The sequence below is a fragment of the Vibrio sp. Vb1574 genome (assembly GCF_033338675.1).
In genome coordinates this window covers 57,672-288,357 of the sequence record NZ_JAWOTC010000001.1, presented here as the reverse complement: position 1 = coordinate 288,357, position 230,686 = coordinate 57,672, and the positions used below count along the sequence as shown (strand labels likewise).

Genomic DNA, 230,686 nt, shown 5'->3' with positions numbered 1-230,686 from the left:
ACCACATCGTCTGCAAGCGCGAGCCTTTGCTCTCTTGATGCTTGAGAGGCAAGGATGGCGCGAACTTGATCTTCACTCACATTGTCTCGTTTCATCGTGCGAGATATCTGTGTATTCGGTTCTACATCGACGACAAGAACGCGATCACACAAACTATCTAGCTTGTTTTCTACGAGCAACGGCACCACAAGTAACGCATACTCTGAAGTGACTTGCTGCAAATCTTCGATCATCTTTTCACGAATTATCGGGTGCAACAGTGCGTTGAGCCATGCTTTTTCATCTGAATTCGAAAAGATTTTTTCTCTCAGCTTTGCGCGATCTAAAGTTTGGTCTTCACGAACGATATCGTGACCAAAGTGTTCAATAATCGCGTTTAGGCCGGGAGTACCTGGCTCGACAACTTCTCTTGCTACAATGTCGGCATCGACGATATCGATTTTAAATTGTTGTTTGAACAGATTCGCGACGGTTGTTTTTCCACTAGCGATACCACCTGTTAAACCAATAACCAAAGCCATTTACACTCCTAGAACTGAAGTAAAGTACCAGTTTAAAATCTGCTCGCCCCAAATTAAGCTTATCCAACCAGCAATTGCTAAGTAAGGACCGAAAGGGAAAGCTTTTTCAATTCCCTGCTTTTGCAAGCGTAGTTGAATGATGCCAAATACGATGCCAACCACAGAAGAAAGTAGAATGATCATCGGCAGTGACTGCCAACCTAGCCAAGCCCCTAGTGCTGCTAGTAGTTTAAAATCACCATATCCCATTCCTTCTTTACCAGTAAGTAGCTTAAAGCCCCAGTAAACGGACCAGAGACATAGGTAACCAGCAATAGCACCAATGACAGAATCTTGTAGAGTAACAGGACTTATTTCGACTAATGCTAAGGCAATGCCAGCCCAAGTTAATGGTAATGTTAATTGGTCAGGTAACAACATAGTATCGAGATCGATAAATGTTGCAGCGATTAAGATAAAAGTGAAAAAGAGTAGGGCAACGGTAAAGTAACTAAAACCAAAGTGGTAAGCGACAAAGCCTGAGCAGAATGCAGTGAGCAGTTCAATCAGTGGATAGCGTGTGCTAATGGTTGTCTGACAGTTGTGACATTTGCCTTTTAAAAGCAGCCAGCTAATCACAGGAATGTTGTCGCGAATACGTATCGGTGTTGCGCATTTCTGGCAGGAGGAGCGTGGGACGCTCAAGGTCAGCACTTCTTTAGGAGGTTCTATTTTGTATTCAGGAAATGACTCGGCACATTCGCGTCGCCATTCTAGTTCCATGATTTTAGGTAGTCGATAAATAACCACATTGAGGAAGCTACCCACGATCAGACCGAAGATGGTGGCAAACACAACGAATAGCCAAGGGTAGTACTGGAATACTTCCATATTTGTCTCTTGAGCGATGAGTGAAATCAGCAAGATGCTGTTTTAAAGGAGTTAACAGCTCATTCTAGCCCAATACACTCATTAAGTTAAAGATTGGCAAGTACATTGCTGTCACTAATCCGCCAACAACGATACCTAAAAATACGATAATTAGCGGCTCTAGAATTTTACTAAGGTTGTCGACGGTGTTGTCGACTTCAAACTCGTAGATCGTTGCAACTTTATTGAGCATATCGTCAAGTCGACCAGACTCTTCACCGATCATGACCATTTGTAACACTAATTCAGGGAACACATTACAGTTACGCATGGCAACATACATTGGCATACCTGCGGCGGTATCACGGTAAACTTCTTCTATGGCGAGTTGATAGTGTAAGTTTCCTGAGGTTTTTGATGTGGTTTTTAAACTGGTTAGAATTGGAATACCCGCTGTAAAGCTTGTGGCGAGTGTTCGACTAAATTTGGCGATAGCGGCTTTTGATAATACAGGGCCCAGGACAGGAAATTTAAGCACAGAGCGGTTGAGCATTAAGCGAAAAGAATCTGAACGCTTAGAGAGGATTCTCGCCGAAATGAATAAACTAATGGAGCCTAGTGCGATAAACGGACTCCAGTTTTGTGTCCAGGCGGAAAGATCTAATACTTGCCTGGTAAACCACGGTAAGTCAGCACCAAAACCAACAAACATTTTTTCAAACTCGGGAATGACTTTGGTGAGCATGATAAACGACACGCCTAACGCTACTAGCACTACCATGGCTGGGTAGATCAGTGCTTTGATCACTTTCGCACGGAGTTGTTCATTTTTTTCTCGGTAGGTGGCTAAGCGCTCGAACACTTCTGCTAAGTTACCGGATTGCTCACCTGTGGCGATAAGATCGGTATAGAGTGGGTCAAAGTGTTCACTTGCAGTGCGCATGGCTTTTGACATGGGCGTCCCTGCTTCAACGGCGCGTGTCACGCTCATCAAAATGGATTTCATCTCTGCTTTTTTGTGATTCTCTGATACCAATTTTAAAGCCTGAACCAAGGGCACACCGGTTATCAACATCGTCGAAATCTGACGGGTAAACACCGTGATGTCTCTGCCTTTCACGCGATGGCTGAGTTTAGTGAGAAACGAGATACTGCTTTTCTTTAACTTCTTGATCTTGATGTGCTGTGCGTCTAGACGCTCGCGTACTTCAATTTCTGTCATCGCGAGGGTTTGCCCAGATGTCTTTTTGCCTGAACTGTTGATGCCTTTCCAGCGGAAGTTTTTAAGTTGTGGTGTAGTGCTTTTCATGGATGTGACTGCTGATTAAAGGATTAAAAATAAAGTACGCGCTGTAGTTCACTAAAACTTGTGATCCCTTGTTTGAGTTTTTCTATGCCCGACATTTGTAACGTGCTCATACCATTTGCGATGGCGAGTTTTTCTAGTTCATGTACAGAGGCGCCTTTAATAAGCGCTTCGGAAAGAAATTCATCAAAGCGCATCACTTCATAAATCCCCGTTCGGCCGGAATAACCATGGGTACACTCATTGCATCCATCGGGATTGGCTTTAAAAATGTTGTCGCTTGCTTGAATACTGAGATGTTGCAACTGAACGGTAAGCTCTTGTGGTTGCTTGCAGACCGAGCACAGTTTACGGGCTAAGCGCTGGGCAATAATCAAACTAAGAGAGGAGGCCAAGTTAAAGCTTTCTACGCCCATGTTTGATAAACGAATCACCGTTTCAGCTGCAGAATTGGTATGCAAGGTTGAAAGTACTAAGTGACCGGTTTGCGATGCTTTTATGGCGATTTCCGCAGTGTCTAAGTCACGAATCTCACCGACCATTACCACATCCGGGTCTTGACGTAAGAAAGAGCGCAGGGCTTCGGCAAAACCAAAACCAATCTTAGGCTGAACTTGAACTTGGTTAATGCCCGATAAGTTAATTTCTACTGGGTCTTCTGCCGTGGAAATGTTGATTTCTGGCTTATTGAGGATACTCAGCCCAGTGTACAGAGAAACGGTTTTTCCGCTCCCGGTTGGGCCTGTCATCAGAATCATGCCTTGTGGGCGACGCAGCGCATCCAAGTACAATTGTTTTTGTTGTTCGCTATAACCAAGCTTGTCGATATCCAATGACGCAGAGCTGCTGTCGAGCAGTCGTAGTACAATTTTCTCTCCGAATAGAGTCGGTAGCGTGGATACACGCATATCAATTGCGGTGTCTTGATTCAACTTGAGCTTAATACGCCCATCTTGTGGTAAACGTCGCTCTGCAATATCAAGTTTAGAGAGGATTTTGATACGAGCGGATAAGCGGCGACTTAAGTGGCTTGGTGGCTGCTGTGTTTCAATTAAGATGCCATCACAGCGTAGGCGCACACGGTACATCTTTTCATAAGGCTCAAAGTGGATATCGGATGCGCCTTTGCGCACAGCGTCCAACAGAATTTGGTTGATGTAACGGCTAACAGGAGACTCATCTTGGCTCAAGTCTTCAATGTTGTCGATTTCATCTGCGCCCACATCAACCAGATTGGCTAACTCTTCTTGGTTGATCTCTTTTAACCCGGACTTCTCATGACTCAATGAACGACCATATAAGCGTCGAATTGCCGCGCTGAGTTGACGAAAATCCGCCAACACCAATTCAATCTGTAAACCAGTGGCAAAGCGAAAATCATCTTCTGCTTGTTGGTTGGTGGGGTCGGCAACCGCTAATAATAACGTTGAAGACGTACGCTGGAGTGGGAGTGCGTTATGCCGCGTGATTAATTCCCTAAGGCCAAGTTGCTGACAAAGCGAAGCATACTCGTACTGAGATAACTCGGGCTGATTTAAACCAAAGAGAGAACTTAAGTGCTCAGCGAGTTCGCTTGATGTAAATAATCCAGAACTGAGTAAAGCCTCTGGCATCGAAATGCCAGAAGCTTTGACTTGCTCTATTAACGATTCTTCTTGGGAAAAAGTCAGTAACCCTTTTTGGCGAAGAACCGTGGAGAGGTTAGTTAGCACTGCTTAACTTCTTACGAGCATGCTTTAGGCTTTACACCTGTAGCAGTAATGCCAGAGGTACAGTTCCATTGACCTGTTCCATCACGCCCTAGAGTAACGTCTTTACTGATAACGTCTGGACTTACACCGGTGCTATTAAATGTGAATTTTATTGCACCTGACGACGTACTTGCTCCTGAAGCTGAAGCTGTATAGCTAATTACACCAAGTGGAGAAGTCGGAACTGGTAGCTGGGCTGCTGTTGGAAATGAGCCATTTTCAACAACATAAGTTTCAACATTTATTCTATGCCCAGTGATGGATGCTAGTGCAGACGCTGCCTCACTTTTAGCTACATATTTTTGGTATTGTGGAACTGCAATTGCAGCTAAAACACCAATTACCGCCACCACAATCATTAACTCAATCAGAGTAAAACCCTGTTGTTTTTTCTGTTTACTGTTTTTCATTTTTAACCCTTTCCTAAAAATTAATAATGCTCTTGCATTGGCGAAAGATTATGGAGAGTTAAGGTGGGTTGAAAATGGGGAAGGGATGGGCTCTCGAGTGAGATAAAACTCTTTGGTGAAAAGTTGCATATCGCATGCAGAGTTTTGCGAGTAGTACTATTTTTTTAGTGGATAAAAAGAAAGGGCCAATTGGCCCTTTTAAATGATTAGTTACTCACAACTCACTGAGTTAGTTGAAGTAATTGAGATTGTGTTGCTTTTATTATTTGAAGCGCATCGAAAGATCCATCGCTTTTAGATGCTTAGTCAACGCGCCTACCGAAATGTAATCGACACCGGTTTCTGCGTATTCTGCGATGGTCTCTAGCGTAATGTTGCCGGAGTTCTCTAAAGCGGCACGACCTGCGTTAATCGCTACGGCTTCACGCATCATTTCTTTTGTGAAGTTATCGAGCATGATGATGTCGGCACCAGCCTCTATCGCTTGTTTCAACTCTTCTAAGCTTTCCGTTTCTACTTCTACCGGTTTGCCTGGGTTAAGCTCTTTCGCTTTTTGGATGGCTTGAGTGATGCCACCACAAGCAATAATGTGGTTTTCTTTAATAAGGTAAGCGTCGAACACACCGATGCGATGATTAAAGCCACCACCGCAGGTCACGGCGTATTTTAGTGCGCTACGCAGACCAGGAATGGTTTTGCGTGTGTCTAGTAGACGGCACTCAGTATGCGCGATTTTTTCAGCGTACTCTGCGGTAACTGTTGCGCAGCCAGACAGCGTTTGGATGAAGTTCATTGCGTTACGTTCACCAGTCAACAAGTCACGAGCAGGGCCTGTCAGCGTGCAAAGGGTTTGGTTAGGCTCGACTTTATCGCCGTCCTTTACGTGCCATTCAATACTGACCTTGTCACCGAGCTGTTTAAAAACTTCATCAGCCCATGCTTGACCACAGAACACACCATGCTCACGAGTAATAATCGTTGCGGTATTAACCGCATCGGCAGGGATCAAAGATGCAGTAATGTCGTTATCTGCGTCGACACTGCCACCTAGATCTTCTTTTAAGGTATCAGCGACAGAGCGAGTGATCTCTAAAGGGAGTTGTTGTTTAAGGTATTCTAGGCGTTCTTGAATGTTGTGTGTGTTCTTCATCGCAAATCTTGTCTTGAAAGGGAGATGGCAACGAATGATACTCTCCGGTGTCAATAATTTCAGCAGTTAATTTGCAAAGTAGAGAGGTTGATATGCGCCCAATTATCGAGAATGGCTGGCTGACACAGGCAAAGCATGTTCCGTCACCATTTTTTGATGCTCGCTCTGATACAAACGACATCTCTCTGCTGGTGGTACACAACATCAGTTTGCCTCCTGGGCAGTTTGGTGGAACGTATATTGAGGACTTCTTCACTGGCAAGCTAGACCCAAATGCACATCCATTTTTTGAAGTTATTCACAAAATGGGCGTTTCTGCACATTGCTTGATTAAAAGAAACGGCGAGGTTGTTCAATTTGTTTCTTTTCTCGATAGAGCATGGCATGCCGGTCAATCCAGTTTCGCGGGCAGGAAGCGTTGTAATGATTATTCCATTGGTATCGAGCTTGAAGGGACAGAATTTACTGCCTACACAGAAGCGCAATATCAATCACTTGCAGAGATCACTGAGGTGATTATGCAATCTTATCCTCAAATCACCCCGCCACGAATTACCGGTCATCAATATATTGCGCCCTTGAGAAAAAGCGATCCTGGTCTAAGCTTTGATTGGGTGAAATATAGACTGCTTATACAGCGTTGATTTGTAGCGAAAGTGTAAATTCAAAAAAGCGAAATAAATAAGGCATACGATCAGGTATGCCTTTTTTTGATACCAGAAATATTAATGATTGTTAAAAGTTAACTACATTTTTACGCTCGTACATGCCGTTTTGGTGAATAAATAGACTGATGATTTTGTCATTTTCTGTATTTCTTTTCCAAAACTGCTAGCACGTCGACTTCCCATTTGTATGCTTTATGTAATTGGTCATACCAATTCTATTGCTGTTTTAACAGTCGATTGTTATCAGAGTGTTGGAAGTAAGCTCGTTCTATGATTTAGGTCAATTTTCGGCTGGACAGTGGCGTTTTAATTATGTTAATTTCTGCACCAACTTAAAATTGGTATTACCAATTACCTGCAAGAGTAGAAGAACAATAAATTATGGCTTATCAAAGGATTCGTCAGCCAAAACTCTCTGATGTTATAGAACAAGAGTTAGAAAGGTTGATAGTGGAAGGAACATTGTCTCCGGGGCAACAACTGCCTCCAGAGCGTGAACTGGCAAAACAGTTCGATGTGTCTCGTCCTTCAGTCCGAGAAGCCATTCAACGCTTGGAAGCGAAGCGTTTGTTGACTCGTCGCCAAGGTGGCGGAACATTCGTAAGTGAGAATATCTGGAAGAGCTTTTCAGATCCCTTGTTGAATTTGTTGTCTAGTCATTCTGAAACCCAGCTTGATGTGCTTGAGTCTCGTCATGCGATGGAAGGAATTTCAGCCTACTTTGCAGCTTTACGTGGTACCGAAGAAGATTTTGCGCGTATTCAAGGTTGCCTTGAGCGCATTAGCCAAGAGCAAGCAAACAACGATATCGAAGCTGAATCTGCGGAAGTAATGCAATTTTTGATCGCTTTGACAGAGGCCGCGCACAACGTGGTTTTGTTGCACATTGTTCGAAGCTTAGCACCTTTGCTTGAGCAAAATATTCTACAAAATTTTAAATTACTACGTCGCCGCCCAGAAGCGGTCGAGAAAGTCAGTAAACACCGAGCCAATATCGTGGATGCGATTGTTTCTGGTCAGCCTGAAAAGGCGCGAGAAATGTCCCACTCGCACTTGGCTTACATCGAAGAAACATTGTTGGATTTGACTCGAGAAGAGTCTCGACGAGAGCGTTCTCTACGTCGAATTCAGCAGGGTAATGACTCGTAAGAGCGTTACTTAAATAAGTAGATCCAACCAACAGAAGGATAGATCGCCATGTCTGATATGAAGCATGACGTAGATGCACTGGAAACTCAAGAATGGCTACAAGCGCTTGAGTCAGTTGTACGTGAAGAAGGTCTAGAGCGTGCTCAATTCCTATTAGAGCAAGTTCTAGATAAAGCACGTCTAGACGGTGTTGATATGCCAACAGGTATCACAACTAACTACATCAACACGATTCCTGCAGACCAAGAACCAGCATACCCAGGTGACACAACACTTGAGCGTCGTATTCGCTCAATTATTCGTTGGAACGCTATCATGATCGTTCTACGTGCATCCAAGAAAGACCTAGAGCTAGGCGGCCACATGGCGTCTTTCCAGTCTTCTGCTGCGTTCTACGAGACATGTTTCAACCACTTCTTCCGTGCACCAAACGAGAAGGATGGTGGCGACCTAGTTTACTACCAAGGTCACATTTCACCAGGTATCTACTCACGTGCATTCGTTGAAGGTCGTCTAACTGAAGAGCAGCTAGACAACTTCCGTCAAGAAGTAGACGGCAAAGGTATTCCTTCATACCCGCACCCTAAACTGATGCCTGAATTCTGGCAGTTCCCGACAGTATCGATGGGCCTAGGTCCAATCGCTTCTATCTACCAAGCTCGTTTCCTTAAGTACCTAGAAGGCCGTGGTCTTAAAGATACTTCAGAGCAGCGCGTTTACGCGTTCCTAGGTGACGGTGAGATGGATGAGCCAGAATCACGTGGTGCTATCTCTTTTGCTGCGCGTGAGAAACTAGATAACCTATGCTTCCTAATCAACTGTAACCTACAGCGTCTAGATGGCCCTGTAATGGGTAACGGTAAGATCATTCAAGAACTTGAAGGTCTGTTCAAAGGTGCTGGTTGGAACGTAGTGAAAGTAATCTGGGGTAACAACTGGGATTCACTACTAGCTAAAGATACGACTGGTAAGCTTCTACAGCTTATGAATGAAACGATCGACGGCGACTACCAAACATTCAAATCAAAAGATGGCGCGTACGTACGTGAGCACTTCTTTGGTAAGTACCCAGAGACAGCTGCACTTGTTGCTGACATGACTGATGACGAAATCTTCGCACTTAAGCGTGGTGGTCACGAGTCTTCTAAGCTATACGCGGCATACAAAAACGCGGCAGAAACTAAAGGTCGTCCAACAGTAATCCTAGCTAAGACTGTTAAAGGTTACGGCATGGGTGAAGCGGCTGAAGGTAAGAACATCGCGCACCAAGTTAAGAAGATGGACATGACTCACGTACTACACCTACGTGATCGTCTAGGTCTTCAAGACATCCTAACTGACGAAGCAGTGAAAGAACTTCCGTACCTGAAACTTGAAGAAGGTTCAAAAGAGTACGAATACCTACACGCTCGTCGTAAAGCGCTACACGGCTACACGCCACAGCGTCTACCAAAATTCACTCAAGAATTCATCGTTCCTGAGCTAGAAGAATTCAAGCCACTACTAGAAGAACAGAAGCGTGATATCTCTTCTACTATGGCATTCGTACGTGCACTAAACGTTCTACTTAAGAACAAGAACATTGGTAAGAACATCGTTCCTATCATTGCTGACGAAGCACGTACATTCGGTATGGAAGGTCTGTTCCGTCAAATCGGTATCTACAACCCGCACGGCCAAACATACACACCAGAAGACCGTGGCGTTGTTTCTTACTACAAAGAAGCGACTTCAGGTCAGGTTCTACAAGAAGGTATCAACGAGCTAGGTGCTATGTCTTCATGGGTTGCTGCTGCGACTTCATACTCGACAAACGACCTACCAATGATTCCGTTCTACATCTACTACTCAATGTTCGGCTTCCAACGTGTTGGCGACATGGCGTGGATGGCTGGTGACCAACAAGCACGTGGTTTCCTACTAGGTGCAACTGCGGGTCGTACAACGTTGAACGGTGAAGGTCTACAGCACGAAGACGGCCACTCGCACATTTTGGCGGGTACGGTTCCTAACTGTATTTCTTACGACCCAACGTTCGCGTACGAAGTAGCTGTAATCATGCAAGACGGTATCCGTCGCATGTACGGTCCAGAACAAGAAAACGTGTTCTACTACCTAACGCTAATGAACGAAAACTACGCAATGCCAGCAATGCCAGAAGGCGCTGAAGAAGGCATCCGTAAAGGTATCTACAAGCTAGAAACTTACACGGGCGACAAAGCGAAAGTTCAGCTAATGAGCTCTGGTACCATCATGAATGAAGTACGTAAAGCAGCTCAAATCCTAAGCGAAGATTACGGTGTTGCTTCTGATGTTTACTCTGTAACGTCATTCAACGAACTAACTCGCGATGGCCAAGATGCAGAGCGTTTCAACATGCTTCACCCAGAAGCGGAAGCGAAAGTACCTTACATCCAAACAGTAATGGGTACTGAACCTGCTATCGCAGCAACTGACTACATGAAGAACTACGCAGAGCAGGTTCGTGCATACATTCCTGCTGAGTCTTTCAAAGTTCTTGGTACTGATGGCTTCGGTCGTTCAGACAGCCGTGAAAACCTACGTCGTCACTTCGAAGTGAACGCAGGTTACGTAGTAGTAGCAGCGCTAACTGAACTAGCGAAACGTGGCGAAGTTGAGAAATCTGTAGTTGCAGAAGCAATTAAGAAATTCGACATCGACACAGAGAAAACAAACCCGCTATACGCTTAATTAAGAAGGTAGATAAGAAATGGCAATCGAAATTAATGTACCAGACATCGGTGCGGATGAGGTTGAAGTTACTGAGATTCTTGTAAGCGTTGGCGACAAGGTTGAAGAAGAGCAGTCTCTGATCACAGTTGAAGGCGATAAAGCTTCTATGGAAGTTCCTGCTTCTCAAGCGGGTATCGTTAAAGAAATCAAAGTTGCAGAAGGCGACAAGGTTTCTACTGGTTCTCTAATCATGATTTTCGAAGCCGAGGGTGCAGCTGACGCTGCACCTGCTCCTGCGGCAGAAGCAGCTCCAGCAGCAGCTCCAGCTCCAGCAGCAGCGGCAGAACTAAAAGAAGTTCACGTACCAGACATCGGTGGTGATGAAGTAGAAGTTACTGAAATCATGGTTGCCGTTGGCGACAGCATCGAAGAAGAGCAATCTCTTCTAACTGTTGAAGGCGACAAAGCTTCTATGGAAGTTCCAGCGCCATTCGCAGGTACTCTAAAAGAGATCAAAGTTGCAGCAGGCGATAAAGTATCGACTGGCTCACTTATCATGGTATTCGAAACAGCAGGTTCAGGCGCTCCAGCAGCACCAGCGGCAGCTGAAGCTCCTGCGGCAGCAGCTCCAGCAGCGTCTGCGGCAAAAGAAGTGAACGTTCCAGATATCGGCGGCGACGAAGTTGAAGTTACTGAGATCATGGTTGCGGTTGGCGACACAGTGGAAGAAGAGCAATCTCTAATCACTGTTGAAGGTGACAAAGCTTCTATGGAAGTTCCTGCACCATTCGCTGGCACAGTTAAAGAAATCAAGATTGCAGCTGGCGACAAAGTGTCTACTGGCTCACTAATCATGGTATTCGAAGTGGCGGGTGCAGCACCTGCTCCTGCAGCAGCTCCAGCTCCAGCTCCAGCGGCAGCACCTGCAGCTCCGGCTCCTAAAGCAGAAGCTCCAGCGGCAGCAGCTCCAGCAGCGACTGGCGATTTCAAAGAAAACGATGAGTACGCTCACGCGTCTCCAGTTGTTCGTCGTCTAGCGCGTGAATTTGGCGTTAATCTTTCTAAGGTTAAAGGTTCTGGTCGTAAGAGCCGTATCCTAAAAGAAGACGTTCAAGCTTACGTGAAAGATGCACTTAAGCGTCTTGAGTCTGGCGCAGGTGCAGCAGCATCTGGCAAAGGCGACGGCGCGGCTCTTGGTCTACTACCATGGCCAAAAGTGGACTTCAGCAAGTTTGGTGAGACAGAAGTTCAACCGCTATCTCGCATTAAGAAGATCTCTGGCGCAAACCTACACCGTAACTGGGTAATGATCCCGCACGTTACACAGTGGGATAACGCAGACATCACGGCTCTTGAAGCATTCCGTAAAGAGCAAAACGCGATTGAAGCGAAGAAAGACACTGGCATGAAGATCACACCACTTGTGTTCATCATGAAAGCGGTAGCTAAAGCGCTTGAAGCGTTCCCAGCGTTCAACTCTTCTCTATCAGAAGACGGTGAGAGCCTAATTCTGAAGAAATACGTGAATGTTGGTATCGCGGTAGATACACCAAACGGTCTAGTTGTTCCTGTATTTAAAGACGTGAACAAGAAAGGCATCTACGAGCTATCTGAAGAGCTAATGGCGGTTTCTAAGAAAGCACGTGCAGGCAAGCTAACAGCTGCTGACATGCAAGGTGGCTGTTTCACTATCTCTAGCCTAGGCGGTATCGGCGGTACGGCGTTTACTCCAATCGTAAACGCGCCAGAAGTTGGTATCCTAGGTGTGTCTAAGTCAGAAATGAAACCGGTATGGAACGGTAAAGAGTTCGAACCGCGTCTACAACTTCCACTGTCTCTATCATACGACCACCGTGTGATCGATGGTGCTGAAGGTGCGCGCTTCATCACTTACCTAAACTCATGTCTATCTGACATTCGTCGTCTAGTTCTGTAATAGAAATTAGATGAATGAGAGGCGGCAACTTAGCCGCCTCTGCTAATCATAATTACCGACAATTTGGTTATCAGCCTTGCTTCGTTCAGGGTTTTCACAATCGAATTGTTGTCTAGCTCACAGGCTAAATTGATTTACTTTTCACACCATTAACATCTCTGTAAACTGTTAGCGGTCTGAAAATAACTGTTTAAAACAAATCTCTCTTAAACATAAAAAATCGATACCCACTCAGCCTGTTAGGGATAATGACTACAAGAGGTCAAAATGAGCAAAGAAATTAAAGCCCAAGTTGTTGTACTTGGTTCTGGTCCTGCTGGTTACTCCGCTGCATTCCGTTGTGCGGACTTAGGTCTTGAAACTGTACTAGTTGAACGTTACAGCACGCTTGGCGGTGTATGTCTGAACGTGGGTTGTATCCCATCTAAAGCACTGCTTCACGTTTCTAAAGTAATTGAAGAAGCGAAAGCGATGGCTGACCACGGCGTTGTGTTCGGTGAGCCTCAAACAGACATCAGCAAAATCCGCATCTGGAAAGAAAAAGTTGTTAACCAACTAACTGGCGGCCTAAGCGGTATGGCTAAGATGCGTAACGTAACAGTAGTTAACGGTTACGGTAAGTTCACTGGCCCTAACTCTATCCTTGTAGAAGGCGAAGGTGAGCCAACAGTTGTTAACTTTGACAACGCAATCGTTGCGGCTGGTTCTCGTCCAATCAAACTGCCATTTATCCCGCATGAAGACCCACGTATTTGGGACTCTACTGACGCTCTTGAACTAAAAGAAGTGCCAGAAAAACTGCTTATCATGGGCGGTGGTATCATCGGTCTAGAAATGGGTACGGTTTACCACTCTCTAGGTTCTAAAGTTGAAGTTGTTGAAATGTTTGACCAGGTAATTCCTGCAGCAGACAAAGATATCGTGAAAGTATTTACTAAGCGTATCAAAGACAAGTTCAAGCTAATGCTAGAAACGAAAGTAACAGCAGTTGAAGCAAAAGAAGACGGTATCTACGTTTCAATGGAAGGCAAGAAAGCGCCAGCTGAAGCTGAGCGTTACGATGCGGTTCTAGTTGCTATCGGTCGTGTACCAAATGGTAAGCTAATCGACGGTGAAAAAGCGGGTCTAGAAATTGACGAGCGCGGCTTCATCAACGTTGATAAGCAAATGCGTACTAACGTTCCTCACATCTTCGCGATCGGTGATATCGTTGGTCAACCAATGCTTGCTCACAAAGGTGTGCATGAAGGTCACGTAGCTGCTGAAGTTATCTCTGGTAAGAAGCACTACTTCGACCCTAAAGTTATCCCTTCAATTGCGTACACTGAGCCAGAAGTGGCTTGGGTTGGTAAGACTGAAAAAGAAGCGAAAGAAGAAGGCATCAAGTACGAAGTAGCAACATTCCCATGGGCAGCATCAGGTCGTGCAATCGCATCTGACTGTGCAGACGGTATGACTAAGCTAATCTTCGACAAAGAAACTCACCGCGTAATCGGTGGTGCTATTGTTGGTACTAACGGTGGTGAACTACTTGGTGAAATCGGCCTTGCAATTGAGATGGGCTGTGATGCAGAAGATATCGCTCTGACTATCCACGCTCACCCAACTCTACACGAGTCTGTAGGTCTAGCTGCTGAAGTATTTGAAGGTTCAATCACTGACCTTCCAAACAAAAAAGCAGTTAAGAAGAAGTAAGCTTTTTCTGACTGAATGATAGAAGCCGCTGCATTGCAGCGGTTTTTTTATGCTTGTTACATAGGAATATAAATGTGTGCTTAGCTGACAGCAGACAATAAAAAGCCCACCAAACGGTGGGCTGACATATATTACTAGTTAAGCTTTAGTGTTCACGGTTGTAAATGCAAAGCATATCTAAGTATGAATTCACTAGATGTTTCAGTTCCGCTTCACCTTTAGCGCGGTTCGCTTGGACAAACAGTGAGTAACAAATACCGTGGAACAGGTTTGCCAAGTGTTCTGAATCGTGCTGGTCACACACCTCACCGCGTTCAATTGCTTTAATGAACATGTTTTGTACCAGCAACTGGTTAGTACGGTTAGTTGAAACAAACAATGGCCATACTTCATCACGTGTTGAAGCACTCCACTCGAACCATACTTTTAGCCAGTGACAGTCTTGGCTGACAAGCTCGATCATCGCATTAGTAATATTGGCGATGTTTTCACGTGCATGTAAGTCTAGGTCTATGTTATCCGATAGGAAGTTTGAGAACTGACGTACGACGTGATTGAGAACTTCATCCACCAAGTCTTCGCGTGTAGGGAAGTAGTTAAAAACAGTCGCCACAGAAACTTGAGCAATTTCTGCGATATCTGCGTGACCACCACGACCGATGCCGCGGCGCGCAAATACTTCCAATGCGATTTCCATTAACTGTTGCTTACGCTTAATTGGAGAAAGCCTAGTTCTAGGTCTCTTTGCAATTGAGTCCATATCCATTTTCCTTGCCATTTGAGTTGATATTGGGGGTAACCCCCTAATTGATTATTTTAATAGTTGCTTAAAGCAGTGATGAGTGTAATGGTGCATATGCACAAGGTCAACATCTGTAGAACAATTTATATACAGTAATGTCATTATTATTGATAAATTTAGCTATGAACTTTATAAAACTAAGACCTTCTTCCAAGATTTTTTGGCAACAGGATGCGACTTTCAACCCAATGAACGTGGTGATACACTACACGCCGTAAGATTAGGTGATCGTTTGCGTGCGACTTACCTCAACCCACAAATTTAGATTGAGCACAGTATGAAACATACAATAGAAGTCATGATTTCTGAGCAAGAAGTTCAGGAGCGAGTTCGTGAATTAGGCAAACAAATTACAGAGCGTTATCAAGGTAGTGAAGATCTTGTGTTGGTAGGCTTATTGCGTGGCTCATTTGTATTTATGGCAGACTTGGCACGTGCTATCGAACTGACTCACCAAGTTGATTTTATGACAGCGTCAAGCTACGGCAATACGATGGAAAGCTCACGTGACGTTCGTATCTTGAAAGATTTGGATGATGACATCAAAGGTAAAGACATTCTGCTTGTTGAAGACATCATTGACACTGGTAACACACTAAATAAAATCCGTGAGATTCTTTCGCTACGTGAGCCGAAGTCTATCGCGATTTGTACGCTCCTAGATAAGCCATCTCGTCGTGAAGTGAATGTTCCTGTGGATTGGATTGGTTTCGAAATTCCAGATGAATTTGTCGTTGGGGTGGGTATTGATTACGCGCAGAAATACCGCCACTTACCATACATCGGTAAAGTTGTACCTCAAGAATAATCATTGAGTTCAGCATTTAAAATATAAAAAAACGCCCATCTAAGATGGGCGTTTTTCGTTCAACTTTTAGATATGACTTAGCGACAAAGGAGCTTGTTGTCTGTATTTAGAATCGTCGAAAGAGCTTTCTGGTAAGACGCTTCTACGGTTTCCTTAGAGTTAGAACGAATGCCTAAGTACTCTAAGCGACCATCTTCAATTCCGTATACCACACCATGAATTTCAACATCTTGCCCACGCTCCCAAGCGTTTTGCAGGATGGTTGAGTTACCCAAGTTGTACACTTGCTCTGCAACATTAAGCTCGCCTAGTTTATCCGCTCGATCTTGTTGCGGCATTTGATCTAGGTAAGTGCGGTGTTTGAAATAGATATCTCTGATATGTAACAGCCAATTATTAATAAGACCTAGCTTAGGGTTATCAATGGCTGCATTTACGCCACCACATCCATAGTGTCCACAGACAATGATGTGTTTAACCTTAAGAACGTCTACGGCGTACTGGACGACAGATAGACAGTTGAGATCAGTATGGATAACTTGGTTTGCAACATTCCGATGAACAAAGAGTTCACCTGAGTATAGCCCGGTTAGTCGCTCGGCAGGAACGCGGCTATCAGAGCAGCCAATCCAAAGAAAATCAGGCTTTTGCCCCTCAGCGAGTTTTGCGAAGTATTCAGGTCGATCAGATTTGATCTCTTGAGACCATTTCGAATTGTTTTCAAATAACTGTTTTATTTCCGGCATTTTGCAAACTACTTCCCTTAAAAGACAAAATCGCTGCTGCTGTTTGTGTGCACATGCAAGCGATCAGTGTTGTAACTATACACAATGTTACAATTTCGATCTCGTTAAATATTCGTCAGATAGGACTCATCTGACTAGTTTTCATTAAGAAAAAAGTAAAATCTGGTGAAACTATTTGTGGTGTGAATTTAGCCTTAATCTATTTATGGTTTAAATTTTCGCCTAGCTCGTTAAAGTAGTGATATTTTACTTTTTAAAATTGAATGCAGGGAAAATCAGCAGTGTTCGGTAGTCGTTTTGAAGATATCAATTTCAAAGGGGATGTATTTGGCGGGGTAACCACGGCGATTATCTCTCTCCCTCTGGCGTTAGCGTTTGGTGTTGCATCCGGAGCCGGGGCTGAGGCCGGCCTTTGGGGGGCAATAATGGTCGGTTTGTTTGCCTCGTTATTTGGTGGTTCTAATACGTTAATATCAGAACCGACAGGGCCAATGACGGTAATCATGACCGCAGTATTAACCAGTATGATGGCGAAATACCCAGAAACGGGCATGGCTATGACTTTCACGGTTGTCATGATGGCTGGCGCGTTCCAAATCCTATTGGGGACATTAAAACTGGGTAAATACGTTACCTTGATGCCTTACAGCGTTATTTCCGGTTTTATGTCTGGCATAGGTGTGATTCTTATCATTCTGCAGTTATCGCCTTTGATGGGGCATGCTGCGCCTTCAGGGGGAGTACTCGGAACGTTATCTGCTTTGCCGGAGACCATTTCTAACCTTAAGTTCAGTGAGTTGTTTTTGGGACTACTGACTTTGGGGATTCTTTTTTTCTTCCCTAAGCAATATCGTAAATACGTTCCTGCACAGCTCGTGGCATTGGTCGCGGTGACTTTATTGTCTGTGATTCTCTTTGATACAGAAGATATTCGTCGTATCGGTGAAATTCCTGCTGGGTTACCTTCTCTCGTCGCCCCTTATATTGACACAGATATGTTTGTCGAGATGGTCATTGATGCATTAGTGCTCGGCACATTAGGTTGTATTGATACTTTGTTAACGGCGGTTATCGGTGACTCATTAACTCGTAAAGAACACGACTCAGATAAAGAGCTGCGAGGTCAAGGGTTAGCTAACATGATCTCAGGCTTGTTTGGTGCGCTGCCGGGGGCGGGGGCTACCATGGGGACGGTAACGAATATCCAAGTTGGGGCTCGTTCGCCATTATCTGGTGTGATTCGTGCACTAATGTTGGCGTTGGTTGTACTGGTTGCTGGCGGATTAACAGAGCCAATCCCGATGGCTGTGTTAGCTGGCATTGCGGTGTATGTTGGCTTTAACATCCTAGACTGGAGCTTTATTCAGAGGGCACATAAGGTAAGCTTTTCCGGAATGGCGGTGATGTATGGCGTTATGTTGCTTACAGTATTCGTTGATCTTATCGTTGCGGTGGGTTTAGGCGTCTTTATCTCGAACATTATCATCATCGAGCGTTTGAGCCGAGAGCAGGCGCGACAAGTAAAAGCGATCAGCGACGCGGATGAAGATGATGTGCCGCTGACTGACAGCGAGCGTGGTTTGTTGGATCGTGCTAATGGTAAAGTGCTGTTCTTTTATCTTTCCGGTCCGATGATCTTTAGTGTTTCTAAAGCCATTTCACGTCAGCACTCTAGTATTTCGGACTATGACGTGATGATTCTCGATCTTACGGATGTACCAATGATTGATGTGACCGTCGGTTTGGCGTTAGAGAATGCGATTAAGGATGCTCTCGATGCCAATTGTGCCGTGTATTTATTATGCCCGAATGAGCGAACACGAGAACAGCTAGAGAAATTCCATGTGATTGACCTTGTGCCTGATGAAAATATGTACCAATTCCGTTACGAAGCATTGAATGCGGCGGTGGCACATGTTGAGGCAGACCAGTATCAGCGCATAACGGCGTAATCATTCTGACAGTTAAAAACGCAACAGTGTCCTGTTGCGTTTTTTTATGCTCTATTTTGTCTTACTCAGAGATAACCTTTACGAGGTAAGGGTTATATTTCCAATATTATCGAAAGGTTTATTTGTAATCATCGTTATTCAACGATAAACTGATGGACCTCCAATACGATACCCAAGGCGATTTTGTAGTAAACCGCTGCTAAATATGAGTCGGTATTAGTAATCACAAACAAACGGCAATCAAGACCTTATGTACGCATTAGAAATTGAACAACTGCGCAAGACGTATGCAGGTGGCTTTGAGGCGTTAAAAGGTATAAGTCTCCAAGTGAAAAAGGGTGACTTCTACGCGCTTCTGGGTCCCAATGGTGCAGGAAAATCGACCACGATTGGCATCATTTCCTCCTTAGTGAATAAAACCTCCGGAACGACGAAAGTTTTCGGTTATGACATTGATACCGACCTCGAATTGGCCAAGCAGAATTTAGGCTTGGTGCCACAAGAGTTCAACTTCAACCAGTTTGAAACCGTTGAGCAAATTGTGATGCAGCAAGCTGGCTATTACGGTGTGTCTAAAGTGTTAGCCAAAGAAAGAGCAGAAAAATACCTGAAAAAATTGGATTTATGGGAAAAACGCCAAGAGCGTGCTCGTAACCTATCCGGTGGGATGAAGCGTCGTTTAATGATCGCAAGAGCTTTGATGCACGAGCCGCAATTACTCATTTTAGATGAACCAACGGCTGGAGTGGATATTGAACTACGCCGCTCAATGTGGGGGTTTCTGAAAGAGATCAACCAAGAGCAAGGAATTACGATTATTTTAACGACACACTACCTAGAAGAAGCGGAGATGCTGTGTCGAAATATCGGCATTATTAATCGTGGTGAGCTGATTGAAAATACCACCATGAAGGCGTTACTAGGTAAGCTAAGCGTCGAGACATTTATCTTGGATATTGAGTCAGAAGTCGAGGTGCCTGAGCTTGAAGGTGTTAATCGACAAAGTATTGTTGATGGCTCTTTAGAGATAGAACTAGATAAAAGCCAAGGATTGAATTCGGTATTCAGTCAGTTAACAGAGCATGGCATTAAAGTTCTCTCAATGCGTAACAAAGCCAACCGACTTGAAGAGTTGTTTGTCAGCATTGTAAGAGAGGGGAGTAATTAAATGTACGGTTTATATTGGACGGCATTTCGCAGCTTGCTGAGCAAAGAAGTCACTCGCTTTACACGTATTTGGGTGCAAACCTTAGTGCCGCCAGCCATTACGATGACGTTGTACTTCATCATTTTCGGCAATCTTATTGGCTCTCGAATTGGTGAGATGAGCGGCTTTAGTTACATGGAGTACATTGTTCCAGGTTTGATCATGATGTCGGTGATCACCAACTCATACTCGAACGTGGCGTCGTCATTCTTTAGTGCAAAGCTACAGAAGAACATTGAAGAACTGCTGGTGGCACCGGTACCAAACTATGTGATTATTGCTGGCTACGTGATGGGCGGCGTGACTCGAGGTTTGTTGGTCGGTGCAATTGTTACTTGTGTGTCACTTTTGTTCGTTGATTTGCAAGTGGAGCACTGGGGCATTATTGTCGCGACTGTCTTCATGACGTCGGTGGTATTTGCTCTCGGTGGCTTGATCAATGCGGTTTACGCAAAAACGTTTGACGATATTTCGATCATCCCTACGTTTGTATTGACTCCTTTAACTTACTTGGGAGGAGTCTTTTATTCGATTAGTCTGCTGCCTGAATTTTGGCAAGGCGTTTCTAAGATCAACCCAATCGTCTACATGGTGAATGCGTTCCGCTACGGCTTTTTAGGTGTCTCGGATGTGGGCATTGTCACTTCATTTAGTGTACTTGCAGTATTTGTTGTTGCACTGTATGCCATTGCGCATTATCTAGTAACCAAAGGGATTGGGCTAAGAAGCTAAGCCATTCTCATAAAGCAAAGAGCGGCGATTCACGCTGCTCTTTCGCGTGCATAACAATACATACCCTTACAATTTTTCGGTTTTTATCATGGTAGGTTTCAATCATTTGTAATAAATGAGTGATCCTATGAATATTGTCCCGCCGCCGCCTTTCTCCTATCAGTTACTTAAGCCCAAATATTGGTCTGTATGGTTGGCATTTGGATCTTTAGCGATTCTTGTTAATGTACTGCCATACGTAGTATTGCGAATCTTAGGTAGAAGCATCGGCTGTATTGCGATGCATGTAATGAAGCGCCGATACAAGATCGCTCTGCGTAATCTCCAGCTGTGTTTCCCTGATTTTACGGATTGGCAATGTAAGGACGTAGTACGAAAAAACTTTCAATATACTGGTATGGCGATCATCGAAACCGGTATCGCTTGGTTTTGGCCAGATTGGCGGATACGTCGGATAACCTCTATTGTTGGAAAAGATCGTTTACTCGCTGAGGAAAAGAATGGACGTGGTGTGTTGGTGGTGTGCAGTCACCATTTAAACTTGGAGATAACCGCTCGTATTTTTAGCCAGTTTGCCCAAGGCTATGGCGTTTATCGCCCAAATTCGAATCCTGCTTATGAGTTTATTCAACATCGAGGTCGAACTCGTTTTGGACATCAAATGATTGATCGAAAAGACGTGAAATCAATGCTCAAAGTTCTGAAGAGTGGTCATCGACTTTGGTATTTGCCCGACCATGATTATGGCGTTAGCCATTCTGTTTTTGCGCCGTTTTTTGCTGTTGAACAAGCGGCGAGTACAGTCGGGTCTAGTGTTCTCATTGATGCAACAAAGTGCGCGGTTATATCTGGCGTTACAGTGAGTAAAAATCACCATTACACGCTGTACATTGGAAAAGACATTAGCGAGCGTTTCGAGAGACGTAATGCGGTTAAAGCGGCAAGCATCTTGAACCAAGAGCTTGAGAAAATGATAAAACGTGATATTCCAGCGTGGATGTGGCTGCACAAGCGGTTTAAAACTCGCCCTGAAGGGTTAGATTGCGTCTATACGTAGAGTATAAAAAAGGTCGACTAAGAGTCGACCTTTTTACTTTTATGACTCAGAGCTTACTCTGCGCTCTCTGAGTTTGTATTGTTAGATTCAGCTTCTTCCTTCGCTTCGACAACCATATCTACCGTTTGGTTATCGATAAGACGAGCCTTGCCTAGGAACGCAGACATCAGAATGACAGCTTGTGTCGTTTCTGGTGTGATCACTTGTAATGTACGAGCATCACGAATGAAGATCTCATCAGGGTGCAGACCTGCAGCTCGAAGTTGGTCGCTTGCATCTTCGATGATCGATGCGTAGTCATCGCGGCCACCGCGAATGGCACTGCTGATCCAACGCATTGTACGAGCAAGTACAGGCGCACGTTGACGCTCGTCCAGCGTAAGCAAGCCATTGCGTGAACTCATTGCTAAACCGTCCATTTCACGTACGGTTGGTACACCGATGATTTCAATGTCCATTGCTAGGTCATCAACCATCTTGCGGATAACAGCAAGTTGTTGGAAGTCCTTCTCGCCGAAGCACGCGACATCCGGTTGTACGATGTTAAACAGCTTATTCACAATCGTCGTCACGCCACGGAAATGACCTGGTCGAGACGCGCCTTCGAGAATTGTTGATAGGCCAGGGACATCGACGAAGGTTTGCTTATCCAGACCTTCAGGGTAGATAACTTCTGGTGTTGGCGTAAATACCACATCGACCCCTTCAGAGGTTAACTTGCTTAAGTCTTCCTCTAGCGTGCGTGGGTAATTATTTAAATCGTCTGCACGATCAAACTGCATCGGATTAACAAAGATGCTTACGACAACGATATCAGCGTATTCGCGTGCTTTACGCACTAAAGTTAAGTGGCCTTCGTGAAGGTTGCCCATGGTAGGGACAAACGCCACTTTACGACCTTCACGTTTAAAGGTTTTAAGGTGTTCACGAACTGCTGAGATTTCCGCAAAAGTTTGCATGCATTTATCCTCTAGGCAATGGTATGAGCGTCGTCTGGGAATACACCGTTGGCTACATCTTCAATGTATTTAGTAACGGCTTTGCGCATATCACCTGTTTCAGCAAGAAAGTTTTTGGAGAATTTCGGCATGTAGTTGGCAGAAATACCAAACATATCATGCATTACGAGAATTTGACCATCTGTTACGTTACCTGCACCAATACCGATAACAGGAACGTCAAGCACTTGCGTAATACGTTCAGCAAGCTCAGCTGGTACGCATTCTAGTAAGACGATTTGAGCGCCTGCTTCTTGCAGCGCTAATGCGTCTTTTACCATGCGGTCTGCTTTTTCTTGATCGCGACCTTGGATTTTGTAACCACCAAAAATATTAACAGCTTGAGGAGTTAAACCAAGATGAGCACAAACTGGAACTGATCGTTCAGTGAGCATTTTCACCGTGTCGACAAGCCAGTCACCACCTTCAATTTTTACCATATTGGCACCAGCACGCATCAGTTTAGCCGCATTTTCGCAAGCTTGCTCTGGGGTGGTGTAGCTCATGAATGGCATGTCTGCCATCAACAAACAATTTGGGCTACCAGCGCGTACGCAACGAGTATGGTAAGCGATATCATCGACCGTTACTGGCAGAGTATCGTTGTGACCTTGCAAAACCATACCTAGAGAATCACCAACAAGAAGTACTGGCATTTCTTGGCTTTCAAACAGTTGGGCAAAGCTCGCATCATAAGCGGTTGAAGTAGCAAATTTACGACCTTCTTGCTTCCACTTGATTAGGTCGTTGATGGTCATTTTTTTCATGGTTTTATCCTTACTAGGAGTTGGCTATGACTGCCAGATACTGAGGCCGTTTCTATCTACTTGTTCCAGTAGTTTAGAGACCTCGGTCCCATCAGGGAGTTGTAAACTTGGTGCAATTTCCGCAAGAGGGTAGAGTACGAATTCACGCTCTTTCATTCCATAATGAGGAACGATCAGCCTCTCGGAATTAATCACCTCATTGCCATAAAGCACAATGTCGAGGTCCAAGGTTCTTGGTCCCCAGCGTTCGTCTTTACGGACACGCCCTTGTTCTTGCTCTATGGCTTGTGTGCAATTGAGCAATTCAATAGGCGTCAAACTGGTGTTAATAGACACAACCGCATTGATGTAATCCGGTTGGTTTTGTGGCCCCATTGGCGTGCTGCTGTATAGCGAAGAAGCTTGAACAAACTCTGATTTAGGCAGCGTTTTTAATGTTTCAATCGCTTGCTTCGCTTGGCTGACAGGATCAGCCAAGTTACTGCCTACCGCAATGTACGCTGTAATCATGATTTGGGCTTACTCTTTTTCTTGCGATAAGTTTTACGGCGGCGCTGGCCTGTTTTCGGTGATTGACCGTCTAAGTCGGCAGCCATTGCTTGACGCATTTCTCGGCCTGCATTTTGAAAAGTTTCCCACCACTTGGCAAGCTTCTGAGTGTCACCACCTTCAATTTCACCGCGCATTTCAAGAAAATCAAAGCCAGCTCTAAATTTATTGAGCTCCATAAGACGGAATGCACGTTTACCGTTACGTCGTGGAAGACGAAGCTGTAACTGCCAAATCTCGCGAATGGTTGCCGTGTGGCGTCTTGGAATGGCAATTGTGCGAACTTGCTCGTCAAGAATGATGTTGCTCGCTTCCATAATGGCGTCGTAATGGCCTAAGTTGCGCTCTTCCATCAGTTCATCGGCTTTCGCACACAGTGGGTACCACAGCATTGCAGCAAACATAAATGCTGGATTGATGCGTTTCCCATCTTCGATGCGCATGTCGGTAGAATCTAGGACAAGATCCAACATCTGCTCAGTGTGAGAGGAGTAATCTTCTGTAAAGTGCGCTGCAATCGTCGGGAATAGTTGTTGGAATAGGTTGTACTCACGCAGTAGGTGGTAGGTTTCTAAGCCATGACCGGATTGCAATAATTTGAGTGACTCTTCAAAAAGACGCGCTGACGGAATGTCACCGAGCAACGGTGCCATGTGTTCGATTGGCGCTGCGGTGTCTTCTTCAATATCGAAGTCTAGTTTTACCGCGAAACGAACCGCACGCAGCATGCGCACAGGGTCTTCACGGTAGCGTGTTTCTGGATCACCAATCAGTCGAATTAGGCGATCTTCTAAATCTTCAATACCACGTGCGTAGTCGTGAATCGAGTAATCTGCGATGTTGTAGTACATCGAGTTAATCGTGAAATCACGGCGCTCAGCATCTTCATCGATGGTGCCGTAGACGTTGTCACGCAGCAGCATACCCTCTTTTGATTGCTGAGAAATGCTCTTATTCTTTTGCTCTTGGTGGTGACCACGGAATGTCGCAACCTCAATGATGTCTCGGCCAAACATAATATGAGCCAAGCGGAAGCGGCGACCAATCAAACGGCAGTTACGAAATAGCTGTTTGATCTGTTCCGGCGTTGCGTTGGTCGCAATGTCAAAATCTTTTGGTTTTTGTCCAAGCAGTAAGTCTCGAACCCCGCCACCCACAAGAAAAGCATCGAAACCAGCACCATTTAGGCGGTACAGTACCTTCAGCGCATTATCACTGATCTGCTTACGCGAAATGTTGTGCTCTTCACGAGTTATTACATTGAGAGCGAGCTCTGGAATTGTGGCAGGTTCGCTTGGTGTATAGTCGTTTGTATTCATGTGCATCTGGCAATAACTGGGTTTAATCCAATCTTGCTTTGGTTAGTTTTATACGCCTCTAGGGCCTAATTTGCGGCTAATGATAGCCTACACAATGCCATTTGAGAATCACGGTGTGATCTCGATCTCTGCTGGAAGCTGTTCCAACCGCCAGTTTTCGCAGCCCCAACGAAGAATATCTTCTATGTTGGCCGCCCTTACGGTTTCAGGTATCTCGAAACCTAAAAATGTCATGGCGCGCAATAGAGTAGGTTTTGGTGTATCTATATCAATAGCCGTCGCGTGATTTTGTTTCGACAATTTATTGCCGTTGTTGTCCATCGCCAATGGTAAATGCAAGTAGCTAACTTCAGGCTGACCAAGTATTTGGTACAGGCTAATTTGACGCCCTGTCGGCTCGATTAAGTCTGCACCTCGCACGACTTCTGTGACGCCTTGATCGATGTCGTCTAATACTACCGCAAGATTATAAGCAAATAATCCATCTCGACGTTTAATAATGAAATCTTCATTAACGAGTTGCTCTGGAATCGTAATGGTTCCCTGCTTTTGGTCGAGGAAATGAGCGACAGGCTTGGTCATTTTTAGGCGAATCGCGCCGTCTTTCAAGTTTTTATCGCGGCAAGTGCCAGGATAAAAACCGCCATGCTCTTTAATTTGCTTACGAGTACATTGGCAATAATAGGCTTCTCCATTTTCGAGCCATTTGTTTATTTGAGCTTGGTAAAGGTCGTGACGTTCGCTCTGGTATACCACTTCTCCATCCCAATGCAGCTGATAGGCCTTGAGTGCCTCTAGGATAAGTTGCGCTGCACCTGGCATTTCTCTTGGTGGGTCTAAGTCCTCAATACGTACTAACCAAGCTCCGTTTTGTGCTTTCGCTTGAAAATAACTGCCAAGAGCGGCAATCAGTGAACCAAAATGCAGTGGACCAGAAGGAGATGGGGCGAATCGACCTACATAGCGTGTCATGCGTGTATCTCGAATTTAGTAAACAAATAGGGTGCGAAGATAGCCAAAACAAAAAGGGAGCCTGAGCTCCCTTCAACAATCATAATGCTGGGTGATTAACCTTGCATTTGCTTCTCTTTGATTTCTGCAAGTGTTTTACAGTCAATACAAAGGTCAGCGGTTGGACGTGCTTCAAGACGGCGAACGCCAATCTCTACGCCACAAGACTCACAGAAGCCAAAATCGTCTTCTTTGATTTTATCCAAAGTCTTTTCAATCTTCTTGATCAAACGGCGTTCGCGGTCACGGTTACGCAGTTCTAGGCTGAACTCTTCCTCTTGAGAGGCGCGGTCAACTGGATCTGGGAAGTTTGCTGCTTCGTCCTGCATGTGGTGAACAGTACGATCCACTTCAGCTCTTAGCTGGTCGCGCCAAGCTGTTAAGATTTTCGTAAAGTGTTCAACCTGCTCTGGTGACATGTACTCTTCACCAGGTTTTTCCTGATATGGCTCCACGCCGGCAATGGCTAGGATGCCTATCGTTTTCTTCTTTGATTCTGGCATACAGCATCTCCTACTTACACCTAGTCAACTGCTACGCAGTCAATTTAAGGCGGGTATCTATAGCAAAAAGAGGCGGTGCAAGCAAATACTGAATCGCAAAGTTATCGTCAATGTGAAGACGACATCATTTTTTCTCTTAATTGATAAAATCAATAGCGGAAATCAGCTTCATTCCAGTATCGCTCAGTTCAGCTTTGTAGCAGAGAACTTCCACTCCAGCGTCTTGTGCTTGTTTGAGTAATAGTGAATATTTCGCGTCTATATGGTGCGCCGCGGATACTTTTTCAATACCTGAATGTAAAACAGTGAATAAAAGTATGGCTCTACTTCCATTTTGTGCCATTTCTGTGAGCTCTCTCAGGTGTTTTTGTCCCCGAGTCGTGACCGCATCTGGGAAGTATCCTTGTCCAGTAGAGTCGGTCTCATCAAGAAGAGTGACGCTTTTCACTTCTATATAGCACTTTGGCTTGTCGTCTGCGCTGAGCAAGATATCAATTCGGCTATTTTCATTGCCGTATTTCACCTCAGTTTGAAGTGTGTCATAACCACAAAGCTCTGAAATGACATTATTTTCAATAGCCTCTACGGCTAATTGATTGGCACGCGCGGTGTTGATACAAATACGGTGGCCTTGTTCGGTCTCACTCAACTCCCAACTATTGGGGTATTTTCGTTTCGGGTTGTCGGAAGTAGAAAACCAAACCTTGTTTCCGGGCGTTGCACAACCCGTCATTGCACCTGTATTTGCGCAGTGGATTGTACGGATTTCACCAGTATCGAGCTCGATATCGGCAAGAAAGCGTTTATAGCGTTTGAGTAGAGTGGCGGACTCTAAAGCGGGTGTGAAATGCATTTGCTTATTTAGACAAAAAATTTTTTATGTACAATGTTGCCATCATTACACCATAAGGTATTTCCTTTGTCACAATTGCCGATTGAAGCCGTGATGCCTGAGTTGCTGACGGCGGTCAAAAATCAACATCAAGTGATCGTAAAAGCGGCGCCTGGTGCCGGTAAGTCGACTTACTTCCCTTTGCAGTTACTCTTAAATCATTCGGTTGCTGGAAAAATCATCATGCTTGAGCCAAGACGACTCGCGGTGCGTAACATTGCCCGTTATCTTGCTGAGCAATTGGGAGAGCAAGTAGGTCAACGCGTGGGTTATCGAGTCCGTGGTGAGGCAAAGGTAAGTTCTGCAACGCAGCTGGAGATCGTGACCGAAGGGATCATGACTCGGATGATTCAAACGGACCCGGAGTTGGATGGGGTTGATCTACTGATCTTTGATGAGTTTCATGAACGCAGCATTCATGCCGATACCGCTTTGGCATTCAGTTTAGAAGTTCAAGAGGCATTGCGAGACGATCTCAAGCTGGTGGTAATGTCGGCAACGCTTGACCAACAAGCATTACAATCGTTGTTGCCAGAAGCCAGTTACATTGAATCTGAAGGGCGCAGCTTTGATGTGGCAATGCGCTACCAGCCGTTAGGTGTGAACGAGCATTTACCTACGAGTATGGCAAAAACAATAGAAAGTCTTATGAACAAAGAGTCTGGATCTTTGTTAGCTTTCCTACCGGGTGTTGGTGCCATAAAACAAGTTGAAGAGCGGTTGTCTCATTTAGCGGATGATATCGACGTATGCCCACTTTATGGTCAACTGAGTTTTGCAGATCAACAAAAAGCGATTACGCCAGCAGAACAAGGTAAGCGTAAAGTCGTTCTAGCGACCAACATTGCAGAAACTTCACTAACGATTGAAGGCATTCGCCTCGTCGTTGATTCTGGGTTAGAGCGTGTTGCCCGCTTTGATTTGAAAAACGGTTTAACACGCTTAGAGCAAACACGCATTGCACAGTCTTCAGCGATTCAGCGTGCAGGACGAGCGGGACGAATAGAAGAGGGCATTTGTGTTCGTCTTTATTCTGAAAGCCAGTTCAAGCAGCAACCGCTGGTTCCCCAACCCGAAATTTTGCATTCCGATTTGGCTAGTTTAGTTATGGAGCTTGCCTTTTGGGGAGCGAGTGATATCCACGCTCTAAAGTGGCTTGATGTTCCAGCTAATGCGTCATTGGAACAAGCGAAGCAGCTATTGGTGTCATTGGGACTACTGACGGAAAAAGGGCAATTAACGTCCGAAGGAAAACAGGCGCATGAACTAGGCGTTGAGCCTCGTGCGGCTGCGATGCTAATTAAAGCGCAATCTTACAGTGATAAGATGTTAAATGCTGCTTTGACGGCGGTCGCACTGATTGAAGAGCCAGAGAGGAGTGTTACCAATATCGCTCATAGCTTGCATCGTTGGCTTGTTGGTACTCATCCAAAAAAGTCGATGTTGTTCAAGCGTGCTCAATCTCTAGCGTACAAATTGGATACGGTATTTGACCTGAAAGGCGTGGATGAAGATGCATTACCGCTGGTGTTAAGTTTGGCATTTCCAGATCGCATTGCGCAGCAGCGCACAAATCAATTTGGGCGATTTACTTTGGCTAATGGTCATGGTGCAGAATGTCGTCAGGAAGACATGCTAGGTGGCTGTGAGTATTTGGTTGCCGTTGACTTAATGCGTTCTCATTCTAACTCAAGTCAAATTCATTCGGCATGTGAATTGGATGTCAATATATTGCGAACGACCTTTGATACGCTATTTTCGTCTGAAGAAGTAGTGGGCTGGGATGAAAAAAGAGGCCGTCTAATAGCTGAGCGACAAACAAAACTCGGCCTGCTAGTCGTTGAAAGCGAGCCGTTGCCAAGCCCGGGCAAAGAAAAAATGACACAAGCTTTACTCACGTATGTCCGCCGCCAGGGCTTACAGAGTCTAAACTGGACACCGGCAGCGGAGAGCTTGTTGGCTCGGATTCGTTGTGCGGTGGAATGGTTACCTGAGCAGTCATGGCCAGTGTTTGATGAAGCCAGTTTGCTGGATTCATTAGAGGAGTGGTTAGAACCATACATGACGTCTGTCAGCTCGGTTAAAGACCTGAGCAAGATAAACTTGGTCGAAGCGCTTAATGCTCTATTAGGTTGGCCACTCAATCAACAACTGGATGAATGGTTACCTGAGCATTACCAACTACCCACAGGTTCAAAGAAGCGTATCCGTTACCAATATGGCCACGAGCCGATATTATCGGTGCGTATGCAAGAAGTATTTGGGGAGAGTGGTTCCCCAACGGTGGCTCTTGGCCGCAAGCGTTTGGTGCTTGAACTGCTTTCACCGGCACAACGTCCATTGCAAGTAACGTCGGACTTGGCGGCTTTCTGGAACGGAAGCTACAAAGACGTTCAAAAAGAGATGAAAGGGCGCTACCCAAAACACGTTTGGCCAGATGATCCTGCCAATCATGTAGCAACAACGAAAACAAAAAGACAATTGAATAATGACTGACAGCAAGAAGCCTAGCGCGAAAAAAGCGCCAGCGAAGAAAAGTACAACCAATAAAGGAACCGCAAAACAGACTCGACGTACGCCGAGTAAAAAGCCGACTAACGAGAAACGTTCGTGGTTGAAAGTTCTGTGGTCGTTTAGCTGGAAAGCTGGCGTTGCACTTGCCGCTGTTTTGCTGTTTGTTGGGATTTACTTAGATAGTGTGGTGAAAGAACGCTTTGAAGGCCAGCTGTTTGAGCTGCCAACGGTGGTTTATGCCCGTATCTTGAATCTAAGCCCTGGTGAGAATATCACCATCCAAGAACTGCGCAACGAGCTAGATGTGTTGAATTACCGTAAAGTGAGTCAACCTCGTTACCCAGGCGAATATTCCTCTTCTTCCACTCGGATTGAATTGATTCGTCGTCCATTCGAGTTTGCCGATGGTCCCGAGCCGGATCGTCACATTATGCTGCATTTCTCTGATTCCGGCTTGCAACGTATTCAGTCTTTAGAATCTCGAGGAGACCTTGGTTACTTGCGCCTAGAACCGAAGATGTTGGGCATGCTGGAGAAAGACCGTGATGAACAGCGTCTTTTCTTACGTCGTGATCAGTTCCCTGAAATTTTAGTGGATGCACTGCTTGCGACCGAAGACCGGGATTTTTATCAACATGACGGGGTGTCACCGCTGGCGATTGCACGTGCATTGGTTGCGAACATTAAGGCCGGCCGTACTGTTCAAGGTGGTAGTACGCTGACTCAGCAATTGGCAAAAAACCTGTTTTTGACTCGTGATAAAACACTGTGGCGTAAAGTTCGAGAAGCGTATATCGCGCTAATTTTGGATTACCGTTACAGCAAAGATCGTATCTTAGAAGCCTACCTCAACGAAGTGTACCTAGGTCAAAGTGGAGGTGAAGCGATCCACGGGTTTGGCTTGGCGTCGCGTTACTATTTTGGGCAGCCAATTCAGGAGTTGCGAATCGATCAGCTGGCGATGTTAGTTGGGATGGTAAAAGGACCGTCTTACTACAACCCAATTCGTTACCCTGAGAGAACGAAAGAGCGTCGTGATCTCGTTCTGCGCCTGTTAATGCAGCAAAACATGTTGACTTCAGAGCAGTATGAACAAGCTGTAAGTCGTCCACTCGATACGCAAAGCAAGCCACGTATTGCGAGCCGTCAGCCAGCTTATTTCCAACAATTGAGTATTGAATTAAAAGAAAAAGTTGGGGAGCGATTTAAGGCAGAGACCGGACTGCGCGTATTTACGTCTCTGGACCCAGTATCGCAAAGCAAAATGGAACAAGCTATCGCGAAAAAGATCCCAGAACTAGCTAAACGGGGTGGTAAAGAGTTAGAAGCCGCAGCTGTGGCCGTTGATCGCCATAGTGGTGAAATCCGTGCGATGGTAGGTGGTAAACGTGTCGGTTATGAAGGCTTTAACCGCGCGCTCAATGCCAGTCGTCCGATTGGTTCTTTAGTGAAACCAGCGATTTACTTAACGGCTCTAGAACAACCGGATAAATACAACCTAGGCACGACGCTACACGACACGCCGTTAAGTCTGAAGAGCAGTAAAGGTAACGTGTGGACGCCGCGCAACTACGATAGAAAATATCGTGGTGATGTACCACTTTACATTGCTTTAGCGAAATCACTCAACGTACCAACCGTGCGCTTAGGTATGGCACTTGGCATTCCTGAAGTCTCCAATACTTTAGAGCGTTTGGGCGTGAACAAAGACGAAATTCGCCCAGTGCCTTCGATGTTTTTGGGTTCGTTTTCTTTGACGCCATTCGAAGTTGCACAGATGTATCAGACTCTGACGAATTCAGGTAAGCGTGCAAAACTGACCGCTCTGCGCTCAGTCATGGATATGGAAGGTAATGTGCTGTATCAATCCTTGCCTCGTTCATCAAGAGCCGTGGATGAACAAGCTGCATGGCTAACGACCTACGCGATGAAACAAGGGGTTGCTCAAGGCACTGGCCGCTTCTTACAAAGCCAGTTTGGTTGGGCTGCATTGGCAGGAAAAACGGGTACCAGTAATGACAACCGCGATAGTTGGTTTGTCGGTGTTGATGGTCGTGAGGTGACGACAATTTGGCTAGGCCGCGACGATAATAAACCCGTGAATCTAACGGGGTCGAGTGGTGCATTACGAGTGTACGCAGAGTACTTGAAGCAGCGTATTCCTGAGCGCTTAGAGCTCCCATGGCCAAGAGAAATCACCACATTAGGGTTCAAGCCTACATCTGATGGAGGTTTAGAAATGAACTGCCGTAGTGATTACAAACTGCCGGTTTGGGATAAAACCGGTCAGATAAAGCAACAGTGTGAGAAGAAATCAAACTGGTTAAATAGCATATTTGATTGGTAGCATCGCCAAATCAACAACATTAGCTTGTTTATCTGATTAATTCTTAGTACATATTAGGGCGTGTTAGTACAGTACTGCTAGCACGCCCTACTTGATCAGATATTCAATAAAGGAAGAAGTGAATGTTCAAAAAGCTGTTATCAAGCCCATCGGTTCGCAACTTTGCGCTTTGGGTTAGTACCTTTTTGATGATCACTCCTTCTGTTTCCCTCGCAAACTCTCTAACAAAAACGGATGACTTGGAACCTCGACCAAAGGTGGCGGTTGTGCTCGCTGGTGGCGGAGCGAAAGGGGCGGCACACATTGGAGTTTTAAAAGCATTGGAAGAAATGCAGATTCCTGTGGATATTGTGACCGGTACCAGTATGGGCGCCTATGTGGGTGGGCTTTATGCCACGGGGATGAGTGCTGATGAAATCGAGAGTTTTATCTACACCGTCGATTGGGGCAGCGGTTATCGAGATCGTGTTGACCGTAGCCAACGTAGAGTTCGTGACAAAGAGTATGAAGACCGCTATCAAATTAATACCGACCTCGGCTTAAGATTCGGTGAGGTACGAGCACCAACGGGTGTGGTGCAAGGCCAGAACATGTTGCGAGTATTGCGTGAGACTACAGGGAACTTAGGGCGATTCGATTCTTTTGATGATCTTGCCATTCCCTATCGTTCTGTTGCGACAGATATTCTTGCCCTAGAAGAAGTCGTACTGGGCAATGGTTACCTTGTGGACGCCATGATGGCTAGCATGTCTGTACCAGGAGCGCTTCCTCCCTATAAGCTCAATGGCCATATGCTTGTCGATGGCGGTGTCGTCAATAACATGCCTGTCGATGTGGCTCGCGCCATGGGGGCTGATGTCGTTATTGCCGTCGATATTAGCACCGACTACAAAACCGAAGATGAATTTACGGGGCTGTTTACTGTCGCGGACCAACTCTCTAACTATCTCGTTCGTCGTAGTACACAACAGCAAGTGGACGAGCTTGAACCTCAAGATATCTATATTCGTCCCAATGTGGGCACCATGGAAACTGTCGAGTTCGACAAAATGCCTTGGGCTTTTCAAGCTGGGTACGATATTACCAAGCAGTTAAAAGACAAGCTGAAAGGGTTGCGCTTGTCCAATGCGGACTATCAAAAATACATCGATCGCAAACAAGAAGTTCGTAAAACTTTGATTTATGGCGATCAGCGTGTGGTTGATGACATAGTGATTGTTAATAACACGCACTACAGCGATGTGTTGTTGACGAATCGTATTGAATTAGAAACCGGACGTCGTATTTCAACGGCCGAAATTGAGAAAGCCGTTGAAAACCTCTACGCGTTAGATCGGTTCGAGCTCATCACTTATCACTTTGAAGAGGTTGATGGTGAGACATTGTTGGTTTTTGATGTTAACGAGAAGTCGTGGGGGCCTAATTATCTCAACTTCCGATTTTTTCTTGAAGATGACTTCGATACAGATAGCCAGTACGGCATAGGAATATCGACCAACTTTACCAATTTAAACTCTCATGGCGCGGAGTTGGCGTTCAACGTAGAAATGGGCACGGATAAGCTGATTGAAGCTGAGTTGTATTCCCCTGTTTTATCTAGCCAAGAACTTTTTGTTTCGGGGCGAATTTCCTATGGTAGTGAGAGCCGAAACTTACCTTTAACAGAGCCTCAAGCACCAGATTTAGAGTCAGTAAATGACTTTTTTCCGGTCACTTACGATGATTTTACAACAGAGTTAGCGATAGGTATCCAACCCACATTGTGGCAAGAACTTCGATTTGGCGCTCGCTACTCAACCGGAGATATTGAGCTTTCTACTTTGGCTTCTGCTGGTAAATTGGATTTTGAACGTCGTGGCCTGTTTGCCAATTATCGCCTAGATACACTTGATGATTTCGCATTTCCGACTCGTGGGCTTTTAGTCGATCTCGAATATTTAGTGTCTCATGATCAAAGTCCTCAAGGCGTTAGCCTTTTAGAAACTGACAAAATTATTGAAGATACCGTTTATGAAATCTCTGCACGATTTAAAGGTGCAGTGAGTCATCAGCGTCATACTTTAGTCGGACATGCTGAATATAGTTTTGTAGAGAGTAAAAACTCATCTTTACCGCTTGATCCCAGAGAGTTGGGCGGCTTCTTAAGCCTATCGGGAATCCCAAGAAATAGCCTGATCGGACAGAACTTATTTTTCAGCAGTTTGGTGTACCGATATAAGTGGTTTGATAATGATTTCGGATTGTTTGAAGCTCCAGTCTACCTGGGCGCATCGGTCGAATATGGCGGTGTTTGGTCTGATAATGATCTGAAACTAAACGAAGCGCCGCTTTACAATGCTGGCTCCATCTTCTTTGGTGTTGACTCACCAATAGGACCAATAATGTTGGCATACGGTCGTACCGAGCAAGATTTGGATGCTGTGTATTTGATCGTAGGAACATCGTTTAATTAATCGGGTATGAGAAAGCAAAAACTTGGCATATTTGGTCAAAATTAGCAGAACTTTAGTCGTAAGTTGCTATGTTGGTCAAAATGATAAGATTTTAATTTAAGGTTAAATTTGCTATTATTTTGCCCACAGTTTGGCCTCTACGGCGCTGTTTCTCAATCATAATTGAATGAAAACAAGGGCAATGGAGAGCCAAGTTTCCAAGGATGTTCACTCCTTTACTTTAACAATAGTAATAATAGAGGAGGAACCGCAATGAGAGGAAAAAGTCGTGCTTGAAGCCTACCGTAAACACGTCGAAGAGCGTGCTGCTGAAGGAGTTGTTCCTAAACCGCTAGACGCAGAACAAGTTGCTGGACTTGTAGAACTTCTGAAAAATCCCCCGCAAGGTGAAGAAGAAGTCATTCTTGACCTACTTGAAAACCGTATCCCTCCAGGTGTTGATGAAGCTGCTTATGTAAAAGCGGGTTTCCTAACAGCAGTAGCAAAAGGTGAAGTTAAATCACCATTAGTGAGTCGTGAAAAAGCGGCTGAACTGCTAGGCACTATGCAAGGTGGTTACAACATCGAACCGCTAGTTGAGCTATTGGATGATGAAGCACTGGCAGAGATCGCAGTAAAAGCGCTGTCTCATACGCTGCTGATGTTTGATGCTTTCTATGACGTAGAAGAGAAAGCGAAAGCAGGCAATGCGCATGCACAGAAAGTACTTCAATCATGGGCTGATGCTGAGTGGTTCCTTTCTAAGCCTAAGCTTGAAGAAAAAGTCACTCTAACCGTATTTAAAGTAACAGGTGAAACGAACACGGATGACCTTTCACCTGCACCTGACGCTTGGTCTCGCCCTGATATCCCAGTACACGCACTGGCGATGCTTAAAAACGAGCGTGAAGGAATAAACCCTGATCAACCGGGTACTATTGGCCCGATCAAGCAAATTGAAGAGTTAAAAGACAAAGGCCATCAATTGGTTTACGTTGGTGATGTTGTTGGTACTGGCTCTTCACGTAAATCTGCAACCAACTCAGTGCTTTGGTTTATGGGTGATGATATCCCTTACGTTCCAAACAAACGAGCTGGTGGGTATGTGCTTGGTGGCAAAATTGCCCCTATCTTCTTTAACACAATGGAAGATGCTGGCGCACTACCAATCGAAGTTGACGTAACTAAGCTCAACATGGGCGATGTTATCGATGTTTACCCATATGAAGGTAAAGTTTGCAACCACGAAACTGGTGAGGTTCTAGCTGAGTTTTCGCTAAAAACAGAAGTACTGATTGATGAAGTTCGTGCTGGTGGTCGTATCCCATTGATCATCGGTCGTGGTTTGACAGACAAAGCGCGTCAATCGCTAGGTCTTGAGCCTTCGGACGTATTCCGCAAACCAGGTGAAATCGCAGATTCTGGCAAGGGTTACACGCTTGCACAGAAAATGGTTGGTAAAGCATGTGGCGTAGAAGGCATCCGTCCTGGAACCTACTGTGAGCCGAAAATGACGACAGTAGGTTCGCAAGATACTACTGGCCCTATGACTCGTGATGAACTTAAAGACTTGGCGTGTCTCGGCTTCTCTGCTGATCTTGTCATGCAGTCTTTCTGTCACACATCGGCTTATCCAAAACCAGTAGACGTTAACACTCACCATACACTTCCGGACTTTATTATGAACCGCGGTGGTGTATCTCTTCGTCCTGGTGACGGTATTATCCACTCATGGCTAAACCGTATGCTACTACCGGATACTGTCGGTACGGGTGGTGACTCACATACTCGTTTCCCTCTGGGTATTTCATTCCCAGCCGGCTCGGGCTTGGTTGCCTTTGCAGCTGCGACAGGCGTTATGCCGCTAGACATGCCAGAGTCAATCTTGGTTCGTTTTAAAGGTGAGATGCAACCGGGTATTACACTGCGTGATCTTGTTCATGCCATCCCTTACTACGCGATTCAGCAAGGTCTACTAACGGTAGAAAAAGCGGGCAAGATCAACGAATTTTCTGGTCGTATCCTTGAGATTGAAGGCTTAGAAACGCTAACGGTTGAGCAAGCATTTGAGCTTTCTGATGCATCTGCAGAGCGTTCGGCGGCAGGTTGTACTGTGAAATTGTCTCAAGAGTCGATCGAAGAGTACTTAAACTCTAACATCGTGATGCTGAAGTGGATGATCTCTGAAGGCTACGGTGATCGCCGTACTATCGAGCGCCGTATTACTGCAATGCAAGAGTGGCTAGCAAACCCTGAGCTGATGCAAGCAGATAAAGACGCTGAATACGCACATGTGATTGAAATCGATATGGCTGAAATCAATGAGCCAGTACTATGTGCACCGAATGACCCAGATGACGCTCGTTTGTTGTCTGAAGTACAAGGCACAGCGATTGATGAAGTGTTCATCGGTTCTTGTATGACGAACATCGGTCACTTCCGCGCAGCAGGTAAATTGCTTGATAAGTTCAATGGCCAGTTAGCGACGCGCCTTTGGGTAGCGCCACCAACAAAGATGGATAAAGACCAACTGATTGAAGAAGGCTACTACGGTATCTTCGGACGTGCAGGGGTTCGTATTGAAACGCCAGGGTGTTCACTTTGTATGGGTAACCAAGCGCGTGTTGCAGATAAATCAACAGTAATGTCGACTTCAACGCGTAACTTCCCGAACCGTCTGGGTACTGGTGCGAATGTTTACCTATCGTCAGCTGAGCTAGCTGCAGTAGGTGCAATCCTAGGTAAGATTCCAACCAAAGAAGAATACCTAGAATACGCGAAGCAAATCGACGCTACGGCAACGGATACGTACCGCTACTTGAACTTCCATAAAATGGATCAATACACCAAGAAAGCGGACGAAGTGATCTTCCAAGAACCGGCATAATCAGAAATGCACAATTCAAAAGCACCTCACATGAGGTGCTTTTTTTATGGGAGCAATTCGCTATACTCGCACCAAATTGATACGAAATAGGCAATCTCGGTGGAATTTGAATTCATTCGTAACACGTTGATGGGCGAGTACTATGTAAAATGTAGCATGGGACATGAGATTGTAGGGCGCTGGTTGCAAGAAGAAATTGGTAAAGATCCGATGAAGATTGCACAGGTTGAAAAGCTAATTGAGCGGTCATTTTCAGCGCCTTCTCAGGAGCATAACCTTACAGGCACGGAAATTAGCTTGATGATTCAGGGCGACGAAGTTCTTGTACAAGAAAACGCATTAGCCCATGAATATGATGTCGAGATGGAAAGTGAGTTCGACTTCTACAATGCAGAAAGTACAGCAAGTTGTGGGATAGAGGATTTCATGGCACTTATCGAACAGTGGAAAGACTTTTTGAACATTTAATGCACAGTTTTGGGTAACTTCTCTGCCGTTGCTTTAAATTTGTGAAAAGGGCGCACCGATATGGTGCGCCCTTTTTGTTTATAGATATGTAAATTGAGGTTAGTTTTTATTATTCAATAACTTAAAAACTTGGCACGTAGATTGGATTATAAGAAGTGTTTCAGGATGAAAGCTTCGGAGATAACTCAATGAAAATAATCAATGCCATTATTAAGCCGTTTAAATTAGACGATGTACGAGAAGCATTGGCTGATGTCGGTATCGAAGGGATGACAGTATCAGAAGTTAAAGGGTTCGGTCGTCAAAAAGGTCACACGGAATTGTATCGCGGTGCAGAGTATCAAGTCGATTTTCTACCAAAGGTGAAAATTGAAATCGCGACTCACGCAGACAATGTAGATCGCGTTGTTGAAGCAATTACAAAAGCTGCGCAAACCGGAAAAATCGGCGACGGTAAAATTTTTGTTTACGATCTGAACCAAGCGGTGCGTATCCGAACTGGCGAAATGGACGCAGAAGCACTTTAAGAATTCAAAGGATTGGAGATACTTATTATGGAATTAACAACAACAGTAACCGAGTTACGTTACGCACTTGACACCTTTTTCTTCCTCATTTCCGGTGCGTTGGTAATGTGGATGGCAGCAGGCTTTGCGATGCTAGAGGCTGGCCTTGTGCGCTCTAAAAACACAACAGAAATTCTTACGAAGAACATCTGTTTGTACGCCATCGCATGCACGATGTTTCTGATTGTCGGTTATAACATCATGTATGTCGATAATGGAGAAGGAGGCTGGTTACCTTCATTTGGTACGCTAATTGGTACTCAAGGTGAAGGGGCCGACCACTCTTTAGAGTCTGACTTCTTCTTCCAAGTTGTCTTCGTTGCAACTGCTATGTCCGTCGTTTCTGGTGCGGTAGCTGAGCGCATGAAGCTTTGGTCTTTCTTGATTTTCTCTGCGATTTTAACTGCGTTTATCTATCCAATGGAAGGTTACTGGACATGGGGTGGAGGCTTCCTAGCAGAAGCTGGATTTAGTGACTTTGCGGGGTCTGGTATCGTACATATGGCAGGTGCTTCTGCTGCTCTTGCTGGTGTGTTACTGCTTGGCGCGCGTAAGGGTAAGTACGGTAAAAATGGTGAAATCTATCCGATTCCAGGTTCTAACATGCCTTTGGCAACGTTGGGTACTTTTATCCTTTGGTTTGGCTGGTTTGGATTTAACGGTGGTTCTCAGTTGATGGTTTCAGATTTTGAGAATGCTACAGCGGTAGGTCAGATCTTTCTAAACACTAACGCAGCAGCGGCTGCTGGTGCAATTGCGGCGCTATTCGTTTGTAAAACTACTTGGGGTAAAGCCGATTTAACGATGATCCTCAATGGCGCGCTAGCTGGCTTGGTTGCCATCACTGCAGACCCTCTATCGCCATCACCACTGTACGCGGTTGCGATTGGTGCGGTGTCGGGTGCACTAGTAGTATTCAGTATCATTGCTCTAGATAAACTTAAAATTGACGATCCAGTAGGTGCTATCTCAGTTCACGGTGTGTGTGGTTTCTTCGGCCTAATGGTAGTGCCACTGAGCAACGGTGATGCAACGTTTGGTGCACAGCTTTTAGGTGCCGTAGTTATCTTTGCTTGGGTATTTGGTGCTAGCCTAGTTGTGTGGGCAATCTTGAAAGCGACCGTTGGGATTCGCGTTACAGAAGATGAAGAAATGGAAGGTATGGACATGCATGATTGTGGTGTTGGTGCTTACCCAGAGTTTGTTACGGTGAAATAATCATTAGCTTGTAATAAATGGTTACACACTTAACACAATAAAACCTGCTCCGATGAGCAGGTTTTTTAATATTCGTCATTGTCTTCTTATTGAACATACATATAATAACGCAACTGATAAACGTTATCATTAGCATGGTAAAGGATTAAACAATGAAAAAACTGCTAACTCTTTCAGCACTAACTTGCGCTACTCTAGCTCCAACAGCAATGGCTGCTGAAGAAGTGAACGTCTACTCTTACCGTCAACCTTTCCTAGTTGAACCTATGTTCAATGAGTTCACTAAAGAAACTGGTATCAAAGTAAACGTAAAATTTGCTAAAAAAGGCTTAGCAGAAAAGCTAGCTCAAGAAGGTGAGTACAGCCCTGCTGACGTTATTCTTACGACAGACATCAGCCGTCTAGCTGAACTGACAAACAAAGGTTTAGTTCAGAAAGTCGATAGCAAAATCATTGAAGAAAACGTACCTGCTCAATACCAAGATAAAGAGAATGAGTGGTTTGCTCTAACTCTACGTTCTCGTAGCGTTTATTCATCACGTGATCGCGTAGGTAAACTAGGCGCAGATTTCAACTACGCAGACTTAGCTAAGCCAGAGTTCAAAGGTAAAATTTGTACTCGTAGCGGTAAGCACCCGTACAACGTTTCTCTAGTTTCAGCAATGATTGCTCACAATGGCGAAGCAGAAACCAAAGAGTGGTTAGAAGGCGTGAAAGCAAACCTTGCTCGCAAACCACAAGGCAACGATCGTGCACAAGTTAAAGCGATCAAAGAAGGCCTATGTGATGTTTCTCTAGGTAACAGCTACTACCTAGGTAAAATGGTTAACGACAAAGAGCAAAAAGCTTGGGCTGATGCAGTTTACATCAACTTCCCTAACCAAGAGACTACAGGCACTCACGTGAATATCTCTGGTATGGCGATGGCTAAGTACTCTCCAAACAAAGACAATGCTGTGAAGCTAATGGAATTCCTAACGGGTGACAAAGCGCAGCAAATGTACGCAGAAGTTAACTACGAGTACCCAGTTAAAGAAGGCGTGAAGCGTTCTGAGCTTGTGGAATCTTGGGGTGACTTTAAAGCAGACAAGCTTTCTCTAGACGATATTGCAGCCAACCACGAAGCGGCAATTAAGCTATTAGATGAAGTGAAATTTGACCTTTAATTCCTTGTGGGGGTATAACAGTACCCCCATTTGATTAAAGGATATGAGATGTATTTGCAACAGCATTTGTATTTCATACAGCCTTGCAGTAATTAGGCGATGAAAGATAAACACTCTTTATGGAAAACCAGTAGTGGGGTAATAACTCTGCTACTGGTTTTGCCGATCTTAGCGATCTTCTACACCGCAATTGGTGAAACGGATGATTTGTTTGCTCATTTAATGGCAACGGTCATGCCGACTTATATTTTTAACACGGTTGCGCTAACTGTTGGCGTAATGGTGCTGTCCTTAATTCTTGGTATTCCAAGCGCTTGGATAATGGCCATGTGTAAACTGCCGACCGAAAAATGGTTGCAGTGGGCATTGGTGCTACCTCTTGCAATGCCAGGTTATATCATTGGTTATATTTTTACTGATTGGTTTGATTTTGCAGGCCCGATTCAGATCTTTTTGCGTGATGTAACCGGATGGGGACCTGGCGAGTATTGGTTCCCTGACATTCGTACGTTGCCTGGTGCGACCTTTGTGTTGGCTTTGGTGTTGTATCCTTACGTGTATTTATTGTGCCGGGCTGCGTTTATGGAGCAAAATGTATCTTTATTGCAAAGCGCGCGTTTGCTCAAGTGCTCTCCATGGGAAAGCTTTTGGCGCATCTCGATGCCGTTAGTAAGACCCTCTATCGCAGTAGGTTTATCATTGGTCGCAATGGAGACCATCGGTGACTTTGGTACGGTAAGTTACTTCGCGGTGAATACGTTAACCACAGCGGTCTACGATACTTGGTTGGGGTACTCTAATCTTAATGCGGCAGCCAAGATTTCTGCCATGATGCTCGTCATTGTAGTACTGCTTCTTAGTGCCGAACGATACAGCCGCCGTAAACAAAAGCTTTTTCAAAGCCAATTTAACAGTCACGAAGATTTTCGTTACGAGTTGACGGGCTGGAAAAAGTGGACCGCACTGGTTTGGTGTTGGGGCTTGGTTTCAGTCGCTTTTATTTTGCCGCTACTACAGCTGATTGATTATGCGATCACTTATTTTGCGCAGAGTTGGACCTCAGAGTTTCGTGAATACGCATGGAATAGCTTAGTTGTGTCTGTTATTGCTGCGATTATTGGTGTTGCTGTCGCACTGATCGTTAACTTTACCCATCGAGTCAATGGTAAACGAGAAAGCTTGGCATTTATGCGTCTTTCTTCTATGGGCTATGCAGTACCAGGAACGGTACTAGCCATCGGTGTGATGGTCGCTGTGCTGTTTATGGATCATCGTGTCAACGACGTTGCTAAAGCCATGGAGTGGGGAAGACCGGGACTTATTTTTTCTGGCTCCATGTTCGCCCTGGTTTTTGCCATGGTTGTGCGCTTTTCAGCGGTGGCGATTGGTAGTATCGAAAGTAATTTAAATAAAATTTCTCCGTCGTTAGATATGGCATCGCGCACTATGGGTTGTAAGCCCAATGTCATGCTGTGGCGCGTGCACTTTCCGCTGGTTAAGCGCGGTGCACTGATTGCGGCTTTATTAGTGTTTATCGAGTCGATGAAAGAGCTTAATGCGGCTTTGTTACTTCGTCCGTTTAACTTTGAAACACTAGCCACATACGTTTATAACTTCGCCTCGGATGAGCATTTAGAATTGGCCGCTTTGCCAGCGGTTCTGTTGGTTCTTGTTGGGTTGATCCCGCTTGTTGTTGTTAACCGTTCACTGGAGCAAAATCACTGATGAGCTGTGCATTATCAATTAAAAACCTAACGTGCCAATATGACGATCAAACTGTACTCGAATCATTGTCTCTTGAGGTAGAACAAGGGCAGATTGTCTGTTTGCTAGGAGCCAGTGGCTGTGGGAAAACAACACTATTAAAGGCCGTTGCGGGATTATTGCCGTTAACGTCAGGCGAAATGAGTCTAAATTGCGTCACAATTGATGATGGGGAAAACTGGTTGCCGCCAGAACAGCGTAATATCGGGATGATTTTCCAAGATTACGCACTTTTTCCTCACTTGACGGTGGAGCAAAACATTGCCTTTGGCTTAAAGCAGTGCTCGACAAAAGAGAAAAATGCCAAAGTTCAAGAGATGTTAGAACTCGTGCATCTTCAAGGTTATGGCGATCGTTATCCTCATCAATTGTCTGGTGGACAGCAGCAGCGTGTTGCGATTGCTCGCTCATTAGCTTACAGCCCAGACTTATTGTTACTTGATGAACCGTTTTCTAATATTGATACGCAAGTTCGCCATGAGTTGATAAGTGAGATCCGTAAGATTTTTAAGGCCCAAGGTGTGACTGCCATTTTTGTTACGCATAGCCGTGAAGAGGCTTTTGCTTTCGCCGATAAAATGGCAGTGATGAACAATGGAGTCATCGAGCAATATGGCACAGCATCTGAGCTTTACTACCAGCCTTCAAGTAAATTTGTCGCTGATTTCTTAGGTGGTGGCAGTTACCTTGCTGCTAAACGGGTTTCGAATTCAGAATATGAAACCCACTTGGGCGTGGTTGAAGCCACGGCTCAACAAGATATTCCAGTACAGGCGGAGTGCTCTTTACTGCTAAGACCGCAGCATGTGCAAATTCAATCCGATGAAGATAGTTCGGTAACCGTATTGGAACAGCATTTTATGGGTGATCACTGCCGTTATGTGATTAACGCGAATGGTGACCGTTTGTTAGCTACAGCTTCGCAAGCATTAAATATAGGTGAGTCCGTCGCGGTGAAAATTGAAACGCAAGGCGTCCTGGCATTTGCTTAACGCTCCTGAGTATCTTTTCTATCTCGTTTACGACTTCCCAACATACAATAAAAAAGCCCGGCTGTGGAGCCGGGCAAGTGCTCTTCTCCTGTTGATGAGCGCCTTTTCAGACAGCGTTGACTCTCATCATAGTGCTCGAAGCGGGCACAAGGTTCAGTTATAAAGACAAGAAGTCTTTAAACTGTTGAAGAACACGTTCCGCAGTGTCCTTATCTTGCATCTCTGCAAAAATTCGTAGCAGTGGCTCAGTGCCAGAGAAGCGAGCGATGATCCAACCGCCGTTCTTGAAGTAGACTTTCGCACCATCTTCATAGCTGACTTTTTCGATTTCAAACTCAAACTCAGGCAACTGCTTTTCAACATAAATCTTGTTGAACAGTACGTCTTTTTGCGCTGGTTTGAACTTGCAATCGCCTTCTGCCATGTAGGCATAGCCGTACTTGCCGTAGATTTCATCCAGCAACTCAGACAGCTTCTTGCCGGTTACTGAAATCATTTCTACCAATAGGCTTGATGCGAATACGCCGTCTTTACCTTTGATGTGGCCGCGAATGGTTAGGCCACCAGAGCTTTCCCCGCCAATCAGTGAGTCATCCGCTTCCATTTGGGAGCTGATGTGCTTAAAGCCTACAGGAACCTCAAAGCATTTCTCGCCATGATCTTCGGCGACTTTATCGAGAAGGTGGGTGGTTGCGATGTTACGTACCACGGAGCCTTTCCAGCCTTTGTATTCAAGTAGGTAGTAGTAAAGCAGCAGTAGCACTTCATTTGGATGAATGAAGTTACCTTTTTCGTCGATAATACCAAGACGGTCCGCATCGCCATCAGTACCGATGCCAATATCGTAACCTTGCTCTTTCACTAGGTGCATCAAACGGTAGAGTGTTGCAGCGCTTGGCGAAGGCATTAACCCACCGAAGTCTGGGTTTTTGCCATCGTTAATCACATCAACGTCACAGCGGCCGTTGATTAATACGGTTTGCAGTGCGTTTTTCGCGACACCAAACATTGGGTCGATCAAAACACGTAAATTCGCCTTCTTGATCGCTCCGATGTCGATAAAGTCGATGATTGAGTCAACGAATTCGTTCATCGGATTGATGATTTCAATCAGCTTATCTTCAACCGCTTGTTCAAAGTCGACGCTTTTTACATCTTGCGCAGTGAGCGCGTCTATTTGTGATTCGATTTTTTGGGTGATGATTTCATCTGCGTCACGACCACCTTCAATGAAGACTTTAATGCCGTTGTAATCGGCAGGGTTGTGTGATGCGGTAATACATGCCGAGTATGCGCAGCCCATTTCTTTCGCTTTAAACATTACGATAGGTGTTGGGACAAATTTGTCGATAAAGCTAACCATAATGCCGTTTGCTGCTAGAACTTCAGCGAACCAACGACCTGCTTTATCGGAAAGAAAACGACGGTCATAGCCAATCACAAAACCGCGATCAGCAACCGATTCGTTATTCGTGATGTTTGCAACTGCTTGGGCAACCAAGCGTACGTTATCTTTGGTGAACTCCTCACCAATAAATGCACGCCAACCGCCTGTACCAAATTTGATCATGATTCGATCCTCGATAAGAGCGGCATCCCACCGCGTCTTAAATCTTTGCTAGCGAACCGATGCACTTGTAAAACATAAATGCACCGGATAAATCAAAAGGGGAGAAGGACTCCCCCAAAAGATGATTAACCTAGAGTAACGATAACTTCGTTTACTGAACCTTCCGCTTGAACTGGTACAGATGCACCATTTACAGCTTCACCGTTCACGGTAATCGACTTAACGCCTTTGCTTACTGAGTCTGGGTTAACGACTTTGATGTTGTACGTTGCTCCTAGCCATTGGCGAGTCACTTCGAAACCAGGCCAGTTCGTTGGGATACATGGATCGATAGTTAGGCCATCGAAGCCTGTACGCACACCAAGAATAAAGTTGGTAACAGCGAAGTAAGCCCAGCCTGACGTGCCTGTTAACCATGGGTGGTTTGCACGACCGTGGTCTTGGTGGTCACGACCCATGATGAACTGAACGTATGAGTATGGTTCTGCAATACGTTTTTCGATGATGTCGTTCTGGTTGTATGGGTTTAGCGCATCGTAGAACTTCATTGCACGATCACCACGACCCAGTTTCGCTTCAGCTACCCAAGCCCATGGGTTTGGATGCGAGAATATCGCACCGTTCTCTTTTACGCCTTGGTAAACACGAGTTACGAAGCCGATATCATCATTCGGTGTTGCAAAAGATGGTGAGTTTAGGTGAAGGCCGTATTCAGAGAACAGGTTCTCATCGACAGCGTCCATCGCTTTTTCGCCGCGCTCTTGAGATACCGCACCAGAAAGTACCGCAAGTGTGTTTGACTCTAGGTGTACTCGGCCTTCCGCTTGTTGCGCAGTACCGATCTTGTCGCCATTCTTCGTCAGACCACGGATGTACCAACCGCCTTCGTCATCCCAAAGGTGGGTTTCACACGCTTCACGAACGTTTGCTGCCATCACCGTGTATTTTTCAACGTCGGCTTGTTTACCTAGGTATTTCGCTAGGTCGATGAACTCCTGCAGTGCCCAGAAATGTAGGAATGACACCATTGACGATTCGCCGCCACCTAGGTTCAGACAGTCGTTCCAGTCTGCACGCAGCCCTTTACAGATACCGGTTTGACCTACGTATTCAGCCGAGAAGTCTAGCGCGGCTTTCATGTGGTCATAAACCGTTGCATCGCCACCGTCGGCGTAAGGGAGCACTTCGTCGAAGAAGCTGTGCTCACCGGTTTCCATCACGTACTTACAGATGGTTGGAACTAGCCATAGATGGTCATCGGAACAAGTGTCTTCGATGCCGTGAATTTTGTCTTCATCAGAAGGTGTTGGAACTACGGTTGGAGACTTCGATGGTTTAACATCCGCTTTTTCTGGGTCAAACCAATCTGGATCGAATAGGTGTAGACCGTAGCCCGCTTTTACTTGGCCACGCAGTAGGTCAACGATACGTTTGCGCGTCATTGCTGGGTTAGCGTGAGGAACTGAGATTGCATCTTGCGCTGTATCGCGGTAACCAAGACCTGTACGGCCTCCCACCTCGATGAATGAAGCAAAGCGAGACCACACAACACAAGTTTCCGCTTGGTATAACGTCCAAGCGTTGATCATGGTGTCTAGGCCTTCGTTTGGCGATTTCACTTGGAACTTGCCACAACGCTCATCCCAGTGTGCTTTGATGCCAGCAAATGCATTGTCGACTTCTGCAAGGTCTTGGTACTTAGCACGTAGACGCTCACCGTTGCCTTTACCGATACCTAGAATGTAAGCAAAGCGAACTTCTTCACCTGGTTGGATAGTAAATTGCTTGTGCAGAGAGCCACAGTGGTTGTAACACGTTTGTGCGGTGTTAAAACACTTACCTTGTTCTACTGCTAGTGGGTTTGCTTCGTCGCGGTATAGACCTAGGAAGCTATCACGTTGACCGTCGTATGAATCTGGATCAAACGTTGACGCTAGGTAGTAGAAGCCTTCGAAATCGTTAGTGTTGTAGTACAGGTCGTATTCAATCACACCTTCGTTGTAAGCCGTACCTGCAGAGTAGAGAGACATCTGGTGGTTTTGGTTATCAGACTGAATGTGGCTGAATGAGAACTCAACAAATGAGAATGCACTGATCGTACGTGGTTTGTCAGAGGTGTTTTTAATCACTACATCCCAGATTTCAGCGTCTTCGCCTTTTGGCACGAACAGAGTTTTTGTTGCGGTAATACCGCTGTATTCACATTTGAACTTAGAGTAAGACAAGCCGTGACGAACTTCGTAGTTTGCTTCGTCTAGGCTCTTCGCAACTGGTTGCCAAGAGATTGACCAGTAATCACCTGTCTCATCATCACGCAAGTAAACGTAGTGTCCTGGGCGATCGAATGTCGCATTTGGACGGAATTTAGTAACACGGTTGTATTCTGGAGAGTTGTAGAACGAGTAGCCACCCGCGTTGTGCGAGATAACCGTACAGAACTTCTCAGTACCTAGGTAGTTGGTCCATGGTGCTGGTACGTCAGGGCGAGTGATGACGTATTCGCGATTCTCGTTATCGAAATAGCCGTATTTCATTTGTGTCTTTCCTTTTTACGAAGCTGCATCAGCAGCCAAAATTTAAAAACTCTTCAAGCGTGATGTTTCGACATCAGTTTTGTATTACTTCCACGGTTTACGGTAATTCACTCCCTGCAAATCAAGCAGAGGTAGATGGCCTTTCAAGCGTGATAAATAGTCGGTCCAATCTCGGTGTTGTTTGTCTGTCCAACATGCTTCTGCCATTGCAGTTAAACGAGGGAAGATCATGTAGTCCATGCGAGGTTGGTTATTGATAATTTCGCACCATAATGCTGTTTGAATGCCCCAAATGCGCTTACGTATTGGGTCGTCAGCAGGCACTTCAGCGAGCGGCTCGTAGTTGTAAGCTTTTTCTAGTGGCAGTGGGTTTGCCCAGTCCACGCCCGGTTCTTCAGGTGCGTAGTCTTGGGTCATATCTAGGTAAGTGGTTTGTGCTGGTTGCAGCACCACATCAAAGCCTTGGCGAGCACAGTTCAATGCCGCTTCTTCGCTTAGCCATGAGTAGATCACCGTATCTTTACTGACTTTGTCGCCGTGTTGAGCTTCTTCCCAGCCCAGCATGCGTTTGCCCAATTTACGAAGTTTGTCTTCGGCATAACGCAAGAAGTGTCCTTGCAAATCTTTGTAGTCGCTGTAACCCAGTTGTTCCATTAGTGCTTGGCATGCTGGGCTTTTTGACCATACGCCGTTAGGTACTTCGTCGGCACCAATATGAACGTAAGGCGCAGGAAAAAGCGCAGAGACCTCTTCTAGCACTTTGTCGATAAATTCATAACTCCCCGGCAGAGCAGGGTTAATGACGTTGTCGTTGTAATGCTGAATACTGCGGTATTCGGTGGTATCTTCTGCTTCTACCAATAGGTGTGGTAACGACTTGATGGCGGCTCGGCAATGACCAGGTACATCAATTTCAGGAATGATGGTGATGCCGCGTTGCGATGCAAATTCGATAACGTCTTTGATGTCTTCTTGTGTGTAGAAGCCGCCGTAACGTTCATCAAAGTGCGTGTACTGTGGTTCATTGATCTCATCCAATCCGCGCCAAGCACCAATATCGGTCAGTTGAGGCAGTGATTTGATTTCAATTCGCCAACCCTCATCGTCGGTAAGATGCCAATGGAACGTATTGAACTTGTAATGAGCCAGTTGGTTGATCAAGCGTTTGACTTGCTCAACGGAGTGAAAATGACGAGCACAATCCAGCATCATACCGCGGTAACGAAAGCGTGGTCTGTCCTTGATTGAACAGCAAACTACTTCCATTGAGTTAGGTTGATCGCCAACTTTGACTAGTTGTAATAACGTTGCACAAGCATGGGTAAAACCAGACGAAGATCCTGCTTCAATTTTGATTGACTCTTCGGCTACTTTCAGTTTGTAAGCGCCTTCATCCAAGGTTGGGTTGCCTTTGAAGATGATCTGACTGCCATTGTCTGATGCGAACTCAAATTGGTGAATGCGCTTAAGCTCTTCAAGTAGCCATTCTTTAGCTGAATTGGCCAGGCTTGAATAAACCGCGACGCCAGCATGATGATCAAAGCTAAAATAGTGATCGCTGACCTCAATATGGTTTGGTTTTGGCAGCAAGGGCTGTGCATGGGTTAAACTTGCCGGAATCTCACTGCGTTCACGGTATGGTGAAGCTAATACGATAGGCGTGACATCCACTTGTGCGCGCTGTGGGTTTCCATCAACGACAAAGTTGATCATCGCTTCGTTAAAGCCATCCGAGTAATAACGGAATGGGTTCGAACCAATACTGAATTCACAGTAATAGTGATGGTTGGCAGCCAGTACCACCCCTTCTGGTTTAAGTGTGCAAAAACTACCAATTTGAGTCAGTTGACCATTTGAAACGCTGTCTGGAAGAATGTAACGATCGAAAGCGAAAGTTAAGCTCCAGCTGTTTAGGTCTTGGTCGCTCAAGTTATGAAAGGTGAGGCCAAAGCGGCAGTTTTGTTTCTGCTCAGAAAGGACTACGAGATCAACACGATATTCCATATCTACTCCTACGCCGCACTGAGCGAGTAAAGGTTATGTTCTGGTTTGCCAGCAAACATAATTGCGCCTTCAATCGCGTCAAACTGTGGCTCAACAATCCATTGCTGAACTGGTGGTGAAAGCCAACGTACAATGCGTTCAGCTATGCTGCCCATTAAACAAATACGTGTTGCGCCGCGCTTGTTTAATGCCACGAGAAACATTTCTATATCCGCTGCGGTTTGCTTCAGCATTTCAATGGCCAGTGCATCGCCTTGTTCCGCATGTTGGAAAATAGCCGGAGAAAACTGCCCATAATCACGAGGAAGCGCCTGTTTTGACCACGCCACCACGTTGTCGACCTCATTTTCGAAATGCGTCATAACGTGTTGTGCTAGGGGCGTTTTTTCTCTGATGCCATCTTCAGCTAACAAAACTTGCTGAACTAGGCGTAGCCCCATCACTGCGCCGCCACCTTGATCCGAAATAGGGAACTCACGACCACCGACAACGTGTTGCTCCAATCCGTTAAGGTAGATGCCACAAGAACCGGTTCCCGCAATCATGATTGCGCCATCTTCGCCATTGTGCGCACCAACGCACGCACCGTAGGCATCGGTATTCAGAGTCATACTGGCAAATGGATGAGGAAGAGACATGAAGGCTTGCCAAGATGCTTTGTGCTCTGCGCCAGCAAGGGCTAAGCCGACGTGCATCGACGCGAAATCTTGTTGTGTCAGACCGCCTTGCTCGGTAGCCGAAGTGATGGATTCAAGAATCGAAGCCATTGCTATTTCAGCACCTAGCATGATGTTGGCACTGCCGCTTTTGGCCTCGCCAAGAAAATTACCTTGTGAATCTTTAATCCTGGCTCGACATGACGTGCCGCCACCATCGATACCGACAAAATACATTCCCATGATTATTCTTCCTTCATATTTTTAGAGGTCGCCAACTGAGAAACATGCTGAGCTTGACTCATTATCGCGAGTAAGTACCAAGCGCCATGCGGGATCCACTGTTCGCCCCAGCGCCAGTTTTGTAACACGTCTTCTTTTTGTGCTGGTGGGTTAAATGCAATGTCTTCCTCGTCTTCAAAGCCGCCAGTGATTCCGTTACACACGCCACCTTTTGCGTTGAAGAAACCATATTGAGGGAGGTAATCAGGGTTGTTACGACCATGGCCATCTAGCATGCACATGTCGTATGGGTTTAAGCCTACAATCCAGTTCAATGCATCTTGAGCAAACACAGAAAGTTGTTGCTGTACTTCTTGCGACGCTATATGCGGTTGAGCAAGGTATGCCATGGTCGCGAGTGAGCCCAGTCGAGCATTCTCGCCTTGCCACCAATAGCCAGATTCATTGTTGTGTGCGACAAAAAATGCCTCGCGTTTTGACTCATTTACGCCTTTAACATATTGGCGAGGGTAACCGAATGGGTTGATCACTTTATTCGATATTGTGATCTCAAACTCACACGCTAGGTTGACGATACGTTTTACCGATTCCGCTCGTGCTGAGTCGTCTTCAATTGATAGATATTCGCATAGGGCAATAACTGGTAGACCAGCTTCGGCTGCGTGAAAATATGGACGGCTGCCGTCTTGGTTTGCTGACCAAAAGTGTTGAATCTGCTCGTCGCTCATTTGGCGTGCAACTAAACGTTGCGCCCACAAACGGCTCTCTTCCAAGTAGCGAGTTTCTTTGGTTGCTTTAAACAGTTCTACACAAGCCAGTAGCGCACAGTATTCGTCGATAATGTTTTCTTCCCCATCATTGAGGTACTGCGTATTGTGCTCTTTTAAGTGCCAGTAACCATTTTCGGCAGCGTTGCGGTATTTTTGTTGATCGTATTCACCGTGAACACTTAAACGCGATGCTGCCGCTAGCGCTGCAATGGCGACACCGCCACCTTGTCGAAAGCCTGCTTGATAGTCGTCAAATTTGTGACCAAGTTGAGTTTCGTACGCGCAAATCTCGCGTTGCGCAGTATCTTTGCTCCACTTGTCAAAGACCGTCATGTAGAAAAAGCCTTTTTCGTTTTGCATACGCACAAGAAAGTCTGCACCGAACAGGGCTTCTTCAATCAGACGTGTACGTGTGAAAGCTGCAATGTCTTCGCTTCCTTCAAGCAACGAAACCCCTTTTAGGATGTTCCAAACCACCATTGGGGTTTGTTGAGGATTCAAATAATTCGCGTATGAAAGGTGACTTAAATACTTGCTAACGTCTCCTGATGCGTCGTACCAGCCGCCGTGTACATCAACCTTTTTATTGGAGTTTAGTACTGGAAGTTGTCGATCTTGTTGATCGAAGATCCCGCCGCAACGTTGCGATTTGAAGTAGTGGATCACATCTGACAAAGTTTGATCCAACAGAATGTGTTCGCCAACGATGAAAGAGGAAGAGCGCGTATCTTCTACTTGCAAGAAATAGTCACCTGACGTTGTGAAAGAGGAAAAGTCGATGAGGTAGAAATAGCCCTGATGCCAGTTCGCCACTTTACCTTGTTCTTCAACCGCAAAAGTTGCCACGGTTTGCTCGCTAGTGGCACAAATCAATTGAGCAGTGTAAGAAGACAAGTGTGGTTGTTCGGTCTGGATAATGGCTTTCTTTGGGCCCAGACGTTCATAACCAATGTGGTTAGTCAGTAGCAGCATTCAATGTCTCCGGGAAACGATAAAAACAGGAATGGGCCAGGCTGAACCTGACCCTCGTGATGATTAATCTTCAAATAAGTAACAGCGGACAAAGTGGTTGTCGGACAGTTGAGTGACGCCCGGTAGTCGTTCGCGACATTTGTCGGTAGCGTGTACACAACGTCCAGCAAATGGACAGCCGACAGATTCTGGTGTCCAAAGTGGGATTTCCCCTTTGTTGCCTTTCAGTTTCTCGTGAATAGACTTCGATGGATCTGGAACCGCAGATACCAACAGTTGCGTATATGGGTGTTGAGGATCGTGAATGATTTCTTCAGTATCGCCCCATTCAACCATGTGACCTACGTACATGACCGCGAGATCTTCAGCAATGTAACGCGCTGTTGCGATGTCGTGAGTGATGTAAAGCAGAGACATTTGTTTCTCGAACTTCATCTCTTCCATCAAGTTCAGAACACCGGCACGGATTGATACATCGAGCATCGATGTTGGCTCATCCGCCAATACCACTTCTGCACCAACTGCGATGTTACGAGCTAGGTTTACACGTTGACGCTGACCGCCAGATAGCTGGTGCGGGAACTTTTGCGCCGTTTCTTTTGGTGGAATAAGACCAACTTGTTCAAGTAGGTCGTACACACGCTCTTCCAGTTCTTTCTTGTTGCACGGTGCTACTTTCTTATGAATCAGCAGCGGGCGCGCAATATGGTGGAAGATATTGTGCGTTGGGTTTAGCGAGCCAAACGGGTCTTGCCACACCATTTGTACACCTTCACGGTAGGTCATTAAATCGTGACGAGAGGTGATGTCTTGGATATCACGACCTTTGTATTCAATGATGCCATCGGTTGGTGCGTACATTTTTGCAATCATTTTTGCAGTAGTAGACTTACCTGAACCAGATTCACCTACCACTGACAAGCCGCGGCTCTTGTACATTTTGAAAGAGACGTCGTTGATTGCACGCATCTTAGATTGTTTGATTGAGTTACTGTTTAAAGGGAAGTCCTTAACGACATTTTTACCCTCAATCAGCAGTTCGCCGAATTGTTTGCTCATAATTCTCTCCAGTGTAATTTTTGTTCTTAGCTAGCGTTTTTTTGTTGTTAAACCTTAGCTTGAGCAATGGTGTCGCCGTACAAATGGCAATTTGAGAGGCGACCTGGTTCAATTTGACGTAATTGGGTTGGTACACGTGTACATGCTTCATGTACGCGATCGCAACGAGCTTGGAAGCGGCAGCCCTGTGGTACTTCTAGCAAGTTCAAAGGGTTACCTGGAATACCAGTCAATTTGGTCTTTGGTCCAGTTAGTGGAGGGAAAGAGCTACCCAAACCTTTGGTGTAAGGGTGGTAAGGACTTTCCAGAATTTGCTTAGAAGGCGCGACTTCAATCAACTCACCTGAGTACATGATGCCGATACGATCCGAGAACTCGACCATCAATGACAAGTCATGTGTGATGAACAGAATTGAGAAACCAAACTCTTCTTTAAGCGCGTAAATTTTTTGTAGAATTTCACGTTGAACCACTACATCCAATGCGGTAGTCGGTTCGTCCATGATGATCATTTTTGGGTTCAGAGCCAAAGCGATTGCGATTACTAGACGTTGACGCATACCACCAGAGAACTGGTGCGGGTAATCACTCAATCGGCTAGGGTGGATATCAACGATTTCCAGCAGACCTTCAGCGCGTGTTTTTGCTTGAGCGCGAGTCATATTGGTATGACGCATGATGACGTCACAGAACTGCTCTTCCATGGTTAGAACAGGGTTCAAAGCGTTCATCGCACTCTGGAATACCATCGACATTTCACTCCAGCGGAACGCTTGCATGCGATCATCGCTGTACTGAAGGATATCTTCACCGTTGAAGATCACCTCACCACCTGTGATAAACGCTGGTGGCTTATGAAGGCGCATTAGTGAGAAGGCAACAGTGGACTTACCACAGCCAGATTCACCAGCCAGACCGAATACTTCACCGGGTGCAATGTCGAAGCTCACGTTGTTACAGGCGCGGACATCGCCCGCGTCTGTGATGTAGTCTACGCATAGGTTACGGATGGAAATTAGTGGTGCAGTCATGATTATTTATCTCCGCTCCATAGTGCATTTTGTGGTGCCAGTTCAGGCTCACGCTCTTTCTTGTCTTTTGCTGCTAGTTTTTTCCAGCGTTTCATGCCTTTGTGAGAACGAAGTTGAGGGTTCGCAATTTCGTCAACGGCAAAGTTCAACAGAGCAAGACCAGTAACCAGTAATGTTAGGGCAATACAAGGTGCTAGTACTTCCCACCATGCGCCAATCAGCATGGCTGATGAGGTTTGCACGTTGTAAAGCATGATGCCCCAACTGATCGTGTTGGCATCACCCAAACCTAGGAACGAAATGACCGCTTCAGTGTTGATCGCCAGCATTACTGAGCCAATGAAGCTCGCACCGACAATTGGGATAAGGTTTGGTAAAATCTCAACAAAGATGATGCGGAATGAAGACTCTCCCAATACTTCGGCGGCTTTAACGAACTCTTTCTCGCGTAGTGCCATAGTTTGAGAGCGGACAACACGTGCACCCCATGCCCAAGAAGTACCAGCGATAATCAAGGCAATAGTGAGTGGGCCTGCTTCACCGATAAAGGCCGCCAACACGAATAGCAATGGATACTGCGGAATTACTAACATGATGTTCATCGCGGCACTCAATACGTCATCCACTTTGCCGCCGAAGTAACCTGCCGATATACCAATGACTGTTGCTAAGAAGCACACGATGATGCCAGCGCCAAAGCCTACACCCAGTGATACTCGTGCACCGTAAGCCACTTGCGACCAGATATCGCGACCCATTCGGCTAGTACCTAATACGTGGTCGGCCTTTTTAGACATAATCAGTGTACGACGATCGTCTGCTAGGTTTTTAGCAACCCAACCATCAGGGTTGTTTTGTGCCTGTTTTACAACAAAGCTTGGGTATTCGTGTGGGTTACCGGTTCGCTTGTCTGGCGCATGCTTTGTAAGTAAAGGAGCGGCAATCGCAACGAACACGAACAGCGTAACAATGCCAAGACCAATGCGAGCAAATGCGTTACCTAAAATAAGTTTGAATAGTTCTTTCATGATTATTTGCCTCCCGTACGTAGGCGAGGGTCTAGAATCATGTACAGCATGTCAGCCATTAAGTTGAAGCACAGCATGAACATCGTCATGATAATTAACTGACCTTGAAGTACTTGGTAGTCACGAGCGTGAATTGCGTTCAATAGAACAGTACCTAGGCCTGGGTAGTTGAAAATCATCTCGATGATTAATTGACCACCGATGGCCATACCTAAAGACATAGACAGTGCGGTAACACTTGGAAGTAGTGCGTTACGTGCGGCGTAATTAAAGACGACGCGGTTTTCACTCAGCCCTTTACCTTTAGCCATCGTGATATAGTCTTCGGCGAGAAGGTTGATCATGTTGTTACGCATGTTAACTAGGAAGCCACCAATTTGAACGATGGTTGCACAGAATAGAGGTAGTACAGCGTGGTAACCCACGTTCTTGATGAACTCCCAGCTTGTCCAATCAGGAATAGTACCTGGCGTGTAAGCATAGCCAGATGGGAACCATTTCAGGCCAATCGCAAAGGTAAACAGTGCTAACATTGCGATAACCATTTGTGGAATCGCTTGAATGATCAATGTGCCAGGCGTTACGAATGCATCGTACTTACTACCGCGCTTCCAGGCGGCAAAAATACCAAGGACAGAAGCGATGGAGAAAGAAAGTACAACCGCAGTACCAGCTAGAAATAGTGACCAGCCAAATGCACTACCTAGTAAAGAATTAACTGAAAGAGGGTAGAACTGGATTGATGTACCTAGCTCCCAACTTAGAATGTTTTTAATGTACGAGAAGTACTGAATGTAAATTGGCCCATCAACGAAACCGAGCAGTTCTTTCATTGCTGCGATTCGTTCTGGAGTCACCTGTACTGAAGCATTAGCAAACATCATGGTAACTGGGTCACCAGGCATTGCTCGCGGAATAATAAAGTTTAACGTCGCTGCAACTAAGAGCGCGACAAGATAGAACGACAAACGTCTTAAAAAATAACCCATAACTCACACCTTACTCACCCAGATTTTTTCCCTGTTTCTGGTTTCAGGTCGCTCCTAGCGAAATTTAGAGCGAAAAATCCCCTGACGACGAGCGCCACATATTGGTTTCGTTAACAAGGGATTTTTATAGGCGGCACACGGGATGCATGCCGCTTGAAATGAACTTCTACTTATTTAACTGGTTTTAGGTCCAGTACGTGAAGTAGACGCTCTGGGATACCTGCCCAAATGTTTGGACGGCCCTTAGGGTTTTCTTCGTTCCACCAACCAGTGAAGCGAGTTGTGTTGTATTGGTACATGTACGCGCCAGATAGCACAGGAATAGTTACTTGGTCCTGAGCAATGATCTTCTGAATGCCATGAGCGATCTCTAGCTGTTCTTGCTTATCTGCTGTCTTGTAGAAGCTGTTAAGAAGACCGTCTAGCTTATCGTTCTTGTAGAAGTGCATTGCAAAGCGAGGCATGCCGTCACCAGCTTGTAGCTTCGAGTTGTAGCCACTATCCCAGTACAAGTGTGGATCTGCACCGTGGAAGTAGTTGGTGTAAGCAACGTCGTAAGTACCTTCTAGCATAGCTTGGTTGTATACCGAGAAGTCCGGTGTACGAGCACGAGCTTTAATGCCCACTTCTGCTAGTTGCTCAACGGCTAGTTGTACCGTGTTGTTGAAGTCAGTCCAACCGTTTGGTGATTGAATTAGAAGCTCGAAAGACTTGCCAGATGGTGTATCCACAAAGCCATCTTTGTTTACATCTTTGAAGCCAGCTTTAGCTAGAAGCTTTTTCGCACCTTCCGCGTTGTATGTGTTGTAGCCTTTGTACTTGTTGTGCGTCTCTTCATCAGACCAAGCTTCGAATGCGTAGCCAAGGCCAGATGCGAAGTCGTTCACTGTACCGCCGCCGTAGAAAGCGATATCAATGATAGTTTGACGGTCTAGCGCCATAGAGAACGCACGACGGAAGTCAACGTTAGTTAGTGCTTCGTTTTTCGCAGCGTCTGGGTTTTTGAAGTTCACTACAAATGCTTGAGTACCCGCTGGTGGGTACCAGTAGTGGTGATTCGGACTTGCTGCAGCGTACGTACGGTCGATGTCTGGTACGAATGAAGACGTCCAGTCCATTTCGCCGTTAACGATTTTGCCCAAGAATTGGTCGTTGTTCGCGATTTGTGGCACACGCAGACAATCTACATCTAGGTTGTCAGCATCCCAATAATTCGGGTTCTCACACTGGATATATAGCTGCGGTGTGAAAGTGTCGATTTCAGTAAATGGACCACTGCCTACTGGATTTTCGTTTGTGAATGTTGCTGGATCTTTTACTTTGCTCCATACGTGCTTAGGTACGACTGGTACTTTCGCAATTTCGTAAGGAACGTTTGAGTTTGCTTCGCTTAGACGGAATTTAACTTGGTAGTCGTTAACTTTTTCTACGCCAGTCACCCAAGAGTTGATACCAGATTGGTCTAGCTCTGGCTTCTCTTTAACTAGGTTGAAAGAGTAAACAACATCATCAGCGGTAAACGCTTTGCCATCAGACCATTTTACGCCCTTACGGATATCGAAGGTTACGCTCATCAGGTCATCAGCCATGGTAAAGTTTTCTGCTAGACGAAATACAGGCGTGTTACCGTGCATTTCGTTAAAAACAACGAGCGGCTCGTAAATAAAGTCGGTTGTTGTGTGCAGGTTAGTTGCACCCAAGAAAGGGTTAAAGTTACGAACGAAAGTTGTAAACTCTTTAGGGTGGATAGTCAGTTCACTGCGTTCAGCCGCAGTAGCTACCGATGCAAAACCTGTAGTAGCCGTTGCAATAATTGCTGTTGCTAGTGCTGTTTTTTTAATATTGGCAAGCATAGCTGTTCCTTACTATTTGCTTTCATTTCACTAAATGGAATTGAATGTCATCAATTGATAAACACTCTCTAAGACCTACCTCTTGTACATGCCTTACTCATTACAACATTGAGTTTCGCCAAGAGTGGCCTGTAGGCCTTAGGCAGGAGTAAGAAAACACCTTATCCATAAAATAATCAAACTTGATTCCCGTTAAAAACGTTAAAATCTCTGAGCTCTCCGTTATAAACGTTATTTTGGCTAATTTTAACCAGCATTGGGCCAAAAAATAAACGTTGATATGCGTCGCAGTTTATATCCTTGTTAATAATAAGTGTTGGTGATTACTAACCTGCTGGTCCTTTTTAAATATACGTTTCCTGCTTGTTTTCTAGGTTCGGAGATCTCGCTCACATGCAGAAATGGTGTTAATTAATCAGCTAAAAATTAATCTGCCGTTCTGTTGTGATTAAGTTCGCAATCTCTATCAATAGTTCGTCAAAATCCGCTTGTTATCTGAAAAATGGCCTTTTTTATCGACAGTTTTCTTCCGTTTGTTGTCCTTTTTTTATTGTATGAATGAAGTTTTTTCGGTTGCTCGAACTTACCTAGTTAAGACAAGTTAAATGGATAAGGTCGTACGTTTTGAAGACCAACAATAGATAGCGTTGTCTAACCGAATGTTCGTTATTGGAAATATGTTAATGGGGTAGGAAGAGGCGGTCTCTTTTATCTCAAGGAAGGGAATACTCGAATAACAAAAAAGCCCAGCATGCACGCTGGGCTAGTTTTTTTGATAAATATTAGCTGGTCAATAGTCGCTGTAGTTTATCTCGTTGTGCTTCTATGTATGCTCTCTCGGGGCTCTGTTCTTTGCAGTGTTCGAGAATGAACTCTATCGAGCTTAGCACCGTTCTCCAACGTGGTGTTTTGGGTAATGTTTCTATACGCATGTATTTATCTAAGGTGCGTGTTTGTAAAGTACTTCGGTCTAGATAAACGCGCCACAAGCCACTTTGCTCTGCAAATGCGAATTTACTTTCACCCGTTACAGATTCCCAATACTCTAAAGCATGTGTCATTGCGTCGACTAGAACTTCCCGCATAAGTTCTTGCTTGTCCTTTTTATTACCGAGTGCTTTGTCTGCAAGGCGCGTAAATTCTCCGCCAAGCTCTTTTAGCTTTTGCAATTGGTCTTTGTCACCATCAAATGCATAACTTGAAAGCACTTCTACGGCGGTTTCTAGATTATGTATGCGAGCGGCACTGGCTCCACCGCCGACATTAAAGATGTACATGATATCTAACCCTGAACCTTCAGGGAGCTTAAGAATGTCTGCTTCGATGTTCTGACGAATATCTTCAATATAGATATCAATCTTGCCACAGTAATGAGGTTGTTTGACGGTTAGATATTTAGGGGCAATCAGCTCATCAGCAGATGAGCGCTTTAGCTGTTCTAAGCTGCGCTTGAATAGCTTACAAGCAGCTTCGTTAGCAAAGCGAATACGCTTGTCTTCACGTAGACAGATGATAGCTTCAGGAGCCGATTCTAGCTGTTCCAACAAACGACCTTGAGTCTCAAGTAAGCTTGCTTCAACGACTGCTCGCTGTCTAAGTTCAGACTCTAGCACTTTGTTTTCCATATGGCGCATTTCTGCTTTACTTGCCGTTAAATGCGCTTGGATACGTGCCGCCAACTCTTGTTTATTAAATGGTTTCGATAAATAGTCGTTGGCTCCTGCTTCAAAACCTCTTACACGATCTTCTGTTTGACTGAGTGCGGTGAGCATAATGATTGGCAACTCGGCATGATCATAGGTTTCACGTAGTTCACTACAAACTTGGTAGCCGCTCATGCCTGGCATCATGATATCCAATAACAGAAGTTCCGGCTTCTCTTGCTCGACGAGCGCTAACGTTTCTGGCCCATCGGAGACGGTACGCACACGATAGCCCTCTAAACGTAAAAAGCTTTCAAGCACGCGTAAGTTTACTGGTTCATCGTCAGCAACATACAGTAACGGGCCGTCTGGGTTCTCTGGAAGTGATAAGTCTTCGCTGTTCTCTACATTAACTTCAGGAATTTGGAAGTGCCCGTGCGCAGCTAGAGTCTGGGTTGCTTGGATTTCTTCTTCACTGGCGAGCGGTAAAGTGAAACTGAAGGTAGTTCCGACCATTGGTTGGCTACTGACGTATAACGAGCCTCCCATTAATTCGATCAATTGCCGGCTAATGGAGAGCCCAAGCCCTGCACCTTGACGATAACGGCTCGCGTCTTGCCCTGCTTGGATAAGTGGTTCAAAAATATGCTCAAGTTGTTCTGCGGGAATTCCTTGTCCAGTATCCACGACTTGTACGCGTACATGATCATCTACCACATTAGCGGAGATAACAATTTTACCTTCTGAGGTGTATTTAATCGCATTGCCAATCAGGTTATATAGCACTTGTTCAAGGCGTTGCGGGTCAGCTGATACTGCTTTTAAATCCGCTGGGACTTGGTTGATGATGCGGATGGTTTTACTTCCGAGTAAATGGCTAGAAAGCTCTAAAACCAATCGTGTTGCACTGCCCAAACTCACTGCTGATTTCTGGATATCCATGCTTCCATAACGCATTTTATGATAATCCAACAAGTCATCGACTAGATTAGCGAGACGCTGACCACTTTTAATGATGATATCAAGCTGATATTTCTGGCTAGCGGGGATCGCACCATTGGCGCCGGACGCTAAGGTTTCAGCAATCCCGACCATGCCGTGTAACGGTGTACGAAGTTCATGAGAAGTCGTGGCTAAGAATTCATCTTTTAATTTATCGGCCAATTGCAGTTCTTCATTCTGTTTTTGAATGATCTGTATGTTGCTTTCTAGTTCTTCATTTTGCTTCTTAATGGTTTGAATCTTCTCTCGAATAGAGCGTTGCATTCGTTCAAAGCTTAACGCAAGCCGACCAATTTCATCTTTACGAACCGTATTAAAAGACGTGTCATCAAGATCCCCTGCAGAGACCTTTTCGGCAACCCAAGTCAATTTCAGCAACGGAGAAGTGATAAAGTTTGATAAATAGTGAGAAGCGATCACCACAAGGATAATGGCGATCAACATAGCGATAACGAATAGTTTTTCGAGTTGATGGATACGAGCGAAAGCTTCGTTTTCTGGTAACTGTACGACGAGCGCCCAAATCACACCACGAGTTTCAATCGGTGCATAAGCCGCGATGATCTCTTCACCTAAACCGTTTGTGTAAGTGCCGACACCAAATGCACCAGAGAGTGCTTTATCGATCACTTCTAAACTGTTCTTAATGTCGTCTTGTTTCGTGTTAATTGTGCGAGGTTGGTGATCATTTCCAACCAGCAAGGTGTTAATTGATGACTCTCGGTTGGCGTCTGCGGCTAACTTAGTGATGCCATTATTTGGCAAGCGGAACATGGCATAGCTGTGTAGATAACCTTGCTGAACAATTGGTGCACCTAGCCAAGCGACTGATTTCCCCCCTTCCAGCTCGAAGTCAGACACAATCACAGGAGTGTAGTCTTCGTTTACTTTTCGACGTTCAGTCACATCATCGGCGAGACGCTTGAAAGTTTTGCCAAGTGCCGAGTCTTTGTAGGGGCCTGATAACAAGTTCGTTCCGTAGTTATCGTCTTTGTTGATCGAGTAGGTGACGTTACCATTGATGTCGACCAGCAAAATGTCATTAAAATCAGAGCGCTTGAGGAGCTCTAAGTAGGCCCAATGATAGCGTTTATGTAAAAGTCGGTAACGTTCACTTCCTACATAGTTGGATGACTCGGGTAACGTTGAGGTTTTGATTTGGTCTCCGCTGCCCTCGATGTAGCGCTGTTGGGCGTTTTTACGAGACTCTTCAATATCATTGCCTAAACGACTAAAGGCATTGACGAGACCATAGAATCGGCCACCACTGGCGTAAGCCAGCTCTGAGCGCACAAAGCCCATGACTTCGGTTTCTCGTGCCTCAAAGTAGTCGATGATTTGCTGCTGTTTTGTATCTCGAACAGACAGTAAGTGCGAGGTGCTTTGTTCTTGCAGATCTTTACTGTGGGACTGCAAGAAAAAGATCGCAGTAATGGTAAGAGGTGTGATACTGAGCACCAGAAATGCGGTCATCAGTGTACTCTGAAGGCGCTTAAATTTCTGTTTTTTGTAGAATTTAAACATGGATAAGATTACAACTCATAATGGGCAGTTCTAAAACATACTTCGCTGCCGAGGTTCTCGTTAAAAACGGATAAGATGTTCAACTAGATAGAATTAACAAAATTAACGAGTTTTTTTTCTTTGACAAGAAAGTTAGTTGTAAAGCGTGCAGGGTGACGCAGTTTTTCTTATGAGTGTTGAATTTATGAGAAAAAATCGCGCAGGTTTATGCCTGCGCGGGGGAAGTTATGATTTTTTCGCGTAGTAGATAGAAAATTTATTGGTCTTATTTAGCGTCTCGCAATTATTAAACGCCCGCTCGATAATTGGTGGGTATTTTAAGAAGCTATTCGCGACAATCACCATTTCGCCATCTTTGGTTAGATATTGTGGTGCCTGACCCAACAAGGTTTCCGCTGCGTTGTAATTTGTGTCTAAACCACTGTGGAATGGCGGGTTGCTGACGATAAAGCGGTAGTCTTTTGCGGTATCCGAGTATATATCTGATGCAAATACGCGTCCGGATAAACCATTCGCTTCTAATGTGGCTTGGCTAGAAGTGATCGCATAAGCATTAATGTCACACATCTCAATCGCGATCTCTGGATTCGCTTTCGCCATAAACGCACCGAGTACACCTGCACCACAACCAAAGTCGAGCACTTTGCCCGACAGCTTAGGTAAGGTTTCAAGCAGCAATCGGCTACCTAAGTCGAACTCGCCATGGCTGAATACGCCAGGTAGGCTCTTAACCGCTAGCGACTGCTCACCGAGTGTAACAGTGTAAGACTTAAACCAATCTGCTTGGTTGAAAGGTTTTGGTTCATTGAGGCAATTACCCCAGTAAAATGAGCAGCGACGAGCAGAGTCGTACTTGTTCACAGGGCCGTATTCTTGGAACATCTTCTCGATGCTCTTGATGCCGGAGCGGTTTTCACCAACGATGACGATTTCGGTGTTAATGCCCAGTTTCGCCATCAACATCGCCAGCAAGTATTCTGCTTCGGCTTTTGCTTTTGGCCAGTATAAAAGGACCATGTCTGCTTTTGTTTCGGCATCAAACACAGAGCCAAAATGACTTTTCACTTTGTCAGAGGTTTGAATTTGGCGGTAGTAGCTATAGTTGGAAGTAAACACTTCAACAGACTCACAATGAGCCACTAACTCAAGAGGAAATAGGTCTTCAACTTCACCAGCGACTAAAACGTGTTTTCCGTTGAAGTATTCAAGTTGGCGCTGAGCTATTTGGCTAGGAGCGATATAAGCAGACATAAATTTGGTTCATCAGAAATAATTTGGGGCAGATTTTCGCACAATCTGCCCCAAGCTTGAAGTGATTAAGCGGTGACTAGCTGTTGTCTTGTTGGTTAAGGAAGTCTTTGAATTCTTCCTCGTAGATATTAAACAGTACCATGGTCACGGCAAAAATAAGTGGGCCGTAGATAAGACCAATCAAACCAAACAGATGCAGACCACCCAGTAATGAGAAGAAAATCATAAGGGTATTCATGCCGGCGCTGCCTTGCATTAGCAACGGACGTAATAGGTTATCTATAGAGCCAACGATAACTACACTCCACACCGTCAAGAAGATAGCCCAAGTCATATCGCCTGTTAAGAACAAGTACGCTGCTGCAGGAATCCAGATTAGCGCGGTTCCTACCACTGGAATGAATGATGCAAAGCCCATCATTGTTCCCCAAAATAACCCAGGGAAACCGGCGAGCCACATACCGATACCGCCAGCCAAACCTTGAGCAATCGCTGTCATGAATGAGCCCATTACGGCTGATTTAGAAACTTGCTCTATCTCTGTCAATATGCGGTCTTCTTGGCTACGTGAGAGTGGCAGGATATGACGAATCGCAGAGATAATTTTGTCGTGGTCACGAAGCAGAAAAAACAGCACAAACAGCATCAGGAAGAAGTTCATTAGGAAGTTGGTTGCGTCTCCTAAAATCTTTGCGCTGATAGCAACTAAGTTAGAGCCAAACGATGTGGCAAATTGACCAATTTTCTCAGCAATGGCTTTGGGCTCGATTTTATCAAAAGGTAAGTACTCATTAACAATCGCTAAGCCTTTGATAACGAAAGGATGCTGGAATATATCTTGGATACCACCATTGGTAACCCAATTATATGTATTTTGTGAGAAAACAGAGCCTTGCTGAACAATGGCGGCAAACACAAATAAAAGCGGGATAACAATAATAAATGTCAAGACGACACATGACAGCAGTGCCGCCATATTGGGGTGCTTGGGAATTTTCTGCTCAAACCATTCGTGTATCGGAAACATGAGCAAAGAAATGATAAAAGCCATCACAATGGAATTGATATATGGCTCAACCAATAAGTAGCAAGCAAAAGCAGCGGCGAGTAAAGCAACCATTAGTACTCGGTGACTCGACGTTATTTTTACATTATTTGGCATGGTATTAGTCCAACTTACAGGTGACGTTTACGGTTTATGCCTTCAATGATGGCGTGTAACCTTTATTACTTTGCACTCTTAACTCTTTCAAGCTTATGACAATGCCGAATTAGAGCAGGGCGATGTACCTTGCTATAATGACTACAAATCAGTCGGTTATCAATCAAGAGATGAGCTATGGGTTGTTGCAACGGTGATAAAAAGTGTCAAACCGAGAAAAAAGCTAAGCGAATACCGTGGTTTGGCATTGTCGTTGGGGTATTAGCGATATTGGTTATTTTGAATTGGCAATAAAAAAGGACCGTTACGGTCCTTTTCTAAATGCGTTATCGCCGTTTTTAGCGATTATTTCGCTTCTTCTGCAAGAACAGCAAAACAGCGGTCAGCCGCTTCTAGTGTGGCATCAATCTCTTTTGAACCATGAGCGAGTGAAGTAAAGCTCGCTTCAAACGCAGATGGCGCAAGGTAGACACCGTGTTTTAGCATTAAGTGGAAGAAACGCTTGAAGCGTTCTACATCGCACTTCGTTACGTCTTCGTAGCAAGTTACTTTTTCTTGGTCAGTGAAGAAGAAGCCGAACATACCGCCCACTTGGTTAACAACTAGCGGAATACCGTGTTTTTCTGCTAGAGACTTAAAACCTTCAGCAAGTTGTTTCGTTTTAGAAGCTAGGCGCTTTTCGTTGCCTTCTTCTTTTAGAAGGTTCAAACATGCGTAGCCTGCTGCCATTGCGACAGGGTTACCGGAAAGGGTACCAGCTTGGTAAACTGGGCCTGTAGGTGCAACGTATTGCATCACTTCTTTACGGCCACCGAAAGCACCTACTGGCATACCGCCACCAATCACTTTACCCAGTGTCGTTAGGTCGGGTTTGATGTTGTAGTGTGCTTGCGCGCCGCCTAGAGCAACACGGAAGCCTGTCATTACTTCATCAAAAATTAGTAGCGTGCCTTCTTGATCACAGATTTCACGTAGCCCTTCGTGGAAGCCTTCCACTGGTGGAATACAGTTCATGTTGCCTGCTACTGGCTCAACGATGATACAAGCAATTTCGCCTTTGTTAGCAGCAAATAGCTCGCGTACAGAATCTAGGTCGTTGAATGTTGCTGTTAGCGTGTGCTTAGCAAAATCTGCAGGAACGCCAGGAGAGCTTGGTTGGCCTAGAGTTAGTGCACCAGAACCTGCTTTTACTAGCAAGCTGTCAGCATGGCCGTGGTAACAACCTTCAAATTTCATGATCTTGTCGCGACCGGTGAAGCCACGTGCAAGGCGAATCGCGCTCATCGTAGCTTCAGTACCAGAACTTACCATGCGGATTTGCTCCATTGATGGAACAAGCTCAGAAACTAATTCTGCCATCGCGATTTCAAGTTCTGTTGGCGCACCGAAGCTAAGACCGCGTTGCGCTGCATCAATTACTGCTTCGCGGATAACTGCGTGGTTGTGGCCAAGAATCATTGGACCCCAAGAGCCAACGTAATCAATATACGCTTTACCATCGGCATCAAAAATCAGTGGACCGTCTGCTCGTTCGATAAATAGCGGAGAACCGCCAACGCCGTTGAATGCACGAACTGGTGAATTGACACCGCCAGGGATGGTTTGCTGAGCTTTTTGATACAGCTCTGATGATTTGGTCATGGGGTTATCCTCTTTTGATTGCTCGGACCAAGTGGAGCGCATTGTACCTAGCTATAATCAAGTTAGAAACGTTTTGCTTAATTTATGTGTTGTTTCGCAGTGTAATCTTATATATCCGCATCTGTTATAAAGAATCGGCGGCGAATACTTGAACGAGTTTGTCAGGTATTGGATAATCGTCTCAATTAGCACAAATTTGACGTCTTGCTTCAGGCTTGACGCATTACACGAGTGAGAGAGGTCTTCGTGAGCGAAGTAAACGTACCATTATCTTTTTCTGACGCAGCAGCATCTCGCGTTAAAGCATTGATTGCTGAAGAAGAAAACCCAGCATTGAAACTGCGCGTATACATTACTGGCGGCGGCTGCAGCGGCTTCCAATACGGCTTTACTTTTGATGAAAATGTAAACGAAGGCGATACGACAATCGTAAACAGTGGTGTAACACTGGTTGTAGACCCTATGAGTCTGCAATATCTCGTTGGCGGTATTGTTGACTACACAGAAGGGTTGGAAGGAGCGCGCTTCTTCGTAAATAACCCCAATGCAACGACAACATGTGGTTGTGGTGCATCGTTCAGTGTGTAATTAACACCTAACAGGCAGCTAATGGCTGCCTGTGCTTTATGTAGAAGGATGTCACGTAAAGCACACGCTCGCAGATATGCAGAGAAATAATAAAAAGGACTTTATATGTCTGGACTTTCTTTTGGACGCCGAATTGTCGAGCGCCCTTGGCTAGTATCTCTTATCCTCGTCTTACTTCTTGTTGCATGGCTAACCATCGGCCAACTCAAAGCACAAGATGATCATCCTAACTCTTCAACATCCACGAACACGACACCACTTGCAAAGGTGATGTTTGATACTTTTCTTGCCGAACCTACCAGTAAAACCATTGAATTGTATGGACGAACAGCGCCCAATCGTCAAGCGCGTCTTGGCGCCGAAGTTGCCGGTAAAATAGTCAGTCTTAACATAAAGAAAGGCCAAGCGGTCAAACAGGGACAAGTGATCGCAAACATCGATAAGCGCGACCTTGGCATTCAACTTAAACGGGCCCAGGCGATGCTGTTGGTTAAAGAAAAAGAGTTTAATGCAGCTAAATCGCTAAAAAGTCGAGGACTGCAAGGTGAGGTTGCGTTTGCGACAGCGCAAGCAGCGTTGGTAGATGCACGTGCGAATTTGAGTAACGTGCAAACGGCTTTAAGAAATACTGAGGTTAAAGCGCCATTTGATGGCATCGTAGATCACCACTTTGTTGAGTTAGGTGATTTTGTCGGGATTGGCGATCCTATTGCGACGGTCATTGATTTGGATACTTTAGTGATTGAAGCCGATGTCAGTGAACGGCATATACAATACCTTAAGGAAGGCCTAGAAGCCGACGTAAGAACCATTAACCAACAGCATCATCAAGGTCGTGTGCGCTACATTGGACGTGTTTCTTCTGCTTCTACTTATACATTTCCAATTGAAATCGAAATTGATAATCAAGACGCAAGAATTCCTGCTGGTATGAGCGCAGAAGTACAGCTGCCTTTGAGTGAAGTGTTGGCAGTAAAGATTACGGCTGCCATGTTAGCACTCGATGAAGAAGGTAACTTAGGTGTCAAGACACTGCGTAATGAGCATGTTGAGTTTGTTCCAATTCAACTCGTTAAGGCCGAGGATGATGGTGTGTGGCTCTCTGGGTTAGGAGAGCGTGTAGACATTATCGTGCTGGGACAAGGTTTTGTGCGAGATGGTGATCAAGTACTGGCCAATAAAGTTGATGACGTAGTTATTGAAGCGGCTAGTGAGCAGTAAGGAGCACTTATGTACACTCTGATTGATGCTGCGTTATCCCGCGCTCGCACCATGCTGACATTACTGGTGATGATCTTAATTGCCGGTGTCATTACTTACGTCACTATCCCCAAGGAATCGAGTCCAGATATTACCATTCCTATTATCTACGTTTCTGTTGGGCATCAAGGCATTTCTCCTGTCGATGCCGAGCGTTTATTGGTTCGTCCAATAGAGCAAGAGCTGCGTTCAATTGAAGGCGTAAAAGAGATGACCTCTGTGGCATCAGAAGGTCATGCTTCGGTGACGCTGGAATTTAGTGTCGGAGTGGATCTTGATAAAGCGATGGCAGATGTGCGTGATGCGGTTGATCTTGCGAAGCCAAAGTTACCAGAGGACAGTGATGAGCCGACGGTAAACGAAGTCACGTTTGCATCTGAAGAGCCTGTTTTGACTGTTGTGCTCTATGGCACCGTACCAGAGCGAACCATTGTTCAGATTGCCAGAACGTTACGTGATCGTTTGGAAAGTTTCCGTCAGGTTCTTGAGGTTGAAATCGCAGGAGATCGCGAAGACATCGTGGAGATAGTTGTCGATCCGCTATTGATGGAAAGCTACGGTCTCGATCAAGCGGATATCTATAATTTAATTGCCTTGAATAACCGAGTTGTGGCAGCGGGGTTTGTCGATACAGGGTATGGACGCTTTTCGGTAAAAGTCCCATCGGTTTTTGATTCACTGAAAGATGTGCTTGAACTACCGATCAAGGTGAATGGCAAAGAGGTGATCACTTTTGGCGATGTGGCGACAGTACGACGTGCATTTCGCGATCCTGAAAGTTTTGCTCGTTTAGATGGCGAATCTGCCATCGTTTTGGACGTAAAAAAACGGGCAGGGGAAAACATCATTGAAACGGTTGAGCTGGTAAAAGAAGTACTGGCTCAGGGACAGAAGCGCGCCGAGTGGCCCGACAATTTGCAAGTTAAATACACTTGGGATCAATCCGACGATGTCAAATTGATGCTCAGTGATCTACAAAACAATATCTTATCCGCAATTATCCTCGTAGTTATCGTCATTATTGCCATATTGGGGGTTAGGACCGCGCTTCTCGTGGGGATTTCTATTCCAGGATCGTTCTTGACTGGGTTGTTGGTGTTATCGGTATTTGGGCTGACGGTCAATATCGTCGTACTGTTTGCTTTAATTATGGCGGTAGGCATGTTGGTGGATGGTGCCATTGTGGTGACAGAGTTTGCAGATCGGCGCATGCAAGAAGGAACGCCACGTAAAGAAGCCTATCGAGATGCAGCAAAGCGAATGGCCTGGCCGATTACCGCATCCACAGCAACCACATTGGCTGCGTTTGCTCCGTTACTTTTCTGGCCAGACATCACTGGTGAGTTCATGAAGTACTTACCACTTACTTTAATTGCTACCTTGGCCGCTTCGCTGATGATGGCTTTATTGTTCGTTCCTGTCATCGGTGGGATCATTGGCAAGCCTCAAGTAGTCAATCAGAAAGCTCAGCGAGAAATGGTGGAGCTGCATAACGGCAACTTTGAAAAAGCGACAGGCATTACCAAGCTTTATTACCAGACTCTGTCGGTAGCGATTCGTCATCCATGGAAAGTCTTACTCAGCGCGATACTGCTAGCGGCAGGTGTCGGCTTCACTTACAACAAAGCTGGCTTGGGTGCAGAGTTTTTCCCTGAAGTGGACCCTGCCTTTTTTACCGTTAAAGTTCGTTCTTATGGTGACTTGTCTATTCACGAAAAAGATGTTGTTATGCGCGAAATCGAGAAGGTGATGCTCGGTCATGACGAGTTTGAAAGTGTCTACACGCGCACAGGATCGAGCGATAATGGGGACGAGATTGGCCAGATTCAAATAACGCCTGTGGATTGGCAGTATCGACGCAAAGTGAAAACCATTATTGAGGAACTAAAAGAGACGACAGACCGCTTTTATGGTGTTGAACTTGAGTATAAATTCCCGGACGCAGGACCGCCTGTCGAGCATGATCTCGTGATTGAAGTATCATCACGAAACTTGAGTGTTAGTGCGTTAGATGAAGCGGCCAAAAAAGTACGACATTGGGCTGATGGTAATCCTGCACTGACCAACTTGAGTGATACCACTAATAAGGAAGGGATTGATTGGCAAATTGATATCCAGCGAGATGACGCCTCTCGCTTTGCAGCGGATGCTACCTTAGTCGGGAATACCGTCCAGTTTGTTACGAACGGCTTGAAAATAGGCGATTATTTGCCTGATGATGCGGATGAAGAAGTCGATATTTTGGTGCGCTATCCGCAAGATAAGCGCGACATAGGTCGATTTGATCAACTGAGAGTGAAAACGGCAGCTGGTCTGGTACCGATTACGAATTTTGCTCAAATCAAACCAGATCATAAGCAAGACACTATTCGTCGGGTCGACGGTCATCGAGTTATCAATATTAAAGCGGATATGGTGGAAGGTTATAATTTGGCGCTTGAGTTACCTAAGATTGCCGCTGGAATGGAACAGCTCGACTTACCGGAAGGTATTGAATATAAGATTCGGGGTCAAAATGAAGAGCAGGAAAACTCATCAGCATTCTTGCAAAATGCTTTTATTGTCGCGCTTGGTGTGATGGCTTTGATTTTAATTACGCAGTTTAATAGCTTTTATCAAGCTTTCTTAATCCTTAGTGCGGTGCTGTTTTCTACCGTTGGTGTCTTCGCTGGGTTACTTATTTTCCAAAAGCCATTTGGCATCATTATGTCGGGAATTGGAGTGATTGCGTTGGCTGGTATCGTGGTAAACAACAATATTGTTTTAATCGATACTTATAATCAGATGCGTAAACGTGGCTTAGAAAAATCTGAGGCTATTTTGCGTACGGGTGTGCAGCGTTTAAGACCCGTTTTACTCACGACGGTGACCACCATATTAGGCTTATTGCCAATGGTGTTAGAAATGAACATCGACTTAGTTAATCAGAAAGTGGAGTTTGGCGCACCAAGCACTCAATGGTGGTCTCAGCTTGCGACCGCTGTCGCGGGTGGTTTGGCATTTGCGACTTTGCTAACGTTAGTTCTGACACCGTGTTTGCTTATGCTCGGGAGAGAGCATTACTCCGAACAGTAAGCTTTATCGTGATGATATCGACAAAACAAAAAGGGCAGCGAAGCTGCCCTTTTCAATACCTTGCCTTACTTCATTGCTAACAGTTTGCTGTAGCGTTCAAGCTTGTCCATGCTAACTTTCGCGTTTGCCATGAAAGTTTGTCTCGCTTTGCCTGTCAGGGATTTAGATTGTGGCAAATTCACCGTGCGCGGGTTTTTATGGACACCATTCACAAGGAACTCATAGTGCAGGTGAGGGCCAGTTACACGGCCAGTTCCGCCAAGCGTACCGATGGTTTGGCCTTGCTTAACGCGTTGACCAGCTCGTACAGTACGTTTGGTTAAGTGCAGGTACTTGGTAATGTAAGTATTACTATGTTTAATGAAAACGTAGTTACCATTAAATTTGTTGTAAGACGATTTTTGAACGACGCCATCACCAGCCGCCCAAATCGGGGTACCCACCGGTGCCGCATAGTCCGTGCCTCTATGAGGACGAACGCGTCCCGTCACTGGATGTAAGCGGCGTGGGTTGAAATTAGACGAAACTCGACGGAAATCCAACGGCGCGCGTAAGAATGCTTTTTTCATTGCACGCCCATTTTCGTCGTAATACTTGCCACTTTTCTGATCCAATATTGCGGTAAAGGTATCGCCTTGGTTTTTAAAGATCGCAGCAATGATTTTTCCACGGCCGATTACTTCACCTTCTACCACTTCCTCTTGGTAAAGTACTCGGAAGCTGTCGTTTTTACGAATATCTAAAGCAAAGTCGATGTCCCAACCAAATATGCCAGCCAGTTCCATGATTTGGTTACCATTTAATCCAGAAGATATTCCTGCATTCCAAAAGTTTGATTTGATGGTGGCTTCAGCGTAGTTGTACTGGAAGTCGACTTCTTTTTTATCAACTTCAGAAACGTACTTGCCGTCTTTTAATGTGATACGAAAAGTCTCGAACGCGCTTAGTGTTCTTCTTAGCTGCACCAAGTCGCTATTTTCGTCAAAACCAAATTGCAATCGGTCACCAGGTCGAAGCCGAGTTAACTGTTTTTCCACTTCTTTGTCTGATGACACCAGTTCATGTAATAGACGAGCAGAAAGCCCTACGCGACTAAATAAGATGGCAGCACTCTCGCCATTTTTTACCTTGTATGTCTCCCAGCGCAGCACGGCGGGAACCGCAGGCGATGAACTATTTAGTGCACTGAGTTCGAGGGAAACTGGCACAGGATAATGTTGACCAACTTTTAATCGGCTCTGCTGCGGGTCTAGGTCTTGCGGATCAGGTAAAAAGAAGAGCGCGAAGATAATCAGCGCACTAAAAAAACCGATCAATACTTTGTGCAAGAGTGGAAGTCGGACAAAAATCGAATGCATGAGGTACTTGATTGCTAAATTAAACGGAAAAAGTGACAACTACCTAGTCTAACGTGTTTCAAAATGCATCGCTATTCAAGTAATATGTTCAGCTATTATATTTTTGCCAAATCTGTGGGAGTGAACAAGAATGGCGAGCATTGAAGCTGCACTAGCCGAGATTAAGCGCGGTGTTGAAGAGCTGATTCCAGAAGAAGAGCTAATCGCAAAACTAAAAGAAGACCGTCCTCTACGTATTAAATTGGGCGCTGATCCAACAGCACCTGACATTCACCTAGGCCATACGGTTATTTTCAATAAGCTTCGCTTGTTCCAAGAACTAGGTCATGAAGTGACGTTCCTAATCGGTGACTTCACTGCAATGGTTGGTGACCCAACAGGTAAAAACACAACTCGTCCACCGCTAAGTCGTGAAGACGTATTGCGTAACGCTGAAACGTACAAAGAGCAAGTGTTCAAAATTCTCGATCCTGCAAAGACTAAAATTCAGTTTAACTCTGAGTGGCTGTCTGAACTGGGCGCAGAAGGTATGATTCGCCTTGCGGCAAACCAAACCGTTGCTCGTATGCTAGAGCGTGACGACTTTAAAAAGCGTTACGCGGGTGGTCAGCCAATTGCTATTCATGAGTTCATGTACCCACTTCTACAAGGCTGGGACTCAGTAGCAATGGAAACGGATGTTGAATTAGGTGGTACAGACCAGAAGTTCAACCTTCTAATGGGTCGTGAACTGCAAAAGTCTCACGGTCAAAAACCTCAGGTTGTACTGATGATGCCGCTTCTAGTGGGCCTTGATGGCGAGAAGAAGATGTCTAAGTCAGCAAACAACTACATCGGTATCAGCGAAGCGCCAAGCGAAATGTTTGGTAAAATCATGTCTATTTCTGATGACCTAATGTGGAGCTACTACGAGCTGCTCTCTTTCCGTCCTCTGGAAGAGATTGCTCAATTCAAAGCTGATGTAGAAGCGGGCAAAAACCCTCGTGACATCAAAGTATTGCTAGCAAAAGAAATTATTGCTCGTTTCCACAGTGAAGCCGATGCCGATGCAGCAGAGCAAGAATTCGTAAACCGTTTTGCGAAGAACCAAATTCCTGATGAAATGCCAGAGTTTGACTTTGACGCAGGTCGCCCAGTGAGTAATCTGTTGAAAGAAGCAGGCTTATGTCCATCATCGTCAGATGCGATGCGCATGGTTAAGCAGGGCGCTGTGAAGATTGATGGTGAAAAAATTGCGGACAGCAAATTTGCTCCAGAAGCGGGTACTTACGTGTTCCAAGTCGGCAAACGTAAATTTGCTCGTATTACTATTCAGTAATTCATAATGACTGCAAATGAAAGCGTCTGAAGGGCGCTTTTTTTGTATGAAAATTTAGCAAAAACGGCAAAGTAAAACTTCCATACCTGATGAACTTTGCTACTATACTTGCGCTGCCAATAATGGCAGCGCTATCGGAGATTTACATGAACAATACCGACCATCCTCCCAGTCGTTGGGTGAGTAAGATTAAGGGAGCGAAATAACCCGCTTCGGTATTGGCGATCTCCGCCTTACCTAAGTGGTGAGGCATCTTTTCTAACTTTCTTCTCGTTATTTCCTTCATACATTCTGAATAGACAGTGCATTCGCATTGGTTTTCTCTGTGCATCTTAATTGTTGTCTGACTTTTAGCGTGCGAGAGTGGCTTTTTCATGCTTTGTCGATGGTCGTTACCAATGCCAATCGGGAGATTCGCCATGACGGTAATGAACAACACTTTTATTGAAACAACACCAAACTTTTCTGAAGTAGAAATTGGTGCAGCTCGCAATGCATTCTTGCAGTACGAGCAAGAGCAACAAGTCCATTTGCTTACGGTTATGCCGATTGATGAGGCTGTAGGTATTTTACAGCATTGCTCTGTCGGCTATGTGAATAGTCTTATTGCTCAACTTGAGCAAGCAGGTCATGACAAACGCGCACGTCATTATGCTCACCAACTGGGTCTGCATATGTCTGAAGTTGATACACCCGATGGTTATTTATCAACTAGTGTTTTAGGGCATGTAAAACAGCGTATTGGATGGATCATTGCGCTGGCTCTTTTAGGGATAGTGTCAGGCTTGATCATCGCTCAGTATGAGGACACCCTTAGTCAGCTTGTTTTACTTGCAGTGTACATGCCAGTGATTGCAGCTGCTGGTGGTAACACAGGAACACAAGCAGCAACTTTGGTGATTCGTGCTCTTGCTACTGGAGAGTTAAAAAAACGCCAATGGTTAGAAGTTTTGTGGAAAGAGAGCCGAGTCGCTCTATTTATTGCGCTAGCGATCGCTATCGTGATGATTGGACGCATTATGTTATTTAGTGCAGGACAATCAACAGGAGGCTTTGAACTGACCGATATCGCACTGGCAATAGCAGTTGCGCTGTTCATTCAAGTCACTATTTCTACAACATTGGGCGGGCTGTTGCCAATTATTGCACGAGCTTGCAAGTTGGACCCAGCCGTATTGGTGAGTCCAGTTCTTGCGTCTATCGTCGATATTTCAGGAATGTGGATTTACTTTAACGTGGTGAACTATTTCTTAGGTATTGCCTGACTAAAGTTCACAATGTCATTGTAAAAAAGCTGCTCAAAATGTGTAATCGGGGCGATGACAGGTGTGTTGTCGTCCCGTTTTTCTGGGAAGTAGTCTGAAACAAACTGAACAAAAATGGTGTTAGGTTGACCATTTTTATCCAAGCCATATCCAGCCATATTGTAAGTCCCGTAGATAGAGCCACTTTTCGCGATCAGCTGTCCTTTAATTGGAAGTTTTCGCATACTTTGTCGGTACTTTAATGTGCCGGATTCACCTGATTTCGGCATGATGGCAATCAATTTGAGTTCGTTTTCATGCTTCCAAATATAGCGCAGCATTTCAGCCATCTTGGTCGCGGAGATCCGGTTATTTCGCGAAAGTCCTGAGCCGTCTTCTAGGCGCGCATTACGAATATCAATACCAGTGTTGGCGAAAATGATCTGCTTGATCGCTTCTGTACCGTTAGTAAAACTGCCTGGCTGAACGAAAAATTTAGCACCAAGTGTTTTGGTTAATGTGTCGGCAATCAAGTTGTCAGAGTTTTTGAGCATATCTTCAAGAATGTCTGGTAAGGCCTTTGATTGATGCATTGCGATGAGCTTTCGCTGCTTTTCTGGCGCCGTACCGACCCTAATCTTTCCTGATACCCCAATGTTGAGCTCCTTGAGCAAAGTCGCCAACCTTTGACTGGTGTAACGCTCAGGGTCTTGAACCGCAAATTTCAGTGGCAATGGTTTGTCTCTTTCAACCAAGCACCCTGTTAGCTTGTAGTTGTTATCGGGATTTGCAACTAAACCTAAGTCACAATGACGACTTTTCTTAATGGTTTTAGAAACTGTTTCTACGGTACTTGTGACACGAATAGGTTGATGCTCTGGTACGTAGACCCGCGTTCCACCATCTTTTTGTGTATAGATAGAGGCTTGTACACAGTTGTTATTGAGTGTGATGGTCGATGCCGGAGCGCTGTAGCAAACTCCCAAGATATCCCACGGCCAGCCCACCGCACGGTTATAACCAGTGAATGCGCTGTTATCGAGCCATAGGTCACCGTTAATCCGTTTTAAGCCATTTTTCTTAGCTAGAGTGAGAAGTGATTTTAAGTCGTTGGTTTGGAGTGTTGGGTCGCCGACAAAGTAAATCACTGCATCTGAGTTCGATGTTTCCAGCTTGGTTCGAAACCGGAAGTTATCACCCAGTTCTAACTTCGCGGCTAATGCGGTGACGATTTTTAATGTACTCGCTGGTGGGAACAGTTGTTCGGTAGGATGAACACCGTCAAGCTCAGCATTTTCACTGAGTTTTTCCGCAACTAAACTGATGCGGGCGCCTTCAGGCAACACCTCTTGATGAGGGTACGCTTGTGAAAAAGCAGAAAGTAATGAAGAGAATATGAGCAAGGGCCAACGTAAACGCATAATGATACTTTCTAAGGTGAGTTATGTGATTGAGTATACGCAAGTCCTTTCAATATGCTAGGTAACTAAAGAAATGCTTCAAATGTCTTCATGAATGAGACACGAGAGAAAGGCGCGCTGCTTAAAATGAAGTATAAAAAATGCCCGCTTAAAGCGGGCATTCGATATTCTAGTCAAAGACCGGAATTAGAAGTCGTAACGTAGACCTAGAGCTAGCTCGTCTTCAGCATCGATCTTAGTTGCAACTGTTTTGCTAGTGTCAGTTGAACCAAACTTGTCACCTGCATCAATCAGGTTGAAGTTGTAAGAAATGTAACCACGGAAGTTAGGCTTGAAGTAGTAAGAAGCATCAACAGCAAAGTTGTTTGCAGAAGTTTCGTTGTTAGTTTCTGCATTGTTGTATGATGTTGTAAATACTGTTTGGCCTAGAGTGTAAGCACCCGCTAGCTCGTAACCAGTGTAATCAACTGTGTTACTGTTGTTTGAATCTTCCATTTTCTCGCCGTCAGTGAATACACCAGCGAAGTAAAGATCAGACATTGTGTAAGATGCAGCTAGCATGTACTCGTTAGCTTTGTCTTGATCTGCGTAACCAGCACCTAGCTCAAGACCAGTGTCAGCTAGAGCGTAGATTGCAGATAGAGAGTAACCGTCTTGTTTGTTGTCGTAGTACTCACCAGTGTTTTCGTTTTCCATACGATCAGCGAAGCGGTAGCTTGCTTTTACGCTTAGGTTTTCAAACTGGCCTTTGTAAGCCATCATGTTGTCTGTACGGTCTGATACAGCTAGTTTGTCTGCTGCAGAGTTACCGTGGTAAGCCATGATATCTGTGAAGTCAGTGATAACGCCTAGTGCACCTTCAGTTTTACCGTATGCGAACTCACCGTAAGCACCGCCAAGACCAGCGTAAGCAAGACGAGTTTCTAGATCGCTCTTGTCGTCGCCGTCTACAGTACCGTTTTGAGCAGTCTCAAATTCACCTTCCCAGAAACCAACACCGTATAGGTTGTCATTGATTTCTTGTTTACCAAGGAAGTTTAGACGGATGCGAGATTTGTCTTGAGCGTCGCCATCTTTCATAGATAGACGTGCTTCAGCACGGCCGCCCATTTCTAGAGAAGTACCGTCTTGGTTGTAAAGTTCAGCTGCGTTTACGCCAGTTGCCATAGCTGCTGCAGATACAGAAAGAGCAATTAGAGTCTTTTTCATCTTATTTGTCCTAGTTAGCTGTCCATAATCATTGTTGTATGGGGGAGAGGTGATCTCTCACAAGTTGTTGGTCCAAAATTGGCTAATTGAGCGATATAGTTCGCACTTGTAAGCCATTGATCTAACAACTCGCTGGACATGTTTTACTGCTAAAGTTTCCGTATGAGTTAGTAAAATGATATAAATCTCACTGATGAACACTGTTCAATTGTGCGTTGTTTTTATTTAAATTACTGTTTTTTATTGAAATTATTGGCAATGACATTGACCTGACATTGATTAGTTTTTATCTTTTTTGAGGTTTTTGGTGTAATGAACAGTGTTGTTTTTCAATAAATTGAGAAGGTGATTCGCCCTAGAACCGCTCTAAAAGTGAGTTATATCATTATGCCGAAAAGGCATAGTCTTGCTGCTTTTCGAATTAAGATGATTTCGTCCGGGAGTTTGTTTACACTAAACGAAATACATCTTTAAGCGCACTACCCAGTCCTATGACAGGGTGGGCTTTTTTTGTCCAAAGACCCATTTGGGCTTGAGGTTATAAAATGGAAAAAGTTCCAATGACACTACGTGGCGAGCAAAAGCTACGTGCAGAACTCGATCGTCTACTTAAACTACGTCCTCAGATCTCAGAGGCAATTGCTGAAGCTCGTGAGCTAGGTGATTTAAAAGAGAATGCTGAATATCACGCCGCTCGTGAAGAGCAGGGCATTTGTGAAGCACAAATCCGTGACATTGAATACAAACTGTCAGTTGCTCAAGTTATTGATGTAACGAAGATGGAGAACACGGGTAAAGTTATTTTTGGTTCAACCGTAACCTTGATTGATATCGACACCGAAGAAGAAAAAACGTACCAAATCGTTGGTGATGATGAAGCCGATATCAAAGCAGGTCGCATTTCAGTGAGCTCACCTATTGCTCGTGGCCTGATTGGTAAGATGGAAGGTGATGAAGTTGCTATTCAAACTCCGGGTGGCGCGAAAGACTTCGAAATTGACCGAGTAGAATATATCTAAGTCGTTTGGAGTAGCATTACTGCCCTGATAAAACGCAAAAAGGTCGCCTCGGGCGACCTTTTTTCTTCAGCAACGTAAGTAGAGTTACTTACGAGGGATTTCGATTTTACGCTCTTCAGACTGGCGGTATAGCACAAGCACTTTACCAATAGTCTGAACTTTTTCAGCGCCCGTCTCACGTACGATAGCGTCGATGATTAGCTGTTTTGTTTCACGATCTTCCGAAGCAACTTTTACTTTGATAAGTTCGTGATGGTTAAGAGCGATTTCAATTTCTGCTAGCACGGCTTCTGTAAGTCCATTTGCGCCCATTAGCACAACAGGTTTTAAACTGTGAGCTAGGCCTTTAAGGTGCTGCTTTTGTTTGGTGCTTAGGTTCATTACGCGGCCAATTTTCTTTAAAATAAGGGTTGAAAAAAGCTATTTTAACGCCATCTATTGCTGAAGACTATAATTTATTGAGTAATAGGTAGCGCCTATTAAAACAATAGCTCCAATTTGTGCCTTGTTGGGATTAAAATGAGTAAACAAAAACATTCGGCTAGTTCTGGTCGTTGGTTGAAAGAACACTTTGATGATAAATACGCGAATGAAGCCCGAAAAAAAGGCTACCGCTCACGTGCTTATTTCAAGATCGATGAGATTCAAACGAAAGATAAATTGTTAAAGCCTGGAATGACAGTCGTCGACTTGGGGGCTGCGCCGGGCGGATGGTCTCAATATGCTGCTAAGATAGTAGGGGACAGTGGTCAGATCATTGCGTGTGACTTGCTTCCTATGGACCCGATTGCTGGCGTTAGCTTTTTACAAGGCGACTTTCGTGATGATGCAGTATTGGAAGCTTTGCTAGAAAGGATCCAACCTTCCATGGTAGACGTAGTAATGTCTGATATGGCGCCTAACATCGCGGGAAACAATTCTGTTGATCAACCTCGCGCTATGTATTTAGTTGAATTAGCTTTAGATATGTGTCGACAAGTTCTAGCGCCTAATGGTAGCTTTGTCGTAAAGGTTTTCCAAGGGGAAGGCTTCGATCAGTATGTGAAAGAAGTCCGAGACATGTTTAAAGCCGTAAAAATTAGAAAACCAGACTCATCGCGAGCTCGCTCTCGAGAGGTCTTCGTCGTAGCCACTGGTTACAAAGGTTAACCATTTTGCTCTCTTGAGAGCGTGTTAACACTATAGCTACAGTTAATGAACTGTAGTACCCTACCTTTAATTACAATTAGTTATCGAGAGGCTTACACCTTGAGTGACATGGCAAAAAATTTAATTCTGTGGCTTGTTATCGCCGTCGTATTGATGTCGGTATTCCAGAGCTTTGGCCCTGGAGAAAGCAATGGCAGAACCGTGGATTACACCACGTTTGTACAGGAAGTTGGCCAAGGCCAGATTCAAGAAGCAACTTTTAAAGACGGTGAAATTAGCTTTGTTCGTCGTGGCGGCGGTGCCAAAATGGTCACTTACATGCCAGTGTATGACCAAAAGCTTCTAGATGACCTAATTAACCAAAACGTGAAAGTACAAGGCACGCCTCCAGAAGAGCAAAGCTTGCTGGGTACTATCTTCATCTCTTGGTTCCCAATGATCTTACTAATTGGTGTATGGATTTTCTTCATGCGTCAAATGCAAGGCGGCGGGGGTAAAGGCGCCATGTCTTTTGGTAAGAGCAAAGCTCGAATGATGAGCGAAGAACAAATCAAGACAACTTTTGCTGACGTTGCAGGTTGTGACGAAGCAAAAGAAGACGTGAAAGAGCTGGTGGACTACCTACGCGATCCAAGCCGCTTCCAAAAGCTGGGCGGTAAGATTCCAACGGGTGTTCTAATGGTTGGTCCTCCTGGTACGGGTAAAACGCTTCTAGCGAAAGCCATTGCCGGTGAGGCGAAAGTACCATTCTTCACTATCTCTGGTTCTGATTTCGTAGAAATGTTCGTTGGTGTTGGTGCATCTCGTGTGCGTGACATGTTTGAACAAGCAAAGAAAGCCGCACCTTGTATCATCTTTATCGATGAGATCGATGCGGTAGGTCGTCAACGTGGCGCAGGTGTTGGTGGTGGTCATGATGAACGTGAACAAACACTAAACCAAATGCTCGTTGAGATGGATGGTTTCGAAGGTAACGAAGGTATTATCGTTATCGCTGCGACTAACCGTCCGGATGTGCTGGACCCTGCGTTACTGCGTCCTGGTCGTTTTGACCGCCAAGTGGTAGTTGGTCTTCCAGATGTACGTGGCCGTGAACAGATCCTAAAAGTTCACATGCGTAAGGTCCCTCTAGCGGGTGATGTAGAGCCTTCTCTCATCGCACGTGGTACTCCAGGCTTCTCTGGTGCTGACCTAGCAAACTTAGTTAACGAAGCAGCCCTGTTTGCTGCGCGCGGTAACAAGCGCAACGTTTCTATGGTTGAGTTTGAACTGGCGAAAGACAAAATCATGATGGGTGCTGAGCGCCGTTCAATGGTGATGTCTGAGGAAGTGAAAGAGTCAACCGCATACCACGAAGCGGGTCACGCGATTGTTGGTCGCTTGGTTCCTGAACACGATCCAGTGTACAAAGTGTCTATCATTCCACGTGGTCGTGCGTTGGGTGTAACAATGTACCTTCCAGAGCAGGACCGCGTGAGTATGTCTCGCCAACACCTAGAATCAATGATTTCTAGCTTGTACGGTGGTCGTTTAGCAGAAGAACTTATCTACGGTGCTGACAAAGTATCAACCGGTGCTTCTAATGATATCGAGCGCGCAACAGATATTGCTCGTAAGATGGTTACTCAATGGGGTTTCTCTGAAAAGCTTGGCCCTCTGCTGTATGCAGAAGATGAAGGCGAAGTGTTCTTAGGGCGTAGTGTAACTCAGACTAAACATGTGTCTGACGATACAGCGAAGTTGATTGATGACGAAGTTCGTCAGATCATTGACCGCAACTACGATCGTGCGAAGAAGATTCTTCAAGAGAACATGGATATCATGCATGCGATGAAAGATGCGCTGATGAAGTATGAAACCATTGATGCTCGCCAGATTGATGACTTAATGGAGCGCAAAGCTGAAATTCGTGAGCCTGCGGGCTGGAGTGATAACTCAGCAAGCAAACCAGAAGACAGCGACAAGCCTCAAGCAAAGCAAGAAGTTAAAGAAGAAGCAACGGAGACTGCGAAAGATGCAGAACAGCCTAGCTCTTCTGAAACAACTTCTAACGAAGCGCCTGAAAAGAAAGACTCTGAATAAAGAGTATCGATAATATTAAACCCCGAGTTATCTCGGGGTTTTTGTGTTTATGATGATGATTACAGCAAATAACAAATCTTTGGACCTTTCGCGTCCACATGTCATGGCCATTCTAAATGTGACACCGGATTCCTTTTCGGATGGCGGTAAATACAACTCAATTGAACTTGCTCTTGCTCAAGTTGATAAAATGATAAAGGCTGGTGTAAGTATTGTTGATGTTGGTGGTGAATCGACAAGACCTGGTGCACCGGATGTGTCTTTGGAAGAAGAGCTTAGGCGTGTTGTCCCAGTAATCAAAGCCATTCGTGAAAAATATGATGTATGGATTTCCGTTGACACCAGTAAAGCAGAAGTGATGCGTCAAGCAATTGATGCTGGGGCTGATTTGATCAATGACATCCGCTCGCTGCAAGAGCCAGGTGCTCTGGAAGTCGCAGCAGAAGCAAACCTTCCAATTTGTCTGATGCATATGAAAGGTCAGCCTAGGACCATGCAAGTTGACCCTCATTATGATGATTTAATGGGGGACGTGTCGGCTTTTCTAGAAGAACGTATCGCGGCGTGTGAAGCAGCAGGGATTGATAAATCTCAACTGATTCTCGATCCTGGGTTTGGCTTTGGCAAAACAATCGAACACAATTATCATATGCTTGCTCATCTTGAAAAGTTTCATGAATTCGGCCTGCCTATTTTGGCTGGCATGTCTCGTAAATCCATGATCTTCAAACTGTTAGACAAGCCAGCGGCAGAGTGTACGAACGCAAGTGTCGTTTGTGCTACGATTGCCGCGATGAAAGGCGCGCAGATCATTCGCGTGCATGACTTTGAAGAGACAATCGAAGCGATGAAAGTTGTTGAGATGACGAAAAACAATATTTAAAAATAATAAAGGAAAGTTTATGTCGAATGAAAGACGTTACTTTGGTACTGACGGTGTGCGCGGTAAAGTAGGACAATACCCAATCACTCCAGACTTCGTACTTAAGCTTGGCTGGGCTGCTGGTCGTGTACTAGCGAAACAAGGCACAAAGAAAGTTATCATAGGTAAAGATACACGTATTTCAGGTTATATGCTTGAATCTGCACTAGAGGCTGGCCTTGCAGCTGCGGGACTTAAAGCAACATTTACTGGTCCCATGCCAACTCCAGCTGTGGCATATTTAACTCAGACTTTCCGTGCCGAGGCTGGTATTGTGATTTCTGCATCACATAACCCATATTACGACAACGGCATTAAATTCTTTTCTTCTGAGGGTACTAAGCTACCTGACGATATCGAATTGGCGATCGAAGCTGAGTTAGATAAAGAAATTGAATGTGTGGAGTCTGCTGAGCTTGGTAAAGCAACCCGCCTAAATGATGCAGCTGGTCGTTACATCGAATTCTGTAAGAGTACTTTCCCATCTGAGTTGAGCCTTGCGAACTTTAAGATCGTAGTAGACTGTGCGCACGGTGCAACGTACCACATCGCTCCAAATGTTTTCAAAGAACTTGGGGCAGAAGTTATCGCTATGGGCGTAGAGCCTAACGGCATCAACATTAATGAAAAAGTGGGCGCAACAGACGTACGAGCTCTTCAACAGCGTGTTGTTGAAGAGCAAGCGCACCTTGGTCTCGCATTTGATGGTGATGGTGACCGCATCATTATGGTCGACCACCTAGGTAACAAAGTTGATGGTGACCAAATTGCTTATATCATCGCTCGTGATGCACTTCGTCGTGGTGAGCTAAAGGGTGGTGTTGTTGGTACACTAATGACTAACTTGGGTATGGAAAATGGTTTAAAGCAGCTAGGCATTCCGTTTGTACGTGCTGCTGTTGGTGACCGTTATGTCATGGAGCAACTGCTAGAAAAAGGTTGGAAAATTGGTGCTGAAAACTCAGGCCATGTGATCTTATTAGATAAAGTCACAACCGGCGATGCGATTGTTGCTGCACTTCAAGTACTTGCTTCTGTAATTGGCAGCGATATGTCTTTATATGAACTATCGCAAGGAATGACATTATATCCTCAGGTTTTAGAAAATGTCCGTTTCTCAGGAGAAAGTAACCCTCTTGAAGCTACAGCTGTATTAAACGCTGTCGCTGAAGTAGAGGCGACACTTGGTGATAAAGGGCGTGTACTGCTGCGTAAGTCTGGCACTGAGCCTTTGATCCGCGTTATGGTGGAAGGCGAAGATGGTGAACTAGTTCAACACTCAGCATTGAAAATCGCTGAGGCTGTTAAAGCAAGTTGTTAATCATTGCGTTAAAGCATGTCTTGAATGAAAAGGGCATCTTTTGCCCTTTTTTTGAGCGCTTAACGCATTGGCATTGATTTTTTACTAATTTTCCCTTGTCAGCGTTACTGGCTTTCGCTAGTATTGCTCCGCCTCCCGTTAGGAGGTCGCTAGCCTTGTTCATTATGATTTATTCTTTTGAACGGCGCTGGCTCAACAATTTGGAACATAGGTGGAAAAAATGTTTTCAGTTCTACTTGTGATTTACCTGTTGGCAGCGCTTGGTGTGATTGGCCTTGTGTTGATTCAACAAGGTAAAGGCGCAGATATGGGAGCCTCGTTCGGTGCTGGTGCTTCAAACACAGTGTTTGGTGCTGGCGGCTCAGGTAATTTCTTAACCCGAACAACTGCTATTTTAGCAACCGTATTCTTTATCGTTAGCTTGTTACTTGGTCGTATGTCTACGCACCAGACTGAATCACAATGGGTAGACCCAACGTTAGGTCAACCAGTTGTTGAACAAGTTAAGGATGCAGCGAGTGAAGTTCCTGCCCCTGCGGGTGATGAAATTCCTCAATAAGCTGTAAGGTTTTGATGCCGAGATGGTGAAATTGGTAGACACGCTAGCATGAGGTGCTAGTGCCTTAGGTGTGAGGGTTCGAGTCCCTCTCTCGGCACCATGTATTTACAAACTTGTAAATCACTTGTTTGCGAGTATAATGCTCAGCAAGTCGGACGCGGGGTGGAGCAGCTTGGTAGCTCGTCGGGCTCATAACCCGAAGGTCGTCGGTTCAAATCCGGCCCCCGCAACCAATCTCTTTCCTTAAAAGGAAATCGTAGATTGGCAAGTTTGCGTAGTGCTAACCACACTACGAGTTAAGAAAAGCAATTGTTGGCTATTCTTAACGTATCAGGGTCCAGCAGCATAAAACCCCGACTATCGGGGTTTTTTGTTATCTGAGCTTTTTGAAATAGCTCAGATACTGCTTGGTTTTTTGATTGGGCTCTGAGCCCTTTTTTTGTTTCTGGAGTGGTTAAATGACTGGTTTAGAAAGACAACTTACTGAAATGCTTGACGCGCCAGTAGCGGCATCAGGTTATGAGTTAGTTGGATTAGAATTCATTCGTGCAGGCGCGCACTCAACGTTACGTATCTACATTGACCATGAAAATGGTATTAACGTAGACGACTGTGCAGAAGTTAGCCACCAAGTTAGTGCAGTTTTAGACGTTGAAGATCCAATTTCTGTTGCTTACAGCCTAGAAGTGTCTTCTCCAGGTTTAGAAAGACCACTTTTTAAAGCAGCACATTACGAGCAATTTATTGGTCACGAGGTCAGCATCGTATTGAAAATGGCTGTAGCAAACCGTCGTAAGTGGAAAGGTATTATCCACGGTGTTGATGGCGAAACAGTGACAATTACTGTAGACGGTCAGCAAGAAGAGTTTGCTCTAAGTAACATTTCCAAAGCTAACCTGATCCCTAAATTTTAGTTCCCTAAAAAAGTTTAAGCTTAGAGGCTAAATACAATGAGTAAAGAAATTTTAGCGGTAGCAGAAGCGGTATCGAACGAAAAAGCGGTACCTCGTGAGCGTATCTTTGAGGCTCTTGAGATTGCTCTAGCAACTTCTACAAAGAAAAAATACGAAATCGAAATCGACGTACGTGTTGCCATTGACCGTAAAACCGGTGAGTTTGTCACTTACCGCCGTTGGTTAGTTGTTGATGACGTTGAGAACCCTACAAAAGAGATCTCACTAGAAGCAGCGCAATACGAAGATGACTCAATCGAGCTTGGCGACTACGTAGAAGACGAAATCGAATCAGTAACGTTTGACCGTATTACGACTCAAACTGCTAAACAAGTTATCGTTCAAAAAGTTCGTGAAGCTGAGCGCGCACAAATCGTTGAACAGTTCATCGACAATGAAGGTGATCTAATCACTGGTGTCGTGAAAAAAGTAAACCGTGACACAATCGTGCTTGATCTTGGTAATAACGCTGAAGCGGTAATCCTGCGTGATGACCAACTTCCTCGTGAAAACTTCCGTCCAGGCGACCGCGTACGTGGCCTTCTTTACAAAGTCGCGCCTGAAGCACGTGGTTTCCAATTGTTCATCACTCGTTCTAAGCCAGAAATGTTGGCAGAACTTTTCCGTGTTGAAGTGCCTGAAATCGCAGAAGATATTATCGAGCTGAAAGGCGCTGCACGTGATCCTGGTTCTCGCGCTAAGATCGCTGTCAAAACAAATGACAAACGTATCGACCCTGTAGGTGCGTGTGTTGGTATGCGTGGTGCACGTGTACAAGCTGTTTCTGGCGAACTTGGTGGTGAGCGTATCGATATTGTGCTTTGGGATGATAACCCAGCTCAATTCGTTATCAACGCAATGGCGCCAGCTGATGTTGCTTCTATCATCGTTGATGAGGATGCACACTCAATGGACATCGCAGTTGAAGCTGACAACCTAGCGCAAGCTATCGGTCGTAACGGTCAAAACGTGCGTCTAGCATCTCAACTAACAGGTTGGGAACTGAATGTTATGACAGTTGCTGATCTTCAGAAGAAACACGCTGAAGAATCACAAGCATCTATTGAAAACTTCATGAAGTACCTAGATATTGAAGAAGACTTCGCTCAACTTCTTGTTGAAGAAGGTTTCTCAACGCTAGAAGAAATCGCATACGTGCCAGTTAACGAGCTACTAGAAATCGATGGTTTGAATGAAGAACTAATCGAAGAGCTTCGTGGACGTGCAAAAGATGCACTAACGACGATCGCACTAGCACAAGAAGAGTCTTTTGAAGGTCTAGAACCAGCTGAGGACCTACTTGCACTTGAAGGTCTTGAGCGTGAGATGGCATTTAAATTGGCAGCGAAAGGTGTAGCGACACTGGAAGATCTTGCTGACCAAGGTATTGACGATTTAGAAGGTATCGAAGGCCTGACCGAAGAACGTGCAGGTGAGCTAATTATGGCCGCACGTAACATCTGTTGGTTCGGCGAAGAAGCATAATTTTCGGCAAGGAGGAAGCGGCATGACACAATTAACAGTTAAAGCACTGAGTGATGAGATTGGTACGCCAGTCGACCGCTTGATTGAACAACTTGCTGACGCTGGCATTAAAAAGGCGAGCTCTGACAATGTTACTGATGAAGAGAAGCAGAAGCTTCTCTCTCATTTAAAGAAAGAACACGGTGATAAATCAGGTGATTCAGAGCCGACTCGCCTTACGCTTCAGCGTAAAACTCGTAGTACACTTAGTGTGAACGCGGGTGGTGGTAAGAGTAAGAATGTTCAGGTTGAGGTGCGCAAAAAACGTACATACGTGAAGCGCAGCACAATTGAAGATGAAGCGAAACGTGAAGCTGAAGAAGCAGCACAACGAGAAGCAGAAGAAGCAGCAAAACGTGCAGCAGAAGAAGCTGCAAAACGTGAAGCTGAAGAAGCTGCGAAACGTGAAGCTGAAGAAGCAGCAAAACGTGAAGCGGAAGAAAAAGCGAAACGTGAAGCTGAAGAAAAAGCGAAGCGAGACGTAGATACGAATGCACAACGTAATGCTGAAGAAAAAGCAAAGCGTGATGCTGAAGAGAAAATTAAGCAAGAAGCAGCGCGAAAAGAGGCCGACGAGCTTAAACGTCGTCAGGAAGAAGAAGCTAAGCGTAAGGCTGAAGAGGAAAGTCAGCGCAAGCTTGAAGAAGCTCGCGAATTGGCTGAAAAGAATAAAGAGCGTTGGTCTGCTGCAGAAGAGAAAAAGGGTGATATGGAAGATACAGATTACCATGTAACGACTTCACAATACGCACGTGAAGCCGAAGATGAAGCAGATCGCAAAGTAGAAGGCGGTCGTCGTAAGAAGAAAAAAGCAGCTTCGGGTAAAGACGACCAAGCTCGCGGTGGCCGTAACAACCAACGTGGCGGTAGAGGTCGTAAGGGCAAACTTGCTAAGCCGACTTCAATGCAGCACGGGTTTGATAAGTCAGCAACGGTTGCTAAGCAAGACGTTGTAATTGGCGAAACGATCGTTCTATCAGAACTCGCTAACAAGATGTCGGTTAAAGCGACAGAAGTTATCAAAGTAATGATGAAGATGGGCGCTATGGCGACTATCAACCAAGTGATCGACCAAGAAACAGCACAACTTGTTGCTGAAGAAATGGGCCATAAAGTAGTTCTTCGTAAAGAGAACGAACTGGAAGAAGCGGTACTATCTGACCGTGACACTAACGCGGAAGCAGTTCCACGTGCTCCAGTTGTTACTATCATGGGTCACGTTGACCACGGTAAAACGTCAACACTTGACTACATCCGTCGCACACACGTTGCTTCTGGCGAAGCGGGTGGTATTACTCAGCACATTGGTGCGTACCACGTTGAAACAGACAACGGCATGATCACGTTCCTTGATACTCCTGGACACGCAGCGTTTACTGCAATGCGTGCTCGTGGTGCTCAAGCAACAGATATCGTTGTTCTTGTAGTTGCAGCAGACGATGGCGTAATGCCACAAACAGTAGAAGCGATTCAGCACGCGAAAGCGGCAGGCGTTCCTCTAATTGTTGCTGTGAACAAGATCGATAAAGAAGACGCGAACCCAGATAACGTTAAGAACGAGCTTGCTCAATACGACGTTATTCCTGAAGAGTGGGGCGGTGAGAACATGTTCGTTCACATCTCTGCTAAACAGGGTACAAACATCGATGGTCTTCTAGAAGCAATCCTTCTTCAGTCTGAAGTTCTTGAACTTACAGCTGTAGCTGAAGGCATGGCATCTGGTGTTGTTGTTGAATCTCGCCTAGATAAAGGTCGTGGTCCAGTTGCAACAGTACTTGTTCAATCAGGTACACTAAACAAAGGCGACATCGTTCTTTGTGGTCAAGAATACGGCCGTGTTCGTGCAATGCGTGATGAGCTAGGTAAAGAAATTACTTCGGCTGGCCCATCTATCCCTGTAGAGATCCTAGGTCTTTCAGGTGTACCATCTTCAGGTGATGAAGCAACAGTAGTTCGTGACGAGCGTAAAGCGCGTGAAGTAGCTAACTACCGTGCTGGTAAGTTCCGTGAAGTGAAACTTGCTCGTCAGCAGAAATCTAAACTAGAGAACATGTTCTCTAACATGACTGCTGGTGAAGTTGCTGAACTTAACGTTGTACTTAAAGCAGACGTTCAAGGTTCTGTAGAAGCAATCGCTGACTCATTAGTTAAGCTATCTACTGACGAAGTTAAAGTGAACATCGTTGGTTCTGGTGTAGGTGGTATTACGGAAACTGACGTAGTACTAGCGGAAGCTTCAAACGCAATCATCCTTGGCTTTAACGTTCGTGCAGATGCTTCTGCTCGCCGTGCTGTTGAAGCCGCAGCTGTTGACTTACGTTACTACTCAATCATTTACCAATTGATTGATGAAGTGAAACAAGCAATGGGCGGTATGCTTGCTCCAGAATTCAAGCAAGAGATCATTGGTCTTGCTGAAGTTCGTGACGTGTTTAAGTCACCGAAACTGGGCGCTATCGCTGGTTGTATGGTTACAGAAGGTGTGATCAAGCGTAACAACCCAATCCGTGTACTACGTGATAACGTTGTTATTTACGAAGGTGAACTAGAGTCACTACGTCGTTTCAAAGATGACGTTCAAGAAGTTAAGAATGGCTACGAATGTGGTATCGGCGTTAAGAACTACAATGATGTTCGCGTTGGTGACCAAATCGAAGTCTTCGAAATCGTTGAAATTAAACGTACTCTAGACTAATTGACTAAAATTACTAATATTGTCTTTGAAAGATAAGTAGTAATTGGTTGTTGAATACACCATGGGGGGCTGGCTTTGACCAACCCCCCATTCTTTCTATATAAGAGTAAAGATATGTCAAAAGAATTTAGCCGCACGCAGCGCGTTGCACAGCAGCTGCAAAAAGAACTAGCGATGATCCTTCAACGTGAAGTTCGTGACTCTCGCCTTGGCATGGTGACGATCTCAGACGTAGAAGTCTCTCGTGACCTAGCTTACGCAAAAGTATTTGTGACCTTCCTGTGTGTGGGTGAGCAAACACCAGAATCATGTCTAGCAGCGCTACGTGAGCACGAAGTGCACATTCGCATGATGTTAGGTAAGCGTATTCGTCTACGTTTAACGCCAGAAATCCGCTTCCACTATGACAATACGCTTGTTGAAGGTATGCGTATGTCTAACCTAGTGTCTGAAGTCGTTAGTTCAGACAAACAAAAGCAAAAAGATTCTGGTCGTGAGGACGAAGAATAATGGCTCGTCGTCGTAAAGGTCGTCCAATTAATGGCGTTATACTGTTGGACAAACCAACAGGTATCTCTTCCAATGATGCACTGCAAAAAGTAAAGCGAATCTACTTTGCCGAGAAAGCAGGCCACACTGGAGCCTTGGACCCATTAGCGACAGGCATGCTGCCAATTTGCTTGGGTGAAGCGACAAAATTTTCTCAGTTTCTTCTTGATTCTGATAAACGCTACCGCGTGATCGCAAAGCTGGGTGAACGTACCAATACGTCTGACTCGGATGGTGAAGTTGTAGAGACGCGTCCAGTCGATGTTACGTTAGACAAGCTAGAAGCGTGCATCGATCAGTTCCGTGGTGAATCTGATCAAGTGCCTTCCATGTTCTCTGCGTTGAAGTATCAAGGTAAACCCTTGTATGAATACGCTCGTAAAGGCATCGAAGTTCCGCGTGAATCTCGTAAGATCACGGTATATGAGATTGTTCTTCACCGTTTTGAAGGCGATGAAGTAGAGATGGAAGTGCACTGCTCTAAAGGTACCTATATTCGTACTATCGTTGATGATCTGGGCGAAATGTTAGGTTGTGGTGCGCACGTAACTATGCTTCGTCGTACTGGTGTTGCTAAATACCCATACGAGAATATGGTAACACTTGAGCAACTAAATGAGTTGCTAGAGCAAGCTCACCGCGAGGAACGAGCGCCTCGAGAACTACTGGACCCACTGCTTTTGCCAATGGATACAGCGGTAGAAGACTTACCAGAAGTCAACTTGGTGCCTGAACTGGCGAATATGGTCCAACATGGGCAGCCCGTTCAAGTATTTGGTGCTCCGACTGAGGGCTCACTTCGCCTTACTATGGGTGAAGAACGCTTGTTTATTGGCGTTGGCGAAATGAACGAAGATGGCAAAATCGCTCCTAAGCGATTGGTCGTGTTCCGAGATGACGTTGAATCCAAGTAAATGATTGAAAATACCGACCTGAGTGTCGGTATTTTTATATTGCACGAGATAGGAAATTTCCCTATAATCCGCGCTTCGCGTAGCGGCTGAATCAGAGATTGGCTGCTACAACTTTAAACCTACTCTTATTAGGAGAGAATTATGTCTCTGAATGCAGAAACTAAAGCAGCAATCGTTGCAGAATACGCACAAGGCGAAGGCGACACTGGTTCACCAGAAGTTCAAGTAGCTCTACTTACAGCTTCTATCAACCACCTACAAGGTCACTTCAAAGCGCACAAAGGCGATCACCACAGCCGTCGTGGTCTTCTACGCATGGTTTCTCGTCGTCGTAAGCTTCTAGATTACCTAAAAGGTAAAAACCTAGCTCGCTACCAAGACCTAATCAAACGTCTAGGCCTACGTCGCTAATCAGCGACTGCATAGCAGTTTGTCTAAAAAGGGGCTTTATGCCCCTTTTTTGTTGCCTAAATTTAGCCAAATTAGACTTATGCCGTTATAATACTGGCGGCTAAACCTTGTAAGAGGTTTTCTCAAAAGCTCATAGCATTACAGTCAACCACGTCGACCAAAAGGTCGCGACTATTCAAAAGGAATTTCCGAGTTTCTTTTTACTAGTCGCGATTCGTAATGCCTTGAGTGTCAATTAACACATCTAAGATTTCTTTAAGCACTAAAGGAAGATTAGAAACAAGGAATAACAATGTTCGAAAAACCAGTTGTTAAAACGTTCCAGTACGGTAACCACACAGTTACTTTAGAAACTGGCGTTATTGCACGTCAAGCTACAGCAGCAGTTATGGTCACAATGGATGATACGTCTGTATTCGTATCTGTTGTAGGTAAAAAAGAAGCCGTTGCAGGTCAAGACTTCTTCCCACTAACGGTTAACTACCAAGAGCGTACTTACGCTGCGGGTAAAATCCCAGGCGGCTTCTTCAAACGTGAAGGTCGTCCTTCTGAAGGCGAAACGCTAACAGCTCGTCTAATCGACCGTCCAATCCGTCCGCTCTTCCCAGACGCGTTTAAAAACGAAGTTCAGGTTATCGCGACAGTAATGTCTGTAAACCCAGATGTTCAGCCAGATATCGTTACAATGATCGGTACTTCTGCTGCTCTTGCTATCTCTGGCATTCCATTCAACGGCCCTATCGGTGCGGCGCGTGTTGGTCATATCGATGGTCAGCTTGTACTTAACCCTAGCCAAACTGAACTAGAAACTTCTAAGCTTGACCTTGTTGTTGCAGGTACAGAGTCAGCAGTACTGATGGTTGAGTCAGAAGCGGACAACCTAACTGAAGAAGAAATGCTAGCGGCGGTTGTTTATGGTCATGACCAACAACAAGTTGCTATTCAAGCTATCAACGAATTCAAAGCAGAAGTTGCAACTCCTGCTTGGGATTGGGTTGCTCCTGAAGAGAACACAGCGCTTAAAAATAAGATTGCTGATCTAGCAGAAGCTAAACTTGTTGAAGCTTACCAAATTACTGAGAAAATGGCTCGTTACGACCGCATCCATGAGATCGCTGCGGAAGTAAATGAAGTTCTTCTTGCTGAAGATCCTGAAGCAGACACAAAAGAAATCCACACTATCTTCCATGATCTAGAGAAGACAGTAGTACGTAGCCGTATTATTGCAGGTAACCCTCGTATCGATGGCCGTGAAAAAGACATGGTTCGTGCACTAGATGTACGTACTGGTGTTCTTCCTCGTACTCACGGTAGCGCGCTATTCACTCGTGGTGAAACTCAGGCGATCGTTACGGCAACGCTAGGTACTCAGCGTGATGCTCAAATCATCGATGAGCTAACTGGTGAGCGTAAAGATCACTTCCTACTGCACTACAACTTCCCTCCATACTGTGTAGGTGAAACTGGTTTTGTAGGTTCTCCTAAGCGTCGTGAAATCGGCCACGGTAAACTGGCGAAGCGTGGTATTGCTGCAGTAATGCCTTCTGTTGATGAGTTCCCATACACAGTACGTGTTGTATCGGAAATCACTGAATCTAACGGTTCATCTTCAATGGCTTCAGTATGTGGTACTTCTCTTGCGCTTATGGACGCAGGTGTACCAATCAAAGCATCTGTTGCTGGTATTGCAATGGGTCTTGTTAAAGAAGGTGACGATTTCGTTGTACTTTCTGACATCCTTGGCGATGAAGACCACCTAGGTGACATGGACTTTAAAGTAGCAGGTACTAACACTGGTATCACTGCACTTCAAATGGACATCAAGATCGAAGGCATCACTAAAGAAATCATGCAAATTGCGCTTAACCAAGCTCAAGGCGCACGTAAGCACATCCTATCTGTAATGGATGAAGCAATCTCTGGTGCTCGTGAAGACATCTCTGAATTTGCTCCGCGTATTCACACGATGAAGATCAGCGCTGAGAAGATCAAAGACGTTATCGGTAAAGGTGGTGCAGTTATCCGTGCTCTAACTGAAGAGACTGGTACAACTATCGAAATCGAAGACGACGGTACTATCAAGATTGCGGCAACTGAAGGCACTGCTGCGAAAGAAGCTATCCGCCGTATCGAAGAGATCACTGCTGAAGTTGAAGTGGGCCGTATCTACACAGGTAAAGTTGCACGTCTAGCAGACTTCGGTGCATTCGTAACGGTTCTTCCAGGCAAAGATGGTCTTGTACACATTTCTCAAATCGCAGAAAAACGCGTAGAGAAAGTGTCTGACTACCTAGCTGAAGGTCAAGAAGTTCAAGTTAAAGTTCTTGAAATCGACCGCCAAGGCCGTGTACGTCTAAGCATGAAAGAAGCGGTAGAAAAGCCAGCTGAAGAAGCTGCTGCTGAAGCACCAGCTGCTAAAGACGAGTAAGACAAAATGAGACTTTCAGCCTTTTATTAGATTAAGGGCCTGAAAGCATGTTATAAAAGGGGAGCATTTTCGCTCCCCTTTTTTGGTTTGTTTCGATGTATTAACCTCAAACGAGGTTATCGCCTATATTGCATTAAGAGAAATAAATCTTGAGCGGTCCAAACAGGAGTATCAATTAGTGAAATGGTTTCAAACCGCAATTTTATGTGTTGCTATCGCGCTGACCGGTTGTGCAAATACTTCTCAACAATCAGCACAAAAGTGGTTATATCCACCGATGGCGGTGCCACTTCAGCCTAGTGTTCAACAAGAAGTACAAATCGCGCGTCTCTCGCAGTTGCTACAACGTCCCGACCTTAGTGATGAAGTGCGCGCTAAAATGCATTATGAGCGCGGTAGCTACTACGACAGCGTTGGTTTACGTGATCTTGCCCGTTTGGACTTTAACCAGTCTTTGCAGTTGAATCCTGCTCAGCCGGACATCTTCAATCTTTTGGGAGTATACTTTACCCAAGTAGGAGAGTTTGATGCGGCATATGAAGCGTTTGACTCGACCATAGAGTTGGCTCCTGATAATACCTATGCTGAGCGCAACCGTGCGATTGCACTGTATTATGGTGGCCGAATCGATCTCGCTTTAGAAGATATGACCAAGCATTATCAAGAAATGCCAACGGATCCTTTTCGTTCATTATGGCTGTACATCATCGAAGCTGAGCAAAATCCAGAGCAAGCAAAAGCCAATCTTCAACAGCGTTATTTACGAGATCGTAGTGAAGAGTGGGGGTGGGTTCTTGTTGCTATCATGCTGCGAGACGTCTCGGACGAAGACGCGCTTAAAGCAATTATGGATGGAACGAGAGAGAACTATCGCCTAGCTGAACGATTGACGGAAACGTATTTCTACCTTGGAAAGCGTAATCAGCTTGAAGGTGATATCGCAAGTGCCATCTCACTTTATAAGCTCGCGATTTCGTTCAACGTTTACGATTATGTTGAGCATCGCTATTCTTTCTTGGAGTTGGCGCAAATTTACGATCAATTACAGCAAGATAGATTGGCCAAGTTAAAGGCTGCCAAGAAGCTGGAAATTGAATGATTTAGAGCCGCTCGATGAGAGCGGCTTTTTTTATGATTGAACTTGATGAGTGACTCATTTAAAATAGTTAGTCTTGCTAACTAAGTGGTGGTGGCTTTTATGGCATTAGAAGAAAGCTTGATTGATTTAGAGCGTTTTTGCGCCAAAGCTTGGCGTGTCTATGCCAAAGAAGATCCATTATCACATCTAAGCTTTAATGAGTTCGATTATTTACGTGTGATTCAGGTTTACCCTGAGGGTGTGCGAATAACCGATCTTGCAGAAGAGCTGCAAGTGACTAAGCCTTCCGCATCGACAATGGTTGTGCGTTTGGAAAAAAAGGGTTTGGTGAAACGCATCGCATGTAATGAGGATGCTCGTGCTAAGCGTGTGTTGCTTACGGAAGAAGTCGCAGAAAAAATGTCTTTGGAGCAGGTAGTGTACAAAGATATCTCTGACCAAATGATGCAACAATTAAATCAGCAAGAAGCTGAACAGTTACAAGCTTTATTGAATAAAGCATTGAGTAATAAGTCATTTTAAACTGAAGCAAAGGCCTCAGCTGTATGGTTTAGTTTTTGTTGTTTCATCTTTCTTTTATTTAATTTAACCATTTAGTTAGCCTTGCTAATTAAATGGTTAGCTTTGCTAACTACTGGTGACAGTCATGCAAAACTCAATTTATAGACAGTTTTGGAAATATACGATTCCAACCGTCGCAGCAATGCTCGTAAACGGTTTGTATCAAATAGTTGATGGCATTTTTATTGGCCGTTATGTTGGCGCTGACGGATTAGCTGGGATCAATGTTGCGTGGCCTATTATCGGTTCGATCCTCGGTATAGGAATGATGATTGGGGTGGGGACTGGCGCGCTGACTTCGATCAAGCAAGGAGAGAACGATCATGAAGGCGCTAAGCGAATCCTAACGACCGGATTGACGTTGTTAGCGGCATTGATGCCGATCGTTGCTACAATATTGTTCTTGTTTTCGGATGAATTTATTCGCTGGCAAGGTGCGGAAGGGCGAGTGTTTGAACTTGCGCTGCAATATTTGCATATTCTGATTGTCGCGTGCGTATTCACGTTGGGTTCTATCGCAGTTCCGTTTTTATTACGCAATGACGACAGCCCGAACTTAGCAACGATTTTGATGGTCATCGGTGCCGTTATTAACATTGTATTAGACTACGTATTTATTGCTTGGTTGGAGTGGGAGTTAACCGGAGCCGCTATTGCCACTGCACTTGCACAATTAGTGGTCACTGTGCTCGGTATTGGTTACTTCTTTACTTCAAAAGCAACATTACGCCTTCGTATCCGCGACTTCAAAGTTCAGGTTGATGCTGCACCAAAGATTATCATGATAGGTACATCAAGTTTCTTTATGTACGCCTACGGCTCTGTGATGGTGGCACTGCACAACTCGTTATTTGCTCAATACGGAAGTGCAATGTTGATCGGAGCGTACGCCATTTTGGGGTACATCGTGACGGTTTACTATCTGATAGCAGAAGGAATTGCGAATGGTATGCAGCCTTTAGTGAGCTTCAACCACGGTGCACGTAATCAGGAGAACATCAGAAAGTTATTAAAGGTCGCGATGGGGACATCTGTGCTTGGTGGGGTGGCGTTCGTTGTTTTGATGAACCTTTTCCCGTACGAACTGGTTGCGGTGTTTAATAATGCTGACCAACAGTTGATTGATAGCACCGTGATCGGGATTCGTTTACACATGTTTGCGTTGTTCTTAGATGGTTTTTTAGTTGTGGCGGCCGCGTACTATCAATCAGTAAACAAAGGCAGCAAAGCTATGTTTGTAACACTAGGCAACATGCTGGTCCAGTTGCCATTCTTATTCATTATGCCGAAACTTTTCGGTGTGACAGGTATTTGGTTAGCTTTCCCATTGTCTAACATTGCATTGAGTTTGGTCGTGATCAGTATGTTGTGGCGAGATGTGAAAAAGCTGCTTAATGAGAGTTCTGTCGAACCAAGGGTGCAAGCCTGCTAACAAAAGCTAACAGATAAAAGCGAGGCTAGGCCTCGCTTTTATCTTTAAGGATTAAATGGTTTTTACTTCTAAGCCCGCTAGTTGATGCCAATAGCCATTGCATTGGCGGCTTTCGAGCTTTTCAGGATTATCGCCGTATTCATTTGAGCGAAAACGCTCTAACTCTGAAAAAGTGTCGATACCAAGAGGGCTTAACCGGACCACATCAACCAGCCCTTTCATAGTAGGTAAGTCATTGATGAGGTTGTAGCAATACCCTGACTGTGTTTGAATGCCGTTAAGGTTAAAGACTTCTTGCCCTTCTTGGCTGCTGACCTGGATACCCGTAGGGTATTTGATACAGCAGGTTTCGCAATCGTCTTTCGCTCGGTTTTCAGCTCGGGCTGTGAAACAGCGAGCGGAATACGCTAAAGGCAAATAACCGTGGCTAAATACCTCAACTTCAAACTTGTTACGAATACCAAGCTCGTCACACTGAACTAAAGTATCGTTTAACCATTCGCGAGATAGCTCGACAGGCATGCACCAACGCATCATACCTTGCTTCAAAAATAAGTTGAGCGTGTGTGCGTTATAAGTATTGATTGCAGGGCCAACGACGAAAGGCACTTTATGCTCTGATGCCAATTGAACAGCAGATACGTCATTTGCTTCAATCGCGAAGTCACCGTTGTCGATGTACTTCTTCATTATGTTTACTTCACTCGGAGCTTCTAGTAGTGCCATTGTTGATAGCACCACTTGCTTGCCAGATGCAGACAGCTCTTTTGCGATTTCAAGCCAATGCGAAGGCTTCATTTCTCGACGTTTTGAACATACGGTTTCCCCAAGATAGATGATGTCCGCGGAGCTTGATTTCGCTTGTTCATAAAACGCTTCGATATCTTGTTTTGGCCAGAAGTACAACAGCGGACCAAGCGCGTATTTCATTGAATTATCCATCTTAACCTCTACTGCCATTTGCGGTGATAAGCACCAAGTGTGGTCTGCGTACCTTCAGACACGTTTGCCAATGCGGCATCCCAAGCCGCTTCGACTTGATAAGCTTCTGGGTTTGCTTGGTAACGGTCAATCGCGGCTCGCCATGTTCGAGTGACTTGTTCTACGTAAGCTGGGCTACGTTGGCGACCTTCAATTTTTACAGACGCCACATTTGCAGCAAATAGTTCTGGCAGCATAGAGAGGGTGTTCAAACTGGTTGGTTCTTCCAGTGCGTGGTAGCGTTTTTTCTCGCCTTCGATTTCTGCTTCGAAACGACCTTTACACAAGGTAGGGTAGCCCGCATTTTCACCGGCGCTGTAGCGATCGATCAAAATGTCGTTAAGGCGGGATTCCAGACCATTTTCTGTTTCTTGCCAGCGAACGTACTTAGCTGGAGAGCATGCTCCCACAGTGTTTGGAGACTCGCCTGTCATATATGACGATAGGTAGCAGCGACCTTCAGACATGATGCAAAGGCTACCAAAAGCAAAGACTTCTAACTCGACATCGCTAGTGATGTTGCGTGAAAGCTGTTTGACCTGATGAATCGATAAAACGCGAGGTAATACTACCCGTTTTACGTTGAAGTTTTGTTTGTAAAAATCAATGGCTGCGACGTTGGTCGCTGATGCTTGCACTGAAAGGTGTAGTTCTAGATCGGGATATTTGCGAGCCGCGTACTCCAGCACTGCAATGTCTGCAACAATCAGCGCGTCTACACCCAGTGCCGCTGCATTGTCTACTGCGTTCGTCCAGCGCTCGAAGCCATTGGGATGAGCGAAGGTATTCAACGCGACATGAATTTTTTTATTGCGGTCATGAACGTATTGCACCGCTTTTTCTAACTTTTTGCCGTTAAAGTTGAGGCCAGCAAAGTGACGGGCGTTGGTATCATCTTTGAAACCAATGTAGACGGCATCGGCACCGCAATCAATCGCAGTTTTTAACGCAGGCAGGTTACCCGCGGGACACAAGAGTTCCATATGCTCACAATCATTGAGAATAAAAAGGTGTCCGCATTTTATGAAGAATTATGAATAGCGAAATTGACCTAAGTTAGGTTTAGCTCAATAAAGTCGATATTTACCCCTTGCGAGTAAGGGTATCGGGTCGGGGTTAGTTCTTGTGACGACGATTCTGTACAAACAGCTCTTCAATTTCATGTTTTGGCTGCGGGCGATAAAAATGGAATCCTTGAATCGCATTACATTGAAGGTTAGAGAGCAGGGTCGCTTGCTGGTGGGTTTCCACCCCCTCGGCAACGACAGTTAAGTCGAGCGACTTACCCAGATTAATGATGTTTTCAATCACAGTGACTTGTTTCGGTAGTGTGTCGATATCATTAATAAAAGCGCGGTCGATTTTTAGCTCGTCAATAGGAAAACGCGCTAAGTAGGAAAGAGAAGAGTAGCCGGTACCAAAGTCATCGATAGAGAGAGCGAAGCCAAGCTTTTTAATCGCATTCAACATTTGCAGTGTATGTTCGCTATCACTCATCACGGCACTTTCGGTTAGCTCGAAGGTAATGCAGCTTGGATCAAGCTCGGTAGTGCGAAGCAGCTTTTCCATAAAGTCGATCAGCTGTGGGTTGCCAAATTGCTCGGGAGAGAGGTTGATGGCGACACGGCCTGGCAGTATGCCTTGTTGCTTCCAACGTTTTACCGTATTGAAAACATCACGCATCACGACACGTCCAAGGTGTTCTATTAACCCAGCGCGCTCGGCGACAGGAATGAATGAGCCAGGACTAATGTACCCTTCGACTGGATGCTTCCAACGAACGAGCGCTTCTGCGCCGTTGATACTGAAGTCTCGCGCGTTAACCTTAGGTTGATACCACACTTCCAAACCGTTCTGCTGCAATGCTTTTTGCAGTTCAATTTCAAGCCACAAACGCATACGCGCTTCTTTGTTCATTTGATCGTTAAATTTGATCAGACGATTTCTACCACGATCTTTGGCTTCATACATCGCAGTATCGGCATTTTGTAGTAGGATTCGCGCATCTTGTCCGTCTTCAGGGTATCGAACGCTACCAATTGAACACGCAAGGCGTTTACTGAAGTGGTGCAAGTCGAAAGGTTGGTTGATCAACGAGATAATGCGATCGGACAAAATTTCAGCCATGCGGGTGTTTTCTGGCTCCGGCAGAATGACGCCAAACTCATCGCCACCCAAATGACCAATAATCGCTTGGTTTGGCAGTAACCGTTTAAGACGGGCCGATACCTCTTGAATCACTTTATCGCCAATATGGTGACCAAGTGAGTCATTAATGTTTTTGAAGTTATCGATATCCAAATAGAACACCAGAAGCGGTGTTTGCTTTTTGATCAGCTGTTCCAAACGTTTGGTGAAGCCAAAGCGGTTGTAGAGTTTGGTGAGCGAGTCAATGTGTATGTCTTCATTCGATGCAGAAGACAGGTTTTTGGGCGCATCATCAGCATCTTGGATTAGGATAATTTGAGATTCGCTACCTAATATCGCCGTGGAATCCGCGTGTAGCTGAACTTTCCGTTCAAAGCCGCATCTTGCACTGGTTAAGCAGACAAAAGGTTTGTCAGAAATTAATGTACTCAATCGATGACTAAATACCTTTTTACTGTTTTCATCGATGAATAAACGACTTAGCTCTTCGCCCAACAATTCATGAGGAGAGTTAAGTCCGAGAAGGCGCGCTGATGCGGGGTTCGCAGAGATGACAATATCATCTTCGATAAGCAGTAAGCCGTCTGGTAGCAGTTGTGTTAACTTCGCAAACTTACTTTCGGACTCTTCTAAGGAGCGAACGAGTATCTGCTTTTCTGAAGTATCGACAGCGTGAAAAACAACAAAGCGAATGTCGTTACCTTCAAAAACTGGCGAAAGACTAAAGTGAAGACTGGTTTCAAGGTCGGTTTCATCGAGCGTGATTTCGGCTTCGACATGTGCCCCTTTAAACGCGCGCTGATAGTATGGTGCAAGCTTCTTATAAAACTGTTCACCCAGCACTTGGCAATCGTTTAAGCCGACGATTTCCTCATGACTTAAACCTGCGATATCGCAGTAACGGTCACTTACCATTCGATAATTGTGTTTTTTATCAAGAATGGCAAAGAAGAAAGGGCTATTTGAGGTTAGCGTGGCAAACCAATGTTTTAATTGCTGGGAAGGCATTAGGGTATTACCGATCTCCAATGAGCCAGATTATTCGTCCGTGTATAAAAAGCGACACCCTGATAAGCCTGCGGCGATCTACCACCAAGCCAAAGTGTTACTTGCCATTAAAGGGCTCGCGGTTTTAGCTGTGCAGTCGACAATCACATGGATACGCTCAGATAACTATAACTTTGAAAATACGGTTGTAAAAGTGTTTATCCACCTGTTCGCATCAATAATACACGTAAGTTCAAAAAAAGAAGCGTTAGTGAGCAATAAACCACCAATCTAAAATAAGCACTTTATTGATACATAACAGTAATCTCATCGCCACGATTGCTTAATATAAGCAACCTAATGACAAAGTAACGGATAATGAACGTGTTAAACAAGATTCGCAGTCAACTAGTAAAGAACGCAGCTAATATTTTGCGTTCTCCAGTCCAGTTATTACCACAGCCAATTCAGCAAAAAGCGTTGCTAGAAGGGCTAAAAATGGTGTTTAAAGAAGCCTTGGAAGATGGTGACTTTGAGTTCCTTGAAGACAAGTGGTTAAAAGTTGCGATTAAAGACTTGAACTTAGCATGGTACATCAGCTATCAAGACGAAAAATTGGTGGTAGCTGAAAAACCAGTTCAGGAAGATGTGAGTTTTAGTGGTAATCTAAACGACCTAGTACTGATTGCTGGTCGTAAAGAAGACCCTGACACACTGTTCTTCCAACGTCGCCTTTCAATTGAAGGTGATACTGAGCTTGGCTTAGAAGTGAAAAACTTAATGGACAGTGTCGACTTAGAGCAGTTACCGAAAGCAATGCAAGTCGCTTTGAATCAATTGGCTGATTTTGTTCAGAAAGGAGTTCAAGCGCCTGCACAACCAACCGGAGTAGCGAATGCTTATTCGAACTGAAGCCCCAGCGGACATTCTTACCATTGACCGCTTATTGAAACACGCCTTCCCGACGGAAGCTGAAGCTGAGCTTGTGATGCGTTTGCGCGAAAACAGCAAATTCACGCTTTCCTTAGTCGCGTGTACAGATGAGGGAGAGGTGATAGGCCATGCTTTATTTAGCCCTGTGACCTTAAATGGTGAAGATTTGTCATGGCAAGGGCTAGCGCCATTAGCTGTTCATGAAGATTACCGTCGCCAAGGCATCGCTGCAGAGTTGATCAAAGAAGGTTTTGATTCACTGCGTGATTTTGGTTACCCAGTGTGTGTGGTGTTGGGCGATCCTGATTATTACGCGCGCCAGGGTTTTCAATCATGCGACGAGATGGGCTTTGAATGTGCTTGGGATGTCCCTAAAGGTGCATTTCGAGTCGCAGAGTTGGTCGAAGGTCAATGTGCTGGACGCTCCGGACGCATAGACTATGCGCCAGAGTTCTCTGAACTGTAAATGAAAGAAGCCCACGACTAAGTGGGCTTCTTTCTTATTCACTGAAAACTGAGATAGGGAGGTTAGGATGACTGGTTACTTTTCTTTTTGCCCCAGACCTCTATTTTCGCTTTTTACTTACCCCTAGCAGGCTAAGTTTTGTGCTTCCCCAGCTACTGTAAGTCATTTCAATCCGTTTTAGCTTGGCTTCTTTTGTACCTGGAAGGCTCCAGGCACGAGTCGACAATCCGCTTGTTAGTACGCCCATAGAGGAAAGCTTTTTCTCACTACCATCTGTCATGACGACTTTTAAACCATTCATGTCTACCGTTCCTTGCACACATTTTAGTTTTATTTTACTGAAGCTTCGGTTTCGGAATAGGCTATTTGGTGTCACGGTATCTGTTTCTGTATGAAAGTTAACGGTTTTCGTTGCAATCAGCTCCCACTCATCGCTGTTATTAGCAAAAACACTCACGCTGGTGGCGGCTACCAGTGTGCAAAGTAGTAGCGTATTTAAGAATTTCAGAATGTACCTCATATGTCATACCCAATGTGTGGCCGTTGGCAAAACGCTATGTTCAGGAATATCCAAATCATCTCATTGTGTTCAGGTGTTCCTTGAAGTCCTTTAGGTATAATCGCGATAATTTGATAGGATTGCCCTCGTTCAAATAGGTGACGGAAAATGTCAATTAACGAGAAACAGTATTTACGTGAAATGGGGATCAGCACATGGGAGCTGGTACACCCTGAAAGACTGGAAGGCTATCAATCGCCATTATTGGATTTGCAAAGTTCATGTAAACTCCTATTGGTATCGCCAATATGTCCAGAAAACGAGACGGCATTGATGTTTGAGCGCGTATTAAAAAGCATTAAGCTCACGCTTGATGATGCGCTACACCTAGAGCCTGAGCGCTTATCCATGCTGGGTGAACATCAGCTAGAGTGGGTGTGGTTTGCAGGCTGTGAGGCTGATCAAAGCATCAAGGCAAAGCACCTGACCTCGCCACTATTACAAGATATTGATGGTAATAACGAACAGCGCCGCGCATTGTGGCAACAAATCTGTTCGTACTCTTCTTAACGGAGCTAATGCGTGACAATTGAAATTACGCCGATGCGTGCAGAGCACCTCGACCAAGTTTGGCAAATCGAGCAGCAAGCACATTCTCACCCTTGGGCCGAATCTTTGGTTCGTGACTTATCCAGTCGCGGTGCTTGCCATCATGTGATGCTGGAAGGCTCTCAAGTGGTTGGTTACTTCTATGGACAGAATATTGTTGGAGAAGTGACACTATTAAATATTGCAGTAGCGCCTTCTCAACAGGGCAGAGGGCTAGGGCAAAAATTGCTGGACGCGTTTATTGAATACTGTGAACAAGCCAAAGCAGAGAGTGCTTGGTTAGAAGTGCGTGAAAGTAATCACCCAGCTATCCATATTTATGAGCAAGCAGGTTTTAATGAAGTGGACCGTCGTTACAACTATTACCCAGCTAAATCGGGAAATGGTAAGGAAGACGCCATTATCATGAGTTACTTATTTTTGAGTTAGTTTTAGGCCGTTACTAATTACCTCATCAACACTTATGCTTTAAATGCGTATCCGGATTCGAGGCTTTTGAATATGTAATAATAATTTTTTGAATTTTTACATCTCTTTGTGTGGAGCTGGCTTTCCCTTGTTAGTTGCAGGTAAAGGCTGGTGAGCCGAGTAAATTCAGTTCATGTCTTTCCAGTTTGCTAGCACAGCGATAATAAGCGAGAATACCGCACAATATCGAATAGTAGATATGCTTGCCTATTTTGTGAGCATGAAAGTAATTTAGAAGATTAACTAATGTCAAATCCCCTTTTTTTAGGCGAAGTGTCTAAGCGCAGAACGTTCGCTATTATTTCTCACCCGGATGCGGGTAAAACCACCATTACTGAAAAAGTCCTTTTATTCGGAAACGCGATCCAAAAAGCAGGTACGGTTAAAGGTCGTGGTAACGCACAGCACGCAAAATCAGACTGGATGGAAATGGAAAAAGAACGTGGTATCTCGGTAACCACTTCTGTAATGCAGTTCCCTTACAATGACTGTCTGGTAAACCTACTTGATACGCCTGGACACGAAGACTTCTCGGAAGATACATACCGTACGTTAACGGCAGTAGACTCGTGTTTGATGGTTATTGATGCGGCGAAAGGTGTCGAGGATCGTACACGTAAGCTGATGGAAGTAACGCGTCTGCGTGACACGCCAATCGTAACCTTCATGAACAAACTTGACCGTGACGTTCGTGATCCAATGGAAGTATTGGACGAGGTAGAAAACGAGTTGGGCATGATGTGTGCGCCAATTACATGGCCAATCGGCTGTGGTAAAGAATTTAAAGGTGTGTACCACATTCACCGTGATGAAACGATTTTATACGAATCAGGTCACGGTCATGAGATTCAAGAAGTTCGAATCATCAAAGGTCTCGATAACCCAGAGCTTGATGAAAAAGTTGGTGCAGGCCTTGCGGAAAGTGTTCGAGAAGAGCTTGAGCTTGTCATGGGTGCTTGCCCTGAGTTTGATTTGGAAATGTTCCTAACCGGTGATCTTACGCCAGTTTACTTCGGTACTGCATTAGGTAACTTTGGTGTGGATCATATGCTAGACGGTCTAACTGAATGGGCTCCAGCGCCGAAAACTCGTCAAGCGGTTGAACGTGAAGTTGAAGCGACTGAAGAGAAGTTCTCTGGTTTCGTATTTAAGATCCAAGCGAACATGGACCCAAAACACCGCGACCGTATCGCATTCATGCGTATTGTATCGGGCACTTACACGCAAGGTATGAAGATGAACCACGTTCGTCTTGGCAAGCAAGTGAGTATCTCTGATGCAGTAACCTTTATGGCTGGTGACCGTGCACGTGCAGAACACGCTTACGCCGGTGACATCATTGGTCTACACAACCACGGCACTATTCAGATTGGTGATACCTTTACGCAAGGTGAATCACTGAAGTTCTCTGGTATTCCGAACTTCGCTCCGGAACTATTCCGTCGTATTCGCCTGAAAGATCCATTAAAGCAGAAGCAGCTTCTCAAAGGTTTGGTTCAGCTATCAGAAGAAGGTGCGGTACAGGTATTCCGTCCTCTACAGAACAACGATCTGATCGTTGGTGCCGTTGGTGTACTTCAGTTCGATGTTGTTGTGGCTCGTTTGAAATCTGAGTATAACGTTGAAGCGATTTATGAAGGCATTAACGTTGCAACTGCTCGTTGGGTTGAGTGTGGTGATGCGAAGAAACTGGATGAGTTCCAACGCAAGAATCAAGCGAACTTAGCATTGGATGGTGGTGATAACCTAACGTATATCGCTCCAACAATGGTTAACTTAAACTTGGCGAAAGAGCGTTTCCCTGACGTTGATTTCCGTGCGACGCGTGAGCACTAATTTGCGCGGTTAGGGTAAGCCTTAACGCAAACTAGATTTTAAAACGCCCTTGGCTATAAACTTAGCCAAGGGCGTTTTTATATAAGGATAAGATATGAATTGGTTTAAACGTGGGCTAAAGCGTTACGACAACTGGTGTAAAGAGATGGGGTTAACTCCCGATCAGAAACGCAGTTGTGTCCCATATCGAAAAGACCCAGCCCATCAAACTGAAGAGAAGAGTGAAGCCCAACCATCCTCTGATTTTCTGCCCGCAGATACAGATAAAAAGCGTCAAGATGAAGCTCTTTGATACGCACTGCCACTTTGATTTTGATGTGTTTCAAGATGACTTTGCACATCAACTTGAGCTTGCTCAAACGCAAGGCGTCGCAAGAATTTTGATTCCTTCCGTCGGTCCGCAAAACTGGGCTCGTATTCAAACTTTGGCAGAGCAACATGCCAATTTGTATTATGCGCTCGGCTTTCATCCGTATTTTCTTGAAGATAACGTTGAGCAGCACCTTACAGAGCTAGAAGGCTATCTAAATCAAAAAGGGCAGCAGTGCGTGGCAATAGGAGAGTGTGGTTTAGATTTTGCCATTGATGTTGATCCACAGTTGCAAGAAAAGATACTTGAAGTTCAATTTGAGCTGGCTAGACGCTTCGAACTCCCAGTTATTTTACATAGCCGAAAAGCGCACAATCGCCTCATTCAAATGGTGAAAGCGGCGAATCTCCCTAGAGGTGGTGTGCTACACGCTTTTTCTGGGAGTTATCAGCAAGCCATGGAGTGGGTCAAATTAGGTTTTTTTATCGGTGTAGGAGGAACGATTACCTACCCAAGAGCCAAGAAAACACGCGACGCAATTCAAAAATTACCACTCGAAAACTTAGTAATCGAAACAGACGCACCAGATATGCCTATACTTGGATATCAAGGGGAGTCAAATCACCCAGCCAAACTCATTCACGTCTTTAATGAGCTCGTAGAGTTGCATAACGGCCGAAAGCAATCGATTGCCTCTCAACTGTGGAAAAATAGCAATTTTGCTTTCTCGATATGTGAATAAAATCTAAAGATGTGGTTTGAAATCGAAAACGTTTTCCTGCTTATTGTGAATTAACTCACAAAGCTGGTTGAATCAATCATGAATCTTATAGGAAAGTGTGAGGCTGGCATTACTTTAATTGATTCTGCATGAGTATAATTGCCCCCGCTTTATAGCTCCATTTTGTAACACGCCAATAAATAACTTATAAGGAAGTCATAAACTATGAGCCTGTTTATGAGCCTAATCGGTATGGTAGTGCTTCTTGCGATTGCAGTGGCATTTTCTAACAACCGAAAAGCTATCAACTTTAGAACTGTGGGTGGCGCATTCGCTATCCAATTCGCATTAGGTGCATTTGTTCTGTATGTACCTTGGGGCCGTGATCTACTAAACGGTTTCTCTTCAGGTGTTTCTAACGTTATCAACTACGGTAACGATGGTTCATCATTCCTGTTCGGTGGTCTTGTTTCTGACAAGATGTTCGAAGTATTCGGCGGCGGCGGTTTCATCTTCGCATTCCGTGTTCTTCCTACACTGATCTTCTTCTCTGCACTGATTTCAGTTCTTTACTACATTGGCGTTATGCAATGGGTTATCAAGATTCTTGGTGGCGCACTACAAAAAGCGCTAGGCACTTCTCGTGCGGAATCAATGTCAGCGGCAGCTAACATTTTCGTAGGTCAAACTGAGGCACCTCTAGTTGTTCGCCCATTCGTTCCAAAAATGACTCAATCAGAGCTATTCGCGGTAATGTGTGGTGGTCTAGCTTCTGTTGCTGGTGGTGTACTAGCTGGTTACGCATCTATGGGTGTTCCACTAGAGTACCTAGTTGCGGCATCATTCATGGCAGCACCAGGTGGTCTACTGTTCGCTAAAATCCTTCACCCAGAGACTGACCAGCCTCACGAAAGTATCGAAGAAGCGATGGACGGCGGTGACGACAAACCAGTTAACGTAATCGACGCAGCTGCGGGCGGTGCGGCTTCTGGTCTACAACTTGCGCTTAACGTAGGTGCAATGCTAATCGCATTCGTTGGTCTAATCGCGCTAATCAACGGTATGCTAGGTGGCATCGGTGGTTGGTTCGGCATGCCAGAACTAACACTAGAGCTAATCCTAGGTTACGCGTTCTCTCCACTAGCATTCCTAATCGGTGTTCCATGGGCAGAAGCTGTAACAGCTGGTTCATTCATCGGTCAGAAAATCGTAGTGAACGAATTCGTTGCTTACTTGAACTTCACACCATATCTAGGTGAAAACGCTCAAGTAATCGCGGCAACTGGTGAAGTAATGTCTGAGAAGACAACAGCTATCATCTCATTCGCACTATGTGGTTTCGCGAACCTTTCTTCTATCGCGATTCTACTTGGTGGTCTAGGTAGCCTTGCACCAAACCGTCGTAGTGACATCGCTCGCATGGGTGTTAAAGCAGTTCTTGCAGGTACGTTGTCTAACCTTATGGCAGCGACAATTGCAGGCTTCTGCTTAAGCCTTGCAGCACTATAATTAGAATCGGTTCTTAATATATAGACGCCGTTTTACATCATGCCCTGTAGCAAGAGATTGCTGCGGGGCATTTTTCGTTTTTCGGGCTCCAAAATTTCATCGGGTGTTTGCCTTAGTCGAGGTATTACGCAGTCAATGGAATAGGGGCTAGGAAATTTTGAGATACAAACCGTTTGCGCTCTATTTGGTGCTACAGTTTTGCGGTGAAACTCTATAATGTATTAATCACAGGATAGTGGTTAAGCTTGATTCTTAATCACGTAATGAATATTACATAATCGATGGGCAAATGAATTGCCCTGCAATATCAGATCTAATAGGCGTTTTGCTTTGTGATGTGATATTAAAGACACCGCAATCATAGATTGTTGTGCCATAGGCCAAACTGGTACTGTGCGGTGACAAGGATAGCAATTGGCATATGATAAATTTTCGCTGTATATGCCGAGTCTTCAGGGAACCAAGTCCGTTCATTAATAGACTGTTTAGCCATTTACTCACATTGTCTCGACTTGTTGATTATAGTTAAAGACGTGATGTAAGGCTGAGTAGTGAATTTTTTGAATATTGATCGGAGATAGAAATGAGCGATTTAAAAGCAGCAGCGCTACGTGCACTTAAACTTATGGACCTAACTACGTTGAATGACGATGACACTGATGCAAAAGTGATCTCACTATGTCATGACGCGAAAACAGCAGTAGGCAACACAGCTGCAATTTGTATTTACCCTCGCTTTATTCCTATTGCTAAGAAGACACTTCGTGAGCAAGGTACGCCAGAGGTTCGTATTGCAACAGTAACGAACTTCCCACATGGTAACGACGACATTGAAATCGCAGTTGCTGAAACAAAAGCGGCGGTTGCTTACGGTGCAGACGAAGTTGACGTAGTTTTTCCTTACCGCGCGCTAATGGCGGGTGATGAGAAAGTAGGCTTCGAACTAGTTAAGCAATGTAAAGAAGCTTGTGGTGACATTCTTCTTAAAGTGATCATCGAAACAGGTGAACTAAAAGAAGAAGCACTAATCAAGAAAGCATCTCAAATCTGTATTGAAGCAGGTGCTGACTTCATTAAAACTTCAACTGGTAAAGTGCCAGTAAACGCAACACCAGAATACGCTCGCATGATGCTTGAAGTTATTCGCGACATGGGTGTTGCAGAAACTGTTGGTTTCAAACCAGCAGGTGGTGTGCGCACTGCTGAAGACGCAGCAGCATACCTAGCAATGGCTGACGAAATCCTAGGTGACAACTGGGTTGATGCTCGTCACTACCGTTTTGGTGCGTCTAGCCTGCTAACCAACCTACTAAATACATTAGAAGTATCGGACGACGTCGCTGATCCAACAGCGTACTAATTCCAATAATACGTCTGAACGGTAGCACCTAAACGGGTGCTACCAAACCTCTTCTATCCTACTACAACCATGGCTCAAAAGAGCTTGGGAGGCACTAATGTATTTACCACAAGAAATCATTCGTAAAAAACGTGACGGTGAAGTACTTACCGCAGACGAAATCAACTTCTTTATTCAAGGCGTAGCGAACAACACGGTATCTGAAGGTCAGATTGCGGCGTTTGCTATGACGATTTTCTTTAATGAAATGACCATGGATGAGCGCATCGCCTTAACGTGTGCAATGCGTGATTCGGGCATGGTTATCGACTGGAGCCACATGAACTTCGGTGGTCCAATTGTCGACAAACACTCAACCGGTGGTGTGGGTGACGTAACTTCTTTAATGCTTGGCCCAATGGTGGCAGCGTGTGGCGGTTTCGTACCTATGATCTCTGGCCGCGGTCTTGGTCATACAGGCGGTACGCTGGATAAACTTGAATCTATCCCTGGTTACAACATTACGCCGAGCAACGATGTTTTTGGTCAAGTAACCAAAGACGCTGGTGTGGCGATCATCGGTCAAACTGGTGACCTTGCTCCTGCGGATAAGCGTGTTTACGCGACTCGTGATATTACCGCAACGGTAGACAATATCTCCCTGATTACGGCGTCGATCCTTTCTAAGAAACTGGCGGCGGGTCTGGAATCGCTAGTGATGGACGTAAAAGTGGGTTCAGGTGCATTTATGCCAACTTACGAAGCGTCTGAAGAGCTAGCAAAATCAATCGTTGCGGTAGCAAACGGTGCTGGCACTAAAACTACGGCAATTCTTACGGACATGAACCAAGTATTGGCGTCTTCAGCGGGTAACGCAGTGGAAGTTCGTGAAGCGGTTCGTTTCTTAACGGGTGAATACCGTAATCCTCGTCTACTTGAAGTGACCATGGCTTCATGTGCTGAAATGTTAGTACTTGGCAAGCTTGCTGAGAACACAGAAGACGCACGCGCAAAACTGATGGAAGTGCTGGATAACGGCAAAGCGGCTGAGTGCTTCGGCAAGATGGTTGCCGGTTTAGGCGGCCCTGCGGACTTCGTAGAAAACTACGACAACTACTTAGAAAAAGCAGCAATCATTAAGCCAGTTTACGCAACAGAAACGGGCATTGTCTCTGCAATGGATACACGTGCTATCGGCATGGCTGTGGTTGCTATGGGTGGTGGTCGTCGTGTTGCTACTGATGAAATCGACTACGCAGTTGGTTTCGACGAGTTCATCCGCCTAGGTGAGGTCGCAGACAGTGATAAACCTCTTGCGGTCATCCACGCTCGCACTGAAGAGCAATGGGAAGAAGCGGCAAAAGCACTGCGCAGTGCAATCAAAGTAGGTGGTGAATACACACCAACTCCAGAGGTTTACCGCCAAATTCGTGCAGAAGATATCTAATAGAACAAGTAATTACACAAGGCCTACTCAACCATAATAAAAAGCCGAGTGGGCCTAAGGAACGAGCAATGAAAAGAGCATTTATTTTAGTACTAGACTCATTCGGTATCGGTGCAACTGCCGATGCTAAAGAATTTGGTGATGTAGGTTCAGACACACTAGGTCACATCGCTGACCAATGTGACAAAGGCTTAGCAGATAACGACAATCGCCAAGGTGCACTTCGCCTTCCAAATCTATCGAAACTTGGTTTGGCAATGGCGCATAAAGAATCGACAGGTCGCTTCGCACCTGGACTAGACGCAGACGCTGAAATCATTGGTGCATACGGTCATGCAGCAGAGCTTTCTTCAGGTAAAGACACGCCGTCTGGTCACTGGGAAATCGCAGGTGTTCCTGTTCTGTTTGACTGGGGTTACTTCACTGACAAAGCAAACAGCTTCCCGAAAGAATTGACTGACCGCATTCTTGAGCGTGCAGGTCTTGACGGTTTCCTAGGTAACTGTCACGCGTCTGGTACTCAAGTTCTTGACGATCTTGGTGAAGAGCACATGAAGACTGGCAAACCAATCTTCTACACGTCTGCTGACTCTGTATTCCAAATCGCATGTCACGAAGAGACTTTCGGTCTAGACCGTCTACTAGAGCTTTGCCAAATCGCACGTGAAGAGCTAGAAGATTACAACATTGGTCGTGTTATCGCGCGCCCATTCGTTGGTGCTGGTAAAGGTCAATTTGAGCGTACAGGTAACCGTCGTGATCTTTCTGTAGAGCCACCATCAGCAACGGTTCTTCAGAAGCTCGTTGATGAGAAGCAAGGCAACGTGGTTTCTATTGGTAAGATTGCTGATATCTACGCAAACTGCGGCATCACTAAGAAAGTGAAAGCGACAGGTATCCCTGCATTGTTCGAAGCAACGCTAGAGCAAATCAAAGAAGCGGGCGACAACACGATCGTATTCACTAACTTTGTAGACTTCGACTCAGCTTACGGTCACCGTCGTGACGTAGCGGGTTACGCAGCGGCACTTGAGTACTTCGATGATCGTATCAACGAAGTGCTAGAGATTATGGAAGAAGACGATGTGCTTATCCTAACGGCAGACCACGGCTGTGACCCAACATGGCCAGGTACTGACCATACTCGTGAGCACATCCCAGTATTGGTTTATGGTCAAAAAGTACCAGCTGGTTCTCTTGGCCGCCGCGAAACATTCGCAGATATCGGTCAAACATTGGCAAGTTACTTCGGTACTTCTCCAATGGATTACGGTAAGAACTTCCTATAATTAGTTAGGTTTTTGAAAACTAGGAGCTTGATAGCTCCTAGTTTTATGTTTGCAGTATGTAAATGCTGCTTGTCGGAAATGAGAATACTCTGGCTTATATCGCCTTAAGCGCGGAGCGCTAGAGAAAGGTTAAGGAAAAGAAAATGGCAACTCCACATATCAATGCTGAAATGGGTGCATTTGCAGACGTCGTACTGATGCCTGGTGATCCACTACGTGCAAAATACATCGCAGAGACTTTCCTTGAAGATGTCGTTCAAGTGTGTGACGTTCGTAATATGTTTGGTTACACAGGTACATACAAAGGCCGTAAGATCTCGGTAATGGGCCACGGTATGGGTATCCCATCATGCTCGATTTACGCGACTGAACTAATCAAAGACTTCGGCGTGAAGAAAATCATCCGTGTTGGCAGCTGTGGCGCAGTGAATGAAGACATCAAAGTGCGTGATGTTGTGATCGGCATGGGTGCATGTACTGACTCTAAAGTGAACCGTATCCGCTTTAAAGGTCATGACTTCGCGGCAATCGCAGACTACAACATGGTTCGTGCGGCAGAAGACGCTGCAAAAGCTCGCGGTATTGACGTTAAAGTTGGTAACCTATTCTCAGCAGAGCTTTTCTACACGCCAGATCCAGAAATGTTCGATGTAATGGACAAGTACGGCATTGTTGGTGTTGAAATGGAAGCGGCTGGTATTTACGGTGTTGCGGCAGAATACGGTGCAAAAGCTCTGACAATCTGTACGGTTTCTGATCATATCAAGACTGGCGAACAGACTACATCTGACGAGCGTCAAACGACATTCAACGACATGATGCTAATCGCACTAGATTCAGTATTGCTTGGTGACGAAGAGTAAGCGACGAAGAGTCATTCTATTTTTCGCTCTCAAGAGCTAAAAAAACAGCCCACACATTGCGGGCTGTTTTTATATGAGTTGTTAGCGCTACCTAGTTACTTGGTTAGCAGCAGGTTTGGCGCTTTTTTACGACGTATCGGTTGTCGACGTAAAATCAAGATGAACAACATACCACAGACAAAGCTCATTAAGACCATCATGTACATATAACGATCGCTCTTGCGATAGTGGTGGTCAGAAATAGCCGTCACCCGGCCCGTCTCAAAGGTCACGCGAACAAAACCGATAAGCGCACCATCTGCAAAAACTGGTTCAACCAACTGCTGGCGACCAATGGAAGCTGTTGCCAAAGGCGTATCCAGGCCAAGAACTTCGCGTACCGATAATGCCTCTTCACTAGACGCTAAACGTACACCCTGTGCATCGTAGATTGTTGCATCAAACACTAAACGGTCTTGTGCTAGCTGGTTTGTTAGCTGAAGTAATCGTTCTTGATCTTTAGTTAAAATCATCTCACTGGCAGAAAGAGACGCCTGTGAAATCAAAACTTTGGTGAGCGTTTCAAGCTGTTGTGCTTGAATTTTCTCATTACCCTTACTGATCACAACACTGTTTTTTATTGTGATAAACAACATCACACACAGTAGGATTAGTGCCAGAATTCTTAGGGCATTCCTTACTGAGAACAAAGATTCACTCATGCTCTTTACTCATCCATTTAAAATAAAACAAAGACTTGCCTTTTTAGTTTGTTGAGGTAACGTTTTAGCAAAGTCATAAGGGATTATATACATGGACGCGTCAAAAAGCTTGCCTATCAGAAAACATACGACACTTTTAAAACGATTACCCGAGACTCGATTTGCCTCCCAATTAGATAAAGCAAAAGCAAACTGGATCGTATTTGCTGAGTACCTTTCGCCAAGTCACTTCGAAGACATTGATTTCTTCACCGGCTTTTACAACCCAATACTAGAAACGTGGAAAGTTGGCCAATATGAAGTAGCCCTGATGGCCGGAGAGTTGACTCCTCAACATGAAACGATCTTACAAAGTCTCAACCTAGATTACGCCTCGCTTAATGAAGTGCCCGATCTATCAACCCAAGGGTTGATTGTATTTGATATGGATTCAACGGCGATCCAGATAGAGTGTATTGATGAAATCGCGAAACTGGCAGGAGTAGGGGATGAGGTCGCTGAAGTCACTGAACGTGCCATGCAAGGTGAGCTGGATTTTGAGCAAAGTTTACGTCAGCGAGTTGGTAAGCTCAAAGGTGCCGATGAATCAATTCTTGAACAAGTTCGTTCCCAGTTACCATTCATGCCGGACTTTGAAGCGCTAATTGCGACGTTGAAAGCCTTGGGCTGGAAAACAGCGATTGCCTCCGGTGGTTTTACTTACTTCTCTGATTACATCAAAGATAAAGTCGACTTAGACTTTGCTCGCTCCAATCAATTAGAAATTATTGACGGCAAACTCACGGGTAAAGTACTTGGCGATGTGGTAACGGCGCAGATGAAGTCTGACATTCTAGTGGAACTGGCGGATGAATATGAAATTGAGCAGCACAACACGGTTGCTGTCGGTGATGGCGCTAATGATCTTGTGATGATGTCGGTGGCAGGATTAGGGATTGCGTATCACGCAAAACCAAAAGTGGAAGCTCAAGCGCAATCAGCGATTCGCTTTGCAGGGTTGGGCGGTGTGCTCTGTATTTTATCTGGCGCATTGGTGAAGCAGCAAAAGGTCAGCTGGAAAGCTAAACCTTAACCATCCATTCAAAAACACCGCCAGAAAGGCGGTGTTTTTTTTCAATTTGGTATGACTTTGAATTTACTCGGTTAACTCCAATCTAATTACAACCTCTTCAGTAATGTCTTCAAATTCACTGTAACCAACGAGCGCTGTTAACTCTTTTTCTAACTTGCTCGCTTGATGTACGCCAAATTGGGTTAAGTCACTTAAATCTTGTTGCAGTAATGATGTCATCGGATCGAAAATTGGCGCAGTAGAAAGGCGAATCACGTAAAAGTCACCCATCATTCGCGCTTTCTTTATAAATTGAATCCGCTCTTTTACGCTGTTGAACTCTTGATGAAGCTTTGACTCAATGCCTGTAATTTTATTGCCTACTTTTGCGGCGCTTATGTAGATATCCTGATGTCTGGCTTGAGCACCTTCTACACGTTTTATTGGCTCTGCGATTAATGTGCTTGTCCGGCCTTTAAAGATAGGTTCAAGTGACAACAGTTGGTCATGCCCAAGACGGGCAAAAAGCTCAATGTGTTTAGGTAGCGGCAAGTTCACCCCGATAACGGGGGTTTTGATTGAAGATGACGTACTCTTACTGATAAAAATGGGCGTGCTCAGCGTACGCGAGAGCAACATGCAGTGCAGCCTTTCAAGTAGAGCATTACTTGGTAGCGTCTCTTTTTGCGGGATTAGCTTGTCTTGATTGTGCTCGATAATGCTGTTGAAAAAAGCGATTACCTTCATGGTTTGGCTGCTTTCATCAATAACTAGCTGCACGCTACAACCGTCTGGGCTTACACGAATTACTCGGTATGGCACCGACATTAACGGCAATTTTTTATCGTAGAGTTGTAATTCTCGAAAGTTGATTCTTACCTCTTGCCCAGAACGTAACATCGTAGGCTCACTTAGCCTAATTCCGAGTCCTCGTTTGGAAAGGTCAACAGTACAGCCGCCTGTTTTAGTTTGTCCTGAGTACAACTCTAAAGGTGTTTTAAAACGATAACGAGGCTCTTTTCGACGAGACTTTGCATCAAAATAAATGCCCTTTGGATTGCCGATAACTCTTCTCGGATGACGAAACGCGTTTAACGTATTAGCGGGTAAGCGCGGCTTTTCAGTTAGCAGGTAATCCTGCCCTGATTTTTCGTCAGCAATTTCTTGCAAAATACCAATATGAGTCAGTGATTGAGACGTTTCTGCTAACTCTGGAGAGAAAGCTGCTAGGTCTTCCTGTTCTTGCTCAGATAGTTCAAAGATTGAAATTCTAAAGGCGCGCCAACTCTCTCGTTTGCCACCTAAATGCCAAAATAGCTGGCGCTGTTCGCGAGTTGCTTCAGGGCGAAACATCGAATAGAAATAGGTTCGATTCTCGTGCTCGTGAGTAAATGAATAAAGGACATTGGTTGTTCCTTTCACACCAGGCTTAATGAGTGACGCGATGCGTTGCTCGTTGAATAAGGAACCAAACATTTGCTGGTTTCTCTCATCGTGCCAGTATTGCCAAAGCTTTTGATTGTTTGGCGTTAACATTGCTAATTTTAGGTCACTACCATCAAAGAATAGAGGCAAGCTGCTGGTGTGCTTTAGTGCGATGTGCTCATAACCGCGAGTTCGAGCTCGAATAATCTTGTCTTGATTGTCGTGACGAGCCCTTTTAGCAGCACTGTTGAGCGCTTCATCTATCACTCTGGTGACGACATTGGTGTCAGTTAAGCGTATGGTTCTGAGGTATCGAACTGAGTCATTTTCGTAACAGTCATCAACCGCGAGTATGCGGTATGCAAGCGGTTTCTCTATACCTGCAACGTTAGATTTGCTGGCAAATTCAGTAAACGTGACCTGAATAATTTCCCCAAGGTTATATTTAAATGCGCTAGGGACTTTGAACTTTGCGCCAGAGCTAGATAAATCAATGCTTAATCCATGAAGAAGCTGTCCTTTAGAACGGCAAATTTCAACTTGAGATTGGACTTTCAAGCGTTTTTCTTGGCGCTTTAAATCGTAGCCTAGGTGAACGGGTTCTGCTAAGAACGGGCTTTTAGGATCCGTTAACGATTGCGTTTTTTGCTGAGTAAGGCGCTTGCTCATTACGCGAAAGTTATTTCGCGTGTTGACCAATGCTTCCCACATTCCTTCCGTGTAGCAGCCAAACTTTTTGATGTTTTTATGGTAAGCGTTGAAAGCAACATCATCCAACCAATGTGGAATGCCATCCAAAATATACTCGCGACATTCGCCTTGAACGCGACCTCGCAAATCAATGCTTTTTTTGCATGGAGCCATTAAGCGGTTAAGTTCCATTTTAACCAAAATTTTGGCCGAAGGCGGCTCTTCCTCGGTCAGTTGGCCAAGGACAAAGTCAAAGTCATTCGTACCGTAAACGGGAATGAGTCGTTCTGCGAGCGAGAGAATTTCAGATTGCTGCATTATTTCTGTTAGAGTATGTCGTTACTTTAAATTGTATCGGCTAAGCGAAGTAATACTTAAGTATATCAATAGTTCATTTCAGTTCAGGTCTGACTTGGCTGTGCTTAGTCACATTTGTAGAAAAAATTGAGGCATCATGGCGAAAGCAAAACGAGCGTATGTTTGTAATGATTGTGGCGCGGACTTTCCCCGTTGGCAGGGGCAGTGTAACGCATGTGGTGCATGGAATACGATAACAGAAGTACGTATCGCTGCATCGCCAACCGTTGCTCGCAATGAACGCTTAAGCGGCTACGCTGGTTCCGCAACAGAAGCTACGGTTCAAACGCTATCCGAAATTGATCTGCAAGAAGTACCTCGCTTCACCAGTGGGTTTAAAGAGCTTGACCGCGTCTTGGGTGGTGGTGTTGTGCCAGGTGCCGCAATTTTGATTGGTGGTAACCCTGGTGCAGGTAAATCAACCCTTCTGTTGCAAACCATGTGTAGTTTATCTGCGCAAATGCCAACGCTTTACGTAACCGGTGAAGAGTCATTACAGCAGGTGGCAATGCGTGCTTCCCGATTGGGCTTGCCGAAAGATCATTTAAAAATGCTATCGGAAACGAACGTCGACAAAATTTGCCAAATCGCCGAAAAAGAGCAGCCTCGTATAATGGTAATAGACTCGATTCAGGTGATGCACGTTTCTGATGTTCAATCGTCGCCTGGCAGTGTTGCTCAGGTACGTGAATCTGCGACGGCTCTGACACGATACGCAAAACAGAATAATGTTGCGGTATTTATTGTTGGTCACGTAACAAAAGATGGTACCCTTGCGGGCCCCAAAGTTCTTGAACACATTATCGACTGTTCGGTACTACTCGATGGTGGAACGGATAGCCGATTCCGCACTTTGCGTAGTCATAAAAACCGTTTTGGTGCTGTGAATGAGCTTGGTGTATTTGCAATGACAGGCCAAGGATTGAAGGAAGTGAGTAACCCATCAGCGATCTTCCTTTCTCGTGGTGAAGAAGAAACATCAGGCTCTTCAGTCATGGTGGTTTGGGAAGGCACGCGCCCTCTACTAGTAGAGATTCAAGCGCTGGTGGATTACTCGCAGTTAGCCAACCCTCGTCGTGTTGCGGTCGGCTTGGAGCAGAACCGCCTATCACTTTTGCTCGCTGTGTTGCATAAGCATGGTGGCTTACAAATGGCAGACCAAGATGTCTTTGTTAATGTGGTTGGCGGTGTTAAGGTGACGGAGACAAGCGCTGATCTTGCTTTAGTTATGGCGCTTTTATCGAGTTTTCGTGACCGTCCACTCCCTAAAGATGTGGTGATTTTTGGTGAGGTAGGGCTTGCGGGCGAAATCCGTCCAGTGCCAAGTGGGCAAGAGCGTTTGAATGAAGCGTTCAAACATGGTTTCAAGAAAGCCATCGTGCCAGCAGCCAACATGCCGAAAGGTGGCATCCCTGGCATGCAAATTCACGGCGTTAAGAAATTGTCGGAAGCGATAGAGGCTTTTGACGAGCTGTAATGCTCATAAGAATGGTATTTGTGCAATCACAAACTGTTCTATCCGTCCTCAATAAAATGCGAATAAAGTACATAAATTGCTGTGTTTGACTATGCTTTGGGGACGGAAATTTCACGTTAAAATTTTTTTTCTTCCATCCGCACGCAAGGGTATCAGTATTGACAGAATGTGATATACTCTGCGCGCACTTTATACCTTATTAACAGAGTAAGACAATGACTGATTTATCAAAATACAGAAACATTGGTATTTTTGCTCACGTAGACGCGGGTAAAACTACCTCTACAGAGCGTATCCTAAAGCTAACTGGTAAGATCCATAAGATCGGTGACACTCACGACGGTTCAACTACTACTGACTTCATGGAGCAGGAAGCTGAGCGTGGTATCACAATCCAGTCTGCAGCAACAACTTGTTTCTGGAACGATCACCGTCTAAACATCATCGATACTCCTGGACACGTTGACTTCACTATCGAAGTTTACCGTTCTCTAAAAGTACTTGACGGTGGTATCGGTGTATTCTGTGGTTCTGGTGGTGTTGAGCCTCAGTCAGAAACTAACTGGCGTTACGCTGACGAATCACACGTATCACGTCTGATCTTCGTTAACAAACTAGACCGTATGGGCGCAGATTTCTACAAAGTTGTAGATCAAGTACAGAACGTACTAGGTGCTACACCTCTAGTTATGACTCTACCTATCGGTATCGAAGAAGATTTCGTAGGTGTTGTAGACGTACTAAGCCAACAAGCTTACGTATGGGATGAGTCTGGCCAACCAGAGAACTACGAAGTTCAAGATATTCCAGCAGACATGGTAGAGAAAGCTGCTGAATACCGTGAAATGCTAATCGAAACTGCTCTAGAGCAAGACGAAGATCTAATGATGGCTTACCTAGAAGAAGGCGAAGAGCCATCTCTAGAAGACATCAAACGTTGTATCCGTAAAGGTACTCGTGATCTAGCATTCTTCCCAACTTACTGTGGTTCAGCGTACAAGAACAAAGGTATCCAACTTATTCTTGACGCGGTAATTGATTACCTACCATCTCCAACAGAAGTTGATCCACAGCCTCTAACTGATTCAGAGACTGGTGAGCCAACTGGTGAAGTTGCGACTGTATCTGCAGACGAGCCACTACGTGCTCTTGCATTTAAGATTATGGATGACCGCTTCGGTGCTCTAACCTTTATCCGCATCTACTCTGGTAAGATGAAGAAAGGTGACACAATCCTTAACTCTGCAACTGGTAAAACAGAGCGTATCGGCCGTATGGTTGAGATGCACGCGGACGAGCGTAACGAAATCGATTCAGCACAAGCTGGTGACATCATCGCTGTAGTTGGTATGAAGAACGTTCAAACTGGTCACACTCTATGTGATCCTAAGCACGAATGTACTCTTGAGCCAATGATCTTCCCAGATCCAGTAATCTCTATCGCAGTTAAGCCTAAAGATAAAGGCGGTTCTGAGAAGATGGGTATCGCGATCGGTAAAATGGTTGCAGAAGATCCATCATTCCAAGTTGAGACTGATGAAGATTCAGGCGAAACTATCCTGAAAGGTATGGGTGAACTTCACCTAGACATCAAGGTAGATATCCTTAAGCGTACTTACGGCGTTGAGCTAGAAGTTGGTGCTCCACAGGTTGCTTACCGTGAAACTATCACTCAAGCAATCGAAGATAGCTACACGCACAAGAAACAGTCTGGTGGTTCTGGTCAGTTCGGTAAGATCGATTACCGCATCAAACCAGGTGAGCCAAACTCTGGCTTCACGTTCAAATCAACAGTTGTTGGTGGTAACGTACCTAAAGAATTCTGGCCTGCAGTTGAGAAAGGCTTTGCGTCAATGATGGAGCACGGTGTTCTAGCTGGCTTCCCTACTCTAGACGTTGAAGTTGAACTATTCGACGGTGGTTTCCACGCAGTTGACTCTTCAGCTATCGCTTACGAAATCGCAGCGAAAGGTGCATTCCGTCAGTCTATGCCTAAAGCTGGCGCGCAACTTCTTGAGCCAATCATGAAAGTTGACGTGTTCACTCCAGAAGATCACGTTGGTGACGTAATCGGTGACCTTAACCGTCGTCGTGGTATGATCAAAGACCAACAAGCAGCGTCTACTGGCGTACGTATCAAGGGTGATGTACCTCTATCAGAAATGTTTGGTTACATCGGTACTCTACGTACTATGACTTCTGGTCGTGGTCAGTTCTCTATGGAGTTCTCACACTACGCACCATGTCCAACAAACGTTGCAGAGCAAGTAATTGCTGACGTTAAAGAGCGTAACGCTAAGAAGTAATTCTTAAGTTAACTCTATAACTTGAAAGCCCCGCTTAGTGCGGGGCTTTTTGTATTTAGCAGTCTTATACGCAGAGCGTGTTTGTTTTATTCCTATTTAGCGTTTGTTATGATGCCGTTCTAGTACTGTTGCCTTTTAGGTCAATGGTCTTAAAGTCTGGTACCACTGACTTTTCAAATATTTCTATTTCTTCCTTCAACCATTGCGCAAACAATTGAGCTTTAGGTCTTTTTAAGTAGCCTTTTGGCGCACACAAGTAATACGCAAAGTTGGGCTTGATAGCGATATCTCCAATTCGGACCAATTTGCCAGAACGAAAATATTGATGAGCTAAACTGTGTTTTACTAATGCCACGCCTTGAAGTGATAGTGCAGCCTCAAGCACGAGATGTGATCCACTGTATTTTAAGGTAGGCTTTGCTGCGCAGTGACCCAAGGTTGCTAACCACATATTCCAATCAAGATCAGGCCAAACATCTTCAATCAGCTCAGCTTTGCTTAAATCCTCGATGTTATAGATCCCGTGCTCTTTCTGGTACACCGGATGACAAGCTGGATAAAAAGCTTCGTCCATTAGCCATTGTGATTCTAAATTGGGGTACTTTCCTAAACCGTAACGAACACATAAATCTATCTGGCTATCTTGAAAAGACACCAAATCATTGGTTGGTTCTAATAGCAAGGCGATATCAGGGTGACGCTGACGAAAAGCCGTAATTTTCGGGACTAACCAATGATGAGCGAAAGAGGGGAGTGTTGATATCGAAAGGTGGTTCGGGTTTGGATCTTGATTGACTAATCTTACCCCTTGCTGCAAATGAGCAAACCCTCTTTCTGCCTGACTAAACAGTAGCTCTCCCTCTGGTGTGAGCACGATTTTTCTGTGCTGACGAACAAATAGGTCCGTGCCTAAGAACTCTTCTAAATGACGAATTTGCTGACTAATGGCCGCTGGCGTAACAAACAGTTCTTTTGCTGCCGTTTTAAAGCTTCCTTCCTTTGCTGCAACGAAAAAGTAATACAAGCTTTGTAAGGGAGGCATTCGATCTTTCACATTAGTTTTCCTTAACTCTATGGCAGATTCTATCGTTTGAGGTTATCAGCGTAGTCGCTGATTATTAAGTGGTCAACATTGTATAGGGATCTTTGAAATGGAAAACATGACACACACTTGTGAGCGTACTATACCTACTGCCCATCAGAGCGGGTTACAGTTAATTTATTCTAAACTGGCGGCTTGGAGAAGGAACTATAAGACACGTCGTCACTTGAGAGAGTTACCAAAGCACCTTTGGGACGATATTGGATTAGGTGAAAGGGAGATTAGTTGTGAAGTGAGTAAGCCATTCTGGAGAGAGTAGTCTATGAGTTTGATTCAAGCTCAAAGTTAAGTTGCACTCCCCAATGGTGTTGAGGAGTGCAAGCAAAATTACAAGTCTTCTTCCCACACGACCAATTCATCTTTTGGCCAATTGTGGCCTATCTCATGATACTTTTGTTCGAGCACATGACGTTTAATTTTAAGCGTTGGCGTCAGTACGCCATTTTCTATACTCCAAGGTTCTTTAATCATTAACACACCTTTGATTTGCTCATGAGAGGCGAGTTCTTGATTCATCCTGGCAATAACTTTACGTGTGGTACGTGCGTATCGCTCTCGATCAAAGTTAGGGAAGTCATGTGGCACAACCAAAAGAATCGGAGCGGGTAGCCCTAAACCGATGAGACACATCATCTCTACGCGACTGTACTCGAAAAGCTTTTTCTCGATAGGAACCGGAGAGACAAATTTACCTTTGGCGGTTTTGAAGTTATCTTTTTTACGGCCTTGAATCGTTAGATAACCATCTGAGTCGATAGCGCCGATATCGCCTGTGTGTAGCCAGCCCTCTGAATCAAAAGACTCTTGGGTGGCAATATCATTTTTGTAGTAGCCAGAAAATAGCCCTTTGCCACGCACCATGATTTCATCATCGGCTGCGATTTTTAACTCAATGCCTGGCCCTGCATTACCGACACTACCAATTTTGTCAGCTCTAAATGGGTAGTTGAGCGTGCTGTAGGCAAATGATTCCGTCATCCCCCAAGCCTCTGTGATATCAAGGCCCACTGAGTGGTACCATTCCAACAGCGCTGGCGAGACAGGTGCAGAGCCACAGCCTAATACTCGAGCCTGATCTAAACCTAGACCATCTGCTAGCTTTTTCTTGATCAAAGAATTGACGAATGGGATTTTCAACAGAATATTGAGCTTCTTCTGTGGAAGTTTGTCTTGAATACGTTGCTGGAATAGCGTCCATAATCGTGGGACGGAGATAAACAGAGTTGGTCGGTGCATCTTCACATCTTCGATAAAAGTGTCCAGTGACTCTGGAAATGCTGTTGGCACGCCACCCATAATCGATGAACCGAAGATATAAACACGCTCTGTAATATGAGCGAGCGGTAAATAAGAGAACAATCGGTCGTTTTCTTGGATACCAATATGATTGATCAGTTGCTGAACAGACCAACTGAATGCGCCGTAAGTTAGCATCGCGCCTTTCGGTAACCCTGATGTGCCTGAGGTATACACCAACGACATTAGCTTGTCATCGTAATGCTGCGGACGCTCTTTACTTGGCACTGCATCAGCAATGAGCGCTTGGTATTCGTGCTTACACTTTGGTGCCGTGTCATAAGGTAGAGCGATGCTAATGAGTTCAGGCATAGCATCAATGACTTGCTGAGTTGCTTTGGGATCATCGAGTTTTCCGCCAATGATCGCTTTACTTTCACTATGAGTCACACAGTATTCGATGGTGTCTGCACCGGCGGTAGGAAAGATTGGCACACTGACATAGTCACCAAGCATCATAGCAAGATCGCAAATAAACCATTCTGCACAGTTTTTAGATACTAATGCGACTTTGTCGCCAGGCTTTACACCAAGTGAGCGTAGTGCGCTGACAAGTTTTAAGGCTTGATCTGCAACATCAGAGAATGTGTACTCAACAAATTGTCGGTTAATAATTTGTTTTAGGTAGACCTCATTTGGACGCTCTTGAGCCCATTTGAGGATCATTTCATTTGGTGGTGGGAGAGCGCAACCAGCAGCGCTATTTAGATTCGGCTGATTCATTTTAAGTGACTCCATGTCTTCTCATTGTATTTATAATTGTTAACGCATTGTTAACTTTAGCATGTTAAATCGCGACACGGGAATGCATTTTGATGAAATATGTGGGGAAGATAGCGTTAGTTATGGTTGAAGTCGGAGCGACTCGATCTAAAAAAGCAAGGTGATTGATGCTACGCAAAAGAGAACAGGCTTTTCAGCTGTTATGTCATATCGACTTCATACTAAGAGCACAGGTAAGCAATTTATTTTATTAATAATATTGCGAAAACATAGAATCTATCCTAATTATTTATTAACTAGTGGCTTAGTGTTGAAGATAAATATAAATGTCTCCTAATTTCTTCAAAGCGCCAAACTTAAAGGTATGTCGTGGTTTTGAAGTAGCTATACTAATCTTACTTTGGAAAGTTAGGAGCTTCACCTCAAGCTATTGCCTGAGATTACTTGGGTACGATCATCAGCAAAAGGAAAGATGTGATGTTACGGAAGACTTTACTGGGTACCTATCTTTGTAGTTTATTCATTGCGGGGAATGCATATGGTGCTGAAGGAGATGATATTCCTCAGCGCGCCCAAACGGTTGGTGATGTTATTGAGCGCCCAGGCGTTCTCACACCTAAAGGTAAATGGTCATTTGATTCGTCTTTAAGCTATACACAAAACTCTTCAAACAAAGTATCTGTTGTTGGGTATACAGTCTTACCAACTCTGATTGTTGGGCGAATTGAAGTGAGTGATTCGGATAGGACTACAGTAACCGTTGGATTAACTGCTCGGTACGGTTTAACAAACGCCACAGAGTTAGAAGTTAGAGTGCCGTATGTGTATCGTAATGACCAAGTTTCTACGCGCCCCATTCAAGATGGTTCAAACAGTGAAGTAGTAAACACAACGGTGGATGGCGGAGGGCTTGGTGATGTAGAGTTCGCATTGAGGCACCAGTTTAACTTTGAGTCTGCGCCATACTGGGTAGGTGGCCTTAGAGTAAAGTCGGATACAGGACGATCGCCTTATGATGTTTCTATTGAAGATGGAAGCAACTCATTTAGTGATGTCCCTACAGGTTCGGGTTTTTGGAGTTTTGAGCCTAATTTATCTCTTATTCACCCTGTTGATCCTGCGGTCTTGTTCGCTAGTCTAAGTTATATTTATAACTTAGAGGATACTGTTACAGTTGGCGACACAAAAGCTGATGTTGAACTTGGAGACACTATTTCTCTTTCAGGAGGAATGGGGTTTGCGGTGAATCCTGATCTTTCATTCTCTTTAGGACTTAGCCATAAAACTATTTTAAAAAGCAAAGTAAATGGCAGATCGGCAGATGATGCTAAGTTGCTTCAATTAGATGCATTAACTTTTGGTATAAACTATGCCTTTAGTGAACGCTCATCTATCAATGTTAGTGCTCAAGCTGGTCTTACAGAAGATACTCCCGACTTTCAATTAACAGTACGAGTACCTTTTAATTTGTAAAATGGATATTAGGCCCTTGAGTCTTGGGCCTAATTTATCGTTAGCGCCTAGTGTTCGCATTATAAATTGATTGGATTATATTGGATAAAGTAGGTATATATTCTTAAAATGATGGTGGCCTATTGATATATCTACCTTTCTTTTGGTATGTAATCATAGATATCAGTCGTTTCTAATATCAAAGAAGCTTAACGTGACAATTTTTCAGATAAAAATGGAAATGCTCATTGAAGGTGGTTCAATAAGGCGTCTTCTAATTGTTGGTTTGCTTTGATTTCCCGTATTACCCCATTTACTTGAGCATCAATGTCTACGAGCGTGCTAAGTCCAATAATACTGTTATCTTTCGTGTTTTGAATAATATTGATAATACTTGAATTTATAAAGTCTGAACTTATTATATTAGGATTTTGAGACGAAGGCATTTTGGGTGAATCTATAGAATCATCTCCAATAATATTTCCTTCACCAAATTGTATGATGTTAACAATACCCTGGTTGAAAATATCTCCACTTTGATTTTCACTATTTGCGCTAATGTTTTTTAAATTACCATTTTCAATTACTAAGTTGGCAATGTTTGTGTTCAAAATATCATCGCCATTTATAGTCGTAGTAATGCTTAATCCAATATTAATAATATACTCGTCCGTAATTTGGAAGCCACCTCGATATTCTTCTAAAGATAAATTTGAAAGAGGAGTAAGTTCTTGCAGGCCAACATCTTTAGCATTCACATTAAAATGAGGTATTAGCATACAAAGCACTAACAAAAATTTATTGTAGTTCATAATGCAGGCCTTTCAGGTTGTTTAGTTCTTAAAGTTATTTAAAACAATGTTATATTAATTTTCACCGGAAACTGGGAGAGTAATGCTAAATACCCCTAAGGAATCTCTAGACACTCCTGTTTTTAATGGTGATCTTTGATATACGGTGAAATTATCATTGGTTATAAAGCTAGACCTTCCCATTTCCGCTTCGTTACGGACCAGTAACACAATTCCTTGGTAATATTTTTCAAACTCATCCAGTTTCATTATCATGGTTCCTCTAGAAGGGTCTCCTAGAATAACTGAGTGATTGTTTATACCTCTGATGACAACAAAATGCATATACCCATCGAAATTAACGAGAGTAATCCCAGGGACGCCGACTTCTTTAATTTTCTCCAATCCTACTTGAAAGCCGTCAGAACGTAACCCTATGGAATCCAAGTAAAACTTCATATCCAACAAAGAAAAACCTTTCTCTTTGATTTTTTCTTTATCACCTTTTTCAAACATGCTTTTGAAGATATCTTGTTCAGATGACTCTGTTGCATAATGAAAAGTGAGAAGAGAAGCCAGGGCGGCAGAGCCACAGCTGAAGTCATACTGTTGGCGAAAAACATCACCGAACACTATTTCTTTGTAGCTTTTAACAGGAACAGAGTAATGTGCTCGGTAAGGTAGCAGTTCTAATGAAATGGCTGATGCTGAATAAACGAGCATCAGCCAAATTACGTTATTTAATACTTTCATATTGTTTACTTGAGTGTCAGGTTAACGACGGTAGAGTTCTGGATTAAAACGTTGTTTCCGCTGTTCTGAATTACGTTGGATATACCCGAACTGTCTGCGAACGCTCCACTTGATAGTATATTGTTACCACTCACGGTGTTTGACGCGACATTATCTGACGAAATACCATTGATATCTGATTCTGCATAAACCAAGTCGAGTTCAACATTTTGTCCACCTCTTGATTCATTCATGATATCCAAGCTAACTTCTCCGCCAGATAATGCAATGTCATCAGCGAGTGCAGTGCAGGCAACTATCATACTCAAAGTACAGATTGCCAAACGCATCGCTTTCTCCTACTAGTCGGTTACTCACCCCCAGTAAACACACTTGCATTAGTTGTAACAGATTGTTGTACAAGTGAATTTGAACCAGCATTCTGACCAACGGTAGTAATACCAGCCGCACCACCAAGACCACCAAGGGTGTTCATGTTTTCAACTCGAACTCGAGTATCATCCGCGTTAGTTGCATAAATAACTGATGCACCTGTAACACCACCCATTAGGCTTGAGCTCGCAACAACCATATCTGTATCCATATGGACTTGATTGAAGCTATCAACATTTGTTGAGCTCGAGTCACTTTGATAGTTACTATTGTCGTTAAAGCTGTTCGAGTTTGTTGTGCTTGAATCAGCGTAGCTACGGTTATCACTCTGGTTACGGTTGTCGCTTTGATTACGATTATCGCTGTTATCGTTAAAGCTACTGTTGATACTAGAGTCACTGTTGTCGTTGTTGCTACGTCTTACAGTAGTACTAGAGTCGCTGTTGTCGTTGTGGCTTCTATTTGTGTTAGTACTTGAGTCACTACTATCACTATTTAGGCTCACATCAAGATCAGCACTGGTACTGTTGTCGTTAGCGTTAGACGTACTATTGTCGTTGTGGCTTTGAGCTGTGTTAGTGCTCGAGTTTGAGTTGTCGCTGTTGTTATTAAAGCTGTCATCAACACCAAGAGTTGCACTGTTGTCAGTGTCGCTGTTGTCGTTGAAGCTATGACCAATACCTAGTGACGCACTATTATCGCTGTTGTCGTTGAAGCTATCACCAACACCGAGAGATGCGCTATTGTCACTGTTATCATTGAAGCTGCCAGATAAACCGATATCGGTATTAGCGCTGTCAGTCCATTGCATGTTGTCGTCTCCATCATCGATCTCATTCGCGATTAGAGAGCCACTAAATAAAATTGCTGACATTGCTAAAGCAAGCCCTGTTTTGTTTAGAGTCATAACGATTACTCCATTTCCTGTTATTCCTGATTAAAAATGACTGCACTTAACTTCTTGCTGCTTCCTTCAAATGTTGTGGGAAGCGATGAAATTATAAGAAAGGATCAGTGAAAGCTGTTCTCATTATTGAGAATGATTCAGGCTGGAAGGGAGTATTTAGGTACGTCTATTTAAAGTATTAAAGAAAAAAATAACATAATCATAATGTTATTTTTTGTATTTACTTTAAGTACTCATCAAGTATGAAATGAAGCCAATATAAAGAAGTAATTTGTTCTATTGCACTGAGCGGAGCAGTCATCCATTTTTTATAAATGGCATTTTATCCAATTATTATCTTTATTATTTAATATTATAAATCATATCCTTATGCTAACACAGGTTGAAAAGTATGGATAAAAACACAACAGGTTCATACTTTTTAAGTCTTTTTCGGTGCTGAAAAGCAATGCGATATCATTCTGAAGTGCTATATTTTCTACTTAAAATGAAGATAAATTCTCTTTGCTGCCTCCAATTAATTTTCTAACGGGGGTTGGTGAAACAGGTAAGTTAATGTGGTGGGACTATGGAAAAGAAGCACTTGATACTGCTAGCTGAGAGTAATTTACAAAGTAACTTAATAAAAAAACAGCTGTCTTCCATTCATGATGTCGATGTAAAGATAATGCAACCAGATGAAGTGGTGTTCAGAAGTCACTCACTCAGTATCGATTTGATGTTTATTGATTACGATTTTATGCGTCAGCTTGAAGTGCAAGGAAAGTTACCAGATTTTGATCTATTTGGGTGGTCCTTTATGCTTCACAACGTCCCTTGTGAAAAAGTACAAACGGACTTACTGCATTGGAAGTTGTTAAAAGGAATTTTGCTCCGAAGTGCATCAGTGACACATATATGTGATGGCGCGGAATACGTACTGAAAGGTGGGTTGTGGCTACCAAGAATGTACCTAGAGAAGTTAGTCCTCAATTATCGGCATGCAAATTTGTCCGAAGAACAGCAGCATGATGAGTTAACATGCAGAGAAAAACAGATTCTAGAGCTACTTGTGTACGGCATTTCAAATCAACAAATTGCTTCAAGACTTTTTTTATCTGAAAGTACAGTGAAAAGCCATATATACAAGTTGTACAAAAAACTCGATGTCCATTCTCGTCATGATGCAGTTAAGTTGGTAAGAATGAACAATGGCTTAACCGAGAGAAGTTAAGTCATAATTTGTGATGCTCTTTTTATCGGGGTCTGTTCCGTTTTCACTATCTAATCTAAGCAAGGGCACTCGTATTTGAGTGCCCGTGGTTTATCTAGATTCAATAGTTGGCGTATCAGCAGGCTACATCATGCCCGTGACAAGGCCTGCTGCCACAAAAAACACGATCATCCACAGAACCGAAAGGTTGAGCTTTTTGTGTAGATAAAAACCTGCAACCACTAACGCCATGTCGATGGGAGCAACAACTGCGCTGCTAAATACTGGCTGGTAAAGTGCCGCGAGTAGTAACCCTACTACCGAGGCATTTACACCGTTGATGGCGCCGGAGACCAGCGGTTTTCCTGCCAGTGCTTGCCAGTTCTTAAGAACGCCAAGTAGTAAAAGAAACCCTGGGAGGAATACGCCAAGCGTTGCGATCAGCGCACCTAAAATTGGCGTATCCGAAAGCTCATAACCGATAAAAGTCGCAAAGGTGAACATTGGCCCTGGTACAGCTTGTGCAGCGGCGTAGCCTGTTAAAAATGCATCTTGGCTGAGCTGGTCGCCAACAATGTTTTGCAGAAGCGGCAGAACCACATGACCGCCACCAAACACTAAGCTACCAGCTTGGAAAAAATCACTAAACAGCCCAAGTAAAGGTAACGTATGAGCCACTAACGGTAAGCCGAGTAAAAGCATCGCAAATAGAGCCAATGGCGCGATAGACGGTTTAAACGACTCGGCTGATGGCGCGGAGTCTTTCTTCAGATACCGCATTCCGACAAAACCTGCTGCGATCAACACGAACATTTGCGTCATGATGCTTGGTGCCACCAGCAACGCAATCGCAGTCGCGACGCACAAACCCGCGGTCAGTTTACTTTGGCAGAAGTTTTTGTACATGCCCCAAGTCGCATCCGCCACGACGACGACTGCGAGCAGTTTTAGGCCGTGAACGATGTTTTGGAACACTGCGGTGTCGGTGATTTGGCTGCTCACCATCGCCAGCGCCAACATGATGACCACTGAAGGAAGCGTGAATCCGACAAATGCTGCGCATGCGCCACCTAAACCGCCACGTTTATAGCCTAAAGCAAAGCCAACTTGGCTTGAGCCCGGTCCCGGCAAAAACTGACTGAGCGCGACAATTTGCGCGTACTCGCTGTCATCAAGCCATTTCAGTTTCTCAACAAATGTTTGGCGAAAATAACCAATATGAGCCGCCGGGCCGCCGAAGCTGAACCAACCCAGCCAGAAAAAAGTTTTGAATATGGTGAACATGTCGAGCCTGTTTATCTAAAAAGCATTGTTGCTAATTTATCGAATGCTCTAAAATGACTCAAATTGATGATTTTAATTTCATCTATGAATGAAATGGGATGAGGATGTTGGAGTGAAAGAGGACATTCAGTGGCGCAACATTGACTTGAACTTATTGGTGACGTTTTCCTACTTGTATCGCTATCGAAGCGTTAGCGTCGCGGCAGAGAAAAGTTACGTTAGCCAGTCGGCGATGAGTCATAGTTTGTCTCGTTTAAGGTTGTTGTTTGACGACCCGCTTTTTGAGCGAAAAGGGCACAAGATGGAGCCCACCGAGCACGCTCACCACATCGCGCCAACTGTGCATCACTTGTTGGATTCTATCGCCAAAGACTTGCTCACTAAGTCTGCCTTCCAACCTGAAAATTACGCGGGTGTATGTCGCATCGGGTTAACGGATTATGCCGAGTTTATCTTTGCTCCTAGGCTTTATGACGAAATACGCCAGCGCGCCCCAGAGGCGCAGATCAGTTTTATTAACGTCAATCGTAGCAACTACGTGGCATTAACTGAGCATGAAAAGCTCGATGTCATTATTGGCAGCATGCCGGTGTTGGATGACAACTTTGAGAGCTTGTACTTGTACACCGAAAAGCACGTGTGCATGTGTGATAAACAGGTATTGCAAGGGGAAACACAGCTGTCTCTGGAAGCGTTCGCGAACATAGAGCAAGCTCTGGTAAGTCCCGATGGGAGCTTAAAGACACAAGTAGACCAAAAGCTTGCAGAACATGGCTTGAGCCGCAAAGTCACCGTGGCGTCGCGCAACTTTCTCACTATTCGGCATCTATTGAAAAAACGCGTTCTCATTGCCATCGTGCCAGAAAAAATGGCATTGGCGGAGGGCTTTTCGGACGATCTCGTTACCGTTAAGCCGCCGATCGCCGTTGCGGATTTTGATATTGCTATGCTGTGGCATTCCAGCCGAAACAATGAAGACAAAGGCATTTGGCTACGCGAGTTGGTTTCTTCGACCATCACCTCTAAATGATAAACATTTGGGGCACTCATGGTGCTTAGAGTTATTTGTTGTTGAACTTCTTACAACCCGCTGAGTTATCGGCGTTATACCGAAACAGTACTGATTGAGCAAAATGAATGTCTTTGGTTGGGGGGGATGTTCCAGATTTAATTCATAAAAGAGATTAATGGAAAAGGTATCATTGAGTTGTACCACGTAGTTTAAGCTCTGTTTGCACGTATACATGAAGAGGTTGTAAGCGTCCATCTCGGTATTTTTCCACCAGTAAGTTCACTCCCTGAGTTCCCATCAACTCAGAGTGAATACGAATTGTAGACAACGGCGGAAAGGTAAAGCGAGCAGTAGGAATATCATTCATACTAATCAACGTAATATCCTCTGGTATCTTTAAGCCAAATTCATGGATTGCACGTACTATGCCAATCGCGATGGAGTCTGAATCAATGAATACTGCTTTCGGGAAGTCACCTTTGGCTAGCATCTCTTTCGCTAAGTTATAACCGGACAAACTAGAGCAGGCACAATAGTGTATATCTTGTTCTGCGACCACGCCTTTTAGATAGCCATAGTCCAAAAACACATTTTCACGAGTGTCAGCTGCGTCGGGCTTGTTTTGACCGCCAATATAACCGATGCGGCGGTAGCCTCGTTGTACGAAGAAATCAACTACTTGCCTACTGATTCGAATAAGGTCGACATCAACGCAATCATAAGGGCAGGTTGGATCTGAAAAGTTTATGTAGCAGATGCTATCGGCTAGACGTTTAGGTAATTTATCTACTACCTTTTGGTCGACATTTCCGACTAAAAGGACACCTGTTATCTTTTTCGTTTCAACATCAATTTCACTGTTATAGCAATTGGTTAGCGTAATACCTAATTTGTCGCATTGCGTTTCAATCCCATGACGAATTGATAAGTAGTAAGGGTCATTCACCTCTGTTTCTTGTTTGTAGTTATATAAGGCTAAAAAGTGATGTTTTTGCTTAACTTCTTTGATGCCTTTCTTCGAGCTACTGGTGCGGTACTCCAGTTTTTCTGCAATTTCCAAAATGCGGTATTTGGTTTCTTCTTTAACGCTCAACGTTGGGTCGTTGTTCAAAACCCGCGATACGGTTGCAAGTGAGACGCCCGCTTCAATGGCGATATCTTTTAGCTTTGCCATGTAAATTTCCCGTCGGCACTGCTCACTGCCCAAGTGTGAGCTCAATAATCTGACTATTTTAAACAGCTACTTAGAGATGCACAAACCTTTAGTAAGACAGTCCTAAACACTTTAAATCAGCATATCAAGCCAACTTGTTTTCATGAAATACACTCTATTGAGTAATAAATAAAGCCGTAAACGTAAGGATTATATTGCTGTAAAAATACTGAAAAACGCGACTGGTTTGGAAACTTGCTACTTGTGGTAACTCTAGTACTTAATAGGATTCGAGCTGTTTAGAGTTTAATCAAGCAAACGTTTTATTGTTCATGTTTATGTTTTGTGTCTCATTTTATAAACAAATCAATAGGAAAGTATTCAACTCTATTTATAATCTCCGCGCTTTTAAAAGCTGTCTAACAGTATGAAAAATTAGGAAATTATAATGAAAAAAGTATTGCCATTATTGGCTTTAGGTGCAGTGGTTGCTTCAGCATCAGTTCAAGCAAAAGGTAACTGGTATGTTGGTGCTGATTTGGTAAATTCAGATCTTAAAGTTAAAAGCTTGTCAAAAGATTTTTCTGCGACAGGTCTTAGCTTTGCTGTAGGTAAAGAGCTTCAATATTCAGAAAACTTCAAACTAGCTTTTGAAGGTGAGTACATATACTTTGGCGACTTTGAAGAAACATTTTCTTACATGGGGTGGCCGGTTAAATTTAGTGTTGATGCTTCTGCGTTCAATTTCAATGCGAAGCCTAAATACCAATTTGCAGGTACAGGCTTCTATGTTGGTGCGATTGCTGGCCTTGGTGTAATGAGTGTTTCTTATGAAGTGAAATCATCTAGCACTGTTACCGATGATGGTCGTGATGTAGGCTTTAACTACGGTGTTGAGGCTGGTTATGAGTTCGCTTCAGGTTTGGTTGTATCTGGTGGCTACCGTGCTTCTTCGGTAAGTATTGATGCCGAAAACGGTGGCAGCGAAGATTTTGATTTTGACAGCCTGTACGTTGGTGTTGATTACAAGTTTTAAGCTCGCGTAAGCAAAACATAGATACTAAAAAGGAGCCGTTAGGCTCCTTTTTTTATTAGATTATCAATCAACTCATAATGGTGATCTTGTACGCCTGCAAGGTTGCCATATTTGGGTTGGTGGCGGTCATTTTCTTTCGCGTGTTGCCAGCCAATGGTGTGACGCACAAAATGCTCTGCAAACGCGTGGGAAACTTCCAAGCAACCTGCCAGTACGGTATCAACATAACTTTGCATGATTGGGCTCTTTTCGCATGGTGGTAGTGGCTCGTCTTTTACGTAAACCCAAATGTCATGTTCTTGGTTAAAATTCGCATCTGTTTCGATTTGATCTGGCTGAAGTTGAATACGATGATAACCTCGCTCACGGCGGTCGAATTCTGCGAGCGCTTCTTCATTTACTTCGAGTAAAACGCCATTAACCTGTCCATCGCCTTGGTTCACCACTAATGGAGAGAGGCTGTAGCTGTCGTCAATCTTCCCCCAGTAGCGAACCAACCCATGTGCTATGACGGGAATGGCTTCTCCCGTTTGTCCGGTTAACTTACGCGACGCAGAATTAATCAAACTGCCATAGCCAAATATGTACATTGTCGTTGCATCCCTTAACTGATAGTTGTGCCTCTCATGTTTATACCTAACCCGCATCTGAAGCACAACTTTACCTCTTAAGTATAATCTTAATTATAAACATGTATTTTTTATACATGTTTATGGTAGCATCAATATGTAGTTGAGTTAACCAGCATCGAGAGACGCTTGAGGGCAAGATAATGCTGAATATCACCGATAAAAAAGTAGAAGAAAAAATCCCCGCATGGCTGCGATTAGGCTTTCGGCCGTTTTTTCTGTTTGGGTCGATTTACGCCATTGTTGCGATTGCGTTGTGGGTGTGGATGTTCCAAGGCGGACAGCCAAACGCATTAGCCGTGCCTGCATTGTGGTGGCACGTACATGAAATGTTGTTCGGTTTTTCGATGGCCATTGTAGTTGGCTTTGTACTGACCGCGGTACAAAACTGGACTGGCATTAATGGTACCAAGCATTACATGCTTCTGGCTTTATTTGGCTTGTGGTTAGTGCCCCGCATATTGCTTTGGACACCAGCACCGTTATGGTTAACCAGCAGTATCGAAGCGGTATTTTTACTGTTTGTCGCCTATGAGGTGGGCATTCGTGTGTATCGAGCCAAAGGTTGGCGTAATTTGTTTTTCGTTCCACTGTTTCTTTTAGCCATCTTTGCGAACTTTGCAAGCTACGCAACGATAAAAGGTATGCCGCCCTTTAGCTCTTCAGCGGTGTGGCAAGCAATGCTGTGGTGGTTTACCTTGCTGTTGTCAGTGATGGGCGGACGTGTGATTCCATTTTTTACTGCGCGTCGATTTAATTTCGAAAAAGCGCAACCATCGGCTTGGTTAGAGTGGTTTGCGAACTTGCCGTTGGTAATGTTATTTGCGCTGAGCTTTTTCCCTGTGACGTTTGCAGAACTAGGTAGTCCTTTGATGCTGTTTGCAGGTGTTGCTCAGTTGGTGCGTTTTGTTCGCTGGAAACCTTGGTTAACCCTGAGCGAGCCTTTAGTGTGGTCGCTGCATGCTGCGTATTTGTGTTTACCACTAAGCTTAATTTTGCGAGGCGTCTGGGGAGATGCATTTGCCAGCCATAACCTCATTCACCTGTTTGCGATAGGTGCGTTAGGCGGTTTGATTTTAGCGATGATTGCACGGGTGACGATGGGACATACTGGTCGCATGATCTACAAAGGACCAAACATGAGCCTTGCGTTTGCGGCGATTACCGCGGCAGCTTTGGTTCGCAGTTTCGCCGTGATCTTTGACCCAGCGAACATGATACTGTGGATTGATATCAGCGGCGGATTATGGATTGTTGCGTTTGGGCTATTTGTGTGGCGCTTTGGTGTGATGCTTGTGACCCCTCGTGTGGATGGTCACCCCGGATAAGATTCTAATGTGAGTAGAGAAAAGAGGAGCCGCGTGCTCCTCTTTTGGTTTTTGTTCTTTATAGGTTTAGTGTTTACTCGTCTTCGTCGTCCGCTTTATTCGTGAGCCCCAAGCGTTTAAATAGCCACCACTCTAGACCAAAAATGACAATTAAGGCGATACAGAACCAGGTGAATGCCATGGTGGATTCCACACCTGGCATTCCACCAACATTGATGCCGAGTAAACCTGTTAAGAAGCTGGTTGGTAGAAAAATCGTTGCTACCAAAGTAAACAGATAACTGTTTTTATTGGTTTTCTCATCACGATGATGTTTGATCTCTTCTTGGAAAAGCGCCACTTCTCCAAGATAAAACTCAAGTGTTTCATTTATGCGCGTAATATTATTGTGTGCGAAGCGATATTGATGAGGTCTCAAAGCAATCAATTCTGATTCTGACTCCACAAGATCACGGATAGCGTACTGCTGAGGGCGAATAAAACGCTTGATAGAAATCAGTGCTTTTTGAGTCGCCATATGTTTGTACGTCGACTCATCATTCACGTCGAACTGGTTTAGTGTTTCTTCAATCGTATCAAGGTAAATGTCTATTTTACTGTTTAATCCTTCAATGATCTGATGAAGTAAACTGGCAAGACTTTTTGGGCCTTTGTGTTCCGCTAATGCTTGGCGAATCTCCATGATCGCGCGTGATGGAATTTTACGAGTTGAAATGAGTGCGCCTTGAAAGTAGAGAATTCGAATACTAAGCATATCTTCTGGTGATGCATTGCCGTTCATATTGACGCCTCGTAAAATCAACATGAAGTTCTCGTCATCCAAAGGATGGAAAGATGGTCGGCTTTCGTCGGCTAATAGATGATCAACCGTAGCTCGAGGTACTTGGTTCTGCTCCAGCCAACCACGAATATCAGGATGCAGCCGTTCGCAATGGTACCAATGCTTAGCTTGAATTTGCTCTGCCGTGGTGGATTGTTGAGTTGCTTCTGGGGTTGAGAAGTCCCAATGTTCAATCATAAAACCCATTTTCTTTTCCTTGTTTGAGCCGATACCAAAATAACCTCAAGATACTTCTTTCGCGAGAATTGCATTGCCATACAGAGGCAATACTCTGAGTACGGTACTCTGAAGTCATTGATGCATTATTTTTCAAATGAGTATGATTGTATTTAACGCCAAATGTCTATGAATAGTTGTTCTTATTTGCAATCGAGTGGAGCGCACCAAGGTGTTGTGCTTAAACAACAAAACAAAAAGCCTGCAACTAAGCAGGCTTTATTGTGGGGGAGGGAGGGGAGCTGTTAGCCAACTTGAGAAAGATTAACCACTTTCTGTTGTAGCTTTTTCTTTAAATAGTCCGTTAAGGCCTGTTTTTCTTCCTCGTTCATGTAAAGACCAAGCTTAGTACGGCGCCATAAAATGTCTTCATCGGTCATTGCCATTTCATGGTTCATTAAGTAATCGATCTCACGTTGGTAAACACCACCTGCTTGTGCCGAGAACGTTTGTCCTAAGTCAGCTTCACTTGTTGTGCCTTCCATTAAGTTCCAGGTTTGGGTACCAAACTGTGTGACATAACGAAGAATCAATGCTTCTGGCGCCCAAGTGTATTTAGCGTGAATTTGTTTAGCTAATTGTTCACGACTACAGCTGAAGTTACCACCAGGAAGGGTTTGGTTGGCCGTCCAGTCTTTACCCATTTCAGGTAGGAACGGAGCAAGTTTCTTCATTGCTGCTTCACCTAACTTACGGTAGGTCGTTAACTTACCACCAAAAACAGAAAGCAGAGGTGCATGGTCGTATTCCGCATCGAGCTCTAGCGTGTAGTCTCGTGTGATTGCTTGCGGAGAGTCAGATTCATCGTCACATAAAGGACGAACACCGCTGTATGTCCAAACTACATCTTCGCGAGTCAACTGGTGGACAAAGTGTTGGTTTACGATATCAATGAGGTAATCGACTTCGTCATCTGAGATCGACACTTCGCGTGGGTCACCTTTGTATTCCACATCTGTTGTACCAATGATTGAAAACTTATCTAAGTAAGGAATCATAAATACGATGCGATTGTCTTTGTTTTGAAGGATGTAGGCTTGCGGTTCGTTGTGGATACGAGGAACAACGATGTGCGAGCCTTTGATTAAGCGAATGTTACGAGGAGAGGCTTGCTCTAATCCATCATCAAAGAACTGTTTTACCCAAGGCCCCGCAGCATTGACTAACGCTTTCGCTTTACGTTCGAAACGTTGGTCTGTCATCACATCGTGAATAGTAACGTGCCAGATACCACCTTCACGGTGTGCTTTTTCCACGCGGCAGTAGTTACGTACTTCAGCATGGTTTTCGCGAGCCGCAAGAACGTTCAGTAATACTAAACGTGCATCATCAACCCAACAGTCAGAGTATTCGAAACCCGTTTTCATTTCTGGTTTTAGCAAGCCAGATTTCGCAAGGTTGACGGTTTTACTGCCTTGCAGCGTCGTACGTTTACCCAAGTTATCGTAAAGGAAAAGGCCACAACGAATCATCCAAGCTGGGCGTAGGAATGGGCGATGCGGTAAACGGAAACGCATTGGTAATGCGACGTGTGGTGCTTTATGAAGAATAACCTCACGCTCTGCGAGCGCTTCCGAAACTAAACGAAACTCGTAGTGTTCAAGGTAGCGTAAACCGCCGTGTATCAGTTTAGAACTTGCTGAAGAAGTCGCAGATGCGAAGTCATTTGCTTCATATAAGCCAACACTCAAACCTCGGCCTGCTGCGTCTGCCGCAATACCAGCTCCGTTAATGCCGCCACCGATTACGATCAAGTCTAAGGTAGTGGATGAGCTAGTAGTGGAAGCATTATTTTGTATACTCATAAATTTGACCTCTTGGTGAGCGAACGAGCATTTTAGAACATAATGTAATCCTAGATCATGTTTCGTTTGTGATCATCTATTATTTTCGTTTGTGAGCGTTTTGTGTGATTTAGACACAAAAAAAACCTCTGTCTAATTAAGACAGAGGTCATTTGAGGGGGAGTTATACGATTGACGTTACTCGTTTTCGGAGTTTGATTCGTTAGCTTCAACCACTTCAAGTGGGATAGAAGCTTCCTTCAAAATTGACAAGATTTCTTCTGGTGGCTGCTTATTGGTAAAGATCATGTTGAGCTGTGCAATATTGCCTAGTTTCACCATAGCATTGCGCCCGAACTTGGTGTGGTCTACGGCAAGAAATACACTACGGCTATTGTCAATGATCGCTTGTTTGACCCGGACTTCGTGGTAATCAAAGTCTAATAGCGAGCCATCGAAGTCGATACCGCTAATGCCGAGAATACCAAAGTCGAGACGGAACTGTTTAACGAAATCGAGGGTAGCCTCGCCAACAATACCGCCGTCTCTGCTGCGGACTTCTCCACCCGCTAAGATAACTTTGATTTCAGGGTTAGGGAAAAGAATGGTCGCAACATTGATGTTGTTGGTGACAACACGCAACTGTTTATGGTTTTTATTGAGCGCTCGCGCAACTGCTTCTGGTGTGGTGCCGATATCGATGAATAGTGTGGCACCATCTGGAATGTGTTTGACTACCTCGTCTGCAATGACATCTTTTTCATTGAAGTTGAGCGCTTTACGCGTGTTGTAAGATGTGTTTTCAGAACTGAGAGGAATAGTGGCTCCACCGTGATAACGACGAATTTTGTTGTCATCGGCGAGTTCATTGAGATCGCGTCGGATGGTTTGTGGGCTGACATTGAATCTTTCTACTAACTCATCCGTGCTGACATAGCCTTGTTTTTTCACCAGCTCAACAATCTGCTGGTGTCGAGGTATTTGCTTCACTTACCACTCCCTTGTGCATTGGTAACGGCCAATGCTTCAAATTCGAAGCTCTATTGTGCTCGAATTTGCTCGTTGTGAGAAGTAAGCGAGTTCAGGAATCGGGGATAAAGCGCAAAAAGAGCGCACAAATGGCGCTCTTTTTTTCTTATGGAGATGAGATTAATCTTCTTCGTCGTGAAGTTCAGACCAGGTTTGTGCACATTTCACTGCACGTTTCCAACCCTTGTAACGACGATTGCGTTTTTCTTCATCATCGTGTGGCTCAAAGGTGCGATCAAGTACCGCTTTATTCTGCAACTCATCAATGCTATCCCAGTAACCAACTGCAAGGCCGGCAAGGTAGGCTGCACCAAGAGCGGTAACCTCAGTTACTTGAGGGCGGTGTACTTCTGTGTTCAATACATCGGATTGGAATTGCATGAGGAAGTTGTTCGCTACTGCACCACCATCGACGCGAAGGTTCGCAAGCTTAATACCTGAGTCAGCTTGCATCGCATCCAGTACGTCACGAGTTTGATAAGCGATGCCTTCCAATGTTGCACGGATGATATGGTTTGAATTCACACCGCGAGTAAGGCCGACAATCGTGCCACGTGCGTAGGCATCCCAGTATGGTGCACCTAAACCAGTAAATGCAGGCACGACATAAACGCCGTTTGATGTATCCACTTTTGTCGCGAAGTATTCAGAGTCTTCTGCACCGTTTAGGATTTTCAATTCATCGCGTAGCCATTGGATAGAAGCCCCACCCATGAATACGGCACCTTCAAGTGCATAAGCTGGTTCGCCTGCAGGACCACAAGCCAAAGTAGTTAGAAGGCCATGTGTCGAAGTGACTTTTTCTTGGCCAGTATTCATTAGCAAGAAACAACCCGTACCGTAAGTGTTTTTCGCTTGACCCGCTTCAACACACATTTGGCCGTAAAGCGCCGCTTGTTGGTCACCTGCGATTCCAGAAATAGGAATACGAGTACCGCCTTTACCACCGATGTTGGTTTTACCGTAAATTTCCGATGAGCGCTTCACTTCTGGCATCATAGATGCTGGGATGCCAAGCTCATCTAACATTTTTTGATCCCAACATAGATCGTTGATGTTAAACAGCATGGTACGCGATGCGTTAGTGTAGTCGGTTACGTGAACGCGACCTTGAGTCATCTTCCAAACTAACCAAGTATCGACAGTACCAAACAACAGCTTACCTGCTTCTGCGTCTTCTCGTGCGCCTTCAACATTGTCCAGAATCCATTTAACTTTGGTACCGGAGAAGTAAGGGTCAAGCACCAAACCAGTGTTGTCACGTACATAGTTTTCGAGACCGCGTGCTTTTAAATCTTCACAGATATCAGCAGTACGGCGACATTGCCATACAATCGCATTGTAAACGGGTTTACCTGTTTCTTTGTTCCAGACGATAGTCGTTTCACGCTGGTTAGTAATACCGATAGCCGCTAATTGGTCGCTACGGATGCCAGACTTAGCTAGAGCTTCTACTAAGGTAGAGCTTTGTGTTGCCCAGATCTCCATTGGATCATGTTCAACCCAACCAGCTTCTGGATAAATCTGAGTAAATTCGCGTTGCGCGACGCTTACGATGTTCGCATCATGATCAAGAATCACTGCGCGAGAGCTTGTTGTACCTTGGTCTAGGGCAACAATGTATTTTTGCTCAGTCATGGTAAGAATCCTTTTGTTTCGTTATTTATATTTTAGTAAATGTTCGAGTTACGTCAGTTTTAAGCTCTAGCTTCTTCTGTTTCTTCTTCCGTCTCACATTGGTTTGGAATCGTGCAACCGTGACCTTGTTGTGGAAGGTAAGCGGCAATCGCTTTTGGATACAACCAACCACCAAAACACGCACCTGCAATCGGAGCAAGTAAAGGCACGATAAAGTAAGGAATGTCTTTAGCACCTGTCAGAGCGTAATCCCAACCAGCGAAGTAAGCGAACAGCTTTGGTCCAAAGTCACGAGCAGGGTTCATCGCAAAGCCTGTTAGTGGGCCAAGTGAACCACCGATGACGGCAATCAAAATACCGATCAATAGAGGGTTCATTGCGCCACGTGCCGCGCCGTTATTTTCATCGCCCAGAGCCAGAATCGCAAACATCAGCACAGCAGTGATAACGAATTCCACAGCAAAAGCACCAAAGAAAGAGAGGGAGGCATGCGGATAGGTTGAGAAGATACCAGCAGTTGCTAGTGCATCTTGGCTGCTGCGAACGAAGTTATGAGCGATTTCGTAGTCGGTGAAAAGGTTGCTGTATAAGCTGTATACCAATGCAGCAGAACAGAATGCCCCAAGCATTTGAGCGATAATGTATGGCACCACTTTCGCCTTATCAAAACCATGGAACATAGCAAGTGCGATGGTAACGGCAGGGTTGATGTGTGCACCAGAGACGCCAGCCGTACAGTAAATAGCGATGGCGACACCGAAGCCCCATACAATACTGATTTCCCATTGTCCAAATGATGCGCCTGTTAGAACTAAGGCTGCAACACAGCCTACGCCGAAGAAAATAAGTAGTCCTGTACCGATAAACTCGGCCAAACATTCTCCAAGCAGAGAGGGGTGTTTGTTCGTTGTCATGTTAAAAGTCCTTTGATCATTTTTGCCTGTCTAGCACGATACTATTGTGCATATATAAACGTTTACGAAAACAAACGAGCGTTAAAAGTGAGCGTTTGAGCATAAATTTGTTAATCAAAGTCTTCGTTTTTGTTAAATGGCGCATCTTTTAACCGGAAAAGAACACAACGAAAATAATTTATTTGTCACGAGGCCAGTGTTGAGAGCGCTCAAATTACCGATGTGAAAAAGAATGCACAACTGGTAAGAGGAGTTTTGTGAAGCTGCTACGTGCTTGGAGACTTATTGCACAGAACTTGTGTAGCAATTAACCCTAAAGGAGTAGCGGAATGTCAAATGTATCAAGGGATTGCAGTGATATAAAAAATACGCTGTCATGTTTGGACTTTTAGAAAAAATCGTCATCCCATTGATACCAATAGGATGAGTTGAGAAGAGAATAAACGCTGTTAATGTCTTGTGTTTGTGAATCATTGCTTCGGCTTGTATTCAAATAAAAATTGTTTTTTTTATTTCGTTTGATGCTAAACGTGATCGTTTTTCAGCTTTTTAGTTATTAGTTGGTTCGGAGCGAGTAGGGCAGGCGTAAATCGCCCTTTTTACGGTTAGTTTATGTTCTAATTCGAGCCTTTGTTTCAAAGGTTTCGAATTGGAATGCTCAAGTGAGAGGTTTGAACATCAGTTTCATATTAACGAATCTTGAGTAAAGTTGAACGATGATCTAATTAATGCTCATATAATTTACTGTATTTACTTATATTTAATCCATGTGCAACATTTGTCACAGAAATAAAATCCTAACTCCATACAATTCATGAACTTTCGAACGAAGATTTATTTTGTTTCGTTCGCTCCTTTTGTGTTTTTACCATCGCATACAAAATAATGAGGTTCCTATGTTTGGAATATTCAAACCTAAGGCGCACATTGATCGTCTGTCCCCTGGCAGCATCGATAGCACCTACTCTCGCCTCCGTTGGCAACTCTTTATCGGTATCTTTGTTGGCTACGCCGGTTACTATCTAGTTCGTAAAAACTTCAGTTTGGCGATGCCTTATCTTATCGAGCAAGGCTTTAGCCGCGGAGACTTAGGTGTCGCCTTGGCAGCTGTTTCCATTGCATATGGTCTCTCTAAGTTTCTAATGGGCAGCGTTTCAGACCGCTCCAACCCTCGCTATTTCCTTAGTGGCGGCCTATTGATGTCTGCATTAGTGATGTTTTGCTTTGGCTTTATGCCATGGGCGACTGGTAGCGTCACTGCGATGTTCATTTTGCTTTTCTTGAACGGTTGGTTCCAAGGGATGGGGTGGCCTGCTTGTGGCCGAACCATGGTGCACTGGTGGTCACGTAAAGAGCGTGGTGAGATCGTTTCGGTTTGGAACGTGGCGCACAACGTGGGTGGCGGCTTGATTGGTCCACTATTTATTCTTGGCCTGTGGGCATTTAACGATGATTGGCGCACTGCATTTTATGTTCCTGCATTTTTCGCCACGTTGGTTGCTGTGTTTGTTTGGATGACGGTTCGCGATACCCCTCAGTCTTGTGGTCTGCCTCCTATTGAAGAATACAAAGACGATTACCCAGATGACTATGACAAGTCCCATGAACAAGAAATGACAGCGAAGGAAATCTTCTTCAAATACGTCTTCAACAACAAACTTCTTTGGTCGATTGCAATTGCAAACGCATTTGTTTATCTAATTCGTTACGGCGTACTGGACTGGGCACCTGTTTACCTAAAAGAAGCGAAGGATTTCTCGGTAGATAAATCGTCATGGGCTTATTTCTTATACGAATGGGCTGGCATTCCAGGAACACTATTGTGTGGTTGGATCTCTGACAAATTGTTCAAAGGTCGTCGTGCACCTGCTGGTATCTTATTTATGGTGCTAGTGACAGTTGCAGTGATGGTTTATTGGTTTAACCCTGCGGGCAACCCAACAGTAGATATGATGGCGCTTATTGCAATAGGCTTCCTAATCTATGGTCCGGTTATGCTGATCGGTTTGTACGCACTTGAACTCGCTCCGAAGAAAGCCGCAGGTACTGCCGCTGGTCTTACTGGTTTGTTTGGATACCTGGGTGGGGCAGTTGCCGCAAACGCGATTTTGGGCTATACCGTAGACCACTTTGGCTGGGATGGTGGCTTTATCATCTTAGTGGGTTCTTGTATTACTTCTATCGTGTGTTTGATGTACGCCTTCTTAGGTGAACGTGCGCACCACGAGCAAAAAGAGCGCGAGAAGGAAGCGCTAGCGTAATATTTATTTAAAGAGGCAGTGGAATACTGCCTCTTCGCTTTATCAAGGAAATAACAATGAAAACAAAGTCAGTATGTCTTACTTTTTTAGCACTTAGCCTCTCTGCTGGTGCGATTGCGAAGCCGCTTGTCATTGCGCATCGTGGTGCATCGGGCTACTTGCCTGAGCACACGCTAGAAGCCAAAGCACTTGCTTACGCAATGAAACCTGACTACATAGAGCAAGATGTGGTAATGACGAAAGATGACCAGTTGGTCGTGTTGCATGACCATTATCTCGATCGCGTAACGGATGTTGCGGAGCGTTTTCCTGATCGTGCACGTAAAGATGGTCGTTATTACGCGATTGATTTCACTCTGGCGGAAATCAAATCCTTGCGAGTAACTGAAGGCTTTAATATCGATGACAAAGGCAACAAAGTAGCGGGCTATCCAACCCGATTCCCTATGTGGAAATCTGATTTCACCGTGCCGACGTTTGCTGAAGAGATTGAGCTGATCCAAGGCTTAAACAAAACGCTGGGTTATGACATCGGTATTTACCCAGAAATTAAAGCGCCTTGGTTCCATCGTCATGAAGGTAAGGACATTTCTAAAGCAGTACTTAAAGTCTTGAAGCAGTACGGTTACGGCTCTCAAGACGACAAAGTCTACCTTCAATGTTTTGATGCGAATGAACTTCAACGCATCAACAATGAACTCATGCCTGCAATGGATATGGACTTAAAGCTCGTTCAGCTTATGGCTTACACGGACTGGAACGAAACTATGGTGTACAAAGGCGACAAGGCAACACCATACAGTTATGACTGGATGTTCGAAGCCGACGGAATGAAGAAAGTAGCGAGTTACGCGGAAGGAATTGGACCTTGGAAGCCGATGCTGGTGGATGATAAGTCAACCAAAGACAATATCATCATCAAGCCGTTGATGAAGGCTGCAAAAGACGCTGGCTTGCAAGTGCATCCATACACGTTCCGCGCCGATCCAGGACGCATTCCAGCGTACACTGACAGCTTTGAAGGCATGATGGATGTGTACTACAACCAAGTAAAAGTGGATGGTTTGTTTACTGATTTCCCAGATAAAGCGGTCAGCTTTTTAAATCAGTAATCACGCATTTTTCTTTAAGCTAAAAAATCCCCCAACAGTTTCCTGCTGGGGGATTTTTCTTAACTATTTATTAGTTGTTTTTATGCAGTTCGCTGTTCAGTTCAACCGCGCTCTTGTTTGCAAGACACTCGATTTGACCTGTTACAGAGTTACGACGGAATAGTAGGTCAGAAACACCAGCAAGATCGCGTGCTTTCACTACTTCTACTTCTTGGCCAGCAGAATCTAGCATACGTACTTTAGAACCAGCAGTTACGTATAGACCTGATTCGATAGTACAACGGTCACCCATTGGGAAACCAAGACCTGCGTTCGCGCCTAGTAGAGAGTTTTCGCCGATAGAAACCACAACTTTACCGCCGCCAGATAGCGTACCCATGATAGATGCGCCGCCGCCGATGTCAGAGCCGTTACCAACCACTACACCAGCAGAGATACGACCTTCAACCATGCTCACGCCAGTTGTACCTGCGTTGAAGTTGATGAAGCCTTCGTGCATTACCGTTGTGCCTTCGCCAACGTGTGCGCCAAGACGTACGCGAGAAGTGTCAGCGATACGAACGCCAGTTGGTACCACGTAGTCCACCATTTTAGGGAACTTGTCTACACAATCTACGCTTAGTGCACGACCCGCTAGGCGAGCTTCGATTTGACGCTCTGCTAGTTCAGGTAAGTCGATTGGGCCTTCGTTAGTCCATGCGATGTTGTGTAGTAGACCGAAGATGCCGTCTAGTACCGTGCCGTGCGGTTGAACTAGGCGGTTAGAGATAAGTTGAAGTTTTAGGAAACCTTCAGCAACGCTTTGTGGCTGCTCGTCAGTTGCAAGGATAACCAGTACAAGTGGTTGTGCTGATTCTGCTGCTTTTGCTGCGAAAGATGCGTTTGCCGCATCGCCGTTTGCTTCAAATGCTGCTGCCAGTTCTGCGCTTTGTGCTGCAGAGATCTCGATAGCTTGGTTGCCTTGCTCGTAACCTGCTACTGCTGCTAGTGCGTTAACAAGCGCTTCGCTTGGGTTAAGAACTGGGTTTGGGAAAAACGCTTCGATGATTTTGCCGTCGCGGTTTTTAGTTGCCGTACCAAAGGCTAGAGAGAAGAAAGCCATAGTTGATCTCCATGTGTTGAGTCTTGTGTCTCGTCTGTTCACTGACAAGAAATAATTAAGTTGTCAGTCATCATAAAGAGAGTATTGGGGAGTTTAAAGAGGGGAAATGGAGAAAGTCCGTAGATGGATACCTTTTGTCTTTTTAGAGATATGTTTGTCTGATGAGAAATGTGTCGCAAAAGCCTTATCAGACCGATTTTGGGCAGAGACACAGTGAAGTGGGAGAAGGGAGCATCGCAAAAAATAAGGGGAGGACCGAAGTCACTCCCCCTACACTGGGTTTGTTGGATTTACTGGCTTTGGGTAGTAAAGCGATAAATCGACTTAGAGGCTTAGCTCACCGACCTCTACTGCAAGTGCAACCGTTGCACCTACCATTGGATTATTGCCCATACCGATGAAGCCCATCATTGCTACGTGTGCAGGTACTGAAGAGCTACCCGCGAATTGCGCATCGGCGTGCATGCGACCCATGGTATCGGTCATACCGTAGGATGCAGGACCTGCCGCCACATTATCCGGGTGTAGAGTACGACCAGTACCACCACCTGATGCAACTGAGAAGTAAGGCATGCCTTCACGGTTACGTTCCGCTTTGTAGATACCTGCTACAGGGTGTTGGAAGCGAGTCGGGTTGGTTGAGTTACCTGTGATGCTCACATCCACTTGTTCTTTATGCATGATAGCCAAGCCTTCACGCACATCGTCTGCACCGTAGCAAAGGATCTCACCACGTGGACCTTGGGAGAAACGGCGACGTTCTACTTCCACTAACTCACCAGTTTGGTAGTTGTATTGAGTACGTACGTAAGTGAAACCATTGATGCGTGAGATTAGGTAAGCGGCGTCTTTACCCAAACCGTTCAGGATCACTTTCAACGGATTTTTGCGTGATTTGTTGACGTTCAATGCGATTTTGATTGCGCCTTCTGCCGCTGCGAATGACTCATGACCGGCAAGGAAAGCGAAACAGCCACTTTCTTCATTCAGTAGACGAGCCGCCAATGCACCGTGACCGATACCCACTTGGCGTTGCTCTGCGACGCTGCCAGGTTTTGTGCAGGCTTGAAGGCCTTCACCGATGATGTTTGCAGCTTCTTCTGCTGTTTTTGCACCGCGGAAAATCGCCAAAGCAGTACCCAGTGTGTAGGCATCGGCAGCGCTTTCAAACGCGATAGGTTGAGTGTCCATCACCAGCGCTTTAGGGTCGATACCACGATCCATACAGTATTGGTAAGCCTCTTCCAGAGAAGAAAGTTGCATTTCGTCTAATGTGCGACGTACAGATTCAGTAATTGGAGTGTTCATAATCTCTTTCCTCTTGGTGGCAATTATTTTTGGCGTGGGTTGATGGTAGATACGGCTTCGTCAAAACGACCGTAAGTCCCCGTTGCTTTGTCTGCGGCTTCTGCTGCAGATACGCCTTCGTTGATGGCTTTCATCATCTTGCCTAGGTTGAGATATTGGTAACCAATCACTTCTTTGTTTTCGTCTAGTGCGAGTTTTGTTACGTAGCCTTCAGCCAATTCCATGTAACGCACGCCTTTTGCTTTGGTTGAGTAGCTAGTACCCACTTGGCTGCGTTGAGTTTGACCGAGGTCTTCCAGTGCCGCACCAATTTCCAAGCCACCTTCAGAGAAAGCAGATTGAGTACGACCGTAAACAAATTGAAGGAAGATTTCGCGCATCGCGACGTTGATAGCATCACATACCAAGTCGGTATTCAGTGCTTCCAGAATGGTTTTGCCTGTTAGAATTTCTGCGGCCATCGCGGCTGATTGAGTCATGCCTGAACAGCCGATCGTTTCGATCAAAGCTTCTTCGATGATGCCGTTTTTGATGTTAAGAGTCAGTTTTGCTGCACCTTGTTGAGGAGCACAAGCGCCAACGCCGTGGCTAAGACCAGAAATCGCGATAACGTCTTTTGGATTGATCATTGCGCCTTCAACAGGGATCGGTGCAGATGCATGAAGATCGCCGCGTTGAATCGGGCACATTGATTGGATTTCGTGTGAATATTGCATAATGTTTTCCCAGTGTATTTTTATTTTTTGAGAAAACAGGAGCGGGGTTGGAGAAGAGTTGAATTGCTCACTACAGAACTCTTGCTTTAACAACATTGGTAAAGCATTTCCAACAGGGCTGACCTGTTTTCGTTTCTGTAGGAGTCATTAGCTGTAAAAGCGGTTCGAATCTTTCGATTCCGGTGGCACCCCATCACCGAACCCATTTAGACTAGATCTAAGTCACACTAATCTGCAACATGAAATTTAGAGCAATTTGGGATATTAAATCGGTTCTTTATATTCTCAGAGATATATGGAGATAAACGGAAGGAATAAAAAAACGCCGCATAATGCGACGTTTTTTCTAAACAAATGAGAGGCTTATGCAGCGTCTTCTTGGTCGCTATCTTCTTCAACAGCTTCAAGCTTCTTTGCTTTTTTTGGTGCAGGTTTACGTTTTGCACCAAGAGCGTAAAGCACTTCTTCTTTGTTTTGCGCAAGGAACATTGCAAGATCTTCTTGCTTACCTTCGTCTTCTAGAAGTTCACTTTTACCCAGCAGTGAGAATAACTCGTCTGCCATATCCAGCATTTTGTCGTATGCGTCAGCTTCCGCTTTAGAGGTAAAAGTCATTTTCTCTTCTCCATTGCGTTCTACCACGTACTTGACGATTACAGCCATGGTTGGTCCCCTAATTTGGTGTATTGATACTGGCTTTTTATACAGTTTTTGACCAATCAAGTCTAGCGACAAGCCTCAGAATGAGAGACACGTACAACTAACTGACTAGCATTTAAACTATCTTGGTTTCACTTTGCGGATTTGTCCGCCAAAGGAAGGTTTGCTGGTCGCTCCCAATCTTGGCAAAATTCGATAAACGTTTTGAGCAATGGGCTTTGATATTTCTCTTTATGAACCAGTAACCAGAAGCGACGTTTCATATCTAAAGGCATGTCGAGCAGTTTTACGCGGCCGTCACGAATAGCAGGTTCTGCAGACAAACGTGACAAGCAGCCCAAGCCTAACCCTGCCGATACTGAGTTGATCAACGCTTCGGTGGTATTGAGCTGAAAAGCTTCATGCCAATGTTCCAAGCGCGGCGCGATAACGCGCATAAAAAATTCGCGTGAACCGGACCCTGCCTCTCGCAATATCCATTCACTGTTTTCTAGCTCGGTTAAGTTTACTGGCCCTTCGTGCGCGGCTGGGTAATCGGGCGCGCAAATCACGCACATTTCATCTTCGCTAAACTGGGTAGACTGCAATTCAGGGTGAAGTGTTTTGCCCTCAATGAGGGCTATGTCTAACTCGTAATCGGTCAGCATGTCGCAGATTTGTGCGGAGTTAGAAATGAACAGGCTTTGAGAACGATGGTTCGTTTGCTGACGAAATTCGCTAAGCAAATAGGGCGCGACTTGGTTGCCAATGGTGTCGCTGGCACCAATGCGAAGTTGGCCCGATAGCGCTTGGTCACCATCGAAAATGCTCTCGATGTCTTTGGCTCGGTTGAGTAACTCATCCGCCAGTGGTAGCAGTTTTTGACCTTCTTGGTTCAAAATCAGTCGGTTATTAACACGATCAAACAAGTGATGGCCGATCTGTTTTTCTAATTCTGAGAGTGCCATGCTCACTGCGGCTTTCGATAAAAAGAGACTATCAGAAGCTGCTGTGAGCGTTTTGTGCTGCGTGATCGTCGTAAACACTTTCAGTTGTTTAAGAGAAATGTGACTTGCCATACCCCACCGTTAAGTAATTCTGAACGTTTGTTTTAAATAATTAGATATATCGGAACGAAGTGCAAGCGTATTATACGTCTCATCAAGAGTGAGTCTGGTTGAGGTCATCATGATTCAAAGAACAAAAGCAAAAGTAATGGGAGCGCCAACTCCAATGGCGGGTTTGGCTCTTGGTATTGCAAGCTTGGGCTGGAGTTGGGAAAACTTCGCCGAATTACATGGCTACGGACAGTGGATTAGTGCGGGTATCGCGAGCATATTGTTGGCTATATTGGCAACCAAGTTTTTGCTACATAATCATCTATTGAGACAAGATCTTGCTCATCCGGTTGTGGGCAGCGTGGTTCCGACATTTGCGATGGGCACTATGGTGGTATCGAACTCTCTCGGCCATTTTTACCCATTAGCTGGCGATGCGCTTTGGCTGATTGCGGTGGTTTTGCACATCGTATTCTTGGTGAGCTTTGTTTACCATCGCGCCAAAGATTTTGAATTGCACCACATGGTTCCTAGTTGGTTTGTACCGCCTGTGGGTATCATCGTTGCGGATGTGTCTTTCTCTGGCAACCCTATGTTAGCACCAGTGGCACAAGGTGCATTGATGTTTGGTATGGTGGCGTACGCGATCATGTTGCCGATGATGATTTACCGTTTCATGTTTACCCATGAAATTCCGGATGCAGCAAAACCAACCATGGCAATTATGGCGGCGCCAGCAAGTCTATCATTGGCAGGGTACTTAACGGTCACTGCGACACCATCACCAGTGATCATCGCTATGCTATTTGGTATCGCGGTATTGATGACAGCCATCATATATCTCGCGTTCTTTAAATTGCTTAGACTGCCATTCAGCCCTGGCTATGCAGCGTTTACCTTCCCGATGGTGATCGGTGCGACGGCGCTGTTTAAAATGGCGAATTGGATGGAGTTGCAAGGATTGGCTGCGCACTATGTTCAACAAGTGCGAGGCTTAGCTGGTCTTGAGTTGATTGTGGCAACATTTGTTGTCTCTTATGTGGCCTTACAATACATCAACAACTTGTTGATTCAGCCACGCTTGATGCACGCTCATCACGCTTAAATAGCAGATAGGAAAAAGCCTCTTGGTCTTACAACCAAGAGGCTTTTTTATTTCAATCGGCGTCGATGTTGGACGCTAGCCTTTTTTGTAAAATCGCGACATCTCATCCAGAGAATGACGAATGATATCGACAGGAACTTTCTGTTCTTTCTCGACTTTTAACTGGCGATTCAGTTGCTGAGAGTGCCCGCCAGGGTTGACCACAAGCATCAGTTCTTTGCCGACCAATGCATAGTTGTAGTAGCTGCCTGCAATATACCAATCGCGAGAGGCAGAGCTATCAAACAAGTTATGACCAACGCTGTATGAACTCGTTGTGCCTTGAACGTCAAACAGCGTATTCATCATGGTTGGCACGACGTCAAAATGGGTCGTGCGGTAATCAACTTGCTCTGGCTGACGATTTGGCATGTACACGTAAAGAGGCACATGCACTTGAACGTCACTGTAATTACCCGTGTGGCCCCAATAGTTCATCTTATGGTCATTAAACTCTTCACCATGATCTGATGAAATCACCACAATGGTGTTGTCTAAGTCGACGTTTTTCAGCACATCACCAATCAAGCTGTCGATGTAGTACAACGAGTTCTTGTATCGATTGTGGTAAAGCGAAGCGTCAAAATCGTTGTTGAGCAAAATGTGGTCAACGCGTTCCCAGTATGGTTTGAATTTCGCAAATTCAGGTTCAGGAAACACCGTGCCGTGGGCGGCATCGTAGAACAGAAAACCAAAGTACGGCTTGTCGCTGTCCTGCTTTTGGAACTCGATGAACTTGTCTGTTATCTGCTGATCGCGCTCGACAGCTGTTTCCCCAGTTTGTTTCAGGGTCAAATCCGACACTTTTTTGAATACCGTGCGAGAGAGTGGCGGACTGGTGAGCGGTGCTGAGCCAAAAATGCCCATGCGGTAGCCTTCTGCTTGCAGCGTATCCATAAACACAGGAGAGCGTTGACTTGCGTAAAAGCTTTCCCAGTAGGTCGCGGGCAAGCTGTAAAACAGGCTGAAAATACCCGCTTGAGTTGAGTTGCCGCCGCTCATATGTTGTGTGAAATTCACCGTTTTTTCGGCGAACTTGCTGACATTTGGCATGACTTCCGGCGTCGCATCACTGTAGCGCCACGCGTCAACCAAGATAAACAAAACATTGGGCAGTTTCTCTTTGCTTTGCACTTGAATCGGCGCAAGCGGGTAGTTGAGTGAGCTACGTTCAATGTTGGTTAACTCTACGCGGTTCTTCGATGCAATGTTCTCATCCACTAGGTCGTGTTTGTAAATAAATTTACGAGCCGTCAGCGGGTAGTAAAGTGGCCAGTTATTCGAAAACTGACTGACTTCATCGTCGTAAAGTGCGTTTTTGTACGCATGAATCATCTGTGTGCTAAGCAATACAGCAAACCAAACGCTGATCAAAACGAACTTAGCTCGGCTTTCTGACAGTTGATTACTTACCCAAACGGTACAGGCGAGCCCGATCACCAGAACGGCAACTTCACTGACGAAGATAAGCCAACTCATCCAAGAAATATCGAAGACATCACCGCCACCTTCGAAAAACATACGGATTAATAGGGCGTTGATGTGAAGTTTGTATTGCTGAAAAACGAGGATATCGACTTTAAACATGATCAATAGACAGATCGCGATAGCGATCACGATACCTTTGAATGCTCGAGTCGGTAGAAAAGAGAGCAATAAACTCAACAACATAAATGGAAGAGCGATCAAGCCCAGCCAGCCATATTGAGTCGAAACCAAATAGTAACCTTGCAACAAGGTTAGCGGTTCATTCTGATTGTTAGACAACACAAAAGGATAACAAGCGATCGACAGGTACACTGCAAAGCAAGCAAAAAAAGCAATCAGCCAAGCGCTGTTGGAAGACAGTTTGCGAAACATACTTTTTGTTTGTTTATAAATTATGGGTAGAGGGAGTATAAAACAGTGTTTTTTATTATGGAATAGTTGTGACGAATGTCACATTTTGTATGGAAGTGTCAGACTTGATTGACATGTGAAAATTCAGAAGATTCATACTCTATTTGAGTGATATATAACCTTTTGTTTTTTCCGAACGCGAGATCACTGCGGGTTTAAATAGGGCTGTGCTAAGCTAGCTAACAGTTTCAATCGGCGCTCGGTATTCCCAATTTGTTTACTGTTTATCACTCCAACCAAGTTGACGTTCTTAAATCACTCCTTGTCGAACTGATTCGAATCAGTCCGCTGGAAAACCCGTTCGAAAAAGAACAAATTCTGGTTCAAAGTCCAGGCATGTCCCAGTGGCTAAAAATGGAATTGGCCAAAGAGTTTGGTGTTGCCGCGAACATTGATTTTCCGCTCCCTGCGACTTTCATTTGGGAAATGTTTACGCAGGTATTGCCAGACGTGCCAAAACGCAGTGCGTTTAACAAAGAAGCGATGACGTGGAAGTTGATGCATTTGCTTCCGGGGCTTCTCAACCAAGAGGTGTTTTCGCCGTTAGCGCAGTACCTCAAAGATGACAGTGACCACTCTAAGCTGTATCAGCTGGCTGAGAAAATTGCCGATATTTTCGATGGTTACTTGGTGTATCGTCCGGAATGGATCGCAAGTTGGGAAGCCGGGAAGAGTGTGGCAGAGTTGGAAGATGAGCATCCGTGGCAGCCGATCTTATGGCAAGCGTTGTATGATCACACTGTGTCGTTAGGGCAGTCTCCATATCACCGTGCCAACCTTTATGAGCACTTTATCGACACGTTAGCGAGTTTTAACGGCAATTTTGACCATTTACCCAAGCGTTTGTTTGTTTTTGGCATTTCTTCGTTGCCGCCTCGCTATATGGATGCGCTAAAAGCAATTGGCGAACACATCGACGTGCATCTGATGTTCACTAACCCTTGTCGTTATTACTGGGGTGAAGTTCGAGATCGCAAATATCTGGCTCGTTTGGCGGCGAAACATCGTCAGCACGTTGTGTGGCAGGACGATCACTCGGAAGTGCAAGGTGAAACTGAGCAACTGAAAGGATCACTGGAAGATAATGTGATCGATGAGCTGCACACCGATGTGGTCGGAAACAGTCTGTTGGCGTCCATGGGTAAACTCGGGCGCGACAATATGTATCTGTTGTCTCAGCTGGAATCTCATGAAATTGAAGCCTTTGTTGATGTTGAGCGCGACAGTCTGCTCCATCAATTGCAAGCGGATATTCTCAATCTTGAAGAACATCAAGATGACCAACAGATTGAAAACAGTCATCACAAACAAGTGGTTAGCTTGGGTGATAAATCACTGAGCCTACACGCTTGTCACAGCCCGATGCGCGAAGTGGAAGTGCTGCATGATCAACTATTGGCGATGTTCGATGCTGACCCAACGTTAAAACCGCGCGATATTATCGTGATGGTCGCGGACATCAACGCTTACAGCCCTGCGATTCAGGCGGTCTTTGGTAACGCGCCGGGTGAGCGTTTTATTCCCTATTCGATTTCTGACCGAACCGCCGATCAAGAGAGCCCAATTCTGGCCGCATTTATGCAGTTGGTGAACTTACCCAATACGCGCTGTTTGGCATCAGAACTACTCGAACTTCTGGAAACTCCGGCGATATTAAAGCGTTTTGAACTCAGCGAAGATGATTTTTTACAAGCCAAACAATGGGTTGAGGAATCGGGGATTCGCTGGGGATTGGATGCCAATACCGGACGCGAATTTGAACTGCCGGAAACCCGTCAAAACACATGGCAATTTGGTATTCAACGCATGTTGCTTGGCTACGCGATGCCAGAATCCGCAGGTTTGTTTGAAACCGAGCAAGGCAGTTTGTCTCCGTACAACGAAGTGCAAGGCATGGGCGCAGAGCTGGCGGGCAAGTTGGCACACTTTATCCAACAAATTAGCACTTATCGAAGCAAACTTTCTCATGTTCAGACTATTGATGGTTGGCGAGAGACTTTGGTTTCACTGCTGGATGACTTCTTCTCAGTTGAGTTAGAAGGCGAAATGGCGCTCAAATCCATTCGCGATACGCTCAGCCAACTCAAAGAGCAATTAGCTGATGCCGCATTTGATGATGCGTTATCTCCGTCGATCATCAGCCAATACCTTCAAAACAAATTATCTGGCACACGAGTCAGCCAGCGCTTCCTTGCTGGTCAAGTGAACTTTTGTACCCTGATGCCGATGCGCTCTATTCCGTTTAGAACCGTTTGTCTACTGGGGATGAATGACGGCGTGTACCCACGCTCCATGCCGCCAGAAGGCTTTGACTTGATGACAGGAAGAACCAAACCGGGCGACCGTTCGCGCCGAGATGATGACCGTTACCTATTCCTCGAAGCGATGTTGTCTGCACAACAAACGCTCTACATCAGTTATGTTGGCCGTTCAATCCAAGACAATACCGAGCGAGTGCCTTCGGTTCTGGTTTCTGAGCTGATGGAATACTGCCACCAAAACTATTGTTTAAGTGGTGATGAAGCGTTGCCCGTTGATGAGTCTGGCGACAACTTATTAAATGCGTTGGTGAATACCCACGCCATGGTGCCGTTTAGCCCAAGTGCGTTCCAAGGCATGCACGCCAGCTACGCGAAAGAGTGGATTCCAGCGGCATTGACTCAAAGTAGTCAATCGCAAGGCTATGTTCGTCGTGATTTTAATCGGGCATTAGACGACTATCTGTTAGGAGCGACGTTCCCACTTGAGCTCGACTTAGTCGAGTTGCAACGTTTCTGGCGCTTACCTGTGCAGTATTTTTTCAATCGTCGTTTAAAAGTAACCTTTGAACCGCCACTACCGGTGATGGAAGACGACGAACCCTTTGTTTTAGGTGGTTTGGAAAGCTATCAAATGCGTGATGAGCTGTTAGAAACCTTGCTTGAAGCGACATTGATGCAGCCAGAGAAAAAAACAGAGGTGCTTAAACACTTTATGAGTCAACAGCGCGCGCAAGGCAAACTGCCGGTGGGGGCGTTTGGTGATATCGAGTTTGAAACCAACCGAGTTCAGGCGGAAGAGCTGGTGGATAAACTGGCGTTTTTATCTGGTGCGCCTCAAGACGATTTGGAAATCGACCTGACGTTTGATTCCTTGTTTGAGCGAAATGAAGGCGAAGAGAAAAACGTTCGCCTAACAGGTTGGCTAACTCAATGCTACCAATCCGGTTTGATTCGCTATCGAAGCGGTAAGATTCGATCGCAGGATTACCTTGCAGCGTGGATCGATCACCTTGCCATGTCGGCGTCGGGTCATGCTAAGAAAACTCACATCATTGGTTACGATCGTAAAGAAGGCGCGCTGCATTTGATCTACCCAGAAATTGCCGATGCGCAGTATGCCAAACAGCTACTGACTGAATTGGTTCGCTTGTTCTTCGAAGGCATGACTAAGCCTTTGCCTTATTTCCCGAAAACGGCGTTGGCTTGTGTTGAAGCGGGCTTTAGCCGTGGTCAGTGGGTCGATGACGAAGAGAAATCTTTGAAGAAAATGGCTGACGCATTCAATGATGGCTTCATGAGCCCGGGCGAAGGCAGTAATGCGTACATCTCTCGAATTTGGCCTGCTTGGAATGATGAGTTGGCCTCAGAAGTTCGTTTGCTGACAGCATTAGTTTTGCAAGGTGCGCGCTTAGCGGTTCAAGACACTGATGACGTAAAAGCGTAATAAAGACAGTTGGATAAAGAGAAGGAAGAGTAGGGTGGCCGCCAGAAAATCATTATTTTTTGTAGGGCGTTCGCTGTACGGCCACAAGGTCAGAGGGACCATGATACTTTTGTTTAATTCATTTGAGTTGTGCCGCCAAAAGGTTTGGCTTATCTCGTGGGGCGCATACTAACGGTACGTCTTATGGATAACCGTGAGAAAGATCTCACAAAGCTCTAAATTATCCAACTTGTTAAACATATTAATAGAATTTTTAACTATAGATCACATTTATTAGGTGATACGTCCTAGTAAATAATCCGGAGAGATTCAGCGTTATGGATCAAATGTCAGGTGCAGAGTGTCCTCTACATACGTTAGACCGCACAGAGCAACCTCAACCAACGCCACTAGAACCGATGACGTTTCCTCTGCACGGTGCGAGGTTAATCGAGGCATCAGCAGGTACAGGTAAAACCTTCACTATTGCAGGTTTATATCTGCGCCTTTTGCTTGGTCACGGCAGCGCGGAAGCTCGACATCGCGTACCGCTTACGGTCGACCAAATTCTGGTCGTAACCTTTACCGAAGCGGCAACTGCGGAATTACGCGATCGTATCAGGGCAAGAATCCATGATGCGCGAATCGCGTTTGCGCGTGGACAGAGTTCCGATCCGGTGATCCAACCTTTGCTTAATGAGTTTGACGATCACAAGCAAGCCGCAGAAATTTTATTGCAGGCAGAGCGTCAGATGGACGAGGCGGCGGTCTACACCATTCACGGTTTTTGCCAACGTATGCTAACGCAAAATGCGTTTGAATCTGGCAGCCGATTTAATAACGAGTTTGTGACCGATGAAAGTCACCTAAAAGCGCAAGTTGTAGCCGATTACTGGCGCCGCAATTTCTACCCGTTGCCATTTACCTTGGCTGGAGAAATTCGCCAGCTATGGGGCTCTCCATCTGCGTTGTTGTCTGACATCAGCAATTACTTAACCGGCGCGCCGTTAAGCCTTTCTGTTCCAGCAATGAAAGGCAGTTTGGCTGATCTTCATACTGAAAATTTGAAAAAAATTGATGAATTAAAAGCACAGTGGCGAGAAAGCCAAGATGACTTCTTCACGCTGATTTCAGATTCAGATATTAACAAACGTAGCTATACCAAAAAGTCTCTGCCGACGTGGTTGGAGGCGGTAAACGCTTGGGCAGCAACGGAAACCACAGGTTACGATTATCCAGACAAGCTGGAGAAATTCGCGCAAAACGTCTTGTTGGAAAAAACACCGAAAGGCAGTGCGCCGCAGCACGCGGTATTTGAAGCCATTGAAACATTTCTTGCTAATCCAATCAGCTTAAAAGCGCCACTGCTTGCTCATGCGATTGAGCATTGTCGTGTGATGCTGGCCAACGCGAAAAATCAAAAACAGTGGCTCTCTTTCGATGATTTGCTAACGCAACTTTCTGCTTCTATCGATACGGACGAAAGCGAGCTTTTAGCGGCGCGTATTCGTACTTTGTATCCTGTCGCAATGATTGACGAGTTCCAAGATACCGACCCGCTTCAATACAGTATTTTCAGCCGTATTTATCTGAACAACCCAGAATGTGGTTTGTTTATGATCGGTGACCCCAAGCAGGCGATTTATGGCTTTCGTGGCGCAGACATTTTCACTTACATCAAAGCGCGTAACCAAGTAAGTGCCCACTACACGTTAGGAACCAACTGGCGTTCTAGCGCAGATATGGTGCAGGCGGTAAACCAAGTATTTGCTTTGCCAGACAGTCCATTTATCTATGATTCGGACATCCCGTTCTTACCCGTTAAGTACAGTCCCAATGCCGAAAAACGCATTTGGACTATGGGTGGCCAAAAGCAACCCGCGCTGACTTATTGGTTGCAAGAAGCGGACGATAAACCGCTACCAAAAGGCGAGTATTTGACTCGGATGGCGGAGGCGACCGCAAGCCAAATCCAAACCATTTTGACGCAGGCTCAACAGGGGCAAGCGTGTCTGGTGAATGGCGAAAAACAGAAAGCGGTTCAAGCGGGCGATATCGCGGTGTTGGTTCGAACAGGTAGTGAAGGTCGAATGATCAAACAAGCGCTGGCTGAACAAGGCATTGCCAGCGTGTACCTGTCTAACCGAGACAGTGTGTTTACCAGTTCAGTGGCGCAGGATCTACAGCGTTTGCTGCAAGCGGTGCTGACTCCAGAAAATGACCGTGCGCTGCGTGCAAGTCTTGCTTCTGAGCTGTTTGCCCTCGACGCAGCAAGTTTGGATGCACTTAATAACGATGAAGTGGTGTGGGAAAACGCCGTAAACGAATTCAAAGAATATCGCAAACTTTGGATTCAACGTGGTGTGCTGCCGATGTTGCGCGCGGTGATCAGCAAACGCCATATTGCCGAGCGATTACTAGAAGAAGGTGCGAGTTCACAGGGTGAAAATGGTGAGCGAGTACTTACCGATTTAATGCACATTGGTGAACTGCTTCAACACGCCAGTAATGAACTGGATAGCGATCACGGTCTGCTGCGTTGGCTCGCTCAGTCTATCAGTGATGCGGAAAACGGTTTGGGTGGCAGTGATGACCAAATCCAACGTTTAGAATCGGAACGTAACTTAGTGCAGATCGTAACTATTCACAAATCAAAAGGCTTGGAGTATGACCTCGTATTTCTGCCGTTTGTGTTCAGCTATCGAGAAGCCAGTGAAGCCAAATATTACGATGCAGCCAATGACCGCACGGTACTGGATATCACTGGCAACGATGCGTCCATGAAGCAAGCGGACAAAGAGCGTTTGGCGGAAGACTTACGCTTGATATACGTGGCACTAACGCGTGCTGTTTATGCGTGTTTTATCGGTGCCTCACCGTTGCGCAATGGCCGTTCGACCAAAGAGCCAACTGGTGTACACCGCAGTGCGATTGGCTATTTGATTCAAAATGGTCAAGAAGGTGGCATTAACGATTTGCACCAAGGTTTAACAAAGCAACAAGACGAGCTTGATTGTGTCGTTGTGGCCGATCCGCCGCAGCAACTCGAAGATAAGTACGTAGCGCCACAAGAAGAAATACACGATCTTAGTGCGAAAGAACTGCAAAACCCTATCGATAGAAACTGGCGCATCACCAGTTATTCTGGCTTGGTCAAGCAAGGCTCTCATCACGCCGAGCATGATGCCACGATTGAGATTACGGGTTTTGATATCGACTCATCTGAAGAACAAGACGAAACGGATTTGGTGGAGCCAGAGCGTTCTATTTTTACCTTCCCTCGTGGTGCGCGTCCGGGTACGTTCCTGCATAGCCTGTTTGAGGAAATTGAATTTACTCAGCCAGCCACGACGGAAGAGAATACACAAATCATCCTTGGTTTGATGGAAAGCGAACAGCTCGATGAAGAGTGGTTGCCCATTTTACAGCAATTGATTGATACCGTACTCGCAACGCCGTTGGATGGTAAGTCTTTGCTGCTGAATCAAAAAGCACCGTCGCAACGTTTGGTGGAGATGGAATTTTTGCTGCCGATTGAAGTTTTGTCTGCGCCGGCGTTAAATCGAGTTATTCAACGTCACGATCCGTTGTCGGCGAAAGCGGGGGATTTAGGTTTCCAAACCGTTCAAGGCATGCTCAAAGGTTTTATCGACTTGGTGTTTGAACATCAAGGTAAATACTACGTGCTTGACTGGAAATCGAATCATCTTGGCGACGATGTGACGAGCTACCATGGTGAGGCTCTGAAATCGGCGATGGCGGATCACCGCTACGATTTGCAGTACCAGATTTATGCGTTAGCACTGCATCGTTTCCTACGCAGCCGATTGGCGAATTATCAATATGAGCAGCACTTCGGTGGCGTGTATTACTTGTTCTTGCGCGGCATGGATGGGCAGAGTGACCACGGCATTTTTGCCGCGAAACCAACTTTCGAGTTCTTACAAGAGATGGATCGTTTGATTGATGGTCAAGCACTCGAAACGCGCTCAAGTCAAGCCGGGCAGATGGAGCTACTTTAATGACGACAAATCACAATCTTCATTCTGGCCAAGATAGTCTATTGGTAGTGCTGGAACGCTTGGCGCACAAAGGTGCTATTCGTCAGCTCGACTACCAATTCGCCTGCTTTATTGATTCTCAAGCGCATGATGAATCGTCGGACAGCCAAGCATTGGCGTTTATCGCTGGTGTTGTCAGTAGTGAGCTCGGCAAAGGACATATCTGTCTGTCTCTGTTCGATGCACAAGGGCAATCTGCGGATTTAGCCAGTAAGTTAGGGCTGTTTGGTGAGTCGGCATTGGCGCTCAACACACAGTTGCAAGGCATAGACTGGATTCAAGTATTACAAAATTCCAGCGTGGTCGGCGCGCAAGGAGAAGCCTTGCCTTTAATGTTCGATGGTGAGCGTCTGTATCTGCATCGCTATTGGCATTATGAAGTGACACTGGCGGAAAAGCTCAATCAGTTGGGCGCCGAAGTTAACTTGCAACCACAAGAGTTTGCGCGATTATCCGAGTTGCTCAACCATTTGTTTGCACGCCAATACCATTTTCTGTTTAACGCGTTAGGCAAAGCAGTAGAAGCGGGAAGCAGCAACCAAGTGTTGCGTCAACAATTGGTGTGTGACCACCTTGATGTGGTCGCAAGCGAATCGTTGGATTGGCACGCGATTGATTCCGTGCTTAGCAATGCGCGCAAGGTTCAAGATTTGCAAACACTGGATGAACTCGTGCCACTCTCGGCTTGCGTGAACTGGCAAAAAGTCGCGGCGGCAGTTGCGTTAACCCGTCGATTTGCTGTGATTTCTGGTGGCCCAGGTACGGGTAAAACGACGACAGTAACCAAATTGCTTGCTGCTTTGATTGAACAGGCGACGCAAGAGAAAAATCTAACCATCAAGCTGGTGGCCCCGACGGGGAAAGCGGCGGCGCGATTAACCGAGTCCATTGGTAAAGCAGTGCAAGAACTGCCAGCTTCTCCGGAGCTTAAAGCCAAAATTCCGACTGAATCAAGCACCTTACATCGGTTGCTGGGTGCGATTCCTAATAGTGCAGAATTTCGTCACAACAAGCAAAATCCACTGCATTTGGATATTTTAGTTATCGACGAAGCGTCGATGGTCGATTTACCAATGATGTACAAAGTGGTCGATGCCTTACCGAAACATGCGCGGCTGATTTTGCTAGGTGATAAAGATCAACTTGCCTCAGTTGAAGCAGGGGCAGTGTTGGGTGATATCTGTTCGTTCCATGCGTTGGGTTATGGCAAAGAGCAGGCGTCAGCCATCGCAAAACTGACGGGCTTCGATACTTTAGCCCATACGGGTAACAGTGCATCTAGCATTGCTGATAGTTTATGTATGCTGCAAAAGAGCTACCGATTTGATACTCGCTCAGGCATTGGTCAGTTGGCAAAAGCGGTTAACTCCGGTTCTGCTGCGAGCGTAGATAACGTCTGGGCGCGTGACTTTTCTGACATCGAACATTTCGCGCTAAGTAGTCAACATTACAACCAAATGATGCAGACGTTGGTGCAGGAATACGGTCGTTACCTCAAACGCATTGGACAACAGGAAACTGATCCTAAAACCGGAGAGCTAGAGTCGCTAACGCACAAAGCCAAAGCGGTGTTAGATACCTTCAACCAATGCCGATTGCTGTGCGCGATCCGTGAAGGTGACTTCGGTGTGGCTGGGCTAAACCAACGCATCGAGAAAGCGCTCGCGGCGCGCAAGTTCATTCAAGTTCAGGATGAAATTTGGTATCACGGCAGACCCGTCATGGTTACGCGTAATGATCACGGTTTAGGTTTGTATAACGGTGATATTGGTATTTGCATGCGAGATGACAGTGAAGAAGAACCGCGTTTGAAAGTCTTTTTTGAGTTACCTGACGGCAGTGTGAAATCGGTCTTGCCAAGCCGAGTACCTGAACATGAAACGGCTTACGCTATGACCATCCATAAATCGCAAGGCAGTGAATTTGATTACACCCTGATGATTTTGCCACCAGACTTTAGCCCGATATTAACCCGTGAGTTGATTTACACAGGCATTACCCGCGCGAAAAAGCGTTTAGCTCTTTACGCCGAACTTAATGTTCTGAAGCGAGGCATTAAGGTGAAAACCACTCGTGCGAGTGGGTTAGTACAGCGGCTTACTAACTAAAACAAGAAGACCGAGCTTATGGCTCGGTCTTCTTTTATGCATGTTTTGCAAACGCATTGGTAAAAGACACGCTGCGTATTTTGTATTGCTGTTGATAAGCAAGAATAAAATCTCGGATAGCGTCATTTACGGGGAAAACACAGTGGACGTCTAGGCCTTCTAAAAACTGATTGTCAGCCATATCCCAGAAGCTTTGAAGCGAATTACAAATGATTGTTCTCATAACAGTGCTCGTCTCGGCTTATTTAAAGTCAGATTAACAACTGTCCTTGGTGTGCAATACGGAGCTAACTAGTTTTTCAATTGCCCAGTATTTTAGGGTGAAGGCTACATTACATCACCTAGATCCATTCGTATTGGTTAAAAACCAATCACTAGCGAGCAGAGTATAGCCAACCAAATGTATATTTAAAAGATAAAATTGGAACGAAAATCAAGCAATGGTTTGCGCATTTCTAAGTTGGGTTTACATGATGACCCGCTAGTCCGGAGTAGGGTTTATGTGTGGCCTTACTCCTAAACAAACTCGTTCCTAAACAAGCTCGATGTGCAGGGTTGAGCGTTAATGAACTAAATCCTGCCCTTTGAGGTTAGTTGGTATAGTGGAACGTTAAGTTTCGCTCTCTGATTTAAGGTTAAGCTATAAATCTAACGCTAAGATTTTGGACTTACGCTGGAAGTTATATAACCCTTGTTTGGCTCCAGGCAAATAGTCGACACTGACTTCGTAAAAACCTTGCTCTCTGAACCAATGCAAACTGTGTGTCGTGAGGACAAAAATCTGATCAATGGTTTCGGATTTAGAACGATGTTTCATGTAGTTGAGCAGTAACAAACCTCGGTTTCCATCACGATAGTCAGGGTGAATCGCTACGCAAGCCATCTCAGCTTTACGCTCTTCTGGGTATGGATAAAGGGCAGCACAGCCAATAATCAAGCCGTCTTTTTCGATGATGGTAAATTTTCCAATCTCTTGCTCTAGCTGTTCTCGAGAGCGCCTAACCAGTACACCTTGTTCTTCTAACGGGCGAATGAGGTCTAAGATACCGCCAATATCGTCAATATTAGCTTGCCTCACTTGTTCAGCACTCGCCATAACAACTTGGGTACCGATACCGTCGAAAGAGAACAACTCCTGAATTAAGGCGCCATCTACTTTATAACTGATCAAGTGGCTACGAGGTACTCCGGCACGGCAAGCGGCAATAGAGCCTTTAAGAAAGCGCAGTGTCCCAGTGTTGTAATCTAGGTCAGGAGACGTATTTTCAGAAAGCGTTTTGATGACATGTTCCGCCTCTATTGGTAGCAACTCGGCGACAGCATTACCGTTGTCATCAATGACACCTTGTTCGGAGCAAAAACCAATCAGCTTATCCGCACCCAGCTTTATCGCTAGTTGGGTGGCGACTTCTTCCGATAATAAATTGAAGCACTCGCCAGTCACAGAGCTAGCAATGGGACCTAGCAGAACAATTGAACCTTGATCAAGAGTGCGGTTGATAGCATCGGTGTCAATGCGGCGAATACGTCCACTATGGCAATAGTCCACACCATCATCAACGCCGAGTGGTTGGGCAATGATGTAGTTTCCGCTAACGACATTGAGCTGGGTACCAGCCATCGGAGTGTTGTTGAGGCTCATTGATAGGCGCGCAGTAATCGCAAGCTGAAGTTGTCCGGCAGCTTGCATAACAACAGATAAAGCCGATTCATCCGTAATGCGGATATTTTTGTGGTAAGGCGTAGTGAGGTCTTGTTTTTCTAGCAGCTGATTAATTTGAGGACGTGCACCATACACCACAACGACTTTGATTCCGAGGCTGTGCATGAGTGCGATATCATTTATAATATTGCCAAAATTTTTGTGTGCGACGGCTTCTCCGCCCAGCATGATCACCATGGTTTTTCCGCGGTGAGCATTGACATAAGGTGTTGATTGACGGAATCCTTTTACGAGAGCAGTACTACGAATTTTCACTACAGCCATTCCTTTGTTTAATTATGTTAAAATAATGCCTTTTTATTCACTTGGTGGCAAGGTGAAATTTTGGAATAAAGCACAAACATATTGAGGTAGGTTCTTGGTCCCGTTAAGAGGGAAGGTTACAATGGTGGCGTCTTTCCTCAATACGTGAACCTCATGTCTTCTGCTGTTAATAAGAATGCTGCGATCACTGCTTCAAATCTGTCAAAAACGTCATCTAAATCAATGCTTCGTAAGTGGCTAGAGCGTTCTCTCATGCTTATAGCGATAGTTGGAACCGTTGTCTTGTGCATGCTGTATAGTGATTTGATTACTCGAACCATTAATCCGCCCATTCCCAAATCGACAATTTATGGTCGCTGGGTTGAGCAAGATGTTGCGCCTTATGCTCGTGAAGAATTTGTGTTGAGTGAGCGCGGTGTTACCGTAAATGGTTCTACAGTGGCGACCAGTTTTAAATTCGATGGGGATTCGTTTTCGTATCGAGTGGGTTCAAATGAGCGGCACTTCAATTTTGTGGGTAAGCAGCATGCAGAAATGAAGCTGGATGCTAATGCACATTATCTACCTGTATTCCGTTTAGAGGGGCGTGCAAGGATTGTGGTAAGATAGTCGTTTTTATTATTGTCTCTTAAGCTGGCAGCTTTTGCGTCTGTGAGTCACATGGATGATCACAACTTCATCTCTCAATCAGTAAATTTTACTTCCAAACATAATCCGGACAATTCCGTAATTCTTCCGCTGTTATCATGTTGCATTAACTGAATGAATTTACAACGAGTAAACGGATTGGCTTAGCGTTGAAACATTTTGTCGTTGCTTTTCAATTGCACCGTATGCATTTGTTTGCCATCCTTTTGCTATTCTCTTTTACGGAAAAGACACGTGTTAAAAAAACTCCTTCCTATTATCTCTTTGAGCCTACTCTTTGGCTGTGCTCAACAAAATGATCGTGCTCAGCAATATCTTGATGGTGAGTTTCCTCAGATCCTCAATCAAGTGGATGTGGTTGAGTCTAACAAACCACGCGATTTTACTGAATTTAACAAGCAAGCTGAGCAAGTGGTGATAAAGTCACCATCCATGGCGAAGATGTACCAACCGCTATATCAACGATTAAGTGAGTGGGCGCAACAGAGCGGAGATACCAGTGCGTTGAGTGCGTTTGGCATTCAAGCCGCGCAATTGGGTGGTGGTGATAAAAAAGGTAATGTGTTGTTTACCGGATACTTCTCTCCCGTGATGGAACTGCGTCATACACCAAACGACATTTTTAAGTACCCAGTTTATGGCAAGCCAAACTGCTCATCAGATTGTCCGACTCGCGCGGAGATCTACAATGGAGCACTAGATGGACAAGGTTTAGTGCTAGGTTATGCGCCTAATCGTATTGACCCGTTTATGATGGAAGTGCAGGGCAGTGGCTATGTGCATTTTGAAGATGATGATACGTTGGAGTACTTCGCGTACGCAGGGAAAAATAATAAAGCTTACGTCAGCATTGGCCGAATTTTGATTGAACGTGGTGAAGTGCCGCGTGAAAAAATGTCTCTCAAAGCGATTAAAGAGTGGGTAATGGACAACGACGACGCAACAGTACGCGAGTTGTTGGAGCAAAACCCTTCTTACGTCTTCTTTGCGCCAAAAGCGGAAGCGCCAGTAACGGGGTCGGCTGGTATTCCTTTGTTGCCAATGGCCGCGGTCGCGGGTGACCGTTCTATCTTACCAATGGGCACACCAATCTTGGCGGAAGTACCATTGCTGAATGCGGATGGTACGTGGAGCGGTGCTCATCAACTGCGAATGCTGATCGTTTTAGACACTGGTGGTGCGGTAAAACAGAACCATTTGGATCTGTATCATGGCATTGGTGCGAGAGCAGGAGCGGAAGCAGGGCACTACAAGCATTTTGGTCGAGTTTGGAAACTTGGGCTGGAAAACTCACCAACTCAAGCGCCTTGGGCTTTACCGCCAGAAAAGCTACAATAGCGACCCAAGAAAGAGGAACCGCCTCTTATCTAGACATTTCATCAAAGAGTGCGTATAAATCGCACTCTTTGTTTTTCTATCGATCATCTGGACTTCAATATGCGTGAACTCGATACCCCAGCATCTGACAGCTACAATCAACGCTTTGGCGGCACTCGTCGTCTTTATGGCAACAGTGAAGTGGACATTCTTCGCGCTGCACACGTTTGTGTTATTGGTATTGGTGGCGTGGGTTCATGGGCGGTCGAAGCGCTGGCCCGTACTGGGATCGGTGAGTTGACTCTGATTGATATGGATGATGTTTGTGTCACGAACATTAACCGCCAAATTCATGCGATGACGGGCACCGTTGGCCAAAGCAAAATTGAAGTTATGGCCGAGCGTGTCAAATTGATCAACCCAGAGTGTAAAGTCAATCTGATTGATGATTTCATCACGCCAGACAATCAACATGAGTACTTAAGCAAAGAGTTTGATTACGTGCTAGATGCGATTGACAGCGTAAAAGCGAAGGCGTCTTTGTTGGCGTATTGCCGCAGCAACAAGATCAAAGTGATCACCACGGGGGGCGCTGGTGGTCAGGTTGACCCAACGCAGATCATGGTCGCTGACTTAACGAAAACGATCCAAGATCCTCTAGCGAAGAAAATCAAAGACACCTTGCGTCGTCATCATAACTTCCCTAAGAATCCGGCTCGTAAGTTTGGTATTGATTGCGTGTTTTCAACCGAGCAGCTGAAGTACCCTCAAGCAGACGGTTCAGTGTGTGGTGTGAAGTCGACAGCGGAAGGTCCAAAACGTATGGATTGCGCTAGCGGTTTTGGTGCGGCGACTGTCGTAACTGCAACGTTTGGCTTTGTCGCGGTATCGCGAATCGTTGAGAAGTTGATTTCAAAATATAAGCAGTAAACTAGAAGAAGAGCGCATCATGACAGATTTTCCCGTTTCTCCATTTGGTACAGATATCACCAGCGAAGACATTGTAGCGACTATGCAGCAATTTAAAGGCTGGGAAGATCGTTACCGTCAGGTTATTCAGTGGGGTAAAAAGCTGCCACAAATGCCAGAAGAGCTGAAATCAGAACAAGTTACCGTTTCCGGTTGTGAAAGCTTGGTGTGGTTAGTGAGCAAAGAGCAAGATGGCGTTTGGCATTTTTGTGCGGACTCCGATGCGCGTATCGTCCGTGGATTGATTGCCTTGGTAATGGCAGCTTATGACGGTAAAACGGCCGATCAAATTCAAGCGTTTGATATTGATGCTTATTTTGATCAGCTGGGGCTTGTCTCCCATTTAAGCCCGTCACGTGGTAATGGCTTGAAAGCTATTGTAGAGCAGATTAAGCAAACCGCCGTGTAACGAGTCATTTTCCCAATTCTTAAAAAACGCTGAATAGCCTAGCTGTTTGGTGTTTTTTGTATCTGAGTTGAGATATTTTTTGCATATGGATAAAAAGTGTGCAAATGGTCGACTATTTTAGCGTTAATTAACCATTCTATTGATCCTGGTTCATTATATTGCCCACTTGGTTTTTATAAACTCAATTGTATTTAAAATTTGTCTATATTAGATAATAGACATATGCCCCATTCGCTCCTATTCCCCAATGTGGAAACACACTTGGAAGCGATTGGGTTACTTAGATACAAATGCTAGGAACCTCCCTATATGCAATTCACCTTGGAACATGCGCAAGACGTGTTATCCGGAATGCCAGACCCCACTTTTATTCTGAGTGAAGATGGTATCTATATTGATGTTTTTGGAGGAACAGATAAAAAAGCCTATCACGATGGAAGCAATTTGATAGGTAAGACACTTCACGGCGTACTTGAAAAAGATAAAGCCGACTGGTTTATCGAGCAGATCAGTCGATCACTGAAACAAGACAGTATTGTGACGATCGAGTACAAGATGTGCGCCGACAGCATTCAGGGAATAGATGCTAACAGTGGGCCAAGAGGCGACCTATACTACGAAGGCAAGATCTGCCCACTCGCTATAAAATACCGAGGTCGTCGCGTTGTCCTTATTCTTACACGCAACATCTCCAATCGCCACCGAGTTGAAACCCTTCTTCGCCATCAAAGCCAAATTGATGCTCTTACCAACATCTACAACCGACGTGTCTTTTTCGAAAAGCTCACAGAAGAAGTTATTAAATCCCAAGCTCCGGATTATCACTCCGCGTTGTTATTATTTGATTTGGATTTTTTTAAAGTCATCAATGATAAACGTGGTCATGATGCGGGGGATTATGTCTTAGAGACGTTAGCTGATTTGGTTTCTCACTTACTCGTCAAAGACGAAATTTTTGCAAGAGTCGGAGGGGAGGAGTTTGCGATTATTTTGCCAGAAACTTCTCTGTCGGCGGCGAAAGAGGTAGGAGAGGAAGTACGTTCCCACATTCAAAATTGTCAGTTCGAATTTGAAAAGATTAAAATTCCGGTCACGGTGAGTGTAGGCGTGGTGGAAATAGGCAGAAATGAAACCACCAAACGTTTGTATGCGCATGCAGATAAAGCGCTTTATGCTGCGAAAAGAAATGGCAGAAATTGCGTGGCGACTCTGGATAGGCAGATGGAGTAACCTTGTTGGTTACTCCAAATCAAACCGTTGGCGTTATAGCATGTCGACGGCTTTTTCTACGGCGGCGATGAGTCTTTCCACATCGTTCGTCGTGTTATAAATACCAAAAGAGACGCGTACCGTGCCTTTCACATTTAGCGCATCCATCAATGGGTGAGCGCAGTGGTGTCCTGCTCGTATCGCAATGCCTTGTTGATCGAGCAGCGTCGCAATATCTTGGTGATGAACGCCGTCCATGACGAACGTCAGTACAGAGGCATTCGGTTGATAGCCTAGAATATGAATGTCATCCAAAGCGCTTAGTGCTTGGTAGGCCTTATCCTGAAGCGCATGGAGATGAGTCTCTACTTCGTGATGGTCAAAACCTTGGTACCACTCAATGGCTTTCGCTAGAGCAATCGCGCCCGCAACGTTTGGTGTGCCCGCTTCAAATTTTCCAGGAAGTGCAGAAAACGTCGTTTTTTCGAAAGAAACGCGTTCAACCATTTTACCGCCGCCGTGCCATGGTGGCATGGCTTCCAAAAGTTCAAGCTTGCCGTATAAAACCCCAATGCCTGCTGGTGCATAAAGTTTGTGACCTGAGAAAACGTAGAAATCGATATCTGATGTCGATAAATCAAGTTGCTCATGTACGATGCCTTGCGCGCCATCAACTACAACAACCGCGCCAACGTTGTGCGCCAGTTCAGTGATTTTTTCGATAGGTTGGCGTGTGCCTGTTACGTTGGTTATTTGTGCGCAAGCAACAATTTTACAGCGGTCAGACAGAAGCGCCTCAAATGCACTGATGTCGAACTGGCAATCTGATGTTATCGGAACTTTAATGACTTTAGCGCCCGTTTGTTCTGCCACGATTTGCCAGGGCACGATGTTGGCGTGGTGCTCCATCTCGCTAATCAAGATCTCATCACCTGGTTGTAACGTGCTACGGGCGTAGGTTTGAGCAATTAAGTTCAGTGCTTCGGTTGCGCCCCGTGTCCAAATGATCTCTTTAGAGCTGTTTGCACCAATAAAGCTTGCCACTCGTTCTCGTGCCGCTTCAAATTGGCTGGTGGCATTAGCCGTTAAACTGTGGCTGCCACGGTGAACATTGGCATTTTGCGCACTGTAGTAATGACTGATGACATCAATCACACATTGCGGTTTTTGCGTTGTCGCTGCGCTATCTAGATAAACTAAGGGCGTATCGTTGACGGATTGATTTAGAGCGGGAAATTGCTCACGTACAGCATTTACGTCAAACATTATTCTTCACCAAGCTTGTGGTAGTGCAGAGTAGGCAGAGGGATCATTGGTTCAGCAACTGACCATGCGTGTTTTTTACCTGAGAGTTGAATGATTACTTCCATCGCGAACTCTAAAGCTGTACCCGGACCTTGACTAGTGATCAGGTTGTGGTTGATATCAAAGGTCACGCGTTTGCTGCGCCACTTCTCTTCCGGGATATGTGACTGAAAGCTCGGGTGACAGGTCATCAGTGATTGTGGGAAAAGATCATGGTGTTGCAATACCAACGCTGGTGCTGCGCAGATAGCAGCGACCAATTTTCCCTCGTAGATGTGCTGCTTAAGGATTTCTATCATCACCGTGCTATCACGAAAAATTTCTGCACCACCAACACCACCAGAAAGCGCTATGGCGTCAAACTCATTATCAGCGATATCGACCAGTTTACAATCGGCTGTTAGTGTGACTCCGCGAGAAGCTTTCATCGTCAATGAGCCATCAAAAGCAGCACTCGCTACCGTAACGTCATAACCCGCGCGAACCATCATGTCGATAACGGTGACGGCTTCCATTTCTTCGGTGCCCGGAGCGATTGGCACTAAGATTTTCTTATTCATTGTTCTGTCCAGCTTTGTTCTATTTGTTTGATGCGTTGGTAAAGTTTTAAATTCTCAGGCGTATTGATGCGATGTTTCTCGGCAGCCTTTAACAAGTATCCGGTTATAAAATCAATTTCCGTTCGACGCTGATGGAATACGTCTTGTCTCATTGAAGAATAGTTCTCAGCTGTGGCGTTCACCACTTGCAGTACCGTATCGAAAAGAGAGCGAAACTCGATAGCAATACCTTCTTTACTCATTACTTCAACCAGTTCTTGAGTGATGCTTTCGAGTTGTATCTTAAACTCGGGCTTCGCAAGTTCACCATTCTTACACTGCTGAATCGCAGTCAGTGGGTTAATCGCGCAGTTAATTGCTAACTTAGTCCATAACGCAGATTGGATGTGTGGATTCCAAATGGCCTCTGGAAGAGCATGATGCATAACATCTTGCAGAAAAGCGCACTGCATTCCTTTGTCATTATAACCACCCACTTGCGTTGTTCCGTGACCGGTATGCAGTACGTGTTGGTTATCTGGTTTGTATGCGCCGTGCGTCGTTGTGGCGAGCACGATAGGATTGTTTGGCAGAGCCTTCTCCACGCCAGAGGCGGTACCCATACCATTGTGCATCAGCATGATAATCGTGTCTGTATTGATATGAGGGAGCAAAGGCTGAATGGCGTCTTCCACTTGCCAAGCTTTTACCGTGATCAAAATGAGGTCCGCTTGATTTACGGAGGAAATATCTTGATTACTGAATACGATTGCGGGTGTGTCATCCAACTGAAGTGGTTGTTGTCTCTCTGAACTTCTTCCCCACAATGAAACATTGTGCCCGGCAAGCTTAAATTTTGTTGCCCAGAGTGAGCCCACCGCACCTGGACCGAGGATAAGGATATTCACCAAACGCTCTCATTAAAAAGGTTTGCTGCAAGGATAATGAGGGAAAAAAGGAAAGCAAATAAAAATGGCGCCGAAAGGCGCCATTTTTGAGCAAACTTAGTGGTTCAATTAGAACTTGTAAGTTACAGCTAGGTAGTGGCTTACACCAGTCGATTCTAGCTCAACACCTGGAGCAACTTGTAGACCGTCTTTTACGCCATATACTTCTTTGTATGCTTTCAGGCCGTAACCAACCGCGAAGCGATCTGAGTGCCAGTAAATGCCGTTGAACATTGCACCACCGTTTGACGCGGTAGTACCAAATTTGTTACCAGCATCATCATCCATACCGAATTGGTAATCAATGTAACCTTGGTAAGAAATGAATGAACCATTGTCGAAGAAGTAGAATGGTTTGAACCAGTTAGTCGAGATTTGGAAACCGTTCCAACCTTTGTTGTTGCCATCGTAAGTGCTGTACAGGTTTAGGCCGATTTTACCTAACCAAGGAACCATTACATCAGAACCTAAACCGATTTTCTGGTTGTTTACACCACCGTTGTTACCGCCCCATTCCATTAGAGATGCAATGTATAGCTCTTGAACTGGACCGAAAGATAGGTCTTTACCAGTTACGGCATCTAGAGACATACGTGGTGCAAATTTCATGAACATCTTGTCAGGAGCGCCGTTCTCAATTGACTTATCTTGGTTATCTTTAGTCGCTAGGTTAAATACGTCTACGTAACCGTATAGGTCGAAAATACCAGAGCGACCGCCAAATTCCATTTCTAGGTAATCGTGAGCGTTGTCGTCAGCGCCTTTAACTCGTGGCATTTCATCAATTGAGTACATGTAGTTGAACTGCATCCACTTGTAATCGTTTTTGTGGATATCGCCGTCAGAGTAATCTGCCGCCATAACTGGAGCTGAAGTAGCCGCTAGAAGGCTAAGAGCTAAAAGTGATTTACGCATAAGGGGACTCTCTATGTTTGTAATGATTCAGAACACGCAATCTATGCTGCGCTTTCCAATTGGCGGGAATAATAGCGATAAAAATCCCAAATGAAAGTGATAAAGGGTGCAAAACTGAACGTTTTTGGTGAGTTGTGTCACGAAATTATCTTTATTTACGGAACTTTTTGTTTGTTGCATTTGATTGCAATAAATGTGTGATTTGGATCGTTTGCGTAAGCGATTTTATGACTTTTTAAGCCAGTCGATTAACCAACATAAATCGTTAGTGATCGGAGTGATAAGGGATTCGTATGTATCCGTGAATCAAAGAGGACGTTTGAATGAAAGAAGTCATGTTATTCCCACTCACTTCAGTTGTACTCCCTGAGGGTAAAATGAATCTGCGCATTTTTGAGCCACGATATAAGCGAATGGTAAAGGAATGCAGCCTACAAAATGTGGGCTTTGGAGTTTGCCTGGTAGGAAGTGAAGGTGACCCTAAAGACGTGGGTAACGTTTCATCTATCGGAACTTTGGTCAGGATCGTTGATTTTGAAACACTCAGTGATGGCCTTCTTGGTATTACAGTTGCTGGTGAGAAACGCTTTGTTGTTAAACGTGTTCGTGCAGATGCGGATGGCTTACGTCATGCAGAGGTTGAATGGTTAGACAATTGGCAACATCTAGACAACTCACCAGATTTCTTCTTTTTAAGCCAGCAGTTATCCCATGTTTATGAAGAGTTTCCTCAACTTGGAAGCCTCTACCAGCATCGTTTTTACGATGACTCTGCTTGGGTTACTCAGCGTTGGCTTGAGTTACTACCCCTAGACTGCAATCTGTTCGAACAGCTAGTCGGCGCAGAGGACTGTATTCCTGCGTTGCAATTTCTGACAGAAGCCATAGAAGCCCCGACTAACAAAGAGGCAAGGATATGAAAGGATTTAATAAAGCTGCGCTAACTATTGTTGCGACATTAGGACTGGCGGCGTGTGGCTCCGACAGTGACACTATCGAGTATTCCAATTTACAAGCAGTGCACGCTTCTTCTGATGCGCCGCTTGCAAATGTGTGGATCAACGATAAACCATCTTTAACGAATGTTGATTATGGTGTGGGATCTGGCTACGTTAAATTGCGAGAGGGGATGAATTCGATTCAGGTCGATGTACAGCTCCCAGGTAATGAAACCGCGACCGTAGTACCTAAAACAGAACTAGATCTTGATTCCGACCTCAATTATAACGTGTTCGTTGTTGGCGATGCCGATGGTTCGCCAAACCCAGTTGAGCCTTTAGTTGTGACTCGCAGCGCCGATTCAATGGCTGATGCCAATAGTCTAGATGTTCAAGTTGTTCATGCAGCTTCAGGCGTTCCTGCTGTTGATCTTTATGTCACTGAGCCAGGTGTTGCTCTTGCTAGCGCGACTCCAATAACTAACCTTGCTTACAAAGCTTCTACCGACGTATTGAACATCCCAGCTGGTGAGTATCAAGTTCGACTTGCCGTAGGAGACAGCGTTGCTTTTGACTCGGGCAAAGTATCTCTTGCGGCTAACTCCAACTTGACGATTGCCGCTATCGGCACAGGAGATTCGAATAGCACGTCACCTGTCAAACTCTTGGTGTTGGACGGTTCGGGCTCTTCTATAATTGAAGATATGGGCAGCCAAGCTGAAGTAAGAGTCGGACACCTTGTCGATGGAGCGCCAGTCGTCGATGTTAACGTTAACGGGGCGGCCTTCGCTCCTCTTGCCGACTTAGCGTTCAAAGAGATTCGTGGTTATTTGGATCTTGCTGCTAGCGCTTACGATATTGACGTTTACGTGGATGGCACAACAACCAATCCGATCATAGATGTTGACGGGTTAATGGTTGCAGGTGGAATGGATTACAGTGTTTATGCAGTCGGTGTTGTTAGCCCAGCGATTGATATCGAAGCTCTGGTTGTTGAAGATATGAGACGCGCTGTGGCGACTAGCGCGACATTGAATGTGACACACGCGGCGGCTAATCCTATAGCGGAAATGGTGGATATTTACCTCACTACGAGTGCAGGAATAGATGGAAGTGATCCAACTATTGCTAATTTTGCGTATAAAAATAGCGTACAAGGATTATATGTCGCTGAAGGTACATATTATGTAACGGTAACAGTGGCTGGTAACCCAAGTATTGTTGCGGTTGACTCAGCACCAGTCAATGTAATGAACGGTGTTGTGTACCAAGTCGTTGCCATTGATGATGGGAACAACGGTGGTTTCAACTTGTTGGTCGATGACGTGACCGATTAGGACGAATGGGAGGAGGAGACTCCTCCCACAAATTAAGGCCGATTATGATGAGTGATAGCCCGAAAAAACTGGGGCGCAGTGATTGGAACGATTACATGGATAAAGTGAAGGATCGAGACAAAGATGCGTTCGCTTTTGTATTCCGTTTTTACGCACCCAAGCTGAAGCAATTCGCTTACAAACATGTTGGTAATGAGCAAGTTGCTATGGAGATGGTGCAAGAGACCATGGCGACAGTTTGGCAGAAAGCGCACCTCTATGATGGTGAAAAGAGCGCGTTATCGACTTGGATATATACCATAATCCGAAACCTTTGTTTTGATCTGCTGAGAAAACAGAAAGGTAAGGAATTACACATTCATTCTGATGACATTTGGCCGTCAGAGTATTATCCACCTGATCTTGTTGATCACTATTCACCAGAACAAGATATGTTGAAAGAACAGGTGGTTAAGTTTTTAGATATATTACCGAAAAACCAGAGAGATGTTTTACAAGCGGTATATCTTGAAGAGTTACCTCATCAACAGGTCGCGGAATTATTTGATATACCCCTCGGTACCGTAAAATCCAGGCTGAGGCTTGCAGTAGAAAAGCTAAGGCATTCAATGCATACGGAGCAACTATGAACAAACACCCAGATAACAGCTTGTTAGAAGCATACGCTTCGGGAAGCATTGATGCAGTTTCTGGTCTTGTGGTCGCAACCCATTTAGAAACATGCACCAAGTGCCGAGCTTATGTGAACCAAGTCGAAGCAAGTCAAGCGAACATCGTAAGTGACATACCTTCTGAGTATGTTTCTGAATTTGACGACATGTTTAATGACATCATCAATGCGGAGCCAGCGACTGATAATATCGTGATCCGCGACTCTGCTGCTGTTAATGTGGCAGGAAAAAGTTTCGCTCTTCCTAAAACTCTAGCGCGTTTCTCTGACCTCGTAGGGTCATGGAGAAGTTACGGAGGCAAGGTTTTCAGTGCTCAGATTGACCTAGGGGAAGACGCTCGTGTCAGCTTAATGTACATCGGGGAAGATGTGCAAATTCCTCAACATACGCACAAAGGCCTGGAGTCTACATTGATCCTACATGGTGGATTTAGTGACGAGGATGGCCAATATGAAGAAGGCGATTTGATGATTAGAGACGCATCAGTGAAGCACAGCCCTTACACTAAGGCCGGAGAAGACTGCTTGTGTTTAACCGTATTGACTGAGCCGATGATCTTTACTCAAGGCGTGGCACGTATATTTAATATGTTTGGTAAAGGGTTATACCCATAGACCTCTTATCTTATATCTCGCAAAACAAAAACCACCGAATTCGGTGGTTTTTTATATGTTTCGTTAATGTTTGTGACGTGCTTTTTCCAATAGAGCATCAAAGTAATGTCGTAGCGAGTACAACATAATCAAGCTTGGCACGACCATGACAGCGGTAAGCACGAAGAATGTGCTCCAATCATTAAGATAATCCACTAGCTCGCCACTGAAAGAAGCAAGAGTCGTCCGTCCGAAGTTTCCTAGAGAGGCAAGCAACGCATACTGAGTTGCCGAAAATGCTTGCCCGGTTAGAATCGTCAAAAATGAAACAAAAGCGACAGTTGAGAAAGCAGTCGTAAAGTTATCGACAATAATCGTGGCTAAGTACAAGTGCTCGTTTGGGCCTACCGAAGCAATCCAAGCAAACATCAAGTTACTGGCAGACATAGCAATACCGCCGATCATTAATCCACGTACAATACCAAACCTAACGTTGAACATGCTTCCGACAAAAGTAAAGAAGATGGTGGCTCCCCAACCGATCAGTTTGGAGTAATAGCCAATTTGTTCATTGCTAAAACCAATATCTTTATAGAACGCGATCGACATCCTGCCCAAAAACGCTTCGCCAATTTTAAATAGGAAAACGAACAGCAACAGAGTAATCGCGACACGGACGCCATTGCGATTAAAGAAATCAAGGAAAGGTTCTACAACAGTCACGGTAAACCAAGCTACGACTTTTGAACCAACCACTTCTTTGTGGCGTTGTTCAGCGGCAGACTGAAGTTGTTCGCGTTGAGTCTTCGGTTCACTGACTAAAATCGTAAAGACCATTAGAATGCCGACTATCACCGCCATCCCGTAGTACACACCATTCCAACCGACACTGTCAGCATTAACAAACGCTAAATAACCCGGTAGTGAATAACCTGTCCACCAGCCAATGACCGCCATTGCAGAAGCTTGAGGCAGTTTAGACTCTTCTGACTTTGGGAAAGTATCAATACGAAAAGCATCAATTGCGATGTCTTGTGTCGCTGAAGCCGTTGCAATGCACAAGGCGAGTAGTGACGCAAACACCAAGTTTTCCGCTGGATTAACACCGGCAATAAATAGGGTAGCGACGAGTACGATACTTTGACAAAAGAAAATCCAGCTACGTCTTTGCCCCAGCAGTCTAAAGAGGACTGGCAGCTTCACGCGGTCAACCAGAGGTGCCCACAGAAAGTTGATCGCATAGACCGCAAAAACGCTACCAAAATAGCCAATTGCGGAGAGGGTCAAGCCGGCATCTTTTAGCCAACCTGACATGTTTGAACCGATAAGAACCCACGGAAAGCCGCTAGAGCAGCCCAGCATGAAAACCCACATGAGTCGTTTATCGAGGTAACTTTTTACCGTTTCCAACCAAGTGATGGAAGGTAATGAAGACATAAATCAATCCAATAAAATGAAGCCGTTGAAAGAGAAAGCCCTTCGATTATTCAAAGGGCTTATCGTTTTGGCTATTTAAGTAGTGTAGCTTTGGTGATGACGATTTGCGTCTCTGGTACATCACGCATTCGGCCTACCGTCGTGGTCGGCTGCTGAGCCATTTTCTGGATAACGTAGAACCCCTCAGTAACCTCACCAAATACAGCATAACCTGGTGGTCGAGCGCCATAGTTGAGAAAGTCATTGTCGACTAAGTTGACGAAAAACTGACGAGTTGCAGAGTTTGGTGCATTGGTTCGTGCCATGGCGATGGTAGCACGGTCATTGTTTAGACCATTATTTCCTTCGTTTTTGATTGGCGCGTATGTTTTCACCATCTGCATATCTTGGTTAAAGCCGCCACCTTGTGCCATGAAGCCTGGGATAATACGATGAAAAATAGTACCCTCGTAGCTCCCATCTTCTACATATTTTAGAAAATTAGCGACAGTGATAGGTGCTTTCTCTTCGTTTAACTCAACCGTAAATGAACCAAGTGTCGTTTCAAACGCTACTTTTGGTCCAGCCCAAACGCTGCAGCTGAGTAGTGCTAAGGACAGAATCGCTTTGCGTAACATTAGAAACGCTCCTGCATGTATTGACGAAGCTCAGGATCATTGGCAATTTCTTTAAGTGTTAATGTCACTACATCATTCAGTGTCTCTTCAATATCGGCATCAGAAGCACTCAATGTGCCAGATCGCTTTGCTGTACCTGTATAAGTTTTGACTAGCTTGCCCTCAGGTGTCTCTGCTGTGATTTCCAGCACAACTTTAGCATCCATCTCGTTTTCCATCACCGAATGCTTCACGTTGACCAACGCTTCTTGAACGCTCAATTCAATCGCGTTGTTGCTGTTTAGATCCGCATGGAAACCTTGAGATGAGAATTGCTTCTCTAATGCTTCTTCTAACGCAATACGTAAATTCTGTTTAGCATGAAGAGGAAGAATGTTCGAACGGCCGTTATCCACCAACGCCACGTACTGCGCTGCACGTACATCTTTGCTGGTCAAACTGTAAGTCTTGCCTTGAACAATTGGATTGGTGCTCAATGTGCTTTCTGGCATCAGGTTCAGCTGAGGTTGTTGAGGGGCTGAACACGCAGCAAGCAACGCAACCGAAGCCGCAAGTACCAATTTTCTCATTTTATTATTCCTTTTAACTATTTTGCTAAAGCTTATATTGCGCTTAATTTAGCAGGATTTTTTGTAGCCTGTAAAATCACAAACTTATTGTTGGAAGCGATAAGTTTCACATTTTTATCGCCAAACAGACGCTTGAGTTTTGCGTCGTACCCGAGGTGACGATTTCCGATAACCAGTAAACGGCCATTTTCACTTAATACTTGTTTAGCATCGCAGAACATTTGCCAAGCAATATGATCGGTGATTGCCTGTTGTTGATGAAACGGTGGATTACACATAACCATAGAGCTGCTGCTGTGTTTAAAACCGTCCAAGCAATTGTTCGCTATGCACTGTATGTCTCTATTTTCACCAAGGTTGTCGCGTAGGTTCTGTTTTGCTGATTCAAGCGCCATAAAACTTTCATCAACACATGTTAGCCGAGCATTTGGATTCAACTGACCAAATTTAACAGACAGAACACCATTGCCGCAGCCGAGGTCGATGACATTGTCTATCGAAGGGTCTTGAGGCAGGTGCTGCAGCATAAAGCGTGCACCTAAATCTAAACTTTCTCCTGAATAGACATTTGGCATGTTCTTGAGTTCGATATCTTCGCCATCAACGCGCCAAGTCGTGAAAGGCATTACTTCAATCGGAGGCTCAACTGTTGCTTGAGAAAACACCAATCTGTGCTTTTTCCAGGCCAAAGATGTTTTTGTTTCGCCTAAGTATTTTTCAAACAGTTTTAGCGTCGAAGTATGAATGTCTTTCGCTTTATTGACTGCAATGACGGGGCAGGAAGCCGGTAGCGCCTTTCTTAATTGGCTTAGTATCCACACTAGATGGCGGTTACTTTTGGGCAGTTGCAGCAAGACGAGATCAATATTGGCAGGAACGAGGTCCATCGTGGTGGCAAACGCTACTTTATTGCACTGGTTTTGCTCGAGATTTTGCTGTGCACCTTTATGTGAGATGAATGAATCACTCATTAGCGTTACATGGTGCTTTTCCGAAAACCAGCAGGAGAGGGCACCAAAGCTGTCATTAATCACGAGGATGTTTTGATTGTCTGGCAAAGCAAGCTCTTCAACATGATTAATAAGATACTCATCACCGGCATCCCACGCTTGTAGCGTTTCGTTACTACGTTTTGGGAAACGATGAAGTGTTAAGCTTCGCTCGTGAAGGTTCAGTTCGGTTTTCATAGCTAAATGTAAGTTGATTTAGAAATTAAGTGTTATTGTCGCAAATGATGACGTGTCGAGATACAAAAAGCTGTCAAATTTTACGAGTTCAGTGATGGCTGCTCTTTAGACATGTTCGTGGAGTCAAGCGCCTTGAGACAATATGTCTACAAAGTGCGTCAATAATGAGAGTGACGTTTGAGTGATGCATGTCTGCTTTACTTAGGTATATACTTATGGAATTCGCATCAATGAGGAACGAATATGATCCAAGAAATCATAGAGAAGAAACTACACAGTGAGCTGCAACCCAGCTATCTCAAAGTCATTAATGAGAGCTACATGCATAATGTGCCACCAGGCTCAGAGAGTCATTTCAAAGTGATTGTTGTGAGTGATTCGTTCGCGGGACAGCGTTTGATTGGGCGCCATCGTCAAGTTCATCAAATTTTGGCAGATGAACTGGACAACCACATTCATGCATTAGCTATTCATACATACACTGATGAAGAGTGGAAGCGTGAACAAGATGGCGCCCCTGATAGCCCGATGTGTATGGGTGGTGGTCACTAAAAACGCAAGATATAAAGGTGCAGAGAAAAGGTGGCTTAAGGCCATCTTTTTTCGTTTTACATTCTTTAGGGACGTTAACGTGGCACAAATTCTGGTTAAAAAATGTGTTAACAGTGTTTCAACAAATGAATGGAAATTGCAGAATATTTCAGGCGATGAATATCACTTTTCCATAAGATATGTATGGAATATGGCATTTGTGCGATGGGTCAAAGTTATGACTATTCTTTGACCTTTTAGACCTGATTCTACCGAAATAACCCCTCTATTCTAATGATTGATCATGGCATCAAGTTCCTAAAAAATGCTAGACTACGGCACCTGATAAATCTCGCGTATTCCTTGTGACGAGATTTTTAATAGGATGTTGCGATTTTGATGTTTAAAACAACATCAAAACCGGACACTGATGTCGTGTCTAAAAGTTACGCAATCAAAAGAATCTTTTTCCCGATAAAAGTAGTGCAAGTGCGTATGATTACAATAAAGAAGGGCTTGGATCTTCCTATCGCAGGAACTCCATCCCAGGTGATTAATGATGGTAAGACCATCAAAAAAGTCGCCTTGCTTGGCGAAGAGTACGTTGGCATGCGACCTACCATGCATGTCCGCGTTGGTGATGAAGTGAAAAAAGCGCAAGTTCTTTTTGAAGATAAAAAGAACCCAGGCGTGAAATTTACTGCACCAGCAGCCGGTAAAGTGATCGAAGTTAACCGTGGCGCTAAACGTGTCCTTCAATCTGTAGTGATTGAAGTGGCAGGTGAAGAGCAGGTGACATTTGATAAGTTCGAAGCCGCTCAACTTTCAGGTCTAGATCGTGAAGTGATCAAGACTCAGTTGGTTGACTCTGGCTTATGGACCGCTTTACGTACTCGTCCGTTTAGCAAGGTTCCTGCAATCGAGTCTTCTACTAAGGCTATTTTCGTAACTGCAATGGATACTAATCCACTAGCAGCTAAGCCTGAGTTGATCATTAATGAGCAACAAGAAGCATTCATTGCTGGTCTAGACATTCTTTCAGCCCTGACAGAAGGCAAGGTTTACGTATGTAAATCTGGCACTAGCTTGCCACGCTCTTCACAGTCTAACGTAGAAGAACACGTCTTCGATGGCCCTCACCCAGCAGGTCTTGCTGGCACCCACATGCATTTCCTATACCCAGTAAATGCAGAGAATGTGGCATGGAGCATCAACTACCAAGACGTTATCGCGTTCGGTAAGCTGTTCCTAACTGGTGAGCTATGCACAGATCGTGTTGTGTCTCTAGCTGGCCCAGTTGTGAATAACCCTCGTCTAGTTCGTACCGTAATGGGTGCAAGCTTAGATGACCTAACAGATAACGAGCTGATGCCTGGCGAAGTTCGTGTGATCTCTGGTTCAGTACTAACAGGTACACATGCAACTGGTCCACACGCATACCTTGGCCGTTACCATCAACAGGTTTCTGTATTACGTGAAGGCCGTGAAAAAGAACTATTTGGCTGGGCAATGCCTGGTAAGAATAAGTTCTCGGTAACTCGCTCTTTCCTTGGTCACGTATTCAAAGGTCAGTTGTTCAATATGACAACGACGACCAATGGTAGTGATCGTTCAATGGTTCCAATTGGCAACTACGAACGCGTAATGCCTCTAGATATGGAGCCTACTTTGCTGCTTCGTGATCTATGTGCCGGCGACACAGACAGTGCTCAAGCACTGGGTGCGCTTGAACTGGATGAAGAAGATCTAGCATTGTGTACCTTTGTATGTCCAGGTAAGTACGAGTACGGTACGTTACTCCGTGAATGCCTAGATACTATCGAGAAGGAAGGGTAATTTTCATGGCTCTTAAAAAGTTTCTTGAAGACATCGAGCATCATTTTGAGCCTGGTGGCAAACACGAAAAATGGTTTGCCCTGTACGAAGCTGTAGCAACAGTTTTTTACACGCCAGGTATCGTAACAAATAAAAGCTCGCACGTTCGTGATAGCGTTGACCTAAAACGTATCATGATCATGGTTTGGTTTGCGGTATTCCCAGCAATGTTCTGGGGTATGTACAACGCAGGTGGCCAAGCTATTGCAGCACTTAACCACATGTACGCTGGTGACCAACTAGCGACAGTTATCGCAGGTAACTGGCACTACTGGCTAACAGAAATGCTTGGCGGCACTATTGGTGCGGAAGCGGGTGTTGGCAGTAAGATGCTACTAGGTGCGACTTACTTCCTGCCAATCTACGCAACAGTATTTATTGTTGGTGGTTTCTGGGAAGTGTTGTTCTGTATGGTGCGTAAGCACGAAGTTAACGAAGGTTTCTTTGTAACTTCTATCTTATTCGCACTTATCGTTCCACCAACGCTACCTCTATGGCAAGCGGCGCTAGGTATCACATTTGGTGTTGTTGTAGCAAAAGAGATCTTCGGTGGTACAGGTCGTAACTTCCTTAACCCTGCACTTGCAGGTCGTGCATTTCTATTCTTCGCTTACCCAGCGCAAATTTCGGGTGACGTAGTATGGACTGCAGCTGACGGCTTCTCTGGTGCAACTGCTCTTAGCCAATGGGCTCAAGGTGGTAACGGTGCTCTAGTTAACACAGTAACTGGCGCTCCTATCACTTGGATGGATGCGTTCATCGGTAACATCCCTGGTTCAATTGGTGAAGTATCGACTCTAGCTCTAATGATCGGTGCAGCGATGATCGTTTACATGCGAATCGCTTCATGGCGCATCATTGCGGGTGTAATGATCGGTATGATCGCAGTATCGACTCTGTTTAACGTGATCGGTTCTGACACTAATCCAATGTTTAATATGCCATGGCACTGGCACCTAGTTCTAGGTGGTTTTGCATTCGGTATGTTCTTCATGGCAACGGACCCAGTATCAGCGTCATTTACTAGCAAAGGTAAATGGTGGTACGGCATCCTGATTGGTGCAATGTGTGTGATGATCCGTGTAGTTAACCCAGCGTACCCAGAAGGTATGATGCTGGCGATTCTATTCGCGAACCTATTCGCACCTCTGTTCGACCATGTAGTGATTGAGAAGAACATCAAGCGGAGACTAGCACGCTATGGCAAGTAATAACGACAGCATTAAAAAGACGCTGGGTGTTGTTATCGGGTTGAGCCTTGTTTGTTCAATCATCGTATCAACAGCAGCAGTAGGTCTGCGTGATAAGCAAAAAGCTAACGCTGTCCTAGATAAGCAATCAAAGATCGTTGAAGTTGCAGGCATTGACGCAAACGGTAAGAAAGTACCAGAGCTATTTGCTGAGTACATCGAACCTCGTCTAGTAGACCTTGAAACAGGTAACTTTACTGAGGGTAATGCATCTACGTACGATCAACGTGAAGCATCAAAAGATGCAGAACGTTCAATCGCATTGACACCAGAAGAAGACGTAGCTGATATCCGTCGTCGCGCGAATACAGCAGTAGTGTACCTTGTAAAAGATCAAGATGAAGTCCAAAAAGTTATCCTGCCTATGCACGGTAAAGGACTATGGTCGATGATGTATGCCTTTGTAGCCGTTGAAACTGATGGTAACACTGTGTCTGCTATTACTTACTACGAGCAAGGTGAAACTCCTGGACTTGGTGGTGAAGTAGAGAACCCTTCATGGCGCGATCAATTCATTGGCAAGAAATTGTACAATGAAGATCACCAGCCAGCGATTAAGGTCGTGAAAGGCGGCGCACCGCAAGGTTCTGAGCACGGTGTTGATGGCCTATCAGGAGCGACGCTCACTAGTAATGGTGTTCAACACACATTTGACTTCTGGTTAGGTGATATGGGCTTTGGTCCTTTCCTAGCAAAAGTTCGTGACGGAGAACTTAACTAATGTCTAGTGCACAAAACGTTAAAAAGAGCATTCTAGCGCCAGTATTGGATAACAACCCAATCGCGCTACAAGTTCTTGGTGTATGTTCTGCTCTTGCAGTAACAACTAAACTAGAAACAGCTTTTGTAATGACACTAGCGGTAACATTTGTAACTGCGTTGTCTAACTTCTCTGTTTCATTGATCCGTAACCACATTCCTAACAGTGTGCGTATCATCGTTCAGATGGCAATCATCGCATCGTTAGTAATCGTGGTAGACCAAGTGCTAAAAGCTTACCTATACGATATCTCTAAACAGCTATCTGTATTCGTTGGTCTGATTATCACTAACTGTATCGTAATGGGTCGTGCTGAAGCATTCGCAATGAAGTCTGCGCCAGTACCATCTCTTATTGACGGTATTGGTAACGGTCTAGGTTACGGCTTCGTTCTTATCACTGTAGGTTTCTTCCGTGAGCTATTTGGCTCAGGCAAACTATTTGGTCTAGAAGTTCTACCTCTAGTGAGCAACGGTGGTTGGTACCAGCCTAACGGCCTAATGCTACTAGCACCATCAGCATTCTTCCTAATCGGCTTCCTTATCTGGGTAATCCGTATTCTGAAACCAGAACAAGTAGAAGCGAAGGAGTAAGGACGTCATGGAACATTACATTAGTCTGTTAGTTAAATCGATTTTCATCGAAAACATGGCTCTGTCTTTCTTCCTAGGTATGTGTACTTTCCTTGCCGTATCTAAGAAGGTTAAGACCTCTTTCGGCCTAGGTGTTGCAGTTGTGGTAGTTCTGACTATCGCTGTTCCTGTGAACAACCTAGTATACAACCTAGTTCTGAGAGAGAACGCGTTAGTTGAGGGCGTGGACCTTAGCTTCCTAAACTTCATTACCTTTATCGGTGTAATTGCAGCACTTGTACAGATTCTAGAGATGGTCCTAGACCGTTTCTTCCCACCTTTGTACAACGCGCTAGGCATCTTCCTACCGCTGATCACAGTAAACTGTGCAATCTTCGGTGGTGTATCTTTCATGGTACAACGTGACTACAACTTTGCTGAATCGATCGTTTACGGTTTCGGCTCTGGTGTGGGCTGGATGCTAGCAATCGTTGCTCTTGCAGGTATCCGTGAGAAGATGAAGTATTCAGACGTACCTCCTGGTCTACGTGGTCTAGGCATCACGTTCATCACTGTAGGTCTAATGGCGTTAGGCTTCATGTCTTTCTCTGGTGTTCAACTGTAAGTCGGGTAAACCGCAACAATTAAGGAATAGTCAATGGACATTATTCTTGGTGTAGTGATGTTTACTCTGATCGTACTTGCGCTAGTACTAGTGATTCTTTTCGCTAAGTCTAAGCTTGTACCAACAGGTGACATTACAATTTCTGTGAACGATGACCCTTCACTGGCGATCGTTACACAACCAGGTGGTAAGCTACTATCTGCGTTAGCTGGTGCTGGCGTATTCGTATCTTCTGCTTGTGGTGGCGGTGGCTCTTGTGGTCAGTGTCGCGTAAAAGTTAAATCAGGTGGTGGTGACATCCTACCTACCGAGCTTGACCACATTACTAAAGGTGAAGCACGTGAAGGTGAGCGTCTAGCGTGTCAGGTTGCAATGAAAACTGACATGGATATCGAGCTTCCTGAAGAAATCTTCGGCGTTAAGAAGTGGGAATGTACTGTTATCTCTAACGATAACAAAGCGACATTCATCAAAGAGCTTAAGCTGCAAATTCCAGATGGCGAATCAGTACCTTTCCGTGCTGGTGGTTACATCCAGATTGAAGCTCCTGCTCACCACGTGAAATACGCAGACTACGATATTCCTGAGGAATACCGTGAAGACTGGGAGAAGTTCAACCTTTTCCGTTACGAGTCTAAAGTTAATGAAGAGACCATTCGTGCATACTCTATGGCTAACTACCCAGAAGAGCACGGTATCATCATGCTTAACGTTCGTATCGCAACTCCGCCGCCGAACAACCCAGACGTACCACCAGGCATCATGTCTTCGTACATCTGGTCTCTAAAAGAAGGCGACAAGTGTACTATTTCTGGTCCATTTGGTGAGTTCTTTGCGAAAGATACAGATGCAGAAATGGTATTCGTTGGTGGTGGTGCTGGTATGGCTCCAATGCGCTCACACATCTTCGACCAACTTAAGCGTCTGCACTCTAAGCGTAAGATGTCTTTCTGGTACGGCGCACGTTCTAAGCGTGAAATGTTCTACGTAGAAGACTTCGATATGCTACAAGCTGAGAATGACAACTTCGTATGGCACTGTGCACTGTCTGATCCACTTCCAGAAGATAACTGGGATGGTTACACTGGCTTTATTCACAACGTTCTTTACGAGAACTACCTACGTGATCACGAAGCGCCAGAAGACTGTGAATACTACATGTGTGGTCCACCTATGATGAACGCTGCTGTAATCGGCATGCTGAAAGATCTAGGTGTAGAGGATGAAAACATCCTACTAGATGACTTCGGTGGTTAATTCCTCCAAGTGATTGAATCTATGGCTAGCTCTCCAAGAGCTAGCCATTATTTTTTATAGACATAAAACTGATATTCAACAGTTGATATAGGTAATCGGATTGAAAGGATTGGTCCTATTTCCCATATCAATTCAACAACATTGGGAGTTAACAAGTGAAAAAGTGGCTTGTTGCATTCGCTTCTCTATTGATTTTGGCTGGCTGTGAGCAGCCTGCAGATCAAATTCATTTAAGTGGCCCTACCATGGGGACTTCTTACAACATCAAGTATATCGAGCAAGATGGTATTCCAACGCCAAAAGCGATGCAGACAGAAATTGATCGCTTATTGGAAGAGGTTAATGACCAAATGTCGACCTATCGTGACGACTCAGAGTTAAGTCGTTTTAACCAGCATCAAACGAGCGAGCCATTTACAGTTTCGACACAAACAGCAACGGTAGTGAAAGAAGCAATTCGTCTTAACGGTCTTACTTTAGGCGCGTTGGATGTGACGGTCGGCCCTCTAGTTAACCTGTGGGGGTTTGGTCCAGAAGCTCGTCCAGATGTAGTTCCAACCGACGAAGAACTCGCTGCTCGCAAAGCAAATACCGGTATTCACCACCTATCTGTTGATGGTAATAAACTGTCCAAAGATCTTCCTAACTTGTACGTCGACCTATCGACAATTGCGAAAGGTTGGGGGGTTGACGTGGTTGCTGACTACCTTCAATCTGAAGGGGTACAGAACTTTATGGTTGAAGTTGGCGGTGAAATGCGTCTCAAAGGTGTCAATCGTGAAGGTGTGCCTTGGCGTATCGCAATTGAAAAACCGACCGTTGATGAACGTTCAATTCAAGAAATTATTGAACCAGGCGACATGGCAATTGCAACAAGTGGTGACTATCGTAATTACTTTGAGAGTAATGGTGTGAGATACTCTCATATTATTAATCCACGAACAGGCAAACCAATTCATCATAAAGTGGTGTCTGTAACGGTATTAGATAAATCGTCGATGACTGCTGATGGTCTTGCAACTGGTCTTATGGTGCTAGGTGAAGACATAGGCATGGCAATTGCGAACGAAAATAATATTCCTGTTTTCATGATTGTGAAAACGGAAGATGGTTTTAAAGAGTTGGCTTCGGAAGCATACAAGCCATTCATGAAGAAATAACAACAGAAGTGAGCATGTTTTTATGAATACATTTCTAATTACCTTTGCTGTGTTTGTCGCGGTAATCACTGCAATGGCTGTCGGATACATTTTCCAAAAGAAAGTCGTGAAAGGTAGCTGTGGTGGCTTAGGGGCAGTTGGCATCGAAAAAGTGTGTAATTGCCCAGAACCCTGCGATGCGCGTAAAAAACGTGAAGCGCGCGAGGCTGCGCGTGCTGAGAAATTGGCGGCGTGGGAAAAAGATAGAATTGCTTAGTATTGGTTAATCGTACTAAGAAAGTGATAAAGCTCAGCGTTCTGCTGAGCTTTATTTTTAGGCAGCTAACCAAAGCTCAGATGTCCGAGAAAGAGCCCAATACCGTGTTTTGTTGTTTCTTTCTCTCATGTTACAGAGCAAGACCACACTGATAGTCATTAGGACGAAGAAATGATTTGGTTACGTCCGTTCTCTTTGGCCATGTAAAGTCGCTCATCCGCCACTTTTATTTGTTGTTCCAGCTCCCCCTCGATGTTGCTTACACCAATACTCGCGGTCACAAGAATGTTTTTGTCCAAATAAGTTATTGGCGTTTTTTCTATGCGCTGTCTCATTTGTTCTAAGCGTGTTAGAAAGCCGTCATAGTCGCCACTGGCTTGAATACAAAACTCCTCGCCACCAAGCCTAGCGACAATATCATTTGGAAAATAGATTTTTAGAATATTCGCTATCATGACTAACACTGCATCGCCGCCCTCATGTCCGTGTGTATCATTTACTTGCTTAAAGAAATCGATATCAAGCATCGCGATGTTTCTTTGAGCGTTTTCTACATGGGGTTGCTCAAACAGAAAGCGGCGGTTCCATAAGCCCGTTAGCGCATCTTGATTTGCCATTTTAAACAGTTCAGATGTTGCGTCTTTGATATCTAACAGTTGGTGAATACGGCAAAAAAATTCTTCTTGATTAAATGGCTTGTATAAAAAGTCATTGGCCCCTGCTTTTAGAAACCTAGCCGTCATGGTCTTAGAGTTACTACCCGACAAGCCGAGAATGGCTAATTGATTTTTATCCCACTTCCGACGTAATTCACGCACCATAGTAATGCCATCTTTAACGGGCATATCATGGTCGGTTAAAACGAGAGTGATATCTGGATTTTGCTCGACAAGCTCTAGGGCTTTTTGCCCATTGTCAGCTTCCAACGTCTGAATATATTGATGCTCCAAAAGTTGGGCAATGTGTCTTCTTACGGTGTGTGAATCATCAACGACTAAACATTTGTGTTGTTGATTGTTGGTTAGTCGCTTGAGGAGTGGTAATAGATAGGAAACGGACGCCATGCTGTCTTTCAAAATATAGTCGAGGACACCTTTTGCAAGCATCTTTTCGCGAGTGTCTTCTTGAAATCGAGCCGTTAAAACAATGACACGATGACCATGTTCCAAAACGAGGTCAATAATCTCGCCATCTTGAGCATCCGGTAAACAATAGTCTAAAACCGCACAGAAGAGGTCCTGTGCTGAAGATAACAAGTTCTTTGCCTCCGCGTAGCTTTCCGCTGCGATGACCTCATAACCAGCTTGGCTTATTGTTTGGCAAAGAAAGTTTTTAAATGCACGACTATCTTCAACAACCAGAATCTTATTACTCAAGCGCAGTCCCCAAAATTAATTGTTTAAAATCAATGATAACTAAAATTAAACTTATCGCCATCAAAAAACACATGTCAACCAAAAGTAGAACAACTACTCAAATGTTTGACACGCATCCGTTAACATCACATCATTATTCCTGTCTTAGTTATATAATTATGTTTAGCTAACGTAGGGAGAAAGTAGTATGGAAATGCATCAACATGGTATGGCTGAGCTATTTCAACAACTGGGCCTCGGTAGCTCTCCTCAAGAAATGAAAGATTTTATTAATCAACATCGACACAAAAGAGATTCTGCGCCTTTACATGAAGCTAGCTTTTGGACGATGTCACAGGCGAACTTTCTAAAACAAGCTATCGAAGAAGATGCAGATTGGGCCGAATTAGTCGATCAATTGGACGTAATGCTTCGAGATTGACGTTCGCTTAAACACGCCCATTTCTCTTCAGGTAGATTTGATTTATACTGTTTTTTTGAACAGTGCTTTGATGGCTATGTCAGATCGAATTAGAAAAATTATTCATGTCGATATGGATTGTTTTTATGCTGCCGTAGAGATGAGAGATAACCCCAGTTACCGTGGCATTGCACTCGCTGTTGGCGGACATGAAAAGCAGCGTGGAGTGATTAGCACCTGTAATTATGATGCGCGTAAATATGGTGTTCGCAGTGCAATGTCAACGGCGCGCGCGCTGCAACTCTGTCCTCATTTGTTGGTTGTGCCCGGTAGAATGCATGTATATAAGCAAGTCTCTCAGCAGATTCGTGCTATTTTTGAGCGTTATACGCCTATCATTGAACCTCTCTCATTGGATGAAGCATACCTCGATGTCACGGACTCGACAGCTTGCCGTGGCTCCGCTACGTTGATCGCAGAGTCAATTCGCCGCGATATCTGGAGTGAACTTGGGTTGACGGCATCGGCGGGCATTGCTCCGATAAAGTTTCTTGCCAAGGTCGCGTCAGACATGAACAAGCCCAACGGTCAGTTTGTGATTCCGCCAGAGAAAGTCCAAGAGGTTATCGATAGTCTTCCGCTAGAGAACATTCCTGGTGTGGGGAAGGTGAGTCTTGAGAAGCTCCACCAAGCCGGTTTTTATCGATGTGAGGACATTAAAAACAGTGACTATCGAGAGTTGTTGAGGCAGTTTGGTCGTCAGGGTGCCTCCTTATGGCAGCGAAGCCATGGAATTGATAATCGAGAAGTCGTTGTTGAGCGCGAGAGAAAGTCCGTCGGTGTGGAAAGGACATTCAGCCAGAACATCGCAACCTATGATGAATGTTGGCAAGTGATTGAGGAGAAACTTTATCCTGAACTCGAGAAACGTTTAGAGCGTGCAAGCCCAGATAAGTCGATTATTAAACAAGGTATTAAAGTCAAATTTGCCGACTTTCAACTGACAACAATTGAGCACATCCATCCGCAATTAGAGCTTGAGGACTTCAAGATCTTGCTAAGAGATATTCTTAAACGCCAAAATGGACGGGAAATTCGCCTTTTAGGCTTGAACGTGATGCTCAAGCCCGAAGACCAAGCGCGTCAATTGAGCTTTTTTTAGGCCCTTACCGTTTCTACCTGCGTTAATACCTGCTCAAAACTTACATTTGCCATTGCACCATAACCTGCTAGCTTTGAGGCTTTTAGCTGGCTAATCAAAGGAGTGCTGATTCCGCACAAGAAGCGAGCAACGGCATCATTACTGATGGCCGATGGGGAAAGCTGAATAAACTCCCGCGCCCATATCGATACTTGAGATTGTTCAATATCTTCAGGTTCTGGTGCTGTGAATGTGGCGACGTGACCACGACACACGGAGCAGTGACCACATTGCTTTGGTGCATCGTGATCCGCAAAGTAGTTCGCCAATTGTGAGCTCAAACAGTGCTCGGACTGGAACAAGTGCAGCATGGTGTGGATTCTTTCGATATCTTTGCTTTCTTTGGATTGGAACAGTTCATACAGTTGTTGGATTAAAACATCCGAGCTCTGTTTGGTTGGCATAACTGAGTACACGTCCGTCAGTTGTTTGCTCTCTAGTTCTATCCAGCCGTTCTGGTGAAAATAGTCGAGCGCTGCGACAACTCGGCTGCGTTCCGATTGATAGTTCATCCATAGCGCTTCTAGATCAACTTGGCACCACACTTTGGCTTTTTGTGAGCAGGAAAAAATAGCCTCCACAAATTGACGTCGCTCGCCTTGAAATTGATTCACAATAAATTGCTGATCGTGCAAAAACTTAAACCGATATTCCGCAAAGTAACTGTACTTTGCTTCAATGACGTTATGTAGCTCCAAATAAACCAACAAGGTTTTGAGTGGCAATTGGCGGATATTACTTTCACGCGACAAACGCAGTGGCACTACCTCCCATTGTGGAGCATGTTCTTTCGCTTGCTCGACTACATAGTTAATTGACGTAAATTCTGGTGTGTCACCATAGACAAAATTCTCCAACACCGTTAGGCCGGACGTATTGCCTAGCAGAATGCACTCCGAGCGTTGCCCGTCCCTGCCTGCACGTCCAATCTCTTGTGCGTAGTTCTCGATTGATTTGGGTAAGTCGAAGTGAATGACGCGTCGAATATCAGATTTATCGACCCCCATACCAAATGCAATCGTTGCAACAATACAGTCAATTTGGCCATCCATGAACTGCTGTTGGATTTTTTCACGAACGTCGCTTTTCATGCCAGCGTGGTATGCGTGAGCGTTAATGCCAATATGGATTAATGACTTTGCTACTCGTTCTGCTGTTTGCTGCTGCGTCACGTATACGATGGTCGGAAGCTTAGGTGAAGAGGCGATGATCTCACTGAGCTGTTCTTGTTTCTTTGTTTCCTCACACGGGATCACCGAGATATCCAGATTAGAGCGGTAGAAGCCTGTAACGGTAATATGTTCACTGGAAATATCGAACTTTTTTTGCATGTCTTCAATAACTGCAGGCGTTGCCGTTGCGGTGAGAAGTAAAGACTGTGGGATGTTCAGTTCACGTTGATATTGCGGTAGTTTGAGATAATCTGGACGAAAGTTATGCCCCCATTCGGAAATACAGTGCGCTTCATCAATGACCATCAAAGAAATCGGTACTTGGCGAATGAATTCACGAAAACGCTCATTTTTTAGTCGCTCAACAGAAATCATCAAGATTTTGATTTGTCCATTCTTCACGCCAGCCATGACCTGTTGTGCTTCTTCTCTACTTTGACTGCTATCGATAGAAGCGGCCACGATTCCTTTACTTTGTAAAAAGCTCAGTTGATCCTTCATTAACGCCAACAACGGAGAGATCACCAACGTAAGGTTGGGTAATATGGTTGCAGGTAGTTGATAACAGAGTGACTTCCCCGAGCCTGTAGGAAAGATTGCCGCAGCAGAGTAACCATTCATAACGGCTTCAATAACGGGTTGCTGACCTTGGCGTAATGAGTCAAAACCAAATACAGATTGAAGTGTTTGATGCAGCGAGTCACTTTGCATAATAGGGAAACCTTTCTTTGATGGTAAACTTGGCTACATTAACACACCCCGAATACTAAACGCGCGTCCTAAAAGTATGAACAAAGCTGACTTAGTCCAAATTATCATCCAACATCTGGAAGAAAAACTTCAAGTTGCCCATTCATCGGCTCAGCGAGCTATTGATGCCGCCACAGATGAAGAAACTGTTCCCGAGCACAAGTACGATACATTGGCACTTGAAGCCGCGTATCTTGCTCATGGACAAGCCATGCGAATTCAAGATAGTGAAGAGGAGTTGCGTCAATATCGTTCTTTAGTGACTCGTAACTTTAAGAATGCGCCTGTTGGTGTTGGTGCTTACGTTGTTCTCGCAGATGAGAATTTGCTTGAAAAGCACTTCTTTGTAGGCCCTTGCTCTGGTGGTTTGACTGTTCAATATCAGGCTCAGGAAGTCTTTGTCTTAACAGCAAAATCTCCTCTTGGTCGAGCGTTGTTCGGAAAAGAAGAAGGTGATGAGGTTGACGTAAAAATAGGAGATAAAACAACTTGTTACGAAGTCGTGACGATTTGCTGACATCTCATGTATCACTCAGTGTTATGTTTAACACGAGTAATGTTAAATAAAAGAGAATGACATGAAAAAGCTTTTTACACTCTCATTGCTGATGGTCAGTGCTACTGGTTATGCAGCGCAGTGTCGTGTGGACATCAATAATGAAGTCCGTATGGATGGGCAAAGCTTGGAAATTCGCCAAACGACAGGTGATAAAGCCGTCGTGGATGAGGATAACAACCTCTTCATCAAAGGTGAGCTAATTGAACTCAATTCTGACCAGAAAGCGGCAATTGAAGACTATCGCGAAAAAATGAACGCGTATATTCCACAAGCAAAGCAATTGGCGAGTGATGGTTTAGCGCTTGCAAATGACATCATCGATGATGTCGCGGAAAGCCTAGACGCACCTGGCGCGTTTGATAACGTCAAAGTCGCAGTACAGGACTTTTTCGCTGATGTTGAATCACGTTACTACAAAGATGGCGATTTCATTCTACCAGCGGAAAGTTTTGAGTCCATGACACAAGGGTGGACTGAAGACTTTGCAAAAGCACAAGAGATCTTCAATAAAGAGTTTTTAGCGAGTTCGTTGGATGCTTTATCGAAAAAAATGAAGGAAGAGGGGGGAATAAACCTCACTGCATTATCGGAGAGTATGGCTGAACTCAGCGCGAAAGTAGAAGAGCGTTTAGCTGAGCATTCGAAAGAGGTAGAACAACAAGCAGAAGACTTGTGCGATTCGCTGGATGACATGGCAGGACAAGAAGACGATCTGTTGAAGAAAATCCCTGAGCTAAAAGATTACCGAGTATTTACGATTTAATTACTCATTAAAAAGTAAAAAACTCAATGAGATAAAGAAAGAGAGCACGATTGTGCTCTCTTTTCGTTTTTACATACTTGAATAAGTAATGGAAACAAGACGATATTTGCGTTTTACTCGCTTGTTCTTTGATAGCTTATTGCGTATTCATCTCGGTGAGTTTATCGCCGACAGGTTTTGAGAAGTTAAAGCCATCATGCTGATCCCAGTTGATAGACCATGTCATTACCCCTGCATAATTCGGGTAATGGTACGCTGGTTTAACGGTGCCACATGAAGTGCCTTTGGTTAAACAATCTAGTGCGTTGATAATATTCTGTGTTGGAGCCTGCCCTGAATTTGCCGAGCTAGGACCTGAAGGTAAACCGATTGCGACTTGATCATCGCGCAATGGTGCAAATTGAGTGCCGTCGGCCAACTCAAAACCTTCGATAAGCATTTTAGATTGCGCTACCATCATATCCACAGAGCCTTCTGGTGCACTGCCTGGCAGGTATGGGTTTGGCAAACCGCCGTTGTTATATAACTGGACGTGAAGCAAGTCGAGCGTGCTGCGTGTCTCGTTAATCACAGGGATGTACGCCCCCCAAATACCGCTGTAAGCCACATAACCACCTTGAACATAAGGGTGCTCAGGCGCCATGGTTAGGTACATATCGCCACCCATGTTTTGCTCTATTTGAAGCAAAGCACGACCAAGGCGAGCTTGAATTTGCGAGCCATGAACTAAGTTAGAACCACTCTCTAAATCCACATCTAGACCATCAAAGCCCCACTCAGCGATAAGACCTGTTAGGCTAGAGACAAAGTTGGCTTCATCTTGGTCGGTATTCAGCGTAATCGTGCCTTCTGCGCCGCCAAGAGAGAGAACAAACTTCTTACCTTTAGCTTGAAGCGCTGCCATGTCCTGCTTGAATTGTGTTGGATCGAGTGCTGGACAATCGCTGTAAATATCGCCTGAATATAGATTAAAGTGCACGGTGCCATCACTGTTGCGATCATTTTCAGCAAAGGCAATATCAATCACATCCCAAGCATCTGCCATATCTGCTAGACGAATTGGACAGCCCGCTCCATTTACAAAATTGTGCCAGTAACCGATGAGTTTATGGCGTTTATCTACTTGCTCAACCACCGTTATTGCTGCGGCGTCAGACAATGCATTGCTTCCTGACAAATCCACAGCTTGGGCGCTAACTGTAAAGTTACCAAGTGCAGTTGGTGTCCAGTTGGCTGTGTAAGGTGCCGTGGTATCGGTTGCAACAATAGAGCCGTTGATCATGAAATCAACGTGTTTAATGCCTGAAGTTAAAGACGTTGCATCGGCGCTTAATGCGAGGCTTTTGCCTAATCCGGTGGTCTGACCGCTGCTTGGTGAAGTCAGAGAGACGACCAAATCTTTATCGCTGACTTCCACACCAACCAGGGACTCTGACGTGTTGTTATCATTATCGGTTGCGACGGCTTTAAGCTGGTTAGCGCCAATAAGTGTGGCGTTCCAAGTAACGGAATATGGCGCTTGAGTGGTGACCCCTAAGCTGGTGTTGTTCGCAAAAAACTCAACTTGCGTGACTGTGCCATCAGCATCGCTTGCGTTTGCCGTGATTTCGTTATTGCTGCCAGCGAGCACGACTTGTCCATCCGTTGGTGCCGTAATGGTAACTTGCGGTGGTGTCGAACAAGCACCTAGGCCACTCCAAGCATCTTGCCAGTATAGCCCTTCACCAGGCTCGTAAGCCCATGTCGCATCCGAGGAGCACCAACCAGCAACATCACAACGATATTTTTGGTTGAAGTGAGAAACCAGGTCGCCAGCTTGATAACTTGTGCCTGCCACATAAGGTACTGCATCTGCACATCCGCCCGTTCCGGTTTCTGAATTACTAATAACCAGCGCTACTTCTTGGCTCATCGTTGCGAGGTTTGTATCATCAGTCGCTTGTGCTTTGAACGAGTATGTACCTGAACTCGCGGTCCATTGATATTCGTAAGGTGCACTAGTATCAATGGCGACAGATTGATTGTTTACGAAGAACTCAACTTGTGTGACCACACCATCAATATCGTCAGCTTGAGCGGCTACGGTTAGGCTATCACCTGCATTAAGCACTTCTGTGCCTACTGGGCTGGTCAATGAAATGCTTGGTGGTGGTAATTCGACTTGTGGTTGAACTTGGATAGAAATCGTCGTGGTGCTAACAGCTCCCTCATTATCGGTCGCAATTGCGGTCAATTGCGAGATCCCTTCAATAGCTGTCCAAGAAGCTTCGAATGGTGCTTGAGTTACCACAGCAACCGTTTGGTTGCCTGCGACAAACTCAACTTGTGTGATTTGGCCATCTTCGTCTGCCGCGTTGGCTAACAAAGTGATCGCACTGCCTTCGGGAATTTGTGCGTTGTTTATTGGAGAGGAGAACGACACCGTTGGTGATAAATTGTTGCTTCCACCATCACATTGCCCTAACGCTTTCCATGCTTCCCAAGATCCTGAGTTGGTCACGGGATCATTGCCTTGCGTCCAATATGCAGCCTCATAAGCGGCTCCTTGCGTTTTTACTAAAGCGCCCGATGTATAAGTCGCAGTGCTGTCCCAGTCGGGTAGACTTTGACAGTTATAGGCTTGAGCTTGGTAGCTGGCGCTGAGTGCTACAACCATCGCTCCGTGAAGTAGGGTGACCTTCATTTTCCTCTCCTTGAATCATGGGTATAAATGAGAACAGAGTAATAACTAGCTGATAAATAGACATTAGGGGGAAAAAGCGAAGCACAATATTCTGCTTTTCGACACAGTATCACGAGGAACAGTTCGTCCCTTACACCAGAGCTCATTATTTTTCGGCTCACTTCACGGCAGAAGGATTGGTAAAATTCAGCCACGTAAAACGAGCAACAGTCACGAGGCTTTTGAGCGATGAATATGAGATGTACGTTAAAATTTACAAGCTGAATGACTATAAATTATTTCAACTGTCGAGGATTTAACCGAGGTACTCTTGTTGAATAGTGAATATTGCTATAGTGTACTAGTTAGCTAGTTCAATGATATTTTTGTGTGAGTAGTATGACACAGCAAACCTCTTCTCAGCCTCGCGAGCATTTTGGCTCTCGTCTCGGGTTCATCTTAGCTGCCGCAGGTGCCGCAGTTGGCCTTGGCAATATTTGGGGCTTCCCAACTCAAGCAGCCAGTAATGGTGGCGGTGCTTTCCTATTAGTTTATTTGGTGATGATTCTTATCGTCGCATTTCCGATGCTGGTGGTTGAAATGGCGATTGGTCGCCATGGTCAAGCCAACCCTGTAGACAGTATGCGTGCAATCACAGATAACCCTACCGGTAAAAAACTCGGCGGCATTGTGGGTTGGATTGGTTTAAGCGTACCAAGCGCTGTCTTAGCGTTTTATTCAATTGTTGGTGGTTGGTTGATCTGCTTTTTACTGGGTGCAATCACAGATCTAATGGGGTTAGAAGCTGCAACTCAATGGCTAAAGGACTTTAGTGTTGAACGTAACTTGTTCGGAACCATTACTTTTTATGTACTGACGATTCTCATCGTACAAGGTGGCGTAAAACAAGGTATTGAGAAGTGGTCCACACGTTTGATGCCAGCATTGTTTGTTCTGTTTGCTCTGCTATTTGCTTACATCATGACGCAAAACGGTGCGATGGAAGGTCTGAAACATTACCTAGTGCCGGATTTTGAAAAGGTATGGGACCGCAAGTTGATTCTTGCTGCAATGGGGCAGGGCTTCTTCTCGCTTACGATCGGTGGCTGTTCAATGCTGATTTATGGCTCTTACTTGAGTAAGAAAGAGAACCTACCAAAGATGGCGATGAACGTGACCATGGTAGATACTGCCGTTGCTTTCATTGCAGGATTAGTGGTGATGCCAGCGATGTTTGTGGCAATGCAAAAAGGCGTTCAGATCTATGCAGAAGATGGCTCTCTATTAAGCTCTGATACGTTGGTATTTACCGTATTGCCATTGATGTTTGATAGCTTAGGTTTGCTTGGTCAATTGTTCTCTATTGTGTTCTTCTTATTGCTGACGATTGCGGCGCTAACGTCCTCCATTTCAATGTTAGAGTGTCCAGTGGCTTTAGTGAGTGAGCGCTTCAATACTAAGCGCAGCGCAACGAGCTGGGTTTTAGGTGGTCTCATTGCCTTGTTCAGTGTGGTGATTGTTTATAACTTTGGCGCTCTGTTTGGTATGGTCGCGACGGTTGCTACTCAGTATCTACAACCAACCGCTGCGCTCTTATTCTGCTTATTTGGTGGTTGGGTATGGAATCGCAACTCAAAAATCAAAGAGCTTGAGCAAGGTTGCCCGGAGTTTACGCAAGGTTGGTTTGGTAAGTTATGGCCTGCGTATGTGAAGTTTGTATGTCCAATTCTTGTGGCGACAGTCATCTGGGCTTCATTTGGCTAACCGAGACGCCTATCGAATAAAAGAAAAGGGCTTGATGGTAACTCATCAAGCCCTTTTTCATATTGGTTATTCTCGTTTCGGTTATCCGCCAAGAATGGTGTTGATTAACGGAATTGTCCTGCTTCTGGAAGAAAGTCAAAACCAGCAGAAGCCAGTTTTGTCTCCAGTGCTGTGCGTTCGATATCGAAGAAAGCCACCAGTTTATCTAAGTCACCACCGAAGTCGTCGCGTAGCTTCATATTCACAATGCTCATCAGCATGACAGGATCCATGGATTCAAAGTTCGCTAGATTCATTACTTATCCTCAAAATCTGAAATCAGTAGGTTTGCCGCAGCAAATGCCGCTTTTTCACGCACTTCTTTAGGCAGGGACTCATCCGCTGCAACATCGTTCAGTGCTTTAACTGCACATGAAATTGCTTGGGGAATATAAGCTTGATCGCCACTACCAATCTGAGCATAAAGCTCACGAACCAGTTCACAACAGCCGTATACTTGCATGTTTTCTTTCCACTAAATGATAACTTATCTCAATATACACACAGCGGATTTGAAACTCAAAGTACAGAGTTGTTTTGGCTCAAGTTGAAGGTTTGCTTGAGCGAGATTTAATCACTGCATTTGTGCTTCTAACTGCTGAGTGACTTCTGGTGAAAGTTGAAGTTGTTTTGCTAGTTCTTGCAGATACGCTTTTTCCATAAAGTTTTGTTCATCAGCGAAGATCAAAGACGCCAGGTAAATTTCTGACGCTTGTTGAGGAGAGGTCGCCTGATTAGCAATTTCAGCAGGATCAAGCGGTTTGTTTAACTCTTGCTGAACGAGGTGACGAACGTGCTCATCTGCGCCCATATCCGCGAGAGCTTGTTCAATGCGAGCCATTTCCTCTTCATCAACGTGACCATCAGCTTTTGCAGCTCCAATCATTGCTTTTAAAATTAAGACACTGTGTTTACTGTCATCGGGGTCAAAGGTTTCTTGAACACCTTGACCGGATTGCTTGGCTTGCCAGTCGTTATACACTTTGTAGGCCAAGGCTCCAAGCGCAGCTGCGCCACCGACTTTTAATGCGCTTGACCCTATTTTTTTAGTCATTTTTTTACTTTTCTTTGAGCCCATCAGCATACCGATGAGGCCTCCGCCTACAGCACCTGCTCCTAGCGTTTTTAGGCTACTTGAATTTGATGAGGATTTGATGTTGTTGGTTTGTTTGCCCAATGCATCTGCACCTTGCTTAAGTAAGTCTGATTTGAGTGCTTGGTTTAGAAGACTTTTTAAATCCATAACTGACCTCCTTTAGATGATGAAATCAGTTTAATAGCAAGAAGCTGAACCAAAGATTAACAAAGTGAATAGTTCGAAAAAGGTGGAGGGGGGCGTTGAGCTGTAATAAAAAGGGCTGACCGAAGCCAACCCTTTTTAACTATTTGAAACTACTTCAAATGCGAACTCGTCTAGTGCTTACTTTAGTTGAGCTTTTACGTGCTCAACAATGTCAGTCATTGCGACTGCTGTTTTCTCACCAGTAGCACGGTTCTTGTATTCGAAGTTGCCTTCTTTCATTGAGCGGTCACCGATAATAATGGTATGCGGTACACCAATAAGCTCCATGTCAGAGAACATTACGCCTGGACGTTCTTTACGGTCGTCAAATAGCACTTCGATGCCCATTGCTGTTAGCTCAGCGTACAATTTCTCAGCGGCTTCTTTCACTTCTTCTGACTTGTGCATGTTCATTGGAACGATCGCTACCTGGAATGGTGCGATTGCATCTGGCCAGATGATGCCGTATTTGTCGTGGTTTTGTTCAATAGCAGCCGCTACTACGCGAGTGATACCGATACCGTAACAACCCATTTCTAGGATGACGTTCTTACCATCAGGACCCAGTACACCACAGTTCATCGCTGCGGAGTAAGCGTTACCTAGTTGGAAGATATGGCCAACTTCGATACCACGCTTAAGCTGGATAATGCCCTTGCCACATGGGCTTGGGTCACCTTCCACAACGTTACGTAGGTCTTCAACTTGGCCAAGCTCTACATCACGACCCCAGTTAATACCGAAGTAGTGTTTGCCATCGATGTTCGCGCCCGCACCGAAGTCGCTCATTACCGCAACGCTGCGGTCAACAATGAACGGCAGTTTAAGGCCAACAGGGCCAAGTGAACCTGGGCCTGCACCGATAAGCGCACGAATTTCTTCTTCAGATGCCATTTCCAGTGGAGCTGCAACCTGAGGAAGGTTTTCTGCTTTCACTTCGTTCAGTTCATGATCACCACGAATAATAAGCGCGATGATTGGCGCATCAACTTCGTCAGATGCTTTCACAAACAGTGTTTTCACTGTTTTTTCAATTGGTAGCTCGAACTGCTCAACCAATTCAGCGATTGTTTTCGCGTTTGGCGTATCAACCAACGTCATTTCTTGTGTTGGTGCCGCAGCCTCAGAGGCTGGAGCTAGTGCTTCTGCTTTTTCAATGTTTGCCGCGTAATCTGACTCGCTAGAAAATGCGATGATATCTTCGCCGCTTTCAGCCAGTACGTGGAACTCTTGAGAGCCGCTACCACCGATAGCACCGCTATCTGCAAGTACAGGACGGTAATCCAGACCCATGCGATCGAATGCTTTACAGTAAGCATCATGCATTGCGTCGTATGACTTTTGTAGTCCGTCTTTATCAATGTCAAAGCTGTATGCATCCATCATTGAGAATTCACGTGAACGCATTACGCCAAAACGTGGGCGTCGTTCGTCACGAAATTTAGTTTGGATTTGGTACAGGTTTAGCGGAAGCTGTTTGTAAGAGCTCACTTCATTGCGAACAAGGCTAGTGATCACTTCTTCAGCGGTTGGGCTAAGTACAAACGGACGAACATGACGGTCAGTAAAGCGAAGTAGCTCAGGGCCCATCTTTTCGCTGCGGCCTGTCTCTTCCCATAGTTCAAACGGCTGAACAACGGGCATCAAAGTTTCGACTGCGCCTGCATTGTCGATTTCTTGACGAACGATGTTTTCGACTTTACGCAGTACACGTAGACCAGTAGGTAGCCAGGTGTATAAACCTGAAGCCAGCTTACGGATCATACCTGCACGTAGCATGAGCTGGTGGCTCACTACTTCTGCGTCGTTTGGAGTCTCCTTCAGAGTAGAAAGAAGATAATTACTGGTACGCATTAAATTTATCCGTTTATTTAAGTTAGATACCCAAGCTTGAATAAGCAGGAGTATGGGAGTTCCCGAAAGGGAAATTTGTTAGCCGTCTATAATATCAGCCAATTGCGTTTGTCAAAAGCTTTCAATAGCGGTAACCGTTATTAAGTTGCTTGTTGCTGTGAACTTTACGTTCAAGTCGAACAAATTTACCGCATATTCTTTGTCGTCCGGCTTGTTTTTCTTATATGCAGGGCGAGGATCTTGTGCCAGAACTTGTTCAATGACTGATCTTACATAGTCAGTATCGGATCGATTTTCTATCGTTGCTAATGCTTGAGCAGAAAAGGTGACTTGTGACTTTTCTGGCTCTTGGTCTGCGTATCCGCCTTGTGCTTCCGAAATAGAATCCGAATAGGGGATATAAGGCTTAATATCCACAATCGGTGTCCCATCCACGAGATCTACACTGCCTAAATCAAGATAGATTTGATCGCCTTGCTTAGTGACTCCTTTCACTTCAACGGCTGACATTCCGATTCCGTTTGGACGGAAAGTCGAGCGCGAGGCAAAGACACCAATTCGTTCATTGCCGCCTAATCGTGGCGGACGTACAGTTGGTTTCCAACCAGCTTCCAGATTCTGATCAAATAGAAACAACAACCAAACGTGAGAGAACTGTTCTAGCCCACGCACTGCTTCAGGGCTATTTGCTGCACCTAACAGTTTTACGCGTGCTTTAGCCTCTGGTACTAAGCGTGGTTGGCGCGGAACTGCAAACTTTTCTTTGTACGGTGTCTCAATGACGCCGATGGGGTCGATGGAATACATGGTGGACATCTTTAAGAATTCATTGAGATGAAAAGTATCACAAATTTCTCTTGCTTTTCTTGTTGATAATGATTATTAATTAAAATGTTATAACATAACAATTTAATTGAAAGGAAAAGTATTATGAAACCAGGAATCCACCCTGAATATCGTCCTGTGGTGTTCCACGACACGAGTGTAGATAAGTACTTTGTCGTTGGTTCTAAGTTGAAAACGGAGAGAACCATCGAATGGAAAGATGGCAAAACTTACCCTTACTTTACGTTAGATGTGTCGTCAGCTTCTCACCCGTACTACACCGGTAAACAGCGCGTTGTACAAACCGAAGGTCGCATTGCGAACTTCAACCGTCGTTTTGGTCAATTTAAGAGCGAAAAGGAATAAATCATGAAGGTAGTAAAATCATTAAAAAGTGCAAAAAGTCGTCATCCGGATTGCCAGATTGTAAAACGGAGAGGGCGTCTTTATGTTATTTGTAAAACGAACCCGAGATTCAAAGCTGTGCAAAAGTAATCAGCCTGCATATATCTAGCTTATGGTTTTGTTTAATTGATAATGTTGAGTTAATTATCTTACATGGATGAAATATCTACATTTTTATTCAATGTTGGTTATAAATGCCTCTGTTCGTCACAGTTTGTAACATTTAGGGCTTTTATTTGACCTTCTACTCAAGTACCCTTCGCACGCTTTTTGACATTTTTGTCACATTTGCATAGGAATAAAAACAAGGAGGGAACAGATGAGTTCATCTGATTCAATTAAACAAAACTCGCCTAAGAAGCCGCTGTTTACGCGCTTTTTGGATACTGTCGAATATTTGGGGAACTTATTACCCCACCCGATCACACTATTTGCCATTTTCTGTTTAGCCATTCTGGTGATGTCGGGTATTGCAGGATACTTCGAAGTTTCCGTAGTTGATCCTCGTCCTGAGGGTGCAAAAGGTCGTGCCGCGGATGGCATGATTCATGTCGTTAGCTTGCTTAACGCTGATGGCCTTGAACTAATCGTTACCAATCTAGTGAAAAACTTTGTCGGCTTTGCACCTTTGGGTACGGTATTGGTTGCGATGTTGGGTGTTGCTATTGCTGAATACTCAGGCTTGCTATCTGCAGCAATGCGTGGCTTAGTCATGGGTGCATCTCAACGCATGGTAACAGTGACGGTCGTTTTCGCGGGTATCATTTCAAATACGGCATCAGAGCTTGGCTATGTGGTACTTATTCCACTGGCTGCAATGCTGTTCCATTCTTTAGGTCGTCACCCACTTGCCGGTCTTGCTGCGGCGTTCGCTGGTGTATCTGGTGGTTACTCAGCAAACCTACTTATTGGTACGGTTGACCCGCTGTTGTCAGGCATTACTGAAACGGCGGCGCAAATGATCGACCCAACTTACACTGTTGGTCCAGAAGTTAACTGGTACTTCATGTTTGTGTCGACATTCTTCATTGCAATCACAGGTGCGTTTGTTACTGAAAAAATTGTTGAGCCAAAGCTTGGCAAATACAGTGAAGAAGAAGCCTCAGAAGATTTGTCGAACGACAAAATGGGTGGCTTAACAGACATTGAGAAGAAAGGCCTAAAACTAGCAGGTGTTGCTGTACTGGTTGTTTCAGCGCTGCTTGCTTGGACGGTTGTTCCAGAAGACGGCATCCTACGTTCTGATGCAGGTACAATTGCAGGTTCACCATTCCTGAAAAGTATCGTGGCATTCATCTTTGTGTTCTTTGCTATTCCAGGCTTTGTGTTTGGTAAAGTTGTGGGCACGATGAAGACGGATCGCGATGTAATTGATGCAATGGCGAAATCTATGTCTTCTATGGGCATGTACATTGTATTAGTTTTCTTTGCGGCTCAGTTCGTTGCTTTCTTTAAATGGACTAACTTCGGTCAGGTATTCGCGGTTGCTGGCGCTAGCTTCCTGCAAGAAATTGGCTTAACTGGCCCAATGTTGTTCTTTGCCTTCATCCTGATGTGTGGCTTTATCAACCTAATGATTGGTTCGGCATCGGCACAGTGGGCAGTAACGGCTCCGATTTTTGTTCCTATGTTGATGCTTGTTGGTTATGCACCGGAAACGATTCAGGCTGCTTACCGAATTGGTGACTCGACGACAAACATCATTACTCCAATGATGAGCTACTTTGGTTTGATTCTTGCCGTAGCGACTCGTTACATGAAGAACTTAGGTATCGGTACGCTGATCGCGACCATGCTACCTTACTCAATCTGCTTCATTGTAGGTTGGAGTGTGCTGTTCTACCTATGGGTATTCGTATTTGGTTTACCAGTAGGCCCTGGCGCAGCAACATACTACACACCGTAGAAAACGGTTACCTCACACAGCTCCATCATAAAAAGCCTGCGAACGTCGCAGGCTTTTTTATCGATTGAGACTGTGTACGCAGGCTTACCTGATTATAGATGTCGGTTTATAGCTGAAAACGCATCAACAAAGGGCGATAAAAGTGCTGAGTGAGCCAGCACAAGCTTTTCCAAATTATGCGTTTGTACCAAGGTAAGTGCGCAATATAAACATAGCTAAATTCAATTTCTGGCCGGGCTTTTCTGTTGCGTTTAAAAGCCGGAGCGCCTGAGCTCATATTAAAGCGACGCTGGTATATCATTGCATGGCGGATGGTATAGGCCGATATTCGACGATACAATGCGAGGCGTTGTGGCTTATTGGTATCGTAGCCAAAAATTGGGCAAGTCATATCATTATCAATTTCTACAATGCCTAACGTAGCCAGCATCTCTTCTTGATAAAACAGTCCCACTAAATGTACTAATTTGTTCTGGCTCACCTGTTTTAAATATTGGGTTGAAAACTGGATGTTATTGAGGCTGTATTTATCAAGGTAAAGCATGTCATATAACTCTTTGGCACGCTGAAACTCTTCATCAGTGGTCAGTAGCCTAAACTGCCAATCTTTATCATTAAGCAGTTTGAAGTCTTTCGTTAAATCTCGGTTGAAGCTGAACGCTTGCCAATCATCAAGTAAATACACTTGTCGTGTTACCAAGCTTTGCCATTTTGGCTGCTTCAATCGCTGAATTAAGTGTGAATGCTGACGCTGGTTGAGGGAGCGAAGCACCAAGGGAAAGGTGGGGTATTGATCGAGTGCGACGCGACGCAGTTCATCGAGATTTAAGGCTGCCCATTGTTCGCTATACATATTGGTGGACAAGCACTGATTGTTGAGCGTTTGGACTTGATCCAATCCAGCCAATGATAAGATTGGTTTAGTCATATTAATAAGTAACTTACATACCCATCGAACAGCCATATTTTTGACTTTGTGAAGCTCTTCTTCGGCGTAGCCACTAAGCAGTGTCATAGGGGAGACTGCATAACAGTTGTTTGGTATTTTTGGTGTTACGGAGTAAGGAATGGCAACATCATCGATATAGTAGCAACCAAAGCTTGCTGTGCATTCATCAATAGGATTTGACTGCATAAGAGTGATAAAGGTTTGATGCCATTCTTGAGAGGAAAGTGTCATGAGTTCAATGCCTCTCCATTCCACTCAATATCAACGGTAGAAGCGTCGCTCCACTTCGTCTTGTTCTGCCTAGCTAACCGGAGTAATTCAAACACACTCTGGATTTGGCTCCCTACCGGCAAGTTATGCTGTTGCATTACATTCACTCCAGACCACCAATCTTGCCAAGTTCGAGCCTTAAATAGGGATAATCCACCTTCCGCGATGAGTGTTATTGGACCTAAATGATGCAATCGCTGCTTGGAAGGACTGGTAAACTCCATATTAGGAAGCAGTTGGTTGCATCGAGACGAGAGTAGGTGCAAACCACTGGTGGCTCTTGGGTTACATTCAATCACGTAGAGTTCATCTTGTGATTTGATGAAGTCAAACGACACTTGCCCATGATAAGTATGACGTTTACCAAAAGCTGCGATAAATGTATCTAGTCGTTTGCATGAGATCGGCTGAAAAGCACTGGCGGCCGAGCCGTTTACACAGTATTTCGGCACATAAGCTTGGTGTGCCTTAAGGTCACCATGTTCAAAAATGGCATAGTTACACACCGGAGTCCCATGGATTTTTTGTTGCTGAACCCAAGGGTAAAGGGGCGATATCGTGGCGGCAGAAATAGACTGAGTCGTCACATCTCTTATGACTTGCCCGCCAAACCGAGAGTAAACGGGCTTTAGAACGGTTCTCTTATTAATTTCAATCTCACTTTTATCAGCGACCAAACGAGTTTTGGGAAGTGTAATTTCTGGCAAATCTTGAAGCTGTTCAAAGACGGTCAACTTGTTGTGCAGGGCATTGAGTAGTCCTACATTGGGCAGAAAAAAATCTACTTCTGGGCATTGTTTGGCAACATGAGCCAAGTAATACACTTCTTCACAAGTGGGTATCACCATATCAATACGCATCTGAGTAATGATTTTTAGGATCTGCTGTTGATAGGTGGGAAACGCAAATCGAGGCGAAGCGGTGGGTATATAAGACTCAATGCCTCGCAAAAACGATCCTAGAGGTTTTTTTAGCGAATCGGTGAGAATTACGTCATGTCCATGATGCATACACATAGTTGCCCACTCTAGTGCAACTGGTGCTCGGGCTCCGGTGATTAAGACCCGCATATGTTCACCACACGTCGTTGTTTATTCATTGGCGTCCAAATAGGCGCAGGGCGGTAACTAAATCTGACAGGATCAAGCCGCAATTGGTCAAACAACTTTATCAAGGCTTGATGTATAACCCGATGGTGGTGAACATCCGCTTCAATTTGAATGGCTTGTGACCCTGTTTGGGTGATTCGGTAATCCACGCGACTTTGGGCGGATAGTGTTATAGCGCGGTAGATGAGATCTGGTAACACCGTCACTGGGACCTGGTTTGCGTTTAGCGTGAGGCGATCACCACATCGTCCGGCAATCGCGCCAAGAGGTTCAAATACGCCATTATCCTGTTTATTCTCAATAATATCGTCGAGCTGATAACGAATAATTGGCTGAGTTTTACGACGAAAATCGGTAATGATTGGGCTGTAATGAGTACGTTCGGTATTCAGCCAATGTTTTTCGATGTAAACAACATCTTGATTCCAGCGCATTTGTCCATGCTGATCCGTACATGCAAGAAAACCTTCGGTACATTGATAGACTTCATGGAGTTCGCTGTCGAACCGTTGAGAAATAAAGTGACGGTCACTCTCAGTTAGGACTTCTGCACCAGAAATGATCCGCTGTGGTTGAATTTCGGGTTGACCAAATTGACCGCTGAACTGGGCACAGAGCTGAAGAGCTTGCGCACTACCAACCAAAAGCGTGGGTTGGAACTCATCTAGCTCTTTTATCCATTCTTGGTAAGGTTTGGTTAAATCGGCATAAGAGAATGTAACAGGCCCTTTCGCGACGGATTTATACAGTGGGCTGTTGGCCCGCAAGGCTAGTGTAATTCGGTGCTTTTGCCATAGGTTGGGCAAAAGGCGAGCCAATATATTGCCGGCCCACAGTTGTGTTTCCTGCTTGTCAGCAAGAAACAGCCCGCGCATGCCTGATGTGCCCGAAGAAAGCCCAACAGTAACATCGCCAACTTTCGAAGCGGCAAAGTTGCGTGACTGCTCTGCTTTGAGTGCCTGCTGCATTAACTGTTCAGCATCTAAGCCCTTCGTATTCAACTCTGAAAGGTTCTCCATCATGGTTTGCTTATTCATGATAGGGAAATCACTGAGTGGTGCACCTTGAAGTGAGCGGTAATACGGTGAATGGCGGCATACCCAATCCAAGTGTTGCGTTAAGTGTTGTTGCTGCCATGTTTCGACTTGTTCCCTTGAGCCGAAGGGGCGGTAGCGGGTTCGCCAGAATTCTGAGATAAGCGTTCTCACTTCATCCATCCTTCTTTGATTAGCTGCTGGATAGTTTCCTGACAATGTGAAGGCACGAAGCGAACAAAGTGGTGGGTTTGTTGGTAGCAACTTCTCAACTCGGAGAGGGTGTTTTTATAGGCTTTTGTATCATCGCAAAGCATGTTCGCCAGCCAATGTTGATCGATATTTTCACTCAAGCTCTCGATTAACCAGCATGCATCGGCGAGTAAGAACAGCCAACCTTGGTCTCTTTTAACCAGCAAGCCCACTTGGCCAGCTGCATGGCCTGGCAAGCTAACCATATAAATAAATCCATCGTCGAACATGTCTTTACAGAGCAAATTAACACCTTGGCACTGAGGAAGAATTTGGCTGATTGATACAGAAAAGTCACTATGAATGAATAAGTTAGATTCAAGTTGTGGAGGAAGTAGAGCTTTTAGGTATCCTTTTCTTACGCCTCCAATTCGACCACTTTTAGTAATTGCATCCACCCCTTTTTGTTGGCAATGCAATTGAGAGTGGGAAAACTCAGACACGGCAGCAATGTGATCAGCATGGAAGTGGGAAAGTACTAAGTGTTCAATATCATGAGGTTTGAGACTTTCTTTTGCTAACTGCGCAACAATTCCGTGTTCTTTTTTATAGCGACAAGGTGTTGTCCAAGCATAAAAACGTTCAGGGAAGGGGCGAGTCGCGCTAAAAAAATGCTCGTGATATCCCGTGTCAAACAGGATGTTGCCTTGTGTTGGGTGCTGAATTAACGCAACGGCTGCCGGAAATGCTCTAGGCTTGATACCAGAACCTGGTTTGACAACAAAGCCTGGGTGTACGCAGTGTCCAGCCTCAAAGATTTTTATTTTTAGACCAGTTTGCATACTGCTGTATTCCTTCTTGAATTGAAAAAAGCGGTTGGTAATTCAGTGTTTGTTTCGCCTTGCTGATATCCAGAGTTTGATGATAGTTAAACAATCCTGCGCTGTATGAGGTGAGCCTTGGTTCTGGCTGATGTGGTAAGTGCCTTCGTATTTGCTCACTGAGCTTTAATAATGGTGATACAACGCCGTATGGTAATGATTGTAACGTTACTTTTAGGTTTAACCCCTCACATAAAGCTTGCAGAACAGTCTCAATTGGCATTGGTTCGTTGTTGGAAATGTTGAACACATCACCATGCTGAAGTTGGCCTGCCTGAGTGCAAGCGAGCATCGCTGCATGGGCAACGTTGTCTACATAGGTCAGATCAACCACAGGATTTCTACCCGATGGCAGAAGCAGAGTGTTGTTTTTTATCGCCTTAAGCACTCTTGGGATAATCGCGCGATCATTGGGTCCAAAAATGCCACGCGGTCTTAAAATGATCGCTTTGCTTTGGCCTTTTACGGCTTCAATTTCCGATAGGTATTTTGTGTGTGCGTAATCATTACACCAGTATGAAGCTATGGCGTCGGTTTCTCGAATATTCCAACGGTCTTGATGGTCAAAGTAGACGCTGGTGGAGGAAATATGGATAAAACGCGAGATTTGATAGGTATTAGCCGCATTGACGAGGTTTTTGGTGGCATCTACATTGGCTTGATAAAACGCCTGCCACTTTCCCCATGGGCTTGAGAGAGCGGCACAATGGATGATTGCATCCATACCTTGGCATACCGCATGAACTGCTGAGTGGTCTCTTAAATCGACTATATGTGGGATAATATCGAATTGCTCGGCGAGTTGTTTAGCGATGACTGTATTTCGTGCTGTAAAGTGCAGTTCATGCTGCTGGTGAAACATTCTCAGAATTGCGCTACCCAACATCCCGCTGCCACCAGTGACCAATATCTTCATAGTTTTAGCACTCCCATCCCTAGTGACAACCCTGCGGCGGTACCAGCTAATAACACATGTTTTCCTGCGGCTTCTGGCTGATTACGCAGCCAGTGTAAGTTAATTGGGAGTGAGGCGGCGACTTGGTTTCCCAAAGTCGAAAAGTGATTAACGGTTTTCTCTGTTGGTAGCCCGGTGAGTGAAGGCAGTTTTTTTAATCCATGCGCGCTGGCTTGATGAGGAAGAAAATAATCAATATCGCCGAGTGTTACCGGAGAGGCGTCAAACCCTTTTTTTAGAAACGCTGGTAAGGCTTTACGCACATGTTTAAAGAGTGCTTTGCCCTCCATCTCAAACTGGCAACTTTTTAAATAGGCTTGATGCTCGGAGGTATGCGGATTGATATGACTACCTCCGCCCTTAATTTGACAAAATGAATACCCGGTATGATGCGTTTCAAAGTGACTGGTGAGCAATCCATCATCGTTGTGTTCTTCGAGCAAAAATGCGGCGGCACCGTCCGCGAATAAGGTTGCAACTTCTGGTTTGAGCGTAAAATTTCGATTCAGTGTGATGCCAGTGGCGAGTTCGCTGGTGACAATAAGAATCCGACGGTACCGTTTTGCTAAGAATAGACTCTGAGCAAGATCAAGCGCAGAGAGAAAGGATAAACAGGTGCTGTTCAAATCAAAGCTTTCTAGCCATGTTGGAGCGTCTAACGCGGCGAGAACCGCTGAAGCGTCGTAGGGTAGAGACTGGTGGTGTGTACCGCTAGCGTAGATAAGGAGATCAACGGAGCTTAAGGTATGTGTGTTTCCTAAACACTGCTCTATTGCCTGCACCGCCATGTAAATAGCGGTCTCTTTTGTATTGGCTACATGACGATATTCAACGTCGAATTTATTTCGGCAGGTCCCTGGCGCTAATTTTAGGAAGTGATCCATCTCTCGATCAGACCATTGATTCGTTGGCAGGTAGCTTCCACTGGAAACGATGTTAAAGCCCATTATTCTCTATACACTTATTAAAAACGTCGTTCAAAATAAACCACGTTGCATATTGAAGCTATGGTGAGCGAGATGAAAAATAAACAGAACAAAACAAATGGGAGTAAGAGCACGCTTTGGGTGCAATGCTGAGAATGAATTTTCAGGAATGAGCCAGGCTTTTATTTGCTGGCTCAATATGAATAGAGTGAGGGTTACTTCTTAAATTTCGCCAAAATACGATCCAAATGGTTTGCAAATTCGCGTCGATCGGTTTGAGAAAGCGCGGCGGGCCCACCTGTCTGAATTCCGCTTGAACGCATGGTTTCCATAAAGTCGCGGATATTTAGGCGAGCTTTGATGGTGTCTTTTGTATAGAGCTCGCCACGAGAACTGAGGGCTTGAGCGCCTTTAGAGATAACCTCATCTGCAAGCGGAATATCTGACGTGATCACCAAATCGTTGGCTTCTACACGCTTGACGATTTCGTTGTCTGCGATGTCAAATCCCGCAGGGACTTGTAGCGAGTGGATGTTGTCTCTTTTCGGCACAGGGACAACGTGGTTAGCGACAAACGTACATTCAATCCCCGTACGCTCGGCGGCACGCACAATGGTTTCGCGAATAACTTTCGGACACGCGTCTGCATCTACCCATAACTTCATGATGATTTCTCACTGAGTTTCGCTTCTAACTCTTCAATACGAATGGCTAGCATTTTTACGGTGTGTTCTAGGGCTTCAAGACGATCATTATCGGTGTGGTGTTGTGCTGCGATTTCAACCTTGGGTACGCGTTGAGCACTCTTCCAACTTTTTATTGCGGTGATTAACGCTGGCATTGGAACTGGCGTTTTCAATCGTGCTTTCACTAACGCTACGGTTGGCTCTTTTCCTTGTTGTTGCAACTGTTCCATTGCCGCTTCTAATTCTTTAGTAACGTCTTGAGTTAACATTTTTAATCCTTAACAACGATATATCTATCATCATACGTTGAGTGCGCTAATTTGGCGAATGGCATTTTGGAGAGTGTAGTGTGAGAGATCTCTTACATAGGTTGTGAGAGAAAACGATTTCGTAAGCGGAAAAAGAGAAGCTGAAGAGCTTAAGTTTCTGATAAATAATGATTTAACAACTTGTTAACCAATGTGAGAGCCAAATATTTATCTTAGATAGATTGTCTATTTTTGGAAAAGGCGTAAATTGAGAGTTGTCAGCAGGAAGCAGACATGGAACAGGAAAGCACCAAGGATTTGGTTATCGTCAGGAAGACGATTTGGTTGGTCAGGATGATTAATCAAGCATGGAGCGTAGGACATTGTAAGGATACGATCATCAATAGGATGTTGATGACTAAGGATAGACAATGGACCCCTCTAGGATTGAGGTTATGGACAGCATCAGGAAGATGCAAGGGACACCGCTCAAGGAACAAGTGACGTGTGCTAACGAGGAATGTTAGCAGTCAGGATGATAAGGACACCGCTAGGACGGCGACGTAAGGAATAAGCTGACGGAATCAGCCACTATTATGGATGATGCATGGAGCACTTTTAGTAGCCGGACTGCTGCGAGTAAGACCATGACCCCGATACTTATGTGTCGGGGTCTTTCTTATATAAAAACGATATCCAGTGTTCTCATTGAATTAAGCATCTCGATGTTATTTGGGGATATCAATATCACAAAATATATAAATTCCTAATAACACTTAATAAAAAACAACTCAGATCAATATCCTTTCCAACCAGTTGGTTTAACTTTCGGCTTCTCTACAAGGTGTTATGCCCGCAATCATTGAGCATGTTCAGCTCATCGAGTTTGTGATCTGCGGATAGATTAAGTTTGTTGTAATCAAGGAACAGATGTGGCCATAGTAACCAGAAGAATGCTTCTTCTACCCTACAATGAGTCGTTGCAACTAGAATTCGTCATGCTGAATTGCTGTGCGAAAAACCGTGCTGAATTGAATGGTCCGTATACAGTTGCGTCTGCCAAACAGATGTTTGAGAAAATACTGGATGATGAGAACATTTATAGTATGGCAGTGCTAGAGAGCACCAGTCGTGACTATATGGGGCACGTGTTCATTGCTAATCTCGATTCCGAACCTGAATTAGGTTTTATTTTTGATAAATCATATTGGGGTAAAGGGTTAGCAACAGAAGCACTAAAAGCATTTTTCCCCAAAGCGTGCCGTGAGTTGGGCTTGAATAAGGTGAAAGCTAACGTGAATAGCAATCATCAAGCTTCTATGGCGGTACTGAAAAAGCTGGGATTTGTTGAAACAAAAGAAAGTAAGGATATATATGGTCCTTACTTTGAAATGGAATTTACAAGCGATGCGGTGGTAGGTGAAAGTTCTGCGGCCTGAAACCGACCATGGTTAACTCTCCTTGGTAGCAATCGTCACCAAGAGATGAAAACTCAAATTGATACACCGTATGCCAACGCCAGACTCCGTCTGGCGTTTTTAGTTTATGGGCACCAAAGGCGATGCTGATTAATTGGAGATCCAATTGCTCACATTTACGCGTGATGGCCGCTTTTGCGAGTTCGGCTTGGCGACGCTGTTGCCAAAACAGGTAACAGAAAAAGCAGAGCCCTAAAATTGCTAAAAGATCACCAATCATTCCTGAACCTTTCTTAGCTTTTTGTTGTTTGTTGTAAGCTTACTAGCGCATTTGCTAGTTCCTCTGATGGGTTTGAATGCAGTAAAGGCAATAACACCATTCTTAACTCTGGCAGCATCACTAAATCGGCAAATAACTGATTAAATAGGGCTTGATTACCGGTTTGAGCTAAACGCAGCAAAAACTGTTCTGCTACCTTTTCATTGGCGAGTAAGTGCCAAGCGCGACCCGCCACACCAATCAATACCTCCTGATGGCTTAAACGAGGGCTATGCAATATCGCATCTAATACTGGAGAGGCGACTTCTGGTGGTGCACCAGCAAGGGCTCGGATAAGTGCTGAAAGTAGGAAGAGATCAGGTTCGCTACTTGCGATTTCTTGCTGTGCCTTTTCCGCGATACGTTCTGCTAAACGCTCTTGAAGCTCTACGTGCTCAAGCGCACCTAATAGGGCATAAAGTGGCTCATTTGGTAGGTGGTTCAACGCTTTGCGTATCATTACCCCGTTTTGCTCTTTGTCCAGGCGAGCGGCTATGTCTGTGATACCTTGCAGACCTACAGTTTGCCAATTATCCCAGCCTAAACCTCCAGAGAAGTAATGCTGGGTATGCTCGTAATATTGGCTGGTAGGAAGATTGAGGTTTGCGCGGACCTGGCTATGAAACACGGCCATTTTATCTTCGGAAGGTTTGAAAGTGTATGGGTTGTTAGACAGCTTTTGCTGTTGCTCTTCAGTGATATCATCATTGAGGCGTGTTCCCATAGCCTCCACTACGTATTTAATGAAATTGCCGATATCCGCTTGCTTTAACAAACCGCGCTCGTCCAATTCAAACTTTAGAAACCAAATCCAAGGTTGCTTTTGTTCATTCCAGTACGCGATGGCAAGGTGTGCTTTACGTTGCATTGGAAATGGGTAAGGTGCTTGACCTTTTTCTACATCGATAAACTCTTTCTTAGCGATGGTTTTGATACGGCGACCAAGATCGAAGATTTGATAATCACAGTGGCTGTTGTTCAACAGTTGAGTGAGGGTTTGAATGTTTTCCATTAAATACGACGTCCTAACGTTCTTTTCACAAGAAATGGTATCATTCTCGGCTAATTCAAGGTTCGAGATAGAATTAATGGTAACAAATACTCAATTGGTCGACTTACTTCACCAACTTGAAGCGCAGCTTAGAGAGCATAAATTGTGGCAATACACTATGCCTTCAGAGCAAGCCTTACAAAGTACGGAGCCATTTGCGATTGATACATTGCACCCTCATGAGTGGTTGCAGTGGATCTTTATAGCCAGAATGCACGCACTAGTGAAAAATAACCAACCACTGCCAAGAGGGTTTTCTCTCGAGCCCTATTTTTCGGAAGCGTGGAAGCAGGAACCGCAGTTCGCCGAGCTGCTCGTTACAATCCGAACCATTGACGAACTGTGTAAGTAAACGAATGCTAGAACAAGAACTAACGCGATCTTCAGAACCAGTTGAGCTGGAGATCGTTTATCAGGATGAATATTTTGTATCGGTCAACAAGCCTGCAGGCATGTTAGTGCATCGCAGTTGGTTAGATAAACACGAAACTCAGTTTGTCATGCAAACTTTGCGTGACCAAATTGGTCAGCATGTGTTCCCATTGCATCGTCTGGATCGCCCAACATCTGGTGTGCTCGTGTTTGCGTTGTCGAGTGAAGTCGCATCACAAGTCATGCCGATGTTTGCTGAACATAAAATGGAAAAGACATACCACGCAATAGTACGCGGTTGGATTGAGGAAGAGGGCGTTTTGGATTACGCGCTCAAAGTCGAGTTAGACAAGATTGCGGATAAGTTCGCTTCACAAGAAAAAGAGGCGCAAGAAGCGGTGACGGAATATAAGCCGTTGGCTAAAGTGGAGGTTCCCTATTCGACGGGTAAATTTCCTACAACGCGTTATTGCTTAGTTGAGATGAAACCTAAAACGGGGCGTAAGCACCAACTTCGTCGTCATATGGCACATCTACGCCATCCGATCGTGGGTGATACAACGCACGGGGATGGAAAGCACAACAAGCTGTATCGCACAGAGTTTGAATCTCATCGTCTGCTACTGCATGCTTCAGAGTTACGGTTCGTCCATCCATTTACCGATCAAGAGATTGTCATGACGGCCAATCTTGATGAAACTTGGCAGCAATTGTTCACTCGATTTGAGTGGGATGAATCGATGATTAACAGATAATCGGTGCAGTTAGATCTAGATAATGATTGGGTACAAATAAAAAGGGTTAGTATCAATGCTAACCCTTTTTTAAAATTTAAGACTTAACGTTTACTTTAGTTTTTCAAGATCCGCTTCGATCTCTGCGATCTTACTCGAAACGACTTTTTCTAAATGACGAAGGTCTGAAAGAATTTTCTCTTTTACATCAACCTCAGGTTGTTTCGTTGGCTTAGTGATTTTATTCAGTTCATCAATGACTAATGTGAGGTTACGGTTGATTTCCGTTACTTCTTTATATTTGTGACTGCCACTATCAACAAGAACATTTTTGATTTGGCGTGGGTATTTGAATTTAACGCTTTTAGCGAATAGTTCGCCTTTTTGCTTGTGGAAATAGATCTTGAGTACGTCTTTGTGTGCTTCTTGGCGTAGGGAATAACGTTCAATCTGCTTAGGGTCGTGAATACCCAAACCAGTGAGGTGGGGATACATAGGCTACCTCTATTACATCGAATTGATATTGATATAACTGTAGCAGCCTATGTATGAGCTAGATAGCTGATATTTAGCCAAAATGCTTAACTTGTGGGCAAGATCGCTCTCGCCCTGAACCGAAAAGATTGGCAGGTTTGATCTAAGCTGCGACCTCATCAGATAACTTTTCGATCAATCTCTCTCTTAGCTCATCTTGCTGTTCTTCACTTAATCTTCCCCCTGCATCACTGGTTAAAATAAACAAGTCTTCTGCTCGCTCACCAATGGTGGTGATTTTGGCACCGTGAAGGTTGATATTTAAATCAGCAAACGTACGGCCTACTTTGGCCAACAGCCCTGGTGTGTCTAGCGCGACAAACTCCATTAAAGTGTGTTTTTTACCTTTGGTTGGTAAGAAGTCGACTTTGGTTTTCACGTTAAAGTGCTGAAGTTTGTTCGGAGTACGGCGCGTTTTAATCTTGGTTGGTCGGCCTGCCTCCAGTACATGAGTGAGGTGTTTAATCACCGCGGCGTGACGAGACTCATCGATCGCTTCGCCATGTTGATCGAGTACCATAAAGGTATCAATCACGTGCCCATCTTTGCTGGTCATGATTTGCGCGTCGTGTACATTAAAATTACGCCTATCTAACTCCGCCACGACTGTCGCAAATAAAGCAGGCTGGTCTTTCGTATATACAAACACCTCAGTGCCGCCACGAGTGGCTTTTTTACTGATCAACACCAAAGGCTTAGTCGGATCTTCCATGCGAAGTAAGTGTTCGCAGTGCCACGCGATTTGCGTATGGGTATGACGAAGGAAGTAGTCAGCTTTGAAGCGTTGCCACAATACTTCAATTTCGCGCGCGGCAAACCCCTCTTTGCGCAGCATTGCGGAGGCCATTTGTTGATTGTGGCGAATTCGCTCACGCACATCGACAGGGTTCTCTAGGCCTCTACGTAAAGCACGTTGTGTGGAGTAATACAGCTCCGCAAGTAAAGTTCGTTTCCAAGCATTCCAAAGTTCTGGGTTGGTTGCACAAATATCTGCAACTGTCAGGCATACAAGATAATCGAGAGATTCTTCGTCTCTGACTTTTTTGGCAAACTCGGTAATGACATCAGGATCATAAATATCTCGGCGCTGTGCGGTGACAGACATTAATAGATGATGTCTTACCAACCAAGCGACAAGTTTCGCTTCGGGCTTCGATAAACCATGCTCAATGCAGAAGTCGTACGCTTCTCCTTCACCGATAATCGAGTGATCGCCGCCACGACCTTTCCCGATATCGTGGAAAATAGCGGCAATAATCAGCAGCTCTTTCTTTTGCATCCGAGGGTAGACGTCACAGCAAATAGGGTGCTTCGCATGATTTTCTGGGTCACTAAAAGTGTTGATGTGTTTAAGTAAGCGAATACTGTGTTCATCAACGGTGTAGGCATGGAATAAGTCAAACTGCATTTGACCAACAATCTGACTCCATTGCGGTAAATAGGCCGCCATAACCCCTAATCGGTGCATGAGGCTGAATGCTTTGTGAAGAGCATTAGGGTGACGACATAACGCCATGAACTTTTCACGCGCAGCAGGAATGGTGTGCAAAAACTTGTTGAGCCGACGCCGAGCGGTGCGCAGTTGACGCAGCGTTGGTGGGCTCACCCCTTCAATAGTTGAGTCGTTAGCAATATGTAAGAACATATCCAGAATAGTTTCTGGGCGAGCTTGGAACAATGCGGGTTTCCGCGCTTCAATTAAAGAACCGCGACGTTGAAAGTCCGTATCGAGAATCTCGGCACTTTCTGTCGCCCCACCATTAATGATCGCTTGGTCAAAGAGTTTGAGTAGCATTTTATTGAGCTCTGCCACACGACGAAGCGTGCGGTAGAACTCTTTCATCATCATTTCTACGCCTCGGTTGCCTTCTCCGACGTAGCCTAGATTTTCCGCAACTTGTGCTTGATGAGCAAAGGTCAAGCGGTTGTCATAGCGGCGAAGCTCCATGTGCAGAGCGAAACGTACTCGCCAAAGGAAGTCCTGACATTCAACCAATTCTCGGTATTCTGCGTCAGTTAAAAATCCGTATCGGCTCATTTCCAACAATGAAGTAGCACCAAAGTGACGTCGAGCGACCCAGCTTAATGTATGAATATCGCGCAGCCCGCCAGGGGTTGATTTAATGTCCGGTTCTAAGTTGTAGGTCGTGTCGTGGTAACGTGCATGGCGTTCGCGCTGCTCTTGAATTTTAGCGCGGTAAAACGTCTCACTTGGCCAGAAGGAGTCTGATAACACGACTTTCTTCAGTGCCTGAAAGGTGTCCTCGCTTCCACACAGCAGTCGCGCTTCTTGCAGGTTTGTCGCGACCGTTAGATCGGCTTTACCAATTTCAGCACATTCAGTAACGGTGCGAACAGCGTGTCCGACCTCGAGTTTTAAATCCCACAACAGCGTAATGAATTCGCTGATTTTTGCTTCTAACGCGGTTGGCAGTTTATTGTTCGACAGAATCAAAATATCGATATCGGAGAGCGGATGCAGCTCGCCTCGTCCGTAGCCACCAACGGCAACTAGGGAAATGTTGTAAATATCCTTGAAACCAAAATGTTGCCACAAACGATTGAGAAGCAGATCCATATATTCAGCTCTGGCTAAAACCAAGCTTGTTACCGGATGATGATTGAGAAACTCTTGGTTTTGATTAGAGCTAAACTTCTCTAATTCTTGTTTGAGTTCACCGATATTGATTTGTTCATCGGAAAAGGTAAGAGGGGACTGAAGTGTCATATTTGCCATCCGTGCAAGCTAATCTAATAACAATCTAACAAATTTGCGGCAGATAAAAAATATCCCCGCCGAAGCAGGGATATAGTAAACAACGAGTGGTCGTCAGCTTTACGCGTTTTTCATTAGGCGAGGAATCGTATCGTCGCTACGAAGCGTCAGTACTTCACAACCTTCTTTTGTTACAACAATGGTATGTTCCCATTGCGCAGAGTTCTTGCCGTCGCCCGTGTAAACAGTCCAGTCATCTTGTGCATCAACAGAGCAACCAAATTTACCTGCGTTAATCATCGGCTCAATAGTAAAGCACATGCCTTCTTTTAATACGCGGCGGTCTTTGTTCTTGTAATGAACCACTTGTGGTTCTTCATGGAACTCATCGCCGATACCGTGGCCACAGAAGTCTTTCACAATAGAAAACTTGTTGCGAGGATTGTTCTTGTTATTCTCTTTGATGTACTTCTCGATAGCTGTACCGATGTCACCAACCGTTGAACCTGGCTTAACGGTACGCATACCAACGTACAGTGCTTCTTGAGCTACCATGCACAGACGTTTGTTTGCAGGCGAAACATCACCGACTAGGAACATCTTAGAAGTGTCACCATGGTAACCCTGAGGACGCACGCTCAGATCGGCATTCTCATCATTTGGAACGATTACGGTAATATCAACGTTTAAGATGTCACCATCTTTTAGTACCGCCGGCTTCATTTGGCCGTTGCTACCGATTTCGTCTTTTTCCGCTGGAATACCGTGGCATACGATATGGTTGATTGAAGTACAGATCGACTTAGGGAAACCATGGTAATCAAGCGGAGCAGAGTATGCGCCTTTTTCTAGAGCGTACTCATGACAGATTTTGTTTAACTCTTCTGTCGTCACACCAACTTTGATGTGTGGTTCGATCATTTCTAGAATCTCTGCGGCTAGCTTGCCCGCAATGCGCATGCGTTCTATTTCTTCAGCAGTTTTAATCTTGATTGACATTGGCTTTCTCTACTTATTCCTAAGCACGTAAACGTGCGAATGGCCGCATTCTATCAGACATCGGGGCGTTAACCCAAGTTAGATAGGAATATGCATCATTCTTAATTCGATCATATGTTTAAAGTTTTGCTTATAAATAGGAGAAAGTGGCTCGGTGAAGAAATAATTTTTACTAGCCACAGTGAGCTAAAATATGGTATAAAGCGCGCCGGAATAGAGGACTGTTCTCTTCGTTTAGCAAAGTTAAGCGGCGAAGCAAGCTTCATCCGAATAACCTTTTATCTTTAAATCACACACATTCCGTCACATATTCCGGGGTGCTGAGCAGAAGCTTGGTCGGAGTTATGGGGAATGTGGAGGCCTAACCCCATAGAGGATTTTAAAATGGCAACTGTATCAATGCGCGATATGCTAAAAGCTGGTGTTCACTTCGGTCACCAGACTCGTTACTGGAACCCAAAAATGAAGCCATTCATCTTTGGCGCTCGTAACAAAGTTCATATCATCAACCTAGAAAAAACTGTACCAATGTTCAACGACGCTCTAGCTGAACTAGCTAAAGTTGGCGAGAAGAAAGGTAAGGTTCTATTCGTAGGTACTAAGCGCGCTGCATCTGAAGCTGTTAAAGAAGCTGCAATCGCAAGCAACCAGTTTTACGTAAACAACCGCTGGTTAGGCGGTATGCTTACAAACTACAAAACAGTTCGTCAGTCTATCAAGCGTCTAAAAGAACTAGAGACTCAATCTCAAGACGGTACTTTTGACAAACTAACTAAGAAAGAAGCTCTAATGCGTACTCGCGAAATGGAGAAGCTAGAGAAATCTCTTGGTGGTATCAAAGACATGGGCGGCCTACCAGACGCTCTATTCGTAATCGACGCTGATCACGAACACATTGCAATTAAAGAAGCTAACAACCTAGGTATTCCAGTATACGCTGTGGTAGATACTAACTCTAACCCAGACGGCGTTGACTACGTAATCCCAGGTAACGACGACGCGATCCGCGCTGTACAGCTATACCTGAACGCTGCTGCTTCAGCAGTATCTGAAGGTCGTAACAAAGACGTAGCTGCAGTTGCTGAAAAAGACGGTTTCGTAGAAGCTGAATAATAGCGGCTCTGTGTCACACTTGGTCTATGTGAAACCTTTGTGTAGCATAAACTAAGTTATAGTTAGCAATGGGGGCCGACAATGTTAGGCCCCTGTTTTTTACCTTATTTCGAATCAAACGAGGAAGACAGAATGGCAACTGTAACTGCTGCTCTAGTTAAAGAACTTCGCGAGCGTACTGGCGCTGGCATGATGGAATGTAAGAAAGCGCTTGTAGAAGCAAACGCTGACATCGAACTAGCAATTGAAAACATGCGTAAATCTGGCGCAGCGAAAGCAGCTAAGAAAGCTGGTAACGTTGCAGCTGAAGGCGCAATCATCATCAAAGAAGAAAACGGCGTTGCTGTTCTTCTTGAAGTTAACTGCCAAACTGACTTCGTTGCTAAAGACGGTAACTTCACTGCATTCGCAGAAGAAGTTGCAGCTGCAGCTCTAGCTTCAAAAGCTTCTGTTGAAGAACTACAAGCACAATTCGAAGACGCACGTGTAGCTCTAGTAGCTAAAATCGGTGAAAACATCACTATCCGTCGCGTAGAATACGTTCAAGGCACTGCAATCGCTTCTTACCGTCACGGTGAGAAAATCGGTGTTGTTGTTGCTGGTGAAGGCGACGCAGAAACTCTTAAGCACGTTGCAATGCACGTTGCTGCTTCTAAGCCTGAGTTCGTTAACCCAGAAGACGTACCAGCTGACGTAGTAGAAAAAGAGAAAGCGGTTCAAGTTGAAATCGCAATGAACGAAGGCAAGCCTGCTGAAATCGCTGAGAAGATGGTTGTTGGCCGCATGAAGAAATTCACTGGCGAGATCTCTCTAACAGGTCAAGCTTTCATCATGGAGCCTAAGAAAACTGTAGGCGAAATGCTGAAAGAAAAAGGTGCTTCAGTTTCTACGTTCGTTCGCCTAGAAGTAGGTGAAGGTATCGAGAAGAAAGAAGAAATGAGCTTCGCTGAAGAAGTTGCAGCAGCTCAAAAAGGTTAATCCTTAGAGACTGTATAAAGATTAGACCGTAGCCAAGGCTGCGGTCTTTTTATGAGCAGTGAACGATTAGCCGTGATGAATAGCCATAACTGAAGTTGTGTCTATTCATGACTGTTAATCAACAACTCTCTTTGGAAGGTAAACTCCATGACTACGAACCCTAAACCAGCGTATCAACGTATTCTATTAAAACTGAGTGGTGAAGCTCTTCAAGGTGAAGACGGTTTTGGTATTGATCCTGCGGTCCTTGATCGTATGGCACAAGAAGTTAAAGAACTGGTTGAACTGGGTGTTCAGGTTGGTGTAGTTATCGGTGGCGGTAACTTGTTCCGTGGTGCAGGCCTAGCTGAAGCTGGTATGAACCGCGTAGTTGGTGACCACATGGGTATGCTTGCTACAGTAATGAATGGCCTAGCGATGCGCGATGCTCTTCACCGTGCATACGTGAATGCGCGCGTTATGTCTGCCATTCCTCTAAAAGGCGTATGTGACGACTATAATTGGGCTGATGCGATCCGTGAGCTTCGCCAAGGCCGTGTTGTCATCTTCTCTGCTGGTACGGGTAACCCGTTCTTTACAACGGATTCTGCTGCTTGCCTACGTGGTATCGAAATTGAAGCGGATGTCGTACTAAAAGCGACGAAAGTTGATGGTGTATTTACTGCTGACCCTGTAGCAAACCCAGACGCAGAGCTGTATGATAAGCTATCTTATGCAGAAGTTCTGGATAAAGAGCTGAAAGTTATGGACTTGGCGGCGTTTACGCTAGCTCGTGACCACAAAATGCCAATCCGCGTATTTAATATGAACAAGCCAGGCGCACTACGTCGCGTGGTTATGGGCGAAGCAGAAGGCACGCTCATCAACGAATAAGCTTGGCTTAAGGTGCCACTCCAAAGCGTTAGGGTGGTGCTTGCTTTGCTCAACCGTTTTAGGCTTTCTTCAGGAAAGATGACATTTTTAAGGTGAAACTGTGATTAACGAAATCAAAAAAGACGCGCAAGAGCGCATGGATAAAAGCGTTGAAGCGCTTAAGAACAACCTTTCTAAAATTCGTACAGGTCGTGCACACCCAAGCCTACTATCTGGTATTTCTGTAGAATACTACGGTGCAGCAACACCTCTAAACCAAGTAGCAAACGTTATTGCTGAAGATGCACGTACACTTGCAATCACGGTTTTTGATAAAGAGCTGACGCCGAAAGTAGAAAAAGCGATCATGACGTCTGACCTTGGTCTAAACCCTATGTCAGCTGGCACTATCATCCGCGTTCCACTTCCACCGCTAACGGAAGAACGTCGTAAAGACCTAGTTAAGATCGTCCGTGGTGAAGCTGAAGGTGGTCGTGTTGCTGTTCGTAACATCCGTCGTGACGCAAACAACGATCTTAAAGCGCTTCTAAAAGATAAAGAAATCTCTGAAGATGAAGACCGTAAAGCACAAGACGAAATTCAAAAGCTAACTGACGTTGCAGTTAAGAAGATCGATGAAGTTCTTGCTGCAAAAGAAAAAGAGTTGATGGAAGTTTAATACTCCCACACACATCACTGTTGGAAAACGCTGTGCTCACAGCTCAGCGTTTTTTTATGTTAGTCTATCCAACTGATGGAACTCAATTAACTCCCTATGCAAAATTCTCAAGCCTTCTCTGATTCCCTTCCTAAGCATATTGCCATCATTATGGACGGTAATGGCCGTTGGGCTAAGTCCAAAGGAAAACCTCGCGTATTTGGTCATAAAAAAGGCGTTAGTGCCGTTCGTAAGACCGTGGCTGCTGCTTCAAAACTAGGCATTAGAGCCATGACGCTGTTTGCTTTTAGTAGTGAAAACTGGCGTCGTCCGGAGGAAGAAGTGGGTCTTTTGATGGAACTGTTTATCACGGTCCTGTCTAGTGAAGTAAAAAAACTACACAAAAATAACTTACGGTTGCGCGTGATCGGTGATACCAGTCGATTTAGTGAGCGTCTACAAAAGAAAATTGTAGAAGCAGAAAACCTAACGGCAGATAACACGGGTATGGTGATCAACATTGCAGCCAACTATGGCGGTAAATGGGACATCACAGAAGCTGCTAAAACGTTAGCGCTAAAAGCACGTAACGGTGAAATTCGTGTAGAGGATATCAATGAGCAGCTAATCACTGAGCATTTGACCATGGCAGACCTACCGGAAGTGGATCTTTTAATTCGCACCAGTGGAGAGTGCCGCATCAGCAACTTTATGTTGTGGCAAATGGCTTATGCAGAAATGTACTTTACACCAGAGTACTGGCCAGAATTCGATGAAGACAGTTTGGTAGAAGCTGTAACTTGGTTTATCAACCGAGAACGTCGTTTTGGCTGTACAGGTGAACAAATAAAGGCATTGATGGCAGCTCAATAAGGACTAGTTAGTTTGAAACAGAGAATAATAACAGCACTAATTTTAGCTCCCCTGGTTATTTTAGGCATTTTTAAATTACCGCTAATGGGCTTTATTGCCGCTTTAACTGCAATAACGCTATTAGGTTTTTGGGAGTGGACTCAGTTTACAGGAAGCAACTCTCGCATTGCTGCCCTTGTGCCGGCAATCATTATTACCGGACTTAGTTTTCTATACATCTCGCCTGATGCATATAGCCTCAATCACTTAACGACACCTCATTATGTCGTCTTGGGTATTGGTTTTGTTTGGTGGATTATTGCTAGCTTAATGGCGATTACTTACCCCAAAACGACGAAATCTTGGCAAAGTAATTTTGTTTTACGTCATGTATTTGGTTTTCTGACATTAATCCCATTCCTTTGGAGTGTGATTATTCTCAGAGCGTATGACATCACTGTAGATCCATACCACGGCGCAAAGCTTGTGTTGTACGTTTGTTTCTTGGTATGGGCTGCAGATAGCGGCGCCTACTTTGCAGGCAAAAGCTTAGGCAAACGTAAGATGGCTCCTCATGTAAGCCCCAATAAAACCATTGAAGGGCTAATTGGTGGCATTATCACGGCATTAATCGTAGCGTGGGCATTTGCTGATTGGTTCGATATCCAGTTCACTAGCCCTGTCCATATGGTGCTGATTACGCTGGTTACTGTCGTTATTTCAGTGCTTGGTGATCTGGTTGAAAGTATGTTCAAACGTGTCTCAGGCATTAAAGACAGCAGTAACATTATCCCAGGGCACGGTGGTGTGCTAGATCGTATCGACAGCCTAACCGCAGCATTCCCAGTTTTTGCTCTTCTTTACTACGTATTCTAATTTATCAGGAGCGGCGTCGTCGCTCCTGAGCTTTCTAACGGTCTTACAACATGCAAAAGTTAACGATTCTTGGTGCTACTGGATCAATTGGTGCAAGCACGCTTAAAGTGGTCGAACAAAACCCAGATCTGTTTTCTGTCGTTGCCTTAGCGGCAAGCACTAACGTTGAAAAGATGATCGGTCTATGTCGTCAGTGGCAACCTAAATATGCGGTCATGGCAGATAAAGCTGCGGCGTCTAAACTTCAAGCTGAGCTACACTCGGTTTCGCCAGGTACCGAAGTGCTAGGTGGTACTGATGCGCTATGTCATATAGCTTCGCTGGACGAGGTCGACAGTGTAATGGCTGCTATTGTAGGAGCCGCTGGCTTATTGCCTACCATGGCTGCCGTGAAAGCAGGTAAGCGAGTCTTGTTGGCAAATAAAGAAGCACTTGTAATGTCAGGCCAGCTATTTATTGATGCTGTAGAAGAATTTGGCGCAGAGCTACTTCCCGTCGACAGTGAACACAACGCCATTTTCCAATGTTTACCACAGCAAGTACAAACCAATCTAGGTCGTTGCAATTTACAAGAACATGGCATTTCTCATATTTTGTTGACTGGATCTGGTGGTCCTTTCCGTTACACTGACATCGCAGAACTGGAGCAGGTGACACCCGCTCAGGCGATCGCTCATCCAAACTGGTCGATGGGGCCAAAAATTTCTGTTGATTCTGCCACGATGATGAATAAAGGCCTTGAGTATATAGAAGCTAAGTGGCTATTTAATGCTGCTCGCGAACAACTGAAGGTGGTTATTCATCCTCAATCTGTGATTCATTCTATGGTTCAGTATCGTGATGGTTCGGTCTTGGCACAAATGGGAGAAGCGGATATGGCGACGCCAATTGCGCTCACCATGTCATACCCGTCAAGAGTAGAAGCTGGGGTTAAGCCGCTAGACTTCACGAAAGTTGGTGAGCTGACGTTTTTGCAGCCTGACTTTGCTCGTTACCCATGTTTAAAACTCGCAATTGATGCTTGTTATGAAGGTCAACACGCAACAACGGCATTGAATGCAGCTAATGAAGTCGCTGTTGATGCATTTTTAAATAACAGACTAGGTTTTACCGATATTGCTCGCATCAATGAGTCTGTGTTGAATAAAATCAACGCAAGCTGCAAAGCTGAGAATGCGAATAGCTTGGAAAGCTTGCTCGAGCTAGATAGAATGGCACGAACTATTGCCCTAGAAACCATACGCGAGCGTAGCTGATGACTGGTATATTGTGGAATCTCATTTCTTTTATCGTCGCACTGGGCATTCTTGTTGCCGTGCACGAATTTGGGCATTTTTGGGTTGCTCGCCGTTGCGGCGTTAAAGTTGAAAAGTTTTCAATCGGTTTCGGCAAGTCTATTTGGAGTAAAGTAGGCAAAGACGGAACGGAGTACAGCATCTCAATGATCCCTCTCGGCGGCTATGTGAAAATGGTTGATAGCCGTGTCGATGAGGTGCCAGAACATGAGAAGCACCTAGCGTTTGATAAGAAGCCGTTATGGAAGCGTACCTCTATTGTTGCGGCTGGCCCCATCTTTAATTTTCTTTTCGCAATTTTTGCCTATTGGCTGGTATTTCTAATTGGTATCCCAGCTGTTAAGCCTGTAATTGGTGAAGTTACGCCCAATTCGATTGTTGCGGAAGCTGGAATTGAATCTGGAATGGAACTTAAATCGATATCTGGTATCAAAACTCCGGATTGGGAATCAGTAAATATGGGATTGATTTCTCATATTGGCGATGATTTGATGACGGTAACACTAACGTCAGCGAATGAAGTTGGTTCAGAAGTAACGAAAACGCTCGATTTACGTGAGTGGAAGTTCGACCCAGAAACTCAGTCAGCGATGCAGTCGTTAGGTTTTGCTCCGTATACACCGGAGGTGTATCGAGTTATCGAGCAGGTCTCGCAAGGTGGAGCGGCGGAAAAAGCCGGTGTGCTTCCAGGTGATGAGGTTGTCGCAATTGGTCAACAACGCGTGACCGAATGGAAGCAAGTAGTTGAAGCGGTTCGTTCTAATCCTGATACACCGCTTGAATTGACGGTGTTACGTCAGGGTTATGAGCAAACATTGACGCTGACGCCCGGTAGCCGTGAGCTAGCTAACAAAGAAGTCGTTGGTTTTGCAGGTATTGCACCTAAAGTCGCAGAATGGCCAGAAAGTTATCGCTTCGATCTTCAGTTTGGTGTATTCGAGTCAATAGGTAAAGCAGTAGACAAAACTGGCCAAGTCATTGGTTTGACAATCAGCATGCTTAAGAAGCTTATTGTTGGAGACGTTG

195 protein-coding genes, 2 tRNA genes, 1 pseudogene and 1 riboswitch (2 of these 199 only partly in view) are annotated in these 230,686 nt (G+C 44.9%); of the genes and pseudogenes, 107 read left to right on the top strand and 91 right to left on the bottom strand.

Features of this window, described 5'->3' with window-relative positions; all coding sequences use genetic code 11:
- The 6 genes from coaE to nadC all read right to left on the bottom strand — a co-directional run.
- Positions 1-521, bottom strand: partial view of a dephospho-CoA kinase gene (gene coaE / locus R7O12_RS01230; RefSeq protein ID WP_017635920.1) — the 5' portion only. It extends 94 nt beyond the left edge of the window; 521 of the gene's 615 nt are visible here — the first part of the coding sequence; it begins with the start codon at positions 519-521; its stop codon lies off the left edge, out of view.
- Positions 522-1,391, bottom strand: a complete 870-nt coding sequence (locus tag R7O12_RS01225; RefSeq protein WP_025768182.1) for a prepilin peptidase — start codon at positions 1,389-1,391, stop codon at positions 522-524. It lies immediately after the preceding gene.
- Positions 1,392-1,455: 64 nt separating this feature from the next.
- The gene (locus R7O12_RS01220) at positions 1,456-2,679 is read right to left on the bottom strand and encodes a type II secretion system F family protein (RefSeq protein WP_017635918.1); all 1,224 of its coding nucleotides are present in this window, start codon (positions 2,677-2,679) and stop codon (positions 1,456-1,458) included.
- A gap of 23 nt (positions 2,680-2,702) precedes the next feature.
- The gene (gene pilB / locus R7O12_RS01215) at positions 2,703-4,388 is read right to left on the bottom strand and encodes a type IV-A pilus assembly ATPase PilB (RefSeq protein WP_318105226.1); all 1,686 of its coding nucleotides are present in this window, start codon (positions 4,386-4,388) and stop codon (positions 2,703-2,705) included.
- Between the two features lie 11 nt (positions 4,389-4,399).
- Complete coding sequence (locus R7O12_RS01210; protein ID WP_203346929.1) at positions 4,400-4,837, bottom strand: pilin; 438 nt, start codon at positions 4,835-4,837, stop codon at positions 4,400-4,402.
- 262 nt (positions 4,838-5,099) lie between these two features.
- Positions 5,100-5,987, bottom strand: coding sequence for a carboxylating nicotinate-nucleotide diphosphorylase (nadC, locus tag R7O12_RS01205; protein ID WP_206970627.1), 888 nt, complete (start codon positions 5,985-5,987; stop codon positions 5,100-5,102).
- Positions 5,988-6,079: 92 nt separating this feature from the next.
- Here nadC and ampD point away from each other — a divergent pair, with 92 nt between their 5' ends.
- From ampD to lpdA, 5 genes are all read left to right on the top strand, one after another.
- Positions 6,080-6,631 carry a 1,6-anhydro-N-acetylmuramyl-L-alanine amidase AmpD gene (gene ampD, locus R7O12_RS01200; RefSeq protein ID WP_318105229.1) on the top strand — a complete coding sequence of 184 codons (552 nt, stop codon included), beginning with the start codon at positions 6,080-6,082 and terminating at the stop codon, positions 6,629-6,631.
- A 405-nt stretch (positions 6,632-7,036) separates the two neighbouring features.
- The gene (gene pdhR / locus R7O12_RS01195) at positions 7,037-7,804 is read left to right on the top strand and encodes a pyruvate dehydrogenase complex transcriptional repressor PdhR (protein WP_005379989.1); all 768 of its coding nucleotides are present in this window, start codon (positions 7,037-7,039) and stop codon (positions 7,802-7,804) included.
- Positions 7,805-7,852: 48 nt separating this feature from the next.
- Entirely contained in the window at positions 7,853-10,516 is a 2,664-nt protein-coding gene (gene aceE / locus R7O12_RS01190; RefSeq protein ID WP_005386612.1) for a pyruvate dehydrogenase (acetyl-transferring), homodimeric type, read from the top strand.
- 19 nt (positions 10,517-10,535) lie between these two features.
- A complete protein-coding gene (gene aceF / locus R7O12_RS01185) occupies positions 10,536-12,434 on the top strand; it encodes a pyruvate dehydrogenase complex dihydrolipoyllysine-residue acetyltransferase (RefSeq protein WP_213912218.1) in 1,899 nt (632 codons plus the stop codon).
- 267 nt (positions 12,435-12,701) lie between these two features.
- Positions 12,702-14,129: a dihydrolipoyl dehydrogenase gene (gene lpdA / locus R7O12_RS01180; protein WP_005379993.1), complete on the top strand. Its 1,428-nt coding sequence runs from the start codon at positions 12,702-12,704 to the stop codon at positions 14,127-14,129.
- Between the two features lie 145 nt (positions 14,130-14,274).
- On the opposite strand, the gene opaR is transcribed toward lpdA, so the two are convergent.
- The gene (gene opaR, locus R7O12_RS01175) at positions 14,275-14,889 is read right to left on the bottom strand and encodes a transcriptional regulator OpaR (RefSeq protein WP_005379994.1); all 615 of its coding nucleotides are present in this window, start codon (positions 14,887-14,889) and stop codon (positions 14,275-14,277) included.
- A 319-nt stretch (positions 14,890-15,208) separates the two neighbouring features.
- Here opaR and hpt point away from each other — a divergent pair, with 319 nt between their 5' ends.
- Positions 15,209-15,739 (top strand): hypoxanthine phosphoribosyltransferase, encoded by a 531-nt coding sequence (gene hpt, locus R7O12_RS01170; protein ID WP_005379995.1) that lies wholly within the window; start codon positions 15,209-15,211, stop codon positions 15,737-15,739.
- A gap of 77 nt (positions 15,740-15,816) precedes the next feature.
- On the opposite strand, the gene can is transcribed toward hpt, so the two are convergent.
- Positions 15,817-16,485: a carbonate dehydratase gene (gene can / locus R7O12_RS01165; RefSeq protein WP_005379996.1), complete on the bottom strand. Its 669-nt coding sequence runs from the start codon at positions 16,483-16,485 to the stop codon at positions 15,817-15,819.
- 281 nt (positions 16,486-16,766) lie between these two features.
- Between can and R7O12_RS01160 the strand changes: the two genes are divergently transcribed.
- The 4 genes from R7O12_RS01160 (at position 16,767) to R7O12_RS01145 (ending at position 21,433) form a co-directional block, all read left to right on the top strand.
- Positions 16,767-18,437, top strand: coding sequence for a SulP family inorganic anion transporter (locus R7O12_RS01160; protein WP_005379997.1), 1,671 nt, complete (start codon positions 16,767-16,769; stop codon positions 18,435-18,437).
- Between the two features lie 250 nt (positions 18,438-18,687).
- Positions 18,688-19,605: an ABC transporter ATP-binding protein gene (locus tag R7O12_RS01155; protein WP_005380000.1), complete on the top strand. Its 918-nt coding sequence runs from the start codon at positions 18,688-18,690 to the stop codon at positions 19,603-19,605.
- On the top strand, positions 19,606-20,376 hold the full coding sequence (locus tag R7O12_RS01150) for an ABC transporter permease (RefSeq protein WP_005386598.1): 771 nt from the start codon (positions 19,606-19,608) through the stop codon (positions 20,374-20,376).
- A gap of 127 nt (positions 20,377-20,503) precedes the next feature.
- The gene (locus R7O12_RS01145; protein ID WP_149192420.1) at positions 20,504-21,433 is read left to right on the top strand and encodes a Kdo(2)-lipid IV(A) acyltransferase; all 930 of its coding nucleotides are present in this window, start codon (positions 20,504-20,506) and stop codon (positions 21,431-21,433) included.
- Between the two features lie 53 nt (positions 21,434-21,486).
- Here R7O12_RS01145 and panC read toward each other — a convergent pair whose 3' ends face one another.
- The 7 genes from panC to sfsA form a co-directional block, all read right to left on the bottom strand.
- Positions 21,487-22,392, bottom strand: a complete 906-nt coding sequence (gene panC / locus R7O12_RS01140) for a pantoate--beta-alanine ligase (RefSeq protein ID WP_005380005.1) — start codon at positions 22,390-22,392, stop codon at positions 21,487-21,489.
- A gap of 11 nt (positions 22,393-22,403) precedes the next feature.
- Positions 22,404-23,198, bottom strand: a complete 795-nt coding sequence (gene panB / locus R7O12_RS01135; protein WP_005386592.1) for a 3-methyl-2-oxobutanoate hydroxymethyltransferase — start codon at positions 23,196-23,198, stop codon at positions 22,404-22,406.
- A gap of 24 nt (positions 23,199-23,222) precedes the next feature.
- Positions 23,223-23,708 (bottom strand): 2-amino-4-hydroxy-6-hydroxymethyldihydropteridine diphosphokinase, encoded by a 486-nt coding sequence (gene folK / locus R7O12_RS01130; protein ID WP_213872707.1) that lies wholly within the window; start codon positions 23,706-23,708, stop codon positions 23,223-23,225.
- Positions 23,705-25,072 carry a polynucleotide adenylyltransferase PcnB gene (pcnB, locus tag R7O12_RS01125; protein WP_005386589.1) on the bottom strand — a complete coding sequence of 456 codons (1,368 nt, stop codon included), beginning with the start codon at positions 25,070-25,072 and terminating at the stop codon, positions 23,705-23,707. Before pcnB ends, folK begins: the two co-directional genes overlap by 4 nt.
- Positions 25,073-25,174: 102 nt before the next feature.
- Positions 25,175-26,038: a tRNA glutamyl-Q(34) synthetase GluQRS gene (gluQRS, locus tag R7O12_RS01120; RefSeq protein WP_047102653.1), complete on the bottom strand. Its 864-nt coding sequence runs from the start codon at positions 26,036-26,038 to the stop codon at positions 25,175-25,177.
- 95 nt (positions 26,039-26,133) lie between these two features.
- Complete coding sequence (gene dksA / locus R7O12_RS01115; protein WP_005386584.1) at positions 26,134-26,580, bottom strand: RNA polymerase-binding protein DksA; 447 nt, start codon at positions 26,578-26,580, stop codon at positions 26,134-26,136.
- Between the two features lie 136 nt (positions 26,581-26,716).
- On the bottom strand, positions 26,717-27,433 hold the full coding sequence (gene sfsA / locus R7O12_RS01110; RefSeq protein ID WP_017635909.1) for a DNA/RNA nuclease SfsA: 717 nt from the start codon (positions 27,431-27,433) through the stop codon (positions 26,717-26,719).
- 33 nt (positions 27,434-27,466) lie between these two features.
- On the opposite strand from sfsA, the gene hrpB reads away from it, so the two are divergent.
- The 10 genes from hrpB to R7O12_RS01060 all read left to right on the top strand — a co-directional run bounded on the left by hrpB (position 27,467) and on the right by R7O12_RS01060 (position 43,826).
- Complete coding sequence (gene hrpB / locus R7O12_RS01105; RefSeq protein WP_318125561.1) at positions 27,467-29,968, top strand: ATP-dependent helicase HrpB; 2,502 nt, start codon at positions 27,467-27,469, stop codon at positions 29,966-29,968.
- A complete protein-coding gene (gene mrcB / locus R7O12_RS01100) occupies positions 29,961-32,333 on the top strand; it encodes a penicillin-binding protein 1B (protein WP_005380020.1) in 2,373 nt (790 codons plus the stop codon). Before hrpB ends, mrcB begins: the two co-directional genes overlap by 8 nt.
- Before the next feature lie 122 nt (positions 32,334-32,455).
- Positions 32,456-34,786 (top strand): patatin-like phospholipase family protein, encoded by a 2,331-nt coding sequence (locus R7O12_RS01095; protein WP_005380018.1) that lies wholly within the window; start codon positions 32,456-32,458, stop codon positions 34,784-34,786.
- A gap of 268 nt (positions 34,787-35,054) precedes the next feature.
- On the top strand, positions 35,055-37,652 hold the full coding sequence (acnB, locus tag R7O12_RS01090; protein ID WP_005380009.1) for a bifunctional aconitate hydratase 2/2-methylisocitrate dehydratase: 2,598 nt from the start codon (positions 35,055-35,057) through the stop codon (positions 37,650-37,652).
- 99 nt (positions 37,653-37,751) lie between these two features.
- Complete coding sequence (locus R7O12_RS01085) at positions 37,752-38,120, top strand: YacL family protein (RefSeq protein ID WP_017635908.1); 369 nt, start codon at positions 37,752-37,754, stop codon at positions 38,118-38,120.
- Positions 38,121-38,308: 188 nt separating this feature from the next.
- Positions 38,309-38,647, top strand: a complete 339-nt coding sequence (locus tag R7O12_RS01080) for a P-II family nitrogen regulator (protein ID WP_005386570.1) — start codon at positions 38,309-38,311, stop codon at positions 38,645-38,647.
- 27 nt (positions 38,648-38,674) lie between these two features.
- Entirely contained in the window at positions 38,675-39,904 is a 1,230-nt protein-coding gene (locus R7O12_RS01075; RefSeq protein ID WP_005386568.1) for an ammonium transporter, read from the top strand.
- A gap of 152 nt (positions 39,905-40,056) precedes the next feature.
- Positions 40,057-41,070, top strand: coding sequence for a Fe(3+) ABC transporter substrate-binding protein (locus R7O12_RS01070; protein ID WP_005386566.1), 1,014 nt, complete (start codon positions 40,057-40,059; stop codon positions 41,068-41,070).
- A 99-nt stretch (positions 41,071-41,169) separates the two neighbouring features.
- Complete coding sequence (locus R7O12_RS01065; protein WP_053304117.1) at positions 41,170-42,795, top strand: ABC transporter permease; 1,626 nt, start codon at positions 41,170-41,172, stop codon at positions 42,793-42,795.
- Positions 42,795-43,826 carry an ABC transporter ATP-binding protein gene (locus R7O12_RS01060; RefSeq protein WP_005380055.1) on the top strand — a complete coding sequence of 344 codons (1,032 nt, stop codon included), beginning with the start codon at positions 42,795-42,797 and terminating at the stop codon, positions 43,824-43,826. The genes R7O12_RS01065 and R7O12_RS01060 overlap by 1 nt, the downstream gene beginning before the upstream one ends.
- Before the next feature lie 157 nt (positions 43,827-43,983).
- On the opposite strand, the gene R7O12_RS01055 is transcribed toward R7O12_RS01060, so the two are convergent.
- From R7O12_RS01055 to hemL, 14 genes are all read right to left on the bottom strand, one after another.
- Positions 43,984-45,396: a phosphoglucomutase/phosphomannomutase family protein gene (locus tag R7O12_RS01055; RefSeq protein WP_005380053.1), complete on the bottom strand. Its 1,413-nt coding sequence runs from the start codon at positions 45,394-45,396 to the stop codon at positions 43,984-43,986.
- Positions 45,397-45,521: 125 nt separating this feature from the next.
- Positions 45,522-47,930, bottom strand: coding sequence for a GH36-type glycosyl hydrolase domain-containing protein (locus tag R7O12_RS01050; RefSeq protein WP_318125559.1), 2,409 nt, complete (start codon positions 47,928-47,930; stop codon positions 45,522-45,524).
- Positions 47,931-48,014: 84 nt separating this feature from the next.
- Positions 48,015-49,934 (bottom strand): beta-N-acetylhexosaminidase, encoded by a 1,920-nt coding sequence (locus tag R7O12_RS01045; RefSeq protein ID WP_054579084.1) that lies wholly within the window; start codon positions 49,932-49,934, stop codon positions 48,015-48,017.
- 8 nt (positions 49,935-49,942) lie between these two features.
- Positions 49,943-50,833 (bottom strand): N-acetylglucosamine kinase, encoded by an 891-nt coding sequence (locus tag R7O12_RS01040; RefSeq protein ID WP_005380046.1) that lies wholly within the window; start codon positions 50,831-50,833, stop codon positions 49,943-49,945.
- 2 nt (positions 50,834-50,835) lie between these two features.
- Entirely contained in the window at positions 50,836-52,575 is a 1,740-nt protein-coding gene (locus R7O12_RS01035) for a glycoside hydrolase family 9 protein (RefSeq protein ID WP_053349851.1), read from the bottom strand.
- A gap of 63 nt (positions 52,576-52,638) precedes the next feature.
- Positions 52,639-53,634: an ABC transporter ATP-binding protein gene (locus R7O12_RS01030; protein WP_053304111.1), complete on the bottom strand. Its 996-nt coding sequence runs from the start codon at positions 53,632-53,634 to the stop codon at positions 52,639-52,641.
- Between the two features lie 47 nt (positions 53,635-53,681).
- Positions 53,682-54,665: an ABC transporter ATP-binding protein gene (locus tag R7O12_RS01025; protein ID WP_005386550.1), complete on the bottom strand. Its 984-nt coding sequence runs from the start codon at positions 54,663-54,665 to the stop codon at positions 53,682-53,684.
- A gap of 2 nt (positions 54,666-54,667) precedes the next feature.
- The gene (locus R7O12_RS01020; protein ID WP_025768199.1) at positions 54,668-55,693 is read right to left on the bottom strand and encodes an ABC transporter permease; all 1,026 of its coding nucleotides are present in this window, start codon (positions 55,691-55,693) and stop codon (positions 54,668-54,670) included.
- A 2-nt stretch (positions 55,694-55,695) separates the two neighbouring features.
- Complete coding sequence (locus R7O12_RS01015) at positions 55,696-56,682, bottom strand: ABC transporter permease (protein ID WP_005380038.1); 987 nt, start codon at positions 56,680-56,682, stop codon at positions 55,696-55,698.
- 170 nt (positions 56,683-56,852) lie between these two features.
- On the bottom strand, positions 56,853-58,535 hold the full coding sequence (locus tag R7O12_RS01010; RefSeq protein ID WP_005380037.1) for an ABC transporter substrate-binding protein: 1,683 nt from the start codon (positions 58,533-58,535) through the stop codon (positions 56,853-56,855).
- A 782-nt stretch (positions 58,536-59,317) separates the two neighbouring features.
- Positions 59,318-62,704, bottom strand: coding sequence for a response regulator (locus R7O12_RS01005; protein ID WP_005380036.1), 3,387 nt, complete (start codon positions 62,702-62,704; stop codon positions 59,318-59,320).
- Positions 62,705-62,929: 225 nt separating this feature from the next.
- On the bottom strand, positions 62,930-63,955 hold the full coding sequence (gene rsmC, locus R7O12_RS01000; RefSeq protein ID WP_132936916.1) for a 16S rRNA (guanine(1207)-N(2))-methyltransferase RsmC: 1,026 nt from the start codon (positions 63,953-63,955) through the stop codon (positions 62,930-62,932).
- Positions 63,956-64,031: 76 nt separating this feature from the next.
- Entirely contained in the window at positions 64,032-65,117 is a 1,086-nt protein-coding gene (locus R7O12_RS00995) for an AI-2E family transporter (protein WP_031779035.1), read from the bottom strand.
- 345 nt (positions 65,118-65,462) lie between these two features.
- Positions 65,463-66,758, bottom strand: coding sequence for a glutamate-1-semialdehyde 2,1-aminomutase (hemL, locus tag R7O12_RS00990; RefSeq protein ID WP_054579090.1), 1,296 nt, complete (start codon positions 66,756-66,758; stop codon positions 65,463-65,465).
- Between the two features lie 246 nt (positions 66,759-67,004).
- On the opposite strand from hemL, the gene erpA reads away from it, so the two are divergent.
- The 3 genes from erpA (at position 67,005) to vmeK (ending at position 71,681) form a co-directional block, all read left to right on the top strand.
- Positions 67,005-67,346: an iron-sulfur cluster insertion protein ErpA gene (gene erpA / locus R7O12_RS00985; protein WP_005380031.1), complete on the top strand. Its 342-nt coding sequence runs from the start codon at positions 67,005-67,007 to the stop codon at positions 67,344-67,346.
- A gap of 105 nt (positions 67,347-67,451) precedes the next feature.
- Entirely contained in the window at positions 67,452-68,567 is a 1,116-nt protein-coding gene (locus R7O12_RS00980) for an efflux RND transporter periplasmic adaptor subunit (RefSeq protein WP_318125557.1), read from the top strand.
- A gap of 9 nt (positions 68,568-68,576) precedes the next feature.
- Positions 68,577-71,681 (top strand): multidrug efflux RND transporter permease subunit VmeK, encoded by a 3,105-nt coding sequence (gene vmeK, locus R7O12_RS00975; protein WP_213872702.1) that lies wholly within the window; start codon positions 68,577-68,579, stop codon positions 71,679-71,681.
- A gap of 65 nt (positions 71,682-71,746) precedes the next feature.
- On the opposite strand, the gene R7O12_RS00970 is transcribed toward vmeK, so the two are convergent.
- Positions 71,747-73,039, bottom strand: a complete 1,293-nt coding sequence (locus R7O12_RS00970) for a peptidoglycan DD-metalloendopeptidase family protein (RefSeq protein ID WP_021707738.1) — start codon at positions 73,037-73,039, stop codon at positions 71,747-71,749.
- Between the two features lie 130 nt (positions 73,040-73,169).
- On the opposite strand from R7O12_RS00970, the gene tyrS reads away from it, so the two are divergent.
- Positions 73,170-74,357 (top strand): tyrosine--tRNA ligase, encoded by a 1,188-nt coding sequence (gene tyrS / locus R7O12_RS00965; protein WP_017820416.1) that lies wholly within the window; start codon positions 73,170-73,172, stop codon positions 74,355-74,357.
- A gap of 419 nt (positions 74,358-74,776) precedes the next feature.
- Positions 74,777-75,622 (top strand): magnesium transporter, encoded by an 846-nt coding sequence (locus R7O12_RS00960; protein WP_005380062.1) that lies wholly within the window; start codon positions 74,777-74,779, stop codon positions 75,620-75,622.
- Here the strand turns inward: R7O12_RS00960 and dacB are convergent.
- The gene (gene dacB, locus R7O12_RS00955; RefSeq protein ID WP_017820417.1) at positions 75,601-77,022 is read right to left on the bottom strand and encodes a serine-type D-Ala-D-Ala carboxypeptidase; all 1,422 of its coding nucleotides are present in this window, start codon (positions 77,020-77,022) and stop codon (positions 75,601-75,603) included. The genes R7O12_RS00960 and dacB overlap by 22 nt on opposite strands.
- A 186-nt stretch (positions 77,023-77,208) precedes the next feature.
- On the bottom strand, positions 77,209-78,231 hold the full coding sequence (locus R7O12_RS00950) for a porin (protein ID WP_005386521.1): 1,023 nt from the start codon (positions 78,229-78,231) through the stop codon (positions 77,209-77,211).
- 545 nt (positions 78,232-78,776) lie between these two features.
- Between R7O12_RS00950 and greA the strand changes: the two genes are divergently transcribed.
- Complete coding sequence (gene greA, locus R7O12_RS00945) at positions 78,777-79,250, top strand: transcription elongation factor GreA (RefSeq protein WP_005380065.1); 474 nt, start codon at positions 78,777-78,779, stop codon at positions 79,248-79,250.
- A gap of 84 nt (positions 79,251-79,334) precedes the next feature.
- Here greA and yhbY read toward each other — a convergent pair whose 3' ends face one another.
- On the bottom strand, positions 79,335-79,631 hold the full coding sequence (gene yhbY / locus R7O12_RS00940; protein ID WP_005380066.1) for a ribosome assembly RNA-binding protein YhbY: 297 nt from the start codon (positions 79,629-79,631) through the stop codon (positions 79,335-79,337).
- Positions 79,632-79,769: 138 nt separating this feature from the next.
- Between yhbY and rlmE the strand changes: the two genes are divergently transcribed.
- The 17 genes from rlmE (at position 79,770) to R7O12_RS00855 (ending at position 97,849) form a co-directional block, all read left to right on the top strand.
- Positions 79,770-80,399, top strand: a complete 630-nt coding sequence (gene rlmE / locus R7O12_RS00935) for a 23S rRNA (uridine(2552)-2'-O)-methyltransferase RlmE (protein WP_005388985.1) — start codon at positions 79,770-79,772, stop codon at positions 80,397-80,399.
- A 108-nt stretch (positions 80,400-80,507) separates the two neighbouring features.
- Entirely contained in the window at positions 80,508-82,481 is a 1,974-nt protein-coding gene (ftsH, locus tag R7O12_RS00930; protein ID WP_017635895.1) for an ATP-dependent zinc metalloprotease FtsH, read from the top strand.
- Positions 82,482-82,533: 52 nt separating this feature from the next.
- Complete coding sequence (gene folP, locus R7O12_RS00925) at positions 82,534-83,364, top strand: dihydropteroate synthase (RefSeq protein ID WP_017820419.1); 831 nt, start codon at positions 82,534-82,536, stop codon at positions 83,362-83,364.
- 19 nt (positions 83,365-83,383) lie between these two features.
- Positions 83,384-84,724: a phosphoglucosamine mutase gene (gene glmM / locus R7O12_RS00920; RefSeq protein ID WP_005388992.1), complete on the top strand. Its 1,341-nt coding sequence runs from the start codon at positions 83,384-83,386 to the stop codon at positions 84,722-84,724.
- Positions 84,725-84,944: 220 nt separating this feature from the next.
- Positions 84,945-85,283, top strand: a complete 339-nt coding sequence (secG, locus tag R7O12_RS00915; RefSeq protein WP_005380080.1) for a preprotein translocase subunit SecG — start codon at positions 84,945-84,947, stop codon at positions 85,281-85,283.
- 16 nt (positions 85,284-85,299) lie between these two features.
- Positions 85,300-85,383: transfer RNA gene (locus R7O12_RS00910), tRNA-Leu, on the top strand.
- Between the two features lie 56 nt (positions 85,384-85,439).
- A tRNA-Met gene (locus tag R7O12_RS00905) sits at positions 85,440-85,516 on the top strand.
- A 225-nt stretch (positions 85,517-85,741) separates the two neighbouring features.
- Positions 85,742-86,197 (top strand): ribosome maturation factor RimP, encoded by a 456-nt coding sequence (rimP, locus tag R7O12_RS00900; protein WP_005386424.1) that lies wholly within the window; start codon positions 85,742-85,744, stop codon positions 86,195-86,197.
- A gap of 36 nt (positions 86,198-86,233) precedes the next feature.
- Entirely contained in the window at positions 86,234-87,721 is a 1,488-nt protein-coding gene (gene nusA / locus R7O12_RS00895; protein ID WP_005380084.1) for a transcription termination factor NusA, read from the top strand.
- A gap of 22 nt (positions 87,722-87,743) precedes the next feature.
- The gene (infB, locus tag R7O12_RS00890) at positions 87,744-90,455 is read left to right on the top strand and encodes a translation initiation factor IF-2 (RefSeq protein ID WP_005380086.1); all 2,712 of its coding nucleotides are present in this window, start codon (positions 87,744-87,746) and stop codon (positions 90,453-90,455) included.
- Positions 90,456-90,569: 114 nt separating this feature from the next.
- Positions 90,570-90,965 carry a 30S ribosome-binding factor RbfA gene (gene rbfA, locus R7O12_RS00885; RefSeq protein WP_005380087.1) on the top strand — a complete coding sequence of 132 codons (396 nt, stop codon included), beginning with the start codon at positions 90,570-90,572 and terminating at the stop codon, positions 90,963-90,965.
- Positions 90,965-91,918, top strand: coding sequence for a tRNA pseudouridine(55) synthase TruB (truB, locus tag R7O12_RS00880; RefSeq protein ID WP_213872700.1), 954 nt, complete (start codon positions 90,965-90,967; stop codon positions 91,916-91,918). Before rbfA ends, truB begins: the two co-directional genes overlap by 1 nt.
- 141 nt (positions 91,919-92,059) lie before the next feature.
- Entirely contained in the window at positions 92,060-92,329 is a 270-nt protein-coding gene (gene rpsO / locus R7O12_RS00875) for a 30S ribosomal protein S15 (protein ID WP_005380094.1), read from the top strand.
- 292 nt (positions 92,330-92,621) lie between these two features.
- Positions 92,622-94,757 carry a polyribonucleotide nucleotidyltransferase gene (pnp, locus tag R7O12_RS00870; RefSeq protein ID WP_005380098.1) on the top strand — a complete coding sequence of 712 codons (2,136 nt, stop codon included), beginning with the start codon at positions 92,622-92,624 and terminating at the stop codon, positions 94,755-94,757.
- Between the two features lie 178 nt (positions 94,758-94,935).
- Complete coding sequence (gene nlpI / locus R7O12_RS00865) at positions 94,936-95,856, top strand: lipoprotein NlpI (RefSeq protein ID WP_005380101.1); 921 nt, start codon at positions 94,936-94,938, stop codon at positions 95,854-95,856.
- 99 nt (positions 95,857-95,955) lie between these two features.
- On the top strand, positions 95,956-96,378 hold the full coding sequence (locus R7O12_RS00860) for a MarR family winged helix-turn-helix transcriptional regulator (protein ID WP_005380103.1): 423 nt from the start codon (positions 95,956-95,958) through the stop codon (positions 96,376-96,378).
- Positions 96,379-96,502: 124 nt separating this feature from the next.
- The gene (locus R7O12_RS00855) at positions 96,503-97,849 is read left to right on the top strand and encodes an MATE family efflux transporter (protein WP_033905574.1); all 1,347 of its coding nucleotides are present in this window, start codon (positions 96,503-96,505) and stop codon (positions 97,847-97,849) included.
- 51 nt (positions 97,850-97,900) lie between these two features.
- Here the strand turns inward: R7O12_RS00855 and R7O12_RS00850 are convergent, their stop codons facing one another.
- The 3 genes from R7O12_RS00850 to R7O12_RS00840 all read right to left on the bottom strand — a co-directional run bounded on the left by R7O12_RS00850 (position 97,901) and on the right by R7O12_RS00840 (position 101,986).
- Positions 97,901-98,779 (bottom strand): U32 family peptidase, encoded by an 879-nt coding sequence (locus tag R7O12_RS00850; protein ID WP_021034024.1) that lies wholly within the window; start codon positions 98,777-98,779, stop codon positions 97,901-97,903.
- 20 nt (positions 98,780-98,799) lie between these two features.
- Positions 98,800-99,813: a peptidase U32 family protein gene (locus R7O12_RS00845; RefSeq protein WP_005386427.1), complete on the bottom strand. Its 1,014-nt coding sequence runs from the start codon at positions 99,811-99,813 to the stop codon at positions 98,800-98,802.
- A 133-nt stretch (positions 99,814-99,946) separates the two neighbouring features.
- Positions 99,947-101,986: a bifunctional diguanylate cyclase/phosphodiesterase gene (locus tag R7O12_RS00840; protein ID WP_005380112.1), complete on the bottom strand. Its 2,040-nt coding sequence runs from the start codon at positions 101,984-101,986 to the stop codon at positions 99,947-99,949.
- Between the two features lie 363 nt (positions 101,987-102,349).
- On the opposite strand from R7O12_RS00840, the gene R7O12_RS00835 reads away from it, so the two are divergent.
- Together R7O12_RS00835 and R7O12_RS00830 are read left to right on the top strand one after the other, a co-directional pair.
- Complete coding sequence (locus R7O12_RS00835; RefSeq protein ID WP_005394645.1) at positions 102,350-102,877, top strand: SCP2 domain-containing protein; 528 nt, start codon at positions 102,350-102,352, stop codon at positions 102,875-102,877.
- A complete protein-coding gene (locus R7O12_RS00830; RefSeq protein WP_005380119.1) occupies positions 102,861-103,364 on the top strand; it encodes a GNAT family N-acetyltransferase in 504 nt (167 codons plus the stop codon). The genes R7O12_RS00835 and R7O12_RS00830 overlap by 17 nt, the downstream gene beginning before the upstream one ends.
- 62 nt (positions 103,365-103,426) lie before the next feature.
- On the opposite strand, the pseudogene R7O12_RS00825 reads toward R7O12_RS00830, so the two are convergent.
- Positions 103,427-103,872 (bottom strand): annotated as a pseudogene (locus R7O12_RS00825) (hypothetical protein).
- A 159-nt stretch (positions 103,873-104,031) separates the two neighbouring features.
- On the opposite strand from R7O12_RS00825, the gene R7O12_RS00820 reads away from it, so the two are divergent.
- From R7O12_RS00820 to R7O12_RS00795, 6 genes are all read left to right on the top strand, one after another.
- Complete coding sequence (locus R7O12_RS00820) at positions 104,032-104,433, top strand: DNA polymerase III subunit psi (protein WP_005380121.1); 402 nt, start codon at positions 104,032-104,034, stop codon at positions 104,431-104,433.
- Positions 104,434-104,445: 12 nt separating this feature from the next.
- On the top strand, positions 104,446-104,901 hold the full coding sequence (rimI, locus tag R7O12_RS00815) for a ribosomal protein S18-alanine N-acetyltransferase (protein ID WP_005380122.1): 456 nt from the start codon (positions 104,446-104,448) through the stop codon (positions 104,899-104,901).
- A 285-nt stretch (positions 104,902-105,186) separates the two neighbouring features.
- Complete coding sequence (gene prfC / locus R7O12_RS00810) at positions 105,187-106,776, top strand: peptide chain release factor 3 (protein ID WP_005380123.1); 1,590 nt, start codon at positions 105,187-105,189, stop codon at positions 106,774-106,776.
- Between the two features lie 94 nt (positions 106,777-106,870).
- Positions 106,871-107,068: a DUF5363 family protein gene (locus tag R7O12_RS00805; RefSeq protein WP_005380125.1), complete on the top strand. Its 198-nt coding sequence runs from the start codon at positions 106,871-106,873 to the stop codon at positions 107,066-107,068.
- A complete protein-coding gene (locus R7O12_RS00800; RefSeq protein ID WP_005380129.1) occupies positions 107,055-107,828 on the top strand; it encodes a TatD family hydrolase in 774 nt (257 codons plus the stop codon). The genes R7O12_RS00805 and R7O12_RS00800 overlap by 14 nt, the downstream gene beginning before the upstream one ends.
- A gap of 204 nt (positions 107,829-108,032) precedes the next feature.
- Positions 108,033-109,316 carry a NupC/NupG family nucleoside CNT transporter gene (locus R7O12_RS00795; protein ID WP_005380131.1) on the top strand — a complete coding sequence of 428 codons (1,284 nt, stop codon included), beginning with the start codon at positions 108,033-108,035 and terminating at the stop codon, positions 109,314-109,316.
- A 358-nt stretch (positions 109,317-109,674) separates the two neighbouring features.
- Here R7O12_RS00795 and R7O12_RS00790 read toward each other — a convergent pair whose 3' ends face one another.
- Complete coding sequence (locus R7O12_RS00790) at positions 109,675-109,809, bottom strand: hypothetical protein (RefSeq protein WP_005391675.1); 135 nt, start codon at positions 109,807-109,809, stop codon at positions 109,675-109,677.
- Between the two features lie 90 nt (positions 109,810-109,899).
- Here R7O12_RS00790 and deoC point away from each other — a divergent pair, with 90 nt between their 5' ends.
- The 4 genes from deoC to deoD all read left to right on the top strand — a co-directional run bounded on the left by deoC (position 109,900) and on the right by deoD (position 114,254).
- The gene (deoC, locus tag R7O12_RS00785; protein ID WP_005380133.1) at positions 109,900-110,676 is read left to right on the top strand and encodes a deoxyribose-phosphate aldolase; all 777 of its coding nucleotides are present in this window, start codon (positions 109,900-109,902) and stop codon (positions 110,674-110,676) included.
- A gap of 97 nt (positions 110,677-110,773) precedes the next feature.
- On the top strand, positions 110,774-112,102 hold the full coding sequence (deoA, locus tag R7O12_RS00780; protein ID WP_025768209.1) for a thymidine phosphorylase: 1,329 nt from the start codon (positions 110,774-110,776) through the stop codon (positions 112,100-112,102).
- 68 nt (positions 112,103-112,170) lie between these two features.
- Positions 112,171-113,391: a phosphopentomutase gene (locus tag R7O12_RS00775; RefSeq protein ID WP_054700480.1), complete on the top strand. Its 1,221-nt coding sequence runs from the start codon at positions 112,171-112,173 to the stop codon at positions 113,389-113,391.
- 143 nt (positions 113,392-113,534) lie between these two features.
- The gene (gene deoD / locus R7O12_RS00770) at positions 113,535-114,254 is read left to right on the top strand and encodes a purine-nucleoside phosphorylase (protein WP_005380140.1); all 720 of its coding nucleotides are present in this window, start codon (positions 113,535-113,537) and stop codon (positions 114,252-114,254) included.
- A gap of 95 nt (positions 114,255-114,349) precedes the next feature.
- On the opposite strand, the gene R7O12_RS00765 is transcribed toward deoD, so the two are convergent.
- Positions 114,350-114,955, bottom strand: coding sequence for a YtjB family periplasmic protein (locus R7O12_RS00765; RefSeq protein WP_005391677.1), 606 nt, complete (start codon positions 114,953-114,955; stop codon positions 114,350-114,352).
- A gap of 91 nt (positions 114,956-115,046) precedes the next feature.
- Here R7O12_RS00765 and serB point away from each other — a divergent pair, with 91 nt between their 5' ends.
- The gene (gene serB / locus R7O12_RS00760) at positions 115,047-116,027 is read left to right on the top strand and encodes a phosphoserine phosphatase (protein WP_005380142.1); all 981 of its coding nucleotides are present in this window, start codon (positions 115,047-115,049) and stop codon (positions 116,025-116,027) included.
- Positions 116,028-116,090: 63 nt separating this feature from the next.
- Here the strand turns inward: serB and R7O12_RS00755 are convergent, their stop codons facing one another.
- A complete protein-coding gene (locus R7O12_RS00755) occupies positions 116,091-118,439 on the bottom strand; it encodes a PilZ domain-containing protein (RefSeq protein WP_005380143.1) in 2,349 nt (782 codons plus the stop codon).
- Positions 118,440-118,575: 136 nt separating this feature from the next.
- Between R7O12_RS00755 and radA the strand changes: the two genes are divergently transcribed.
- Positions 118,576-119,955 carry a DNA repair protein RadA gene (radA, locus tag R7O12_RS00750; RefSeq protein WP_005386443.1) on the top strand — a complete coding sequence of 460 codons (1,380 nt, stop codon included), beginning with the start codon at positions 118,576-118,578 and terminating at the stop codon, positions 119,953-119,955.
- A gap of 215 nt (positions 119,956-120,170) precedes the next feature.
- On the top strand, positions 120,171-122,261 hold the full coding sequence (gene fusA / locus R7O12_RS00745) for an elongation factor G (RefSeq protein ID WP_005386444.1): 2,091 nt from the start codon (positions 120,171-120,173) through the stop codon (positions 122,259-122,261).
- 106 nt (positions 122,262-122,367) lie between these two features.
- On the opposite strand, the gene R7O12_RS00740 is transcribed toward fusA, so the two are convergent.
- A complete protein-coding gene (locus R7O12_RS00740; protein WP_005380154.1) occupies positions 122,368-123,315 on the bottom strand; it encodes a LysR substrate-binding domain-containing protein in 948 nt (315 codons plus the stop codon).
- Between the two features lie 97 nt (positions 123,316-123,412).
- On the opposite strand from R7O12_RS00740, the gene R7O12_RS00735 reads away from it, so the two are divergent.
- Positions 123,413-123,622: a DUF1127 domain-containing protein gene (locus tag R7O12_RS00735; protein ID WP_005380156.1), complete on the top strand. Its 210-nt coding sequence runs from the start codon at positions 123,413-123,415 to the stop codon at positions 123,620-123,622.
- Positions 123,623-123,690: 68 nt separating this feature from the next.
- Here R7O12_RS00735 and R7O12_RS00730 read toward each other — a convergent pair whose 3' ends face one another.
- Positions 123,691-125,382 carry an AMP-binding protein gene (locus tag R7O12_RS00730; RefSeq protein ID WP_025768211.1) on the bottom strand — a complete coding sequence of 564 codons (1,692 nt, stop codon included), beginning with the start codon at positions 125,380-125,382 and terminating at the stop codon, positions 123,691-123,693.
- Between the two features lie 477 nt (positions 125,383-125,859).
- Between R7O12_RS00730 and R7O12_RS00725 the strand changes: the two genes are divergently transcribed.
- Positions 125,860-126,855 (top strand): transporter, encoded by a 996-nt coding sequence (locus tag R7O12_RS00725; RefSeq protein WP_005380160.1) that lies wholly within the window; start codon positions 125,860-125,862, stop codon positions 126,853-126,855.
- 224 nt (positions 126,856-127,079) lie between these two features.
- Here the strand turns inward: R7O12_RS00725 and R7O12_RS00720 are convergent, their stop codons facing one another.
- From R7O12_RS00720 to R7O12_RS00705, 4 genes are read right to left on the bottom strand one after another with little or no spacing between them, the layout of a single operon-like run.
- Positions 127,080-127,646 carry a hypothetical protein gene (locus R7O12_RS00720; RefSeq protein ID WP_005380163.1) on the bottom strand — a complete coding sequence of 189 codons (567 nt, stop codon included), beginning with the start codon at positions 127,644-127,646 and terminating at the stop codon, positions 127,080-127,082.
- Positions 127,647-127,700: 54 nt separating this feature from the next.
- Positions 127,701-128,378 carry a C39 family peptidase gene (locus R7O12_RS00715; protein ID WP_033905563.1) on the bottom strand — a complete coding sequence of 226 codons (678 nt, stop codon included), beginning with the start codon at positions 128,376-128,378 and terminating at the stop codon, positions 127,701-127,703.
- Positions 128,379-128,383: 5 nt separating this feature from the next.
- Positions 128,384-128,707, bottom strand: a complete 324-nt coding sequence (locus R7O12_RS00710) for a hypothetical protein (protein WP_005380167.1) — start codon at positions 128,705-128,707, stop codon at positions 128,384-128,386.
- A gap of 20 nt (positions 128,708-128,727) precedes the next feature.
- The gene (locus R7O12_RS00705; protein ID WP_005391691.1) at positions 128,728-129,657 is read right to left on the bottom strand and encodes a hypothetical protein; all 930 of its coding nucleotides are present in this window, start codon (positions 129,655-129,657) and stop codon (positions 128,728-128,730) included.
- Positions 129,658-130,225: 568 nt separating this feature from the next.
- Between R7O12_RS00705 and R7O12_RS00700 the strand changes: the two genes are divergently transcribed.
- Positions 130,226-130,870, top strand: a complete 645-nt coding sequence (locus R7O12_RS00700) for a helix-turn-helix transcriptional regulator (RefSeq protein WP_005380169.1) — start codon at positions 130,226-130,228, stop codon at positions 130,868-130,870.
- Between the two features lie 123 nt (positions 130,871-130,993).
- Here R7O12_RS00700 and chrA read toward each other — a convergent pair whose 3' ends face one another.
- Positions 130,994-132,133: a chromate efflux transporter gene (chrA, locus tag R7O12_RS00695; RefSeq protein WP_308386852.1), complete on the bottom strand. Its 1,140-nt coding sequence runs from the start codon at positions 132,131-132,133 to the stop codon at positions 130,994-130,996.
- Between the two features lie 112 nt (positions 132,134-132,245).
- Between chrA and R7O12_RS00690 the strand changes: the two genes are divergently transcribed.
- On the top strand, positions 132,246-133,163 hold the full coding sequence (locus R7O12_RS00690) for a LysR family transcriptional regulator (protein ID WP_411913075.1): 918 nt from the start codon (positions 132,246-132,248) through the stop codon (positions 133,161-133,163).
- A 169-nt stretch (positions 133,164-133,332) separates the two neighbouring features.
- Here the strand turns inward: R7O12_RS00690 and ebgR are convergent, their stop codons facing one another.
- Positions 133,333-134,319, bottom strand: coding sequence for a transcriptional regulator EbgR (ebgR, locus tag R7O12_RS00685; RefSeq protein WP_005380173.1), 987 nt, complete (start codon positions 134,317-134,319; stop codon positions 133,333-133,335).
- A 427-nt stretch (positions 134,320-134,746) separates the two neighbouring features.
- On the opposite strand from ebgR, the gene R7O12_RS00680 reads away from it, so the two are divergent.
- Positions 134,747-135,334: an outer membrane beta-barrel protein gene (locus tag R7O12_RS00680; protein WP_005380175.1), complete on the top strand. Its 588-nt coding sequence runs from the start codon at positions 134,747-134,749 to the stop codon at positions 135,332-135,334.
- Between the two features lie 38 nt (positions 135,335-135,372).
- Here R7O12_RS00680 and R7O12_RS00675 read toward each other — a convergent pair whose 3' ends face one another.
- On the bottom strand, positions 135,373-135,924 hold the full coding sequence (locus R7O12_RS00675) for a gamma-glutamylcyclotransferase family protein (protein WP_226083494.1): 552 nt from the start codon (positions 135,922-135,924) through the stop codon (positions 135,373-135,375).
- 182 nt (positions 135,925-136,106) lie between these two features.
- Here R7O12_RS00675 and R7O12_RS00670 point away from each other — a divergent pair, with 182 nt between their 5' ends.
- Positions 136,107-137,291: an NnrS family protein gene (locus R7O12_RS00670; protein ID WP_318125553.1), complete on the top strand. Its 1,185-nt coding sequence runs from the start codon at positions 136,107-136,109 to the stop codon at positions 137,289-137,291.
- A gap of 73 nt (positions 137,292-137,364) precedes the next feature.
- Here R7O12_RS00670 and R7O12_RS00665 read toward each other — a convergent pair whose 3' ends face one another.
- The 5 genes from R7O12_RS00665 to R7O12_RS00645 form a co-directional block, all read right to left on the bottom strand.
- Entirely contained in the window at positions 137,365-138,318 is a 954-nt protein-coding gene (locus R7O12_RS00665; RefSeq protein WP_005391702.1) for a CorA family divalent cation transporter, read from the bottom strand.
- A 275-nt stretch (positions 138,319-138,593) separates the two neighbouring features.
- Positions 138,594-140,153 (bottom strand): glycerol-3-phosphate dehydrogenase, encoded by a 1,560-nt coding sequence (glpD, locus tag R7O12_RS00660; RefSeq protein WP_318125550.1) that lies wholly within the window; start codon positions 140,151-140,153, stop codon positions 138,594-138,596.
- A gap of 177 nt (positions 140,154-140,330) precedes the next feature.
- Positions 140,331-141,122 (bottom strand): DeoR/GlpR family transcriptional regulator, encoded by a 792-nt coding sequence (locus R7O12_RS00655; protein ID WP_005380192.1) that lies wholly within the window; start codon positions 141,120-141,122, stop codon positions 140,331-140,333.
- A gap of 159 nt (positions 141,123-141,281) precedes the next feature.
- A complete protein-coding gene (gene glpK, locus R7O12_RS00650; RefSeq protein ID WP_005380193.1) occupies positions 141,282-142,799 on the bottom strand; it encodes a glycerol kinase GlpK in 1,518 nt (505 codons plus the stop codon).
- Between the two features lie 59 nt (positions 142,800-142,858).
- Entirely contained in the window at positions 142,859-143,713 is an 855-nt protein-coding gene (locus R7O12_RS00645) for an MIP/aquaporin family protein (RefSeq protein ID WP_005380195.1), read from the bottom strand.
- An 896-nt stretch (positions 143,714-144,609) separates the two neighbouring features.
- On the opposite strand from R7O12_RS00645, the gene glpT reads away from it, so the two are divergent.
- Together glpT and glpQ are read left to right on the top strand one after the other, a co-directional pair.
- On the top strand, positions 144,610-145,974 hold the full coding sequence (gene glpT / locus R7O12_RS00640) for a glycerol-3-phosphate transporter (protein ID WP_005380199.1): 1,365 nt from the start codon (positions 144,610-144,612) through the stop codon (positions 145,972-145,974).
- A 56-nt stretch (positions 145,975-146,030) separates the two neighbouring features.
- Positions 146,031-147,086 carry a glycerophosphodiester phosphodiesterase gene (gene glpQ / locus R7O12_RS00635; protein ID WP_053304091.1) on the top strand — a complete coding sequence of 352 codons (1,056 nt, stop codon included), beginning with the start codon at positions 146,031-146,033 and terminating at the stop codon, positions 147,084-147,086.
- 70 nt (positions 147,087-147,156) lie between these two features.
- Here the strand turns inward: glpQ and dapD are convergent, their stop codons facing one another.
- The 5 genes from dapD to R7O12_RS00610 all read right to left on the bottom strand — a co-directional run bounded on the left by dapD (position 147,157) and on the right by R7O12_RS00610 (position 151,930).
- Positions 147,157-148,188, bottom strand: coding sequence for a 2,3,4,5-tetrahydropyridine-2,6-dicarboxylate N-succinyltransferase (gene dapD, locus R7O12_RS00630; RefSeq protein ID WP_005391708.1), 1,032 nt, complete (start codon positions 148,186-148,188; stop codon positions 147,157-147,159).
- Positions 148,189-148,512: 324 nt separating this feature from the next.
- Entirely contained in the window at positions 148,513-149,496 is a 984-nt protein-coding gene (locus R7O12_RS00625) for a GGGtGRT protein (protein WP_053349836.1), read from the bottom strand.
- Between the two features lie 23 nt (positions 149,497-149,519).
- The gene (locus R7O12_RS00620) at positions 149,520-150,212 is read right to left on the bottom strand and encodes an iron-sulfur cluster assembly scaffold protein (RefSeq protein ID WP_053349867.1); all 693 of its coding nucleotides are present in this window, start codon (positions 150,210-150,212) and stop codon (positions 149,520-149,522) included.
- 131 nt (positions 150,213-150,343) lie between these two features.
- A riboswitch (Fluoride riboswitch) is annotated at positions 150,344-150,419 on the bottom strand.
- A 156-nt stretch (positions 150,420-150,575) separates the two neighbouring features.
- Positions 150,576-150,875 carry a YebG family protein gene (locus R7O12_RS00615; protein WP_054700491.1) on the bottom strand — a complete coding sequence of 100 codons (300 nt, stop codon included), beginning with the start codon at positions 150,873-150,875 and terminating at the stop codon, positions 150,576-150,578.
- Positions 150,876-151,003: 128 nt separating this feature from the next.
- Positions 151,004-151,930, bottom strand: coding sequence for a LysR substrate-binding domain-containing protein (locus R7O12_RS00610; protein ID WP_005380210.1), 927 nt, complete (start codon positions 151,928-151,930; stop codon positions 151,004-151,006).
- 109 nt (positions 151,931-152,039) lie between these two features.
- Between R7O12_RS00610 and R7O12_RS00605 the strand changes: the two genes are divergently transcribed.
- Positions 152,040-153,014, top strand: a complete 975-nt coding sequence (locus tag R7O12_RS00605; protein ID WP_017636010.1) for a TDT family transporter — start codon at positions 152,040-152,042, stop codon at positions 153,012-153,014.
- A gap of 75 nt (positions 153,015-153,089) precedes the next feature.
- Here R7O12_RS00605 and R7O12_RS00600 read toward each other — a convergent pair whose 3' ends face one another.
- The gene (locus tag R7O12_RS00600; RefSeq protein WP_238975026.1) at positions 153,090-154,913 is read right to left on the bottom strand and encodes a DUF3413 domain-containing protein; all 1,824 of its coding nucleotides are present in this window, start codon (positions 154,911-154,913) and stop codon (positions 153,090-153,092) included.
- 252 nt (positions 154,914-155,165) lie between these two features.
- Between R7O12_RS00600 and recC the strand changes: the two genes are divergently transcribed.
- The 3 genes from recC to recD all read left to right on the top strand — a co-directional run bounded on the left by recC (position 155,166) and on the right by recD (position 164,805).
- Positions 155,166-158,657, top strand: coding sequence for an exodeoxyribonuclease V subunit gamma (gene recC / locus R7O12_RS00595; protein WP_318125548.1), 3,492 nt, complete (start codon positions 155,166-155,168; stop codon positions 158,655-158,657).
- Positions 158,658-158,983: 326 nt separating this feature from the next.
- Positions 158,984-162,658, top strand: coding sequence for an exodeoxyribonuclease V subunit beta (recB, locus tag R7O12_RS00590; protein ID WP_318125569.1), 3,675 nt, complete (start codon positions 158,984-158,986; stop codon positions 162,656-162,658).
- Positions 162,658-164,805 carry an exodeoxyribonuclease V subunit alpha gene (recD, locus tag R7O12_RS00585; protein WP_318125546.1) on the top strand — a complete coding sequence of 716 codons (2,148 nt, stop codon included), beginning with the start codon at positions 162,658-162,660 and terminating at the stop codon, positions 164,803-164,805. Before recB ends, recD begins: the two co-directional genes overlap by 1 nt.
- A 34-nt stretch (positions 164,806-164,839) precedes the next feature.
- Here recD and R7O12_RS00580 read toward each other — a convergent pair whose 3' ends face one another.
- Positions 164,840-165,028 (bottom strand): hypothetical protein, encoded by a 189-nt coding sequence (locus R7O12_RS00580; RefSeq protein ID WP_005380230.1) that lies wholly within the window; start codon positions 165,026-165,028, stop codon positions 164,840-164,842.
- A 417-nt stretch (positions 165,029-165,445) separates the two neighbouring features.
- Positions 165,446-166,783: an amino-acid N-acetyltransferase gene (gene argA / locus R7O12_RS00575; protein ID WP_012841478.1), complete on the bottom strand. Its 1,338-nt coding sequence runs from the start codon at positions 166,781-166,783 to the stop codon at positions 165,446-165,448.
- Positions 166,784-166,945: 162 nt separating this feature from the next.
- Between argA and R7O12_RS00570 the strand changes: the two genes are divergently transcribed.
- The 5 genes from R7O12_RS00570 to R7O12_RS00550 all read left to right on the top strand — a co-directional run bounded on the left by R7O12_RS00570 (position 166,946) and on the right by R7O12_RS00550 (position 171,365).
- Positions 166,946-167,401, top strand: a complete 456-nt coding sequence (locus R7O12_RS00570) for a DUF2850 domain-containing protein (protein ID WP_258497153.1) — start codon at positions 166,946-166,948, stop codon at positions 167,399-167,401.
- 273 nt (positions 167,402-167,674) lie between these two features.
- Positions 167,675-168,778 (top strand): murein transglycosylase A, encoded by a 1,104-nt coding sequence (gene mltA, locus R7O12_RS00565; RefSeq protein ID WP_318105102.1) that lies wholly within the window; start codon positions 167,675-167,677, stop codon positions 168,776-168,778.
- Positions 168,779-168,877: 99 nt separating this feature from the next.
- Positions 168,878-169,687: a tRNA cyclic N6-threonylcarbamoyladenosine(37) synthase TcdA gene (gene tcdA / locus R7O12_RS00560; RefSeq protein WP_005391724.1), complete on the top strand. Its 810-nt coding sequence runs from the start codon at positions 168,878-168,880 to the stop codon at positions 169,685-169,687.
- A 19-nt stretch (positions 169,688-169,706) separates the two neighbouring features.
- Positions 169,707-170,135 carry a cysteine desulfurase sulfur acceptor subunit CsdE gene (gene csdE, locus R7O12_RS00555; RefSeq protein WP_262651769.1) on the top strand — a complete coding sequence of 143 codons (429 nt, stop codon included), beginning with the start codon at positions 169,707-169,709 and terminating at the stop codon, positions 170,133-170,135.
- 309 nt (positions 170,136-170,444) lie between these two features.
- Positions 170,445-171,365 carry a GGDEF domain-containing protein gene (locus R7O12_RS00550; protein WP_318125544.1) on the top strand — a complete coding sequence of 307 codons (921 nt, stop codon included), beginning with the start codon at positions 170,445-170,447 and terminating at the stop codon, positions 171,363-171,365.
- Positions 171,366-171,398: 33 nt separating this feature from the next.
- Here R7O12_RS00550 and csdA read toward each other — a convergent pair whose 3' ends face one another.
- From csdA to R7O12_RS00530, 4 genes are all read right to left on the bottom strand, one after another.
- Complete coding sequence (gene csdA, locus R7O12_RS00545; protein ID WP_318125543.1) at positions 171,399-172,610, bottom strand: cysteine desulfurase CsdA; 1,212 nt, start codon at positions 172,608-172,610, stop codon at positions 171,399-171,401.
- Complete coding sequence (locus R7O12_RS00540) at positions 172,610-173,209, bottom strand: DJ-1 family glyoxalase III (RefSeq protein WP_318125542.1); 600 nt, start codon at positions 173,207-173,209, stop codon at positions 172,610-172,612. The genes csdA and R7O12_RS00540 overlap by 1 nt, the downstream gene beginning before the upstream one ends.
- Positions 173,206-174,096 (bottom strand): 2-dehydropantoate 2-reductase, encoded by an 891-nt coding sequence (gene panE / locus R7O12_RS00535; protein ID WP_318125541.1) that lies wholly within the window; start codon positions 174,094-174,096, stop codon positions 173,206-173,208. Before panE ends, R7O12_RS00540 begins: the two co-directional genes overlap by 4 nt.
- Positions 174,097-174,204: 108 nt before the next feature.
- Complete coding sequence (locus R7O12_RS00530; RefSeq protein WP_005391741.1) at positions 174,205-175,050, bottom strand: outer membrane protein OmpK; 846 nt, start codon at positions 175,048-175,050, stop codon at positions 174,205-174,207.
- Positions 175,051-175,373: 323 nt separating this feature from the next.
- Between R7O12_RS00530 and R7O12_RS00525 the strand changes: the two genes are divergently transcribed.
- The 4 genes from R7O12_RS00525 to R7O12_RS00510 are packed head-to-tail and all read left to right on the top strand — an operon-like array spanning position 175,374 to position 178,610.
- Positions 175,374-175,970 (top strand): LON peptidase substrate-binding domain-containing protein, encoded by a 597-nt coding sequence (locus R7O12_RS00525; protein ID WP_132936899.1) that lies wholly within the window; start codon positions 175,374-175,376, stop codon positions 175,968-175,970.
- Positions 175,967-177,325 carry a DUF4397 domain-containing protein gene (locus R7O12_RS00520; RefSeq protein WP_132936898.1) on the top strand — a complete coding sequence of 453 codons (1,359 nt, stop codon included), beginning with the start codon at positions 175,967-175,969 and terminating at the stop codon, positions 177,323-177,325. The genes R7O12_RS00525 and R7O12_RS00520 overlap by 4 nt, the downstream gene beginning before the upstream one ends.
- A gap of 44 nt (positions 177,326-177,369) precedes the next feature.
- Positions 177,370-177,954 carry an RNA polymerase sigma factor gene (locus tag R7O12_RS00515; protein ID WP_017636022.1) on the top strand — a complete coding sequence of 195 codons (585 nt, stop codon included), beginning with the start codon at positions 177,370-177,372 and terminating at the stop codon, positions 177,952-177,954.
- A complete protein-coding gene (locus R7O12_RS00510) occupies positions 177,951-178,610 on the top strand; it encodes a ChrR family anti-sigma-E factor (RefSeq protein ID WP_005380256.1) in 660 nt (219 codons plus the stop codon). The genes R7O12_RS00515 and R7O12_RS00510 overlap by 4 nt, the downstream gene beginning before the upstream one ends.
- 63 nt (positions 178,611-178,673) lie before the next feature.
- On the opposite strand, the gene R7O12_RS00505 is transcribed toward R7O12_RS00510, so the two are convergent.
- From R7O12_RS00505 to R7O12_RS00490, 4 genes are all read right to left on the bottom strand, one after another.
- A complete protein-coding gene (locus tag R7O12_RS00505) occupies positions 178,674-180,026 on the bottom strand; it encodes an AmpG family muropeptide MFS transporter (protein ID WP_132936897.1) in 1,353 nt (450 codons plus the stop codon).
- 71 nt (positions 180,027-180,097) lie between these two features.
- Entirely contained in the window at positions 180,098-180,643 is a 546-nt protein-coding gene (locus R7O12_RS00500) for a peptidylprolyl isomerase (RefSeq protein WP_318105095.1), read from the bottom strand.
- Positions 180,643-181,212 carry a YajG family lipoprotein gene (locus tag R7O12_RS00495; RefSeq protein ID WP_005380259.1) on the bottom strand — a complete coding sequence of 190 codons (570 nt, stop codon included), beginning with the start codon at positions 181,210-181,212 and terminating at the stop codon, positions 180,643-180,645. Before R7O12_RS00495 ends, R7O12_RS00500 begins: the two co-directional genes overlap by 1 nt.
- A 32-nt stretch (positions 181,213-181,244) precedes the next feature.
- The gene (locus tag R7O12_RS00490; protein WP_054728423.1) at positions 181,245-182,399 is read right to left on the bottom strand and encodes a methyltransferase; all 1,155 of its coding nucleotides are present in this window, start codon (positions 182,397-182,399) and stop codon (positions 181,245-181,247) included.
- 243 nt (positions 182,400-182,642) lie between these two features.
- Between R7O12_RS00490 and bolA the strand changes: the two genes are divergently transcribed.
- The 9 genes from bolA (at position 182,643) to nqrM (ending at position 190,685) form a co-directional block, all read left to right on the top strand.
- Positions 182,643-182,951 carry a transcriptional regulator BolA gene (gene bolA, locus R7O12_RS00485; protein WP_005380262.1) on the top strand — a complete coding sequence of 103 codons (309 nt, stop codon included), beginning with the start codon at positions 182,643-182,645 and terminating at the stop codon, positions 182,949-182,951.
- A 474-nt stretch (positions 182,952-183,425) separates the two neighbouring features.
- Positions 183,426-184,766 carry a Na(+)-translocating NADH-quinone reductase subunit A gene (locus R7O12_RS00480; RefSeq protein ID WP_005380264.1) on the top strand — a complete coding sequence of 447 codons (1,341 nt, stop codon included), beginning with the start codon at positions 183,426-183,428 and terminating at the stop codon, positions 184,764-184,766.
- Positions 184,767-184,771: 5 nt separating this feature from the next.
- A complete protein-coding gene (locus R7O12_RS00475; protein WP_005380265.1) occupies positions 184,772-186,016 on the top strand; it encodes an NADH:ubiquinone reductase (Na(+)-transporting) subunit B in 1,245 nt (414 codons plus the stop codon).
- Entirely contained in the window at positions 186,006-186,776 is a 771-nt protein-coding gene (locus R7O12_RS00470) for a Na(+)-translocating NADH-quinone reductase subunit C (protein ID WP_005380267.1), read from the top strand. The genes R7O12_RS00475 and R7O12_RS00470 overlap by 11 nt, the downstream gene beginning before the upstream one ends.
- Positions 186,776-187,408 (top strand): NADH:ubiquinone reductase (Na(+)-transporting) subunit D, encoded by a 633-nt coding sequence (locus R7O12_RS00465; protein ID WP_005380269.1) that lies wholly within the window; start codon positions 186,776-186,778, stop codon positions 187,406-187,408. The genes R7O12_RS00470 and R7O12_RS00465 overlap by 1 nt, the downstream gene beginning before the upstream one ends.
- A gap of 7 nt (positions 187,409-187,415) precedes the next feature.
- Complete coding sequence (gene nqrE / locus R7O12_RS00460; RefSeq protein ID WP_005380270.1) at positions 187,416-188,012, top strand: NADH:ubiquinone reductase (Na(+)-transporting) subunit E; 597 nt, start codon at positions 187,416-187,418, stop codon at positions 188,010-188,012.
- Positions 188,013-188,045: 33 nt separating this feature from the next.
- Positions 188,046-189,269 carry an NADH:ubiquinone reductase (Na(+)-transporting) subunit F gene (gene nqrF, locus R7O12_RS00455; RefSeq protein WP_005380271.1) on the top strand — a complete coding sequence of 408 codons (1,224 nt, stop codon included), beginning with the start codon at positions 188,046-188,048 and terminating at the stop codon, positions 189,267-189,269.
- 155 nt (positions 189,270-189,424) lie between these two features.
- Positions 189,425-190,429: an FAD:protein FMN transferase gene (locus R7O12_RS00450; protein ID WP_115386255.1), complete on the top strand. Its 1,005-nt coding sequence runs from the start codon at positions 189,425-189,427 to the stop codon at positions 190,427-190,429.
- A gap of 22 nt (positions 190,430-190,451) precedes the next feature.
- Positions 190,452-190,685: a (Na+)-NQR maturation NqrM gene (gene nqrM / locus R7O12_RS00445; RefSeq protein WP_005380273.1), complete on the top strand. Its 234-nt coding sequence runs from the start codon at positions 190,452-190,454 to the stop codon at positions 190,683-190,685.
- 158 nt (positions 190,686-190,843) lie between these two features.
- Here nqrM and R7O12_RS00440 read toward each other — a convergent pair whose 3' ends face one another.
- Positions 190,844-192,061 carry a response regulator gene (locus tag R7O12_RS00440; RefSeq protein ID WP_005380276.1) on the bottom strand — a complete coding sequence of 406 codons (1,218 nt, stop codon included), beginning with the start codon at positions 192,059-192,061 and terminating at the stop codon, positions 190,844-190,846.
- A 187-nt stretch (positions 192,062-192,248) separates the two neighbouring features.
- Between R7O12_RS00440 and R7O12_RS00435 the strand changes: the two genes are divergently transcribed.
- Both R7O12_RS00435 and dinB read left to right on the top strand, forming a co-directional pair.
- Positions 192,249-192,482, top strand: a complete 234-nt coding sequence (locus R7O12_RS00435; RefSeq protein WP_005380277.1) for a DUF2789 domain-containing protein — start codon at positions 192,249-192,251, stop codon at positions 192,480-192,482.
- A 76-nt stretch (positions 192,483-192,558) separates the two neighbouring features.
- Entirely contained in the window at positions 192,559-193,623 is a 1,065-nt protein-coding gene (dinB, locus tag R7O12_RS00430) for a DNA polymerase IV (protein WP_025768236.1), read from the top strand.
- On the opposite strand, the gene R7O12_RS00425 is transcribed toward dinB, so the two are convergent.
- On the bottom strand, positions 193,620-195,545 hold the full coding sequence (locus R7O12_RS00425; protein WP_318125539.1) for a RecQ family ATP-dependent DNA helicase: 1,926 nt from the start codon (positions 195,543-195,545) through the stop codon (positions 193,620-193,622). The genes dinB and R7O12_RS00425 overlap by 4 nt on opposite strands.
- A 76-nt stretch (positions 195,546-195,621) precedes the next feature.
- Here R7O12_RS00425 and R7O12_RS00420 point away from each other — a divergent pair, with 76 nt between their 5' ends.
- Positions 195,622-196,101 (top strand): GreA/GreB family elongation factor, encoded by a 480-nt coding sequence (locus R7O12_RS00420; RefSeq protein ID WP_318125536.1) that lies wholly within the window; start codon positions 195,622-195,624, stop codon positions 196,099-196,101.
- A 61-nt stretch (positions 196,102-196,162) separates the two neighbouring features.
- The gene (locus tag R7O12_RS00415; protein ID WP_172563512.1) at positions 196,163-196,906 is read left to right on the top strand and encodes a YggN family protein; all 744 of its coding nucleotides are present in this window, start codon (positions 196,163-196,165) and stop codon (positions 196,904-196,906) included.
- A gap of 136 nt (positions 196,907-197,042) precedes the next feature.
- Here the strand turns inward: R7O12_RS00415 and R7O12_RS00410 are convergent, their stop codons facing one another.
- Entirely contained in the window at positions 197,043-199,589 is a 2,547-nt protein-coding gene (locus R7O12_RS00410) for an Ig-like domain-containing protein (RefSeq protein ID WP_042521395.1), read from the bottom strand.
- A 378-nt stretch (positions 199,590-199,967) separates the two neighbouring features.
- Between R7O12_RS00410 and R7O12_RS00405 the strand changes: the two genes are divergently transcribed.
- Positions 199,968-201,332 carry a sodium-dependent transporter gene (locus R7O12_RS00405; protein WP_042521397.1) on the top strand — a complete coding sequence of 455 codons (1,365 nt, stop codon included), beginning with the start codon at positions 199,968-199,970 and terminating at the stop codon, positions 201,330-201,332.
- A 104-nt stretch (positions 201,333-201,436) separates the two neighbouring features.
- Here the strand turns inward: R7O12_RS00405 and R7O12_RS00400 are convergent, their stop codons facing one another.
- The 5 genes from R7O12_RS00400 to tsaA form a co-directional block, all read right to left on the bottom strand.
- A complete protein-coding gene (locus R7O12_RS00400) occupies positions 201,437-201,628 on the bottom strand; it encodes a DUF4250 domain-containing protein (protein ID WP_005380289.1) in 192 nt (63 codons plus the stop codon).
- On the bottom strand, positions 201,628-201,834 hold the full coding sequence (locus R7O12_RS00395) for a YaeP family protein (protein WP_005391765.1): 207 nt from the start codon (positions 201,832-201,834) through the stop codon (positions 201,628-201,630). Before R7O12_RS00395 ends, R7O12_RS00400 begins: the two co-directional genes overlap by 1 nt.
- 111 nt (positions 201,835-201,945) lie before the next feature.
- Positions 201,946-202,614, bottom strand: a complete 669-nt coding sequence (locus R7O12_RS00390; RefSeq protein WP_318105087.1) for a tellurite resistance TerB family protein — start codon at positions 202,612-202,614, stop codon at positions 201,946-201,948.
- Between the two features lie 177 nt (positions 202,615-202,791).
- Complete coding sequence (locus R7O12_RS00385; RefSeq protein WP_005380292.1) at positions 202,792-204,507, bottom strand: proline--tRNA ligase; 1,716 nt, start codon at positions 204,505-204,507, stop codon at positions 202,792-202,794.
- 111 nt (positions 204,508-204,618) lie between these two features.
- The gene (tsaA, locus tag R7O12_RS00380; RefSeq protein WP_213962841.1) at positions 204,619-205,314 is read right to left on the bottom strand and encodes a tRNA (N6-threonylcarbamoyladenosine(37)-N6)-methyltransferase TrmO; all 696 of its coding nucleotides are present in this window, start codon (positions 205,312-205,314) and stop codon (positions 204,619-204,621) included.
- A 123-nt stretch (positions 205,315-205,437) separates the two neighbouring features.
- Here tsaA and R7O12_RS00375 point away from each other — a divergent pair, with 123 nt between their 5' ends.
- The 3 genes from R7O12_RS00375 to R7O12_RS00365 all read left to right on the top strand — a co-directional run bounded on the left by R7O12_RS00375 (position 205,438) and on the right by R7O12_RS00365 (position 207,643).
- Complete coding sequence (locus tag R7O12_RS00375) at positions 205,438-205,698, top strand: type B 50S ribosomal protein L31 (RefSeq protein WP_318125534.1); 261 nt, start codon at positions 205,438-205,440, stop codon at positions 205,696-205,698.
- 3 nt (positions 205,699-205,701) lie between these two features.
- A complete protein-coding gene (gene ykgO, locus R7O12_RS00370) occupies positions 205,702-205,827 on the top strand; it encodes a type B 50S ribosomal protein L36 (protein WP_005380299.1) in 126 nt (41 codons plus the stop codon).
- A gap of 229 nt (positions 205,828-206,056) precedes the next feature.
- Entirely contained in the window at positions 206,057-207,643 is a 1,587-nt protein-coding gene (locus tag R7O12_RS00365; protein WP_005380301.1) for an AbgT family transporter, read from the top strand.
- Between the two features lie 106 nt (positions 207,644-207,749).
- Here the strand turns inward: R7O12_RS00365 and R7O12_RS00360 are convergent, their stop codons facing one another.
- The 8 genes from R7O12_RS00360 to R7O12_RS00325 all read right to left on the bottom strand — a co-directional run bounded on the left by R7O12_RS00360 (position 207,750) and on the right by R7O12_RS00325 (position 214,914).
- Positions 207,750-208,823: a hypothetical protein gene (locus tag R7O12_RS00360; RefSeq protein WP_318125533.1), complete on the bottom strand. Its 1,074-nt coding sequence runs from the start codon at positions 208,821-208,823 to the stop codon at positions 207,750-207,752.
- The gene (locus tag R7O12_RS00355) at positions 208,820-209,932 is read right to left on the bottom strand and encodes an ATP-grasp domain-containing protein (protein ID WP_318105082.1); all 1,113 of its coding nucleotides are present in this window, start codon (positions 209,930-209,932) and stop codon (positions 208,820-208,822) included. The genes R7O12_RS00360 and R7O12_RS00355 overlap by 4 nt, the downstream gene beginning before the upstream one ends.
- A complete protein-coding gene (locus R7O12_RS00350) occupies positions 209,920-211,188 on the bottom strand; it encodes a F390 synthetase-related protein (protein WP_318105080.1) in 1,269 nt (422 codons plus the stop codon). Before R7O12_RS00350 ends, R7O12_RS00355 begins: the two co-directional genes overlap by 13 nt.
- Positions 211,176-212,039: an MBL fold metallo-hydrolase gene (locus R7O12_RS00345; protein WP_017820759.1), complete on the bottom strand. Its 864-nt coding sequence runs from the start codon at positions 212,037-212,039 to the stop codon at positions 211,176-211,178. The genes R7O12_RS00350 and R7O12_RS00345 overlap by 13 nt, the downstream gene beginning before the upstream one ends.
- Complete coding sequence (locus tag R7O12_RS00340) at positions 212,008-212,994, bottom strand: NAD(P)-dependent oxidoreductase (RefSeq protein WP_318105078.1); 987 nt, start codon at positions 212,992-212,994, stop codon at positions 212,008-212,010. The genes R7O12_RS00345 and R7O12_RS00340 overlap by 32 nt, the downstream gene beginning before the upstream one ends.
- Positions 212,991-213,980 (bottom strand): ketoacyl-ACP synthase III, encoded by a 990-nt coding sequence (locus tag R7O12_RS00335; RefSeq protein WP_172840021.1) that lies wholly within the window; start codon positions 213,978-213,980, stop codon positions 212,991-212,993. Before R7O12_RS00335 ends, R7O12_RS00340 begins: the two co-directional genes overlap by 4 nt.
- A 194-nt stretch (positions 213,981-214,174) precedes the next feature.
- Entirely contained in the window at positions 214,175-214,624 is a 450-nt protein-coding gene (locus R7O12_RS00330; RefSeq protein ID WP_005380310.1) for a YaiI/YqxD family protein, read from the bottom strand.
- Complete coding sequence (locus R7O12_RS00325; RefSeq protein ID WP_033905520.1) at positions 214,621-214,914, bottom strand: hypothetical protein; 294 nt, start codon at positions 214,912-214,914, stop codon at positions 214,621-214,623. Before R7O12_RS00325 ends, R7O12_RS00330 begins: the two co-directional genes overlap by 4 nt.
- Positions 214,915-215,846: 932 nt before the next feature.
- Between R7O12_RS00325 and R7O12_RS00320 the strand changes: the two genes are divergently transcribed.
- Positions 215,847-216,332 carry a GNAT family N-acetyltransferase gene (locus tag R7O12_RS00320; protein WP_005380314.1) on the top strand — a complete coding sequence of 162 codons (486 nt, stop codon included), beginning with the start codon at positions 215,847-215,849 and terminating at the stop codon, positions 216,330-216,332.
- Here R7O12_RS00320 and R7O12_RS00315 read toward each other — a convergent pair.
- Together R7O12_RS00315 and R7O12_RS00310 are read right to left on the bottom strand one after the other, a co-directional pair.
- Positions 216,292-216,591: a DUF3301 domain-containing protein gene (locus R7O12_RS00315; RefSeq protein ID WP_005380315.1), complete on the bottom strand. Its 300-nt coding sequence runs from the start codon at positions 216,589-216,591 to the stop codon at positions 216,292-216,294. The genes R7O12_RS00320 and R7O12_RS00315 overlap by 41 nt on opposite strands.
- A 13-nt stretch (positions 216,592-216,604) precedes the next feature.
- Positions 216,605-217,642, bottom strand: a complete 1,038-nt coding sequence (locus R7O12_RS00310) for a DUF3549 family protein (protein ID WP_285399731.1) — start codon at positions 217,640-217,642, stop codon at positions 216,605-216,607.
- A gap of 76 nt (positions 217,643-217,718) precedes the next feature.
- Between R7O12_RS00310 and R7O12_RS00305 the strand changes: the two genes are divergently transcribed.
- Entirely contained in the window at positions 217,719-218,033 is a 315-nt protein-coding gene (locus tag R7O12_RS00305) for a YqcC family protein (RefSeq protein WP_086047155.1), read from the top strand.
- A gap of 4 nt (positions 218,034-218,037) precedes the next feature.
- Entirely contained in the window at positions 218,038-218,808 is a 771-nt protein-coding gene (truC, locus tag R7O12_RS00300) for a tRNA pseudouridine(65) synthase TruC (protein ID WP_086046979.1), read from the top strand.
- Positions 218,809-218,898: 90 nt separating this feature from the next.
- Here truC and R7O12_RS00295 read toward each other — a convergent pair whose 3' ends face one another.
- From R7O12_RS00295 to map, 3 genes are all read right to left on the bottom strand, one after another.
- On the bottom strand, positions 218,899-219,282 hold the full coding sequence (locus R7O12_RS00295) for a DUF3461 family protein (protein WP_005380322.1): 384 nt from the start codon (positions 219,280-219,282) through the stop codon (positions 218,899-218,901).
- 142 nt (positions 219,283-219,424) lie between these two features.
- Complete coding sequence (gene glnD / locus R7O12_RS00290) at positions 219,425-222,049, bottom strand: bifunctional uridylyltransferase/uridylyl-removing protein GlnD (RefSeq protein WP_017636037.1); 2,625 nt, start codon at positions 222,047-222,049, stop codon at positions 219,425-219,427.
- A gap of 108 nt (positions 222,050-222,157) precedes the next feature.
- Positions 222,158-223,036, bottom strand: a complete 879-nt coding sequence (gene map, locus R7O12_RS00285; RefSeq protein WP_005380326.1) for a type I methionyl aminopeptidase — start codon at positions 223,034-223,036, stop codon at positions 222,158-222,160.
- Positions 223,037-223,420: 384 nt separating this feature from the next.
- Between map and rpsB the strand changes: the two genes are divergently transcribed.
- The 8 genes from rpsB to rseP form a co-directional block, all read left to right on the top strand.
- Positions 223,421-224,149 (top strand): 30S ribosomal protein S2, encoded by a 729-nt coding sequence (gene rpsB / locus R7O12_RS00280; RefSeq protein WP_005380327.1) that lies wholly within the window; start codon positions 223,421-223,423, stop codon positions 224,147-224,149.
- Between the two features lie 132 nt (positions 224,150-224,281).
- A complete protein-coding gene (gene tsf / locus R7O12_RS00275) occupies positions 224,282-225,127 on the top strand; it encodes a translation elongation factor Ts (RefSeq protein ID WP_005380328.1) in 846 nt (281 codons plus the stop codon).
- Between the two features lie 147 nt (positions 225,128-225,274).
- On the top strand, positions 225,275-226,000 hold the full coding sequence (pyrH, locus tag R7O12_RS00270) for a UMP kinase (RefSeq protein ID WP_005380329.1): 726 nt from the start codon (positions 225,275-225,277) through the stop codon (positions 225,998-226,000).
- A 100-nt stretch (positions 226,001-226,100) separates the two neighbouring features.
- Positions 226,101-226,658, top strand: coding sequence for a ribosome recycling factor (gene frr, locus R7O12_RS00265; protein WP_005380330.1), 558 nt, complete (start codon positions 226,101-226,103; stop codon positions 226,656-226,658).
- Positions 226,659-226,754: 96 nt separating this feature from the next.
- Positions 226,755-227,510 (top strand): isoprenyl transferase, encoded by a 756-nt coding sequence (locus R7O12_RS00260; protein ID WP_005380331.1) that lies wholly within the window; start codon positions 226,755-226,757, stop codon positions 227,508-227,510.
- A gap of 12 nt (positions 227,511-227,522) precedes the next feature.
- Positions 227,523-228,365: a phosphatidate cytidylyltransferase gene (locus R7O12_RS00255; RefSeq protein WP_005385351.1), complete on the top strand. Its 843-nt coding sequence runs from the start codon at positions 227,523-227,525 to the stop codon at positions 228,363-228,365.
- Between the two features lie 50 nt (positions 228,366-228,415).
- Positions 228,416-229,621, top strand: coding sequence for a 1-deoxy-D-xylulose-5-phosphate reductoisomerase (gene ispC / locus R7O12_RS00250; protein WP_054577587.1), 1,206 nt, complete (start codon positions 228,416-228,418; stop codon positions 229,619-229,621).
- Positions 229,621-230,686, top strand: the 5' portion of a protein-coding gene (gene rseP, locus R7O12_RS00245; protein WP_005380334.1) for a sigma E protease regulator RseP. It continues 293 nt past the right edge of the window; only the first 1,066 of its 1,359 coding nucleotides appear in the window; its start codon is at positions 229,621-229,623; the stop codon falls past the right edge of the window. Before ispC ends, rseP begins: the two co-directional genes overlap by 1 nt.

What these genes read in the sequence shown, in the direction of transcription:
- R7O12_RS01225 (WP_025768182.1), bottom strand. Translation starts at nt 1,391, where the DNA reads ATGGAAGTATTCCAGTACTACCCTTGGCTATTCGTTGTGTTTGCCACC.
- R7O12_RS01220 (WP_017635918.1), bottom strand. Translation starts at nt 2,679, where the DNA reads ATGAAAAGCACTACACCACAACTTAAAAACTTCCGCTGGAAAGGCATC.
- R7O12_RS01210 (WP_203346929.1), bottom strand. Translation starts at nt 4,837, where the DNA reads ATGAAAAACAGTAAACAGAAAAAACAACAGGGTTTTACTCTGATTGAG.
- nadC (WP_206970627.1), bottom strand. Translation starts at nt 5,987, where the DNA reads ATGAAGAACACACACAACATTCAAGAACGCCTAGAATACCTTAAACAA.
- ampD (WP_318105229.1), top strand. Translation starts at nt 6,080, where the DNA reads ATGCGCCCAATTATCGAGAATGGCTGGCTGACACAGGCAAAGCATGTT.
- pdhR (WP_005379989.1), top strand. Translation starts at nt 7,037, where the DNA reads ATGGCTTATCAAAGGATTCGTCAGCCAAAACTCTCTGATGTTATAGAA.
- aceE (WP_005386612.1), top strand. Translation starts at nt 7,853, where the DNA reads ATGTCTGATATGAAGCATGACGTAGATGCACTGGAAACTCAAGAATGG.
- aceF (WP_213912218.1), top strand. Translation starts at nt 10,536, where the DNA reads ATGGCAATCGAAATTAATGTACCAGACATCGGTGCGGATGAGGTTGAA.
- lpdA (WP_005379993.1), top strand. Translation starts at nt 12,702, where the DNA reads ATGAGCAAAGAAATTAAAGCCCAAGTTGTTGTACTTGGTTCTGGTCCT.
- opaR (WP_005379994.1), bottom strand. Translation starts at nt 14,889, where the DNA reads ATGGACTCAATTGCAAAGAGACCTAGAACTAGGCTTTCTCCAATTAAG.
- hpt (WP_005379995.1), top strand. Translation starts at nt 15,209, where the DNA reads ATGAAACATACAATAGAAGTCATGATTTCTGAGCAAGAAGTTCAGGAG.
- can (WP_005379996.1), bottom strand. Translation starts at nt 16,485, where the DNA reads ATGCCGGAAATAAAACAGTTATTTGAAAACAATTCGAAATGGTCTCAA.
- R7O12_RS01155 (WP_005380000.1), top strand. Translation starts at nt 18,688, where the DNA reads ATGTACGCATTAGAAATTGAACAACTGCGCAAGACGTATGCAGGTGGC.
- R7O12_RS01150 (WP_005386598.1), top strand. Translation starts at nt 19,606, where the DNA reads ATGTACGGTTTATATTGGACGGCATTTCGCAGCTTGCTGAGCAAAGAA.
- R7O12_RS01145 (WP_149192420.1), top strand. Translation starts at nt 20,504, where the DNA reads ATGAATATTGTCCCGCCGCCGCCTTTCTCCTATCAGTTACTTAAGCCC.
- panC (WP_005380005.1), bottom strand. Translation starts at nt 22,392, where the DNA reads ATGCAAACTTTTGCGGAAATCTCAGCAGTTCGTGAACACCTTAAAACC.
- panB (WP_005386592.1), bottom strand. Translation starts at nt 23,198, where the DNA reads ATGAAAAAAATGACCATCAACGACCTAATCAAGTGGAAGCAAGAAGGT.
- folK (WP_213872707.1), bottom strand. Translation starts at nt 23,708, where the DNA reads ATGATTACAGCGTACATTGCGGTAGGCAGTAACTTGGCTGATCCTGTC.
- pcnB (WP_005386589.1), bottom strand. Translation starts at nt 25,072, where the DNA reads ATGCACATGAATACAAACGACTATACACCAAGCGAACCTGCCACAATT.
- gluQRS (WP_047102653.1), bottom strand. Translation starts at nt 26,038, where the DNA reads ATGACACGCTATGTAGGTCGATTCGCCCCATCTCCTTCTGGTCCACTG.
- dksA (WP_005386584.1), bottom strand. Translation starts at nt 26,580, where the DNA reads ATGCCAGAATCAAAGAAGAAAACGATAGGCATCCTAGCCATTGCCGGC.
- sfsA (WP_017635909.1), bottom strand. Translation starts at nt 27,433, where the DNA reads ATGCATTTCACACCCGCTTTAGAGTCCGCCACTCTACTCAAACGCTAT.
- hrpB (WP_318125561.1), top strand. Translation starts at nt 27,467, where the DNA reads ATGTTGCCATCATTACACCATAAGGTATTTCCTTTGTCACAATTGCCG.
- mrcB (WP_005380020.1), top strand. Translation starts at nt 29,961, where the DNA reads ATGACTGACAGCAAGAAGCCTAGCGCGAAAAAAGCGCCAGCGAAGAAA.
- R7O12_RS01095 (WP_005380018.1), top strand. Translation starts at nt 32,456, where the DNA reads ATGTTCAAAAAGCTGTTATCAAGCCCATCGGTTCGCAACTTTGCGCTT.
- R7O12_RS01080 (WP_005386570.1), top strand. Translation starts at nt 38,309, where the DNA reads ATGAAAATAATCAATGCCATTATTAAGCCGTTTAAATTAGACGATGTA.
- R7O12_RS01075 (WP_005386568.1), top strand. Translation starts at nt 38,675, where the DNA reads ATGGAATTAACAACAACAGTAACCGAGTTACGTTACGCACTTGACACC.
- R7O12_RS01070 (WP_005386566.1), top strand. Translation starts at nt 40,057, where the DNA reads ATGAAAAAACTGCTAACTCTTTCAGCACTAACTTGCGCTACTCTAGCT.
- R7O12_RS01065 (WP_053304117.1), top strand. Translation starts at nt 41,170, where the DNA reads ATGAAAGATAAACACTCTTTATGGAAAACCAGTAGTGGGGTAATAACT.
- R7O12_RS01060 (WP_005380055.1), top strand. Translation starts at nt 42,795, where the DNA reads ATGAGCTGTGCATTATCAATTAAAAACCTAACGTGCCAATATGACGAT.
- R7O12_RS01055 (WP_005380053.1), bottom strand. Translation starts at nt 45,396, where the DNA reads ATGATCAAATTTGGTACAGGCGGTTGGCGTGCATTTATTGGTGAGGAG.
- R7O12_RS01050 (WP_318125559.1), bottom strand. Translation starts at nt 47,930, where the DNA reads ATGAAATACGGCTATTTCGATAACGAGAATCGCGAATACGTCATCACT.
- R7O12_RS01045 (WP_054579084.1), bottom strand. Translation starts at nt 49,934, where the DNA reads ATGGAATATCGTGTTGATCTCGTAGTCCTTTCTGAGCAGAAACAAAAC.
- R7O12_RS01040 (WP_005380046.1), bottom strand. Translation starts at nt 50,833, where the DNA reads ATGGGAATGTATTTTGTCGGTATCGATGGTGGCGGCACGTCATGTCGA.
- R7O12_RS01035 (WP_053349851.1), bottom strand. Translation starts at nt 52,575, where the DNA reads ATGCTGCTACTGACTAACCACATTGGTTATGAACGTCTGGGCCCAAAG.
- R7O12_RS01030 (WP_053304111.1), bottom strand. Translation starts at nt 53,634, where the DNA reads ATGAGCAAACAATTCGGCGAACTGCTGATTGAGGGTAAAAATGTCGTT.
- R7O12_RS01025 (WP_005386550.1), bottom strand. Translation starts at nt 54,665, where the DNA reads ATGACTGCACCACTAATTTCCATCCGTAACCTATGCGTAGACTACATC.
- R7O12_RS01020 (WP_025768199.1), bottom strand. Translation starts at nt 55,693, where the DNA reads ATGAAAGAACTATTCAAACTTATTTTAGGTAACGCATTTGCTCGCATT.
- R7O12_RS01015 (WP_005380038.1), bottom strand. Translation starts at nt 56,682, where the DNA reads ATGGGTTATTTTTTAAGACGTTTGTCGTTCTATCTTGTCGCGCTCTTA.
- R7O12_RS01010 (WP_005380037.1), bottom strand. Translation starts at nt 58,535, where the DNA reads ATGCTTGCCAATATTAAAAAAACAGCACTAGCAACAGCAATTATTGCA.
- R7O12_RS01005 (WP_005380036.1), bottom strand. Translation starts at nt 62,704, where the DNA reads ATGTTTAAATTCTACAAAAAACAGAAATTTAAGCGCCTTCAGAGTACA.
- rsmC (WP_132936916.1), bottom strand. Translation starts at nt 63,955, where the DNA reads ATGTCTGCTTATATCGCTCCTAGCCAAATAGCTCAGCGCCAACTTGAA.
- R7O12_RS00995 (WP_031779035.1), bottom strand. Translation starts at nt 65,117, where the DNA reads ATGCCAAATAATGTAAAAATAACGTCGAGTCACCGAGTACTAATGGTT.
- hemL (WP_054579090.1), bottom strand. Translation starts at nt 66,758, where the DNA reads ATGACCAAATCATCAGAGCTGTATCAAAAAGCTCAGCAAACCATCCCT.
- R7O12_RS00980 (WP_318125557.1), top strand. Translation starts at nt 67,452, where the DNA reads ATGTCTGGACTTTCTTTTGGACGCCGAATTGTCGAGCGCCCTTGGCTA.
- vmeK (WP_213872702.1), top strand. Translation starts at nt 68,577, where the DNA reads ATGTACACTCTGATTGATGCTGCGTTATCCCGCGCTCGCACCATGCTG.
- R7O12_RS00970 (WP_021707738.1), bottom strand. Translation starts at nt 73,039, where the DNA reads ATGCATTCGATTTTTGTCCGACTTCCACTCTTGCACAAAGTATTGATC.
- tyrS (WP_017820416.1), top strand. Translation starts at nt 73,170, where the DNA reads ATGGCGAGCATTGAAGCTGCACTAGCCGAGATTAAGCGCGGTGTTGAA.
- R7O12_RS00960 (WP_005380062.1), top strand. Translation starts at nt 74,777, where the DNA reads ATGACGGTAATGAACAACACTTTTATTGAAACAACACCAAACTTTTCT.
- dacB (WP_017820417.1), bottom strand. Translation starts at nt 77,022, where the DNA reads ATGCGTTTACGTTGGCCCTTGCTCATATTCTCTTCATTACTTTCTGCT.
- R7O12_RS00950 (WP_005386521.1), bottom strand. Translation starts at nt 78,231, where the DNA reads ATGAAAAAGACTCTAATTGCTCTTTCTGTATCTGCAGCAGCTATGGCA.
- greA (WP_005380065.1), top strand. Translation starts at nt 78,777, where the DNA reads ATGGAAAAAGTTCCAATGACACTACGTGGCGAGCAAAAGCTACGTGCA.
- yhbY (WP_005380066.1), bottom strand. Translation starts at nt 79,631, where the DNA reads ATGAACCTAAGCACCAAACAAAAGCAGCACCTTAAAGGCCTAGCTCAC.
- rlmE (WP_005388985.1), top strand. Translation starts at nt 79,770, where the DNA reads ATGAGTAAACAAAAACATTCGGCTAGTTCTGGTCGTTGGTTGAAAGAA.
- ftsH (WP_017635895.1), top strand. Translation starts at nt 80,508, where the DNA reads ATGGCAAAAAATTTAATTCTGTGGCTTGTTATCGCCGTCGTATTGATG.
- folP (WP_017820419.1), top strand. Translation starts at nt 82,534, where the DNA reads ATGATGATTACAGCAAATAACAAATCTTTGGACCTTTCGCGTCCACAT.
- glmM (WP_005388992.1), top strand. Translation starts at nt 83,384, where the DNA reads ATGTCGAATGAAAGACGTTACTTTGGTACTGACGGTGTGCGCGGTAAA.
- secG (WP_005380080.1), top strand. Translation starts at nt 84,945, where the DNA reads ATGTTTTCAGTTCTACTTGTGATTTACCTGTTGGCAGCGCTTGGTGTG.
- rimP (WP_005386424.1), top strand. Translation starts at nt 85,742, where the DNA reads ATGACTGGTTTAGAAAGACAACTTACTGAAATGCTTGACGCGCCAGTA.
- nusA (WP_005380084.1), top strand. Translation starts at nt 86,234, where the DNA reads ATGAGTAAAGAAATTTTAGCGGTAGCAGAAGCGGTATCGAACGAAAAA.
- infB (WP_005380086.1), top strand. Translation starts at nt 87,744, where the DNA reads ATGACACAATTAACAGTTAAAGCACTGAGTGATGAGATTGGTACGCCA.
- rbfA (WP_005380087.1), top strand. Translation starts at nt 90,570, where the DNA reads ATGTCAAAAGAATTTAGCCGCACGCAGCGCGTTGCACAGCAGCTGCAA.
- truB (WP_213872700.1), top strand. Translation starts at nt 90,965, where the DNA reads ATGGCTCGTCGTCGTAAAGGTCGTCCAATTAATGGCGTTATACTGTTG.
- rpsO (WP_005380094.1), top strand. Translation starts at nt 92,060, where the DNA reads ATGTCTCTGAATGCAGAAACTAAAGCAGCAATCGTTGCAGAATACGCA.
- pnp (WP_005380098.1), top strand. Translation starts at nt 92,622, where the DNA reads ATGTTCGAAAAACCAGTTGTTAAAACGTTCCAGTACGGTAACCACACA.
- R7O12_RS00860 (WP_005380103.1), top strand. Translation starts at nt 95,956, where the DNA reads ATGGCATTAGAAGAAAGCTTGATTGATTTAGAGCGTTTTTGCGCCAAA.
- R7O12_RS00855 (WP_033905574.1), top strand. Translation starts at nt 96,503, where the DNA reads ATGCAAAACTCAATTTATAGACAGTTTTGGAAATATACGATTCCAACC.
- R7O12_RS00850 (WP_021034024.1), bottom strand. Translation starts at nt 98,779, where the DNA reads ATGAAATACGCGCTTGGTCCGCTGTTGTACTTCTGGCCAAAACAAGAT.
- R7O12_RS00845 (WP_005386427.1), bottom strand. Translation starts at nt 99,813, where the DNA reads ATGGAACTCTTGTGTCCCGCGGGTAACCTGCCTGCGTTAAAAACTGCG.
- R7O12_RS00840 (WP_005380112.1), bottom strand. Translation starts at nt 101,986, where the DNA reads ATGCCTTCCCAGCAATTAAAACATTGGTTTGCCACGCTAACCTCAAAT.
- R7O12_RS00830 (WP_005380119.1), top strand. Translation starts at nt 102,861, where the DNA reads ATGCTTATTCGAACTGAAGCCCCAGCGGACATTCTTACCATTGACCGC.
- R7O12_RS00820 (WP_005380121.1), top strand. Translation starts at nt 104,032, where the DNA reads ATGTCAATTAACGAGAAACAGTATTTACGTGAAATGGGGATCAGCACA.
- prfC (WP_005380123.1), top strand. Translation starts at nt 105,187, where the DNA reads ATGTCAAATCCCCTTTTTTTAGGCGAAGTGTCTAAGCGCAGAACGTTC.
- R7O12_RS00805 (WP_005380125.1), top strand. Translation starts at nt 106,871, where the DNA reads ATGAATTGGTTTAAACGTGGGCTAAAGCGTTACGACAACTGGTGTAAA.
- R7O12_RS00800 (WP_005380129.1), top strand. Translation starts at nt 107,055, where the DNA reads ATGAAGCTCTTTGATACGCACTGCCACTTTGATTTTGATGTGTTTCAA.
- R7O12_RS00795 (WP_005380131.1), top strand. Translation starts at nt 108,033, where the DNA reads ATGAGCCTGTTTATGAGCCTAATCGGTATGGTAGTGCTTCTTGCGATT.
- R7O12_RS00790 (WP_005391675.1), bottom strand. Translation starts at nt 109,809, where the DNA reads ATGGCTAAACAGTCTATTAATGAACGGACTTGGTTCCCTGAAGACTCG.
- deoC (WP_005380133.1), top strand. Translation starts at nt 109,900, where the DNA reads ATGAGCGATTTAAAAGCAGCAGCGCTACGTGCACTTAAACTTATGGAC.
- deoA (WP_025768209.1), top strand. Translation starts at nt 110,774, where the DNA reads ATGTATTTACCACAAGAAATCATTCGTAAAAAACGTGACGGTGAAGTA.
- R7O12_RS00775 (WP_054700480.1), top strand. Translation starts at nt 112,171, where the DNA reads ATGAAAAGAGCATTTATTTTAGTACTAGACTCATTCGGTATCGGTGCA.
- deoD (WP_005380140.1), top strand. Translation starts at nt 113,535, where the DNA reads ATGGCAACTCCACATATCAATGCTGAAATGGGTGCATTTGCAGACGTC.
- R7O12_RS00765 (WP_005391677.1), bottom strand. Translation starts at nt 114,955, where the DNA reads ATGAGTGAATCTTTGTTCTCAGTAAGGAATGCCCTAAGAATTCTGGCA.
- serB (WP_005380142.1), top strand. Translation starts at nt 115,047, where the DNA reads ATGGACGCGTCAAAAAGCTTGCCTATCAGAAAACATACGACACTTTTA.
- R7O12_RS00755 (WP_005380143.1), bottom strand. Translation starts at nt 118,439, where the DNA reads ATGCAGCAATCTGAAATTCTCTCGCTCGCAGAACGACTCATTCCCGTT.
- radA (WP_005386443.1), top strand. Translation starts at nt 118,576, where the DNA reads ATGGCGAAAGCAAAACGAGCGTATGTTTGTAATGATTGTGGCGCGGAC.
- fusA (WP_005386444.1), top strand. Translation starts at nt 120,171, where the DNA reads ATGACTGATTTATCAAAATACAGAAACATTGGTATTTTTGCTCACGTA.
- R7O12_RS00735 (WP_005380156.1), top strand. Translation starts at nt 123,413, where the DNA reads ATGGAAAACATGACACACACTTGTGAGCGTACTATACCTACTGCCCAT.
- R7O12_RS00730 (WP_025768211.1), bottom strand. Translation starts at nt 125,382, where the DNA reads ATGAATCAGCCGAATCTAAATAGCGCTGCTGGTTGCGCTCTCCCACCA.
- R7O12_RS00725 (WP_005380160.1), top strand. Translation starts at nt 125,860, where the DNA reads ATGTTACGGAAGACTTTACTGGGTACCTATCTTTGTAGTTTATTCATT.
- R7O12_RS00720 (WP_005380163.1), bottom strand. Translation starts at nt 127,646, where the DNA reads ATGAACTACAATAAATTTTTGTTAGTGCTTTGTATGCTAATACCTCAT.
- R7O12_RS00715 (WP_033905563.1), bottom strand. Translation starts at nt 128,378, where the DNA reads ATGAAAGTATTAAATAACGTAATTTGGCTGATGCTCGTTTATTCAGCA.
- R7O12_RS00710 (WP_005380167.1), bottom strand. Translation starts at nt 128,707, where the DNA reads ATGCGTTTGGCAATCTGTACTTTGAGTATGATAGTTGCCTGCACTGCA.
- R7O12_RS00705 (WP_005391691.1), bottom strand. Translation starts at nt 129,657, where the DNA reads ATGACTCTAAACAAAACAGGGCTTGCTTTAGCAATGTCAGCAATTTTA.
- R7O12_RS00700 (WP_005380169.1), top strand. Translation starts at nt 130,226, where the DNA reads ATGGAAAAGAAGCACTTGATACTGCTAGCTGAGAGTAATTTACAAAGT.
- chrA (WP_308386852.1), bottom strand. Translation starts at nt 132,133, where the DNA reads ATGTTCACCATATTCAAAACTTTTTTCTGGCTGGGTTGGTTCAGCTTC.
- ebgR (WP_005380173.1), bottom strand. Translation starts at nt 134,319, where the DNA reads ATGGCAAAGCTAAAAGATATCGCCATTGAAGCGGGCGTCTCACTTGCA.
- R7O12_RS00680 (WP_005380175.1), top strand. Translation starts at nt 134,747, where the DNA reads ATGAAAAAAGTATTGCCATTATTGGCTTTAGGTGCAGTGGTTGCTTCA.
- R7O12_RS00675 (WP_226083494.1), bottom strand. Translation starts at nt 135,924, where the DNA reads ATGTACATATTTGGCTATGGCAGTTTGATTAATTCTGCGTCGCGTAAG.
- R7O12_RS00670 (WP_318125553.1), top strand. Translation starts at nt 136,107, where the DNA reads ATGCTGAATATCACCGATAAAAAAGTAGAAGAAAAAATCCCCGCATGG.
- R7O12_RS00665 (WP_005391702.1), bottom strand. Translation starts at nt 138,318, where the DNA reads ATGGGTTTTATGATTGAACATTGGGACTTCTCAACCCCAGAAGCAACT.
- glpD (WP_318125550.1), bottom strand. Translation starts at nt 140,153, where the DNA reads ATGAGTATACAAAATAATGCTTCCACTACTAGCTCATCCACTACCTTA.
- glpK (WP_005380193.1), bottom strand. Translation starts at nt 142,799, where the DNA reads ATGACTGAGCAAAAATACATTGTTGCCCTAGACCAAGGTACAACAAGC.
- R7O12_RS00645 (WP_005380195.1), bottom strand. Translation starts at nt 143,713, where the DNA reads ATGACAACGAACAAACACCCCTCTCTGCTTGGAGAATGTTTGGCCGAG.
- glpT (WP_005380199.1), top strand. Translation starts at nt 144,610, where the DNA reads ATGTTTGGAATATTCAAACCTAAGGCGCACATTGATCGTCTGTCCCCT.
- glpQ (WP_053304091.1), top strand. Translation starts at nt 146,031, where the DNA reads ATGAAAACAAAGTCAGTATGTCTTACTTTTTTAGCACTTAGCCTCTCT.
- dapD (WP_005391708.1), bottom strand. Translation starts at nt 148,188, where the DNA reads ATGGCTTTCTTCTCTCTAGCCTTTGGTACGGCAACTAAAAACCGCGAC.
- R7O12_RS00625 (WP_053349836.1), bottom strand. Translation starts at nt 149,496, where the DNA reads ATGAACACTCCAATTACTGAATCTGTACGTCGCACATTAGACGAAATG.
- R7O12_RS00620 (WP_053349867.1), bottom strand. Translation starts at nt 150,212, where the DNA reads ATGCAATATTCACACGAAATCCAATCAATGTGCCCGATTCAACGCGGC.
- R7O12_RS00615 (WP_054700491.1), bottom strand. Translation starts at nt 150,875, where the DNA reads ATGGCTGTAATCGTCAAGTACGTGGTAGAACGCAATGGAGAAGAGAAA.
- R7O12_RS00610 (WP_005380210.1), bottom strand. Translation starts at nt 151,930, where the DNA reads ATGGCAAGTCACATTTCTCTTAAACAACTGAAAGTGTTTACGACGATC.
- R7O12_RS00605 (WP_017636010.1), top strand. Translation starts at nt 152,040, where the DNA reads ATGATTCAAAGAACAAAAGCAAAAGTAATGGGAGCGCCAACTCCAATG.
- R7O12_RS00600 (WP_238975026.1), bottom strand. Translation starts at nt 154,913, where the DNA reads ATGTTTCGCAAACTGTCTTCCAACAGCGCTTGGCTGATTGCTTTTTTT.
- recB (WP_318125569.1), top strand. Translation starts at nt 158,984, where the DNA reads ATGTCAGGTGCAGAGTGTCCTCTACATACGTTAGACCGCACAGAGCAA.
- recD (WP_318125546.1), top strand. Translation starts at nt 162,658, where the DNA reads ATGACGACAAATCACAATCTTCATTCTGGCCAAGATAGTCTATTGGTA.
- R7O12_RS00580 (WP_005380230.1), bottom strand. Translation starts at nt 165,028, where the DNA reads ATGAGAACAATCATTTGTAATTCGCTTCAAAGCTTCTGGGATATGGCT.
- R7O12_RS00570 (WP_258497153.1), top strand. Translation starts at nt 166,946, where the DNA reads ATGTCTTCTGCTGTTAATAAGAATGCTGCGATCACTGCTTCAAATCTG.
- tcdA (WP_005391724.1), top strand. Translation starts at nt 168,878, where the DNA reads ATGCGTGAACTCGATACCCCAGCATCTGACAGCTACAATCAACGCTTT.
- csdE (WP_262651769.1), top strand. Translation starts at nt 169,707, where the DNA reads ATGACAGATTTTCCCGTTTCTCCATTTGGTACAGATATCACCAGCGAA.
- R7O12_RS00550 (WP_318125544.1), top strand. Translation starts at nt 170,445, where the DNA reads ATGCAATTCACCTTGGAACATGCGCAAGACGTGTTATCCGGAATGCCA.
- csdA (WP_318125543.1), bottom strand. Translation starts at nt 172,610, where the DNA reads ATGTTTGACGTAAATGCTGTACGTGAGCAATTTCCCGCTCTAAATCAA.
- R7O12_RS00540 (WP_318125542.1), bottom strand. Translation starts at nt 173,209, where the DNA reads ATGAATAAGAAAATCTTAGTGCCAATCGCTCCGGGCACCGAAGAAATG.
- R7O12_RS00530 (WP_005391741.1), bottom strand. Translation starts at nt 175,050, where the DNA reads ATGCGTAAATCACTTTTAGCTCTTAGCCTTCTAGCGGCTACTTCAGCT.
- R7O12_RS00525 (WP_132936899.1), top strand. Translation starts at nt 175,374, where the DNA reads ATGAAAGAAGTCATGTTATTCCCACTCACTTCAGTTGTACTCCCTGAG.
- R7O12_RS00520 (WP_132936898.1), top strand. Translation starts at nt 175,967, where the DNA reads ATGAAAGGATTTAATAAAGCTGCGCTAACTATTGTTGCGACATTAGGA.
- R7O12_RS00515 (WP_017636022.1), top strand. Translation starts at nt 177,370, where the DNA reads ATGATGAGTGATAGCCCGAAAAAACTGGGGCGCAGTGATTGGAACGAT.
- R7O12_RS00510 (WP_005380256.1), top strand. Translation starts at nt 177,951, where the DNA reads ATGAACAAACACCCAGATAACAGCTTGTTAGAAGCATACGCTTCGGGA.
- R7O12_RS00505 (WP_132936897.1), bottom strand. Translation starts at nt 180,026, where the DNA reads ATGTCTTCATTACCTTCCATCACTTGGTTGGAAACGGTAAAAAGTTAC.
- R7O12_RS00500 (WP_318105095.1), bottom strand. Translation starts at nt 180,643, where the DNA reads ATGTTACGCAAAGCGATTCTGTCCTTAGCACTACTCAGCTGCAGCGTT.
- R7O12_RS00495 (WP_005380259.1), bottom strand. Translation starts at nt 181,212, where the DNA reads ATGAGAAAATTGGTACTTGCGGCTTCGGTTGCGTTGCTTGCTGCGTGT.
- R7O12_RS00490 (WP_054728423.1), bottom strand. Translation starts at nt 182,399, where the DNA reads ATGAAAACCGAACTGAACCTTCACGAGCGAAGCTTAACACTTCATCGT.
- bolA (WP_005380262.1), top strand. Translation starts at nt 182,643, where the DNA reads ATGATCCAAGAAATCATAGAGAAGAAACTACACAGTGAGCTGCAACCC.
- R7O12_RS00480 (WP_005380264.1), top strand. Translation starts at nt 183,426, where the DNA reads ATGATTACAATAAAGAAGGGCTTGGATCTTCCTATCGCAGGAACTCCA.
- R7O12_RS00475 (WP_005380265.1), top strand. Translation starts at nt 184,772, where the DNA reads ATGGCTCTTAAAAAGTTTCTTGAAGACATCGAGCATCATTTTGAGCCT.
- R7O12_RS00470 (WP_005380267.1), top strand. Translation starts at nt 186,006, where the DNA reads ATGGCAAGTAATAACGACAGCATTAAAAAGACGCTGGGTGTTGTTATC.
- R7O12_RS00465 (WP_005380269.1), top strand. Translation starts at nt 186,776, where the DNA reads ATGTCTAGTGCACAAAACGTTAAAAAGAGCATTCTAGCGCCAGTATTG.
- nqrE (WP_005380270.1), top strand. Translation starts at nt 187,416, where the DNA reads ATGGAACATTACATTAGTCTGTTAGTTAAATCGATTTTCATCGAAAAC.
- nqrF (WP_005380271.1), top strand. Translation starts at nt 188,046, where the DNA reads ATGGACATTATTCTTGGTGTAGTGATGTTTACTCTGATCGTACTTGCG.
- nqrM (WP_005380273.1), top strand. Translation starts at nt 190,452, where the DNA reads ATGAATACATTTCTAATTACCTTTGCTGTGTTTGTCGCGGTAATCACT.
- R7O12_RS00435 (WP_005380277.1), top strand. Translation starts at nt 192,249, where the DNA reads ATGGAAATGCATCAACATGGTATGGCTGAGCTATTTCAACAACTGGGC.
- dinB (WP_025768236.1), top strand. Translation starts at nt 192,559, where the DNA reads ATGTCAGATCGAATTAGAAAAATTATTCATGTCGATATGGATTGTTTT.
- R7O12_RS00425 (WP_318125539.1), bottom strand. Translation starts at nt 195,545, where the DNA reads ATGCAAAGTGACTCGCTGCATCAAACACTTCAATCTGTATTTGGTTTT.
- R7O12_RS00420 (WP_318125536.1), top strand. Translation starts at nt 195,622, where the DNA reads ATGAACAAAGCTGACTTAGTCCAAATTATCATCCAACATCTGGAAGAA.
- R7O12_RS00415 (WP_172563512.1), top strand. Translation starts at nt 196,163, where the DNA reads ATGAAAAAGCTTTTTACACTCTCATTGCTGATGGTCAGTGCTACTGGT.
- R7O12_RS00410 (WP_042521395.1), bottom strand. Translation starts at nt 199,589, where the DNA reads ATGAAGGTCACCCTACTTCACGGAGCGATGGTTGTAGCACTCAGCGCC.
- R7O12_RS00405 (WP_042521397.1), top strand. Translation starts at nt 199,968, where the DNA reads ATGACACAGCAAACCTCTTCTCAGCCTCGCGAGCATTTTGGCTCTCGT.
- R7O12_RS00400 (WP_005380289.1), bottom strand. Translation starts at nt 201,628, where the DNA reads ATGAATCTAGCGAACTTTGAATCCATGGATCCTGTCATGCTGATGAGC.
- R7O12_RS00395 (WP_005391765.1), bottom strand. Translation starts at nt 201,834, where the DNA reads ATGCAAGTATACGGCTGTTGTGAACTGGTTCGTGAGCTTTATGCTCAG.
- R7O12_RS00390 (WP_318105087.1), bottom strand. Translation starts at nt 202,614, where the DNA reads ATGGATTTAAAAAGTCTTCTAAACCAAGCACTCAAATCAGACTTACTT.
- R7O12_RS00385 (WP_005380292.1), bottom strand. Translation starts at nt 204,507, where the DNA reads ATGCGTACCAGTAATTATCTTCTTTCTACTCTGAAGGAGACTCCAAAC.
- tsaA (WP_213962841.1), bottom strand. Translation starts at nt 205,314, where the DNA reads ATGTATTCCATCGACCCCATCGGCGTCATTGAGACACCGTACAAAGAA.
- R7O12_RS00375 (WP_318125534.1), top strand. Translation starts at nt 205,438, where the DNA reads ATGAAACCAGGAATCCACCCTGAATATCGTCCTGTGGTGTTCCACGAC.
- ykgO (WP_005380299.1), top strand. Translation starts at nt 205,702, where the DNA reads ATGAAGGTAGTAAAATCATTAAAAAGTGCAAAAAGTCGTCATCCGGAT.
- R7O12_RS00365 (WP_005380301.1), top strand. Translation starts at nt 206,057, where the DNA reads ATGAGTTCATCTGATTCAATTAAACAAAACTCGCCTAAGAAGCCGCTG.
- R7O12_RS00360 (WP_318125533.1), bottom strand. Translation starts at nt 208,823, where the DNA reads ATGACACTTTCCTCTCAAGAATGGCATCAAACCTTTATCACTCTTATG.
- R7O12_RS00355 (WP_318105082.1), bottom strand. Translation starts at nt 209,932, where the DNA reads ATGCGGGTCTTAATCACCGGAGCCCGAGCACCAGTTGCACTAGAGTGG.
- R7O12_RS00350 (WP_318105080.1), bottom strand. Translation starts at nt 211,188, where the DNA reads ATGGATGAAGTGAGAACGCTTATCTCAGAATTCTGGCGAACCCGCTAC.
- R7O12_RS00345 (WP_017820759.1), bottom strand. Translation starts at nt 212,039, where the DNA reads ATGCAAACTGGTCTAAAAATAAAAATCTTTGAGGCTGGACACTGCGTA.
- R7O12_RS00340 (WP_318105078.1), bottom strand. Translation starts at nt 212,994, where the DNA reads ATGAAGATATTGGTCACTGGTGGCAGCGGGATGTTGGGTAGCGCAATT.
- R7O12_RS00335 (WP_172840021.1), bottom strand. Translation starts at nt 213,980, where the DNA reads ATGGGCTTTAACATCGTTTCCAGTGGAAGCTACCTGCCAACGAATCAA.
- R7O12_RS00330 (WP_005380310.1), bottom strand. Translation starts at nt 214,624, where the DNA reads ATGAAGTTATGGGTAGATGCAGACGCGTGTCCGAAAGTTATTCGCGAA.
- R7O12_RS00325 (WP_033905520.1), bottom strand. Translation starts at nt 214,914, where the DNA reads ATGTTAACTCAAGACGTTACTAAAGAATTAGAAGCGGCAATGGAACAG.
- R7O12_RS00320 (WP_005380314.1), top strand. Translation starts at nt 215,847, where the DNA reads ATGCTTCTTCTACCCTACAATGAGTCGTTGCAACTAGAATTCGTCATG.
- R7O12_RS00315 (WP_005380315.1), bottom strand. Translation starts at nt 216,591, where the DNA reads ATGATTGGTGATCTTTTAGCAATTTTAGGGCTCTGCTTTTTCTGTTAC.
- R7O12_RS00310 (WP_285399731.1), bottom strand. Translation starts at nt 217,642, where the DNA reads ATGGAAAACATTCAAACCCTCACTCAACTGTTGAACAACAGCCACTGT.
- R7O12_RS00305 (WP_086047155.1), top strand. Translation starts at nt 217,719, where the DNA reads ATGGTAACAAATACTCAATTGGTCGACTTACTTCACCAACTTGAAGCG.
- truC (WP_086046979.1), top strand. Translation starts at nt 218,038, where the DNA reads ATGCTAGAACAAGAACTAACGCGATCTTCAGAACCAGTTGAGCTGGAG.
- R7O12_RS00295 (WP_005380322.1), bottom strand. Translation starts at nt 219,282, where the DNA reads ATGTATCCCCACCTCACTGGTTTGGGTATTCACGACCCTAAGCAGATT.
- glnD (WP_017636037.1), bottom strand. Translation starts at nt 222,049, where the DNA reads ATGACACTTCAGTCCCCTCTTACCTTTTCCGATGAACAAATCAATATC.
- map (WP_005380326.1), bottom strand. Translation starts at nt 223,036, where the DNA reads ATGTCAATCAAGATTAAAACTGCTGAAGAAATAGAACGCATGCGCATT.
- rpsB (WP_005380327.1), top strand. Translation starts at nt 223,421, where the DNA reads ATGGCAACTGTATCAATGCGCGATATGCTAAAAGCTGGTGTTCACTTC.
- tsf (WP_005380328.1), top strand. Translation starts at nt 224,282, where the DNA reads ATGGCAACTGTAACTGCTGCTCTAGTTAAAGAACTTCGCGAGCGTACT.
- pyrH (WP_005380329.1), top strand. Translation starts at nt 225,275, where the DNA reads ATGACTACGAACCCTAAACCAGCGTATCAACGTATTCTATTAAAACTG.
- R7O12_RS00260 (WP_005380331.1), top strand. Translation starts at nt 226,755, where the DNA reads ATGCAAAATTCTCAAGCCTTCTCTGATTCCCTTCCTAAGCATATTGCC.
- ispC (WP_054577587.1), top strand. Translation starts at nt 228,416, where the DNA reads ATGCAAAAGTTAACGATTCTTGGTGCTACTGGATCAATTGGTGCAAGC.